The following is a 203,237-nucleotide window of genomic DNA, read 5'->3' on the forward strand; positions in this document are numbered from 1 at the left end:
CGCGCCCGGATTTGCCTAAGCGCCTTCTCCAATGCAGCGACCGGGACTTCCAACACCCGGACAACCTTCCGCGATCCGTCCCCCCATCGCATCTAACAATGGTGCAGGAATATTGACCTGCTTCCCATCAGCTACGCATTTCTGCCTCGCCTTAGGGGCCGACTCACCCTACGCCGATGAACGTTGCGTAGGAAACCTTGGGCTTACGGCGAGGGGGCCTTTCACCCCCTTTATCGCTACTCATGTCAGCATTCGCACTTCCGATACCTCCAGCACCCTTTACAAGGCACCTTCGCAGGCTTACGGAACGCTCTCCTACCATGCGAGCAAAGCTCGCATCCGCAGCTTCGGTATATAGCTTAGCCCCGTTACATCTTCCGCGCAGGACGACTCGATCAGTGAGCTATTACGCTTTCTTTAAAGGGTGGCTGCTTCTAAGCCAACCTCCTGACTGTTTTAGCCTTCCCACTTCGTTTCCCACTTAGCTATATTTGGGGACCTTAGCTGGCGGTCTGGGTTGTTTCCCTCTTGACACCGGACGTTAGCACCCGATGTCTGTCTCCCGTGATTGCACTCTTCGGTATTCGGAGTTTGCTATGGCGGGGTAATCTGCAATAGACCCCCCAACCATGACAGTGCTCTACCCCCGAAGGTGAGACACGAGGCACTACCTAAATAGTTTTCGGAGAGAACCAGCTATTTCCAGGTTTGTTTAGCCTTTCACCCCTATCCACAGCTCATCCCCTAACTTTTCAACGTTAGTGGGTTCGGACCTCCAGTACGTGTTACCGCACCTTCATCCTGGCCATGGATAGATCACCTGGTTTCGGGTCTACGCCCAGCAACTGAACGCCCTATTCGGACTCGCTTTCGCTACGCCTGCCCTATACGGTTAAGCTTGCTACTGAACGTAAGTCGCTGACCCATTATACAAAAGGTACGCCGTCACCCCTTGCGAGGCTCCGACTGTTTGTATGCATGCGGTTTCAGGATCTATTTCACTCCCCTCCCGGGGTTCTTTTCGCCTTTCCCTCACGGTACTGGTTCACTATCGGTCGATCACGAGTATTTAGCCTTGGAGGATGGTCCCCCCATCTTCAGACAGGATTTCACGTGTCCCGCCCTACTTGTCGCACACCTAGTTCTTTCATACTGTTTTCGCCTACAGGGCTATCACCTGCTATGGCCGCACTTTCCAGAGCGTTCGGCTAACAATACAAATAAAGAGTGCAAGGCTCATCCCATTTCGCTCGCCACTACTTTGGGAATCTCGGTTGATTTCTTTTCCTGCGGTTACTTAGATGTTTCAGTTCACCGCGTTCGCTTCACTGGACCTATGTATTCAGTCCAGGATGACCCAAAAGGGCCGGGTTTCCCCATTCGGACATCTACGGATCAAAGCTCGTTTGCCAGCTCCCCGTAGCTTTTCGCAGGCTACCGCGTCCTTCATCGCCTGTGATCGCCAAGGCATCCACCACATGCACTTGTTCGCTTGACCCTATAACGAGTCTGTCTCTCGACAGCCGCTACAGGTTGAGTTCTCGCGTTGTGCCGTATTCCAATTTAAGTCGAACATGGAGTTCGAATCATCTTGAGATACATCGATACAATCACAACCCGGATAACTTCCACGTCCATCTCGAGACGCTTCCGCTATCCAAATTACTTACTTCTTCCAGATTGTTAAAGAACGACAGCCGATATCTGTTGATATCCTCTGACTGGCTCAATCGCCAATGACAAAGACTCGAACAATCGTCATTCGAATGTTTGTCATTGAGGATTATCGAAAGCGGGCGGCATTATAACCGTTAAAACCGCTAACAGACAGTCTTTCTGTCTTTATCAACAGCCGATAAGCGTGAGCGCTCAACTTCGCGAGATAGCTCTGGAAAGGAGGTGATCCAGCCGCACCTTCCGATACGGCTACCTTGTTACGACTTCACCCCAGTCATGAATCCTACCGTGGTGACCGTCCTCCTTGCGGTTAGACTAGCCACTTCTGGTAAAACCCACTCCCATGGTGTGACGGGCGGTGTGTACAAGACCCGGGAACGTATTCACCGCGGCATGCTGATCCGCGATTACTAGCGATTCCAGCTTCATGCACTCGAGTTGCAGAGTGCAATCCGGACTACGATCGGTTTTCTGGGATTAGCTCCCCCTCGCGGGTTGGCAACCCTCTGTTCCGACCATTGTATGACGTGTGAAGCCCTACCCATAAGGGCCATGAGGACTTGACGTCATCCCCACCTTCCTCCGGTTTGTCACCGGCAGTCTCCTTAGAGTGCTCTTGCGTAGCAACTAAGGACAAGGGTTGCGCTCGTTGCGGGACTTAACCCAACATCTCACGACACGAGCTGACGACAGCCATGCAGCACCTGTGCGCCGGTTCTCTTTCGAGCACTCCCGCCTCTCAGCAGGATTCCGACCATGTCAAGGGTAGGTAAGGTTTTTCGCGTTGCATCGAATTAATCCACATCATCCACCGCTTGTGCGGGTCCCCGTCAATTCCTTTGAGTTTTAATCTTGCGACCGTACTCCCCAGGCGGTCAACTTCACGCGTTAGCTACGTTACTAAGGAAATGAATCCCCAACAACTAGTTGACATCGTTTAGGGCGTGGACTACCAGGGTATCTAATCCTGTTTGCTCCCCACGCTTTCGTGCATGAGCGTCAGTATTGGCCCAGGGGGCTGCCTTCGCCATCGGTATTCCTCCACATCTCTACGCATTTCACTGCTACACGTGGAATTCTACCCCCCTCTGCCATACTCTAGCCTGCCAGTCACCAATGCAGTTCCCAGGTTGAGCCCGGGGATTTCACATCGGTCTTAGCAAACCGCCTGCGCACGCTTTACGCCCAGTAATTCCGATTAACGCTCGCACCCTACGTATTACCGCGGCTGCTGGCACGTAGTTAGCCGGTGCTTATTCTTCCGGTACCGTCATCCCCCGACTGTATTAGAGCCAAGGATTTCTTTCCGGACAAAAGTGCTTTACAACCCGAAGGCCTTCTTCACACACGCGGCATTGCTGGATCAGGCTTTCGCCCATTGTCCAAAATTCCCCACTGCTGCCTCCCGTAGGAGTCTGGGCCGTGTCTCAGTCCCAGTGTGGCTGGTCGTCCTCTCAGACCAGCTACTGATCGTCGCCTTGGTAGGCCTTTACCCCACCAACTAGCTAATCAGCCATCGGCCAACCCTATAGCGCGAGGCCCGAAGGTCCCCCGCTTTCATCCNGATCGTATGCGGTATTAATCCGGCTTTCGCCGGGCTATCCCCCACTACAGGACATGTTCCGATGTATTACTCACCCGTTCGCCACTCGCCACCAGGTGCAAGCACCCGTGCTGCCGTTCGACTTGCATGTGTAAGGCATGCCGCCAGCGTTCAATCTGAGCCAGGATCAAACTCTTCAGTTCAAACCTGTTACTGTTTTCGGTTCGGTTAAGAACCGGTCGCTCACTCAAAGCTGACAGGAATATGAATCACTTCATAAACCTGACTTACTTTAGTGTGAGACTCTTGATACTTTCGCCATCTGATCCGAGGATCAGCTCGCTTCCATCAAGCGCCCACACTTATCGGCTGTTAATTTTTAAAGAGCATTCTGCGAGGAACTTCGCGTTTCCCGGCAGCGCTGCGTTTTAAGCAGCAGAGAAGCGAGATTATGAACCGTGTTTCGCAGCTCGTCAACAACTTTTTACACTACATCGTTGCGACTGCGGGGCTCAACTTCCTGTACCGCCAAGGCTCGCTACATCCCGAACCCGACAGCACCGCTTCCCTTCCTCCCGCGCCGCGTTTCCGTTAGCGCGAAAGAGGCGTGATTCTATGCATCCGCCCCCATCCGCGCAAGCCCTTTATGAAGAAAGTTTGAAAAAGCCTCCGGGCGCTGGCGCGCACGGAGGCTTTGAAGCACCCGGGCGAGGCAATCGCGCCGACGACGGATATAGGTCAGCCACCGGATACCTATCGTGGCGCCGGCCGATCAGCGGTGTTTGAACACAGGCTTCCGCTTCTCGACGAACGCCGCCATCCCTTCCTTCTGGTCTTCGGTTGCGAACAACGAATGGAACAACCGTCGCTCGAAGTGGACGCCTTCAGCCAGCGTCGTCTCGTACGCGCGGTTCACCGACTCCTTGACCATCATGACCGCCGGCAGCGAAAACTCGGCGATCGTCGTCGCCGCGGCAATCGCCTCGTCGAGCAGCTTGTCGGCTGGCAGCACGCGCGATACGAGTCCGGCACGCTCGGCCTCGGCGGCGTCCATGAAGCGCGCGGTCAGGCACATGTCCATGGCCTTCGCCTTCGATACCGCGCGCGGCAGACGCTGCGTGCCGCCCGCACCCGGCATGACGCCCAGCTTGATTTCCGGCTGGCCGAACTTGGCCGTATCCGCCGCGAAGATGATGTCGCACATCATCGCGAGTTCGCAACCACCGCCCAGCGCAAAGCCCGACACCGCAGCAATGATCGGTTTGCGGATCTCGCGGACCGTCTCCCAGTTGCGCGTGATGTAGTCGCCCCGATAAGCATCCATATAGGAATAGGCCGCCATCATGCCGATGTCCGCGCCGGCCGCGAACGCCTTCTCGCTGCCAGTCACGACGATGGCGCCGATATCGTCGTCCGCGTCGAACGCCTTCAGCGCAGCGCCCAGTTCATCCATCAACGCATCGTTCAGCGCATTCAGCGCCTTCGGACGGTTCAGCGTCACCAGACCGACACGCCCCCGGGTCTCCACCAGGATGTTCTCGTAAGCCATCTATTTCTCCTCGATCAATGAAATGAGAAACGCCTCGCACATGCGAATAGTTTGATGCTACCATTCTCCGACCAACCGGTCGGTTAATTAATCGATCCGATCCCTCTCAACGTTCATCAGGCTGTCGCCATGACCCATGCCCTGTTCACGAAGCACGAAGACACGCTGAAACACGCACTCGCCGCCATCGAGAGCCGCGGGTACTGGAGCCCGTTCGCCGAAATGCCGAGCCCCAAAGTGTACGGGGAAAGCGCAAGCGCGGACGGCGAGGCCGCGTTCAAGTCGCACCTCGACAAGACCTTCGTGCTCGACCAGCCGGCGTCCGATGACACGGTCGGCGCCGAGCGCTCACCGTACGGCATCGCGCTGGGCATCCGGTATCCGAAATCTACGCCGGACGCTCTGATCGCTGCCGCTGGCGCCGCGCAACGTACGTGGCGCGAAGCCGGCCCGAGCGCGTGGATCGGCGTCAGCCTCGAAATCCTTGCCCGCCTGAACCGTGCAAGCTTCGAAATCGCCTACAGCGTGATGCACACCACCGGGCAAGCGTTCATGATGGCGTTCCAGGCCGGCGGCCCGCACGCACAGGACCGCGCCCTCGAGGCGGTCGCCTATGCGTGGGACGAACTGCGCCGCATCCCGGCCGATGCGCACTGGGAAAAACCGCAAGGCAAGAATCCGCCGCTCGCGATGCACAAGCGCTATACGATCGTGCCGCGCGGCACGGGCGTCGTGCTCGGCTGCTGCACGTTCCCCACCTGGAACGGCTACCCGGGCCTGTTCGCCGATCTGGCAACCGGGAATACCGTGATCGTCAAGCCGCACCCGGGCGCGATCCTGCCGCTCGCGATCACGGTGCGGATCGCCCGCGACGTGCTGCGCGAAGCCGGGTTCGATCCGAACGTGGTCACCCTCCTCGCGACCGAACCCAACGACGGCGCCCTCGTCCAGGATCTCGCGCTGCGCCCCGAGATCAAGCTGATCGACTTCACCGGCAGCACGCAAAACGGCACGTGGCTCGAACACCATGCCCACCAGGCGCAGGTGTACACCGAGAAAGCCGGCGTCAACCAGATCGTGATCGACTCGACCGACGACCTGAAGGCCGCCGCCAAGAACATCGCGTTCTCGCTGGCGCTGTACTCGGGCCAGATGTGCACGGCGCCGCAGAACATCTACGTGCCGCGCGACGGTATCCGGACGGCCGACGGCCATGCGAGCTTCGACGAAGTCGCGCAAGCGATCGCGGTTGCCGTGCAAAAGCTCACCGGCGACCCGGCACGCTCGGTCGAATTGATCGGCGCGATCCAGAACGACGGCGTGACCGCGCGCATCGACGACGCGCGCAAGCTCGGCCGCGTGCTCGCGGACAGCATGACGCTCCAGCATCCCACCTTCCCCGACGCGCGCGTGCGCACGCCGCTCGTACTGCAACTCGACGTGGCCGATCGCGAGAAATTCACGCAGGAGTGGTTCGGCCCGATTTCGTTCGTGATCGCAACCGACTCGACCGCGCAGTCGCTCGATCTGGCCGGTGAAATCGCCGCCGAGCATGGCGCGCTCACCCTCTCCGTCTACAGCACCGACGACGCAATCATCGACACCGCGCATGACGCGGCGGTGCGTGGCGGGGTCGCGCTGTCGATCAACCTGACGAGCGGCGTATTCGTCAATCAGTCGGCCGCGTTCTCCGACTTCCACGGCACAGGCGCGAACCCGGCGGCCAACGCCGCGCTGGCCGATCCGGCATTCGTCGCCAACCGCTTCCGCGTGGTCCAAAGTCGCGTCCATGTTGCCCCGAAGGCGGCACCTGCGGAAGCTGGCCAGACGGCATAACCCGATTGGCCGACGTGCAAACGCCGCCATGTTCTCTACCATGAACGAATCCGCCACCCGGCGGGTTCGTCACTCACCGATACGCTCATGACAGACGCCTACATCTGCGACGCGATTCGCACTCCCATCGGCCGCTACGGCGGCGCCTTGAAAGATGTCCGCGCCGACGACCTCGGCGCGGTGCCGCTCAAGGCGCTGATCGAGCGCAATCGCGACGTCGACTGGGCGGCGATCGACGACGTGATCTACGGCTGCGCGAACCAGGCCGGCGAGGACAACCGCAACGTCGCGCGCATGTCGGCGCTGCTGGCGGGCCTGCCCACCGCCGTGCCGGGCACGACGCTGAACCGGCTGTGCGGCTCCGGGATGGACGCGGTCGGCACGGCCGCGCGCGCGATCAAGGCAGGTGAAGCGCGCCTGATGATCGCAGGCGGCGTCGAGAGCATGACGCGCGCGCCGTTCGTGATGGGCAAGGCGGCGAGCGCGTTCGCGCGCCAGGCCGACATCTTCGATACGACGATCGGCTGGCGCTTCGTCAATCCGTTGATGAAACAACTGCACGGCGTCGATTCGATGCCGGAAACCGCCGAGAATGTCGCGGTCGACTACCACATCAGTCGCGCGGATCAGGACCTGTTCGCGCTGCGCAGCCAGCAAAAGGCCGCTCGGGCGCAGCAAGACGGCACGCTCGCTGAAGAAATCGTCGCGGTCACGATTGCGCAGAAGAAAGGCGACGCCATCGTCGTGTCGCGCGACGAGCATCCGCGCGAGACGTCGCTCGAGGCGCTCGCGAAGCTGAAGGGTGTCGTGCGCCCGGACGGCTCCGTGACGGCCGGCAACGCGTCGGGCGTCAACGACGGCGCCTGCGCGCTGCTGCTCGCCAATGCGCAAGCAGCCGACCAGCATGGCCTGCGCCGCCGCGCGTGCGTCATCGGCATGGCGACCGCCGGCGTCGAGCCACGCGTGATGGGCATCGGCCCCGCGCCGGCCACGCAGAAACTGTTGCGCCAGCTCGGCATGACGATCGACCAGTTCGACGTGATCGAACTGAACGAGGCGTTCGCGTCGCAAGGTCTCGCGGTGCTGCGCATGCTCGGCGTCGCCGACGACGATCCGCGCGTGAACCCGAACGGCGGTGCGATCGCGCTTGGCCACCCGCTCGGCGCATCGGGCGCGCGGCTCGTCACCACGGCGCTCCATCAACTCGAGCGTACCGGCGGCCGCTTCGCGCTCTGTACGATGTGTATCGGCGTCGGTCAGGGCATCGCGCTCGCGATCGAACGCGTGTAACCGCCGCGCCGCGCGCCTATAACGAAGTCATGACGGAGATACTGCATGTCCTATCAGGCGATCCAGCTGGATATCGATCAGGCCGCGCGCGTGGCCACGATCACGCTCAACCGCCCCGACAAGCTGAACAGCTTCACGCGGGCGATGCATCGCGAACTGCAGTCGGCGCTCGATGAAGTCGAGGCGGCCGGTGCACGCGCGCTGATTCTGACGGGTGCGGGGCGCGGCTTTTGCGCGGGCCAGGATCTGGCCGACCTCGACTTCACACCGGGCGCGTCCACCGACCTCGGCACGCTGATCGACGAGCATTTCAATCCGCTGATCCGCCGCCTGCAGCGTCTGCCGATTCCGGTAATCGCCGCCGTCAACGGCACGGCGGCCGGCGCCGGCGCGAATCTCGCACTCGCGTGCGATCTCGTGTTCGCCGCCCGCTCGAGCAGTTTCATCCAGGCCTTCGTAAAGATCGGGCTCGTACCCGATTCGGGCGGCACGTGGTTCCTGCCGCAACGCATCGGTATGGCGCGCGCGCTGGGGCTCGCGCTGACCGGCGACAAGCTCGGCGCCGAACAGGCCGAACAGTGGGGCCTGATCTGGCGCGCGGTCGACGACGACGCGCTCGTCGCGACGGCCCGCCAACTCGCCGCCCAGCTCGCGCAGCAGCCGACGCTCGCGATCGCATCGATCAAGCAGTCGATGCGGGACAGCGTCACGAACACGCTCGATCAGCAACTCGACGTGGAACGTGACCTGCAGCGCAAGCTCGGTCAGTCGCACGACTATGCGGAAGGTGTGCAGGCCTTCATCGAGAAGCGCGCACCGCGCTTCGAAGGGCATTGACATGACGAACGCCACCGCCACGCTCGATCCCGATTCGCTCGCCCGCGCCACCGCTCAGGCCATGTACGACGCCGATGCCTGCAGCCGCGCGTTCGGCATGGAGATCGCCGAAGTCCGCGCCGGCTACGCCCGCCTGCAGATGCGCGTGCGACCCGAATTCCTGAACGGGCACCAGACCTGTCACGGCGGGATCATCTTCACGCTCGCCGATTCGACGTTCGCGTTCGCGTGCAACTCGTACAACGTGAATGCGGTCGCGGCCGGCTGCTCGATCGAATTCCTGCGCCCCGTGCACGGCGACGACATGCTGACGGCCGAGGCGATCGAACAGGCGCGTGCCGGCCGCCACGGCATCTACGACATCCGCGTCACGAACCAGACAGGCGACACCGTCGCGATGTTTCGCGGCAAATCCGCCCAGATCAAGGGCACGGTCATCCCGGAAGACCGCTGACGTCGACGGCGCGCCCATAACAAACACTGGAGACATGCATGACTACCCCGCTACCGCTCGAGCCGATCGAGACCGCCTCACGCGACGAGCTGACCGCGCTGCAGCTCGAACGCCTCAAATGGTCGCTCCGGCATGCGTATGACCACTCGCCCGTCTATCGCCGCAAGTTCGACGAAGCGGGCGTGCATCCGGACGACCTGAAGACGCTCGCCGACCTGTCGCGCTTCCCGTTCACGACCAAGGGCGACCTGCGCGACAGCTATCCGTTCGGGATGTTCGCGGTGCCGCAGGACCAGATCTCGCGCATCCATGCGTCGTCGGGTACGACCGGCAAGCCGACGGTCGTCGGCTATACGGCCGCCGACATCGACACGTGGGCGAATCTCGTCGCGCGCTCGATCCGCGCGGCCGGTGCGCGCCGCGGCGACAAGGTGCACGTCAGCTACGGCTATGGCCTCTTCACGGGCGGGCTTGGCGCACATTACGGTGCCGAACGCGCGGGCCTCACCGTGATCCCGTTCGGCGGCGGGCAGACCGAAAAGCAGGTGCAGCTGATCCAGGACTTCCGGCCCGACATCATCATGGTCACGCCAAGCTACATGCTGTCGATCGCCGACGAGATCGAGCGCCAGGGCCTCGATCCCGTGCAGAGTTCGCTGCGCATCGGCATCTTCGGCGCGGAGCCGTGGACCAACGACATGCGCGTCGCCATCGAACAGCGGATGGGGATCGACGCGGTCGACATCTACGGGCTGTCCGAAGTGATGGGCCCGGGCGTCGCGTCCGAATGCGTGGAGACCAAGGACGGCCCGACCATCTGGGAAGACCATTTCTATCCGGAAATCATCGACCCCGAAACCGGCGAAGTGCTGCCGGACGGCGAACTCGGCGAGCTCGTGTTCACGTCGCTGACGAAGGAAGCGCTGCCGATCGTCCGCTACCGCACCCGTGACCTCACGCGCCTGTTGCCAGGCACCGCCCGGACGATGCGCCGGATGGAGAAGATCACCGGCCGGTCGGACGACATGATGATCGTGCGCGGCGTCAACGTGTTCCCGACGCAAATCGAGGAGCAGTTGCTCAAGCAGCGCGCGCTCGCGCCGCACTATCAGATCGTGCTGACGAAGGAAGGCCCGCTCGACGTGTTGACGCTCAACGTCGAGCCCTGTCCGGAGACCGCGCCCGATACCGCGGCGATCCAGGCGGCAAAACAGGCGCTCGCGTACGACATCAAGTCGCTGATCGGCGTGACGGCCATGATCAACGTGCTGCCCGTGAACGGCATCGAGCGCTCGGTCGGCAAGGCGCGCCGCGTCATCGACAAACGCAAGGGCTGAGGTCACCCCGCCGCGCAGGCGACCGGCGCGAACGTCGCGTACTCGCCGCACGCACGCCGCGCAACGGCGAAGCCGTGCCTGCAAACGAAACAGCCCGGTCGGCCAATGCCGATCGGGCTGTTTTACGCCAAAGCGTCGTTCGACGTGACACGCACGGCATCACGCGAACCGAAATCACATGGGCACACCGGCGATCAAACCGGCATGCGCGTCACGCATGAGACGCGCCACGAATGCCGAATCTTGTGCACGGGCCACCCTCCGGACAACCCGCGCCGCGCCCAATCACGAATTCGGGAACAACAGCCACATCCGGCCGACCTGCTTCATCCGGCCAGCCTGGTCGCCCGCGTCGTCGCCGAGCCCCCAGAAATAGTCCGCCCGCACGCCGCCCTTGATCGCCGAGCCCGTATCCTGCGCGAACACGAGCCGGTTCATCGGCGTATTCGTCAGCGGACGCGTGGTCTGCAGGAACACCGGCGTGCCGAGCGGGATCGACGACGGATCGACCGCGATCGAGCGCTCCGGCGTCAGCGGCACGCCGAGCGCGCCGATCGGACCGTCGGCGCCGCCGTGCGGCGCATCCTCCTTGGTCGGCATGTCGCGGAAGAACACGAAGCGCGGATTCGTGTCGAGCAGCGCGTCGACGCGCGTCGGGTTCGCCTTCGCCCAGGCCTTGATGCCCTGCATCGTCGCCTGCGCGGGCGTCAGCTCGCCGCGATCGAGCAGCCACTTGCCGATCGAACGGTACGGCTGGTTGTTGGTGCCGCCGAAGCCGACCCGCATCACCGAACCGTCGTCGAGCAGCACGCGCCCCGAGCCCTGCACCTGCAGGAAGAATGCCTCGATCGGATCGTCGACCCATACGAGCTCGTTGCCGTTCAGGATGCCGGCGCGCTCGAGCTGCGCGCGTGCCGGCAGCGCGGCGCCCGCGCGATAGCCGGCCGGCCAGCGATAGAGCGCGTACTGATACGGACCGCGGCGTACGCGCGAACCGTGCAGCAGCGGCTCGTAATAGCCGGTCACGAGCCCGTCGAGCGTACCGTCGGTGTTCGCGAACTGGAACGGCGTGAAATACGTTTCGAAGAAACTGCGGGCGCTGCTGACGTCGAGCTCGTCGAGCCGGTCGGCGGCCGCGCAAGCGCGCGCCCAGGCCGGCTGGCGCGCGAGCCGCGCGCAGTTCTGCCGCAGCGCGGCCGTCGCGCCGATCAGCGAATCGTCCTGCCAGCCCGGCACCTGCTGCCACGCGACCGGCGTGAGCCGCTTCGCGGCGACCTGCCCCGGCACGACCGCCGCACCGGTCGGCGGCTTCAGCGCGGAGGTCCGCGTCGGCGCGCCGCCGCACGCGGCGAGCAGCGCCGCCGCAGCAGCCGCAGCCATCCACCCGGCCAGCCGGGGCCCAAACCACATACAATGTCCGTTCTTGATGGAAACCGCCATGTCAGATTTTCTCGACCAATATCCGATGCTCATCTTCGCGCTCGAAGCCTTCGTCGCGCTTGCCCTGCTGATCTTCATCGTCGTGTGGACGTCGTCGGGCAGAAAGAAGCAGGCCCGCCGCGACGACCGCCAGCCGCGCTGACGCACACTGCACACCGCACGCTCAATGCAGCGTGCGCGGCATGTGCAGCGCGAACTCGTCGACCGGCGCCTCGAAACGCTCGCCGTCCTCCGCCACGCAGAAGTACGCGCCGCGCATCGTGCCGACCGGCGTCGCGATCACGGCCCAGCTCGTGTATTCGAAATGCTCGCCCGGCTGCAGCAGCGGCTGGTGCCCGACGACGCCGAGCCCCTTCACTTCCTGCACGTGGCTCTCGCTGTCCGTGATGATCCAGTGACGCGCGATCAGCTGCGCCGCGACCTGCCCGGTATTGCGGATCGTCAGCGTGTACGCGAATGCGTATTGACGGTGATCGGGGTCGGATTGTTCCGGCAAGTAGCTGGTTTTCACCGAAACGGTGAACTGATACTGACTCATGGTGTGTCCGCTGTAGGTAACCGCGCGCGCCGACTCGAGCGGCCGGGCCGCGGGCGCGCCGCATTGGTTCGGCATTCTATGCGCATTCGGGCCGCCACCGCACGGCCTGCCGCCGCGCAGCGGGTCGCCGGACGGTAGAATGACGGTTTTGCGCCGCAACGTCCCCGCTCCCCTGTCATGACTCAATTCCGCATCGCTCCCAGCATCCTGTCGGCCGACTTTGCACGGCTCGGCGAAGAAGTCCGCAACGTGGTCGCCGCCGGCGCCGACTGGATTCACTTCGACGTGATGGACAATCATTATGTGCCGAACCTGACGATCGGCCCGCTCGTCTGCGAGGCGATCCGCCCGCACGTGCAGGTGCCGATCGACGTGCACCTGATGGTGCGCCCGGTCGACCGGATCGTGCCCGATTTCGCGAAGGCCGGCGCGAACCTGATCAGCTTCCACCCGGAGGGCTCCGACCACATCGACCGCACGCTGTCGCTGATCCGCGACCATGGCTGCAAGGCCGGCCTCGTGTTCAATCCGGCCACGCCGCTGAACTACCTCGACCACGTGATGGATCGCCTCGACTTCGTGCTGCTGATGTCGGTCAACCCCGGCTTCGGCGGCCAGTCGTTCATCCCGGAAACGCTGAACAAGCTGCGCGAGGCGCGCGCCCGCATCGACGCGTACACCGAACGCACGGGCCGCGAGATCCTGCTCGAAGTCGACGGCGGCGTGAAGGCCGACAATATCGCGGAAATCGCGGCGGCCGGCGCGGACACGTTCGTCGCGGGTTCGGCGATCTTCGGCAAGCCCGACTATCGCAAGGTGATCGACGAGATGCGCGCGGCGCTCGCGACCGTCGAGCGGAGCTGACGCCGTGGCCGACTCGTCGTTCGCCGGCCACGCGCCGGCCGGAGCCGCCGCGGACGCTGCGCCGATCCGCTTCGCCGCGCCGCGCATCGATGCGGCGCTGATCGACCTCGACGGCACGATGGTCGACACGGCCGACGATTTCACGGCCGGCCTGAACGGGATGCTCGCGCAGCTCGGCGCGCCGGCCACGTCGCGCGACGAAGTGATCGGCTATGTCGGCAAAGGCTCCGAACACCTGATCCACAGCGTGCTGAAGCCGCGCTTCCCGGCCGACGAAGCGCACGCGCGCTTCGACGACGCACTGGCGATCTACCAGACCGAATACGCGAAGATCAACGGTCGCCACACGCGTCTCTATCCGGACGTGGCGGCCGGCCTCGACGCATTGCGCGCGGCCGGCATCCGGCTCGCGTGCGTGACCAATAAGCCGCACCGCTTCGCAGTCGAGCTGCTCGAGCAATACAGGCTGGCCGGCTGCTTCGGCATCGTGCTGGGCGGCGACAGCGTCGCACGCAAGAAGCCCGATCCGCTGCCGATGCTGACGGCCTGCGACGCGCTCGGCGTCGCGCCGGACGCCGCGGTCGCGATCGGCGACTCGGAAAACGACGCGCTGGCGGGCCGCGCGGCCGGGATGGCGACACTGACGGTGCCGTACGGCTACAACCACGGCAAAGCTATACAAACGATAAATTCGGATGGTATAGTCGATTCGTTGCTGGTCGCGGCTCGCGCAATTTCCGCGCACAACGCCGGCCGGCCAACCGTCTGATTATTTCTTCCATCCGCATGTTTCTGAATAAAAAACGGAGTCTGAGCAGCATCGACCGGGGAGCCTGGCCCTGGCGTCGCTGGTCGCGCTGACCTCTTCGATGAGGTACGCTGAAGCACGTCTTCAGCGCCGTTTTTTATCTCGCTGCGCATCCGCGCGCCGATCGTCGCACCACCTCGAGTTCCACCGTGTCCGAACGCTTGCGTTCAGGATCGGCCGCAGGCTCGCGACGTTCACGCCCGGAGTGCCGGCCGGCAACAGGCACTTCTCGATCGACCGCCCTTTCGCCGACGGCCACCCGCGCAGCGTCAAATGATCCCTGGCGCACGCGCCGCTCGTCCCGAACAGGACCGGAACATGACCGAACTCGAATTCCAATCGCTCGCGAACGAAGGCTACAACCGCATCCCGCTGATCGCGGAAGCCCTCGCCGATCTCGAAACGCCGCTGTCCCTCTACCTGAAGCTGGCCCAGCCCGAACGCGCGGGCGCCAACTCGTTCCTGCTCGAATCGGTGGTCGGCGGCGAACGTTTCGGCCGCTATTCGTTCATCGGCCTGCCCGCCCGCACGCTCGTGCGCACCCGCAACGGCGTGTCGGAAGTGGTGCGCGACGGCCAGGTTGTCGAGACGCATGACGGCGACCCATTCCAGTTCATCGAATCGTTCCAGGCGCGCTTCAAGGTCGCGCAGCGGCCGGGCCTGCCGCGGTTCTGCGGCGGCCTCGCCGGCTACTTCGGCTACGACGCGGTGCGCTACATCGAGAAGAAGCTCGCGAACACCGCGCCGCGCGACGATCTCGGCCTGCCCGACATCCAGTTGCTGCTGACCGAGGAAGTCGCGGTGATCGACAACCTCGCCGGCAAGCTCTACCTGATCATCTACGCGGACCCGGGCCAACCCGAAGCGTATGCGAAGGCGAAACACCGCCTGCGCGAACTGAAGCAGCGCCTGCGCACGACCGTGCAGCCGCCCGTCACGTCGGCGAGCGTGCGCACCGAGACGTTCCGCGAATTCAAGAAGGACGACTATCTGGCCGCCGTGCGCCAGGCGAAGGAATACATCGCGGCCGGCGAGCTGATGCAGATCCAGGTCGGCCAGCGACTCACGAAGCCGTACCGCGACAATCCGCTGTCGCTGTATCGCGCGCTGCGTTCGCTGAATCCGTCGCCGTACATGTATTACTACAACTTCGGCGATTTCCACGTGGTCGGCGCGTCGCCGGAAATCCTGGTGCGCCAGGAAAAGCGCGGCGACGACCAGATCGTCACGATCCGGCCGCTCGCCGGCACGCGCCCGCGCGGCAACACGCCCGAGCGCGACGCGGAACTCGCGACCGAGCTGCTGAACGATCCGAAGGAAATCGCCGAGCACGTGATGCTGATCGATCTCGCGCGCAACGACGTCGGCCGCATCGCGGAGATCGGTTCGGTGCAGGTGACCGACAAGATGGTGATCGAGAAGTACTCGCACGTGCAGCACATCGTCAGCTCGGTCGAAGGCAAGCTGAAGCCCGGCATGACGAACTACGACGTGCTGCGCGCGACGTTCCCGGCCGGCACGCTGTCCGGCGCGCCGAAGGTGCGCGCGATGGAACTGATCGACGAGCTCGAGCCGGTCAAGCGCGGGCTGTACGGCGGTGCGGTCGGCTACCTGTCGTTCTCCGGCGAGATGGATCTCGCGATCGCGATCCGCACGGGCCTGATCCACAACGGCAACCTGTACGTGCAAGCGGCGGCCGGCGTCGTCGCGGACTCGGTGCCCGAATCCGAATGGCAAGAGACCGAGAACAAGGCGCGCGCGGTGCTGCGTGCGGCCGAACAGGTCCAGGACGGCCTCGATAGCGACTTCTGACCGGAGACTGACCATGCTGCTCATGATCGACAACTACGACTCGTTTACCTACAACCTGGTCCAGTACTTCGGCGAACTCGGGGAGGACGTGCGCACCTACCGCAACGACGAAATCACGCTCGACGACATCGCGCGCCTGAACCCCGACACGATCTGCCTGTCGCCCGGCCCGAGCAATCCGCAGCACGCGGGCATCACGCTCGACGTGCTGCGCGAATTCTCGGGCCGGAAGCCGATCCTCGGCGTCTGCCTCGGCCACCAGGCGATCGGCGAAGCGTTCGGCGGCCGCGTCGTGCGCGCGAAGACCATCATGCACGGCAAGGTGAGCCGGATCGAAACCGACTGCCGCGGCGTGTTCGCCGATCTGCCGAAGCATTTCGACGTGACGCGCTATCACTCGCTCGCGATCGAGCGCGAATCGCTGCCGGACTGCCTCGAGGTGTCCGCGTGGACCGACGACGGCGAGATCATGGGCGTGCGCCACAAGACGCTGCCGGTCGAAGGCGTGCAGTTCCACCCGGAATCGATCCTGTCCGAGCATGGCCATGCGCTGCTCGAGAATTTCCTGAAGCAAAACCGCGCAGCGGCCCATGCCGCCGCACCGGCTGCCTGACGGGAGACGCACGATGACGATTACCCCGCAGGAAGCGCTGCAACGCACGATCGAGCACCGCGAGATCTTCCACGACGAAATGCTGCATCTGATGCGGCTGATCATGCGCGGCGACCTGTCGCCGGTGATGGCGGCCGCGATCATCACCGGGCTGCGCGTGAAGAAGGAGACGATCGGCGAGATCGCCGCCGCCGCGACCGTGATGCGCGAATTCGCGAACCACGTCGAAGTGCAGGACAACTCGAATTTCGTCGACATCGTCGGCACCGGCGGCGACGGCTCGCACACGTTCAACATCTCGACCGCGTCGATGTTCGTCACGGCGGCCGCGGGCGCGAAGGTCGCGAAGCACGGCAACCGCGGCGTATCGAGCAAGTCCGGCAGCGCCGACGTGCTCGAGGCGCTCGGCGTGAACATCGACCTGCAGTCGGACCAGGTCGCCGCATCGATCGCCGAAACCGGCATGGGCTTCATGTTCGCGCCGAACCATCACCCGGCGATGAAGAACATCGCGGCCGTGCGCCGCGAGCTCGGCGTGCGCACAATCTTCAACATCCTCGGCCCGCTGACCAATCCGGCCGGCGCGCCGAACCAGCTGATGGGCGTGTTCCACGCCGACCTCGTCGGCATCCAGGTGCGCGTGATGCAGCGTCTCGGCGCGCAGCACGTGCTCGTCGTGTACGGCAAGGACGGCATGGACGAGGTATCGCTCGGCGCCGCGACGCTCGTCGGCGAATTGCGCGACGGCAAGGTGCACGAATACGAGATCCATCCGGAGGACTTCGGCCTGCAGATGGTGTCGAATCGCACGCTGAAGGTGGAAAATGCGGACGAATCGCGCACGATGCTGCTCGGCGCGCTGGACAACCAGCCGGGCGTCGCACGCGAGATCGTCACGCTGAACGCGGGCACCGCGCTCTACGCGGCCAATATCGCCGAGTCGATCGCGGACGGCATCCAGCTCGCCCGCGAAGCGATCGCGAGCGGCAAAGCCCGCGCGAAGGTCGACGAACTCGTGCGCTTCACGCAGCAGTTCAAGCGCTGACCCTCTTACGAATCCAGCAGGAACCCCTATGAGCGACATTCTCGACCGAATCATCGCCGTCAAGCGCGAAGAAATCGCGGCGGCGCTGCGCAGCACGCCGCTCGAGGCACTGAAACTCGAAGCGTCCGCGCGCGACCTGCGCGACTTCGTCGGTGCGCTGCGCGCGAAGCACGCGGCCGGCAACGCCGCCGTGATCGCCGAAATCAAGAAGGCCAGCCCGTCGAAAGGCGTGCTGCGCGAGCATTTCGTGCCGGCCGACATCGCACGCTCGTATGCGGCGCACGGCGCCGCATGCCTGTCGGTGCTGACCGACGAGCAGTTCTTCCAGGGCGGCGTCCGCTACCTCGAGGAAGCGCGCGCGGCCTGCACGCTGCCGGTGCTGCGCAAGGACTTCATCGTCGACGCGTACCAGATCGTCGAAGCCCGCGCGATGGGCGCCGACGCGATCCTGCTGATCGCCGCCGCGCTCGACACGCCGCTGATGCAGGATCTGGAAGCCTATGCGCACTCGCTCGGCCTCGCGGTGCTGGTCGAAGTGCACGACCGCCACGAGATGGAACAGGCGCTGACGCTGAAGACGCCGCTGCTCGGTATCAACAACCGCAACCTGCGCACGTTCGAGACGTCGATCCAGACCACGCTCGACATGCTCGACATGATTCCGGCGGATCGCATCGTCGTGACCGAATCGGGCATCCTGTCGCGCACCGACGTCGACACGATGCGCGCGGCGAACGTGAACACGTTCCTCGTCGGCGAGGCGTTCATGCGCGCCGAGCAGCCGGGCGAGGAACTCGCACGGATGTTCTTCTGATGGCGATCGAACAGGAAATCAAGCTCGCGCTGCCGGCCGGCCAGGCCGATGCCGCGCGCCGCTTCTTCGAGACGCTGACCGGTGAACCCGGTCGCGCGATCACGCTAGCGAACGTCTATTACGACACGCCCGATCTCGCGCTCGCGCGCTCGAAGAGCGCGGTGCGCGTGCGCCGCACGCCGGACGGCTGGCTGCAGACGTTCAAGACGGTCGGCAGCGCGGAAGGCGGCCTGCATAGCCGCCACGAGTGGGAACTGCCGGTCGCGGGCGACGCGCTCGAAATCGACGCGCTCGTCGCGGCCTGCGACGTGCCGGAAGCCGCCGCCGCGCTGAATGACGCAGCCGGCGCGCTGCATGCGCTGTTCCGCACGGATTTTTCGCGTACGCTGTGGCGCATCGCCATCGGCGGCGCAACCGTCGAGGCCGCGGTAGACCTCGGCGAGATCGTCGTCCAGGCGGAACACGAAACGCGCCGCGAACCGATCAGCGAAATCGAACTCGAACTGATCGACGGCCCGGAAACGGCGCTCGCGACGCTCGCCGCCGAACTGCAGCAGGCGCTGCCGGGCCTCGTTCCCGAAAACATCAGCAAGGCGCAGCGCGGCTACCGGCTGCGCGCGCAATAAACACGCATCACGCATGGCAACCCGCAAGACTTCCCGCGCGCCGCAACAGGCGTCGCTGTTCGACGATCCCGTGCCGGAAACGGCACCGGCCGATATTCCGTCCGCGGCTTCCGAGCCGCCTGCCGCTCGGCGCAAACCCGCAAAGAAAACCGCCGCACCGGCGGCCGTGCCCGAACCGGCCCCGGCCGCCTCGGCACCGCGGCCCGTTGCCACCGACGTACCGCATCTCGCCGCGCAATTCGACGCGCTGCCGGCCGTCTGGCGCGACGTGCTGAAACCGTTCACCGACAGCGACGCGTACGCGCCGCTGTGCCGCTTCGTCGACGAAGAGCGCGCCGCCGGCAAGACGGTCTACCCGACCGACGTGTTCCGCGCGCTGCGCCTGACGCATCCCGACGACGTGAAGGTCGTGATCCTCGGTCAGGATCCGTACCACGGCGACGACCGCGGCACGCCGCAGGCGCACGGCCTCGCGTTCTCGGTGCCGCCGGCCGTCCGCACGCCGCCGTCGCTGCGCAACATCTTCAAGGAAATCGCCGCGAACTTCGGTCACGACACGCCGCGTCACGGCTGCCTCGACACGTGGGCGCGCCAGGGCGTGCTGCTGCTCAACACCGTGTTGACGGTCGAGCGCGGCGCGGCCGCGAGCCATGCGAAGCGCGGCTGGGAACAATGCACGGACACGCTGATCCGCGAGCTCGCCGGCCGCCATCGTGGGCTCGTATTCATGCTGTGGGGCGCGCATGCGCAGGCCAAGCGCGCGCTGTTCGACGCGAACGCGCATTGCGTGCTCGAGGCGCCGCATCCGTCGCCGTTGTCCGCGCACCGCGGCTTCCTCGGTTGCCGCCATTTCGCGCTCGCGAACGACTACCTGGTCGATGCCGGCCGCGAACCGATCGACTGGCGCCTGCCGGACGTGGCCGAAACGCTCGCGTAACGGCCTCGGCGGCGAGTTCGCCGGCCGAATGCAAAAACGCCGCGTCCCTTTCGTGAAGGGCGCGGCGTTTTTTATCGGGTGACGCAGCGGGTGCGTGGCACCCGCGTCGACCTGGCGCATTAACTTGGCGCGTTAAGCGGCGGCGATCGCTTCGCGTGCGCCGGCCAGCGCGGCGCTCTGCGCGTCCGGGCCGAGGTTCAGGCCTTCCGCGTGGATGAAGCTCACGTCGGTCAGGCCGATGAAGCCGAGGAACGTGCGCAGGTACGGGGTCTGGCTGTCGTTCGGCGTACCCAGGTACTTGCCGCCACGGGCCGTCACGACGTGAACCTTCTTGCCCTTGATCAGGCCTTCCGGACCGTTCTCGGTGTAGCGGAACGTGACGCCTGCGCGGGCGATCCAGTCGAAATACGTCTTCAGTTGCGACGAGATGCCGAAGTTGTACATCGGCGCGCCGATCACGATGATGTCGGCGGCTTGCAGCTCGGCGATCAGTGCATCGCTCTTCGCGACGATCGCATTCTGTTCCGCGGTGCGCTGGTCGGCCGGCGTGAAGAACGCACCCAGCACCGATTCGTCGAGGTGCGGCAGCGCATCGGCGAGCAGGTCGCGAACCACGACGTTCGCGCCGGGGTTCGATTGTTGCAGCTTTGCCGTCAGTTCGTTGGCCAGCAGCGTGGATTGCGCGCCTTGCGAACGCGCAGCGGAATTGATTTGCAGAATGGTCGTCATGTCAGGCTCCGGGTGGGGTTGCGCTTCGGTAGCGCGAGTGACGCCATTGTGCGTGGCCATATGACGGCGAAAAAGCGGGTTCAGGGCGACGGATTGTTGCAACAGCAGAACAATCCTTGATCGCGCCCCGCTACCCGCTTTCGTACGCTTACCCCTTCAGCCACGCTTCGCGGGCCTTCGTGGCCGCGGCCGGCTTCGCGGCCGCCGTCAGCCGGTAGCGCGTGATGTCCGGCCCGTCGAGCTTCAGTTTCGCGGTGCGCAGCTCGTCGCGGCGGAACGCGTGAACCTCGACCTTGTCGCCCGGCCGGTAGCGGGCGAGCAGCGCATCGAGGTTCGTGCCCGTCACGCGCAGCCCGTCGACCGCGATCAGCGTGTCGCCGGCCGACAATCCCGCGCGATGCGCGGCGCCGCCTTCGTAGACCGCCGCCAATGTGCAGTCCGCGCCGCCGCGCAGGCGCGCGCCGATCGTCGGCTTCGCGGCCGCGCCGAGCGCGACGTCGGGGGCCAGCGTCACGCCGAACGGCGCGAGCAGTTCGGCGAGCGGCAGGTCGCGCGTGCCGTGCACGGCGTCGGCGAACAGGCGGCCGAGCGCGACGCCTGTCGCTTCCTCGATCAGCGTCTCGACTTCGTCTTCCTCCACGCCCGCCTGCTTGCCGCCGCGATAGAAATCGCGGCCGTAGCGCTGCCACAGCACGCGCATCACGTCGTCGAGCGACTTCCGGTTGCGCGTCTGTGCGCGGATCGCGAGATCGAACGCGAGCGCGACGAGCGAGCCCTTCGTGTAATAGCTGACGATCGCGTTGGTCGCGTTCTCGTCCTGGCGGTAGTACTTGATCCATGCGTCGAACGAGCTGTCCGCGACGCTCTGCTTGAGCCGGCCCGTGCCGCGCAGCACGCCGCCGATCGTGCGGCCGAGCGCCGCGAAATAGTCGTCCTGCGACATCAGCCCGCTGCGAACCAGCATCAGGTCGTCGTAATACGACGTGAAGCCTTCGAACAGCCACAGCAGCGACGTGTAGTTCTCGCGCGTGAGGTCATACGGCACGAACGCCGCCGGTTTGATGCGCTTCACGTTCCACGTATGGAAGTACTCGTGGCTGCAGAGGCCGAGATACGTGCGATAGCCTTCCGTCGTTTCCGGGCGCCCCTTCACCGGCAAGTCGGTCCGGTTGCAGATCAGCGCGGTCGACGCACGATGCTCGAGGCCGCCGTAGCCGTCGCTGACCGCGAGCGTCATGAACACGTAGCGATCCATCGGCGCCTTCTTCGACTTCGGCTCGAACAGCGCGATCTGCGCTTCGCATACGCGCTTCAGATCGGTACGCAGCCGCTCCAGGTCGAGCTGCGTCACGCGCCCGGCGATCACGATATCGTGCGGCACGCCGTGCGCGTCGAACGTCGCGAGCGCGAATTCGCCGATCGTCACCGGATGGTCGGACAGCTCGTCGTAGTTCGCCGCGCGATACGCGCCGAAACCGTAGCGCCTGGTGCCGCGCGCCTCGGGCAGCGACGTGCCGACGCGCCACGTGCGGAACGCCGGGTCGGCCGGTTTCGCGATATCGACTTCGCACGGCGCCGCCTCGCGGCCGGCGACGCTCAGGAATACGGCCGTCGCGTTGAAGAAGCCGCCCGAATCGTCGAGATACGCGGAGCGCACCGACAGGTCCCACGCATAGACGTCGTAGCGCAGCGTCAGCGCGCCGCTGACGGGCGCGGCCTGCCACGTGTGCTTGTCGGTCTTCGCGATGCGCACCTTGCGGCCCGCGTCGCTGAACGCATGCAGCGTCACGATGTTGCGCGCGAACTCGCGCACGAGATAGCTGCCCGGAATCCATACCGGCAGCGAGAAGCGCTGGCCTTCGGGATCGGGATCGGCAACCGTCACAGTCACTTCGAACAGGTGCGCGGCAAGATCTTTCGGGACAATCGAATAGCGGATCGGCTGGGTCATCGTGGCAATCGGTCGGTCGAATACGGCGGCGAAAACGAAGAGAGGCGCCGGCAGATCATGCGGGCGCCCCTCGCTGGCCGGGCCATGCGCCCGGCGTGCAGTCGGTTACTTGCTCGAGGCGAGCGCCTGGTTGAGCTGGTCGGCCGATACCGCGCCCGGCAGGCGGCGGCCATCCGGCAGGAAGATCGTCGGCGTGCCCGTGACGTTCATCCCGCGGCCGAGCGCGAGGTTCTTGTCGAGCGCGGTGGTGTCGCACGTGCCGGCGCCGGACGGCGCGCGGTGGTCGAGCATCCAGCTTTCCCACGTCTTCGCGCGGTCGGTCGCGCACCAGATCGCCTTCGACTTCGCGGTCGAATCCGGCGACAGCACCGGGTACAGGAACGTGTAGACGGTCACGTTGTCGACCGACTGCAGCGTCGTCTCGAGCTTCTTGCAGTACGGGCAGTTCGGATCGGAGAACACCGCGATCTTGCGGGCGCCGTTGCCCTTGACGACCTTGATTGCATTCGCGAACGGCAGGCTCGCGAAGTCGATCTTGTTGATTTCGGACAGGCGGGCGTCGGTCAGGTTCTTGTGCGACTTGGTGTCGACGAGATCGCCGAGCAGCACGTAGTCGCCTGCCGCGTCGCTATAGATGATCTGCGAGCCGAGGTTCACTTCGTAAAGGCCTGCAACCGGCGATTTCGACACGCTCTTGATCGGCGCGTCGTTGCCGAGACGGGCTTGCAGCGTGGCCTTCAGCTTGTCGGTGGTCTGGTCGGCCTGCGCGGTGCAGCCCAGCGTCGCCATCGTGACGGCCAGCGCCAGCGATGCGATGCGGATCGTTTTTTTCATCGAAATCTTCCTTCAGCTCAATCGGAGTGCACGGCACAGTGTACGCCGTTATGGAACCGTCTCCGACCCGCGCTGTTGCAGAAGGTTCGATCACCCAAGCGCGGCCGACACGAGCCAGCGCTTCACGAGCGGCTGCGCGCCGACGAACGCCATGCCCGCGTTGCGCACCGCCTTCGCGAGCGAGCCCGGCACCGCGAACAGCCGCTGCAGACCGTCGGTCGCGACCATCAGCGCGCGGATGTCCTCGCGGCGCGAACGCTCGTAGCGGCGCAGCAGCACCGGATCGCCGAGGTTGCGGAAGCTTTCCTTGCGCGCGATCGCGTCGGCGAGCGCGGCGACGTCGCGCAGCCCGAGGTTCATCCCCTGCCCGGCGAGCGGGTGGATCAGGTGCGCGGCATCGCCGACCAGCGCGACGCGCGGCGCGATCAGCTTGTCGACCGTCTGCAGCGCCAGCGGGAAGCCGGCGGCCGGCGTCACGCAGTCGAGCGTGCCGACCTGGCCGTGAGACACGCGCTCGACTTCGGCCGCGAGCTGCGCCGGATCGAGTGCGAGCAGTTCGTCCGCATGCGCGGTGTGCGCGGACCATACCAGCGACACGTGGCCGTCCGGCAGCGGCAGCAGCGCGACGATCTCGCCTTCGTGGAACCACTGGTAGGCCGTCTCGCGGTGCGGCAGCGACGCCTTGAAGTTCGCGACGACGCCCGTTTGCCGGTAGTCGCGTCGCTCTACCCTGGCCCCCATTTGGGAGCGCACCCACGAATGCGCGCCGTCGGCACCGACGACGAGATCGGCTTCGAGCACCTGCCCCGACGACAGCGTGAGCACGGCCGCGTCGTCGCGCACGTCGAAACCCTGCGCACGCGCGTCGAACCACGTGAGGTTCGGCTGGAACCGCAGCGCGGCGTCGAGCGACGCCTCGACCCGCGACGATTCGGCGATCCACGCGAGCTGCGGCACGGACGCCTGGTAGGCGGAGAAATGCAATTCGGCATGCGCATCGCCATACACGCGCATGTCGTAGACCGGCGCGAGCCGGCCGTGGTCGAGCGCCTGCCAGACCCGCAGCCGCTCGAGCAACGCCTGCGAACTGGACGAAAGCGCGTAGATGCGCGTGTCGAACGCGAGATCGGCGGGGCGGGGCGTGGCCGGCTGGGCGAGCAAGGCGGTCTTGTAGCCGGACTGGGTCAGCGCGAGCGCGGCCGTCTTGCCGACGAGCCCGCCGCCGACCACGGCGACGTCGAAGGAGTGGTGGGCAGTCATGGCGGGCATTATAGCCGCGGGGCCAAACCCTTACGCGGCCGGACTTTGCGGGAAATCAGCAGAATCGCAGGCCGGTGCGCCGGCGCGGCGGCCCGCCGCATCGGCCGTTCGGCGGCAAGCCCGGAATCCGGAGCGCCGGCACGGTACAATAGCGTCTTTGACCGTCGGCCCGCCGCGCTCCACGCGCCGGCCGCCCTTTTTCCCGCGCCGCCGTGCCCTGTCCGGCCGCGCCGCCTCACCCGTCCGAAGGATTCCATGAGTCTCAAATGCGGCATCGTCGGCTTGCCCAACGTCGGCAAGTCCACCCTGTTCAATGCGCTGACCAAGGCCGGCATCGCCGCCGAGAACTACCCGTTCTGCACGATCGAGCCGAACGTCGGCATCGTCGAAGTGCCGGATACGCGGCTGAAGGCGCTCGCCGAAATCATCAGCCCCGAGCGCGTCGTGCCGGCCGTGGTCGAGTTCGTCGACATCGCGGGCCTCGTCGCGGGCGCGAGCAAGGGTGAAGGCCTCGGCAACCAGTTCCTCGCGAACATCCGCGAAACCGACGCGATCACGCACGTCGTGCGCTGCTTCGAGGATGACAACGTCATTCACGTCGCCGGCAAGGTCAGCCCGATCGACGACATCGAAGTGATCAACACCGAACTCGCGCTCGCCGACCTCGGCACCATCGAGAAAGCGCTCACGCGCTATTCGAAGGCGGCGAAGTCGGGCAACGACAAGGAAGCGGCGAAGCTCGTCGCGGTGCTCGAAAAGGTGCGCGCGCAGCTCGACCAGGGCAAGGCGGTGCGCGGCCTCGCGCTGTCGGACGACGAAGAAACGCTGATCAAGCCGTTCTGCCTGATCACCGCGAAGCCGGCGATGTACGTCGCCAACGTGAAGGACGACGGCTTCGAGAACAACCCGCACCTCGAGGCGGTGCGCAAGTACGCGGAAAGCGAAAATGCGCCGGTGGTCGCCGTGTGCGCGGCGATCGAGGCGGAAATCGCCGATCTCGACGACGCGGACAAGGAAGCGTTCCTTGCCGACATGGGCATGGAAGAGCCGGGCCTCGACCGCGTGATCCGCGCGGGCTTCAAGCTGCTCGGCCTGCAGACCTACTTCACCGCGGGCGTGAAGGAAGTGCGCGCGTGGACGATCCATATCGGCGATACCGCTCCGCAGGCGGCCGGCGTGATCCACACCGACTTCGAGCGCGGCTTCATCCGCGCACAGACGATCGCGTTCGACGACTTCGTCACGTACAAGGGCGAGCAAGGCGCGAAGGAAGCCGGCAAGATGCGCGCGGAAGGGAAGGAATATGTCGTGCACGATGGCGACGTGATGAACTTCCTGTTCAACGTTTAAGCGTTGCTGCTGCATCGCGCGTAAAAAAAGCCCGCTGAATGCGGGCCTTTTCTTTTCGATGGCGGAAGACCGGCTCATTCCCGGCCGACGATCTTCAGCGTCCCGAACATATGCAGGAACTGTCCGTCCTTCGTCGCGATGTTCGTATCCACCGCGCCGCGTTCGAAATCCTCGACGTGCACGACGTTCGAGCCGGTGGACGGCTCATGCCAGTACACCATGTACACCTGCGGACGAATCTCGCGCGCCGTGTACTGCACCGTATCCGTCACACCGTTGAATTGGCCGGCCGTACCGACGAACGACATCGTCTTGTCGTCCTGGAAGTGCAGGTCGAACGCGGTAGCGCCGAACTGCACGCGCACCGTCCTGCCCGCCGCGGGGAACGGCGCCGGCGCGGGCCACTGCATCTCGCCCTTGGCGACCTTCGCGCTCAGCTCGAGCGACGACTTCTCGCCGAGATCCGGGTAGCGCGCCTCCATCGCCGCGATCAGTGCCGCCGAATCCTTCGCGCGCGCCGCTTCGTCGTCGAACGCCTTCACGTAATTGCGCGTGAACGCGACGCCGGTGGCGAACGGCTGGCTGCCGTCACGGTTCGGCAGGAAGTGGCCGGGCACGACGCGCGCCGGCTTCAACGCCTCGATCCGGTCGAGCGTTGCCAGCCAGTTCGCGTGCGACAGCGGCGTCTGCGTGTCGGCCATCCACACGTGAATGTTCGCGGCGACCGGGATGCCACCGACCACGGTCCGTGTGGAAGGAATCCACACGAACGTGCGATCGGGCGTCGGGCCGTCGAGCCCGACGATGCGCAGCGGCTCGCCGTCGACGCGCAGCGTATTGCCGTCGAGCGGCTGCGGCACGATCACCGAAGTCGGCGCATTGTCCTTCAGGATCGGGCCCCAGTAGGCGAGCTTGCCGTCCTTGCTGGCCTCGATCGCGGCGACGGTCTGCGGCGTCGCGACGATCTTCGCATCCGGGAACGCCGCGTGAATGGTTTCCAGCCCGAAGTAATAGTCGGGGTCGCTATGGCTCACGTAGACGGCCTTGAGCGTCTTGCCGCTCGCCTTGATCCGGCTCACCAGCGCCTGCGCGTCGTTGCGCTGGAACTGGGCGTCGATCAGGATCGCCTCGGTCTTGCCCGAAACGATTTCGGACGAAACCGGGAAGATCGCATGCGCGCCCGGATTGTAGACATCGACGGTGAGCGGGGCGGCGATGCCCGCGGATGCGGCGCCGAGCAGCGCAGTCGCCGCGAATGCGGAAGAAAACAGATGACGGATCGACATGGTTGGACGCTTGATGGGTGGTGAGTGTCCGTAGATTAAATGAAACTACGTTAGTAACAAATGTCCGACTTGTCGATACTTCATTTCCCAACAGGAACGAATCGATCGTCACACATCGGGACACGGCCGTTTAAGCGAACGCCGGCGGACCTGATCTCCTGATAACGGGACGCGAGTACGCCAGGGCGTCACTCCTGCATGACATGGCGAACACGCATCGGCAGTGACGAGATCGCGAACGCAGCGGCCCTTTGTCATATCGGACCGATTCATGAAGGTTTGCGGGAAGCGCGAGCGGACAACCTTTTCACCATTTCCTTCGTTGCCGCCGTTGCACAGATCGCCTGTGCCGCAGGTCGCATCGACCCATCGCCCCATGCGTGACGCGCCGATTTTTCGCAGGATGTGTCGCGCGCTTTCTTCCACTTCGCCATCTGCGCGTCGAGCGCCGCCTTGCGCCGTGGCTGCTCGCTCACCTGTTTGTCGACGATCCGCTGCAATTCCCGCTCGGCGACGATCTGATCGCGCCACGCGCAAAAATTCATGCTCGTCTGGCTCGAGTCACAGTCGCTGAGCAGTGCATTGACCTCGCTTGCTGGCAAGCCGCTGCGCGCCGCTATCTCGTCCGCCGCCGTCGGGCCGGCAAATGCATGCGCCGACGCCAGCACGAGCAGATCGATCATGGCTGTTCTCACGGTGCCCTCTGTTGGGACTGGAACGGCGCCGATTCAAGTCGGCGCCGGTTGACAAGCCCTTTGAACGAACGGGCGCCAGACGACGCCCGCTTACGTCTCGCGGATGAATCCAGACGCGCTGATTCATGTGGGACACGACGCCCGCGTCATCGCTCTGATTCGCTGAACGGAACTGTGTTGTCGGCATCGACGCCATCGTTCACCTCGGTTCTCGAAGCGATCAATGTATGGCGTTGCCGTTCGCGATGAAATCAGACGAGTTCGATTTTGACGCGTTCATACATCAACGATCGCGGGGTACGAAAGACCGGGCAACGTGACGTGACGTATATCCGCGTGCTCGCGCAAAAAGACAAATGGCCCGACCGGCAACCGCCGATCAGGCCATATTCACGCCCGGGACTTCGCGCCCCGTCGTCACCTCATTCGATCAGATCACGTCGCCGACACCCGCCGCCCCGCATCCGCCCGCGCATCGCGCCCACGCTTGTTCAGCCACGACGCGAGCAGCACGATCAACGCCAGCACGGCCGTCGCACCAACCTCCATCCGGTGTTCCTCGCTGACGAACATCACGGTCAGCGTGCCGCAGATGAACAGGATCACCGCCCACGTGAGCCACGGGAACAGCCACATCCGCAACGTCAGGTCCGCGCCACCCGCTTCGAGCGTCTTGCGCATCCGCAACTGCGAGATCGCGATCACGAGATACACGAGCAGCGCGATCGCGCCCGACGTCGCGAGCAGGAAGCCGAACACCTGCTCCGGCATCAGGTAGTTCGCGATCACGGTCAGGAAACCGAACGCGGTCGACGCGAGCACGGCCGCGCGCGGCGTGCCGGTCGAATCGGTGCGATGCAGGAAGGCGGGCGCGTCCTTGCGCCTGGACAGCGAGAACAGCATCCGCGACGCCGTATACAACGCCGAATTCAGGCAGCTCGCGACCGACACGAGCACGATCACGTCGATGATCGCCTTCGCGTTCGGGACGCCGATCAGTTCCATCGCGCGCTGATACGAGCCGTGCTTCGGCAGCAGCGGGTCGTTCCACGGCACGATGGCCGCGACGACGAGGATCGAGCCGAGATAGAACAGCGTGATACGCCAGATGACCGAGTTCGTCGCCCGCACGATCTGGCGTTGCGGGTTGTCCGATTCGGCGGCCGCGATCGTCACGATCTCGGTGCCGAGGAACGAGAACATCGTCGTCAGCATCGCCGCGAGCACCGCGCTCGCGCCGTGCGGCATGAAGCCGTCGTGCACGAACAGGTTCGACACGCCCGACACGGCCGGCGCAGGGATGATGCCGACGATCGCCGCGCCGCCGATGCACAGGAACACGACGATCGCGACGACCTTGATCAGCGCGAACCAGAATTCGAATTCGCCGTAGTTCTTGACGGAAAAGAGATTGGTGACGGTAAGCAGCAGCGTGATGCCGAGCGCGAAGATCCATGTCGCGATGCCCGGGAACCACGCATTGAGGATGGTCGCCGCGGCGGTCGCCTCGATCGGGATCACCAGCACCCAGAACCACCAGTACAGCCAGCCGATCGTGAAGCCGGCCCAGTGGCCGATCGCGCGGTCGGCATAGGTCGAGAACGACCCGCTGTCCGGATGCGCGACGGCCATCTCGCCGAGCATGCGCATCACCAGCACGACCAGCACGCCCGCGATCGCATACGCGAGTATCGATGCCGGCCCGGCTTCCGCGATCGCGTGGCCGGAGCCGACGAACAAGCCCGCGCCGATGACGCCGGCAATCGACATCATCGTGACGTGACGCTGCTTCAGGCCGGTGCCGAGGCCTGTGTTGCTTCCACTCATCTGTCTCTCTCCAAAAAACGGTTCCGGTACGACCGGTGTCGCGTGAAGGCGGCGCGGGCGTTGTCGTTGTTGAATCCGGCCGCGGCCGCGCGTGCGCCGCACGCGGGCATGAGGCCGGATGGGGCCGTTCCGGTCGGGTCGTCCGCGCAATCTGCGAAGCTGCGGGTGCGATGCGGCGCACCAAGCGCCGGCGCATCGCGTACGCCCGTTCCGTCGGCTGTCGTCAGCCGCCTTCGAAGCGAAGGAGTGTAAGCATCAAACGGTTCTTCACTAAGAACCAATTGAAGAATTTCGATGGAACCACTCGTTGCATCGATACGAACCGATGCAACGCTTGATCCGGTTCGGCGGCGGCTCGCGTGCTGCGCGCGCCGTTCAGTTCGTGTCGCCGGCGACTTCGTCCCGCCACTTCGCCGGCACGATTGCACGCCATTCCCGCAGGAGCAGGTTTTTCACGGCGTCGGGATGCGCGGCCGACAGGCGCACCAGCACGATCGGCCAGCCGATATAGTGATCGGTCACGTAGTACACGTCGGGCGCCGACTCGATCAGCCACGCGCGCTCGTCGGGGCCGACGCCCTTCACGACGAGCGTGTCGCCGTCCTCGCGCAATCGCGTGAGCAGCTTGCCCTTCACCTTGAGCGCGGGCGTGCCGTACGACGTGCGTTCCTCGACGCCGCGCCACGCCAGTGCGATCTGCCGGACTTCGTCGAATGTCACGATGCCTCCCCGACCGTGCGTCGATGGTTGACGGTCCGGTCACCCTACCGGAAACCGCGCGACGCGCCCAGCCGGGCGGCGTTATCCGCCAGCCGCACGCGCGGCGGCCGGCGCCCGCCCGGTGGTCGCGACGATCGCGAACGCGATCGCATTCGCGGCGGCGCTCGCGAGGATCGGCACGAGATAGCCGCCGCCCGCGTCGTAGATGAAGCCTGCGGCGGCCGGCCCGATCAACGTGCCGAACGCGACGCTCGTGTACAGAATGCCGATGATCGCGCTCACGTTGCGCCCGCCGAAATAGTCCATCACGACCGCCGGCAGCACGGCGACCCAGCCGCCGTAGAACACGCCGAACACGAGCGCGAACGCGGCCAGCGTCGCGACGCTGCCGGCGCCCGCCCATGCGACGAGCGCAACGGCCATGCCGGCGAACATCGCGAGCAGCGACGCGCGGCGGCCGAAGCGGTCGGCGAGGCCGCCGAGGAAGAAGCGGCCGGCCGTGCTGCCCACGCCGATCGCGCCGAGCAGCAGCACGGCCGTCGACGGCGCGACGCCGTGATCGAGCGCGTACGGCACGAGGTGAACGAACGGGACGAACACGCCGAACGAGCAGACGAGGCAAGCCGCGTACAGGCTCGCGAACGGCCGCGACGTGACGGCTTCGCGCACCGTCGCGCCCGCATGCACGCTCGCGCCGGTCGACGCAGCAGCGCCAGCGGCATGCCAACCGCCGCCGCCGGGTGCATCGCCGTCCGGCAGCAAACCGCGCCTGCGCGGATCGTTCTCGATCAGCAGCGACATGCCGGCTCCCAGTACGATCGCGAGCGCGGCCAGCGCGAAATACGCGCCGCGCCAGCCGACCTGCACAATCAGCGCGGACGCGAGCGGCGGCATCACGAGCGTGCCGACGCCGATCCCCGCGACCGCGAGCCCCGACGCGAACCCGCGCCGGCGCACGAACCAGCGCTGCACCGCGCCGACGGCCGGCACGTACGCGCAGCCAACGCCGAAACCGACACCGAGCCCGTACGCGACATAGACCTGCAGCAGCGTATGCGCGGCGCCGGCGGCCGCGAGCCCCACGCCGGTCAGCAGCATTCCGGCGACGGCGAGCCGCCGCGAGCCGAAACGATCGGCCAGCGGCCCGCTGACGATGCCGAAGCCGAAGTACAGGAAGCCGGCGAGCGAGAACACGAGCGAGATCTGGCCGCGCGACGCGGCGAAATCCCGCTGCAGCGACTCGACGAACGCGCTGAACGTATACGCGCTGCCGAACCCGACGAACGTGACGGCGAACGCGGCCGCCACCACGTACCAGCCGTAGAAAATGCGCGACGCGCCCGGGCGGTTCATGACGATGCTCCTTTCGGGTTCCACCGGCTGCCGGGCGGCGTCCGGATTGCCCCGTGGATATAGTTGAACTATGTTGATCGCATCGGCCGCCGACAGGCAGCCGCGAAACATGCGATCCGATGCGTCAACGGTACTCGCGCGTACGCGTCGTCTCAAACGATATTTCGTCGAGCTTTCGCTTTAGAAAAACTGAATGAACCGCTCCCGCCTGCCGCCGCTCAATGCGTTGCGCGCCTTCGAAGCCGCCGCCCGCCACCTGTCGGTGAAGTCGGCCGCCGAGGAGCTGTCGGTCACGCCCGGCGCGGTGAGCCAGATGATCCGTACGCTCGAGACGCATCTCGGCGTGCAGCTGTTCGAGCGCGTGAACCGCGGCATCCTGCTGACGGCCGCCGGCCGCGACTACCTGCCGCCCGTGCGCAATGCGTTCCGGCAGATCGCCGATGCGTCGCAGCGCGTGTCGGGCGCCGCCGACAGCGGCGTGCTGACGGTGAGCGTCACGCCGTTCTTCGCGTCCGCGTGGCTCGTGCAGCGCCTCGCGCAATTCCGGCAGGCGTGCCCGGACGTCGATCTGCAGGTCGTCACGAGCCACGCGCTCGCGGACTTCGCGCGCGACGGCGTCGACGTCGCGATCCGTCACGGCCTCGGGCGTTACATCGGGCTATGCAGCGAACGCCTGCTGACGGTGGAAATCGTCGCGCTCGCGTCGCCGGAACTCGTCGCGCGGCTCGGCATGCCGGCAGCGCCGGCCGAACTCGTCGGCTGGCCGCAGTTGCACGATGCCGAACGCAAGGGCTGGCACATCTGGTTCGGCGCGCAGCGGATCGACGATTTCGGCCCGCCGCACGGCCCCGCGTTCGACGACTCGGGCCTGCTGCTGCAGGCGATCGTCGCGGGCCAGGGCGCCGGGCTGCTGCCGGCCGCGATGGTGCGCGGCGAGCTGGCGAGCGGCCGGCTCGTGCAGCTTGCCGACGTCGCGTGGCTCGACGATTTCGCGTACTACCTCGTCTATCCGCCGCATCACGCGGAACGGCCGAAGGTTGCAGTGTTCCGCCGGTGGATTCTCGACGCCGCGCAGGCCGATGGCGCGGCGTCGATGTCCGGCGCGGCGTAGCGTCGTGCGGGCACCCGGCGCCGATCCGCTAACATGCGGCGCGGGCGATTGGTCCGACATCGCCCGGCATCGACAACAACGAAGGAAACGAGAGAGACCATGCATGCCCTGCTCCGCCGCGCGACCCATGTCGCGACCCTGTCCGCCGCGCTGTTCGTCGCGGGCGCCGCGTTGCCCCTTTCCGCCCACGCCTATCGCGCGCCGCCCGGCTACGGCAACGAAGCCGATCTCGACCGCCACGACACGTATCGCAACCGCGACGGCGAAACCGTGCATGCGCCCGCGCATTCGAAATCGGGCCGCGTGCCGGACGGCGCGAGCGCGCGCTGCCGCGACGGCACGTACAGCTTCAGCCGCCACCGGCGCGGCACGTGCTCGGGGCACGGCGGCGTCGCCGCGTGGCTGTGAGCGCGGGTCGGCCGAATGGCCTGCGCCGCGCCAGCGGCAGCCGGCGGCGAAGTACAATACGCGCTCGCACCGCCGCGCCCCGCGCGGCACGCTCCGTACCGAATCACCCGACGCCGCCACGCGCGCGCGCTGCGCGGCCGTCTCAACCACTTCTGACTTTCACACCGAAATGGCCCAATACGTTTTCACGATGAACCGGGTCGGCAAGATCGTGCCGCCCAAGCGCCAGATCCTGAAGGACATCTCGCTGTCGTTCTTTCCCGGCGCGAAGATCGGCGTGCTCGGCCTGAACGGCTCGGGCAAGTCGACGCTGATCCGCATCATGGCGGGCGTCGACAAGGACATCGAAGGCGAAGCCACGCCGATGCCGAACCTGAACATCGGCTACCTGCCGCAGGAACCGCAGCTCGACCCGACGAAGACCGTGCGCGAAGCCGTCGAGGAAGGCCTCGGCGACCTGTTCCAGGCCAACAAGAAGCTGGAAGAAATCTACGCTGCGTATGCCGAACCCGACGCCGACTTCGACGCGCTCGCGGCAGAACAGGCGAAGTACGAGGCGATCCTCGCGTCGAGCGACGGCGGCAGCCCCGAGCAGCAGCTCGAAGTGGCCGCCGACGCGCTGCGCCTCCCGTCGTGGGACGCGAAGATCGAGCATCTGTCGGGCGGCGAAAAGCGCCGCGTCGCGCTGTGCAAGCTGCTGCTCGAAAAGCCCGACATGCTGCTGCTCGACGAACCGACCAACCACCTCGACGCAGAATCGGTCGACTGGCTCGAGCAGTTCCTGGTGCGCTTCCCGGGCACCGTGGTCGCCGTCACGCACGATCGCTACTTCCTCGACAACGCGGCCGAGTGGATTCTCGAACTCGACCGCGGCCACGGCATTCCGTGGAAGGGCAACTACAGCAGCTGGCTCGACCAGAAGGAAGAGCGCCTGAAGCAGGAAGAAGCGTCGGAATCGGCACGCCAGAAGGCGATCAAGAAGGAACTGGAGTGGGTGCGCCAGAACCCGAAGGGCCGCCAGGCGAAGTCGAAGGCGCGTATCGCGCGCTTTGAGGAGCTGAGCAGCCAGGAATACCAGAAGCGCAACGAAACGCAGGAAATCTTCATTCCGGCCGGCGAACGCCTCGGCAACGAAGTGATCGAGTTCAAGAACGTCAGCAAGTCGTTCGGCGACCGCCTGCTGATCGACAACCTGAGCTTCAAGATCCCGGCCGGCGCGATCGTCGGCATCATCGGCCCGAACGGCGCCGGCAAGTCGACGCTGTTCAAGATGCTGACCGGCAAGGAACAGCCGGATTCGGGCGAAGTCGTGATGGGCCCGACGGTGAAGCTCGCGTACGTCGACCAGAGCCGCGACGCGCTCGACGGTTCGAAGACGGTGTTCGAGGAAATCTCGGGCGGCGCCGACGTGCTGACGGTCGGCAAGTACGAAACGCCGTCGCGCGCGTACATCGGCCGCTTCAACTTCAAGGGCGGCGACCAGCAGAAGGTCGTCGGCAACCTGTCCGGCGGCGAACGCGGGCGCCTGCACCTCGCGAAGACGCTGATCTCGGGCGGCAACGTGCTGCTGCTGGACGAACCGTCGAACGACCTCGACGTCGAAACGCTGCGTGCGCTGGAAGACGCGCTGCTCGAATTCGCGGGCTCGGTGATGGTGATATCGCACGATCGCTGGTTCCTCGACCGGATCGCGACGCACATCCTTGCGTTCGAAGGCGATTCGCAGGTCACGTTCTTCGACGGCAACTACCAGGAGTACGAAGCCGACAAGCGTGCGCGCCTCGGCGAGGAAGCCGCGAAGCCGAAGCGTCTGCGCTACAAGCCGATCAGCCGCTGAGCGGCGCGGCCCGGTCGCCCGGCGCCGCGATCACGCGGGGCCGGCGCCGAACGGGGCCGCTTCCGGAACGGCACGATAAAAAAAGCGAGCCCTTGGCTCGCTTTTTTTATCCCGCGTGGCTTCCCCGCCGCTTACACCAGCGCGCCCAGTTCGCGCAGCCGCGCTTCGGTCGCCGCCGCGCTCGTGTGATGAATGCCATGCCAGCCGAGCGCCGTCGCGGCCGCCGCGTTGTGCGCGTTGTCGTCGATGAACACGAGCTCGTGCGGTGCGATGCCTGGCAGGTGTGGATCGATCCGCGCATGCATCTCGCGGTAGATCGCCGGATCGGGTTTCACGAGCTTCACGCGGCCCGACACGACGATGTCCTTGAAGCGGCGCAGCACCGGGAAGTTGTCCCATGCATACGGAAACGTCTGCGCGGACCAGTTCGTCAGCCCGAACAGCGGCATCCCCTGCGCGTCCAGCCGGTCGACGAGCGCCGCGCCTTCGTCGAGCACGCCGCCGATCATCTCGTGCCAGCGCGCGTAGAACGCGTGGATCAGCGCTTCGTGCTCCGGAAACTTCGCGACGAGTTCGGCCGTGCCTTCCTCGATCGTCTGGCCGCCGTCCTGGCGGACCACCCAGTCCATCGCGCACACGTGCGTGAGGAACCAGCGCCGCTCGGCGTCGTCGGGAATCAGTTCACGATAAAGGTACTCGGGACTCCAGTCGATCAGCACGCCGCCGAAATCGAACACCACTGCCTTGATCGTCATGCGAACTCCGTGGCGAGCACGTCCGCGAGCGGACGCGGCGTCACCGCGTTGCCCGACAGCGAATTGTTGTTCCAGATGAAGTGATGGTGCGCGACGATCTGCGCCGCCGACAGGTGGGCGCGCTCGTTCGTCGTGTGCAGGTCGGACACGACGGTCGTCCGATAGCCGAGCAGCGCGGCGCGGCGCGCGGCCGAATCGACGCAGAACTCGGTCGCATAGCCGCAGATCAGCACCGAGCGGATGCCGTGGCGATCGAGCTGCGCCGCGAGCGGCGTGTCGTGGAACGCGTCGCTCGCCTGCTTGCGCACGCGCCAGTCGTCGCGGCCGACGACCAGCCTCGCATGCAGTTCCCAGCCCGGCGTGCCGGGCACGACGTCGTCGTCCGCGTCGCCGTCGTGCTGCACGAAGCACACCGGCGCGTTCGCCGCGCGCGCCGCCGCCGTCAACCGGTTGATGCCCGACACCACGTCGTCGAGCCGGTACGCGGGCCGCGCCCGCTCCACCAGCCCGCGCTGCATGTCGACCACGATCACCGCCGTATCCGCCATTGCTTGCCCTCGCTGTTATCGTCCGGCCGTCGTTCGATCTTGACCGAATCGCCATCCGGCCGTTGCCGCGCGTTGCATCAGATCGGCTGCGTGCGCGCGTCGAGCCACGCCTTCGCGTCGCCGCCCAGGTGCCGGCCGACACGCTCGCGCACCGTCGCGTGATACGTGTTCAGCCACGCGCGCTCTTCGTCGTGCAGCATCTCGATCAGCACGCAGCGCGTGTCGATCGGGCACAGCGTCAGCGTCTCGAACGCGAGGAAATCGCCGAACTCCGTCTTCCCGGCCGCCCGGTTCACGACCAGGTTCTCGATCCGGATGCCCCACTGGCCCGGACGGTACACGCCCGGCTCGATCGACGTGATCATCCCCTCTTCCATCGCCGTGTACGGCTCGGCCGGCGCGTAGTGCGAGATGACCTGCGGGCCTTCGTGCACGTTCAGGAAGTAACCGACGCCATGCCCGGTGCCGTGGCCGTAGTCGAGCCCGGCCGCCCACATCGGCGCACGGGCGATCGCGTCGAGCATCGGCGAGCGGATGCCGCGCGGGAAGCGGGCGCGCGACAGCGCCATCATCGACTTCAGCACGATCGTGAAATCGCGCCGCTGCAGGTCGCTGACGGTGCTGACCGGCACGACGCGCGTGATGTCGGTCGTGCCCGTCATGTATTGGCCGCCCGAATCGATCAGCAGCAGGCCGTCGCCGACGATCGTCGCGTGCGACTCGCGCGTCGCGTGGTAGTGCGGCATCGCGCCGTTCGCGTTGAAGCCGGCGATCGTCGCGAAGCTCGCCGACACGTAGCCGGGGCGCCGGGCGCGCGCGGCCGTGAGCTTTTCCTCGATCGTCAGCTCGGTGATCGTCTCGCGATTGACGGCCTGTTCGAACCACGCGAAGAACTCCGCGAGCGCGGCGCCGTCGTGCTCCATCGTCACGCGCACGTGCTCGATCTCCGCGGACGTCTTGCGCGATTTCGCGAACGTCGACGGATTCACGGCCTCGACGAGCTTCACGCCGGCCGGCACGGCCTCGAGCGTGCCGAACGTCACGCGGCGCGGGTCGATCAGCAGCGTCGCGCCGTCGGGCAGCGCCGCGAGCGACGCACGCGCGGCGTCGTACGCGCGGACGTCGACGCCATCCCGCGCGAGCGACGCGGCCAGCGCCGGCGGCACCTTGCCGTCGGCGACGAACAGCGTCGCGCGATCGGCGCCGATCAATGCGTGCGCAACGAACACCGGATTGAAGTTGACGTCGGCGCCGCGCAGGTTGAACAGCCACGCGAGATCGTCGAGCGTCGACACGAAGTGCCATTGCGCGCCCTGCGCGTGCATCGCGCGGCGCACGTCGGCCAGCTTGCTCGCGCGCGTCGTGTCGGCCTGCGGCGCCACGTGCTCGAACACCGCGTCGGCGGGCAGCCCCGGCCGCTCCGGCCAGATCGCGTCGAGCAGGTCGACGTCGGTGCGCAGCGCAATGCCGCGCGCGCTCAGCGCGGCCGTCAGCCCGCGCGCGGCCGCGACGCCGAGCACGGCGCCGTCGACGCCGACCGTCGCGCCGGTCGCCACGTTCTGCGCGAGCCAGTCGACGTGCGGTGCGCTCTGCTGCCCGCCCGTCATCTTCATCAGTTGCACGCCCGTGCCCGCCAGCTCGGCGTCGGCCTGCACCCAGTAGCGGCTGTCGACCCACAACCCCGCGAACTCCGCGGTCACGACCAGCGTGCCGACCGAGCCCGTGAAACCCGACAGCCAGCGGCGCGCCTGCCAGCGTTCCGGCAGGTATTCGGACAGATGGGGATCGGCGGACGGCACGAGATAGGCGGCCAGGTTCTCGCGGGCCATCGCGTCACGCAGCAGCGCGAGACGGGCCGGCACCGGCGAGACTTCGGGGAGACGGGCATTCATGATTTCACCTGAGAGCATTCAGCGACGGGCCGACAGCGCGACCGTCACGGCTACGGCGAGGAACGCGACGCCGGTGCAGACCGGCCATTCGAGCGTCTCGCCATCGTAAAACAGTCCCGAGAGATTGCCGACCATGCGGGCGGCGGCCGCGCCCACGATGCCGACGAGCACCGCGATCCACCACGCCGGCCGACGCGTGCGCCGCATCGGATGCAGCCAGCGGCCGAACAGCCCGACGGCCGCTCCCAGGACAAGGATTCCAAACCAGTTCATTCAACGCCTTCTATAAATTCAGATTCGTCCCATAGGCGTGAACGTTGCCAGCGGCTAGCATCGATTCATCCATCGAACCCGAGACCAGCCGGGCGCCGCGAACGTTCGAGTGTAGGGGCCGACTCGACGTTATGGCAAGCGCACACCGGCTGCCGTATTGAAGAAATCGTCATGCGAATCGCTCTGATCGATCCGGAGTCGCGTCATAGCGCACTCCTGAACCGCCTGCTCTTCGCGGGCGGTCATGTGTGCCATGCGTTTCCGTCCAGCACCGCATTCTTCGAATGGCTCGCCGCCGACAACACCTGCGACATGCTGGTCACCGGCCACTGGGCCGGCGACCAGCCGGCGCAGGAAGTCATTCCGCGCGCGCAGGCGGTCCTGCCCGGGCTGCCGGCCATTGCCATGATGCAGTCGGCGCGCGAAAGCGAAATCGTCTCGTGCCTGCACGCGGGCGCCGACGATTGCCTCGTGCGCCCCGTGAGCGGGCCCGAGTTTCTCGCGCGCGTCAACGCGCTAAGCCGGCGCGCGGGCGTACGGCGCGCACCCGCCCGCTCGCGCGAAACGTATGGCGAATACGCATTCGACACCACGCATTGCCTCGTGCGTTTCGGCGACGCAATCGTTTCACTCACGCCGAAGGAGTTCCGTTTCGCGCAGTTGCTGCTCACGAACGTGTCGCGGCCCGTGTCGCGCGCCCATATCCTCGAAACGGTATGGGGCCGCCGCCGCGACATGAAGTCGCGCACGCTCGACACGCACGCGTCCCGGCTGCGCAGCAAATTGCAGCTGCTTCCGGAGCGCGGCTACCGGCTGTTGCCGCTCTATGGCTTCGGCTATCAGCTCGACCGCGTGCCGATCGAACCCCCAAATTCGCGGCCCCGCCACGCCGATGCCCGGTATGCAGCGAGTGAGGAAATCACTGAAACGCTATAATATGGGGCTAAACGATAGCCCTCGATATGCAACTCCTCACGATCGGAATCAACCATCACACTGCGCCTGTCGCCCTGCGCGAACGCGTGGCGTTTCCGCTCGAGCAAATCAAACCGGCTCTCGTCACGTTCAAGAACGTGTTTCTCGGCCCGCAGGCGCCGAATACGCCCGAGGCGGCGATCCTCTCCACCTGCAACCGCACCGAACTGTATTGCGCGACCGACGATCGCGCGGCCCGCGAAGGCGCGCTTCGCTGGCTGTCGGAATATCACCGGATTCCGGTCGACGAGCTCGCGCCGCACGTTTATGCGCTGCCGCAGTCGGAAGCGGTCCGGCACGCGTTTCGCGTCGCGTCCGGCCTCGATTCGATGGTGCTCGGCGAAACCCAGATTCTGGGCCAGATGAAGGATGCCGTTCGCACCGCGACCGAAGCGGGCGCGCTCGGCACCTACCTGAACCAGCTATTCCAGCGCACGTTCGCGGTGGCGAAGGAAGTACGCGGCACGACCGAAATCGGCACGCAGTCGGTGTCGATGGCCGCCGCCGCGGTGCGCCTCGCGCAGCGGATCTTCGAAAAGGTATCGGATCAGCGCGTGCTGTTCATCGGCGCCGGCGAAATGATCGAGCTGTGCGCGACGCACTTCGCCGCGCAAGGCCCGCGCGAACTCGTCGTCGCGAACCGCACGGCCGAACGCGGCCAGCGGCTCGCCGAACGCTTCAACGGCCGCGCGATGCCGCTGGCCGACCTGCCCACGCGCATGCACGAATTCGACATCATCGTGTCGTGCACCGCGTCGACGCTGCCGATCATCGGCCTCGGCGCGGTCGAGCGCGCGGTGAAGGCGCGCCGCCACCGGCCGATCTTCATGGTCGACCTCGCGGTGCCGCGCGACATCGAGCCCGAAGTCGGCAAGCTGAAGGACGTGTTCCTTTACACCGTCGACGATCTCGGCGCGATCGTGCGCGAGGGCAACGCATCGCGCCAGGCCGCGGTCGCGCAGGCCGAAGCGATCATCGAGACGCGCGTGCAGAATTTCATGCAATGGCTCGACACGCGCAGCGTCGTGCCGGTGATCCGTCACATGCATACGCAGGCGGACGCGCTGCGACGGGCCGAAGTCGAGAAGGCGCAGAAGCTGCTCGCGCGCGGTGACGATCCGGCTGCGGTGCTCGAAGCGCTGTCGCAGGCGCTGACCAACAAGCTGATCCACGGCCCGACGAGCGCGCTCAACCGCGTCAACGGCGCCGATCGCGATTCGCTGATCGACCTGATGCGCGGCTTCTACCAGCACGCGCCGCGCTCGAACGACCCATCCGGCCACTAGCGCCGCCCGGTCGCCCTGCCGCCGGCCGGTCGTTGTCCTGCCGCCGGCCTATCCTTTCCGAATACCCCTTGCCCGGGAGCGCCGCTCCACACCATGAAGACGAGCATGCAACGCAAGCTCGACCAGCTGTCCACACGGCTGGCCGAACTGAACGACCTGCTGAGCCGCGAAAACGTCACGGCCGACCTCGACCAGTACCGCAAGCTGACACGCGAACATGCGGAACTCGGCCCGGTCGTCGAGCAATACGCGTTATGGCGCCAATCGCGCAGCGACGAGGCGGCCGCGCAGGAGCTGCTCGCCGATCCGTCGATGCGCGATTTCGCGGAAGACGAGATCCGCAGCGCGCGCGAAGGCATGGCGCGCCTCGAGACCGAGCTGCAGAAGATGCTGCTGCCGAAGGATCCGAATGACGACCGCAACATCTTCCTCGAAATCCGCGCGGGCACGGGTGGCGACGAATCGGCGCTGTTCGCGGGCGACCTGCTGCGCATGTACCTGCGCTTCGCGGAACGCCAGCGCTGGCAGGTCGAAATGATGTCGGAGAGCGCGTCGGATCTCGGCGGCTACAAGGAAGTGATCGTGCGGATCGCGGGCCAGGGCGCGTATTCGCGCCTGAAGTTCGAATCGGGCGGCCATCGCGTGCAGCGCGTGCCGGCCACCGAGACGCAAGGGCGCATCCATACGTCCGCGTGCACGGTCGCCGTGATGCCGGAAGCGGACGAAATCGGCGAGGTCGAGATCAATCCGGCCGACCTGCGCATCGACACGTTCCGCGCGTCCGGCGCGGGCGGCCAGCACATCAACAAGACCGATTCGGCGGTGCGCGTCACGCACATCCCGACCGGGATCGTCGTCGAATGCCAGGACGACCGCTCGCAGCACAAGAACAAGGATCGCGCGCTGAAGGTGCTCGCCGCGCGCATCAAGGACAAGCAGTATCACGAGCAGCATGCGAAGGAAGCCGCGACGCGCAAGAGCCTGATCGGCTCCGGCGACCGCTCGGAGCGCATCCGCACGTACAACTTCCCGCAGGGACGGATGACCGACCACCGGATCAACCTGACGCTGTACCGGCTCGAGGCGATCATGGACGGCGATCTCGACGAACTGATCGGCGCGCTCGTCACCGAGCATCAGGCCGAGTTGCTCGCGTCGCTCGGCGAAGCCGACTGAGGCCGCGATGTCCGACACCACCGCCGACGCGCTGCTACGCGCATCGCCGCTCGATCCGGTCGATGCGCGCGTGCTGCTCGCGCATGCGCTCGGCTGGACCCGCACGCAGCTGATCACGCGCGGCGACGCGCCGCTCGACGACGCCGCGGTCGAACGCTTCCGCGCACTGGAAGCACGCCGCGTCGCCGGCGAGCCCGTCGCGCAACTGGTCGGGATGCGCGAGTTCTTCGGCCGCCCGTTCGACGTGACGCCCGACGTGCTGATCCCGCGCCCCGAAACCGAGCTGCTCGTCGAAGCCACGCTCGACGCGATCGGCGGGCTGCCGCATGCCGCCGTGCTCGACCTCGGCACCGGCAGCGGCGCGATCGCCGTGTCGATCGCGGCCGAGCGTCCCGATGCGCGCGTCTGGGCGCTCGACCGTTCGCCGGCCGCGCTCGCGGTCGCGCAACGCAACGCCGACAAACTGGTCGACGCGCGGCGCCCCGGCGGCCCGCTGCACTGGCTGCAGAGCGACTGGTACGCGGCGCTCGATCCCGCGCTCGCGTTCGATACGATCGTCAGCAACCCGCCGTACATCGCGCAGCACGACCCGCACCTCGCGCAAGGCGACCTGCGTTTCGAGCCGCGCGGCGCGCTCACCGACGATGCCGACGGCCTCAGCGCGATCCGCACGATCGTCGCGGGCGCCGGCGCACATCTGAAACCGGGCGGCACGCTCTGGATCGAGCACGGCTACGACCAGGCCGAAGCCGTCCGCGCGATCCTGGCGTCGCACGGCTTCGTCGCGGTCGAATCGCTCGCCGATCTCGCCGCCATCGAACGCACGACCGGCGGCCGCCTGCCGGGTTGATGGCCGGCCCGCCCGGTTGAAATCCGCTATCATTTCGATCTAACGCCCCGCAAACGCAAGGTCAGTCATGGACACCCAACAACGTATCAAGCAAATCGTCGACGAAAACCAGGTCGTGCTCTTCATGAAGGGCAACGCGCAATTCCCGATGTGCGGCTTCTCGGGCCGCGCCGTGCAGGTGCTGAAGGCCTGCGGCGTCGACCAGTTCAAGACGGTCAACGTGCTCGAGGACGACGAAATCCGCCAGGGCATCAAGGCATTCTCGAACTGGCCGACCATCCCGCAGCTGTACGTGAAGGGCGAATTCATCGGCGGCTCGGACATCATGATGGAGATGTACCAGTCGGGCGAACTGCAGCAACTGTTCGCCGCCGCCTAACACGCGGCACCCGTCCCCATTTCAATGGCATCTCCCAGCGCGCCGCCACGCCGGCTGATCGTCGCGATCACCGGCGCCACCGGCGCGATCTATGGTGTGCGGCTGCTCGACCTGCTGCGCGCCGCCGGCGGCGTCGAAACGCATCTGCTGATCTCGAACGCCGGCTGGCTCAACATCCAACATGAACTGAAGCTGCCGAAGGCCGATGTCGAACGCCGTGCGGACGTCGTGCATTCGGTGCGCGACGTCGGCGCGACGATCGCGTCGGGCTCGTTCGCGACCGACGGCATGGTGATCGCGCCCTGCTCGATGAAGACGCTGGCGAGCGTCGCGCACGGGCTGTCCGACAACCTGATCACGCGCGCGGCCGACGTCACGCTGAAGGAACGCCGCCGTCTCGTGCTGATGGTGCGCGAAACGCCGTTCAACCTCGCGCATCTGCGCAACATGACCGCCGTCACCGAAATGGGCGGCATCGTCTTCCCGCCGCTGCCCGCGTTCTACGCGATGCCGAAGACGATCGAGGAACTCGTCGACCAGACCGTCACGCGCGTGCTCGACCTATTCGCGCTCAGCGCCCCGCTCACGACGCCGTGGGCCGGCATCCGGCACGCGCAGTAAGTCATCCTTCTGCGCGGATCTCCTTCTATTCGCACTGCAACTCCATCGATTTCTCACCTTCGGATGCGAATCCGCATTCGAGCGCCGGTCGTCGCCACGATTATCAACAAACAAGCGTCAATCAAATTCTCGGTCGCCGATTTATCAATGCACGGTACGCGCTTATAGTCACAGGCAACCCCTTTTGCAGGTCACCACCATGAACCGCTTGCCTTCGCTCTACCTGTCCCACGGCGCCCCGACACTGCCGATCGACCCGGCGCTGCCGTCCGGCGCGTTCACGCACCTCGGCGCCGAGTTGCCGCGCCCGCGCGCGGTGCTGATGCTGTCCGCGCACTGGGGCACGCAACAGCCGGTCGCGAGCGTCGCCGCGCATCCGGACACGATCCACGATTTCTACGGTTTCCCGCAGGCGCTGTACGACATCCGCTATCCGGCGCCGGGCGCACCGGACGTCGCCGAACGCGCGGCCGCGCTGCTGAACGCGGCCGGCATCGCGACCGCGACGACCGAACACGGGCTCGATCACGGCGCGTGGGTGCCGATGCTGCTGATGTTTCCGGAAGCCGACGTGCCGGTCGCGCAACTGTCGATCCAGCCGCGCGCGAACGCCGCGCATCACTTCGCGCTCGGCCGCGCGCTGCGGCCGCTGCGCGACGAAGGCGTGATGGTGATCGGCTCGGGCCAGATCACGCACAACCTGCGCGCCGCCGATTTCGGCGCGGCGCCCGAGGATGCGGACCCGCGCGTCGCCGAATTCACCGACTGGTTCGAGGCGAAACTCGCCGCGCGCGACGTCGATGCGCTGCTCGACTATCGCCGGCAGGCGCCGCACGCGGCGCTGATGCATCCGACCGACGAGCACCTGCTGCCGGTCTTCACGGCGCTCGGCGCGGCGGATGACGACTACCAGCTCGGCATCCAGTCGCTCGGCACGTACCAGCGCGTGCTTGCGATGACGAACTACGTGTTCGCGAACGCCGACGCCTGAACCCGGACGGCGGTGCAACCGCCGAGCCAGTCAGCAAAAAGCCCGCCCGAGCATCGCGCTCGGGCGGGCTTTTTTGCGCTGCATCCTGTCGCCGCCGAATCCGGCGACAGGTCACGCGTCAGACACCGACCCCTTCGAGGATCTCGTCGTGCGACTCGCGCTCGTCGAGATACTGGGTCCGGTAGCCGGTATTCACGCCCCAGAAGTAGAACACCAGCGAAATCGCCGCGACGATCAGCATGTCCCAGCCATACGGCAGGTAGCCATGACCGCCGAACTCCTTGCTGCCAATCAGCGACAGCACGGCCATCGTCGGCAAGTATGCGACCAGCCACCACGCGGCCTTCAGGTCGGCGCCCCAGCCGGTCCAGCCCGACTTCGCCTGGAAGTAGAAATACACCGGCAGCGCGACGATCATCAGCAGGATGATTTCGCCCGTCAGCGGCCACTTCGCCCAGTACAGGATCAGCGACGCGCATACGAACGCGAACGGCGCGATCAGCTTCATCAGCGGAATCGACAGCGGGCGCTCGATGTCGGTCGCCGAACGGCGCAGCGCCATCAGGCTGATCGGGCCGGTCAGGTACGAGATCACCGTCGCGACCGAGATCACCGCCGCGAGCGAGCTCCAGCCGCGGAAGAAGAACAGGAAGATGAACGACACGAGCAGGTTGAACCACATCGCCTGGCGCGGCACGCCGTAGATCGGGTGCACGTTGCCGAACATCTTCGGCATCGTGTTGTTGCGCTCCATCGCGTAGATCATGCGGGTGGTCGTCGCCATGTAGGTCGTGCCGGTGCCGCTCGGGCTGATGAACGCGTCGACGTACAGCAGGATCGCGAGCCAGTTCAGGTTCAGCGCGATCGCGAGCTCCGCGAACGGCGACGAGAAGTTGAAGTGCTCCCAGCCCTTCGCGACGTCGGCCGGGTTCACCGAACCGATATACGCCATTTGCAGCAGCACGTAGATCACGAGTGCGAGCAGGATCGACGTGATCACCGCGAACGGCACGCTGCGCGACGGATTGCGCGCTTCACCGGCCAGGTTCACCGGGCTCTGGAAGCCGTTGAACGCGAACACGATGCCGCTCGTCGCGACCGCGGTCAGCACGGCCGACCAGCCGTACGGCGCAAAGCTGGCATTGGATGCGGTGCCGAGGTTCTCCGAATGGAAGCTCGACAGCATCAGGCCGAGGATCGTGAGGCCGGGGATCAGGAACTTGAAGATCGTGATCGCGGTGTTCGCCCGCGCGAAGGCCTTGACGCCCCAGTAGTTCAGCATGAAGTAGACGACGACCAGCACGGCCGACAGCAGCAGCCCGAGCGTCTGTAATTCACCGTTCACGAACAGGGCGTGCGCCCACGGATACGGCCACGTGCTCATGTACTGGATCGATGCTTCGGCCTCGATCGGGATCACGGATACGATCGCGATCCAGTTGGCCCATGCGCTGATGAAGCCCACCAGCGAACCGTGCGAGTAGCGCGCGTAACGCACCATGCCACCCGATTCGGGGAACATCGCCCCCAGTTCCGCATACGTCAGCGCAATCGCGAGAATCACGACGGCGCCGATGATCCATGCGCAAATCGCCGCCGGACCGGCGATCTTCGCGGCCTTCCAGGCACCGAACAGCCAACCCGAGCCGATAATCGAACCCAGCCCCGTCAGCATCAATGCAAACGGGCCGATGTTCCGTTGAATAGAACTCTTCACATCCTCTCCTGTGTCTCAAAAAGCATGGTCGGCCTGCGATCCGGGATCGGCTCGGAGCGCGCCGCGCACGCATTCTTGGGGAGGAGGGTTACCCGATCGGGGCAACCCGTCCACGCGGCGCGTAGTTTAACGGTTGCACCTCGAACGTGGCGCCAAAATCGATCGACCCCTACAAAAAATTCGCATCGCTTGCAAGCTTTGTAAACCAGATATCCGCAATAACCCTGAGAGCATGGGAATACGGTTGACCGTCAGAAGGATTAGCCGTATAAAGGACTTCGCAGGATTTCAAGCGGCGAGTGAATTGGTTCTTTCGTAGTTCGCCCATCAACGGTACTCCGGTTGGTCCTATTACCCCTTCCTTGATTTTCCGCACCCCATGGGCCTCGGCCCCGTTTTATTTTTTTAGGAACAAGTAACATGGCAACCGGTACCGTCAAGTGGTTCAATGACGCAAAGGGCTTCGGCTTCATCACCCCGGAAGGCGGCGGCGACGATCTGTTCGCGCACTTCTCGGAAATCCGCGTCGAAGGCTTCAAGACGCTGCAAGAAAACCAGAAGGTTGAATTCGAAGTGAAGACGGGCCCGAAGGGTCTGCAAGCTGCGAACATCCGTCCGGTCTAAGCTTGGCGCGATTATTCGTGTAAAAAAGCCCCGCTTCGGCGGGGCTTTTTGTTTTTGCGCGCCGGTCGTCCTACATGGTGGCGCATGGCGGCCCGTAGCCGCCCGCCGTTCAGCCGAACAGTCGCTGCGCGTGAATGCCGAGCCCCGTCGCGACACTCGCGAGGCGATCGCCGAACACCGGCTGCGCATCCGGGAACGCACCGGCGAGCGCGCCGGACAGGAATGCAAGCCCCGTCGAACCGCCGGTGAAATACAGCGCACCGACGTCGCGCGGCGCCACGCCCGCGAGCCGCACCGTCTCGCGCGCGGCGTCGACGATGCGCGCGGTATCGTCGCGGCTCGCGTCGACGAGGCGATTCGCGTCGAATGCGATCAGCAGATCCTCTTCCACGTCGTTCAGGTCGATCATCGTCTCCCCGCCCGCCGCGACCCCGATCTTCGCTTCTTCCGCACGCGCCATCAGCGCGTGCCCGAGCCGCTGCTCGACCACGCTCGTGAGCCGGTCGTACTGCCGCACGTCCTGGTACAGGTGCTTCATCAGCTTCAGCTCGCCGACGCGCTTCGGCGTGTAGACGGTGTTGATCAGATGCCAGGTCGCGAGATCGAAGTAGATCTTGTTCGGCAGCTCGCGCCCTTCCGGGTCGAGCGAACGGTAGCCGAATGCGGGCAGGATCGCCGCCAGCTCGACACGCCGGTCGTAGTCGGTGCCCGCGACGTGCACGCCGTGGTGCGCCAGCACGTCGTCCTTGCGCTCGAGCCGCGCCATCCGCGCCGGGCCGACGCGCACCAGCGAGAAGTCGGACGTGCCGCCGCCGATGTCTGCGACCAGCACGAGACGCTCGGCCGGCTGGCGCGATTCGTAGTCGAATGCGGCGGCGATCGGTTCGTACTGGAAGTGAACGTCCGCGAAGCCGACCGATTGCGCGGCCGCCTCGAGCTGATCCTGGGCGAGACGGTCGGCGCGCGGATCGTCGTCGACGAAGAACACCGGCCGGCCAAGCACCGCGCGGCCGATCGGCGCGCCCGCGCGCGCTTCGGCCTTGCGCTTCAGGTGCGTCAGAAAGCGCGCGATGATTTCGGTGTACGCGATCGCGCTGCCGTCGCCGAGATCGGTTGTCGTTTCCGCGAGCGGCGAGCCGAGGATGCTCTTCATCGAGCGCATCAGCCGGCCGTCGAAGCCGTCGATATAGGAAGCCAGCGCCGCCCGGCCGTATTCGACCGTCTCTTCGTCGTTGTTGAAGAAGATCGCGGTGGGCAGCGTCAGGTGGTCGCCCTCGACGGGCGCGAGGCGCATGCCATCGCCGTCGGGCAGCGCCACGGCGGAATTGGACGTGCCGAAATCGATCGCGCAGTAAGTCATGGGAAATTGCCGCAGCAGGCCGGCGCGAAAACGGAAAGGACCGGCTTTTTAACATGAAGCCCGCGGGATCACAACCGGGGCCGGCCACCGGGGCCGCGCAACGGGCGCCGGTGGCGACGGCGCGCGGCGTGGCGCGCCGGAAACGGGCGCGGACAGGATGCGCGACGCAGCCTGCCCACCCGCGGGGTCAGGCCGCTGCGCCGAAGCTCTTCTTCCATGCACCCGCGTAGACGACTTCGCCGAGCGCGTGGCGCGTGCGCGGCGCCTTCTCGCGATCGCGCAGCACGGGATCGAGCTTGTCGACATTGCCGTAGTGGCCGAGCGAAATGATCGACACGATCGCGACATCCGCCGGAATCGCGAACGCGTCGCGGAATGCCTTCGCGTCGAACCCGCTCATCTGGTGCGCGGCGAGGCCGAGCGCGTGCGCCTGCAGCACCAGCGACATCGCGGCGGCGCCGGCGTCGTACAGCGCGGTCGGCGCCGGCTCGCCCTTCGGCGTCAGCGTGTGCGCGGTGACCGCGATCAGCACCGGCGCCGGTGCATTCCAGCCCTGGTTGAACGGCACCAGCGTCGCGAACGCGCGCTTGAACGCGTCTTCGTCCTGGGTGCGATCGAATACGATGAAACGCCACGGTTGCGCGTTGTACGCGGACGGGGCCCAGCGTGCCGCTTCGAGCACCGCGTGGAGATCGCCGGCGCTGACGGCTTCATCCGAATACGCGCGGGGGCTCCAGCGGCCCGCGATCAGATCGTGAATCGAAACAGTGGTGGGAGCAGGTTTGACGGACATGCGGTTCCTCGCTGACATCGATGAAGGGGCGCGAACGCCCGGCGAACCGCAAGCATACCCGCTTGAGCGACAGCGCGCCCGATCCTGCCGCGCTATGCAAATCGCCGCGCGTGCAATGGCCGGCCGCAGCGTGTGCGGCCGGCCGGTCCGCCGCGCTCAGGCCGCCTGCGCGGCCGCGCGCGACGGGCCGCGATTGATCCGCAGCACGATCAGCGCGCCGACGATACACAGCCCGCCCGAGATCATCGACGCGATCGTGTAGGTGCCGAGGCTCGCGCGCAGCAGCCCGGCGCCGAGCGCCGCGAACGCCGCGCCGAGCTGGTGGCCGGCGACGATCCAGCCGAACACGACCGGTGCGGCGGCCTTGCCGAACACGTCGGTAGCGAGCCGCACGGTGGGCGGCACGGTCGCGATCCAGTCGAGCCCGTAGAACATCGCGAACAGCGGCAGCCCGAAGAAATCGATCCCGAACGCATGCGGCAGGTAGATCAGCGACAGCCCGCGCAGCCCGTAATACCAGAACAGCAGCACGCGGTTGTCGTAACGGTCGGACAACCATCCCGACAGCGTCGTGCCGAACAGGTCGAACACGCCCATCGCCGCGAGCAGCGACGCGCCCTGCACTTCGGTCATCCCGTAGTCGCTGCACATCGCGATCAGGTGCGTGCCGACATAGCCGTTGGTGCTCGCGCCGCAGATGAAGAAGCTGAAGAACAGCAGCCAGAAGTCGCGCGAGCGGCTCGCCATCAGCAGCGTGCGGAACGCGACCGCGAGTGGATTCTCCTTCGTCGCATCGGGCGCCGCCGGCGTATCGGCCGGCTCGCCGTACGGGCGCAGCTTCACGTCGGCCGGCCGCTCGGGCAGCAGGAACGCGACCAGCGGAATCACGATCGCGGCCGCCACCGCGACGACCAGCACGACCGGCCGCCAGCCGTGGCGCTGCGCGATCGCCGCGAGCAGCGGCAGGAACACGAGCTGGCCGGTGGCCGTGCTCGCGGTCAGGATCCCCATCACGAGGCCGCGCCGCGCATGGAACCAGCGCGTGACGAAGGTGGCGGACAGCGTCAGCGCGACGACGCCCGTCGAGCAGCCGACCATCAGCCCCCAGATCAGTACCATCTGCCAGCTCTGCGTCATCATCGACGACAGCGCGACGCCCGCGCTCATCGTCACGAGCGCGGTGAGGATCGTCGGACGCAGCCCGAAGCGCTGCATCGCGGCGGCCGCGAACGGGCCCGTCAGGCCGTACAACGCGATGTTCACCGAAATCGCCAGCGAAATCGCCGCGCGGCTCCAGCCGAGTTCGCGTTCGAGCGGCACCATCAGCACGCTCGGCGTCGCGCGCGTGCCGGCCGCCGCCAGCAGGATCAGGAATACCACCGCCGCCGCGAGCCATCCGTAATGGAAGCGCCCGCCGATTCGTGTCACTGCCCAGTTCATCTTCACGTTCTCCAGTTGGCGGTTCCGGCGCCATCGCACCACGCCGCCCCGACCAGGCCACCTCCGCCGCGCATTTCAACATCGGCTGACCCGGGCCGACGCTTGGCATTCGTCTGTCGATCCGGCCGCGATTGTTACCGACCGGTCACAACTGTGTTGCGATCGTAGTTACCAGTCGGTAACATGTCAAGCAATCCATTACGTAGTCGAGGGCCATCATGTCGGGCATCGAGGTCGCCAAACCGCTGGCGCGGCGCACGCGCCGGCCGATCGACGGCGCCACCGCGCAGGAGCATCTGCTGCGTGCCGCCGAGGAGCTGTTTTACAAGGAAGGGGTGCGCACGGTCGGCGTCGAGGCGGTGGTGGAACGCGCGGGCGTCAACAAGATGAGCCTGTACCGCCAGTTCTCGTCGAAGGACGAGCTGATCCTCGCGTATCTGGAACGGATGGACGCGTGCTTCTTCGAGCGGCTCGACACGAGCGCCGCGAAGCATCCGGGCCAGCCGAAGGCGCAGTTGATCCAGTACTTCGCCGATCTCGCCGAGCGCGCGACGCAAAAGGACTATCGCGGCTGCCCGTTCGTCAACGTCGCCGCCGAATTCCCGGATGCGTCGCACCCGGCGCGCGAACGCGTCGCGCAGAACAAGGAGCAGCTGATGAAACGGCTCGTCGCGCTGTGCGAAGGCGCCGGCGCGCGGCAGCCGAAGGCGCTCGCCGATGCGCTCGCGCTGGTGGTCGAAGGCATCTATGCGGCCAGCCAGACCTACCGGCATGGCGAAACGCCGATCGGCACCGCGCCCGCACTCGTCACGCAATTGATCGAGGCGGCCTGCGCGTGACGGGCCGCGCGCGTTCGTCCCCGGCGCGCCCGCTACAATGCGGCCCTCTTCGCCCTTCCGCCCGACTGGTATCACGATGACCGACACCCGCCCCGATTCGCACGACGACATCCTCGCCGCCACGCGGCACTGGCTCGCGCGCGCGGTGATCGGGCTCAATCTGTGCCCGTTCGCGAAAAGCGTCTACGTGAAGGAACAGGTGCGCTACGCGATCAGCGAAGCGACGACGCTGGAGGACGCGCTCGCCGAACTCGAAACCGAGCTGCGCGCGCTGGAAGCGGCGGACCCGCAGCAGGTCGATACGACGCTTGTGATCTACCCGCACGCGTTCGCCGATTTCGTCGACTACAACGATGCGCTGTTCTTCGCCGAGCGGCTCGTGCGGCAATTGCGGCTCGACGGCGTGCTGCAGATCGCGAGCTTCCATCCGCAATACCGGTTCGACGGCACCGAACCCGACGACATCGAGAACTACACGAACCGCGCGCCGTATCCGATCCTGCACTTGCTGCGCGAGGACAGCATCGCACGCGCGGTCGACGCGTTCCCGGACGCGTCCGCGATCTACGAAAAGAATCAGGAAACGCTGCGCCGCCTCGGCCACGAAGGCTGGCGCGAATGGATGCGCCGGCCGGGCGACGACGTGTGATGCGGCGTGCCACGCGCGGCGCGGGCGCCATGCCCGCGCGACCGCGTCAGCCTTCGGCCGGCTCGACGGCGGCGTCGCCCGCCGCGGCGGCTTGCGCGACGAAGAAGCGCTCGTTCAGCTCGGCCAGCCCGAACATCGCGAGGATCTCGTTCAACCGCTCGCCCGGCTTGCGGCGCGGCAGGTTCTTGTACTGCGCGATGATCAGCTCGTTCTTCATCGAATGCTCCCAGCCGACGAGCTCGGTCACGCTGACCTGGTAGCCATGCGCCTCGAGCTGCAGGCCGCGCAGCACGTTGGTGATCTGGCTGCCGAATTCGCGCGTATGCAGCGGATGCCGCCACACCTCGGTCAGCGCATTCGCGAGCGACTTGCCCTTGTTCCTGCGCAGCACGCCCGCGACTTCCGCCTGGCAGCACGGCACCAGCACGATGTGCTGCGCGCGCTTCGCGAGCGCGAAGCGGATCGCGTCGTCGGTCGCCGTGTCGCACGCATGCAGCGCGGTGACGACGTCGACCGTGTCGGGCAGTTGCGGCGACGTGATCGAATCGGCGACCGACAGGTTCAGGAACGACATGCCGCCGAACCCGAGCCGCGCGGCAAGCTCGGTCGAGCGCGCGACGAGTTCTTCGCGCGTCTCGATGCCGTACACGTGCGACGCGAACGCCGGTGTGCCGTGCCCCGGCTGCTGCTTGAAGAACAGGTCGTACAGGATGAAACCGAGATACGACTTGCCGGCACCGTGATCGACGAGCGTCACGTGGCCCTTGTCGGCCTGCACGCCGGCGAGCAGCGGCTCGATGAACTGGAACAGGTGATAGACCTGCTTCAGCTTGCGGCGGCTGTCCTGGTTCAGCTTCCCGTCGCGGGTGAGGATGTGCAGTTCCTTCAGCAGCTCGACGGACTGCTCCGGGCGGATTTCGTGGGTCTTGTTCGACATCGTGAAGCGCCGCCGGGCCACGGTCGGTCGACCACGGCCCGGCGGCGGAAATTCGTGAGGAATGGCGGTAGTTTACCGAAAATACGCGGTCAGGCCCGGGCGCCCAGCCGCCACAGCGACGTGACCTCGGCGCGACGCGCCGCATGCAGCGGATCGTCGGCGTCTGTCGACTTCGGATGCGCGGGGCGGATGTCGTCGCGGCCGAGCACGACGAGACCGGCTTCGTCGATCCATTGCAGCAAGGTGTCGCGCGGCCGCAGCCCGAGATGCTCGGCGAAATCGGACAGGATCAACCAGCCCTCGCCGCCCGGCTCCAGATGCGCGGCCAGCCCCGCGAGGAAACCGCGCAGCATGCGGCTGTCCGGGTCGTAGACCGCGTATTCGATCGGCGCGCTCGGCCGGGCCGGCACCCATGGCGGGTTGCAGACCACGAGCGGCGCACGGCCGGTAGGAAACAGGTCGGCCTCGACGATCTCGACCTGGCCCGCATGGCCGAGCCGCGCGACGTTCTCGCGCGCGCAGGCGAGCGCGCGCGGATCCTGGTCGGTCGCGACGACGCGCTCGACGCCGCGCGACACGAGCACCGCCGCCAGCACGCCGGTGCCCGTGCCGATATCGAACGCGAGCGACGTCGCCGGCAGCGGCGCGCGCGCGACGAGCTCGACGTATTCGCCGCGCACCGGCGAGAACACGCCGTAGTGCGGATGGATCGGCGCGCCGCCGAGCGCCGGGATCGGCACGCCCTTCTTGCGCCACTCGTGCGCGCCGACGAGGCCGAGCAGTTCGCGCAGCGACACGACCGACGGCACACCGCCGGGGCCGTACGCCTCCTCGCAGGCCGCCCGCACGTCGGGCGCGCGGCGCAGCGGGATCGTGTAATCGGCGTCCAGCGGGATCAGCAGCATGCCGAGCGTGCGGGCGCGCTGCGATTGCGCGAGACGATGCAGGTTGAACGCATCGACGCCGGCCGCGGCTTTCGCCTTCTTCGGTTTGCGTTCGACACGGCGCGCCATCGCCTGCAGGAGCTGGCGCGCATTCTGGAAGTCGCCCTGCCAGACGAGCGCGGCGCCCTCGCAAGCGAGACGGTAGGCCGCATCGGCCGTGAGGCGGTCGTCGGCGGGCACCGCGCGCTTCGGCGGTTGCACGCCGGCTTCGGAACGCCAGCGCACGGCATGATCGACGCCGTCGGCGTCGGTCCAGTGGAAAAGGGGGAAATCGGTCACGCGAACTCGGTACGGTTGGCTTCAACGGCGGCGAGAATTCACCGCGCGGACCACACCATACCGCGCTTTGCCCGACCCGGCAAAACGGGCGCCGCGACGGCCGCCCGAAGGCATCCGCGCGGCGCCACCGTCAATCAGCCGAGATCGTAGGTTTCCGCAGTGGGCGCATCGCGCTTGACGGCCGCGATGCCGTTGTCGCGTGCCTGCGCGCTGCTGTACGTTTCGCTCGTGCCGATGACCTGGTGGTTCGCTGCCTTCAGGTTGAACATGGGCTCACCGTTGTGGGCGAGCTTGCGCTCGTAGCGCTCGTCGAGCGGCGCGTTTTCCCGCACGGACGCGATCCCGTTTCTCGCGCCGCTTTTCTCCTCGTACCGCTCGCTCGCGAGGATGATCTCGCCGTTCGCCGACTTCAGGTGGAAGTAGTACTGACCGTTCGTGGCCTTCTTGAGCTCGAATTTTGCCGCCATGGAATTCCCCTAAAAGAATGTCCGACCCTCGGACATCGACAAGTGTAAGGGGGCCCATCGACTAAAGTCGACATCTCGCGAAGATAAGCGTCAAAGACTGTCAAATGGTGAATTTTCCGACACATTTGGCCGCCGTTGAAGTCAGCCGAACGATCTATCCGCCCCACCCCGGCAGGGTCGGCAGGCGCAGCGTGCCCGCGTCGCTGAAGTGTACGGTGCCCAGCCCGCTGCCCGCGAGGCGGCCGCGCAGCGCATACGGCAGTTCGCCGTTCGCGGCCGCGCCGGGCAGGTTCCACGCCTGCCGCGCAGCCGCGAACGCCGACACCGAAACCGGCACGTCGAGCACGGCCTCGCCGAACCGCGGCACGGTGCCCGCCCGGTCGCTGACGCCGCTCGCGAACGGCGTGCCGTTCAGGTCGAGCGAGACCGAGATGCCGTCGTAGTCGATCGGCGCATCGGTCGGATTCTGCACGCGCAACTTCAGGCTGAAGCGCATCTCGAGACCCTGCCCGACGAGCGGGTCGAGCCCGGCGACCGACACGCGCACCGGCTCGCGCATGAGCCCCGCGCAACCGCCCAGCAGGAACCCGACGACGAACAGCAGCACGGCGCGCAGCGGCGCGAGACGGGACTGGGTGCGTGGCATGGGAAGGTCTCCTCGCGGCAAGCGGTGAACGGGGCGCGTCGCTGCATTGTACCGACCGAGCCTGTACCGGCCGTGCCGCCCGTCACCGGATTTCGTAGTTTCCGCGGCAACGCAAGATCGTTAATAGATTAAAACTACGAAATTTCCGGCTAAACGGAAAGCGCATTAATGACTTCCAGCATTCAATGAAGCGCCCGGAATTCAATAGATGCTCTTTCTAAATTTTTCGTTTCCTTTACCCAAAACCATCAAGTATATTTACGCATCCTTGGAGCAAGCCGACAAACCTTGAAGCCGCATGACGGCGAATTTACGGGACGGCGACACGCTGTCCATCCGTCCTGCGGCCTGGCCCGGCCAGCCCCGTAGGTCGTCGGTTCAAAGGGATTGCGCGCCCGCGCCGGGCGCGCGGCCCCGTGTCGTGCGCGCGAAATCAATTCAGTACAACACGCGCCCGGCCATTTTGAACCGGCCAGTTAAACGACATCCGGAAATTCAGAGGGGGCAGTAAACCATGATTACCTTCACGTAGTCGGCCGCCGTCTTTTTCGAATAATCCGTCATTGGCATTTTTTCGCTGTTGATTAAACGGCGAGGGGATCGCTTTTGCCGGTGTTTTCGCAGCACTGAACGATTCATTCAACAATCGAGGTTTCAGTCATGTCGATTCATATTCGCAAGATGCGTTATCTGCCGCTCGTCGCCGCACTCGCGCTCGGCGGGTGCGGCGGCGACGACGGCGGTGCGGGCTCCGCTTCCGCGCTCAGCTCCGCCGGCGCGCCGCATACGGGCTCGTCGCCCGCCGTCACCGCGCCGCCGAGCGCCTCGAACATCGACAAGAGCGTCCCGCCTGTCGAATTGCCGGACACCGTGGTGCCTGTGAACTACCGGCTGTGGTTCCGCCCGAACGACGCGTTGAACGCGTTCGACGGCCGCGCCGACGTCGAGATCAAGGTGCTGAAGCCGGTCAACAACATCGTGATCGCCGGCCACCGGATCAAGTTCACCAACGGCCGCATCACGCTGCAGCCGGGCAACATCCAGCTGATCGCGACGCCGCAGGACAAGGGCGACTTCTATCAGCTGCGCCCCACTGCCGGCACGATCGCACCGGGCAACTATTCGCTGCACATGGAGTGGTCGGGCATCATCAACTTCAAGTCGTATGACGATCCGGTCAACCAGACGGGCGGCAGCTGCGGCGACGATCCGTACCCGGGCTGCTCGGCCGCAGAAGGCGTGTTCCGCGTCGACCTGAAGGGCACGGATGGCAAGACGAGCGGCGCGATCCTGACGCAGGGCGAAACCAACCTGTCGCGCCAGTGGTTCCCGGGCTGGGACGAGCCGGCGTTCCGCCCGACCTATGAAGTGACGGCCGAAGTGCCGCAGAACTGGCGCGTCGTGTCGAACGCGGCCGAGAAGCCGTCGACCAACGTCGGCGGCGGCTACAAGCTCGTGCAGTTCGAGAAGACCCCGCCGATGCCGTCGTACCTGCTGTTCTTCGGCGGCGGCCTGTTCGACACCTACGAGGACGACTTCACGAGCCCGCTGCCGGGCGGCAAGGGCGGCCTGCACCTGCGCGTGTTCACGCCGCCGGGCATGAGCGACTGGGCGAAGCCGGCGATGGACCGCACCAAGCAGGCGCTCGACTACTACTACCGCTACACGGGCATCCCGCTGCCGCTGACGAAGTTCGACACGGTGGCCGCGAACGACGCGTTCAAGGAGCAGAAGGACCTGAATTTCGGCGGAATGGAGAACTGGGGCTCGATCCTCGAATTCGCCGACGACATCCTGCCGCAGCCGGGCCAGCCGATGTCGCGCTACGGCAACGAAGTGCTGACGCACGAAGTGGCGCACCAGTGGTTCGGCGATCTCGTGACGACCGACTGGTGGGACAACGTGTGGCTCAACGAATCGTTCGCGACGTTCTTCGAGACGAAGACGACGATCCAGTTCTTCCCCGACGAGTTCAGCTGGCTCGACCAGGTGAAGAACAAGTATCGCGTGATCAATCGTGACATCGGCCCGAACGCGTTCCCGGTCGCGCCGAACTTCAACGACTGGGCGTCGAACGACTTCGTGCTGAGCGCGAGCGCGTTCACGTACGACAAGGGCGGCCACGTGCTGAAGACGCTCGAGAACTATCTCGGTGAGCAGACGCTGCGCAAGGGTCTCCAGCAGTACCTGGTCGACTACTCGTTCGGCAACGGGACGCCGAAGCGTCTGTGGGACGCGCTGTCGAAGGAAAGCGGCCAGTCGGTCGGCCCGATCGGCGACAGCTACGTGCGTCAGACCGGCGTGCCGCTGATCTCGCTCGACACGCAGTGCGACATGACGAAGAACCAGACGATCGTCACGCTGAAACAGCAGCCGTTCCCGAACAAGAACGCGTATCCGGGCCTGCAATGGACGGTGCCGATCACGCTCGCGTACGGCCAGGGTCTCGCGAAACGCACGACGCTCGCGCTGAAGGACACGCAGGCGCAGACGCGGATCGACGGCTGCACGGGCGTGGTCGCCGACCCGAGCGGTCTCGACTACTACGTCGTGAACTACAGCGACGCGGCGTGGAGCGGGCTGCTCACGCAGGTGAACGGCTCGACCGATCCGGTGCTGCTGGCAAACCTGAAGAGCGAAGCGGCGCTGCTCGTCGCGAACAACCTCGCGCCGGCTTCGCGCTCGACGTCGATCGGCTCGGTCGCTTCGCCGGCCGCGATGAAGCTGCGCCAGACGCCGACCTTCGGCGGCATCGAGCCGGTGACGAAGGAACGCCCGGCACGGCAATACCAGGGCCTCTTCAAGCCGCGCAAGGTAGTAACGCAGTAACGGTGCAGATCCGGCCGGCGCCGCGCGACCCGCGGCGCCGGCCGGCGTACCGGTTTCTCCGACCTGTTGACGGGCCTCGCATGCGAGGCCCTTTTTTCATGCGGCACGGCGTTCGCCGACCGTCACGCCCATGCGGCATCCCACGCCGGCTGCGCGAACCACGTGGCGAGGAACGCGACGAGCCGCGACGTGCGCGCACTGCCGCGCGGCTGCTGACGCAGCACGTGAATCGTCGCCGGCTCGGGCGCCGCCGCGTACTGCGGCAGCAGCGCGCGCAACCGTCCGTCGCGCAGCGCGTCCGCCACGAGCCAGGTCGGCAGGTGCGCGAGACCGAGCCCGTCGATCGCCGCCTCGAGCAACGCTTCCGAATGATTGCTGCGAAACCGCGGCTGCGCCGGCACGTGACGGCGCTCGCCGAAGCGCCATGCGCCGGGCGGCGGTGCGCCATGCCACGCGAGACAGTCGTGGCCGGCGAGCGCGTCGGGCGAGGCGGGCTCGCCGCGCCGGGCGAGGTAGGCCGCGCTCGCGCACAGCACGCGCCGCTGCGGCGCCAGCACCGTCGCGACGAAACGCGTGTCCTCGAGCGGGCCGATGCGCACCGCGAGATCGACGTCGGAGCCCAGCCGTGCGCCCTGCAGGTCGACCATGCTGTCGGTCAGCACGAGATCGACCTGCAGCGCCGGATGACGCTGCATGAACGCGGCCAGCGCAGCCATCAGGTGCCGCCGGCCGAACGGCGCCGGACAGTCGATGCGCAGCAGGCCGCCCGGTTCGTCGTGCTGGCTGTGCAGGTCTTCCTGTAGTCCGCGCAGTTCGGCCAGCATGCGGGCCGCGCGCCCATATAGAAGCTGCCCGGCCTCGGTCGGCCGCAGCGCGTGCGTGGTGCGATGCAGGAGCCGGATGCCGAGCTGCGTCTCGAGCCGGTCGATGCGCCGCGTGACCGACGACGCGGCGACGCCGAGCCGGCGCGCGGCCGCCGAGAAGCTCTGCTGATCGACCACGTCGACGAACAGCGCGAGGTGCGGGGAAAGGAAGTCGTCCATGCGGGGGCCTGCTGATTTGGCTATGCGGATAACGCAAAACAATCATCCACCTTTGCACGTTTCCGTGTCAAACCGGGCCCACTAGACTGCATTCACCGGTTTCATCCGCCGCACGCGCCGGCCCGCCGGGCCGGGCAGCCGCCATCTTCACGGAGATCATCATGCGCAGCATCCGCTTCGACACCCCCGCCGCCGACATCGAGTCGCTCGACGCGCGGGTCCGGGACATCGCCCCGCCCGTACCGGCCGACGGCCAGGTGCTGATCGAGGTGCGCGCGGCCGGCGTGAATCCGAGCGACGTGAAGGCCGCGCTCGGCCGCATGCCGCATGCGGTGTGGCCGCGCACACCCGGGCGCGACTGGGCCGGGATCGTGCGCAGCGGCCCCGACGACTGGATCGGCGCGCCGGTGTGGGGCTCGGGCGGCGATCTCGGCGTCGGGCGCGACGGTTCGCATGCGGAATGGCTCGTGCTGGACGCCGCGCACGTGCGTCGCAAGCCGGGCGTGCTGACGCTCGACGAGGCGGCCGGCGTCGGCGTGCCGTTCGTCACCGCGTACGAAGGCCTCCGTCGCGCCGGGATGCCGACGGCCGACGACGTCGTGCTCGTGTTCGGCGCGAACGGCAAGGTCGGTCAGGCCGCGATCCAGCTCGCCACCGCGCGCGGCGCGACCGTGATCGGCGTCGAGCGCGGGCCCGGCGACTATCGCGGTCACGCGTCGGGCGACGTCCACATGATCGACGCGTCGAGCCGCGCGGTGGCCGACGCGGTGCGCGAGTTGACCGGCGGCCACGGCGCGGACGTCGTCTACAACACGGTCGGCAGCCCGTATTTCGACGCGGCGAACGCGTCGATGGCGATCGGCGCGCGGCAGATCTTCATCTCGACGATCGAGCGCAGCGTGCCGTTCGACATCTTTTCGTTCTATCGCGGCCAGCACACGTTCGTGGGCATCGATTCGCTGCAGCTCGGCGCGGCCGCGGTCGCGCAGATCCTCGACACGCTCGCGCCCGGCTTCGGCAACGGCACGCTGCGCCCGTTCCCGATCGGCGACGACTACGTGTACCCGCTCGAGCGTGCGCACGACGCGTATCGCGCGGTGCTGGCCGGCGCGCGCGAGCGCGTCATCCTCAAGCCCTGACGCCGGACCTACAGGAGACCGCCATGATGGATTACGTGACCTCGCTCGCGGTGGGCATCGGTGTCGGCGTGTTGTACGCGCTGCTGCACGTGCGCTCGCCGGCCCCGCCGCTCGTTGCGCTCGTCGGCCTGCTCGGGATGGTGATCGGCGAACGCGCGATCGCGCTGCTGCGTTGATGCGACGCCCGATGCCGCGCTAGCGATCGTCGCGGCGTCGGAACGCCCACCACGCGGCCAGCGCGGTGAAGCCGGCAACGAGCAGCACCATCAGCCAGAAGCCGTGCTTGTTCTCCGAGAACGGCACGCCGCCGACGTTCATCCCGAAGAAGCCCGCGACGATGTTGATCGGCAGCGCGATCACGGTGACGAGCGTCAGCGTGAACAGCGTCCGGTTGTTCTGCTCGTCGAGGCGCGAACCGATCTCTTCCTGCAGCAGCTTGATCCGCTCGTTGAGCCCCGCCAGATCGGCGAGCACCAGCGAGAATTCCTCGGTCGACTCGCGCAGCTCCTGCACGTCTTCCGTGTGCAGCCACGCGGGCGGCTTCGCGAGCAGCCGGAAGACCGAGCCGGGCTCCGGCGCGAGCATGCGCTGCAGGCGCGTCAGCGTGCGGCGCATCGCGCCGAGCTCGCTGCGGCTCGACGTGAGCCGCTGCGACAGGAAGCGATCCTCGATGCGGTCGACGTCGATGCTCGTGCGCCGCATGATCTGGATCAGCAGGTCGGCCTGATCGCGCAGCAGATGCACGAGCAGCTCCGCGGGCGAGCGGAACAGCTCGCCGTCGCGCACGGACGCGCGCAGCGTGTCGACCGAGCGCAGCGGCTTGAGCCGCGCGGTCACCATGATGCGCCGCTCGACGTGGACGAACAGCGTCGCGATCTCCGACGGCGTGAGTTCGAGGTTGAACATCACGTCGTTGACGATCGCGCGCAACGCGCCGTCCTCCTGCTCGATGCGCGTCGAGCGCGAGCCTTCGTGCAGGAATTCGAAGAAGCTGTCGGGCAGCCCGAGATGCGTGCGCATCCAGCGCTCGCTCGCGCCGTGCGCGAGATTGAAATGCAGCCAGACGAAATCGCCCGATGCGGCCGCGCCGTGCTCGCGGCACGTGCGCAGCCACGCGGCGGCCGCGTCGGCATCGAGCAGCGCGCCGGCGCCGCCCGGAACGAAGCGGAATCCGCACACCATGCCGGACGTATCGGCGCCGTAAGTCTGTACGATCAGGTCCATCGTGTCGAAGGGGGTGCGGCGCGCGGCGCGCCGCACATCGCGGGTCGCGGGCCCGCGCCGGGAAAAGAAAGGAAACGTATGCCCGACGGGCGTGACGCGTTCGTGACAGCGTCACGCGGCATCATACCGGCAGCTTCTCCGCGCCTCCGAAATCAACGCGCCGCCCGATGGGCGGCGCTGACAGGGAAGCATCGTGGCGTGCGCGACGCGCGTTACTGCCGCGTCTCCGACTGCGCGGCGCTCGGGCACGCGGGATCCTTGCCCCAGTGGCCGTCGCACACGCGCCAGCGGCACAGCTGATCCTCGAAGAAACCGCGCTCCGAACACTCCTTCACGCGCGTCCCCAGCGAGCCGCCGGTCGCGGCCGTCTTGGTCGGCACGGCCTGCGCCTTCTGGGCGGCGAGTTTCTTGTCGGCCGGCTTCGTGCGCGCGACGAGCGCGGCGAGCAGATCGGCATCCGGATCGTCCTTCGCGCCCGCCTTCGCGGTTCGGGTCGGCGCCGCTTCGCGGCGCTTCTTCGCCTGCGCGAGCTCGGCCTGCTGTTCCTTGCGATGCTTGCGGGCTTCGGCCTTCGTGTCGGCCTTCGCATCGGTCTTGCCGTGAGCCGCGGCCTTCGTGCTCTTCGACGCGTCGGCCTTCGCCGTCTTGGTCGTCGCCGCTGCCGCGGCAGCCGCCGTTGCGGCGACGCCGGCCGTGGCCGCCGCGCCCGAACCCTCGTCGGTGCCGTTGGCGAGCGCACGCGACAGGCGGCTGTTGTCCGCGGCGGAAGCGGATGCGGATGCAACGGTCTGGGACGCCGAATCGTCGTTGACGATCGTGGCCGGTTGCGCGGCCGGTGCAGCGGATGCGCCATTCTGCGCGACCTGCGCGGCGCCGCCGCTGGCCGGTGCGGCCTTGGCCGGCGCAGCCGCCGCCGGTGCCGGCGCGGCCGCGATCGCGATCGCGGCAGGCTGCTCGCCCGGCGACTGCTGCATGCGCCACGCGCCCCAGCCGCCGACGGCCACGACCAACGCCACGACGGCGGCGATCGGCGCCTTCAGCGAACGGCGCGGCGGCTCGGCGGGCGGCGTGACACGCCCTTCCAGATCCGCGAGAATGCGCGACTGCCGAGGTCCTCCCTCGCCTGCCGGTTTAGTATCGGACAGCAGGCTGGGCGGAGTTTTCGAATTTGAATTTTCCGGCGCACTCATTCAGCGTCTCATTGAATCCTGGTTTAATTCACCGCGATAATATAGCCCGGCCTCTCGAAGCAGCCTGATTCTAAGAGCAAGCATTGCAAAACACAATCAATTCCAATTTCCGGGGATTTCGTTGATTGCCGTCGCACTCGTCGCCTATTTCGCCCTTGCCGTCGCCATCGCGGCACTGTTGCTTTTACCGGGTATCCGCGCGACCGTTTTCGAATCCGTGGCCCAGTTTCACGGCCGTCTCACGCGCCGTGCGAACGCTCGCGCCGCCCGCGCGCGGAGTCAGATTGTTAAATCGGCAAGCGTGACGCGCGGTGCATTTAGTGACGTGCAAAATTTACTGGTTCGGCGGCGCTTGATGATTATGGTGTCGGCAGGTATTCTTGCGACGCCGCCATTGGTGGCCATTGCGTTACGCGGTCGGCAATTATTTCAGTACGACGACACCGCGCGCGTGCCCGACGAGAAGATCGCCGCGCTGTTGCAGGGCGAACAACTCGTGCCGCCGCCGCCGTTGCCGCCGGAAGTCTTTGCCACGAAGGAAGTCGAACAGGTCCGCCCGGCGCTGAAGGACGCAAGCCGCGACTGGAACCTGCTGGACCCGGATTTCCGGACGCGTTTGCTGCTGGTCTACAAGATCATGCACGAACAACATGGTTATGAAATGGCGCTGCTGGAAGGCTACCGGAGCCCGGAACGACAGAACCGGCTCGCGCAGATGGGCACGAACGTGACCAATGCGGCGGCCTTCCAGAGTTATCACCAGTTCGGGCTGGCGGCCGACAACGCGTTCCTGCGCGACGGCAAGCTGGTCATTTCCGAGAAAGATCCGTGGGCGATGCGCGGCTACCAGTTGTACGGCCAGGTCGCCGAGCAAGTCGGCCTGACCTGGGGCGGCCGATGGAAAATGATGGATCTCGGGCACGTGGAATACCATAAACCCGGTTTTAAACTGGGACGCGGCAGCTAGTCAGCGCTGCCGGACAAGAAATAATGAGGGCGGCATGGGGCTTTTTAATCACCCGGCAGGAAACGATTTGGGCGGCGCAAACAATCGGGCATTCCGGTGCGCGATTTTTTCCGGCCGCCGCTTCCGTTTTAAATCTCACAGCGTCCTTTCGTTAATGCGCGCGCCTGCTCCGATGCCGCGAGCGCATTGATGCCAGCCTCCTTCATCCCGTTTGACAGCATGGCGACACATCGCGGCGCCACCCTTGCCGCTCGGCGCGCCTGCGTCGCCTCATCGAATCGCACCGGAACCTGAACGTCCTATGCAACGCATCCTCAACGTGCTGACTCATCCGCGTACGCTCTCGATCGTCGGGATCGTCGCGCTAGCGGCCATCCTGTTCATCGTCGCCGACATGTTGCAGCTGCCGCTCCTGTGGGCGGCGATCGCGTTCGCGGCGGTCCTCGCGCTGTGGCTCGTCGTCGCGCTGTGGCGCCGCTGGCGCGTGAAGCGCGCGAACCAGCAGCTCGGCCAGGTGCTGGAAGAGCAGGCGGAAACCGGCAAGATCGCCGCACCGGCCGCCGCCGCGCTCGCGCCGGACGCGAAGACGGCCGACCTCGACGTGCTGCGCACGCGCCTGTCGGACGCGGTGAAGACGATCAAGACGTCGAAGATCGGCCAGGTGTCGGGCGGCTCCGCGCTGTACGAACTGCCGTGGTACATCGTGATCGGCAACCCGGCCGCGGGCAAGAGCAGCGCCGTGCTCAATTCCGGCCTGCAATTCCCGTTCGCGGACAAGAACAGCGCCGTGATCCACGGCATCGGCGGCACCCGCAACTGCGACTGGTTCTTCACGACCGAGGGGATCCTGCTCGACACGGCCGGCCGCTATTCGGTGCACGAGGAAGACCGCAGCGAGTGGCTCGGCTTCCTCGGGCTGCTCAAGCGCTACCGTCCGAAGGCGCCGATCAACGGCATCATCGTCACGGCCAGCATCGCCGAACTCACCGGCAACCGCCCGGAATTCGCGATCAACCTCGCGAAAAACCTTCGTCAGCGCGTTCAGGAACTGACGGAAAAGCTCGAAGTGTTCGCGCCGGTCTACGTGATGTTCACGAAGGCCGACCTGATCACCGGCTTCACCGAATTCTTCAGCAGCAGCGACAAGCACGAGTACGACCGCGTGTGGGGCGCGACGCTGCCCTACGAGCCCGACGACAAGCGCGACGTCGTCGCGCAGTTCGACACGCACTTCGAGGAACTCTACGAAGGGCTGAAGGAAATCAGCGTCGCGCAGCTGTCGCTGTCGCGCGGCAACCAGCTGTCGCCGGGCCAGCTGAGCTTCCCGCTCGAATTCTCGACGATCAAGCCGTCGCTGCGCGCATTCCTCGCGACGCTGTTCGAGAACAACCCGTTCCAGTACAAGCCGATCTTCCGCGGCTTCTACTTCACCAGCGCGCTGCAGGAAGGCGAAACCAACAGCGCGGCCGCGCAGCGCATCGCGCACCGCTTCGGCCTCGACGGCAGCGCGCTGCCGAAACCGCACAGCGCGTTCTCGAAGAACGGCTTCTTCCTGCGCGACCTGTTCTCGAAGGTGATCTTCGCCGACCGCCAGACGGTGCGCCAGTTCGCGAGCCCGACCAAGACGCGGCTGCGCTACGCGACCTTCTTCGGCTTCGTCGCGGCACTCGCGCTCGCGCTCGGCGGCTGGACCTGGTCGACGATCGGCAACCAGCAGCTCGTGTCGAACGTGCAGGCCGACCTCGACAACGTCACGCGCCTGCAGCAGGGCCGCAACGACCTGCAGTCGCGCCTGCAGGCGATGGACATCCTGGAAGACCGGATCGAGCAGCTCGAACAGTTCCGCCGTGACAAGCCGCTGTCGGTGTCGCTCGGCCTGTACCAGGGCGACCGTCTCGAGCAGCACCTGCTGACCGAGTACTACAACGGCGTGCGCCAGATCCTGCTGGCTCCCGTATCGCAGAACCTCGCGTCGTTCATGAAGGACGTGAACGCGCACCCCGAGCAGCTCGTGCCGATGACGCGCCCGCCGGAATCGGGCGCCGTGCAGGGCGGCACGATGCCGGTGTCGACGAACGCGGCAGGCGCCGCGCCGCAGGCCGGCGCCGTGCTGGCCGCGTCGGGCGCCGCGCCGGCCGCCGCCCCGCAGCAGCCCGCCGCGCCGCAGGGCGGCCTCTACAGCGACGCGTCGCCGACCAACGTGCAGGATGCGTACAACGCGCTGAAGACCTACCTGATGCTGTCCGACAAGCGTCACGTCGAACAGGCGCACCTGACCGACCAGCTCGCCCGCTTCTGGCGCGGCTGGCTCGAGACGAATCGCGGCAACATGCCGCGCGACGAGATGATCCGGAGCGCCGAGCGCATGATCTCGTTCTACCTGTCGCGCGTGAACGACAACGACTGGCCGATGATCGACGCGAACCTCGCGCTCGTCGACCAGACCCGCGAGAACCTGCGCCGCGTCGTGCGCGGCATGCCGGCCCGCCAGCGCGTGTACGAGGAAATCAAGGCCCGTGCGTCGACCCGCTTCGCGCCGATGACCATCGCGCGCATCGTCGGCGACGGCAACCAGGGGCTCGTGGCAGGCAGCTACGCGATTCCGGGCACGTTCACGCGTGAAGCGTGGTTCGACTACGTGCAGCCGGCGATCCGCGATGCGGCGACCAAGGAACTGCAGGCGAAGGACTGGGTGCTCAACACGTCGACGCAGGACGACCTGACGCTCGAGGGCAGCCCCGAGCAGATCCAGAAGACGCTCGTCGGCATGTACAAGACCGAGTACGCGCAGCACTGGCAGAAATTCATGCAGGGCATCGCGGTCCAGGGCTTCACCAGCTTCGGCCAGGCCGTCGACGGGATGAACCGCCTCGGCGACCCGCAGGATTCGCCGATCCGCAAGATCCTCGAGACCGCGTACGACCAGACGTCGTGGGACAACCCGTCGCTCGCGAACGTGACGATCAAGAAGGCGCAGACGGGCGTCGTGAACTGGGTCAAGCAACTGTTCACGCGCTCGCAGGCCGGCCAGATGGCGGCAGCCAACATCGACATCAACGGCAATCCGGCCGAGGTGCCGATGGGTCCGATCGGCCAGGAGTTCGTCGGGCTCGCGCGGATCGTCGCGACGCATGACGGCACGTCGATGCTGAAGGGCTACATGGAGTCGCTGTCGAAGGTCCGCACCCGCTTCAACGTGATCAAGAACCAGGGCGACCCGGGGCCGGGCGCGCGCCAGCTGATGCAGCAGACGCTCGACGGCAGCGGTTCGGAACTCGCCGATTCGCTGAAGCTCGTCGACGAGCAGATGCTGACGGGCCTGACCGATTCGCAACGCAAGTCGCTGCGCCCGCTGCTGGTGCGGCCGCTGATGCAGGCGTTCGCGGTCGTGATCCAGCCGGCCAGCGCCGAAGTCAACAAGGTGTGGAACGCGCAGGTCTACCAGCCGTTCCAGAGCTCGCTCGCGACCAAGTACCCGTTCGCGGCGAACGCGAAGGTCGAGGCCGGCGCCGGCGAGATCGCGCAGGTGTTCGGCCCGGACGGCTCGATCGCGAAGTTCGTCGGCACGACGCTCGGGCCGCTCGCGGTGCGCCGCGGCGACACGCTCGCCGCCCGCACGTGGGGCGACATGGGCATCGGGCTCACGCCGGACTTCACGAGCGGCTTTGCACGCTGGGTCGCGCCGCTCGCCGGCGGTGCGGCAGGCAGTGCCGCCGCGTCGTCCGAGCCGCAAACCGTGTTCCAGATCCTGCCGCAGCCGAGCACGGGCACGACGGAATACACGATCGCGATCGACGGCCAGCAACTGCGCTACCGCAACACGCCGCCGCAGTGGACCAACTTCGTGTGGCCGAACCCGCAGGGCGCGCCGGGCGCGACGCTGTCCGCGACGACCTTCGACGGCCGCACGGTGCAGCTCGTCAACGAGCCGGGCCGCTACGGTCTCGAGAAGCTGATCAACTCGGCGCAGCGCAAGCGCCGTCCGGACGGCACCTTCGACCTGACGTGGGCACAGGGCAGCGTGAACGTGTCGGTGACGATGCGCATCATCAGTACGTCGCAACCGTCGGCCGGTGGCGGCGACCAGCCGCAGCAGCAAAGCCTGCGCGGCCTGCAGCTGCCGTCGTCGGTCGCCGACGCGAGCGCAGGCGCCGCGCAGAACGCGACGCAAGCCGGCACCGGCACGCCGGGTGCCGCGCCGGCCGTCGCGGCCGCCAACGCAACGAATGCACAGAGGGCGCAATGACGCAAACCGTACAGGCGCAAATCGCCTACTTCGGCAAGATTCCGTCGCGCGGCGACTTCGTGAAGAGCGCGCACAATCCGCAGCTGCTGCAGACGCTCGATCGCTGGATCGCGCAGGCGCTCGAGCTGCTCGCGGAAGATCCGCGCTGGAAGATCGTCTACGAGGACGCGAAGCCGATGCATTTCGCGTTCCTCGGTTCGCGCAGCAAGCTCGCGATCGCGGGCCACATGGTCGCGAGCCACGACGTGTCGATGCGCCGCTTCCCGTTCCTCGGCGCCACCGCGCTGGAGGTCGACCGGCCGCTGGCGTTCCTCGCGCGCAGCCCGCTCGCGTTCGCGCGGCTGTGGTCGCGCGTCGCCGCGCAGATCCCGCCGCTGCTCGGCAAGGACGAGCCGCCCGGCGCGCTGCAGGCGCTCGGCGACACGCAGGTGCCGATCGACGTCGGCGGCCCCGGCACGTCGCATGACGGCACCTTCAACGATTTCGTCGAACACCAGTCGCTGCACGGCCTGCAGGAGATGCTGCTCGAAAGCGGTCATCCGGTGCGGCTGCGCGGCGCGATGCTCGCGCTCGGCTCGCTGCTGCGGCCGGTGATGCAGAGCGGCTCGTCGCACATCGAACGCGGCCTCACGCTGCCGCTGCCGGTCGATCCGTTCTACCGCAGCCTCGTCGCCGCGTTCTGGCTCGAGCTGATCGCGCCGTTCGTCGCGCAGGCCGACTTCGAGCTGGCGATCTTCATCGGCACGATCGCCGAACGCGAACGGCTCATCATCGGCTTCAACGGCGCGTCGGCGAAGACGCTGCTGAGCGTCGTCGACCCGCAGACCTACGCCGCCCACAACATCGACATCGACGATCCCGAGTGGATCGACGCCCATGCGCAAAACGATCACCAGATCAGCAAGCTCGTCAGCTACCTCGACCAACCGCAACTCTCGCTGCGTGTCGCCATCGACGCGTTCCGCGAAGCGTTCATCGGAGGCTGACGGCATGCATCGCACGATTCAGGTCCGGCGCGCGCGCCTGTCGTCCGCCGTCTCGCCCGCCCTCGCCGCGCTGTTCGCGGCCGGCCTCGTCGCGAGCGGCGCGGCCTTCGCGCAGAACACGGGCGCGACCGTCACGCCGGTCGGCAACGGCACGGTCGCGACGACCGCGCTGCCGCAGGCGAACCCGAACGCCGGCGGCGCGTCGGGCACGGTGGTGCACGGCACCACCGCCGGCACGATCGCGCCGCCGCCCGCGAATGCAACGCCCGGCCAGGTGGTTGTCGGCGGCAAGGTGCCCGACGAAGCGACCAAGGCCGCCGTGCTGCAGAAGCTGCGCGACACCTACGGCGCGACGAACGTCGTCGACCAGGTCGAGGTGGGCGACGTCGCGACGCCGCCGAACTGGAGCGCGAACGTGCAGAAGCTGCTCGGCGCGCAGCTCAAGCAGATCAGCAAGGGCCAGTTGAAAATCAATGGCACGCAGATCGAGATGAAGGGCGAGGTGCACAACGAGGCGCAGCGCCAGCAGCTCGCGAGCGACATGGCGAACACGCTGAACCCGACGTACACGATCAAGAACGGGCTGCGCGTGTCGGCGTCCGAACAGGGCGTGCTCGACCAGACGCTCGCGAACCGGACGATCGAGTTCGAGACCGGCAGCGCGACGCTGACGCCGCAAGGCAAGCTGATCCTCGACCAGATGGCGGCCGCGCTCGCGAAGATGCAGAACCGCACGGTCGACATCATCGGCCACACCGACAATTCGGGGAACCGGACGTCGAACATCGCGCTGAGCCAGGCGCGCGCGGATGCGGTGAAGGGTTATCTGATCACGAAGAGCATTCCGCCGCAGCAGATGACGACGACGGGGGTCGGGCCGGATCAGCCGATCGCGCCGAATGATACGGCGGATGGCAGGGCGAGGAATCGGCGGATCGAGTTCCGGGTGGGGCAGTAACGGGGATTCGGCCGACCGCTGGCTCAACGGCGAAGCGGCGCGGCACACGACGGGCGGTGGCAGCGATGCGCCGCCCGTCGTGCGTTCACGCCTGCTCGTCGGGCCTCACCCCCAGCAGCTCGCGAATATGCGACAGCGAGCCGTCGTCCTTCACGACGCTCTCGAGCCACTTGTGCAGCGGCATGTCGGCCCATTCGGCCGCCTTGTCGGCGAGATACGCGACCGGGCTGTGCGGCTCGGTCTGACGGAAATAGCGCGCCACCGCACGCAACTGGTCGACGGCCTGCGCACGGTTCTGGATGCCGGCGATCATCTGCGTCACCGGAGGACGCGAAGCGGTCTGCTGCTGCACGTGAGTCTCCTCGGTCTGGATCGGCTGGCCGAACACCGGCTCGATGCGTTCTGACTGGGCCTGCGGCGCCGCCTGCGTGTGCGGCGCGCTGCCCGTATAGCCCTGTTCGCGCGCAAAGCGCTCGGCGAGCCGGTACACGGTCTCGAACGCGTCGCGCGCCTGCCGGAAGCTCGGCGCCGAATCGCCCGCTCGCTCGACGAGCCGCTCCTCGAACGCATCGAGCGCGAATTCGAACGCCTTCAGGTTCGCCAGCAGCGCCGTGTAGAACGCGATCGACGTCACGCGCCGCGACGCATCGATCTGCTCGATCGACGGCTTGCCGCGCGCGATGTCGTCCGCGTGCTCGGGATCGCGCTTGATCGACTGCGCGACGTGCTGCGCGACTTCCCAGTCGAGCGTGCTGAACGCATTCGATGCGCCGTCCGTCAGCGGCACCGCGCGCAGCAGCTCGGCCGTGCGGCCGGACAACCATGCGACGTTGCCGAGCCGGTGCTCGATGTCGTCGTCCTCGGGCAGCGGGTGGAAGGTGTCCCAGAAGTCGCGGCACAGGCCCTCGAGCAGCGCATAGCCTTCGGTGAGGCCCGTGATGCCGTCCTCGAGCGCGAGTGCCTCGGTCAGCCATACGGCGAGCCGCAGGTCCTTCGTGCGCGTGCGCAGCAGCTCGCCCGCATGATCGACGACGAAGCCCCAGTCGGCCTCCTTGATCTCGGTCACCCATTCGCCCTGGTCGAGCGTCGGGTCGTCGTAGCGCCGCGCGTCCTGGATCGCGTCGAATTCGTTCGAAAACAGCAGGTCGTCGCCGCTGGGCGACGCGTCGCTGATCGGCGTCAGCAGCTCGGGGAGATTGATCGGCATGGTTCAGTGAATCCGTTGATGCATCAGATGTCGCGCGTGGGGCTCATTCGACGGTGTACGCGAATTCGCCGGCCTCGTCCGCACGCACCGCGATGCGCGCGATGGCCGCGCCGTCGGCGATCCGGCCGAGCACGTGGCCCGCGATCTCCGGCAGCAGCGTGCCGTTCAGGATGTGGTCGACGTTGCGGGCGCCCGAATCGACCTCGGTGCAGCGCGCGAGCACCGCGTCGACGAGCGATTCGTCCCATTCGAACGCGGCCTTGTGGTTCGCCTCGATCCGGCGGCGGATGCGTTCGAGCTTCAGCTCGATGATCTCGGCCAGCACGTCGTCGGAAATCGGGTAGTACGGCACGACCTTCATCCGGCCAAGGAACGCCGGCTTGAAGGTCTTGTACAGCTGCGGACGCAGCGTCTCGGCGAGCGCGTCCGGATCGGGCAATTCCTCGGCCGGCTTGTTCAGGCAGGCCTGCATCACCGCGGCCGAGCCGACGTTCGACGTCAGGATGATCAGCGTGTTGCGGAAGTCGATCTCGCGCCCTTCCGCGTCGTCCATCGTGCCCTTGTCGAACACCTGGAAGAACATCTCGAGCACGTCCGGGTGCGCCTTCTCGACCTCGTCGAGCAACACGACGGAATACGGGTTGCGGCGCACGGCCTCGGTCAGCACGCCGCCCTCGCCGTAACCGACGTAGCCGGGCGGCGAGCCCTTCAGGCCCGACACGCTGTGCGCTTCCTGGTACTCGCTCATGTTGATCGTGACCATCTTGCGCTCGCCGCCGTACAGGATGTCGGCCAGCGCCAGCGCCGTCTCGGTCTTGCCGACGCCCGACGGCCCGACGAACATGAACACGCCGCGCGGCTTGTTCGGATCCTCGAGGTTCGCGGTCGCGGTGCGCACGCGCTGCGCGATCGCCTCCAGCGCATGGTCCTGGCCGATCACGCGCGCGGTCAGCAGCGGCTGCAGGTTCAGCACGGTGTCGATTTCATCCTTCACCATCCGGCCGAGCGGAATGCCCGTCCACGCGGCGACGATCTCGGCGACGACGTGGCCGTCGACCTGCAGCGGCACCATCGGCTCGCCGCCTTGCAGCGCATGCAGCGCCGCGACGCGTTCGGTCAACTTCTCGCGCGTGGCCGGCACATCGACGGGTTCGCCGTCTTCCGACGGTCCGCGCGCCTTGTCGAGCGCGTCGCGCAGTTCGGTGATCTCGGCGACGATCACGCGCTCGGCCTCATAGCGTGCTTCGTCCTTCGCCAGGTGTTCGAGCGCCGTTTCGCGCGCGCCGCGCAGCTCGCCGAGCCGCTCGTCGTGCGCCGCGCCGCCCGCCGCCTCGCGCTCCAGCGACGCGATTTCCGCATCGATGCGCTCGATGCGCTTCTTCGTATCGTCGATCGCGGCCGGCGTCGCGCTGTGCGCGAGCGCGACCTTCGCGCACGCGGTGTCGAGCACGCTGATCGCCTTGTCCGGCAGCTGGCGGCCGCTGATGTAGCGGTGCGACAGGCGCACGGCCTCGGTGATCGCATCGTCGAGAATCCGCACGTTGAAGTGCTTCTCCATCAGGCCCGACATCCCGCGCAGCATCGCGGCGGCCAGCGGCTCGCTCGGCTCCTCGACCTTCACGACCTGAAAGCGCCGCGCGAGCGCCGCATCCTTCTCGAAGTACTTCTTGTATTCGCTCCACGTCGTCGCGGCGATCGTGCGCAACTCGCCGCGCGCGAGCGCCGGCTTCAGCAGGTTCGCGGCGTCGTTCTGGCCGGCCTGGCCGCCCGCGCCGATGATCGTGTGCGCCTCGTCGATGAACAGGATGATCGGGTGCGCACTCTTCTTCACCTCGTCGATCACGCTCTTCAGCCGGTTCTCGAACTCGCCCTTCACGCTCGCGCCGGCCTGCAGCAGCCCCATGTCGAGCACGTGCAACGCGACGCCGCGCAACGGCGGCGGCACGTCGTCGGCCGCGATCCGCAGCGCGAGCCCTTCGACGACCGCCGTTTTGCCGACGCCGGCCTCGCCGGTCATGATCGGGTTGTTCTGGCGGCGGCGCATCAGGATGTCGATCGCCTGGCGGATCTCCGCTTCGCGGCCGATCACCGGGTCGATCTTGCCGTCGCGTGCGCGCTGCGTGAGGTTGGTCGTGTACGTGTCGAGCGCGGGCGTCTTCGACGGGCCGGCCGCGGGTGCAAAGCCGTCGGCGGCCGGCGCGGCGTCGCTGCCCTCGTCGTCCGCCTGGCGCGGCTCGGCTTCGCTCGAGCCGGCCATGATTTCGTCGAACTTGTGCTTCAGGTCCGTCACGTTCATTTCCGCGAACCGCGACGACATCCGCTGCGCGAACTGCGCGAGATCCGGCGCGGTCAGCAGCGCGAGCAGCAGATGCCCCGACCGGATGCGGCCGAGCTGCGAATCGAGCGACGCGATCAGCCACGCCTGCTCGAACAGCGCGATCAGGTGCACGGAGAACACCGGCGTGCGCGTGTTGCCCGTCTTCAGGCGCGTGAGCTCGCGTTCGAGATCGGCATGCAGCGCATGCGGATCGACGCGGCTCGCGCGCAAGGCGAGCGGCAGGTCGCCCGTCGCTTCGTCGAGCAACGCGAGGAACAGGTGCTCCAGATCGACCTCGTAATGGCCGCGCGCCAGGCACGCGCTCGCCGCCCGCTCGGTCGCGTGGCGGCACAGCGGGTTCAGTTTCGTGATCAGGGTCTTCAGAGGCGTGCTCATGGCGTCGATCTCAGGTTCGATTGCGTGTTGTTGTTAGGTCAGTGAATCACGTGCAGTTCGTAGCGGGCGTCCGAGCGGTCCTCGAGCGCGTCGCGCGTGCACAGGAACGCGTCCCACCCGAGCCGCGAACCCGCGCCGAGCACGCTCGCGCCGACTTCCGTGCGCTTGAGCACGAGCTTCACCTCGTACTCGAGCGTGACGCCGGCGAGCAGCGTCAGCATCCGTTCGAGCGCGATGGCGTGCGCGCCGCCGGGCAGGAACGCCTCGTAGTCGCGCTTGGATAGCGGGCCGACGACGATCCGCGCGCGCATGTCGCGCTGCCACACGCGCTCGCCGACGAGCGCCGTCGCACCGAGCACCGCGTTGACTTCGCCGAGCACGCTCAGCTGGTCGGGCGGCACGTCGTACCACTTGCCGACGAACTGGTCGATTTTCACCGGCACGCGGAAGTAATCGGACAGCGTGCGTTGCAGGTAGGCGGCCGACATCGGCCGGTGCCGCGCGGCGAGCGCGTAGCCGGCCACGGCTTCGTCGAGCACGCCGCCCGGGCCGGCCGCGAGACTGTCGCGCACCTCGTCGCTCGGCACGCCCGCGATCGCGAGCAACAGCGGCAGGTAGCGCTCGTCGCGGTCGAGTTCGTAATGGAACGGCAGTCGGTATTTCTTCCACGCCGCATAGAACAGCGCGGTCGCGCGGTTCGAGAACACGTCGAAGAACGCGCGCGCCGCGTGGTCGCGCCGCAGGTGCTCGCGCGCGACGATCTGTTCGGTGTAGTGCAGCGGCAGCGCGCCCTGCCCGCCGAGCAGCCCGAAGAACGCGGGCGTCAGCTCGACGCGACCGAGCTCGCCGGCGGCCAGCGCGGCGCCGCGCTGCTCGTCCGAGTTCAGCGGCGCGCCGTCGCCGTCGAACGAGCGCGCGCCTTCGATCTCGCTCGGCGGGAAGCCGAGCGACAGCGTGTTGCGGAATGCGATGCGCTGCGCGACCACGTCGCCCTGCCGCCACGCGCCGGGCGCATCCGACGCCTGCCGCGCGAACAGCCCTTCGAGCACGCGCACCGCCTGGAAGAACTCGAAGCGATGCGGCTCGTCGAGCAGCGCGTCGACTACGCCAGGATCGATTCGCCGGTTCGGGGCTTGCATCGGATGATCTCCTCGCCGGTGCGCTTCGACACGACGACCAATTGAACGAAACTGTTGAGGTGGACGTACAGCCCGAAGAAGCTGTCGAGCACGCGCACGAACGACGCGAGGCTCGCGCCGACGAAGTGTTCCTCGTCGATCGTCAGCCGGATCTCGATGCCGCGCACGAAGGTCGCGAACGGCTTGCCGGGCAGCCACTGCACGGCGCCGCGCTGCTCGACGCCGGCCAGGCCGTCGATCTGGCGCATCGACACGGCCGTGCGTCGCAGGTCGTACAGCGTCAGCATTTCCTTCAGCGGCGCGAGGCCGTGCGCGACGAGCGACACGTGATTGAGCGCGAGGTGCGACACGAGCCGCCAGTGCGCGGCGCGGCCGCGCTCGAAGCGCACGCTCTGCGTCGGGCGGCGCAGCATCGAGATGCCGCTCGTCTGCGCGCCGCCTTCCTGGAACAGGTCGCCGCCCTCGAGGCCGAACGCCAGCATCGCCGGCAGGTCGCGGTTCGTGCAGGTGAGGTCGAGGCTCAGCGTGTCGGTTTGCGGCGACGTCGGCTCGAAGTCGATGTCGACGATCGAGATCTCGGTTTCGTAACCGGGGCTCTTCTGCGCGACCCAGTCGTTGCGACGCGCGAACCAGTAATGGCCGATCCGCGCCGATTCGCCGTGATGCAGCGAATAGAACGGGCGGAACTCGATCACCGATTCCTCGTGCGCCTGCTGCCGGACGAGCTTCACCGAATCGATCGAGTACACCTCGTACGCGAATGCGCGCCGCGCCTCGGCGATCACCGGATACGACACCGCGCGGTGCGTGATGCGGATCGGCTCGCCGTGCTGGCGGAACAGGTTGACGATCGGCGTGCAGAACAGCCGGAAATGGCTTGCGGTCAGCAACTCCAGCAGGCGCGCGACGTGCGAATCGCTGCGCACGTCTTGCAGCACGAGATGCAGCGTCGCGCGCTGGCAGCGGCCCGATGCACGTGCGATCGCCGCGAGGTCGAAGTCGACGAAATCGAACTTGTCGGGAAACGCGAAGTATTCGGTGAGCAGCCGGTACGCGGGATGCGATTTCGCCGGATAGTCGATCAGCGCGTCGTCCTCGTCGAAGCCGGCCTGCGCGATCGGCAGCTTGCGCAGCGCGGTCCAGCGGCCGTTGCGTTCCGGCTCGACATACGCGCCGAGCACGTTGACGAACAGGCAGTCGGTCAGCGCGGCGACGAACGACTGCTCGCCGTGCAGATGCGCGCGCAGCGTCGACAGCTTCAGCGCGCCGAGATCGAGCTGCGCGGCGAGCGATTCGAACGTGATCGAGATCACGCCCGTCGCGTTCGACGGCAGCACCGTCGCGCTCGGCGCGAGCGCGACCGGCGTATAGCGCGCCTCCGAGATGCGAATCGGCGCGAGCGTCACGTCGTAGGCGGTGCGGAACCGGCATTGCACGCCGCGGATCGGGCGGCTCTTGAGCTCGGTGCCGCGATCGATCACGACCGGCTCGGTCTGCTGGCCGGGCGAAGCCGGCGTGAACTGCGCGATCGAGCACGACGGGAAGGGCCGCAGGTAGTGCGGATACAGCACTTCCAGCAGCGCTTCGGTGAATTCCGGGTAGTCGTCGTCGAGCTTCTTGTTGATGCGCGCGCCGAGCAGCGCGAACGACTCGATCATCCGCTCGACGTGCGGATCCTCGCAGTGCTCGCCCGACACCGCGAGACGCGCGGCGATCTTCGGATAGCGTTCGGCGAAATCGCGCGAATAGCGCCGCAAAAACGATAATTCGCGTTCGTAATACGGCAGCAATTCTTCCATCGACGACCCCGAACCTCAATATTTCTGCCGGACCTGATTGACCACCGGGCGGTCCGGCCCGCTCGGCGGCTTGATTTACTGCATTCGCGCCGCGCGTGCGCGCGTGACCGAGTATTGCAGCGTCGACGGTTGCAGCATCGCGTCGAAACTCACCGGCTCCTCGGCCGGGTGTACGACGAGCAGCGCCTGGATCGCGAAGTAGAGCGCGTTGGTGGCCTGCTCGTTCAGCTCGAACGTCACCTGCACCTGCTGCAGGCGCGGCTCATGGCGCGCGATCGCCTGCTGGATCGACTTGCAGATGAATGCGCGATCGTAGTGGCTCGCGAGGCTCAGCCCCGCGAAATCGTTCAGCCCGTAGGTCAGCACCGATTTCTGGCATTCCGGCAGCGTGGCCAGCTCGTTCTCGGTGTGGGCGATACGGGTGTTGAGGATCGCCTCGACGTCGCGGGCGACCGTGTTCTTCAGCTCTTCCAGCGACAATTGCCGCATCGCTGCCGAGGCCGGCAGGTGCGGTTCGTCGTCGAACAGCTTGTCGAGAAAACTGGGTTCGAATCGTTTCATCGGCCGAGGTGGACAGCGAAAACGGCAACGGGACGCGAAGCGCCCCGTTGCCGCAACCGACCTTAGACCGCGTAGGTCTTGTCGTTCTTCGTCAGGCTCCAGGCGCCTTGCGTGTTGCCGCCCTGGTTGCCGCCGATCTTCTGCTGGGTTTGCTTCCACTGCACGGCTGCGTACTTCAGCGAGAACGTCTCGAGGGGCAGACCTTCCTCGCGAACGCTCGGGGCGATGCTCGAGATGATCACGTACTTGAGCTTGACTTCCAGATACTGCACGCGCTTGCCTTCACCGTCCGCGCGCGAGAAATGGACCGTCACTTCGTCGAACGTGGTACCGCCCGAAGCGTGCTGGTACAGCAGCGGGCTCGACGAATCGATTTCCTTCGTGAAGATCATGTCGCCGTGCTCGCAACGCGTCATCGTGTGACCGCCAGCGGTCGATGCGGTTGCCGAACGCGGCTGAACGATCGAGTGATCCCACGATTTCAGTTCGATCCAGCCCTGGTGGTCCTTGTCCGCGGATTCGCCCTTCACCGCGGGACTACCAAACTGCAAGTGCATATGTAACATGGCCCTTCGACTCCCCAAAGAGGTGGTTTTAACGTCCTACCCAGGCGGCCCGCCCGGGCGATCTACTCGCTTATGAATTTGCCGGTTTGGGCAGATCAGCGACAAGTCGCAGAGAAATCGAGAGTTCGTCGAGCTGAAAGTGCGGGCGCAGGAACGCGACCGAACGATACGAGCCCGGCTTGCCCGGAATCTCCGACACTTGTATGGATGCCTCGCGCAGCGGAAATTGCGCTTTCTGTTCCTGCGAGGCGTTGTCGTCGAGCAGGACGTATTGCGAAATCCACCGGTTGAGGAAAGTCTCCACGTTCTGCGCCGATGCGAAGCTGCCGATCTTGTCCCGCATCATCGCCTTCAGGTAGTGCGCGACGCGCGATACCGAGAAGATGTACTGAAGCTGGGCGGACAGGACGGCGTTCGCATTCGCGCTGTCGGTGCTGTATTTCTTCGGCTTCTGCACCGACTGCGCAGCGAAGAACGCGGCGTAATCTGAGTTCTTGCAATGGACGAGCGGGATGAAGCCGAGGTCGCTCAGCTCCTTCTCGCGGCGATCGGTGATCGCGATTTCAGTCGGGCACTTCAGCGCGACTTCACCGTCGTCGGTCTTGAACGTATGGGTCGGCAAATCCTCGACGAGGCCGCCGCCTTCGACGCCGCGGATCGCCGCGCACCAGCCGAAGTCGTCGAACGCGGCCGTCAGGCGGGCCGCGAAGGCCCATGCCGCGTTGCACCACAGGTACTTGTCGTGGTCGGTGCCATCGACGTCCTCGACGAAGTTGAAGTTCTCCGCGGTCTGGCCGTCCTTCGGATTGAACGGCAGGCGGCCGAGGAAGCGCGGCAGCGTCAGGCCGACGTAGCGCGAATCCTCCGCGTCGCGGAACGACTTCCACTTCGCGTATTCGACGGTGTCGAACACCTTGCCGAGGTCGCGCGGCTTGCCGAGGTCGGAGAACGACTCGAGGCCGAGCAGCTCCGGCGACGCCGACGCGATGAACGGCGCATGCGCGGCCGCGGCGACGTGCGACATCTGCTCGATGAAGTACATGTCTTCGGGCTGACGCGAGATCTCGTAATCGCCGATCAGCGCACCGAACGGCGAGCCGCCGAACGTGCCGAATTCCTCTTCGTAGACTTTCTTGAACAGCGCGCTCTGGTCGAACTCGCTCGCGCCCTTGAAGTCGCGCACGAGGTCGCGCTTCGGCGCGTGCAGCGCCTTGATCTTGATCGTCTGGCCCGTGTTGCTTTCCTTGACCAGATAATCCATTCCGCGCCACGTGCTTTCGAGGCGCTGGAATTCCGGCGCGTGCATCACGGCGGAAAGCTGCGTGGAAATCAGGCGGTCGAGTTCCGCGACGCGCGCGTCGATCGTGGCCGACAGGTTGTCCGACACGATCACCGTGCCGTCGAGCACCTGGTGCACGAGTTCGCCGATCAGGTCCTTCGCACGCGCATGCTCGGAATCGGATTTCGCGACCTTGCTCTTCTCGACGATGTCGTCGAGCAGCGAGGTCCCGGCGGCGTATTCCGCGCCGCTCGCTTGGGCCGCAGCCGTTTGCTGGTTCATCTCAATACTCCGTCGTCATTCGCCGTCTTTGTCGCCGCCCGTGCCCTTCGCGAGCTCCTGCAGCTGCTGCGTGTTCTTCAGCACCTCGGACAGCAGATCCTCGAGCTTGTCGTTGCCGGCGAGCTTGTTGCGCAGGTCGGCGAGCTTCGAACGCGCCTCGAGCAGGCGGCGCAACGGCTCGACCTGTTCGACGACTTCGTCCGGGCTGAAATCCGACAGCGAGCGGAACTTCAGGTCGACCGCGAACTTGCCGCCTTCCGGGCTCAGGCGGTTTTCCACCTGGAACGCGGCACGCGGTTCGATCGCCTTCATCACGTCGTCGAAATTGTCGCGGTCGATGTTGACGAACTTGCGGTCGCGCAGCTTCGGCTGCTCGATTTCGGACTGGCCCGCCAGATCGCCGACGACCCCGACGACGAACGGCAGTTCCTTCACCTCGATCGCATCGCCCTTCTCGACCTCGTAGGTCAGCTGGACGCGCGGCGGCCGTATTTTCTGCAAGCTTTTCTGAATGCTTTCTTTCTTGGCCATCTCGACGGCTCCCAGGTTAGTTGTGGTTATCGCGTCAGTTGCGGTTTCAGTTGCGCAGTGCGCCGAACGGATCCGCGCTGCCCTTTTGCGCGGCGGGCGGCGTCGGGGTCGGCGTCGGGGCGGCGCTCGCGGCCGTGTCCGTGGCCGGTGCGGCCCCCGCCTTCGCACGATGAACCGCACGGCGGCCGCCGTACTTCTTCGACTGCGCCCGCTGCTCCGGCGGGAACAGCGCCGACTCGCCGAGCGTGTCGCGCAGCTGCTTCGCGAGCGCCTGCGCGTCGGACTTCGCGTCGCCCGCGAGCGACGCATCCTGGCGCAGCTCGCCGAGCGACTGCGTCGCGATCCGCAGGCCGGCGACGGCCAGCACGCTCTTCGCCTGACGATCGGTCGCGTCGCGCTGCAGCGCTTCCTGGGCGGCGACGATCGCCTGCCCGTAATGGTTTTGTGCGAACTGGATTTGCGCGATGCGCGACCACGGCTCCTCGCGCGTCGGATCCGACTTCGCGAGCTGCTGGTACAGGCCCAGCGCCTTGTCCTGATCCCCCGCCTTCGCGACGGCGTCTGCATCGGCCAGCGACTTGTTGAACACTTCCGCAGTCGGCGGCGCGGACGGCTGGCTCGCACAGCCGGCGATCACGCCGCAAGCCACCACCACCCCAGACAGTTTTGCGAACAGACGGTCTTTCATCGTTATATCCACCGGCGCGTGAGTTTTAAATCGTTGAGAATCTGGTTCTTTTGCTTTGCAAGAAGCGCGCGGGTATAGTACCGATCAATTTTTCATAATTCAATCGTCGTGTGAAGAGTAATTCCTTTTAAAACCGGGCGCTACCCCCTCGAATGGCCTCTCGCTGCGGGCTCGCAGCGGTTTTTCCTCGGGCTGGAGCGCGCAAGTTTTACTGATCGCACGACGCGCCGCCGGGGCGGCGGAAAAAATTTCCGGGCGCTTGCCACGACGCGGGCGTGCTTAATAGTTGAACGATGCAACGTCGGGGATACGCAGCGCACGCGGCAATGCCCGGCAGTTTTGACAGGGATAAAGGCGGCACGCCGGAAAAACGATGAGATCGTCCATGATTCGCTACGCGCTGCCGCTGCTTGCGTGCGCCCTCCTGGCCGGATGCGCGGCCGCCCCGCTGCTCGGCTCGGCCGCGAGCGCCGTGATGTCCGCGGCCGGCATCGGCAAGCCCGAGGTGCCCGACGCGCAGAAGCCGCCGCGCAACATCGGGCTCACGCTGGCCGCCGCGCCGAACCTGAATGCCGCGACCGACCGCAAGCCGCTCGCGCTCGTCGTCCGGCTCTATGCGCTGAAGGACCCGACCTCGTTCCAGCAGGCGCCGTTCGACGCCTTTACCGATCCGACCAAGGAAAAAGCCGCACTCGGCGCCGATCTGCTGAACGTGCGCGAAATCACGCTGATTCCGGGCCAGCGCTATACGGCGACCGAGAAGGTATCGCGCGAGGCGCAGGCATTCGGTATCGTCGCGCTGTTCCGCGATCCCGCACTGCAACGATGGAAACTGACGTTCGATCCGGCGAAGTCGGAGAAATCCGGCATAATCGTCGGCCTGCATAATTGCGCGATGACGGTCACCGACGGCACGGTCATCGCACCGCAACAGGGTGCGCCTTCGCAACCGCTGAATATGCTGTCTTCGGTGTCCTGCGGTTAAACATGACGCACGAATGTCAATTAACAAGAGTTAACAATTGGCGATTTAATTCGGGCACGAACAAATCGATTACGTCGCAACGCCACATTAACCGGATTTGACATGAGTTATTCGGCCAAGGTGCTGTGGGGGGAAGGACTGTTCCTCCGGCCTCAACACTTTCAACGGCAGGACGCGTACCACGAGGCGCGCCTGTTCGAGTCCATCCAGGCGATCCAGCCGTACAACTGGGGCGTGCGCTCGGTGCGCATCGATCGCGACGCGCTCGGCAGCAACGTGCTGCGGGTAGCCGAACTCGCGCTCGTGTTCCCGGACGGCGCGCTGTATGCCGCGCCGCAGGCCGACGACCTGCCGCCGCCGATCGCGCTGGACACGTTGCCCGACGGCATCAACGAATTCGTGTTCTATCTCGCATTGCATCCGCTGCGCGAGAACGGCACCAACTACAGCGACGATCCGGCCACCGGCTTCATGACGCGGTTCGTCAGCGAGCAGACGAGCGTCGCCGACAACTTCACCGACGCCGCGGAAGCCGACATCACGTTCCTGAAGACGCAGGTCAAGCTGATCGCGCACAGCGAGCCGCGCGACCAGTTGCTGTCGGTGCCGCTCGTGCGCGTGCGCCGCACCGCGACGTCCGGCTTCGAGATCGACGACAGCTTCGTGCCGCCGTGCCTCGCGATCGAAGCGTCGCCGATCCTGCATCAGCGGCTGCGCCAGCTGGTCGACGCGCTGCAGGCGAAGGTGAACGCGCTGTACGGCTTCCACCGCGAGCCGTCGAAGAACATCATCGAATTCCGCTCGGGCGACATCGCGTCGTTCTGGCTGCTGCACACGGCGAACGCCGCATTCGCGACGCTCGCGCACCTGCACCAGCACGCGGCGCTGCATCCGGAACGGCTGTTCCAGGAACTGCTGCGCCTCGCGGGCCAGCTGATGACGTTCTCGAAAGGCTATACGCTCGCCGACTTGCCCGTGTATCGCCATGACGATCCGGGCCCGAGCTTCGCGCGTCTCGACCTGATGCTGCGCGAACTGCTCGACACCGTGATCTCGACGCGCTATTTCGCGATCACGCTCGACGAGGTGCGCCCGTCGTTCCACCTCGGCCGCCTCGATTCCGGCAAGATCGACGACAAGACAGAGTTCTACCTCGCGGTGTCCGCGGACATGCCGAGCGTCGAGCTCGTCGACGCGGTGCCGGCCCGCTTCAAGGTCGGCGCGCCCGACGACGTCGACAAGCTCGTGCTGTCGGCGATGCCGGGCGTGCGGCTGTCGTACACGCCGCAGGTGCCGCCCGCGATTCCGGTGCGCCCCGGCGCGTGCTACTTCGCGCTCGATTCGCGCAGCCCGCTGTACGAGCGCATGCTGCAGGCCCAGTCCGCGATGATCTATGCGCCGACTGGCATCAATGACCTGAAATTCGAACTGATCGCGGTCACATCATGAGCTACGCGCCTTCCCTGTTCGGCGACAACGTGCCGCCGCCCCTGCATAGCCCGGCGTCGACGGACTCCGCGTTCCAGGCCCGTTCGCTGCTCGATCTGCTGTACGACGGGTTCTTCATGCTGTTCCTGCTCAAGAACAAGCGGGAGCCGGACAGCGCCAGCGAGTTCAGCACGCGAATCCAGGAATTCCTGTCGGATTTCGAGCGCGGCGCGAAGAAGCTGAATATCGCCGCCGAGGACGTGTACGGCGCGAAGTTCGCGTTCTGTGCGGCGATCGACGAGATGGTGCTGTCGTCGCAGTTCAAGATCCGCGCGGACTGGGAACGCCGGCCGCTGCAGCTCGTGCTGTTCGGCGAGCAGCTCGCGGGGGAAAAGTTCTTCCAGTATCTCGAGGAATGTCGTGCGCAGGGCGCGGCGCGGTTGCAGTCGCTCGAGGTGTTTCACATGTGCCTGCTGCTCGGGTTCCAAGGCAAGTATCTGCTCGAGGGGCCGGAGAAGCTCGCTTATCTCACCGCACGGCTAGGCGACGAGATCGCGCATATGAAGGGCAAGCGCGCTGCGTTTGCTCCGCATTGGCCGCTGCCGGATCAGATCGCGCATCGGTTGAAGCGGGAGGTGCCGGTTTGGGCGATTGGGGCGGTGTTCGCGCTTGTGGCGCTGCTTGGGTATCTCGGGCTCAATACTTATCTCAAGGACAAGACGCTGCAGGCGTTGGCGCCTTATTCGCAAGTCATCAAGGTGGGGCCGGAGTCGGCTAATTTGACGATTTCGTTGCCTTGAGGGGCTTCGTACGAACGTGTCGATTCATGAAAGAAGGACCGCCCGGCGGTCCTTCGTTGCTGTGGCGCGTGGCGTGCATCGTCAGAGCAGGATGAAATCGTCGTTGTCGACGTAGAACACGAATGCATCGAACAATTGCGCGACGCTCGGTTCGTCGACCTGGTCATGCGCATTGATCACGATGTCCTCGATCGTCGCGCTGGTCAGTGTCACGCGCCAGCCGGGGTGCGGGGCGGTGGCGGGCGGCATGTCGGCTTCAGTGTGGTCGGCGTCTTTGAATGCGCCTTCTGTATCGAGCGTCCATGGCGTCGGCGGCAGACATAGCCATCCGGAGAAGTCGCCGGGGTGTTCGAGAATGTGCTTCAGCGACGCGGTGGTCGCGGTGATGGTCGACATGGGCAGTGCGTTGTAACGAGGATGAGTTTTGCTGGGCGCCGCAGTGTCACGTTGGCAGGCCGTCATTATGCCGATTCCACGACGGGGAAATTGGTCGGCTTGATCATCCTGCGTCGTGCGAGTGTCGAGGGGACCGGCTCGACGACAACACCCCGGGAGGAGGTATCCGGAATTTCGGGTGTGAGGCGGGTTGAGATTCAGACTTGAATCGTTCCGGATAACGCGCTGTTTAACCGCACTGAACTACCTGTCGCCAGCAGAGTTTGCTGCGAAACACCGGGCAATAGTGGATGCTCCTGCCGCTTTCCAGGAGCTGGTTTAAAGGGACTTTGCTAGAAGCCCATTGGCCCTATTGAAGGGGGCAGGTCAATCGGATTCTGGTAAGCGTGATCCGGTAGGGCGACAGACTGCCCCAGGTCACAATTTGGGGTGCTCGCAGGGCTGCGGGTCCAACTCTCAAACGGGCTCAGTGCACCAGACAATGGGCCGACCTCGGCAACCGCTACCTCGAAATACTAGATCGATGCGGTGGCGCTTCATACTTCGGGGTCGGACAGGTCCGATGAATCACTCTCAAGAGTTGGAGCCTCCACAAAATCCGGGGCGGTTCACTTGAGCTCGTCGCACTGACCAACGTCCCATTTTGAGCAGGGCTCGCAAGAACAACGAGCGAGCCCAAGTGGGTCGATTCAGCGCACCGGGTTACGCGCTGACTGGAAAAATTAGGCGCTACCTAGGTAGCCGTATGTGATTCCCTCTACGCGAACCCAGTCGTACTTCAACGCAATCGACGCGCCTTCCTTGCAATTGATCGTTATCGCAGCAACATTATCGGCGACGGTCGATACAAACGCCGCAACAATATTATCGTACCCCCACCCTCCGATGGAGAGGCCGGAAACACCGATAAATGACAAGCTTAGATAGACGACGTCATAGTCTTTCGGCCATCGGTTCGGCTGCGAAACAGGCTTCTGAGTGGTCATGATTCTCACCGACAGTCGAGGTTCGTCCCGCTTGAGTTGAACCTCAAGGATCTCGGCGCCATCAAGTGGTGCTTCGCTCCCATAAAGCACCGTAAGGGCTTGTGGATTCATGATCCGCTGTATCAGGTTCATTTCTTGTTCCGGCAGTCAAAGTAATAGTGATCATCCATTCCCTGAATCTTTCCTGTGCGGGTGTTTTCTTCGGGGCGTACGTTGTGGTGTGATGGTTGATCGCCGATCCCCCCTTCTCCAAATACGTGACCTGCAGAATGGTCTTGGATGACCACGTTTTTACCACCGACCTGATAGGTCAATTCCCGCGTCATGATGGGCTTGTTGTTGCCGCCAAGAAGCCAATTTCCGCTGGAATCCGTCAACGGGACCATTTTCTGGTCGATGGGCTGCTGAGACAAGGGGATGCCGAGCTGCCGACGAATATCCCTCAGACTTGAACGACGAGACTTACCACACGGATCGCAAGGGCAGCGAGCAAGGCCCAGCGGGTCGATCCACCCTGTTGGGTTGTCAGCATATTGATACGCGTTGATCCCGCCAGCCAGCCCAATTGGGTCTTTGCTGATGAAACGGCCGCTGCTCGGATCATAGTATCGATATCGGTTGTAAGCGAGTCCACTCTCCTCATCAAGCTGCTGCCCTTGGAATCGCAACGAATTCTTAGGCACAATCCCCGCCGCCTTCGACGCCCGCTCAATCACCTCCCGCGCTTCGCCCCAAGCCTTGTACGATGCTTCCCACACAACGTCGCCGTCGTCGTCCGTCAGCATCTGCGGCGTACCGATCTGATCGCAGTGGTAATAGAACACCGCCGCATTGCCCCGCCGCTCCGGCACCTTCTGCAGCGGATCCTCCTCCGGCACATAGCGGTCGGTACTCTTCCACTCCGGCGTCGCGATCCCCTCGACCCGCTCCGCCACATACTGCGCCAGCGGCACGAACGTCCCCGGCTCGTAGAGATAGTGCGTGCCGCGCTCGCCATCACTCTCGTACGCCAGCGTGTCACCATCCCACCCGAACACCGTCCGCTCGCCGTTCACCTCCTTCGCAATACGCCGACCGAATGCGTCATAGAAATACCGCACCTGACTCTGCCGCGACGTCTCGGCAACGCGCGCAGACAGCATGCGATTGAACTCATCCCACTCGTATTCCTGCTCACCCGCCGGCGTACGCTTGCGCGCCAGATTCCCGCGTGCGTCGTACTCGAAGTGCATCCCTGCATACGCCTTCAGCAGGTTACCGAGCACCTTCGGCACCTCGACCGGCAACGTACTTTCCGGCCGCACCGGGCTCGGACGCGATGCCGGCGTCTCCGCGGTCCGCACCGGATCGATGATGTTGCTCGCCGGATCGAATGCAAACCGTTCCTTCGCGATGGGACTGATCGCTTCGATCAACCGTCCGACCGGATCGTATCGATAGTCGGTCCCGCCCTTGCGGCTGTCCTCGATCCGCGACAACTGCCCCACCGCGTCATAGCGATACCGCCGCTCGGCAAGCGGCGCGGGTGACGTCGACCGTTGGATCGTCTGCTGCAGCACGCGTCCGGCCGGATCGTAGTGCGTGCGCTGCCCGACCTTGCTCGACAGCACACGCACCGTCTCGCGATGAAGATCGTCACGCTCGAACTGCACGCGCTCCTCGCCATCGAGCAACATTCCGTGCACATGTCCCGAGCCATACATCAACCAGTCGACCACATGCCCGTCCGGCCGAACGGTCCGCCGCCGATTGCCGAGTTCGTCGTATTCGTGATGCCACACGTAGCTGCGCCGGTCGCCGAACAGATCGTAGGCGTGATGTTCACGCACGAGATTACCAACTGGATCGAAGAAGAACTGCACGCGGCTGTACCGATTCACCGCGTCGATCAACCTGCCGCTCGGATCGTAGGCAAACCGTTCCTCGCTTTCCCCCGCGACGCGCTTCAGCAGTCGGCCGCTTACATCGATGTCGACCGACGTCACGCAACCCGCTTCATCGATCGAAATAAGACTGCCGCTGTCCGGATCGTACTGATAGCGCGTCGACTTGCCGTCGAAGCCGACTTCCTCGATCAGCCGCCCCGCAGGATCGTAGTGAAACTGATACGTCGAAAAGTTCGCATCGGTCAACGCGGTCAAGCGCCCGAGACGGTCATAGCGATACGCGACCGTCTGCCCGAGCGCATCGGCGCGACGCGCAATGCGACCGACCGCATCATAGCCATATCGCGTCGAACGATTGAACTGGTCCGTGTGCCGGAGCAAGCGGCCTTCAGCATCGTATTGGAGCTGCTCGACGCCGGCAGGCGAGCGAACTTCAGTCGGCTGCCCGTTCGGTCCGTACCGATAGGCAGCCACACCGCCGGCCGCGTCCTTTGTCTCGATCACACGCCCGATGTCGTCGTAGCGCCACTCCGTCTTCTTTCCGGAGCAGTCCGTATAGCTCGTCATCTGCCCGGCATTGTTGTACTCGATCGTCTTCGAGCCGCCCTTTGCGTCGATGATCTGCGTCGGCAAACCCTTGTCGTTGTATTCGTACTTCGTCGAATGCTCGAGCGGATCGATTTCCTCGACGAGGTTTCCGGCATCGTCATACTTGCGCTGCCACACATGCCCGTTCGGATCGACGAGCCGGATCATCTGATCCTTGTCGTCATACGCCATCTCGACAACGCTGCCGTCCGCCCGTTCGTGCTGAACCAGATTGCCGCGCGCGTCGTATTCGCGCCGCTCGATGCTGCCATCCTGCCGGATATGCAATACCAGATTGTGGTGGGCATCGCGCCGGAACCACTCCTGGTTACCGTCCGGATACACGATCCGGTACACGTAGCCGTGGATGTTGAAGTAGTACCGCGTCGTCTGACCGAGGGCATCGGTCACGTAGGTCAGGCGGATGTTCGGATTCCATGCGAGCCGAAGATCGAGACTCCCGTCGTCGGCGTATTCGCGAATACATTTCGCGTCTGCGTTGTCTTCAGCATCCGCGCCATCCCATTCGAGCGTCATCCCGCGGCCCGTGCGATCGGTATAGCGCGTCACCAGGTGGCGGTGATATTGATACGTCCGCGCGTTGCCATGACGATCGACCGCGCGCACGAGATCGCCGTTCGCATCGTATTCGTAGCGAGCCAGCGTGCGACGCGCACCGTCCTTGAGCACATGCTCGATCTGTACGATCCGGCCATGCCGGTCGTGCTCGAACGCGAGCACATTGCCGCTCGCATCGATCACGCGTGCAACGCGATCAAGCGCATCGTAGTCGAGCGTGATCGTGTTGCCGGCACGGTCCTTCTGCATCGCGAGCCGGAACGCGTCGCCACGGCGCTCGTATACATGCAGCGCGTCATGGCCGTATGCGATCGTCACCCACGTATCGTCGAGCCGCGACAGCGTCAGATTCTCGGACAGATCATCGTGCGCCGCGCCGGCCGCCAGTGCCGGATACTCGATGCTGCGCCCTTCCACATCGCGATAGATCCACTGACCGTTCTTGAGGTCGATTCGCGTCGTGTACGGCGTAATCCACCGCGCGCCCAGCTCTCCGTTGTCATAGGCCGACAGCCGGGAGCGATACGTACGCTCCCAAACGAGCGGCATGGCGCCCGGCAGGTCGAAATCCACGTGGGAGAACGTTTCGTCACCGAAAGCGAAGTCGATCGATGCCGGCGATGCCCCGACCCCACACGCCTTGCACGTGCTCTTCCCCGGCCCTTCGGCCGGCGCCTGCCCCTCCGTTTTCTCGAGCCCCTCCTGCCCGCGCGTCTTCTTCGCCTGGCTTTTCCCGCTCGCCTTGACGTCCGCAGTCTGCTCATGAAGCTTCGCACGTGCCTTCACCCGCCCGACCGCCTCGATCAGCTGCACGACCAGCCACATCATCTTGCCTTCTTCGCTGCCGGCGAGCGAACGGATCGACTTCGCGATCTTCGGCGCCTCGGTCCGAAGGAAGGTCACCGTGCTGCGAAACGGCTCGAGCCACGCATCCGGCGCAAGTTTCGCCGCCGTGCCCGCCGCCTTGTTGACAACCTTCTTCCCCAGCGCCTTGGTCCCCTCGTACGCGAACTGGATGCCGTCACCGACCCGGCTCGGGCTGTACCACGGCCGGTTGTCCGCCATCTTCTGCGCAAGCTGTTGCTGGCGTTTCAGATTGGCGTTGGCATCGAAGAGCTGTCCGTGCAGCGCTTTGTCCATGCCGGTCGCCAGCGCGATCATGAGCTCCTCGGCTTTCGACGCGCATCCGTCGAGCAGTTCGACGAGGCCAGCCTTCAGCTTGTTCAAAAAATCCTCGATCTCGGTCGCGCAGGTCGCATTGATATGCGTGACCAGCACGGAGATGATCGCCGCGCCGAGATTGTTGCGGGTCGCCAGCAATTCGTGACGGACGAGCGCGAGCAGCGGGCGCGCGGACATCCGGAACGGCGCGAGTGTCGGCGGAATCGGAATGATGCCGAGCAGGTTGATCGCAAGGCTCATGTAGTCGAGCACCTGGCCACCGCGCTTCTCGACGATTTCGGCAATATCGCCCAGCGCGTCGACCATCGCCATGATGTTGCCGACGATCGGTACGGCGCCGGCAAACGTCTTCACGTCCTCGAACGTGATGTGATTGCCGCTGATACGGCGCAACCATGCGTCGAAGCGGTTGCCGACCGCCGCGACGTCCTTGGCGGAAACATCGCTGAGCCACGTAACAGCCTGTTCCTTCTCCGCGCCCGGTGGAAGTTGTTGTGCCATGTCGTTCTTCGTTCAATTCGTATTTTTTAAAGACGGCCGACAAGCCGCCCTCTCAGGATTTCAGCGGTCCGCCAAACCCGCTCGTCGGCAGCTTCATACCTGTCGCGCCCGCGGCCGACGCCACGGTCGTGGCGCCCTTGCCCGCGATGCCGGCGACGCCCGGCAATGCGCTCTGCAACGCGCCCGACGCGGCATTCGCAGCCGGCGCGGCAAGCGCGGCAAGCCCGCCCTGACGGGCGGCCTGAACCATCCCGGCCACCTGCTTCGCCGCACCGCTCAGGGTCGAGGCCGTCTGCAACGCCGACGCAACGCCGGCTCCGCCCAACGCGGTCGCCGCAGCCGGCAATGCCGAGCTCGCGAGCCCGCCGAGGGCCGCGCCCGCGCTGCCGCCGCTCACCAGCCCCATCGCCGCCGCCGTCGCGGCCGGTGCCATCCCCTGCAACTGGCTCGCGAGCTGTCCGCTCGCCGCGGCCTGCGCGGCTTCCGCCGACGGTTGCACGGGCTCCGCCGGCCACTTCGCCTGCTTGAAATAGTTCGCCGGCTGATCCGACTCGCGTGGGTCCTTCCCGAATTCGACGCGCACCGCGCCGGGTGGCAACCCGCTCACAACCGTATGACCGCTGTTGTCGAGTGCGCCTTTCTTCAGCACGGCGCCGTTCACGTCCTTCACCGTGAACAGTCCGCCTTTCACCGCCTCGCCGTTCACGTACTTGTGAAACAGTTCGAGCTGCCCCGGCTGATCCGGCCGCGGGCTCGGCAACGGATACCCCATGCTCGCCGGACCCGCGAACGTATGCGACGCCCCCTTCACATCGATGGCGCCCGGCGCATGAATCTCGATGTTGCCGTCCTTGATGCGGATATACCCGCCGCCGCTCGTCAGCAAAATGCCCTGATCGGCCGCGATCTCGATCCGGTCGGTTGCGGACACAACCTTTACCGCCTTCTGCGCGGTCACCTCGACGTTGTCCGACTGCGCCTGGATCTCGACCTTGCCCTTGCCCGCGAACAGCTTCATCCCCGCGTTCTGCACGAACAGGCTCAGCTTCTGCCCGATGCTGCCGATCAGCGACTTGCCCGCCGCGACATGCACGCTTTGCCCGCTCGCGACGTTCACGTGATCGTTCGCGACCACGTGCATCGACTGCTGCGTCGACATCCCGATCCCCGACGGGCTGCCGAACAGCATCACCGGTTCCTTGAATGCGTTCGCGCTGCCGGTGCCGCCGCCCGCCGTACGTCCGCCGGACGCGTTGCCCGACGCACTGTCCTGCGTCGCGTCGGTGAACGCACGCATCGTGTCGTGCGCTTCCTTCAGGCTTTCCGCCTGATGCTGCTCGCTCACGCCCGACATCGCTTCGATCAGGCTCTCGCCCGTCACGAGCTGCTGCTGCGCTTCCTTCACGTCGAGCGGCTGGCTGTTCGCCGCCTTCGGATGGGTCGTGACGTACAGGCCCTGGCTCGCCCGCACCGCGCCATACGCATCCGAGCGCAGATCGAAGCCGCTGCCGAGATACGACCCGCGCGAATTGCCGCTCTGGTCGATGATGTAGCCGAGATGCAGCAGGCTGTTCGCGCTGCTGCTCATCAGCTGCACGCGGTTCTGCCCCGTCGCGTCGTCCATCACGAGCTGGTTGTAGCCGCCGCCCGAATACTCCTTCGACCGATACCCTGACAGAATCCCGTCGCTATGCCACTGCGGCTGGTTCGCGCCGTTGTACACGCGCCCGACGGCCAGCGGTCGGTCGCAATCGCCGCCGACATAGTCGATCAGCACTTCCTCGCCGATGCGCGGCACGTGCACGCCGCCGTAGCCGCCACCCGTGTCCGACTGCACGACGCGCACCCAGCACGACGCGTTTTCGTTACCCGGGTTCAGGCGATCCCACACGAACTGCACGCGGATCCGGTTCAACTCGTCGGTATAGACTTCCTCGCCCTGCGGCCCGACGACGATCGCCGTCTCGAGATGCATCTTCGGCTTCTCGTGTTCGAACGGGCTGCGATACGGCACGCTGACGCGCTGCGCTTCGACCTCGACGAGATAGAAGCCGACCGAGCCGTCGTCGTGCGGCACGCGAAACGCGGGGTCGGCGCCATAGCCGTCCTGCGCCTGCGTCAGCGCATCGCGCAGGCTGTACGGGAAGTCCGCACTGCTGTTGGCAACGGGCAGGTTGTTCTCGATCCACCATTCGACGCCGATCGTCGCGAATTCGCGCTGATCGGCCGGATCGCGATCGTGTTCGGGATGGTCCGCCAGCGTGAAGCGCCGGCCGGCATCGATCGCACGCACGCCGCCCGCGCCGTGGAAGCGCTTCGCCTCCGACTCCCACTGCTCCATCCGGATCTTCGTCAGATGGTCGCCGCGCGTCTGGTCCAGATAGGTGTACGCACCGGTGTATTCGTAGACTTCGAGCTGGTCGGGCAATTCACCCTGGCCGGCCATCGTCGGCAGCGTCGTGCCCTTCGGGTTCGACGGTTGCGACGGATTCTTGTAGTCGAACGTGCGTGTCGATCGGGCCACGCTCTGCAGCGTGCGCGTGCCCGACCATTGCGTGAGCGCGTCGGCTTCGCTCGCCGCGCCGCCGTGATAGAAGCGCACGGCCTGCGGCGACAGCGGCGCAAACGCCTGCAGGTTGTCGGTGATCACGAGCGTATGCGACTTGCCGTCGTCGGCCTGCTGCCAGATGGTGTAAAGGCCTTCGCTCTCCATCAGCCGATGTACGAAATGCCAGTCGGTGTCGTGCTGGCGCGTGTACGAACGGTTCGGCAACGGCTTCGACAGCGCAAAGCGAAAATGGCCCTTCGCCTGCGGATGCTGGTCCAGCACGTCGCTGATGATCTGGTCGACGGTCGTATCGTTCCAGATCCGCTGGTCGCGACGGAACTTCAGGAAATGGGTGAAATCGGCGAACGTGAGCTGATAGGTCGTGAGCCCGCCGTCGGCGCCCAGACGACGCGCGGTGTGCACATAGCCATTCACCGGCCGGTAGCTGCGATCGCCCTGCTGGATCCACAACGTGACCGGCTGCGCGATCAGTTTTTTGAGTTCCACATCGCTGTCGGTCGACAGCACGTCCAGCGTGAATTCGTACGCGCGCCCGATGCGTGAGCGGCCGACCGCCCGCTGCACGGTCAGCACGTTCGCCCCCAACGGGGTGTCGAGCTTCAGCAGCCGGTCCTGCTGAAGCAACCCGCCGCGCAATGCGGCAACAGTGTTCTGCATGTTCATGGCAACGGCCTTTTCTTCTTTTGACGCGCCCTCGGATGGCGCGCTGAGCGATTTCGCTCGCGCGATTTTACAGACAAATTACGGCCCGAATCGGAAAATGACCTGATTTAAAAGACTATTTTTAAGCGGATTCCGAATGCCCGCGGCGAACGCTCGAACAGGCAGGCGCCGTGCACAGCGGTTGCCGTCACACTGCATTGCCGCCTTCAATCCGCTGAAATCGAGTGCAATCAGGGCCAATTCGACTTCCGGTGCGGCGCGGTTGCGAGTAGTGTCTACGTGCCCGTATTGCGGCCCACCGAGGCCGGTCAGCGCCCGGTGCCCGGCGCTCACCACAACACCCTGCTGACCACTGGAGATCTGCGATGAAACGTTCGAAGTTCCTGCTGTCGGGCCTGCTGCTCGCGTCGGCCCTCGGCTTCACGGCCGTCGCCGCGCACGCGGACGACCTGCTCGATTCCGTGAAGAAAGCCGGCGTGCTGCGGGTCGGCCTCGAAGGCACGTATCCGCCGTTCAACTCGCGCGGCACGTCCGGCCAGCTCGAAGGCTTCGACGTCGACGTCGCGAACGCGGTCGCCGGCAAGCTCGGCGTGAAGACGCAGTTCGTCCCGACGGAATGGAGCGGCATCATCGCGGGGCTGCAGGCCGGCAAGTTCGACGTGATCGTCAACCAGGTCACGATCACGCCGCAACGCAAGGAAGCGCTCGACTTCAGCGAGCCGTACACGTACTCGGCCGCGCAACTGATCCAGCGCAAGGACGACACGCGCAACTTCAAGTCGCTCGAGGACTTCAAGGGCAAGAAGCTCGGCGTGACGCTCGGCACCAACTACGACCAGATGGCGCGCAGCGTGCCGGGCATCGAGGTGCAGACGTATCCGGGCGCGCCGGAGAAGCTGCGCGACCTCGCCGCGGGTCGGATCGAGGCGACGCTCGACGATCGGCTGATGCTGCCGTACATGATCAAGACGTCGAACCTGCCGCTGCGCTCGGGGGCGGTGCTGAACGGCGGCAAGCAGGAGATGGCGATCCCGTTCCGCAAGGGCAACCCGAAGTTCGAGAAGGCGATCAACGATGCGCTCGAGTCGCTGCGCAAGGACGGCACGCTGAAGAAGATCTCGACGCACTGGTTCGGCAGCGACGTGACGGTACCGGTCGCGCAGTAAGCGGTTCGGCGCGCGCTCAATGCGTCACGCTTTTCGCTGCGGCGAAGGCGTGACGCGCAGATGCAAGCGTCTTGCCTCCTTCTTCCTCTTTTCCGTTTTCCGTCAGGCCGCCTCGTCGAAGCGGGCAAGCAGCATCTGGCCAATCGGCGTCAGCGCCGGGCGCGCCGCTATCTCGTCTACGCGTACCTGCGTGTCGTCGACCAGCTGCTTTTCGACGAGCACGGCGAACGCCGGGTTCGCGAGGTCGACACTGTCGGGCGCGCGCGCAATGCGCAGCAGCATAGAGAATTCATGCGGACTCAACATGGTCCATGTCTCCTGATCGTCCGCGATGCATTCGATCGGCGTCGATCACGTTTTCGAATGGAATGGATGGGAGGCCGAAGCCGATGCGCTGCCGGGAGCGAGATCCCGGGTGATCCTGCGCGACGCGGGCACGGCGTCGGATGCGATCACGCACACCCCGATCGCGACAATGCTGCCGCGGCGGGAACGTGCAACATTAGAGATGCGGCGTGACGCGGGCGTGACAAGAAAAAGGGGGTAACGACAGTGCTCGCGACATCACGGCGCGCAGCCCCATGAACGAAAAAGGGGTTACGGAAAACTCCGTAACCCCTTTTCGGATTTGGTGCCGGCTGCAGGACTCGAACCCGCCACCTGATGATTACAAATCAACTGCTCTACCAGATGAGCTAAGCCGGCGTAGCGCGAGATTCTACCTCATTTCACGATCTTGAGGCGAGGTCTGCTACCGCCTTTCGAGCCGTCGCCGTCGGTTTTCGGCGGTTCGTCGACGCCTTCGGACGGCTCCTCGTTCGCCCCGCTGTCGGCGACGGGCGCCAACGGCGATACGGACTCGTCGCGCTGCGCGTCATCGGCCGGCGCGGCGTCATCGTCGAACGCACCCGAATCCGCACCCTCGCCTGCGACCGCATCGACCTGGAACGCCATGCCCTGCCCGTTCTCGCGCGCGTAGATCGCGAGCACGTTGGCCACCGGAATCTCGATCTTGTGCGCCTTCCCGGAGAACCGGGCCGTGAACTCGATCCACTCGTTGCCCATCTGCAACTGGCTCGTCGCCTCGAAGCTGATGTTGAGCACGATCTCGCCGTCACGCACGAACTGACGCGGCACGCGCGTCGAGTTGTCGACCCTCACCGCGATATGCGGCGTGTAACCGTTATCGGTGCACCACTCGTACAACGCGCGCAGCAGATAAGGCTTCGTTGAAATCTCTTGCATCACAATCCTCGAACCCGGAGCGGGCGCGCGGCACGCCGCCGCCCGCTCCGTCATGCCTTCATTGCAACATTAACGACGCATGACCTTTTCGGACGGCGTCAGTGCTTCGATGTAGGCCGGACGGCTGAAGATCCGTTCGGCGTACTTCATCAGCGGCGCGGCGTTCTTCGACAGCTCGATGCCGTAGTGATCCAGGCGCCACAGCAGCGGTGCGATCGCGACGTCGAGCATCGAGAACTCTTCGCCGAGCATGTACTTGTTCTTCACGAAGATCGGCGCGAGCTGCGTCAGGCGATCACGGATCGCGAGGCGTGCCTTCTCGTGATTCTTCTCCGCCGCCTTGCCCTTCTCGTTCTCGAGCGTGCTGACGTGGACGAACAGTTCCTTCTCGAAGTTGAGCAGGAACAGGCGCGCGCGGGCGCGCTGCACCGGGTCGGCCGGCATCAGTTGCGGATGCGGGAAGCGCTCGTCGATGTACTCGTTGATGATGTTCGATTCGTACAGGATCAGGTCGCGCTCGACCAGGATCGGCACCTGACCGTACGGGTTCATCACCGAAATGTCTTCCGGCTTGTTGAACAGGTCGACGTCGCGGATTTCGAAGTCCATGCCCTTCTCGAACAGCACCAGCCGGCAACGCTGGGAGAACGGGCAAGTTGTGCCGGAATACAGAACCATCATATTTGCGTTTCCTCAAAAAAGCCGAGGGCCGGCACGCGGCGAAACCCCTTTCACGGGTTCCGCCTTGCGCCGGCCCCACGCCGGTCAGGCGTGTTTACTTGATATCTTTCCAGTACGCGGCATTGAGCCGCCAGGCCAGGAAAGTCAGGACACCGAGAAAGATCAGCACCCACACGCCGAGGCGCTTGCGGGTCTGCTGGGCCGGCTCGGACATCCATGTCATATAGGCCACCAGGTCGGCCACCGCAGCATCGTAGTCGGGCGACGACAGCGTGCCCGGCGTGACCTGCTGGAAGCCGACGAGCACGTGGGCCTTCTCGCCCGTCTCCTCGTCCGTCTTGTCTTCGAATTTGGCAACGCGCTGCCCCTGCAGCTGCCACAACACATGGGGCATGCCGACGTTCTCGAACACCGCGTTGTTCCAGCCGGTCGGCCGCGTATCGTCGCGGTAGAAGCTCCGCAGATACGTGTACAGCCAGTCGCGGCCGCGCGCACGCTCCTCGACCGACAGGTCGGGCGGCGTGGTGCCGAGCCAGTTCTTCGCGTCGTCGGACCGCATCGCCACGGACATCGTGTTCCCGACCTTGTCGGTCGTGAACAGGAGATTCGTTTCGATCTCCTTCTGGGATATGCCCAGATCCGTCAGACGGTTGTAGCGCATCAGGTTCGCGCTGTGGCAGTTCAGGCAATAGTTTACAAACAATTGCGCGCCGTGCTGAAGCGAAACGAGATTTTCCGTGTTATCGGGCGCCCGGTCGAGCGGAAAATTACCTTCCGCCCGCACGGCCGGTGCCGCCAGCAGCGCACAGGCGGTGGCCCCGATCAGCGCGAGTGTCGAAAGCAGTTTCTTCATGTCGTTCTCTCCTCGCTCACGTTAATGGGGCTTGAAGCGCACCCGTTCCGGCGGCTGCTTGAACGTGCCAAGCGGCGTCCAGACGGGCATGCCGAGGAAGAACGCGAAGTAGACCAACGCGCAGAACTGCGCGATCAGCGTCGCCGCCGGCGACGGCGGCCGCGTGCCGAGGAACGCGAGGGTCAGGAACGCCGCGACGAAGATCCCGAGGAACACCTTGTGGAACAGCGGCCGGTAGCGGATCGACTTCACCGGGCTGCGGTCGAGCCACGGCAGAAAGAACAGCGAGATCACCGCCGAGCCCATCACGACGACGCCCCAGAACTTCGACTCGGTCAGATACATGAACACGACGATCGCGGCGGCCAGCACCGGCAGCCCGATCTTCCACTTGCCGCGCGCGCGGATCAGCGCGAGCACGCCGAGCAGCGCGATCACGATCATCAGCACGATCTTGAACGGGTCGGTGGTCGCGCGCAGCATCGCGTAGAACGCGGTGAAGTACCAGACCGGCGCGATCTCGGGCGGCGTCTGCAGCGGGTTCGCCGGGACGAAGTTGTTCGCCTCGAGGAAATAGCCGCCCATCTCCGGCGAGAAGAACACGATCAGCGCGAACACCATCAGGAACACGCACACGCCGAGGAAATCGTGCACCGAGTAGTACGGGTGGAACGGGATGCCGTCGAGCGGAATGCCGTTTTCGTCCTTTTTCGCCTTGATCTCGATGCCGTCCGGGTTGTTCGACCCGACTTCGTGCAGCGCGACCAGGTGCGCGACGACGAGGCCGACCAGCACGAGCGGGATCGCGATCACGTGGAACGCGAAGAAGCGGTTCAGCGTGACGTCGGACACGACGTAGTCGCCGCGAATCCACAGCGACAGGTCCGGGCCGACGAACGGGATCGCCGAGAACAGGTTCACGATCACCTGCGCGCCCCAGAACGACATCTGGCCCCACGGCAGCAGGTAGCCGAAGAACGCCTCGGCCATCAGGCACAGGAAGATCGCGCAGCCGAAGATCCACACGAGCTCGCGCGGCTTGCGGTACGACCCGTACAGCAGCCCGCGGAACATGTGCAGGTAGACGACCACGAAGAACATCGACGCACCGGTCGAGTGCATGTAGCGGATCAGCCAGCCCCACGGCACCTCGCGCATGATGTACTCGACCGACGCGAACGCGAGCGTCGAGTCGGGCTTGTAGTTCATCGTCAGGAAGATGCCCGTGACGATCTGGTTCACGAGCACCAGCAGCGCGAGGGAGCCGAAGAAGTACCAGAAGTTGAAGTTCTTCGGCGCGTAGTACTCGGATACGTGCTTCTTCCAGGTGGACGTGAGCGGGAAGCGCTGGTCGATCCAGCCGGTGAAACCTGTCGTGGAGACTTCCTTGTTGTCGGCGGCCATCACGCTTCTCCTTTCTCGTCCTTGCCGATCACGAGGGTCGTCGCCGACGTGAACATGTAGGGCGGGATGTCGAGATTCTGAGGCGCCGGCTTGTTCTTGAACACGCGACCGGCGAGGTCGTAGGTCGAACCGTGACACGGGCACAGGAAACCACCCGGCCAGTCGTCCGGCAGGTTCGGCTGCGGACCCGGCGTGAAGCGTTGGCTGGGCGTGCAGCCGAGATGCGTACACACGGCCATCACGACGAGAATGTTCTTGCGATCGGCCCGTGCCCGATATTCGTTCGCGCAATACGCGGGCAACGGCATCGAATACGGGGATTTCGTGGTCGGATCGGCCACTTCCTTGTCGGCCTTGACCACGTCGGCCAGCATCGAATCGGTGCGGTTCAGGATCCAGACGGGTTTGCCGCGCCACGGCACGGTGACCATTTCGCCGGGCTTCAGGCCGCTGATATCGATCTCGACCGGTGCACCGGCCGCTTTCGCTTTCGCGGACGGCGCAAGCGACGCCGCGAAAGGTATGACGGTGGCTACGCCTCCTACGCCACCTGCTACGGATGTCGCAATCAGCCAGGTACGGCGGCCGCTGTCGACGCGTTTCTCTTCCTTGTCTCGCATCACACGCCCCACTTCTGAGTTGGATTTTCCGTCACGACTTTCCATTCCGCCGCTAGTTTGCGCGAATGGAGTCGCCATTTACAAGGCCCGGAGATGAAAATCCCTTCGAAGTGTTTGATAGTTAAGGGTTATCCCCCACTATCGGAGCGATTAAATCATTTCGCTTTTAAGCGGATGCTACATAGAGAAATTTCGATGCACCGCCGCAAATCCGTCGCTCAGACCGGATTATGAATATCGATAAAAAGGTGTTCGAGATCGAATTCCTCGGACAAGTGGCGCCCCAGCGCCTGGATTCCGTAGCGCTCGGTCGCATGGTGCCCCGCCGCAACGAACGCGACGCCGCTTTCCGCGGCCGCGTGCGTGGTCGACTCGGACACCTCGCCGGTCAGGAACACGTCCGCGCCGGCGTCGATCGCGGCGTCGAAGTAGCTCTGCGCGGCGCCCGTGCACCACGCGATGCGGCGCAGCTGCGTGTCCTGATCGCCGAGCACGAGCGGCGTGCGGCCGAGCGTGCGCTCGACCTTCGCGACGAAATGCTCGAGCGTGACCGGCATCGGCAGCGTCGCCATCCAGCCGAGATCGCCTTCGCCGAAACGCTGCTCGCCGATCAGGCCGAGCTTTTCGCCGAGCTGCGCGTTGTTGCCCAGTTGAGGATGCGCGTCGAGCGGCAGGTGGAACGCGAACAGGTTCAGGTCGTTCGCGAGCAGCAGCTTCAGCCGCTGATACTTGCGGCCGGTGATCTGCGGCGCCTCGTTGCGCCAGAAATAGCCGTGATGGACGAGCACGGCATCCGCCCCCCATTCGAGCGCGGCTTCGAGGAACGCGACCGACGCCGTCACGCCGGTGGCGATCTTCTCGATCTTGCGGCGCCCTTCGACCTGGAGGCCGTTCGGGCAATAGTCCTTGAAGCGCGCGGTTTCAAGGGTATTGTTCAAGTACAATTCGAGTTCGATCCGATCCATATAAACCTCTAATCCATTCAGATGCTTAGACGCTTCTGGCTGTTCTTCGCGCAGGCGGTAACCATACTGCTGGCGCTGATGTTCATCGTCGTGACGCTCAAGCCGCAATGGCTGCAACGGCAAGGACAGCTCGGCAAGCAGCTCGCCACGCCGATCGTCGCGCTGCGCGAGGTCGCGCCGGGCATCGGCGGCGCTCCGGCGACCACGTCGTATGCCGAAGCCGCGCAGAAGGCGATGCCGGCCGTCGTCAACGTGTTCTCCAGCAAGGACGGCTCGCTGCCGCCCGACCCGCGCGCGAAGGATCCGCTGTTCCGCTACTTCTTCGGCGACCGCAACGCCCGCAAGCAGCAGGACGAGCCGGCCGCCAACCTCGGCTCGGGCGTTATCGTGAGCCCTGAAGGTTACATTCTAACGAACCAGCACGTCGTCGACGGCGCCGACCAGATCGAAGTCGCGCTCGCCGACGGCCGAACGGGCACCGCGAAGGTGATCGGCAGCGATCCCGAAACGGATCTCGCGGTGCTGAAGATCAACATGACGAACCTGCCGACGATCACGCTCGGCCGCTCCGACCAGTCGCGCGTCGGCGACGTCGTGCTCGCGATCGGCAACCCGTTCGGCGTCGGCCAGACGGTCACGATGGGGATCATCAGCGCGCTCGGCCGCAACCACCTCGGCATCAATACGTTCGAGAACTTCATCCAGACCGACGCACCGATCAACCCCGGCAACTCCGGCGGCGCGCTGGTCGACGTGAACGGCAATCTGCTCGGCATCAACACGGCGATCTACTCGCGCTCGGGCGGCTCGCTCGGCATCGGTTTCGCGATTCCGGTTTCGACCGCCCGCACGGTGCTCGAAAGCATCATCACGACGGGTTCGGTCACGCGCGGCTGGATCGGCGTCGAGCCGCAGGACGTCACGCCGGAAATCGCCGAGTCGTTCGGGCTCCAGCAGAAATCGGGCGCGATCGTCGCGGGCGTGCTGCAAGGCGGCCCGGCCGACAAGGCCGGCATCAAGCCGGGCGACATCCTGGTGAGCGTCAATAGCGAGGACATCACCGACACGACGAAGCTGCTGAACGTCGTCGCGCAGATCAAGCCGGGCACGCCGACCAAGGTGCACGTCGTACGCAAGGGCAAGCAGTTCGACGTGAACGTCGTGATCGGCAAGCGCCCGCCGCCGCCGAAGCAGACGCTCGACGAGCAGGACGGCGATAGCGAATGACGGTCGGCGGGCGGCACGCCGCCTGTCGGTCATGATGCGACGCGGAAACGGAAAAGGGCAGCCGGTTGGCTGCCCTTTTGCTTTGCTTCAAACGACGTCCGGTGCCGGAAGGTAGCTTTGCGACGCGCTGGCTGGCGGCCCACCGCGGTACCGGACGCCTCGGGCCGGGCCGGAAAGCCGCCCCGGCGCCGCGCCGTCAACTCGCGGCTTCGCCGTTCCCCGCCTCGCCCTCTTCTACCGGCTTCTTCGGCACGAAGAACCGCGCGGCCAACAGGCCGATCTCGAACAGCACGATCAGCGGCAGCGCGAGCATCAGTTGCGAGAACACGTCCGGCGGGGTGACGACCGCCGCGACCACGAATGCGCCGACGATCACGTACGGCCGCATCTCCTTCAGCTTCTTCAGGGACAGCACGCCCATCCTGACGAGCAGCACGACGACGATCGGCACCTCGAACGTGACCCCGAACGCGATGAACATCCCGAGCACGAAGCTCAGGTAGTTGTCGATGTCGGTCGTCATCTCGGCGCCGAGCGGCGCGTTGTAATGCGCCATCACGCGGAAGATCGTCGGGAACACGAGGAAGTACGCGAACGCCATCCCGCACAGGAACAGCACGTAGCTGCTGCCGACGAGTGGCGTGACGAGCTTCTTCTCGTGCTGGTACAGCCCCGGCGCGACGAACGCCCAGATCTGATACAGCACGATCGGCAGCGCGATCACGAGCGCGACGAGCATCGTGACCTTCATCGGCACGAAGAACGAGCCGGTGACGTCGGTGACGATCATCTTGCCGTCTTTCGGCAGGTTCTCCATCAACGGCCGCGCGAGCAGCTTGAAGATGTCCGGCGCCCAGTACACGAGCCCGACGAACACGACGATCACGGCCAGCCCCGCGCGAATGATGCGATCGCGAAGCTCGACGAGATGGGAAATGAAGGTTTCTTCCGGGGCGTCGCCCGGGTTCTGCTGGGGGTCGCTCACACCGGCCCTCGGTAGGATTGACGAGCGAGCATGCGCTCGACTCAGAAGAAGCGCGTCGGCCGGCGCAGGCTGGCCGGCTGGTGGCGCGCGACACGCGCGGCGCCCGACTGCACGTGCGTGCGGCGGGTCGTCGCGCGCTTGTACCAGACAGGCGTCGCCGCCTGCTTGATGCGCCAGTTGCGACGCTTCGGCGCAAGCGCGGCCGTGCTGCCGCCACGCCACGACGGCGCCGCGGGCGTGTCGCTACCGTGCAGGCCGGCATCGACCGAGCCTTCGTTGAGACCGCCGACCGCGGAATGCCACGTATCGTTCAGTTCCTTCTCGTGCTCGCGCAGGTTATCGTGAATCGTCGTCTCGACATTGCGCGCGGCCGATTCGAAATCGGTCTTCATCGTCCGCAGCGCGTCGAGTTCGATTTCGCGCGAGACCTCGGCCTTCACGTCGTTGATGTACCGCTGCGCGCGGCCGAACAGCGCGCCTGCCGTACGCGCGACGCGCGGCAGGCGCTCGGGGCCGAGCACGACGAGCGCGACGACGCCGATCAGCGCCATCTTTGAAAGACCGAGATCCAGCATCGCGAATGCCTCAGCGTGCCGGCGTTACGCCTTGTTCGAATCGGAACGCGTCGTTTCCTTCGCGTTGACGTCGACCGCGCCCGAACGCGGCAGTTGCTGCGCGTCGGCCGGCGTTTCGCCTTCCTTCATGCCGTCCTTGAAACCCTTCACGGCGCTGCCGAGATCGTTGCCGATGTTGCGCAGCTTCTTCGTACCGAAAACCAGCGCGACGATCAGCAGCACGATCAGCCAGTGCCAAATGCTCAATCCACCCATGATGAAACCTCTCCTCAACCACGCCGCGGTGCGGCGTAAATCGCCGGCGACGCGCCGGCTTCGACTATCGGATGCGGGGAAACGCCCCGCGTCGTCAACCCATCCGTTGCCACGGGCGCGGGCCGGCCAGGATATGCGCGTGCAGGTGGTAGACCTCCTGCCCGCCGCCCGGGCCCGTGTTGATCACCGTGCGAAAACCGGTTTCGCCGCCCGTATACGCGACGCCGAGCTGGTCGGCCAGACGCGCGACGAGCAGCATCAGCCGGCCGAGCATCGGCGCATCGGCGTCGACCGCCGCCGACAGCGTCGGCAGGTGCCGGCGCGGAATCACGAGCACGTGCGTGTCGGCCGCCGGGCGGATGTCGCGGAACGCGACGAATTCGTCGTCCTCGTGCACCTTCGTGCTCGGGATCTCGCCTGCCGCGATCTTGCAGAACAGGCAATTCGGATCGTGACTCATGTTGCTCCTGCAAACGCCCGCGTGCGGCCGGTCAGAACCACGCCTGCGGATCGAGCGTCTTGTTGTCGTTCAGGTACAGCCAACCCTTGATGATACGGTACAGCGTCCAAATCCACGTGACAAACATCACGACGAATCCGACCACGACGAACATCAGCGCGAACCCGATCACGTAGGCGATCAGCGCGCGCCAGAACGTGCGGATCTGCCACTCGAAGTGATCGGCGTACGGCGTGCCGGCCACGTCGCCGCGCTTCACGTAGTTGATGATGATCGCGATGATGCCGGTGACGCCGCCCGTCAGCCAGTGAAACGCATAAAGACCGTACAGCACGTGGGTCAGCGTGCGCAGCCCGTTCAGGCGCTCGGCATCCGCGGCGCCCGGCACCGCCGGCGTCGGAAACTGGTTCGACGTATCGTTCATGATGCTACCCCCGTTAGATGACAATTCTTACAGCTTACCGCACTGTTGCCACCGCGGCGGGCCCTGTTCGTCAGCCGCCGTTTTCCTCGCGCTCGCGGCGCTTGCGCAGCGCTTTTTCCTCGATGCCCGACAAGCCTTCGCGGCGCTCGAGCTCGGCGATCACGTCGGCCGGGCTCAGGTCGAAATGCGACAGCATCACGAGGCAGTGGAACCACAGGTCGGCCACCTCGCCGACGAGCGCGCTCGGCGCGCCGCCCTGGCGCACGTCCTTCGCGGCCAGCACGACTTCCGTCGCCTCTTCGCCGATCTTCTTCAGCACGGCGTCGTCGCCCTTGTGGAACAGGCGCGATACGTACGATTGATCGGGATCGCCGCCCTTGCGGCTGTCGATCACGGCCGCGAGGCGCAGCAGCGTGTCTTCGGTCGATTGCGTCATTTGTAGATGTGTTCGGGGTCTTTCAGCACCGGCTCGACCGCGACCCAGTCGCCGCCGTCCACCGTACCTTCGAATTTCTGGAAGAAGCACGAATGCCGGCCGGTGTGGCACGCGATGCCCGACACCTGCTCGACCTTCAGCAGCACGACGTCCTCGTCGCAGTCGAGCCGCACCTCGTGCACGTGCTGCACGTGGCCCGACTCCTCGCCCTTGAACCACAGGCGCTTGCGCGAACGCGAATAGTAGACCGCGCGCTGCGTCTCGATCGTCTTCGCGAGCGCCTCGCGGTTCATCCACGCGAACATCAGCACGTCGTTCGTCGACGCTTCCTGCGCGATCACCGGCACGAGGCCGTTGTCGTCCCAACGGACCTTGTCGAGCCACGCGGGCAAGGATTTCGTTTCGGTATTCATCACAGCCTCACCGCGATGCCCTGGTCGGACATGAAGCGCTTCGCCTCGCCGACCGTGTGCTCGCCGTAGTGGAAGATGCTCGCGGCCAGCACCGCGTCGGCGCGGCCGTCCTTGATGCCGTCCGCGAGATCCTGCAGGCAGCCGACGCCGCCCGATGCGATCACCGGCACCGGCACCGCGTCCGACACGCCGCGCGTGAGCGCGAGGTCGAAGCCCGATTTCGTGCCGTCGCGGTCCATGCTCGTGAGCAGGATCTCGCCCGCGCCGAGCTCGGCCATCTTGCGCGCCCATTCGATCGCGTCGAGGCCCGTGTTCTTGCGGCCGCCGTGCGTAAACACTTCCCAGCGCGGCGTCTCGCCGTCGGCCGACACGCGCTTCGCGTCGATCGCGACGACGATGCACTGCGAGCCGTACTTGTCGGCCGCGTCGCGCACGAGTTGCGGATTCGCGACCGCCGATGAATTCATGCTGACCTTGTCCGCGCCCGCGTTCAGCAGGCGCCGCACGTCCTCGACGGCGCGCACGCCGCCGCCGACGGTCAGCGGAATGAAGACCTGCGATGCGACGGCTTCGATGATCGGCAGGATCAGGTCGCGCTGGTCGGACGTCGCGGTGATGTCGAGAAAGGTCAGTTCGTCGGCACCCTGGTCGTCGTAGCGGCGGGCGATTTCGACGGGGTCGCCGGCGTCGCGCAGCTCGACGAAATTGACGCCCTTGACGACACGCCCGGCGGTCACGTCCAGGCAGGGGATGATGCGTTTAGCTAGAGCCATGATGTTGCGCCAAATGCCGCGCTGGGACGGCCGGTTGCGGAAGCCTCGCGCGAGGCTTCCGGTCGGGGCCGCCCGCGGGCGGCCCCGGCGAACGGGACGGACGCGGTTACGCGTTGTCGAGTTCGCCGTTCAGTTCGTCCGCGCGCTTTTGCGCGGCCGCGAAATCGAGATCGCCGGAGTAGATCGCCCGGCCGCAGATCACGCCTTCGACGCCGTGCTCTTCCACCTCGCACAGGCTCTCGATGTCCGTGAGGTTCGACAGGCCGCCCGATGCGATCACCGGGATGCCGACCGCCTGCGCGAGCTTCACGGTCGCGTCGATGTTGATGCCCTGCAGCATCCCGTCGCGGCCGATGTCCGTGTAGACGATCGATTCGACGCCGTAGTCCTCGAACTTCTTCGCGAGGTCGATCACCTCGTGGCCGGTCAGCTTGCTCCAGCCGTCGGTCGCGACCTTGCCGTCCTTCGCGTCCAGCCCGACGATGATGCTGCCGGAGAACGCGGTGCACGCGTCCTGCAGGAAGCCCGGGTTCTTCACGGCCGCGGTGCCGATGATCACGTAGGACAGGCCGGCGTCGAGATACTTCTCGATCGTCTCGAGGCTGCGGATGCCGCCGCCGAGCTGGACCGGGATTTCGTCGCCGACTTCGTCGAGGATCGCTTCGATCGCCTCGAGGTTCTTCGGCTTGCCGGCGAATGCGCCGTTCAGGTCGACGAGATGGAGCCGCCGGGCGCCGAGATCGACCCATTTGCGGGCCATCGCCGCCGGGTCCTCGGAGAAAATCGTGGCCTGGTCCATATCGCCCTGTTTGAGGCGCACACACTGACCGTCTTTGAGGTCGATGGCCGGAATCAGCAACATAGCAATCGGGTGTCGTCGTGGAAAATGAAAAGAATCAGGCGCGTACCGGCCAAACCGGTGCCGCGCCGTCTCGCTAGTTTAGTACAACTCTTTCGGCGCTTACGCGCGAGCGCCCCGCGCGACAGGCCGTTCGGCCAGGTCGACTGTGGCTCGCGCGCCACGTTTTACGGCTTCCAGTGGACGAAGTTGCGATACAGACGCAATCCGACCTCCGCGCTTTTCTCCGGGTGGAATTGGGTCGCGAAGATGTTGTCCCGCGCGACCGCGGACGTAAACGGCGCGCCGTAGGCCGTTTCGCCAACCGTGTGCGCCGGGTTGTCCGGGCTCACGTAATAGCTGTGCACGAAGTAGAAATACGCGTCGTCGGGCACGCCGTCCCACAGCGGGTGCGGCTGCGCCTGGCGCACGCGGTTCCAGCCCATCTGCGGCACCTTGAAGCGCGAGCCGTCGTCCTGCAATTGGCCGTCGAGATCGAAGCGCACGACCTTGCCGGGCAGCAGGCCCAGGCCCTTCGTGTCGCCTTCCGCGCTCCAGTCGAACAGCATCTGCTCGCCGACGCACACACCGAGCAGCGGCTTCGTGCGCGACGCGTCGATCACGGCCTCCTGGAGGCCCGACTCGCCGAGGCAGCGCATGCAGTCGGGCATCGCGCCCTGGCCGGGCAGCACGACGCGGTCGGCCGCGCGAATCGCGGCCGGCGTGTCGACGATCGCCACGTCGGCGGCCGGTTCGGCCTTCTTGAGCGCCTGCGCGACCGAGCGCAGGTTACCCATCCCATAATCCACAATCGCAATCGAAGTTTTCATCTCAGTGCAGGCAGTAGCGCCCTCAGTCCATTGACGATGAATTCCACCGCCAGCGCCGACAGCATCAGACCCATCAGCCGCGTGGCGATGTTGATGCCGGTGCGGCCGATCCAGGTCGCGATCGGCTCGGCGAGCCGCATCGCGACGAAACACAGAAAAGCCAGGACCGCGCCGATCGCGACCAGCCCGGCCCGCTCATACCAGTGATGCGCGTTCGCCGCATAGATGATCACCGTGCTGATCGAGCCGGGGCCCGTGAGCAGCGGAATCGCGAGCGGCACGACCGCGATGTTGTCCTTCAGCTCGGCTTCGTGGCGCTCCTCCGGCGTCGACCGCGTGTTGCCGATCTGCGCGTTCAGCATGTTGATCGCCATCAGCAGCATGATGATCCCGCCGCCCACTTCGAGCGACCCGACCGAAATGCCGAAGAAGTTGATGATCTGCTGCCCGAGCAGCGCGGTCACCGTCATCACGCAGAACACCGACACCGATGCGATCCGGATCGTGCGCCGCCGCTCGTCGTCCGTCTGCTGTGCCGTCAGGCTCAGGAAGAACGGCACCGCGCCGACCGGATTGATCAGCGCGAGCAGCGAAATGAACGATTTGAGCAGATCCATCGCAAGCCGGCGCGCCGCGCCGAAGCCGTGAGGTTGTCCTTGGCGTCGTCCGTTCGGAAGTTAGAGGCTGCCTTTCGTCGACGGAATCTGCCCCGCCGCGCGCTCGTCGAGCTCCACCGCCGCGCGCAGCGCGCGGCCGAAGGCCTTGAACACGGTCTCGAGCTGATGGTGCGCGTTGATCCCGCGCAGGTTGTCGATATGCAGCGTGACGCCCGCGTGGTTCACGAACCCGCGGAAGAATTCGATCGACAGGTCGACGTCGAACGTGCCGATCCGCGCGCGCGTGAACGGCACGTGGAATTCGAGGCCCGGCCGGCCGGAGAAGTCGATCACGACGCGCGACAGCGCCTCGTCGAGCGGCACGTACGAATGGCCGTAGCGGCGGATGCCCTTGCGGTCGCCGATCGCCTTCGCGACGGCCTGACCGAGCGTGATGCCGACATCCTCGACCGTGTGGTGATCGTCGATATGCGTGTCGCCGTGCGCTTCGACCTCGAGATCGACCAGACCGTGTCGCGCGATCTGGTCGAGCATATGGTCGAGAAACGGCACGCCGGTGGCCAGCTTCTGCCGGCCGGTGCCGTCGAGATCGAGCTTCACACGGATCTGCGTTTCGCTGGTATTGCGAACGACTTCCGCCACACGCATGGCAATTCCTTGATTGAGTCTATGTAAATGGGGATTGATCGTCGCGCGCCGCCGCGCCCTGGGCTCAACCGGGCAGCGCGAGTTTCAAGGCGGCCAGCAGGCGGGCGTTTTCGTCGGGAGAACCGACGGTCAGCCGCACGCATTCGGCCAGCAACGGATGCATTTTACTCACGTTTTTGACCAGCACCCGCTCGGTGAGCAGCGCATCGAACACGGCCGCGGCGTCCGGCACGCGCACCAGCAGGAAATTGCCGGCGCTCGGGAACACCGTCGCGCCCGGCAGCGCGGCCACCGCCTGCGCGAGGCGCGCGCGTTCCGCGCGCAATTCGGCCGCCTGCGCGTCGAGCACGTCGAGGTGGTCGAGCAGGAAATCGGCGGTCGCCTGGGTCAGCACGTTGATGTTGTACGGCGGGCGCACCTTGTCGAATTCGTTCAGCCACGCGGGCGAGCCGACCAGATAGCCGAGCCGGATGCCCGCGAGGCCGAGCTTCGACACCGTGCGCATCACGACGACGTTGTCGAACTCGCCGGCGCGCGGCAGCCACGAACGCTCGGCGAACGGCTGGTACGCCTCGTCGATCACGATCAGGCTGTGCCGCGCGGCCGCGACGATCCGCTCGACGTCGGCGTCGTCGTACAGCGTGCCGGTCGGGTTGTTCGGATACGCGAGATAGACGATCGCCGGCCGGTGCTCGGCGATCGCCGCGAGCAGCGCGTCGGCGTCGAGCGTCAGGTCCGCCTTCAGCGGTACGCCGACGAATTCGAGCTGCGCGAACTTCGCCGACAGCTCGTACATCACGAAGCCCGGCACCGGCGCGAGCACCTTGGCGCCCGGCTTCGCGCACGCGACCGAGATCATGCTGATGATTTCGTCGGAGCCGTTGCCGAGCAGCACGTCGCAGCCGGCCGGCACGCGCATCGCATGGCGCAGCTTGTCGAGCAGCGCGGCCGGACGCGGCGCCGGGTAGCGGTTCAGCGCGACCTGCGCGAGCCGCTCGCCGAGCGCCGCGGCGAGCGGCGCCGGCAGCGAATACGGGTTCTCCATCGCGTCGAGCTTCACGAACCCGCTCGCGTCGGGAACCGGATAGCTCGTCATCGCGAGCACGTCGCGGCGGATGATGTCTTGTGGCGTCGTCATGGTCTCAAGCCGGCGTGCATCGCGCCGGCATCAAATGGTCGGCAAGGCGGCGGCTGCCGCCCTGCGCTCGTCCCCTGCCCCGATCCGGGGCGGCCGGCGCCGGCGCCTCGGTGCCCGCCCGGCCCGCGCACCCTGCGCGGTCAGCCCTTCATCCGGAACTCGGCGCTCCTTGCGTGCGCCTGCAGCCCTTCGCCGTAGGCGAGCTCGGACGCGATCTCGCCGAGCGTCTGCGCGCCTTCCGCGCTGACCTCGATCAGGCTCGAGCGCTTGATGAAGTCATACACGCCGAGCGGCGACGAGAAGCGCGCGGTGCGCGACGTCGGCAGCACGTGGTTCGGGCCCGCGCAGTAGTCGCCGAGGCTCTCGCTCGTGTAGCGGCCGAGGAAGATCGCGCCCGCGTGGCGGATCTGCTGGCCCCATTGCTGCGGCTCCAGCGCCGAAATTTCGAGATGTTCCGGCGCGATGTCGTTCGCGATCCGGCACGCCTCGGCCATGTCGCGCACCTTGATCAGCGCGCCGCGGCCTTCGAGCGACGCACGGATCACGTCCTGGCGCGGCATCGTCGGCAGCAGCTCGTCGATCGCCTTCTCGACGCGATCGAGGAACGCACCGTCCGGGCACAGCAGGATCGACTGCGCGAGTTCGTCGTGCTCGGCCTGCGAGAACAGGTCCATCGCGACCCAGTTCGGATCGGTCGTGCCGTCGCACAGCACGAGGATTTCCGACGGCCCGGCGATCATGTCGATACCGACCGTGCCGAACACGCGGCGCTTCGCCGACGCGACGTACGCGTTGCCGGGGCCGCAGATCTTGTCGACAGCCGGCACCGTCGCCGTGCCGTACGCGAGCGCGCCGACCGCCTGCGCGCCGCCGATCGTGAACACGCGATCGACGCCGCCGAGCAGCGCCGCGGCAAGCACGAGGTCGTTCTTCACGCCGTCCGGCGTCGGCACGACCATCACGATCTCGCCGACCCCCGCGACGCGCGCGGGAATCGCGTTCATCAGCACCGACGACGGATACGCGGCCTTGCCACCCGGCACGTACAGGCCGACGCGGTCGAGCGGCGTGACCTTCTGGCCGAGCACCGTGCCGTCGCTTTCCGTGTACTGCCAGCTATGCGTGCCGCACTCGATCTTCTGCTTCTCGTGGTACGCGCGCACCCGCGCCGCCGCCGCTTCCAGCGCCGCGCGCGCCTTCGGCGCGAGGCCGTCGAGCGCCGTCTGCAGCGCGTCCTGCGGCAGTTCGAGCGCGGCGACGCTGTTCGCGCTCAGCCGGTCGAAGCGGTTCGTGTACTCGAGCACCGCGGCGTCGCCGCGCGACTTCACGTCGGCGAGGATCTGCGCGACCGACTGCTCGATCGCTTCGTCTTCGCTCGCCTCGAATGCGAGCACGGCGCGCAGCGCGGCGCCGAAGCCTTCGTTCGTCGAATCGAGCTTGCGGATGGTGATGGACATGGGAGTTCCGTTACGGTGATGCGCTCAACCGCCATTCTGCGACGCGCGTTCGAACGCGTCGAGGATCGGCTTGAGCGCCGCGCGCTTCAGCTTGAGCGCGGCCTGGTTCACGACGAGGCGCGACGAGATCGCCATGATCTCCTCGACCTCGACCAGATTGTTCGCCTTCAGCGTGCCGCCCGAGCTGACGAGGTCGACGATCGCGTCGGCCAGCCCGACCAGCGGCGCCAGCTCCATCGACCCGTACAGCTTGATCAGGTCGACGTGCACGCCCTTCGCGGCAAAATGTTCGCGCGCCGTTTCGACGTATTTCGTCGCGACCCGCAGGCGCGCGCCCTGGCGCACCGCGTTCGCGTAGTCGAAACCGGCGGACACGGCCACCGACATCCGGCAGCGCGCAATGTTCAGATCGATCGGCTGGTACAGGCCGGAGCCGCCGTGCTCGACCAGCACGTCCTTGCCGGCCACGCCGAAATCGGCCGCGCCGTATTCGACGTAGGTCGGCACGTCGCTCGCGCGCACGATGATCACGCGCAGGTTCGGGTCGGTCGTCGGCAGGATCAGCTTGCGCGACGTTTCCGGATCCTCGGCCACCTGCACGCCGGCCGCCGCCAGCAGCGGCAGGGTTTCCTCGAAAATCCGGCCCTTCGACAGGGCGAGGGTCAGCGGCGCGGTCATGCTTGGCTCCCGGAGAGGCGGCGCACGTTCGCGCCAACGGCGGTCAGTTTGGTTTCCATGCGGTCGTAACCGCGGTCCAGGTGATAGATGCGGTCGACGAGCGTTTCGCCGTCCGCACGCAGCCCGGCGATCACGAGGCTCGCCGACGCACGCAGGTCGGTCGCCATCACGTTCGCGCCGGACAGCTTGTCGACGCCGGTCACGAGCGCCGTGTTGCCGTCGATCGTGATGTTCGCGCCGAGCCGGTTCAGCTCCTGCACATGCATGAAGCGGTTCTCGAAAATGGTTTCGACGACCTGCGCGGTGCCCGTCGCGACCGTATTGAGGGCCATGAACTGCGCCTGCATGTCGGTCGGAAACGCCGGGTATTCCGACGTGCGGATCGTCACCGCCGACGGGCGGCGGTCCATCTTCACGCGCAGCCAGCTGTCGCCTTCCTCGATCGACACGCCGGCTTCGCGCAGCTTGTCGATCACAGCGTCGAGGATGTGCGGGCGCACGCCCGTCAGCATCACGTCGCCGCCGGCCGCCGCGACCGCGCACAGGAACGTGCCGGCCTCGATACGGTCGGGGATCACCGAATGGCGCGCGCCGTGCAGCCGCTCGACGCCCTGGATCACGAGGCGATCGGTGCCGATGCCGTCGATTTTCGCGCCCATCGCGACCAGCAAGTGTGCGAGATCGCTCACTTCCGGCTCGCGCGCGGCGTTTTCGATCACCGTCTCGCCGTCGGCGAGCGTCGCGGCCATCAGCAGGTTTTCCGTCCCCGTCACCGTGATCATGTCGGTCACGATGCGCGCGCCCTTCAGGCGCTTCGCGCGCGCTTCGATGAAGCCGTGCTCGATGCTGATCTCGGCGCCCATCGCCTGCAGGCCCTTGATGTGCTGGTCGACCGGCCGCGCGCCGATCGCGCAGCCGCCCGGCAGCGACACCTTCGCCTCGCCGAAGCGCGCGAGCAGCGGGCCGAGCACGAGGATCGACGCGCGCATCGTCTTCACGAGCTCGTACGGCGCGACGAGGTTGTCGACGCGCGACGCGTCGAGCTGCACGCGGGCGCCGTCGGTCTCGCTCTTCACGCCCATCTGGTTCAGCACCTTCAGCGTGGTGCGCACGTCCTTCAGGTTCGGCACGTTGTCGAGTTCGACCGGCTCGGCGCTGAGCAGCCCCGCGCACAGGATCGGCAGCGCGGCGTTCTTCGCGCCCGACACGACGATCTCGCCGGCCAGGCGGCGACCGCCTTCGATCACGAGCTTGTCCATCCCCTGTCCCTGCGATTCCCCGTTGGCGGCCGGGTGTGCCGTGGCGACGCTCTGGACGGCGTCGCGCTCGTTGACGGTGACTTGCACTCAGTGATTTCCGTTTATGCGTTCTGCCATTCGGCGGGCGTCAGCGTCTTCATGCTGAGCGCGTGAATTTCCTGCTTCATGCGATCGCCGAGCGCCGCATAGACGAGCTGGTGCCGCTGGATCGGCCGCTTGCCTTCGAAGGCCGCCGACACGATCGTCGCGAAGAAATGCTGGCCGTCGCCTTCGACTTCCAGATGCGTGCAGGCGAGACCGCCGGCGATGTATTGCTTGACCTGTTCGGGAGTCGGCAACATGGTGTAAGGCTCCTGTCGGCGCACGCCGCCCCGGGGCGGCCGCTGCCTGTCGATATCAATGACGCAGTTTGTAGCCGGTCGCGAGCAGCCGCATCGCGATCAGCGCGAGCAGCACGAAGAAACCGGTGACGATCGCGAGGCTCGCGAACGGGTTGATGTCGGACGCGCCGAAGAACCCGAAACGGAAGCCGTCGATCATGTAGAAAAACGGGTTGAGACGCGACACTTCGCGCCACACGGGCGGCAGCGAGTGCGTCGAATAGAACACGCCGGACAGGAACGTCAGCGGCATGATCAGGAAGTTCTGGAACGCGGCGAGCTGGTCGAATTTCTCGGCCCAGATCCCGGCGATCAGGCCGAGCGTGCCGAGGATCGCCGAACCGAGCAGCGCGAACGCCATGATGAACAGCGGCGCCGCGAAGTGCATCGGGATAAACCAGATCGTCACGACGAACACGCCGGCGCCGACCGCGAGCCCGCGCACGACGGACGCGAGCACGTACGCGCCGAAGATGTCGCGATACGACAGCGGCGGCAGCAGCATGAACACCAGGTTGCCGGTGATCTTCGACTGGATCAGCGACGACGAGCTGTTCGCGAACGCGTTCTGCAGCACGCTCATCATCACGAGGCCCGGCACGAGAAAGCTCACGTACTCGACGCCCGGATACACCTCGACGCGGCCCGACAGCGCATGGCCGAAGATCGTCAGGTACAGCAACGCCGTGACGATCGGCGCGCACACCGTCTGGAACGACACCTTCCAGAAACGCAGCAGTTCCTTGTAGAACAGCGTTCGAAACCCGTTTCCCGGCACGCGCCGGGCCGCCCCTTCGAGCGGCAGCGAACGCAGTTCGCGTGGGGAGTGTTGATTCATGCCAGACCCTCGATGACCTCGGCCCCGTTCATCACCTGGACGAACACATCCTCGAGGTCGGCCTTGCGGACCTCGATCTCGTCGAACGTGCAGCCGGCCGCACGGCATTGCGCGAGGATGCGTTCGACCTCGTCGTAGCTCGCGAGGCGCAGCAGGTGCTCGCCCGGCGCGCGCGCGGCCGGGTCGGTTTCCAGCCCGCGCAGCTCGGCCGGCAGCGCGCCGGTCGCGAACCGCAGGTACAGTTGCAGGCCCGCGAAGCGGCGCAGCAGCGCGTCGGTGCGATCGAGCGCGACGACTTCGCCGCGGCGCAGCATCGCGATGCGGTCGCACAGCGACTCGGCTTCCTCGAGGTAATGGGTGGTCAGCACGATCGTGTGGCCCTCGCGGTTCAGGCGCGAGATGAATTTCCACAGCGTCTGGCGCAATTCGACGTCGACGCCGGCGGTCGGCTCGTCGAGCACGATCACCGGCGGCCGGTGCACGAGCGCCTGCGCGACGAGCACGCGGCGCTTCATCCCGCCCGACAGCGCGCGCATGTTCGCGTCGGCTTTCTCGGTGAGATCGAGATTGGCCATCACTTCGTCGATCCAGTCGTCGTTGCGGCGCAGCCCGAAATAGCCGGACTGGATCCGCAGCGTCTCGCGGACGGTGAAGAACGGGTCGAAAACGAGTTCCTGCGGCACGACGCCGAGCGAGCGGCGCGCGTTGCGGAAATCCTGGACGACGTCGTGACCGCGCACCGAGATACTGCCTTCGTCGGCCCGGGCGAGTCCGGCGAGGATACTGATGAGCGTGGTCTTACCTGCGCCGTTGGGGCCGAGCAGACCGAAAAACTCGCCTTCCTCGACCGACAGGCTGACGCCCTTGAGCGCCTGAAGCGACTTGTAGCGCTTCTTGACGTGACGGATTTCTATGGCTGACATGACTGTGCGCGACGCCAGGGCCGCGACGCCTATTTTGTGCTTGCTGCGAAAGAAAATGGGGGCCGGACGCCGATTGGCTGCCCCGCAAAACGCTTGATTATAGGGCAAACCGGCTGGGGGAGCCGGCGCCGGCGGCGCGCGGCCTGAAGCGTGCGCGCGCCGGCTGGCGCGGCAGGCGTCGATCGGACAGCGTCAATGTCGGCCGGTGCCTTCGATGAGCGCGTCGACGCCGTACGCGCGCGCGAGGCTGGCGAGCTTCGGAGGGAGATTGAGGATGTCGAGAGCTGCGCCGCGCGTTTTGGCGGCACGTTGCCATGCGAGCAGCACGGCGAGCGCGGACGAATCGAACTGCGTGAGCGCCGCGCAATCGACGGCGGTCGCGCCCGCGCCGATGCGCGCAAGACCGTCCGCGAGCGCGGACTTCGCGCTCGCGACGGTCAGCGAGGAGCCGGCTTCGAAGCCGCTCACGACGCTTGCTTGCCGGCGGCAAGTTGCTGGTTGCGCTGCGTCAGGAACTGGATCAGCCCTTCGACGCCGCTTTGCTGGATCTTCTCGTTGAACTGCTGCTGGTACGTCTGGATCAGCCACGCGCCGAGTACGTTCAGGTCATACACCTTCCAGCCGTTCGCCGTCTTGTACAGGCGGTAGTCGATCTGGACCGGCTGGCCGTTGTTCATCGCGACCGTCTTCACGACGACGTCGGTGTCGGCCGGATCGGCGCGGAACGGCGGGTACTGGATCTGCTGGTCCGGCTTCAGCTGCGCGAGCGCACCCGAATACGTGCGGATCAGCAGCAGCTTGAACTGCTCCTGAACCTGCTGTTGCTGCTCGGCCGTCGCGGTGCGCCAGTTGCGGCCCATCGCGAGCTGCGTGGTGCGGCGGAAATCGGTGTACGGCAGGATGTCCTTGTTGACGATCGTGATGATGCGATTGGTGTCGCCCTGCTTGATCGTCTGCTGCTTGACTTCGTCGAGCACCTGCTGCGTCGCCGTCTTGATCAGCGCCTGCGGGTTCGACTGGTCGACTTGCGCGTGAGCCGCGCTGCCGAACGAGAACAGCGCCGCGAAAACGGGGATCAGGAACAGTTTTTTCATCATAGTGGCCTGCATGAATGAGTCGATGCGAAGGTTGGAGCAGGTAGCTTACGCGCAAGTTCGCATACGCTACCGACTGAATCGTTTCCGGCTGTAACGAATGTAAATCCGTCAGTGCAGCCGGATGCTCGGGAACCGGAACCCGCCCGGCGACGGAGGCGCCACCTGCATCGCCGGCACGTTCGTCTCGCTGGCCGGGTTCGGCGATTCGGCCGTGCCCGAGGCCGGCGCAGCAACCGCCGCGCCCGACGCGGGCGCCGGCGCCGCGCCGCCCACCGCTGCCGCGCCCGCCGTACCGGCCGCGCCGGCTGCCGCCGGTGCCGCGCCGTCTTCCGGCAGGTCGTACTTCGGCAGCGCGTCGTTGCTCGACGTCGCGGCGGCCTCGCCGCGCGCGTTGCTGATCAGCATCTGGCGACGCTGCAGGTACGCGTTGCGCACGAACGAATACTTGTCGAGCGCCGCGGCATCCAGCACGTCGCCCGCGCCGAGCAGGTTCGAGCGCGTGTTGACCAGGTTCACGCCGAACAGGCCCCAGCTCAGGCCGTCCGGCTTCACGTAGGTGAGCGGGTTGCCGACGTAGTCGACGCCGAGGCCAGCCGTGTCGCGCAGCGTGCTCGGCCCAAGCAGCGGCAGGACGAGATACGGGCCCGACGGCATCCCGTAGCGGCCCATCGTGATCCCGAAGTCGGCCGTGTGCTTCGGCAGCTTCGCGATCGTCGCGACGTCGAACAGGCCGCCGACGCCGAACACCGTGTTGATCACGACGCGCATGATGTCGCCGACGCCGTCCGCGATCCGCAACTGCACGATGTTGTTCGCCGCGATGTAGACGTCGCCGATGTTCGAGAAGAAGTTCGTCACGCTGTCGCGCACCGGCTGCGGTACCACGTACTGATAGCCCTTCGCGACCGGCTTCAGCGCGTACGTATCGACGGTGTCGTTGAACTTGTACATCGTCCGGTTGAAGCCTTCGAGCGGATCGCCCTTGGTCGGCGTCTGCACGGTCGCGCAGCCGCTCAACGCGGCGACTGCCGCCATCGCCAGCGCGGCGTGCCTGATGCGGATCGTGTGCATGGTCATTCCCTCTTGTTTTCTCTCGTGTGGTTATTGGCCGGCCGAACCGGACACCGCCGATGCCGGCACCGTCACTGGTGCGGGCGCGGCGGGTGCGGCGGGCGCGCCCGATGCCGGCTTCGCACCGCCCGCATCGGCGGCCTTGCTGTACAGGAACTGGCCGATCAGGTTCTCGAGCACGATCGCCGATTGCGTCATCGTGATCGTATCGCCCGCCTTCAGCATTTCGGTGTCGCCGCCCGGCTCGAGGCCGATATATTGCTCGCCGAGCAGGCCCGACGTCAGGATCTTCGCCGACGAATCCTTCGGGAACGGGTACTGGCCGTCGACGTCGATCGTGACGAGCGCCTGGTACGTGTTCGTGTCGAAGCCGATCGACTTCACGCGGCCGACCACGACGCCCGCGCTCTTCACGGCCGCGCGCGGCTTCAGCCCGCCGATGTTGTCGAATTTCATCCTCACCGAGTAGGTCGGCTGAAACGACAGCGAGCTCATGTTGCCGACCTTCAGCGCCAGGAACAGCACCGCAAGGAAGCCCACCACCACGAACAGGCCGACCCAGAAGTCGAGAGCAGTCTTTTTCATCGTCATCCCAAAATTTGGCTTGGCTGAGGCTTAGCTGAACATCAGCGCGGTCAGCAGGAAATCGAGGCCGAGTACGGCGAGCGACGCGAACACGACCGTCTTGGTGGTCGCGCGCGACACGCCTTCGGGCGTGGGCTTCGCTTCATACCCTTGAAACAGTGCAATGAAGGTCACGGCGAACCCGAACACGATGCTCTTGATCACGCCGTTGCCGACGTCGGCCCAGACCTGGACCCCGCCCTGCATCTGCGACCAGAACGCGCCCGGATCGACGCCGATCAGCACGACGCCGACGAAGTAACCGCCGAGCACGCCGACCGCGTTGAAGATCGCGGCCAGCAGCGGCATCGCGATGATGCCCGCCCACATGCGCGGCGCAATCACGTTCTTGATCGGGTCGACCGCCATCATCTCGAGCGCGGTGAGTTGCTCGCCGGCCTTCATCAGGCCGATCTCGGCCGTCAGCGACGTGCCCGCGCGGCCCGCGAACAACAGCGCGGTGACGACGGGGCCGAGCTCGCGCACGAGCGACAGCGCGACCAGCAGGCCGAGCGCCTGCTCGGAACCATAGCGGTTCAGCGTGTAATACCCCTGCAGGCCGAGCACGAAGCCGACGAACAGCCCCGACACGGCAATGATCACGAACGAATAGTTGCCGAGGAAATGGATCTGCTTCGTGACCAGCCGCGGCCGGCGCAGCAGCGGGAAGAATTCCAGCACGAGGCGCACGAACAGGCGCGTGCCGTAGCCCGCCCGCTCGAGGCCGCCGATGACGTAACGTCCGATCGCGCTGATCATGCGCGCCCTCCGCCGAGGCCGAAATCCGCTGCTAGCGGCGGGCTCGTGTAATGAAATTTGAACGGGCCGTCCGGCGCGCCGTCGATGAATTGCCGCACGCTCGGATCGGTCGACGCGCGCAGCTCGTCTGGCGTGCCCTGCGCAAGCACGCCGCCGTTGGCCAGAAAATACACGTAGTCGGCGATCGCGAACGATTCCGGCACGTCGTGCGTGACGAGGATCGACGTCGCGCCGAGCGCCTCGTTCAGCGTGCGGATCAGGTTCGCGGTGATGCCGAGCGAAATCGGATCGAGGCCCGCGAACGGCTCGTCGTACATGATGAGCTGCGGATCGAGCGCGATCGCGCGCGCCAGCGCGATGCGGCGCGCCATCCCGCCCGACACCTCGGACGGCATCAGGTCGCGCGCACCACGCAGCCCGACCGCGTTCAGCTTCATCAGCACCAGATCGCGGATCAGGTCTTCGGGCAGGTCGGTATGCTCGCGCAGCGCGAACGCGACGTTCTCGAACACCGACATGTCGGTGAACAACGCGCCGAACTGGAACAGCATGCCCATCTTGCGGCGCAGCGCATACAGGCCGTCGCGCGTTTGCGCGCCGACGTCGGCGCCGTCGAACAGCACCTGGCCGCGGTTCGCGCGCACGAGGCCGCCGATCAGGCGCAGCACGGTGGTCTTGCCGCAACCCGAGCCGCCCATGACCGCGACGACCTGCCCGCGCCCGAAGCGCAGGTTCAGGTTGGACAGGACGAGGCGGTCGCCGTAGCCGAAGTCGACGTCGCGAAGTTCCAGCAGGGTCTCGGTAGGAGTGGGGCTCACGGAGCTGACAGTCCTTTTACGCAGAACGCCGAATTATAGGGCCTGCATTGGAATGATGTCGTGACGCCGTTCCGGGCCCTGCGGTCAATGATTGTCAAATTGTCGGGCAAAGCACTGCTGCAGCGCAACAAGCGCCGTCCGATAGTCGTCCGCGCCCGTGACCGCGCTGACCACCGCGACGCTGCCGACGCCCGTCGCCAGCACGGCCGGCAGCGTATCGAGCCCGACCCCGCCGATCGCGACGAGCGGCGCGCTCGCGCCGGCGAAGCGCGCGTAGCGGGCAATCCGGGCGAGGCCCTGCGGCGGCGCGGCGACGGCCTTGGTGGCGGTCGCGTACACGGGGCCGAGCGCGAGATAGCTCGGCCGCTCGTGCAGCGCCCGCAACATCTCGTAATAACCGTGGCTCGACAGTCCGAGCCGCAGGCCCGCGCGCGCGATCGCTGCCAGATCGGCCGTTTCGAGGTCCTCCTGGCCGAGATGCACGCCGTATGCGCCTTCTTCTGCAGCGATTTGCCAGTGATCGTTGATGAACACGCGCGCATCGGGATAGCGGCGCCCGGCCGCGACCGCGCGCGCGATTTCCCGGCGTAGCGCGTCCGGCGTCGCGTCCTTCACGCGCAGTTGCACGGTTCGCGCGCCGCCGTCGAGCACGCGCTCGACCCATTCGGCGCTCGGCACGACCGGATAGAGGCCGAGCCGCGCGGGACACGGCGCAAATGCCGGTTCCGGCGCAGGCGGCAGCCCGGCGACGCGCGGGAATTGCGCGGCATCGACCGGCCATGCATCGGCGGCGCCCGTCTCGTCGCCGTCGCGCCACGCCAGCGCGAGCACCAGCGCGTCGACCGGCGCGAAGCCGCAATCGAGGAAAGCGGCGAGCGCCGCGATCCAGTCGTCCGCGAGCGGATGCGCGGCGTCGAGCGCGTAGCGCACGCCGGCCGCATGCAGCACGGCGCCCTGCTCGTCGAATTCGATCGCCACCGCGTCCGGCGACGCAGGCCGCGACACGGCCGACGCGCGCGCCTGCGCGGCACGATCGCCGGCCGACACGATCAGCACGTCGCCATCGGCGGGCACGTCAGGCGCCGCCACGCAGAGCCGCCACGGCGCCGCGCCGTCCGGCCAGTCGCCGAGCCGCGCGCGAATCCGCTCGGCCGCTTCGGCCAGCTCGTCGGCCGGCGGCCAGAACGCATCGGCGAAACGCGCGCTCATGCGCCGCCCCCATCCTGGTGCCAGAACGGCATCCCGACGACCGGCGTGCTCGCGTGCGCGGTGTCGCGCGCATCCATCGGGCCGGCGAGATACGCGGCGCGGCCGGCCTCGACGCCCTGCGCGAACGCGCGCGCCATGATCTCCGGATGCGTGGCCTGCGACACGGCCGTGTTCAGCAGCACGCCGTCGAAGCCCCATTCCATCACCTGGCACGCGTGCGACGGCACGCCGAGCCCGGCGTCGACGATCAGCGGCACGTCCGGCAGCCGTTCGCGCAGCACGCGCAGCCCGTACGGATTCACGACGCCCTTGCCGGTGCCGATCGGCGCGCCCCACGGCATCAGCGCCTCGCAGCCGACGTCGAGCAGGCGCCGGCCGATCACGAGATCCTCGGTGCAGTACGGCAGCACCTTGAAGCCGTCCTTGACCAGTTGCGCGGCGGCCTCGATCAACCCGACCGGGTCGGGCTGCAGCGTGTAGTCGTCGCCGATCAGTTCGAGCTTGATCCAGTCGGTATCGAATACCTCGCGCGCCATGTGCGCGGTCGTCACCGCTTCGGCGACGGTCTGACAGCCGGCCGTATTCGGCAGCAGCGGCACCGCGTGGCGCTTGAGCAGGTCGAAGAAGCCGGCTTCGGCGGTGCCGCCCGTCATCTGGCGGCGCAGCGCGACCGTCACCATCCCGGGACGCGACGCGGCGATCGAATCGGACAGCGACTGCAGCGACGGATAGCGCGACGTGCCGAGCAGCACGCGGCTTGCGAAAGTTTCGCCGTACAGCGTCAGCGCATCGGCGGAGGGGTGGGACGTCATGTCGTTTTCCTGGAAGAGCGGGGACGGACCGGCGGCGCTCAGCCGCCCGCAACGGGGTGCACGACGTCGAGCTTGTCGCCCGCCGCGAGCGCGCGCGCCGCATGCTGCGTGCGCGCGACGAAGTTGCCGTTCAACGCCACCGCGTACGGCGGACGCGCGCCGTACGCGGCCAGCGCGTCGGCCACGGTCGCGCCGTCGGGCAACGTCAGGGTCTGTTGATTGATCTGGATATCCATGAGGCTCGGTCGGATTCGGTCGGCGGCGCGCGTCAGGCCGGCTGGCGCGCGTCGTTGCGGTGATGAAGCAGCGTCGGCCAGCGCGCGGCGTCGCGCCACGCGGCGAACGCGTCAGGATTGCCGAGCGCGCCGCCGAGCGCGGCCTGCGCGAACGCGACGGCCGCGTGCGCGACTTCCGGCGCGATCATGAAGCCGTGCCGGTACAGGCCGTTGACGGCGAGCGTCGACGCGCCGTCCCAGATCACCGCCGGGCGATGATCGGGCAGCGTCGGCCGGCACTGCGCGTTGAGTTCGAGGATGCGCGCCTCGCCGAACGCCGGATGCACGGAAAACGCCGCGCTCAGCAGTTCGAGCGCGGAGCGCACGCTGACGGGCGACATGTCCTCGCCCTCCACCTCGGTCGCGCCGATCACATAGAGATCGTCCTGCTTCGGCGCGACGTACAGCGGGTAGCGCGGATGCAGCAGCCGCACGGGCCGGGTGAGCCCGATGCCGGGCGCATGCACGCGCGCGACTTCGCCGCGGATGCCGCGCAGCGCAGGCAGCGCGGGTTTCGCGCCGAGCCCGCGGCAATCGATCGTGAAATGCGCGGCGGGCAGGTTCGCGTCGTCGACCGGCGTGTGCCAGTGCAGCGCGACGCCGCGTTCGGCGAGGCCCGCCGCGAGCGCGCGCAGCGCCTGGCGATTGTCGAGCTGGCCTTCGCGCGGCAGCAGCAGCCCGCGCGCGAAGCGGCCCGCGAGCGCGGGTTCGGCCGCGTCGACCTGCGCACCGGCCAGCGTCACGAAGCCGCCGTCGAACAAGTCGGCCGGCGCATTCGCGCGCACGCGCCGCTCGAACAACGGCGCCTCCGCGCGGTCCGCGTGATGCCAGACGACGAGCGTGCCGTGCTGCTGGAAGAAGACGGGTTCGGGCAGTTCCACGAGCCACTGCGGCCAGCGCGCGAGCGACGCGGCGCCGAGCTCGGTGATCAGCAGCTCCGCGCTGGCGGCTTCCGCGAGCGGCGCGAGCATCGCGGCCGCGATCCACGCGGCCGACTGCTCGCCGTCGGGGCCGCCGCGCTCGTAAAGCGCGACGCGGTGCCCGTCGCCGGCGAGGCGCCACGCGATCAGGCGGCCGACGAGACCACCGCCGAGCACCGCGAAATCGGGCCGTGCATCGCGGACGTTCATCGCGCGCCCTCCGCGCGGTCACGCGCGACGAACGCCGACGCGCGCGCGCCGTTGCATGCGAACGCATGCGATATCGGGCCGGGGACCCTGCAAAAGACTGAAGATTGTGCGGCCATCATTCCTTCCGTAACGCGCAATGCGCGTACCCAAAAGGACGAAACCGGCAGCAAAGGCCGGCCGGGCGGGACTCGGGCGCTGACCATGTGGGATGGCGGCCAGCGCGGCCCGGCGGGATCAGAAACTTCCCTCGCCGGTATTACCCGGATCGGGTGCGAAGGGTCTTTCTCAGCCTCGCCGCGCTGCCCGGAACATCCGCCGGCCGCGCCACGAAGCACCCCTGTTTCGTCGTCGGCCATTAGACCATAAAAGCGGAAAGCGCCGCAAACTGTCCCCCTTGCGGCAATTTCGCCGGCGTGTCGCGCCGCTCTGGCACAATGCCCGCAGGCCGGCCGCACGAGCGGCCGGTTGCCGCGTCACCGCCGGTTTTTAAGTGCCGTTTAAGACGCACGGGCGACCATCCGGACGCCCGCCGTCAGTCGGCGCCGCGCCCCGGCATGCCGTATCGCGGCGCGCGCCCGGTTTCGCCCGGCCCGCGCGCCGGCTCATCATCAGGAAGCACATGACCCAATCGATCGATCCCGTCCGCTCCGCCTCCGACGCGCCGCAGGACGAGCGCCCGGTATCCGCATGGAGCCTCATCAAGCCCTACTGGGTATCGTCCGAATGGAAAATCGCGTGGGGCCTGCTGGTCACGATCATCGCGATCAACCTCTGCGTGGTCTGGATCAACGTCCGGCTGAACAAATGGAACGCGCAGTTCTACAACGCGCTGCAGTCGAAGGACGTCCACGACTTCCCGAACCTGCTGATGCAGTTCTCCGCGCTCGCCTTTGCATTCATCATCCTCGCCGTGTACGGCCGCTACCTGCGGCAAATGCTCGGCTTCCGCTGGCGCCAGTGGCTCACCGACCGCTTCCTCGGCCAGTGGCTCGGCGATCGCGCGTTCTACCGGATCGAGCGTGACCGCCTCGCGGACAACCCCGACCAGCGGATCACCGACGACCTCCAGTCGTTCGCGACCACGACGCTCGCGCTGTCGCTCGACCTGCTGTCGACGGTCGTCACGCTCGTGTCGTTCATCACGATCCTGTGGTCGCTCGCCGGCGCGCTGACGTTCACGCTCGGCGCGACGCCGATCGCGATTCCCGGCTACATGGTGTGGGCGGCCGCGCTGTACGCGGTGGTCGGCTCGCTGATCATCCAGAAGGTCGGCCATCCGCTCGTGTCGATCAACTACCAGCAGCAGCGCGTCGAGGCCGATTTCCGCTTCGGGCTGATCCGCGTGCGCGAGAACGCCGAGCAGATCGCGTTCTACGACGGCGAGAAGACCGAGACCGGCAACGCGCAGACCCTCTTCATGCGCATCCGCGACAACTGGTGGCGCGTGATGAAGTACACGAAGCGGCTCACGTTCGTGCTGAGCTTCTACGGACAGATCGCGATCATCTTCCCGCTCGTCGTGGCCGCGCCGCGCTACTTTGCCGGTGCGTTCTCGTTCGGCGTGCTGATGCAGATCTCGTCCGCGTTCGGCACCGTCAGCGATTCGTTCTCGTGGTTCATCAACAGCTACTCGACCCTCGTCGAATGGCGCGCCACCGTCAACCGTCTGCGCGAATTCAAGCGCGTGATGGGCACGTCGCACCTGAAGGAAAGTCTGTCGCCCGCGACCGAGCACGGCGGCATCAACCTGCATTACGTCGACGCAGCGGAACTGTCCACGTCGTCGCTGAAGCTCGCGCTGCCGAACGGCAACGCGCTGGCGAACATCGGCGACGTCACGATCGAGCCCGGTTCGCGCTGGCTCGTGATCGGCAAGTCGGGTTCCGGCAAGAGCACGTTCATGCGCGCGCTCGCGGGCCTGTGGCCGTTCGGCGACGGCGCGATCGACGCGCCGGTCGGCGCGCGGATGATGTTCGTGCCGCAAACCAGCTACTTGCCGATCGGCACGCTGAAGGCCGCGCTCACCTATCCGGCGACGCCCGACGCGTTCAGCGACGAAGCGTGCCGCGATGCGCTGCGCGCGTGCCGCCTCGGGGATTACGTCGAGCGCCTCGACGAAACCGCGCACTGGACCCGCGTGCTGTCGCCGGGCGAACAGCAGCGCCTGGCCGGCGCGCGCGTGCTGCTGCACAAGCCCGACTTCCTGTTCCTCGACGAAGCAACCAGCGCGCTCGATGCCGACAACGAAGCGCGCCTCTATCACCTGTTCGCCGAACGGCTGCCGAAGGCCGCGATCGTCAGCATCGCGCACCGCGAATCGCTGGCCGCGTTCCATATCGGCACGATCAACGTCGAGCGCGTGAACGACGACGACAAGGTCGCTGCGTGAGCCCACGCGCCGCGCACCTCGTGCGGATTGCGCTGATCACCGGCGCAGGTGCGGGGATCGGCGCGGCGCTCGCGCGGCGGCTCTCGGCACCCGGCGTCGCGCTGGCGCTGCATGCGCGCGGCGCGGACGATGCGGCACGCGCACGGCTCGCCGACGTCGCACAAGCGTGCACGGCGGCCGGCGCGGAATGCCTGACGCTGACCGGCGATCTCGGCGAGCCGGGTATTGCCGCGACGCTCGTCGATGCCGTCGCCACCCGCTTCGGCCGGCTCGACCAGCTCGTCGCAAACGCCGGCTTCGCCGCGCGGCAATCCTTTTCCGATCTGTCCGCGGATGCGCTCGCGTCCGCGTTCGCGGTGATGCCCGGTGCGTTCTCCGCGCTCGCGGGCCGCGCGCGGCCGCTGCTCGAAGCGTCGGCCGCCCCGCGGATCGTCGCGGTCAGTTCGTTCGTCGCACACCGCTACCGCGCCGATGCGCCGTTCGCGGCGACCGCCGCCGCGAAGGCCGCGCTGGAATCGCTGGTGCGTAGCGCAGCCGCCGAATTCGCCGCGCCCGGCATCACCGTCAACGCGGTCGCACCGGGCTTCACGCGCAAGGACCACGGGCCGAGCGCCGGCAACGCCGCCGCGTGGGCGCAGGCCGAACAGGCGACGCCGCTCGGCCGCATCGCCGAACCCGACGACGTCTCCGCGCTGATCGCGTTCCTGCTGTCGGATGCGGCGCGGCAGATCACCGGCCAGGTCATCCACGTCGACGGCGGCCTGACGCTCTGACGCGTCTTTCCTCCTCCCCGCTTTCCCGCACGACCCTGCATCCGCCTTTTTGGCGCGCCCGAACGCGCCCGTAAAATAACCGCGACGCGGCAGCGCGGGACGAGACAAGAGAGGGGGCGGCAAGCATGCAGGCATTCCAGTGGTTCAACGCATTGTCGACGCGCGAGCGCCGGACGCTGTACGCCGGATTCGGCGGCTATGCGGTCGATGCGTTCGACTTCATGATCTATTCGTTCCTGATTCCGACGCTGATCGCCACCTGGGGCATGACGAAGAGCGAAGCCGGGATGATCGCGACCAGTTCGCTGATCTCGTCGGCGATCGGCGGCTGGGTCGCCGGCATCCTCGCCGACCGCTACGGCCGCGTGCGCGTGCTGCAGTGGACGATCGCGACGTTCGCGCTGTTCACGTGCCTGTCCGGCTTCACGCATTCGTTCTGGCAGTTGCTGGCCACGCGCACGCTGCAGGGTTTCGGCTTCGGCGGCGAATGGTCGGTCGTGACGATCATGATGGCCGAGACGATCCGCTCGCCCGAGCATCGCGCGAAGGCCGTCGGCACCGTGCAGAGCAGCTGGTCGTTCGGCTGGGGCGCGGCCGCGATCCTTTACTGGGCGTTCTTCGCACTGCTGCCCGAGCAGGTCGCCTGGCGCGCGTGCTTCTGGATCGGCATCGTGCCCGCGCTGTGGATCCTGTACATCCGCCGCAACGTCAGCGATCCCGACATCTACACGGCCACGCGCCGCGCGCGCGACGAAGGCCGTGTGTCGGGCCACTTCCTCGAAATCTTCTCGCCGCCGCACCTGCGCGCGACGCTGTTCGGCAGCGCGCTGTGCACCGGCATGCTCGGCGGCTACTACGCGATCACGACGTGGCTGCCCACCTATCTCAAAACCGTGCGTCACCTGTCGGTGTTCAACACGAGCGGCTATCTGGTCGTGCTGATCGTCGGCTCGTTCGTCGGCTACGTGGTCGGCGCGATCCTGTCCGACCGGCTCGGCCGCCGCGCGTCGTTCATCCTGTTCGCGATCGGGTCTTTCTCGCTCGGCATGGCGTACACGATGCTGCCGATCACCGATACCGCGATGCTGCTGCTCGGCTTTCCGCTCGGCATCGTCGTGCAAGGCATCTTCGCGGGCGTCGGCGCGTATCTGTCGGAGCTGTATCCGGGCGCGATCCGCGGCTCGGGCCAGGGCTTCTGCTACAACCTCGGCCGCGGGCTCGGCTCGTTCTTCCCGATCCTCGTCGGCGCGCTGTCGCAATCGATGTCGCTCGTGAAGGCGATCGGCCTCGTCGCGGGCGGCGGCTACCTGCTCGTGATCGTCGCGGCGCTCGTGCTGCCGGAAACGCGCGGCAAGTCGCTCGCCGACGATCCGGCCGTCGCGTCGTGAGCCACCGTTTCATCCCGGACACCGCATGCACGTGATCGTTCTCGGCGCCGGCGTGATCGGCGTCACCACCGCCTGGCACCTGCGCGAAGCAGGCTGCGACGTCACCGTGATCGAACGCGAGGCCGACGTCGCGCAAGCGACCAGCCTCGGCAACGCGGGCGTGATCGCACCCGGCTACGTGACGCCGTGGGCCGCGCCCGGGATGCCCGGCAAGATCCTCAAGTACCTGTTCAAGCCCGCGTCGCCGCTGATCTTCCGGCCGACGCTCGATGCCGCCCAGTGGCGCTGGATCGCGCGCTGGCTGCGCGAATGCGAGTTCGAGCGGTTCCGCGTGAACAAGCAGCGGATGCAGCGCATCGCGTATTACAGCCGCGCGTGCCTGCATGCGTTTCGCGAGCGCTATCCATTCGACTACGGCGCGAGCCGCGGTTACCTGCAACTGCTGCGCGGCGCGTTCGACGTCCAGATGGCGCAGCCCGCGCTGAAGGTGCTGCGCGATGCCGGCATCGCGTTTCGCGAACTGGACGCGGCCGGCTGTACCGCGATCGAGCCGGGCCTGCGCTGGGCCAGGCAGGCCCCCGTCGGCGGCATTTACCTGCCCGACGACGAAGCCGGCGACTGCGCGCGCTTCACCCGCGAACTGCGGACGCTGTGCGAGGCGAACGGCGTGACGTTCCGGTTCCGCACCGGCATTCGAGCGCTTGATGTCGCGGGCGGCAAGGTGCGCGGCGTGCGGGTCGACTCGCTCGAAGCAGGCGCGGCCGGTCAACGCGATGCGCTGCTCGCTGCGGACGCGATCGTCGTCGCGCTCGGCGTCGACAGCGCCGGCCTGCTGCGACCGCACGGCATCGACGTGCCGCTGTATCCGGTGAAGGGCTACTCGGCCACGCTCGCGGTCGTCGACGACGAAAAGGCGCCAAGCGCCGCGCTGATGGACGAATCGCTGAAGACCGCGATCACGCGCTTCGGCCCGACGCTGCGCGTCGCGGGCACCGCGGAGCTCGGCAACCGCCGCGCGGCGCTGCGGCAGCAGGCGCTCGACACGCTGATGAAGGTGCTCGACGACTGGTTCCCGCATGCGGCCGACCGCGCGTCGGCGCGCTTCTGGGTCGGCCGCCGGCCGATGACGCCCGACGGGCCGCCGCTGCTCGGCGCGAGCGGGATCGAGGGTCTCTGGCTCAACGTCGGCCACGGCTCGACAGGCTGGGCAATGTCGATGGGGTCGGGAAAGGTGGTCGCGGATCTCGTCACCGGGCGCGTACCGGAGATCGATCTGGCCGGGCTGACGCTCGCGCGTTACGACCGGTAGTGCAGCCAGCGGGTCATGCCGTCGAAGCGATGCGCGGTCGCGACCGGCGGCATGGCGCGCGGTCGTCAGCGCGTGTCGCTACCGCGGCGGCGTCCGGCATTCGGCCGGGGCGATCGGCGCCGACACGATCGGCCGATGCGACACGCCCTCCTGCGACAGCCGGCTTTCGAACAACGTCAGCGCTTCGACGCGCACCTCGACAGGCCGCCCCGGCGCGCCGCCGTGCGCGGGCTGGCCGACCGCATCGTGCGGCAGGCGCGCGAGCGTCACGTGCGGCCGGAACGGCCGCCGGTCGGCCGGCACGCCGAGTTCCTGCATCAGCGCCGCCAGCCCCGCATTCAGCGCGACGCAAGCGGCATCGGAAGCGAGCTCCGCAACGATCAGCCGTGCGCGCGGCAGGCTCGGCCACCACGCGATCCGCTCGACCGGCAACGACGGCAGCGCATGCGCGGCGGCGAGCGCGGGCAGGTACGCGGCCAGCGCGTCGCACCGCTCCCGCTCGATTGCGCCGATGAACGCGAGCGTCATGTGCAGTTGCGCGGGCAGTGTGCGCCGCGCGCCACGGGTGACCGGCAACGCGTGCAGCGCGTCGCGCGATGCCGCATCGGGCATCAGCGCGACGAACGCACGGAGCCGGTCGCCGTTCATGACTCGCGCACCACCACGCGCACTTCGGCCACCGCATCGATCGACGCCGGACGCCGCGGCAGCGGGCCATGCTCGCCCCACACGTCGGCCGGCAGCACGCGCGCGAGTTCGGGGATCGTGTTGCGCGTGAACACCGGATCGGCGACGCCCGACGCGCGCTGGCGGCGATAGTCGGCCCACGCGGCGTGCGCGTACTTGCCGAGCGCGAGGATCGCGATCAGGTTGATGATCGCCATCAGCCCCATGCTCGTATCGGCCATCGCCCACACGAGCGGCAGTTGCCCGACGCTGCCGAACATCACCATGCCGAGCACGGCGATGCGGAACAGCGGCAGCCCGCCGCGCCGCTTCGTGATGAATTCGACGTTGCCTTCCGCATACGCGTAGTTGCCGATCACCGACGAGAACGCGAGGAAGAAGATCGCGACGGCCATGTAGATGCCGCCCCAGTCGCCGACGTGGCTCGAGATCGCGCGCTGCGTGAGCGCCGCGCCTTCCATCCCGGTGCCGAGCGCGTACTGGCCCGACAGCAGGATCACGAACGCGGTCGCGCTGCAGATCACGATCGTATCGACGAACACGCCGAGCATCTGGATCAGCCCCTGCGTGACGGGGTGGCGCGTGCTCGCGGTCGCGGCCGCGTTCGGCGCGCTGCCCATCCCCGCCTCGTTCGAGAACAGCCCGCGCTTCACGCCGATCGCGATCGCCTGGCTGACCGCATAGCCGGTCAGGCCGCCGGCCGCCTGCTCGAGGCCGAACGCGCTCTTCACGATCAGCGCGATCACGCCGGGCACCAGCGCGATGTGCGTCGCGACCGCGTAGACCGCGAGCGCGAGGTAGCCGATCGCCATCAGTGGCACGATCACCTGCGCGACGGTCGCGATGCGGCGGATTCCGCCAAAGATGATCGGCGCGGAGAGCAGCACGAGTCCGACGCCGACCGTCTCGCGGCGCCAGCCGAACGACGTATGGAACGCATCGGCGATCGCATTGGCCTGCACCGCGTTGAACACAAAGCCGAACGCGAGGATCAGCGACAGCGAGAACAGCACGCCGAAGCCGCGCGAGCGCAGGCCCGTCTGGATGTAGTACGCGGGGCCGCCGCGATAGCTGCCGTCCGGGTGCGACACCTTGAAGATCTGCGCGAGCGTCGCCTCGACGAACGCGGACGACATCCCGACGAGCGCGGTCATCCACATCCAGAAGATCGCGCCCGGCCCGCCGACCGTCAGCGCGACCGCGACGCCGGCGATGTTGCCGGTGCCGACGCGGCTCGCGAGCCCGGTCGCGAACGCCTGGAACGACGAAATGCTGCCCGGTTCACCCTTGCTGCCGACCAGCTTCATGCTGAGGAGCAGCGCCTTCAGCTGGATCATCCGGAATCGCAACGTGAACCACGCACCGACGCCGAGCAGCAGCGCGATCAGCACGTAGTTCCACAACACGCCGTTGACGGCGGCGATCAGGCCATGCACGAATGCTTCCATCCAGAGTCCTTGTAAATAGCGTCAGTCATGTGCGGCGACCGCGAGCGCGGCCCGAGGGGCGACATGATATGACAGTTCTCAAGGATCATTACAAAATGAAAGGATTGAGAATCACGGAAAATCGGCACCCGATGTGATCAGGTTAGGCGCCGCTCGGCGGAAATGCGGGCGCTTGCCAGAGGCAGCAGCCTGGCGCGCAATATGCCGGAAGCATCATGAATCGTACGCTGTCCCAACACATCGATCACGAAGTTCGAAACAGGCATTCTTGCCGTTCGCATAAAGCAGGGATCGTCATCGACGAACTTGGATTCGTCGGCGCCCCGCTGCCATGCCGGCACGCCCGGCCGGTCCGGATTCGATCGGCGATCGGACCCGCTGCGTCGCGACGATCACATCACCGGGTTCGAAAGAAACTCGGATGCTTCACTCAGCAAACCCAGCGCAATGATTTCCGGCGACCGGCTGATACGGCAGTAATCCTCAAACCGCGCTTGCCGCAGCAGGTTTGAATCCCCGTCAGTTATACGTCTCCTGAACAAATACCCTTCTTCGCCTTAGACCACCTCGTAACTGTTGGACACATTTCCCGCCAACAGGACATGTCGAGAAAAGCGTTCCCGCATTTCGATTTTTCTCGACGCTTGTCAGAGCGCTACGCAATGGGAACGGAGCAGCCAGCCGCCTCTGCATCTTCAGCTTTCCCTTGCCCAGAGCCGGCATACGGGGGATTACGAGACAAGGCGCGGCCGTCGCATGCCTCCATGAATCTCGTTTCGTACCAGTTTGCAGGATCGATCCAGATGACTTCGTCACGAAGACGTGCAGGGGAAATTCCTTGCCGACCGTAGAAAAAAATATAACCGTCTTACGTTCAGGCCTGCGAATCAATCATCGAAATCACCACTGCATGGGATATGAAATGACGACACGTAATCCTTGGAAACAGATAAACCAATCCTCCAAAGAAGAACAACAGCCTTTGATGCGACGACGTTTGCTGGTTGCGTCAACAGTGCTCCCATTTGGCACGCTGCTGAAGCACGCGACGGCCATGGCTCAGAACAATGTTCTTCCGCCCATCACGATCACAACACCAAAACCACCGGATTTCAATTTCGGTGATTTCGGCGTCAAGGTAAACGACATTCCCGGCGCCAATCCGGGTGCCGGAATTCCAGCACCGACGGTTTGCTTCAATCAGTATTGCACATCAAATTTCATGTTGCATTTTGCAAACACGGGAAACATGATCCGCGCCACCGAGATGTTCCTCAAACACCTTGAGATATTTGGCAAAAACGACACAGCGTTCTGGCGAAATCAACTAACACTGGTGGGCGGCTTCACTCCGTGGCTGGCCCTTGGTGGCTACAAGCATCTACCCGGCGCCAACCAATATGGATTTAGCTTCGAGCCGGGGCAATATGCCAACATCACTGCATTATTCGGCATATACATTGGTCAGTCACACGGCATCCCTCCGACGAGCACATTTTCATCGTATGGAAACCCATTGATGTTCGTCGAAGCAATTAATCACTGGATACACGGAGATGGAACCCAACAAACCATCAACATTGAATCTCTCAACTTGAAAATGAGCATTGCAGATTTCAGAGAAATAACGAAAGCCGTTGAGAATCCTGGGTACGGCCCCGGCACCTACTCGTTCGACACCGCTTTCAGCACCAACATCTTCAATCACGGAACAAAGGACCTCTGGAGCGCCTCAGTCTTTGGACGAGTATCCGGCAGAATACGTGGCACGCTTGTGATGCTTGAGGACGATACATATCGGTTTGACGGCTACTACTCACTCAATCCCGATCGGTTCGATGCAGATCCTTCAAACCGACCATTCCTGCAGGAGGCTGCGACGACGTTTCTCGCCAAGCTCGGCGCCGTCTTGGGACACAAGGACTATCAAATCAATTTTTTCGGTGAAAAACATCTGTCGTTCTCAGGCCAACGGCCGGTGAAGAATGCAGGCACACGCCCCCCTCAGGCAGTCCATAGACCGTCGCTCGGTGGACTAATGCGCCCGCCTCGCTAACATGCGGCCGGGCGGCTCCGGAAATGTGGCTGCCCGAGTCAATCTCACATGTTCTTTACGTCCAATCGAGCCCTTCATGATTTCCAAAGCCATGCGAGGCGTTCTCAGGCTAGTTCTTTGGCTGGTTGGCGCAGTAATCTGCGCCTATACACTACTGTTCATCGTCGTCGCGACATCCCGATATGAGCGGACCGAAGGCAGTTGCCCCGACATGTCCGTCGATGCACTACGGAAAAAAGTCCAGGCCCGTCTTCTCGAAGAGCATGGAATACCGCCGGACAGCATCCGGTTCGACGGCGCGCCGCAGTATCACGCGTGGAAGCTCGGTGTGTGGGAATTCTCGCTGCGCGTTGACGAAACCCGATACACCGCAATGATCGATTGCAACGAGCAGCTTGCAAGCTACGGGCGAGCCATCGAGCAGTTGGGCGCCCCAACCAGACAAACCCACGATCGCCCACAGCTTCAGAAATAAAAAAACCGGGCGCCCTCTCGGACGCCCGGCGTTCATCGAAACCCGCTCGCGCGATTCAGCTCAGCGCGGCAGTTCCGAATGCCCCATCAGGTATGCATCGACCGAGCGCGCGCACTGGCGGCCTTCGCGGATCGCCCACACCACGAGCGACTGGCCGCGACGCATGTCGCCTGCCGCGAACACCTTGTCGACCGACGTGTAGTACGAACGATCGCCTTCGGTCGCCGCGCGCGCATTGCCGCGCGCGTCCTTCGCGACGCCGAACGCGTCGAGCACCGGCGCGGCCGGTTGCGTGAAGCCCATCGCGAGCAGCACGAGATCGGCCTTCATCTCGAACTCGGAACCCGGCACTTCCTGCATCTTGCCGTCCTTCCACTCGACGCGCACCGCGATCAGCTTCTCGACCTTGCCGTTCTTGCCTTCGAGACGCTTCGTCGCGACCGCCCAGTCACGCTCGCAGCCTTCCTCATGCGACGACGACGTGCGCAGCTTGATCGGCCAGTATGGCCACACGAGCGGCTTGTTTTCCTCTTCCGGCGGCTGCGGCAGCAGCTCGAACTGCGTGACCTGCTTCGCGCCGTGGCGATTCGACGTGCCGACGCAGTCCGAACCCGTATCGCCGCCACCGATCACGATCACGTGCTTGCCCTTCGCGAGCAGCTGGTCGACGAGCTTGTCGCCCGCGTTCACGCGGTTCTGCTGCGGCAGGAAGTCCATCGCGAAATGAACACCCGCGAGCTCGCGGCCCGGCACCGGCAGGTCACGCGGCGTTTCCGAACCGCCGGCGATCACGACCGCGTCGAACTCTTCCTTCAGCGTGTCCGGCGAGATGGTTTCCTTCGCGAGGCTGCCGATCGACTCGGGCAGCGGCTCCTTGCCGATGAACACGCTGGTGCGGAACGTCACGCCTTCCGCTTCCATCTGGCGCATGCGGCGATCGATCAGCCACTTCTCGAGCTTGAAATCGGGAATCCCGTAACGCAGCAGGCCGCCGATACGGTCGTTCTTCTCGAACACCGTCACGTCGTGGCCCGCGCGCGCGAGCTGCTGCGCGGCGGCGAGGCCCGCGGGGCCCGAACCGACGACCGCGACCTTCTTGCCGGTCTTGTGCTCGGCCGGCAGCGGCTTCACCCAGCCTTCGCCCCAAGCCTTGTCGATGATCGCGTGCTCGATCGACTTGATGCCGACCGGGTCGTCGTTGATCCCGAGCGTGCACGCCGCCTCGCACGGCGCCGGGCAGATGCGGCCCGTGAACTCGGGGAAGTTGTTGGTCGAGTGCAGGACTTCGATCGCCTGCTGCCAGTCCTGGCGGTAAACGAGATCGTTGAAGTCCGGGATGATGTTGTTGACCGGGCAGCCGTTGTTGCAGAACGGGATGCCGCAATCCATGCAGCGCGCGCCCTGGACCTTCGCGTCCGCGTCAGTCAGCGCCGCGACGAATTCCTTGTAGTGCTTCACGCGCGTGAGCGGTGCTTCGTACGCCTCGTGGCGGCGTTCGAACTCCAGAAAACCGGTTGCCTTGCCCATAAGGTGCTCTTCTGTTCGATGTATCGGGTGGGGGAGCCGCGCGCGGCCGTCAGGCGCGTGCGGCATTCGCTATGTCGTTCGTCGCTCAGGCGGCCAGCACTTCCTTCGCCGCCTTCTTCGCACCGATCTCGCCCAGCGCGCGCTTGTATTCGTGCGGGAACACCTTCACGAACTGGCGGCGCGCCGCGTCCCAGTTTTCCAGCAGCGACTTCGCGCGCGGCGAACCCGTGAACTGGAAATGACGCTCGACGAGCCCCTTGAGCAGCGCTTCGTCCGTCGTGCCTTCGTGCCAGAGCGCGCGGTCGACCGTGCGCTCCTGTTCGGCCTGCTGCAGCACCGGCTCGAGCGCGACCATCGACTTGTTGCACTTGGCCGCGAACGTGCCTTCCGGATCGTAGATGTACGCGAGGCCGCCCGACATGCCGGCCGCGAAGTTGCGCCCGGTCTCGCCAAGCACGACGACCGTGCCGCCCGTCATGTATTCGCAGCCGTGGTCGCCCGTGCCTTCGACGACCGCCGTCGCGCCCGAGTTGCGCACGCAGAAGCGCTCGCCCGCCACGCCGCGGAAGAAGGCTTCGCCTTCGATCGCGCCGTACATCACCGTGTTGCCGCAGATGATGTTTTCCTCGGACTTGCCGCGGAAGTCGTTGGTCGGGCGGATGATGATCCGGCCGCCCGACAGGCCCTTGCCGACGTAGTCGTTGCCGTCGCCGACGAGGTCGAGCGTCACGCCCTTCGCGAGGAACGCGCCGAAGCTCTGGCCGGCCGTGCCCTTCAGCTGGATGTGCACCGCGTCGTCGGCCAGGCCGTCGTGGCCGTGCTTCTTCGCAATCACGCCCGACAGCATCGCGCCGACCGTCCGGTTCACGTTGCGCACCGGCTGGATGAACGACACGTGCTCGCCGTTCTCGATCGCGGCCTTCGCCTTCTCGATCAGCACGTGGTCGAGCGCGCGCTCGAGGCCGTGATCCTGCACGTCGACGTGACGCGGCGCGACGTCCTCGCATTCTTCCGGCTGGTAGAACACGCGCGAGAAGTCAAGGCCCTTCGCCTTCCAGTGCTCGATGCCCTTGCGGGTGTCGAGCAGGTCGGCGCGGCCGATCAGGTCGTCGAACTTCGCGATGCCGAGCTGCGCCATGATCTCGCGCACTTCCTCGGCGACGAAGAAGAAGTAGTTCACGACGTGCTCGGGCTGGCCCTTGAACTTCGCGCGCAGCACCGGATCCTGCGTCGCGACGCCGACCGGGCATGTGTTCAGGTGGCACTTGCGCATCATGATGCAGCCTTCGACGACGAGCGGCGCCGTCGCGAAGCCGAATTCGTCCGCGCCGAGCAGCGCGCCGATCACGACGTCGCGGCCGGTCTTCATCTGGCCGTCGGCCTGCACGCGGATGCGGCCGCGCAGGCGGTTCAGCACCAGCGTCTGCTGCGTTTCGGCGAGGCCGAGCTCCCACGGCGTGCCCGCATGCTTGACCGACGACAGCGGCGACGCGCCCGTGCCGCCGTCATGGCCGGCGATCACGACGTGGTCGGCCTTCGCCTTCGCGACACCGGCCGCGACCGTGCCCACGCCCACTTCCGACACGAGCTTCACGGAGATGCTCGCGCTCGGGTTCACGTTCTTCAGGTCGTGGATCAGCTGCGCCAGATCCTCGATCGAGTAGATGTCGTGGTGCGGCGGCGGCGAGATCAGGCCGACGCCCGGCACCGAGTAACGCAGCTTGCCGATGTATTCCGACACCTTGTGGCCCGGCAGCTGGCCGCCTTCGCCCGGCTTCGCGCCCTGCGCCATCTTGATCTGGATCTGGTCGGCCGATGCGAGGTACTCGGCGGTGACGCCGAAACGGCCCGACGCGACCTGCTTGATCTTCGAGCGCAGCGAATCGCCGTCCTTCAGCGGAATGTCGCTGACGATCTCGTCGCCGATCACCGACTTCATCGTCTCGCCCGACTTGATCGGAATGCCGCGCAGTTCGTTGCGATAGCGCTTCTGGTCCTCGCCGCCTTCGCCGGTGTTCGACTTGCCGCCGATCCGGTTCATCGCGACCGCGAGCGTCGCGTGCGCTTCGGTGCTGATCGAGCCGAGCGACATCGCGCCGGTCGCGAAGCGCTTGACGATCTCCTTCGCCGGCTCGACGTCGTCGATCGGGATCGCCCTGGTCGGCTCGACCTTGAATTCGAACAGGCCGCGGAACGTCATGTGACGCTTGGTCTGGTCGTTGATCAGGTGCGCGTATTCCTTGTACGTCTGGTACGAGTTGCTGCGCGTCGCGTGCTGCAGCTTCGCGATCGAATCCGGCGTCCACATGTGGTCTTCGCCGCGCACGCGGTACGCGTACTCGCCGCCCGCGTCGAGCATGTCGCGCAGGACCGGGCTGTCGCCGAACGCATCGCGGTGCAGGCGGATCGCCTCTTCCGCGACTTCGAACAGGCCGATGCCGCCGACCTTCGACGCCGTGCCCTTGAAGTACTTCTCGACGAGGTCGCTCGACAGGCCGAGCGCTTCGAAGATCTGCGCGCCCGTGTACGACATGTACGTCGAGATGCCCATCTTCGACATCACCTTCTGCAGGCCCTTGCCGACCGCCTTCGTGAAGTTGTAGACGGCCTTCTCCGGCGACAGGTCGCCCGGCAGGCCTTCGGCCATCTTCGCGAGTGTTTCCATCGCGAGGTACGGGTGCACGGCTTCCGCGCCGTAGCCCGCGAGCAGCGCGAAGTGGTGCGTTTCACGCGCGGAGCCCGTCTCGACGACGAGGCCCGTGCTCGTGCGCAGCCCTTGCTGGACGAGGTGCGTGTGGATCGCCGACGTGGCGAGCAGCGCGGGAATCGCGACGTGCTCGGCGTCCGTCTTGCGGTCCGACACGATCAGCATGTTGTAGCCCGACTTCACCGCGTCGACGGCTTCCGCGCACAGCGACGCGAGGCGCGCCTCGATGCCTTCCTTGCCCCAGGCGACCGGATAGCAGATGTTGAGCTCGTACGCGCTGAACTTGCCGCCCGTGTACTGGTCGATCGCGCGGATCTTCGCGATGTCCTTGAAGTCGAGCACCGGCTGCGACACTTCGAGACGCATCGGCGGGTTGATGTTGTTCGTGTCGAGCAGGTTCGGCTTCGGGCCGATGAACGACACGAGCGACATCACCATGTTCTCGCGGATCGGGTCGATCGGCGGGTTCGTGACCTGCGCGAACAGCTGCTTGAAGTAGTGATAGAGCGTCTTGTTCTTGTTCGACATCACCGCGAGCGGCGAGTCGTTGCCCATCGAACCGACGGCTTCCTCGCCCTGCTGCGCCATCGGCGCCATCAGGAACTTCAGGTCTTCCTGCGTATAGCCGAACGCCTGCTGGCGGTCGAGCAGCGCGGCGCCCTGCGTGCGGCCGGCCGCGACCTCCTCGGCCTTCGGCTCGATCTCGTCGAGCTTGATGCGCACCGCGTCGATCCAGCTCTTGTACGGCTTCGCGTTCGCGAGGTTGTCCTTCAATTCCTTGTCGTCGATGATGCGGCCGTGTTCCATGTCGATCAGGAACATCTTGCCCGGCTGCAGGCGCCACTTCTTGACGATCTTCGATTCGGGGATCGGCAGCGTGCCGGCTTCCGACGCCATGATGACGAGGTCGTCGTCGGTCACGATGTAGCGCGCCGGGCGCAGGCCGTTACGGTCGAGCGTCGCGCCGATCTGGCGGCCGTCGGTGAACGCGATCGCGGCCGGGCCGTCCCACGGCTCCATCATCGCGGCGTGGTATTCGTAGAACGCGCGGCGGTTCTCGTCCATCAGCGTGTGCTGTTCCCACGCTTCCGGGATCATCATCATCACCGCGTGCACGAGCGGGTAGCCGGCCATCACCAGCAGTTCGAGACAGTTGTCGAACGATGCGGTATCCGACTGGCCCGGGTAGATCAGCGGCCACAGCTTCGGCAGATCGTCGGCGAGCACGTGCGACGCGATCGCGCCGGTACGCGCGTTCAGCCAGTTCACGTTGCCCTTCACGGTGTTGATCTCGCCGTTGTGCGCGATCATCCGGTACGGGTGAGCCAGCTCCCACGCCGGGAACGTGTTGGTCGAGAAGCGCTGGTGCACGAGCGCGAGCGCCGACACGACGCGCGGGTCCTGCAGGTCGCGGTAGTACACGCCGACCTGGCCGGCCAGCAGCAGCCCCTTGTAGACGACCGTGCGCGCCGACATCGACGGCACGAAGTATTCCTTGCCGTGCTTGAGCTTCAGCGCCTGGATGCGGTGGCTCGCCGTCTTGCGGATCACGTACAGCTTCCGCTCGAGCGCGTCCGTCACCATGATGTCCTTGCCGCGGCCGATGAAGATCTGGCGGATCAGCGGCTCGCTCGCCTTCACCGTCGGCGAGATCGGCATCGCATGGTCGACCGGCACGTCGCGCCAGCCGAGCACGACCTGGCCTTCGGCCTTCACCGTACGCTCGAGCTCCTGCTCGCACGCGAGACGCGATGCGTTTTCCTTCGGCAGGAAGATCATCCCCACCCCGTATTCGCCGGCCGGCGGCAGGTCCACGCCCTGCTTCGCCATTTCCTCGCGATAGAACGCGTCCGGAATCTGGATCAGGATGCCCGCGCCGTCGCCCATCAGCGGATCGGCGCCGACCGCGCCGCGGTGATCGAGGTTCTCGAGGATCTTCAGACCCTGCTGAATGATCTCGTGACTCTTCTTGCCCTTGATGTGAGCGACGAAGCCGACGCCGCAGGCGTCGTGTTCGTTTTGCGGGTCGTACAGACCTTGTGCGGCGGGCACCGCGGCGAGCGGCTGCTGGTGGTCGTTCATGGGGACACCGTCGTAAAGGGGGCCTGGAGGCCGTTGAACCGTTTTCTTGTTGCCATCGATCCCGCTCCCGGCGGGAGACGGCGCGGCCGACGGTGGTTGGGCAGGCTTCGCCCGGGCCACCGGAATTCGGAATATACGCGACGAATCAAGGGAATAGCAACAAAAACCGCTTGATCGAACCCCAATTAAATGAGTGCTTTGATGTGGTGCCTTTTTATTAGGGGCGTATCGATTTGGTGCAAAAAGAAGCGGCGCCCGCTGCGCCGCTTCCAGCCTGCCTTTCCGGGGTTACTGCTGGATCGGCGGCGTGTTCTCGCGCACCTTTCTGGGGCGTCCGCGCGGCAACGGCGACACACGCCGGTTCGCGGTGCGCGCCGCCCACTCGCGGTAATTCTCGCCGCCGAGCACCCAGCCCTTCAGCGTCGCCTGCTGCAGCTGGTCGGCCTGCCGCTCGTCGAGCGGCTGCTCGCACAGCTCCTTGTACGCGCGCTGGCGGTCGAACGGCGTGTTGCCGAGCGCCCAGTAGAGCGGATGGTCGGTGATCAGGCTGTCGACGGTGAGCCCGACGTGATGCCGGTAGCTCGACCAGCGATAGGCCTCGGGCGTCGCGACGAGCTGCGAGCGCACCGGGCTCATCTCGACCACGCGGCTCGCGAGCAGGAAATAGCGCTCGCCTTCGATCACCGTCGCCCGATAGCGGCCTTCCCACAGGGTGCCGCGCCGCGAATAGCGCCGGTTGAAATGCGCGACGTAGCGACGGCCGACGGCCTGCATCGCCTTCGGCAGGCTGGCCTCGTCGCTCGGCGTCACGAGCAGTTGCACCTGGCGCGGCAGCAGCACGTAGGCATGCACCGACAGGTGGTGATCGCGTGCGGCGGCCTTCAGGCAATCGATGAAGAGTTCGTAGTCCTGGTCGTCGACGAACGCGGGTTGCTGATCCAGGCCGCGCAGTATCACGTGCTGCGGCTGGTCGGGAACGTAGAGTCGTGCTAACCGTGCCATGCTGAATGTCCGTTTGAACGCGTTAGGAAATACCCGGAGGTCCGAAATTGCGCACCTGCGTGGAATGCCTGCCCCAGCGGCGCGCGTAAGCGTACGGTCGTGCGAATCCTAGGGAGAAAACTCTAACTTACGAGCTTGTTTGGTTTTAAACGCAGTCGTCATAATGAGCACGCCTTTGATCGGAGGAGACACAATGAAACGAAAACTGGCCATTACGGGGGCCGCAGCGCTCGCATTCGCATTCGCGGGCGGTACGGCACACGCACAATCCGCAGGTGATTTCTACGTCAGCACCGGCTGGCTGCACCTTTCGCCGCAGGACAGCAGCGACCCGCTGTTCGTCTACCGCGTGGGCGGCACGCCCATCAACCAATCCATTCCCAACACCGGCGCCGGCATCAACGACGCCGACACGCTGGGCCTCGCGGCGGGCTACTTCGTCACCGACCATATCTCCACCGAGCTCGTGATGGGGATACCGCCGAAGTTCGACATTACCGGCAAGGGTCAGTTCGAAAGATTCGGCGTACTCGGCCGTGCGTACCAGTGGAGCCCCGCCGTGTTGCTGCGCTACCACTTCAACGACGCCAATGCGAAGTTCCGTCCGTATGTCGGCGTCGGCGCGACGTACGTCTGGTTCACCGGCGCGAAGATCACGAACAGCAGCTTCGAGAACGGCGTGCTCGGCGGCCCGACCAGCGCGACGACCAGCAACCAGTGGGCGCCCGTCTTCAACGCCGGCTTCACGTACAACTTCACCAAACACTGGTTCGCGGGGCTGTCGCTCTCGTACATCCCGGTCAAGGTGACCGCGACCTTCACGACGGCCCGCCGGACGCCGGTCGGTACCCTGACCGAAACGTCGAAGGCGAGGATCTCGCTGAACCCGATCGTCACGTACCTGAACGTCGGCTACCGCTTCTAAGCGTAGTCGAATATTTGGGGAATGGTTAATCCTGCTGCAATTTGTAGCGGATTTTTCCTGACGTAACGTCGCCACGATGCAAAACGCCCCGGCGGGAATCCCGTCGGGGCGTCGTTTTTTCGCGTCAGGCACGTTCCGCGCAACGGTTTCGCCAGCGCCGCCGCAGCGCAAGCCGTGGCTGCGGCCATCAGACGGCGTCGATGTCGTCCAGCGCGTCGGGCGCAATCAGGTCGATGCGGTCCGTGCAGATGGCATCGACGCCCCAACGCGCGAGTTCGCGCGCCCGTTCGAGGTCGTTCACCGTGTAAACCAGGATGCGCAGCCCGGCGGCCTTGATCGCGCGCACGAGCGGTTCGTCGAGCCGACTGTGGTCTACATGCAACGATACGCAGCCGAGCGCATCGATCACCTGCGCCTGCCAGTCGTCCGGCACGACTTCGTAGAGCATCCCGCGCGGCAGGCCCGGCACGGTCGCGCGCGCCTGCTGCAATGCGTCGAACGAGAATGACGACAGCAGCGGCGCCACCGCGGCATCGCGCCAGTACGCGGCCGCGTCGGCCGCCACACGCTGCCCGGTTTCGCGTTCGCGCCCCGGGCACGGCTTGATCTCGACGTTCGCGGCCAGCCCGTGCGCGATGCAGCGCGCCGCGGCCGCCTCCAGCGTCGGCATCCGTTCGCCCGCGAAGCGCGCGTCGAGCCACGCGCCCGCGTCGAGCGCGGCCAGCGCCGCATAACGCATGCCCGCCGCCGCACCCTGCCCATTCGACGTGCGATCGACCGTGTCGTCGTGCAGCAGGAACGTCACGTCGTCGGCCGACAGCTTCGCATCGAACTCGACCATCCGGTGGCCGCGGCGCGCACCCTCGTCGAGTGCGGCGAGCGTGTTCTCCGGCGCGAGCGTGCCGCCGCCGCGATGGGCGACGACGCGCGGATAGGGCCAGTCGGTACGGGATGTCATCGTCGGTCTCTCGGCAGGTGCAGCAGGTTCAGCCGGCACGCTTGCCGGTCTCGGGATCGAAGAAATGCAGCCGGTGCGCAGGCAGCGCAGCCGCGAGCGCCGTGCCGCGCGCGGGACGATCCGCGTGCGGCAGGCGCACCGCGACATCGTGATTGCCCCAGCGGCCGTGCGCGAGATTGTCCGCGCCGAGCAGTTCGCACGAGTCGACCGGCAGCGTCGCCTGCGCGACGCCCGGCTGCGGCGTCATGTGTTCGGGACGCACGCCGAGCACCCAGTCGCGCCCGGTGGCGATCTCCGTGCCGATGCCGGGCGCGCCGGCGACCGGCAGCGCGGGGCCGCCGCCCGCAACCGTAAACGTCGCGCCGTCGTCCGACAGCCGGCCGTGCATCAGGTTCATCGCCGGCGAGCCGATGAAGCCCGCGACGAACACCGTCGCCGGCTTCTCGTACACGTCGACCGGCGCGCCGATCTGCTCCGCGTAGCCGCGGTTCATCACGATCACCCGCTGCGCGAGCGTCATCGCCTCGATCTGGTCGTGCGTCACGTACACGCTCGTCGTCGCGAGCCGCGCATGCAGCCGCTGGATCTCGAGCCGCATCTGCACGCGCAGCTTCGCGTCGAGGTTCGACAACGGCTCGTCGAACAGGAATACCGACGGCTCGCGCACGATCGCGCGCCCCATCGCGACACGCTGCCGCTGCCCGCCCGACAGTTCGCGCGGCCGCCGCGCGAGCAGCGGCTCGAGCTCGAGGATCTTCGCGGCCGCGGCCACCCGCGCATCGATCGTCGCGCGCTCGATCCCGCGAATCTTCAGCCCGTAGCCCATGTTCTGCGCGACCGTCATGTGCGGGTACAGCGCATAGTTCTGGAACACCATCGCGATGTCGCGGTCCTTCGGCTCCAGCGTGTTGACGACCCGGTCGCCGATCGCGATCTCGCCGTCCGTCACGCTCTCGAGCCCCGCGATCATCCGCAGCAACGTCGACTTGCCGCAGCCCGACGGGCCGACCAACACGATGAATTCACCGTCGGAGATCTCCACGTCGATGCCATGCAGCACGTGCTGCTTGCCGTCGTAGGATTTCCTGACGCCCTTCAAGCTCAGCGCAGCCATACCTGGTCCTTCTCCCGGTTACCGTCGGTCATTCATTTCTCGGAATCGACGAGGCCGCGCACGAACCAGCGCTGCATCGCCAGCACGACGACGAGCGGCGGGATCATCGCCAGCAGCGTCGCCGCCATCACGTATTGCCATTCGGTCGCGGCGTCGCCGCTCGCGATCATCGTCTTGATGCCCACCACCGCAGTCGACAGCGACGCTTCCGTCGTGATCAGGATCGGCCACAGATACTGGTTCCAGCCGTAGATGAACGTGATCACGAACAGCGCGGCGATGCTCGTCTTCGACAGCGGCAGCACGACGTCCCAGAAGAAGCGCAGCGGCCCCGCGCCGTCGATGCGCGCCGCGTCCATCAGCTCGTCGGGCAGCGTCATGAAGAACTGGCGGAACAGGAACGTCGCGGTCGCCGATGCGATCAGCGGCAGCGAGAGCCCCGCGTAGGTGTTCGTCAGGTGCAGCGTCGACACGACCTGCACGGTCGGAAAGATCCGCACTTCCACCGGCAGCATCAGCGTGACGAAGATCAGCCAGAACGCCGTATTGCGGAACGGGAAGCGGAAATAGACGATCGCGTACGCGGACAGGATCGACACCGCGATCTTGCCGACCGCGATCCCGAGCGCCATCGCGAAGCTGTTCACGAGCAGCCGGCCGAACGGCGCCGTCGTGCCGCCGCTGCCGTGCCCCCAGATGTACGCGACGTTCTCGAACAGGTGCGTGCTCGGCACGAGCGACAGCGGCACCGTGAACACTTCCTGCGCGTTCATCGTCGCCGCGCAGAACGCGACGTAGACGGGAAACACGATCAGCACGACACCCGCGATCAGCACCGCGTGGCAGAACAGGTCGAAGCCCTTGCGATTTTCGATCATGCGTATTGCACCCTGCGCTCGACGAAGCGGAACTGGATCACCGTGAGCCCCACGACGATGATCATCAGCACGACCGACTGCGCGCCCGAACTGCCGATGTCGAGCCCCTGGAAGCCCTCCGCGAAGATCTTGTAGATCAGCGTCTTGGTGCTCTGCGCCGGGCCGCCGCCGGTGGCCGCGTCGATCACCGGGAACGTGTCGAAGAACGCGTAGACGAGGTTCACGACCAGCAGGAAGAAACTCGTCGGCGACAGCAGCGGCAGCACGATGTTGAAGAAGCGCCGCACCGGCCCCGCGCCGTCGATCGCGGCCGCCTCGATCAGCGAGCGCGGAATCGCCTGCAGCCCCGCGTAGAAGAACAGGAAGTTGTAGCTCACCTGCTTCCACACCGACGCCAGCACGACGAGGAACATCGCCTGGCCGCCGTTCAGCGCGTGGTTCCACACGATGCCGCCCTTCGCGAGCGCATACGTGATCAGGCCGATGCTCGGGTTGAACAGGAACGCCCACAGCACGGCCGCGATCGTCGGCGCGACCGCGTACGGCCAGATCAGCAGCGTGCGGTACACGCGCGCGCCGCGGATCACGCGGTCGGCGCATGCGGCCAGCAACAGCGACACGACGAGCCCGCTCACGGTGACGAGCGAACTGAACACAAGCGTCGTGCGGAACGAATCGAGATACAGCGGATCGGCGAACAGGTGCGTGAAATTCGCGAAGCCGACGAATTCGCTCGACGTGCCGAACGCGTCCTGCATCTGCGTGGACTGCCACAGCGCGACGCCGGCCGGCCACAGGAAGAACACGGCGGTGATCGCGAGCTGCGGCGCGATCAGCAGGTACGGCACCGGGCTCGTACCGAAACGGGAACGGGATTGCATCGCGGATATCCGGTCAGGCGAAACGGAAGGGAAACCGCGCCGCCGGACGGCACGCGCTCGCGCGCGGCGCCGCCGGCGGCACGACGCGATGCGTGCTCAGCCGCCCGACTTCTCGAAGCGGCGCAGCAGTTCGTCGCCGCGCGACGCGGCCGAATCGAGCGCGTCCTTCGGCGACTTCTTCTGCGCCCAGACCTGTTCGAACTCCTCGTCGACGACCGTGCGGATCTGCGGCATGTTGCCCAGCCGCAGCCCCTTCGTGTACGGCAGCGGCGGCTTGTTCAGCATCTGCTTGATCGCGGTTTCGGCGCTCGGGTTCTTCGCGTAGAAGCCCTGCTGACGCGTCAGGTCGTACGCGGCGGTCGTGACCGGCAGGTAGCCCGTGTCCTGGTGCCACTTCGCGGCGACCGCGGGCGACGCCAGGTAAGAGAGGAATTTCGCGACGCCCTTGTAGGTCGCCGGATCCTTGCCGGCCAGCACCCACAGGCTCGCGCCGCCGATGATCGCGTTCTGCGGCGCGCCCTTCACGTTCGCGTCGTACGGCATCATGCCCGTGCCGTAGCTGAACTTCGCGAACTTCTGCACGTTCGCGAGCGCGCCCGACGACGTCGTCAGGATCCCGCAGTCGCCGCTGTAGAACTTCGCCGACGCTTCATCCTTGCGGCCCGCGTACGTGAACGTGCCGTCCTTCGCCATCTGCTGCAGGAAGGCGACATGTTCGATCTGCTGCGGCTTGTTGAACTCGAGCACGGCGTCGGTGCCGTCGAAGCCGTTGTTGCGGCTCGCGAACGGCAGCCCGTGCCATGCGCTGTAGTTTTCGAGCTGGATCCAGCCCTGCCAGCCGGTCGTGAAGCCGCACGCCATCCCCGACTTGCGCAGCTTCTCGGCATCGGCCTTCACGTCGGCCCACGTCTTCGGCGGCTGGTTCGGATCAAGGCCGGCCTTCTTGAACGCGTCCTTGTTGTAGTACAGCACCGGCGTCGAGCTGTTGAACGGCATCGACACGAGGTGGCCCGTCTTCGCGTCGCTGTAGTAGCTCGCGATGGTCGGCACGAACGCCTTCTCGTCGAGCGTCACGCCGGCCTGCTTGAACACGTCGTAGACGGGCACGACTGCCTTCTTCGCCTGCATCATCGTCGCCGTGCCGACTTCATAGACCTGCAGGATCGCCGGCGCGTTGCCGCTGCGATAGGCCGCGATGCCGGCCGCGAGCGCCTGGTCGTAGGTGCCCTTGAAGACCGGCACGATCTTGTAGTCGCTTTGCGACGCGTTGAACTGGTCGGCGATCGCGTTGACCCGCTCGCCGAGCGCGGCCTCCATCGCATGCCAGAACTGAATTTCCGTCGCGGCGAGCGCCACGTGCTGCACCCCGAACATCAGCGCGCCGCCGAGCGCGATCGAACGAACCAGTGTCCCCGCAGGCTTCTTCTTCATCGACCTCTCCTATGAAAACGTTACCAACAGCGTGTGCAACCTTCCCGTCGCCATTGAACCGGCGAAGTCTAGTGATCGTTTGTGACAGTCAGTTGTCGCTGATGACGAACAGGCGCTGATATTCCTTCAGCGCGAAGCGGTCGGTCATGCCGGCGATGTAGTGCGCGACGAGACGCGGCTGCTGCGCCGCGTCGTCGGACTGGTACGGCGGCGGCAGCAGGCGCGGATCGTCGATGAACGCGTCGAACAGCCCCGTGACGACGCGTTGCGCCTTGCTCGCCATGCGCATCACCTTGTAGTGGCGATACAGGTTCTTGAAGAGGAAGCGCTTGAGGGCCGCTGCCTGCGCGGCGACCTCGGGGCTGTGCGACACGAGCGGCGGCGCGTCGCGCACGTCGTCGAGCGACGCGGGCGCGACGCGCACGAGATTGCGCGTGGTTTCGTCGATCAGGTCGACGATCAGCGTGTTGATGATGCGGCGCACCGTCTCGTGCACGAGACGGCGGCCTTCGAGGTGCGGGAATTCGGCGAGCGCCGCGTCGTAGTGACGCTGCCACAGCTCGACTTCCGCGAGCTGCTCGATCGTGATCAGGCCGGAACGCAGGCCGTCGTCGACGTCGTGGTTGTTGTAGGCGATCTCGTCGGCGATGTTCGCGAGCTGCGCCTCGAGCGACGGCTGGCGGCCCTGCAGGAAGCGCTCGCCGAGCGCGCCGAGCTTGCGTGCATTCTCGCGCGAGCAGTGTTTCAGGATGCCTTCGCGCGTCTCGAAGCACAGGTTCAACCCGTTGAACGCGCCGTAGTGCTCCTCGAGCTCGTCGACCACCGCAAGGCTCTGCAGGTTGTGCTCGAAGCCGCCGTGCTCGCGCATGCACGCATTCAGCGCGTCCTGCCCGGCATGGCCGAACGGCGTATGGCCGAGATCGTGCGCGAGCGAGATCGCTTCGACGAGATCCTCGTTCAGTCGCAGGTTGCGCGCGACCGAGCGCGCGATCTGCGCGACTTCGAGGCTGTGCGTGAGGCGCGTGCGGAACAGGTCGCCTTCGTGATTGACGAAGACCTGCGTCTTGTATTCGAGCCGGCGAAACGCGGTCGAATGGACGATGCGGTCGCGATCGCGCTGGAATTCGGTGCGCGCCGCCGGCGGGGTTTCCGGATGGCGGCGGCCGCGTGACTGCGACGCGTGCGCGGCATACGGAGCGAGATGGGCTTCCAGCGCCGCCAGCGTCGGCGGCTCGGCCACCGGCGCAGCAGATGCGCGGCTGGCTTCGGGCAATGTGCTGCTGGATGTCTCGCTCACGTCTCCTCCATGTCAGGCGCGCCGGCGGATCCGGGCGCCGTTAGCCGGTCGTTTGCGCCAGTGTAGCGAATACCGCTTCGTCCGGCGCCTGCGTGATCAGCGTATCGCCGAATCGCTTCAGCAGGATGAACTTGATCGCGCCGGCCTCAGCCTTCTTGTCGACGCGCATCAGGTCGATGTAGCGCGCATCGCCGAGCGCCGGCCCGCGGGTCGGCAGATGCGCGGCCGCGATCACCGCATCGAGGCGCTGCCGCGACGCTTCGTCGAGCAGGCCGAGCCGCACCGACAGGTCGCCCGCCATCACCATTCCGCAGCCGACCGCCTCGCCGTGCAGCCATTCGCCGTAGCCTAGCCCGGCCTCGATCGCATGGCCGAACGTGTGGCCGAAGTTCAGGATCGCGCGCAGGCCGCCTTCGCGCTCGTCGGCCGCGACGACGCTCGCCTTGATCTCGCACGAACGCTTCACCGCATGCGCGAGCGCGGCGGGCTCGCGACGATTCAGCGCATCGACGTTCGCCTCGATCCAGTCGAAGAATGCCGCATCGGCGATCGCGCCGGTCTTGATGATCTCGGCCACGCCGGCCGCCAGCTCGCGATCGGGCAGCGTCGTGAGCGCGCCGATGTCCGCGATCACGGCCTGCGGTTGGTAGAACGCGCCGATCATGTTCTTGCCGAGCGGGTGGTTGATGCCCGTCTTGCCGCCGACCGACGAATCGACCTGCGACAGCAGCGTCGTCGGCACCTGGATGAACGGCACGCCGCGCATGTAGCACGCGGCGGCAAAGCCGGTCATGTCGCCGACCACGCCGCCGCCGAGCGCGACGAGCGTCGTCTTGCGATCGGCGTGATCCGTCAGCAGGCCGTCGAAGATCAGGTTCAGCGTTTCCCAGTTCTTGTATGCCTCGCCGTCCGGCAGCACGACCGTCGACACGCGCTTGCCGAGCGGCGCGAGCGCCGCGCGCAGCGCGTCGCCGTAGAGCGGATCGACCGTCGTGTTCGTGACGATCGTGACCGACGAACCCTTGATGTGGGGCGAGAACAGCTCGGTGCGGCCGATCAGGCCGGCGCCAATATGAATCGGGTAGGCGCGGTCGCCCAGATCGACGTTGACAGTAATCATGCTTGTAGCGGCTTGGCGATGACGCCGGCCAGTTCGAGTTGCATCAACACCATGTTGACGAGACCGTTGACCGACGGACGGCCGGTCTCGATGACGAAATCCGCGCATTCGCGGTACAGCGGGTCACGCACTTCGTACAGCGCTTCCAGACGCCCCTTCGGATCTTCGGTCTGCAACAGCGGGCGATTCTTGTCCTTGCGCGTGCGCAGCCATAGATCGTGCGGGTTGGCGCGCAGGTAGACGACGATGCCGTTGGTTTTCAGGCTGTTGCGGTTTTCCGGGCGCAGCACCGCGCCCCCGCCGGTCGCGAGCACGATGTTCTCGCGCTGCGCGAGCTCGGCGATCACCTGCGTTTCGCGATCGCGAAAGCCGGCCTCGCCCTCCAGCTCGAAGATCACCGGAATGCGCGCGCCCGTACGGGCCTCGATTTCGTGGTCGGAGTCGAAGAACGTCCTGTCGAGACGACGCGCGACCGCACGGCCCACGGTGGTCTTACCCGCTCCCATAAGGCCGACGAAAAATACGTTTGCATGTGGGTCCCGCGCTTGCAACGGCTTCCTCTGCTTCAATCTTGCTGGTGTGTGGCGCAGCTTACTGGCAAAGCGGCTGCCTTGTCGAGCCTGCGCCGGCGGCTTCCGGCCCCGTTTCCTCGGCATCCGCGTCGCCCGCGCCGGGTGCGCCGCAACGCGCATCGACGACGGTCGGCGTGATGAAGACGACCAGTTCGTTGCGTTGGTCGCGCTGCGCGCGGTGCCGGAAAAGCGCGCCCAGAAACGGTATTTTGCCCAAGAGCGGCACCCGCGTCACATCGTTCCGGCTCAGTTGTTCATAGATGCCGCCGATCGCGACCGTCCCGCCATTCTCGACCTCGACGCGCGTCTGCACGTGCTTCGTATGGATCGCGGGGCCGGCCGCGGTCGGCTCGCCGACGCTGTCCTTCGTCACGTCGAGATCGAGCACCACGCGCCCGTCCGGCGTAATCTGCGGCTCGACCTCCAGCTTCAGCGTCGCGCGGCGGAACTGCACGCCGCTCATGCCGTTGCCGACCTTCGCCTGGTACGGCAGCTCGGCGCCCTGCTCGACGATGGCCTTCACGCGGTCGGCCGTCACCACCCGCGGACGCGAAACGATCTGGCCCCGGCCTTGCGCTTCCAGCGCGCTCAACTCGATGTCGAGTACGCGGCTGAGCGGCGCGGCGAACAGCGTGAAGCCGGCGGTCGCCGCATCGAAGCCGCCGAGCGGCCGCGCGGCGAGATCCAGCGCGTTGCGCGCGTCCGCCGTGAAGGACGTGCCCTCGGCCGACGACGGCCGCCCCTGCGCACGCAGTGCGACACGTGCGCCGAGGTTGCGCGAGAAACCCTGCTCGCCTTCGACGATGCGGGCCTCGATCCGGACCTGCCGCGACGGCCGGTCGATCGCGTCGATCAGGCCCGCGATCTGCACGATGCGCGGCGCGAGATCGGTCACGAACAGCAGGTTCGTACGGGGATCGGCCGCCGCCGCGCCGCGCTTCGACAGCAGGCGCTGGCCGGTCGCGCCGGCCAGCAGCCGCTGCACGTCCTGGGCGCGCGGATAGTGCAGCACGAACGTACGGCTTGCGAGCGGCTCCAGATCGGCGGCCCGCGCATGCATGTCGAAGCGCTCGCGTTCGCGCGCGGCCAGCTCGGCGGCCGGCGTGACCCAGATCACGTTGCCGCGCCGGGACATCGCCAGCCCGTGCGTGTCGAGCAGCGTGTCGAACGCGTCGCGCCAGCGGACATCGTTCAGACGTAACGTGACCGTGCCGCGCACCTGCTCGCCGACGACGATATTGAGCCCCGTGAATCGCGCGATCGCGTCGAACGCCGCCGCGAGCCCGACGCCCTGCAGATTCAGCGAGATCCGCCGCTCGTCGTCCGCATCGCCCGGTTGCCGTGCCGCGGCGTCGCTCATCCGGGCCGGCGGCGCCAGCGGGATCGGCGGCCCCTCGAGCGCGGGGACCGGCGCGGCGGCTTCCGTCTGCAGCGCCGTGCGCGCCGCCTGATCGAACGGCGGCGGGCCGGCGTCCTCCGCTACCGCGCTGTCCACGCTGTCGGCCACGCGCAGCGGCTGCGGCAGGCGCGGCACCGACACATTCGTCGGCCCGGCCGGCCAGACCGCCGGCAGCGGCGGCACCGACGCGCTTGCGCCGTCCGCCGTCACGCCGGCCCAGATGACGAGCATCCAACAGCCGTGCTTCGTCATGGCCGGCCTCCGTCGTCAAGCACAAGCCGCTGCGATCCGTCCGCCGTCGCAAGCGTCACGGCCGCGCGGTCGATACGCACCACGCGCGCGGCCCCCAGCACCTCGCCAGGTGCGACGGCCGTGAACGCGCCGTCGCCGTCGTCGAACAACGCGAGACCGGTACGCGCGTCGCGAATCGTGCCGGCAAGGCGGGCTGCGCGCCCCGCCGCTTCGGCGAGGCCCCCCTCGCCGAATGGATCGGCGTCGGGCGCAGCGGCGCGAACCGGCGTGTTGCCCGCCGCGGCCGTTGTCGCCTGCAGCGCCGGAAATACGTCGACGGACATATCCACCCGCGCCGCCGACATGCCACGCTCGATACGCAGCGCCGACGGTACCGCCAACACCGGGAAGCGCGCCAGCCCGCCAACCATATGCAGCAACGCGTGAAAGCCGCCGTCCGCGGCGATGTGTACGGTGCGTCGGCCGTCCGGTGCCGCGCCATCGGCGCGCTGCGGTTCGATCGATACGCCGTGCAACCCGCTCGACGCGGCGAGATCGGCCAGCGCCAGCATCAGCGCGGCCCATTCCGGCGTAGGCGGCAAGCGATCGTCACGCGTCGACGCAGGATGCCCGTCGCGTCGTTGTCCGGCGGAAGCCAGCACGCGCTGCGCGTCGGCCGCGCGCGCCTGCGCCGCGGCGAGCAACGCGCGACTACGTGCCAGCCCGCTCCAGTCGGCCGCATTCGCCAGATGAATGCCGCCTGCCAGCACGGCCGCGAACGCCAGCACGCAACCCGCGGCATGCGCGGCGGCCGCCGACACGCGCGGCATGTGGCCCGCCCTGGCGCCCGCGCGCAGCGCCGGCCAATGCGCGAGCGCCGTCATGCGCCCCCTCCCGACACCGTCCGCGACGACGTCGCATCGTGCCAGCGCAACTGCACCGAGAACCGGAACGGCATCCCGGCCGTCGAAGCCGGCGCATCCGACGCAGGCTTCAACGTATCTATATCGATCCGCCAGTCGCGCTGCTCGCGCGCCATCGCGGCGAGCCACCGCGCAGCCGCCCGGTAACTCGCGGCGCGCGCATCGAGCACGGCGCCGGTCGTCGTCATGCGCAGCGCATCGAGCCGGACATGATCGGCGCGCACCTGCTTCAGGGTCGCCAGCAACCCGGCCACGCGCCGGTAAGGTGCGGCCAGCGCAGCCGCCTGCGCGTCGCGCCGCGCGACGGCGGCGGCTGCATCGGCCGCGCGCGTCGCAACGGCCACCCGCGGCTGCACCTGTCGCAGCCGCGCCTCCACGCCGGCGCGCTCGGCATCCACCCGCCACCGCGACAACACCGCAGCGCCCGTCCACAGACCGGCGCCAAGCACACCGAGCAGGATCGCCACACCGCACTGCGTGGCCCGCCGACGCCGCAATGCCCGCGCCAACCGCTCGCGGTACGGCAGCAGGTTGAAGTCGCCGAGTACCGCCTGTACGAGCTGCTGCGCCGCCGCGCCGTCTCCGTTTGCCGCCACGTGACCGGCCGTCATTCCCACACCCCACGCAACGCCAGCCCGAACGCGACGGCAAACGCCGGGCCGCCTGGCACGGCGGCGCGCGCGCACGGCAGGCCGTCCCAGCCCGTGCAGTCGAACGGGACCACTGCCGTGCCGAGCACGTCGCCGATCTCGGCAATCGACGTATCGAAGCGGGCGATACATCGCTCGTCCCCGGCGACGAGTACGCAGCCCACGACCCCCAGCACGCGCCGACGCAACGCATCGGGAAGCGCCTCCGGCAACGTGCCGGACAGGGAGAGCACCTGCATCGCCGACCGTCCCTCGATTCGCCAGCCGCGCACGCCCGCGTCGCAGAACCAGAGCACGGCGTACGCGCCCTGCGCATCGAGTTCGAACCGTGCGGCATAGCGCAGCGCACGCAGCACGGCGGCCGACTCGCCGTCGATCACCGTCAGGTCGATACCGGCCTGCGCGGCCACGTCGATCCGCCGCTCGAGCAGCGCCAGCGGCGCGACCGCCACCGCGATCTCGCCGGACCGCGCGCCGCCGTAGTGCCGCCAGTCGAACGCGAGACTGTCCGGCGCGAGCCCCGAGATGCGTTCGGCGGCCTGCCGCGCGGCGTCCGGGATGTCGCCGCGCCCGGCCAGATCGAGCGTCGCGGTGCGCATCTCGTCATCGTGCAGCGCCATCACGCCGCGCGCGTCGCACTGCACGCCGGACGCCGACAGCCGCGCCACGGCCGCCGCCAGCGACCGCGCGACCGCCGCCCAACGCGCGTCCTCCGGCCCGCCCGCCAAGCCAACCGGTTCGCGCTCGAGCCCCTCGACGCGCACTTCCGCTTCCCTGCCGCGCCGGCTCAGCACGGCCACCCTCACTTCGTGCGCACCGACGTCGATTCCCGTCGACCGGTGCCTGCCCTGTGCAAACCGCGCCACCCATCGTCCTGCCATCCCAGCCTCCCGAGATCGTCGCGGCCCACGCCGCGCATCCGAGACCTGATTCTGCAAAGCGACGCGCGCCGCCGACAGTCGGCCAAACGGCCAGCATTGGTCCACGGCGGCCGTGCACGGACTATGCTGACGGCACGCCGACCCGCGGCTTGGCGACGGGCGGCCCCCGCGTCGGGAGCGCTCTTACCGGGCAGCTATAATCGCGGGACTGTTTTCCGGTATGCCTATGCAATCCACGACTCCTACGTCCCCGCCTCCCGCCCCGGAGCCGAAGAAGCGGCCCTGGTGGCAAAAAGTCCTGCTCGGCTTCGCCGCGATGTGCGTGGCCCTCGTCGTGGCCGGCGGCCTCGTGCTCGGCTACGCGCTCGTCGTGGCCTGGCCGAACATGCCGTCGCTCGATGCGCTGACCGACTATCGCCCGAAGGTGCCGCTGCGCATCTATACGTCCGATCACGTGCTGATCGGCGAATTCGGCGAGGAGCGCCGCGACGTCGTCCATTTCAAGGACGTGCCCGACTCGCTGAAGAAGGCGATCCTCGCGATCGAGGATGCGCGCTTCTACGATCACGGCGGCGTCGACCTCACCGGCATCATCCGCGCCGGCTTCGTCGCGCTGACGAACGGCCACGCGTCGCAGGGCGCGAGCACGATCACGATGCAGGTCGCACGCAACTTCTTCCTGTCGAGCGAGAAGACCTACACGCGCAAGATCTACGAGATGCTGCTCGCGTACCGGATCGAGCGCGCGCTGACGAAGGATCAGATTCTCGAGGTCTACATGAATCAGATCTATCTCGGCCAGCGCGCGTACGGCTTCGCGAGCGCCGCACGGGTCTATTTCGGCAAGGACCTGAAGGACATCACGCTCGCGGAAGCCGCGATGCTCGCGGGGCTGCCGAAGGCGCCGTCCGCGTACAACCCGGTCGTCAACCCGAAGCGCGCGAAGGTACGCCAGGAATATATCCTGCAACGGATGCTCGAGCTGAACTTCATCACGCGCGAACAGTACGACGAAGCGTCCGCGCAGCCGCTCGTCGTCAAGGGTCCGGGCCGCGATTTCAGCGTGCACGCGGAGTACGTCGCCGAAATGGTCAGACAGATGATGTACGCGCAGTACCGTGAGGAAACCTACACGCGCGGCTTCAACGTCGTCACGACGATCGATTCCGCGGATCAGCAGGTCGCGTACACCGCGCTGCGCAAGGGCATCATGGATTACGAGCGCCGTCACGGCTATCGCGGGCCGGAAGGCTTCATCGAGCTGCCGGCCGGTGCCGACGACCGCGAACAGGCGATCGACGACGCGCTGCTCGAGCATCCCGACAACGGCGAGCTGATCGCCGCGGTCGTGACGGCCGCGAGCCCGCGCCAGATCACGGTGGCGTTCATCGACGGCAGTACCGCGACGATCGACGGCGACAACCTGCGCTTCGCGTCGGGCGCGCTGTCGGCCAACGCGCAGCCGAACCGCCGGATCCGCCCGGGCGCGATCGTCCGCGTGGTGAAGAACGACGCCGGCAAGTGGTCGATCACGCAGTTGCCGCAGGTCGAGGGTGCGTTCCTGTCGATCGTCCCGCAGGACGGCGCGATCCGCTCGCTCGTCGGCGGCTTCGACTACAACAAGAACAAGTTCAACCACGTCACGCAGGCATGGCGGCAACCGGGTTCGTCGTTCAAGCCGTTCATCTACTCGGCGTCGCTCGACAAGGGCCTCGGGCCGGCGACCGTGATCAACGACGGCCCGCTGTATTTCAGCGCCGCGGAAACGGGCGGCCAGCCGTGGGAGCCGAAGAACTACGGTGGCGGCTTCGAGGGCCCGATGTCGATGCGCACCGCGCTGCAGCGCTCGCGCAACCTCGTGTCGATCCGGATCCTGAACCACATCGGCACGAAATACGCGCAGCAATACATCACGCGCTTCGGCTTCGACGCCGAGCGCCATCCGGCCTACCTGCCGATGGCGCTCGGCGCCGGCCAGGTCACGCCGCTGCAAATGGCAGGCGCGTACTCGGTCTTCGCGAACGGCGGCTACCGCGTCAATCCGTACCTGATCGCCGAGGTCACCGATCCGAACGGCGCGATCGTCGCGCGCGCGCAGCCGCTCGTCGCCGAGCAGAACGCGCCGCGCGCGATCGACGCGCGCAACGCGTACGTGATGAACAGCCTGCTGCAGAGCGTCGCGCAGCGCGGCACGGGCGCGCGGACCAACGTGCTGAAGCGCGCCGACCTCGCGGGCAAGACCGGCACGACGAACGACTCGCACGACGCCTGGTTCGCCGGCTACCAGCACACGCTCGCCGCGATCGCGTGGATCGGCTACGACAATCCGCGCAGCCTCGGCGATCGCGAAACCGGCGGCGGCCTGTCGCTGCCGGTCTGGATCGACTACATGGGTGCGGCGCTGAAGGGCGTGCCGGAATTCAAGCCGACGGTGCCGGACGGCGTCGAGTCGCTCGGCGGCGAGCTGTATTTCACCGAGTTCACGCCGGGGCACGGCTTCGTGTCGACGGTCGGCGTGCCGCAGGCGCCGGCCGCGCAGAACGTCGACGAGGCCGTGCCGCACGTCGACGAACAGGAAAAGCAGGACATCATGAACCTGTTCCAGGGCCACTGACCCGCGGCCCGACCATGAAAAAAGCGCCCCGCGGGGCGCTTTTTCTTTGGGCACGACATTCGGGACCCGCTGCCCCGGCCGTCACGCGCCGAACGTGATCGGCAGGCCGGCCTGCTGCGTCGCGTATTCGGTGAGCGCCGAGAAGAACTCGGTGCCCGTGCGCGTATCGCGCCACGCACCGTCGACGAAACGGTAGTGGAATCCACCGGCCTTCGCGGCGATCCACACTTCCTTCATCGGCGGTTGCAGGTTGACGATGATCTTCGAGCCGTTTTCGAACGTCAGCGTCAGCACGCTGCCGTTGCGCTCCAGATCGATGTCGTGATCGCCGTCGTTCGCGACGTCCACGGTACGCTCGACGGCCGCCAGCACGGCCTCGGCACGGGCCAGGTATTCAGTATCGGACATGCTAAACTCTATCGGTTAAATTGTTCAGGGACGATCATGCGAGTCGTTTTCCGGATGAGCGCGATTGTAGCGGCTTTGGCGATTCTTGCCGGCTGCGGTCAAAGCGGCGCGCTCTATCTGCCCACCGTACCCCCGATGCCCAAGCCGATCCAGCAGCAGAACACGCCGCCGTCGGACGTGAAACCGACCGACGAAAACGCGTCGTCCGACGAGACGCCCGACACGTCCGGCTCGCCGCTCACGCTGTCGCCCGAACTGTCGAGCACCGCATCGACCATGCCCGCCCCGGCATCGGGCCCGGCAGCCACGAAGTAACGACGCGATGCCGCCCGCGCGGCGCGCGCAACGAGGCGATGACTCCCCGGTCATCGCCTTTTGTTTTTTCGGGCCGCCGCGTCACGCACGCACGCGCCGCCAGCCCCACGCAACCACCCGCCAGCCGAGCAGCGCGGCGACGATCGCCGCGTAGAGCTTCGGCTGCGCGAGATCGTGCTTGCCGGCCCGCATCCACCAGAAGTGCAGCACGCCGAACAGCGCGATCGCATAGATCGCGCTGTGCAGCGTCGCCCAGTGGCGCCCCAGCCGGCGCACCATCGCGCGCGGCGACGTCGCGGCGAGCGGAATCAGCAGCACGAACGCCGCGAAGCCGACGGTGATGAACGGGCGCTTGCCGACGTCCTTCAGGATCGCGACGACGTCGAACCACTTGTCGAACCACAGGTAGGTCGTGAAATGCAGCGTCGCGTAAAAGAACGCGAACAGCCCGATCATCCGGCGAAAGCGCAGCAGCGACGCGAAGCCCGTGATGCGCCTGAGCGGCGTGACGGCAAGCGTGATGCACAACAGGACGAGCGTCCACAAGCCGGTCGAGCGCGTGATGAATTCGATCGGGTTCGCGCCCAGCCGGTCCGTCAGCCCGAACAGCACGACGCGCGCGAGCGGATACAGGCCGGCCGCGAACGCCAGCACCTTGGCCGGTGCGAGCCAGCGCGGCGCGGCGGGACGGATCGCACCGGTCCGCGCGGTGCGTGCGGCCGACCGGACACCCGCGGCGCGCTCGGAAGTGAGCGTCGAAGGACGCATGTCGTTTCTCACCGTCGTGCTCAGAAATTCTTCTTCAGGTCCATGCCCTGATACATCGAGGCGACCAGATCGCCGTAGCCGTTGAACATCAGTGTCTTGCGCTTCGGCGTGAAAAAGCCGTCCTCGCCGATGCGCCGCTCGGTCGCCTGGCTCCAGCGCGGATGATCGACGTTGGGGTTCACGTTCGAATAAAAGCCGTACTCGTTCGCGGCGTACGTGTTCCAGCTCGTCTTCGGCTGCTTGTCGACGAAGCGGATCTTCACGAGCGACTTCGCGCTCTTGAAGCCGTACTTCCACGGCACGACGATCCGCACCGGCGCGCCATTCTGGTTCGGCAGTACCTGGCCGTAGACGCCCATCGTCAGCAGCGTCAGCGGATTCATCGCCTCGTCCATGCGCAGCCCTTCCGAATACGGCCAGTCGAGCACGGGCGTCGACAGGCCGGGCATTTGCGACGGATCGGCCAGCGTGACGAACTGCACGTATTTCGCGTTGCCGGTCGGCTGCACGCGCTTGATCAGCTCGGACAGCGGCACGCCGATCCACGGGATCACCATCGACCAGCCCTCGACGCAGCGCAGCCGGTACACGCGCTCCTCGAGCGGCGCGAGCTTCAGCAACTCGTCGAGATCGAACACTTTCGGGTGCTGCACCTCGCCTTCGACGCTCACGCGCCACGGGCGCGGCCGCAGCGTGCCGGCGTTCTGCGCCGGGTCGCTCTTGTCGGTGCCGAATTCGTAGAAGTTGTTGTAGGACGTGATGTCCTTGAACGGCGTCACCTTGTCGATGGCGACGAACTTCGGGTTCGTTTTTGCCGCGAGCTTCGCCGCGCGCGGATCGGGCGACGCATACGCGGCGAGCGCCGCGCCGCTGGCGCCAAACAGGCCGCCCGCGGCCGCGAGGCCGGCCGCCTGCAATACGCGCCGCCGGTTCTCGAACACCGCGCGCGGGGTGATCTCGCTCGGCGCGATGTCCGCGCCGGTCAGTACGTTACGCAAAGGGCGTTTGATCCACATCGTGCAGTTCCTCCCGCATGCGCGGCGCGCATGCTTCATCAGCGTTCGACCCGGCCCGTCACGCGCCGTTCGACGCCCGGTTCGCCCGCCGCGTTACAAAAGAAAACCGCCGGGCACGCAGTGCACCGGCGGTTCGATAGTCGGACGAGCGTCGGAAATCTTACAGTTTGCCGTAGCTGTGCAGCCCGGACAGGAACATGTTGACGCCGAGGAACGCGAACGTCGTGACCAGCAGGCCGGTGAGCGCCCACCACGCGGCCACCGCGCCGCGCAGGCCCTTCATCAGCCGCATGTGCAGCCACGCCGCGTAGTTCAGCCACACGATCAGCGCCCAGGTTTCCTTCGGATCCCAGCTCCAGTAGCCGCCCCACGCTTCGGCCGCCCACAGCGCGCCGAGGATCGTCGCGATCGTGAAGAACGCGAAACCAACCGCGATCGACTTGTACATCACGTCGTCGAGCACTTCCAGCGTCGGCAGGCGATCCGCGAGGATCCCGCGCTCCTTCATCAGATACGCGACCGACACCATCGCCGACAGCGCGAAGCTGCCGTAGCCGATGAAGTTCGCCGGCACGTGGATCTTCATCCACCAGCTTTGCAGCGCCGGCACGAGCGGCTGAATCTGCTGCGCATCGCGCGCGACCGAGTACCACATCAGGAAGCCGACCGCCGCGCTGATGACCAGCAGCACGAACGCGCCGAGCGAACGCGTGCCGTAGTGGCCTTCGTAATACAGATAAAGCAGCGCGGTGATCAGGCTGAACAGGACGAACACTTCATACAGGTTCGACACGGGGATATGCCCGACGTCCGCACCGATCAGGTAGGACTCGTACCAGCGCACCATCAGCCCGGTGAAGCCCATCAGCACGGCGACCCACGTGAGCTTCTGGCCGATCGCGGCGCCCGTTTCGGAGCGCGCGAGCAGGCCGATCCAGTAGAAGATCGTCGCGAGCACGAACAGCGCGCTCATCCACAGGATCGCCGACTGGCTCGACAGGAAGTACTTGAGGAAGAACGCCGAATCGGCGCGCGCGAGATCGCCCTGGTAGATCTGGATCGACAGCAGCGACAGCACGGCGATCGACGCCATCATCAGCCGCGCGGGCTTCCAGCGCCAGCCGAGCGCGACAAGCGCCGGCACGGTGCCGATCATCACCGCCTTGTCGTAGTAATCCATGTGCGCGTTGTAGTGCACGAGCGCATAGCCCGCGCCCGCCACCAGCGCCAGCGCGAACAGCCAGTCGAACAGCGACAGGCGCGCGAGGAACGGACGGTCGTCGAACAGCGGCGACGCTGCCGGCGCCGTACGGGAAGAGGAAACTTGCGTGAGATCCATGATGTTACCGGGTGGAATTCTCGGAATCGGAACCGCCGCCGGCAGGCGCGCGGGCCGTCGAAGCCGCACCGGCGGGTGCGGCGTCGCGAGGTGCGGCGTGCAAGGCGGCGCCGGCCGCGTCGCGCGTCTGCACGAATTCTTTCTCGAAATCGAAGGTCTTGCGGGCCGTGGACATGGCCATCACCACCTCGACGCCCGAACCGGCGTCCTTCAGCCAGAACCAGAGCCGCCGCTCGCGCACGTAGAACATCGAGAAGATGCCGGCGACCAGCAGCAGGCTGCCAAGATACACCAGATTCTTGCCGGGCGCGCGCGTCAGCTGAAATACCGAAGCTTGCACCTGCTTGAAGGAGTCAAGCTGCAAATAGACCGGCGATCCATACAGGAAGCTGTCGGATAGCGCATTGATCGCGTTCTGCACGAAGCGGATCGTGTCGGCGCCTTGTTGCGCGGCCGGCTCGCCCGCATGCTCGCGCGCGATCTGCCACACCTCCCACATCGAGCCCTCGAGCATCCGCAACAGCAGGCTCGCGGCCTTCTCCTGCTCGCCCTTCGGCACCGAGCGGTCGATGAACGTCGCCACCGCCTGGAAGCCGCCGATCGGCTGGCCGTCCGCGCCGCGGCCGACGCTGTCGTCGCTCGCCGCGAAAAGGGTCAGCACCTTCGACGCACTGTCCTGCAGGCGGCCGCGCAGCGACGCGTCGCCCGGCAGCGAGCGCTGCGCGAAGCGCGCGGCGGCCTCGGTGCGCACGGCCGGATCCTCGAGCGCGGCGCGCAGGCGCATCCATTCGCCGATCGAATCCTGGCTGTCGGCCGGAATCCGCATGTAGCGGAACGGATCGTTCGGACTCGCGCGCACGCCGGCGAGGAACACGCGCTCGCCGTTCATGTCGACGGGTAGCATGTAGTTGTTGAATTCGCGCGCCTGGCCGTCCTTGCCGCGAATCTTGTACTGCACCGACGGCCCGATGTTGTGGAGCTGCGTCGGCTTCGACGTCTTCGCGCCCGAGCCGAGCCGCTCGTCGAACACTTCCTTCAGCGAGCTGGTGGTCGCGACGCCGCGCACGTCCGGCTTGCCTTTCGCGTCGGCCATGTTCTCGACGTTGATCGCGCGGAAATCGGAGAATTCGATCGTGTCGCCGTCGGCGCCCGGGACCTGCAGCGGCGCCGAGCTGCCGATCGTGCCCTTCACGGGGACGGTCGCCGCGTGGCTGCCCGTCATCGGATAGGCCGTCATCTGCATCTGCGAGCCGCCGTCCTGGAAGCTCGACTGATAGATCGACACGCCCTTGTACGTGAACGGCTTGTTGACCTCCACCCGCGCCGGGATCTTCCGGCCGGTCTCGCGATCGATCACGACGATGTCGCTCGCGAACAGCTTCGGCATGCCGGTCGTGTAGTAATCGACGATGAATTTGTCGAGCTGGATCGAGAACGGCAGATCCTGAATCAGCGAGCCGCTCGGCTGGTTCAGGATCGCGGTCGACACGAACTGGCCCTCCGGCACCCACGCGTAGCCGCGGAAGGTCGGGTTCGACGCGGACAGCCGATGGTCGGGCGAGATATCGCTGATCGTCGCGCTCGTGTTGACCGGGCTCTTGCCGAACATCAGCATCTGGAATTTGATCGGCAGGTTGCTGTCGAGCAGGCCGCCGATACAGATCACGACGATCGCGAGGTGCGCGGAGATATAGCCCCACTTGGTCATCGCGCCGCGCTTCGCGGAGATCAGCGTCGCGCCGTCGGTTTCACGCACGACGTGCTTGTAGCCAGCCTTCGTGACGAAGGCGGCGAGCGTCGCCGCGACGCTCGCGCGCGTGCCGGACGCCGTGTATTCGGCCTTGTGGTGGAAGGCGCGCAGGCTGCCTTCGCGGACCTTGTCCTTCCAGCTCTTCGCATCGGCGAGCATCTTCGGCGCGTTGCGGATCACGCACAGCGAGATCGACGTGACGAGGAAGATCAGGATCAGCATGAACCACCACGCGCTGTACACGTTGTACAGGCCGAGCGAACGGAAGATGTCCGCCCAGAACGGCCCGAACTGGTTCACGTAGTTCGGATACGGATCGTCCTGGGTCAGGACCGTGCCGATGATGCTCGCGATCGACAGCACCACCAGCAGCGCGATCGCGAAACGCATCGAGCTCAGCAACTCGACCGCACGTTTCGACGCACCCTGACCCGACTTCGACTGCAACCCCGACGTGGTAACGCTCATTCAAACTCCGACTAAGGGGAAACCACCCCCACGCTCACTATGTTCGCTCGGGGAGCGCAGCTCCCCATCGCCTGCCAGCCGCGCCATCCCGGCCCGGCGAGTGCCGGCAAAAAAGAAGGGCGAGGCAACCGCGACGGCGCGGCGCCCCACCCTTTTCTTGTTCTGACTCCGGCCGCCCTTCGGGCGCCCGGTCATTCCATTCGCGGCTGACCGCTCAACGCAGGCCCGCGATGTAATCCGCGACGGCCTTGATCTCGGTATCCGACAGCCGCGACGCGATCTGATGCATCGCCTCGTTGTTGTTGCGCGCGCCGGCACCCTGCTGGAACGCGGTCAACTGCGCGACCGTGTAATCGGCCCATTGCCCCGACAGACGCGGGTACTGGACCGGGATCCCCTGCCCCGTCGGCCCGTGGCAGCTCGCGCAGGCGGGAACGCCCTTTTCCGCGATGCCGCCGCGATAGATCTTCTGGCCGATCGGCACCGTCGCCGCATTGCGTGCGGTACCGAGCTTCGTCGTCTGCGACCCGTAGTACGCGGCGACGTTGCGCATGTCGTCCGCGCTCAACGCGCTCGCGAATCCGACCATCACCGCGTTGTTACGCACCGGCCCCTTCGCGCCCGGCTGCGTCTTGAAGTCGTTCAACTGCTTGACCAGATATTCGGGATGCTGGCCGGCGAGCTTCGGGAAACTGCCCGACGCGCTGTTGCCGTCGGCGCCGTGACACGACGCGCAGACCTGCCCGGCAATCGCCTTGCCGCGGTCCAGATCCGGCTTGGCCGCATCTGCCGCGTTTGCCTCCGCTACGAAACCTACGAACCCTGCTGCAACCTGAAGCACCATCAGAGACTTGCACAGTCGATTCATTCGCACACCCTGTTTCGTCTTGTGGGAATTTGAGGTTCTGCAAAAAACGACGGCGTTCAGTCTACCGCAGAAGCCACATAAAAGCGCGAGGCAGGCGCCCGGTGGCCTTCGGCAAAACCGCCGTATTGTACAATATCGTGCTGAAAGCTCCCGCGCCTATCGGGGCTACCCCGCCTCCACCACGCGGCTCGCGCCGCCCGTCCTTCCGGTTCCCATGGCCTTTCTGCTCCATCAAGCCCGCTTCTACACGACCGTCAACCATCTGCGCGACCTGCCGCCGACGGTCCAGCCGGAAATCGCGTTCGCGGGCCGCTCGAATGCCGGCAAGTCGACGGCGATCAACGTGCTGTGCAACCAGAAGCGGCTGGCCTTCGCGTCGAAGACGCCCGGCCGCACGCAGCATATCAACTACTTCTCCGTCGGCCCGGCCGCCGAGCCCGTCGCGAACCTCGTCGATCTGCCCGGCTACGGCTATGCGGAAGTGCCCGGCGCCGCGAAGGCGCACTGGGAAATGCTGCTGTCGTCCTATCTCGCGACGCGCTCGCAGCTCTGCGGCCTGATCCTGATGATGGATTCGCGCCGTCCGCTGACCGATCTCGATCGGCGCATGATCGAATGGTTCGCGCCGACCGGCAAGCCGATCCACACGCTGCTGACCAAGTGCGACAAATTGACGCGCCAGGAAAGCATCAACGCGTTGCGCAACACGCAGAAGGGGCTCGACGCGTATCGCGACCAGGGCGTGAAGGGCAAGCTGACGGTCCAGCTGTTCTCGGCGCTGAAGCGCACGGGGCTCGACGAGGCCCATGAACTGATCGAGAGCTGGCTGCGGCCGTCCGTCGCCGACGAAAACAGCGAGCCTGTAGCACAATGAGCGGGCAACGCGCGGCTGGGATCGGCCGTGCGCACCTGACGGCGCCTGCGGATTCGGCCGGCTCATAAAAAAACCCGCCGTTGAACGGCGGGTCAAACAGCCTAATCGAAAAACGACAGGCACCCGCTCAGGGAGGAGAAGCGGGGAGCTGCACGCAACGCGTGCCGCTCGATCGCTATCATATACCAACGATCTCGAAAATGACCTAAGGGTTCCGTAAGGTCCTTCTTGCCCTGATTTCTGCCAAACCGCCATGAGCTTCCATCCGCTTCATCGTCCGCGCCGGATGCGCCGCGACGACTTCTCCCGCCGCCTGATGCGCGAAAACCGCCTGACCACCGACGACCTGATCTACCCGGTATTCGTCGTCGAAGGCACCAACGAGCGCCAGCCCATCCCGTCGATGCCCGGCGTCGAGCGCGTGTCGGTCGATCTGCTGATGCACGTCGCCGAGCAGTGCGTCGAACTCGGCGTGCCCGTGCTGTCGCTGTTCCCGGCCATCGAGCCGTCGCTGAAGACACCCGACGGCCGCGAGGCGGCCAATCCGGAAGGCCTGATCCCGCGCGCGGTGCGCGAGCTGAAGAAGCACTTCCCCGAACTGGGCGTGCTGACCGACGTCGCGCTCGATCCGTACACGAGTCACGGCCAGGATGGCGTGCTCGACGAAAACGCCTATGTGATCAACGACGACACGATCGAGATCCTGGTCGACCAGGCGCGTGCGCAGGCGGAAGCCGGCGTCGACATCGTCGCGCCGTCGGACATGATGGACGGCCGCATCGGCGCGATCCGCGAGATGCTGGAAAGCGACGGCCATATCCATACGCGGATCATGGCCTATTCGGCGAAGTTCGCATCGGCGTTCTACGGCCCGTTCCGCGATGCGGTCGGTTCGGCGTCCAACCTGGGCAAGGGCAACAAGATGACCTACCAGATGGATCCGGCGAACAGCGACGAAGCGCTGCGCGAAGTGCGCCTCGACATCGACGAAGGCGCCGACATGGTGATGGTCAAGCCCGGCATGCCGTATCTCGACATCGTGCGCCGCGTGAAAGACGAGTTCCGCTTCCCGACCTACGTGTACCAGGTGAGCGGCGAATACGCGATGTTGAAGGCGGCCGCGATGAACGGCTGGCTCGACCACGACAAGGTCGTGCTCGAATCGCTGCTCGCGTTCAAGCGTGCGGGCGCCGACGGCGTGCTCACGTACTTCGCGCTCGATGCCGCGCGTCTGCTGAAAGCGCAGCGCTGATCGCGCGCCGGCACGCGCCAGCAAAAACGGCGGGACACCTCGGTGTTCCGCCGTTTTTTGTTTACCGTCGATCGCGACCGTCAGCCGGCCGCGGATCTTCCGTTCGCCGGTCGCCGCAGCCGCCCGTCGTCATACCGTCGGAACGGCCGCCCGATCGAGGCTGCGCAGGAACGTGTCGGCCGCCTGATAGCCGACCACGCGGCCGATCTCGCGGCCATTGCGATCGAAGAAGATGATGCCCGGCGGCCCGAACAGATTAAAGCGCTTGAGCAGCGCCTGATCGTCCGGGTTGTTCGCGGTGACGTCCGCGCGCACGAGGTGAAGCTGCGCGAGCCGCGCCTGCACGCGCGCGTCGGTGAAGGTCAGATGCTCCATCTCCTTGCAGCTCACGCACCAGTCGGCGTAGAAGTCCAGCATCACCGGCTGGCCCGACGTCTTCAGCAGCGCGTCGAGTTCGCCGCTGGAGCGCACCGGGGCAAACGCGGGGCCGTCCTGCGCGGCAGCCGCGCCGGCCGTCGCCGCGCCGCCGGACGCCACCGTACGCGCCGCCAGCACGGCCAGCGGCTTGACGGGATCGGTCGAGCCCGCAGCCAGGCCGACGAGCAGCGTCGCGGCCCAGATCGCGAGCGCGGCGCCTACGCCGCGGCCCAGGCGGCGCCAGATCGACGCGGCGCCGGCATTCGGCGTGAACAACCCGAGCGCTGCGGCGGCGATCAGCAGCCACAACGCCGCGAGCACCATCTTCAGCCCGCCCGCCAGCACCGGCCACACGATCCACAGCGCGGCCGCGAGCAGCACGATGCCGAAGAACACCTTCACGCCGTCCATCCACGCGCCTGCGCGCGGCAGCACCGTCCCCGCTCCGACGCCGACGACCAGCAGCGGCACGCCGAGGCCCAGCCCCATCGCGAACAGCGCCGCGCCGCCGAGCCACGCATTGCCGGTGTGCGCGATGAACGCGAGCACCGCGAACAGCGGCGCCGTCATGCACGCGCCGACGACCAGCGCCGACAACGCGCCCATCGCCGCGACCGCGACGAAGTGGCCGCCCTGGCGCGCGCTCGATGCCTCGGCCGCGCCGTTCTGCCAGCGCTCCGGCAGCGCGATGTCCTTGCCCGAGATCAGCGACACCGCGAACGCGCTCAGCAGCACGCCGAACGCGCCGAGCACCCACGGGTTCTGCAACCATGCGCCGAGGCTCTGGCCGACCAGCGCGGCGGCGATGCCGAGCACCGTGTAGACCAGCGCCATGCCGACCACGTAGGTCAGCGACAGCGCGAAGCCGCGTGCATGCGTCGCGCGCGTGCCCTGGCCGATGATGATCGCGGACACGATCGGAATCATCGGGTACGAACACGGCAGCAGGCTCAGCACGACACCCGCGACGAAATAGAGCGCGACGATCGTGAAGAAGCCGTGGCCTTCGAGCAGCGACTGCGCGAAATCGGCGCTCGTGACCTTGTCGAACCAGCTGCCCGCGGCAGCCGTGTCGCCGGACGGCGACGCGGCGCCGAGCGCGGCGCCATCGACCTTCATCACGTGCTCGGCCGGCGGATAACAGATCCCTTCGTCCGCACACCCTTGCGACGTCACCGCGAGCTCGAACGGCCCGGCCGCCTGCTTCACCGGCACGTGAACGACGACTTCATCGCGGTAGGTCTCGACGTCCTTCTGGAACGTCTGGTCGAACTTCACGTGGCCGGCCGGGAATTGCGGCTCGCCGAGCGTGGCTTGGCCGCTTTTCACCGCGAACGCGAAGCGCTCGCGGTACATGTAGTAGCCGTTGGCGATCTTGAAGCGGACGTCCACCTGTCCCGGCGATTCGCTCGCGCTGAACTTGAACGCAACCGACGGATCGAGGAAATCGTCGGCCGCACGCGCGGCGGACAACCCGCCCAGCACGAGCACGAGCACGAACGACAACAGGACCGCAAGAAACCGCAGCGCGCGCACGCGCACCGAAAGCGCCATACCGTTAAACATGAAATAAACGTTGAGTTTCGTTGGTCACCCATTGGCCATACGCGGCCGATGCCGTCGTCTGCCACGAGACGATTTCAGGCGTCTCGTACGGATGATGCGCGAGAATAAATCGCTCCAGTTCGAGCGCCCGAACCGGGCTCGTCTTGAACAGCAACTGGATCTCGTCGGCCGTTTCGACCTTGCCCTGCCAGTGATAGCGCGACTTGATCGTACCGAGCTCCGACACGCACGCGGCAAGCCGCGCGTCGAGCGCGCCGTCGGCGAGCGCCGCGGCCGTCGGCGCATCGGGGACCGTCGTCAGCATCAGCACCACTATCATCCGCTCTCCTCGCTGGTCTGCAGGCGCCTGCCGGCGCCGGTTACCCGCCCAGGGACCGCACCGGTTGCCCGTATCGTAGCGCAGCCCGCGCAACGCTGCCGGCACCAGCCTGCGACAATCGACCGCAACCGGCATCCCAAAAACAAAAAGGGCCAAGCAATCGCTCGGCCCCTTTCAGATCCTGCTGCGTACCGGAAGCTTATTCAGCTTCTTGCACGTTTTCCGTTTCGTCGACTTCCGGACGGTCGAGCAGTTCGACCAGTGCCATCGGTGCGTTGTCGCCCACGCGGAAGCCGAACTTCAGCACGCGCAGGTAGCCGCCCGGACGGTTCGCGAAACGCGGACCGAGCACGTCGAACAGCTTCGCGACCGAGTCACGATCGCGCAGGCGGTTGAACGCCAGGCGACGGTTTGCCAGCGACGGCTTCTTGCCAAGCGTGATCAGCGGCTCGACGACTTTACGGAGTTCCTTCGCCTTCGGCAGCGTCGTCTTGATGACTTCGTGCTCGATCAGCGAGTTGGACATGTTACGGAGCATAGCCAGACGGTGGCTGCTCGTGCGGTTCAGTTTCCGCAGACCATGACGATGGCGCATTTCAGTTTCCTTGATTCAAAGTTTTGGTCCAGCTCTTCTATCGCGCCTCGGAGGGCGCACGGGCCGGTAACGAAAAAAGCAAGATGCGGATTTTAAAGGAAAATCCGCATCTTTGCCAACTACAGCGATAGCCAGGCTACAACCGGGATTACTTGTCGAGACCAGCCGGCGGCCAGTTCTCGAGCTTCATGCCCAGCGTGAGACCGCGCGAAGCGAGCACTTCCTTGATCTCGTTGAGCGACTTGCGACCGAGGTTCGGCGTCTTCAGCAGCTCGTTTTCCGTGCGCTGGATCAGATCGCCGATGTAGTAGATGTTCTCGGCCTTCAGGCAGTTCGCCGAACGAACCGTCAGCTCGAGATCGTCCACCGGACGCAGCAGGATCGGATCGATCTGCGGTGCACGCGACGGCGCTTCGGCTGCCGTTTCCGTGCCTTCCAGCGCCGCGAACACGGACAACTGGTCGACCAGGATGCGGGCCGACTGGCGGATCGCTTCTTCCGGCGTGATCACGCCGCTCGTCTCGATGTTCATCACGAGCTTGTCGAGGTCGGTACGCTGCTCGACCCGTGCGCTTTCGACCGCATAGCTCACGCGGCGAACCGGCGAGAACGATGCGTCGAGGACGATGCGGCCGATGATCTTGGCCGTGTCTTCGCCGTAGCGACGGACGTTGCCGGGCACATAGCCGCGACCCTTTTCGATCTTGATCTGAACGTCGAGCTTGCCGCCCTTCGACAGGTGCGCAATCACGTGATTCGGGTTGATGACTTCGCAATCGTGCGCCAGCTCGATATCGCCGGCCGTCACGACGCCTTCACCTTCCTTGCGCAGCGTAACCGTCACTTCGTCACGATTATGCAGCTTGAACACCACGCCCTTCAGGTTCAGCAGCAGGTTGACGACGTCTTCCTGCACGCCATCCAGCGTCGAGTACTCGTGCACCACGCCTGCGATCGTGACTTCGGTCGGCGCGTAGCCTACCATCGACGACAGCAGCACGCGGCGAAGCGCATTGCCCAAGGTGTGGCCGTAACCGCGTTCGAACGGTTCCATGACCACCCTCGCGTGGTTCTCGCCCAGCGATTCCACGGCGATGATCTTGGGTTTCAGCAAACTGGTTTGCATGGGCTTTCCTTTTCAATACCCTCGGCTCGTTACACCGATAAGGCTGACCGGTAACAACCAGAAAATAAACAGCCGAGGCCCCTCCTTGCGCAACGCAATCGGGGTACCTCGGCCGTCAATCGGATTAACGCGAATACAATTCGACGATCAGGCTTTCGTTGATGTCGCCTGCGATTTCAGCGCGTTCCGGCATTTGCTTGAACGTGCCTTCGAACTTCTTCGCATCGACTGCAACCCAGCTCGGCATGCCGCCTTGCTCGGCCAGCGACAGCGCTTCGACGATACGCGCCTGCTTCTTCGCCTTTTCGCGGATCGCGACGACGTCACCCGCCTTCACTTGCTGCGACGGGACGTTTGCGACGACGCCGTTCACGGTGATCGACTTGTGGCTCACCAGCTGACGCGCTTCAGCGCGGGTCGAGCCGAAGCCCATGCGATACACGACGTTGTCGAGGCGCGACTCGAGCAGTTGCAGCAGGTTTTCACCCGTGTTGCCCTTCCGGCGATCGGCTTCAGCGAAGTAGCGACGGAACTGACGTTCCAGCACGCCGTAGATACGCTTGACCTTCTGCTTTTCGCGCAGCTGCGTACCGTAGTCGGACGTACGTGCGCCCGAGGTACGGCCGTGCTGGCCCGGCTTGCTGTCGAGCTTGCACTTGTCGGCGAGCGAGCGGCGCGCGCTCTTCAGGAACAGGTCGGTGCCTTCACGGCGGGACAGCTTGGCTTTGGGGCCGATATAACGTGCCACTTTGCATTCCTTTATCAATCAGTCACGCGGATCGAAATCCGCGCTAGTCCGCTCCCTTTGGGGCGAACGGTGGGCTTAGTCAATCAAAAAAGCAACGCCCGTCGACGCTGAGCGGCGACAGGCAATGCGCTAGCACGAACGTGCCAGCACATCCTTAGATACGACGACGCTTCGGCGGACGGCAGCCGTTGTGCGGAATCGGGGTGACGTCCGAAATCGCGGTGATCTTGATGCCGAGGCCGTGCAGTGCACGCACTGCCGACTCGCGACCCGGGCCCGGGCCCTTGATCCGCACTTCCAGATTCTTCACGCCATATTCCATCGCGACGCGGCCAGCCGATTCAGCTGCGACCTGAGCGGCGAACGGCGTCGATTTGCGCGAGCCCTTGAAGCCCTGGCCGCCCGACGTCGCCCATGCCAGAGCGTTGCCTTGGCGATCGGTGATCGTGATGATCGTGTTGTTGAACGACGCGTGAACGTGAACCACGCCTTCAGCGACGTTCTTCTTAACCTTCTTGCGAACGCGTTGCGCCGCGGTGTTCGAAGCCTTAGCCATTACGTTTTCCTGTAACTGTCAGTTCCGCTTACTTCTTCAGCGCTTGCGCTGCACGACGCGGACCCTTGCGGGTACGTGCGTTCGTACGCGTACGCTGACCGCGCATCGGCAGGCCCTTGCGATGACGGACGCCACGGTAGCAACCGAGGTCCATCAGGCGCTTGATGTTCATCGTCACTTCACGGCGCAGATCGCCTTCGACGACAAACTTGCCCACTTCTTCACGCAGCTTTTCCAGGTCTGCGTCGGTCAGATCCTTGACCTTCTTCGAAAAATCGACGCCAGCTGCCACGCAGATGCTGCGCGAACGGGTGCGGCCGACACCAAAGATAGCCGTCAGGCCGATCTCGGTGTGCTGGTGATTCGGGATGTTAACCCCTGCGATACGAGCCATTGTTTTTCCTCAAACAAAAAGCGCAAACAAACGCGCGGTCAGCCTTGGCGCTGCTTGTGGCGCGGATCCGAGCTGCAGATCACGCGAACGACGCCTTTGCGCTTGATGATCTTGCAATTGCGGCAAATGCGCTTAACCGATGCCATCACTTTCATGATAATACCCTTTTTTCAAATCACTTCGCCCGGAACACGATCCGCGCACGAGACAGATCGTAAGGCGTCAACTCAACCGTCACCTTGTCGCCGGGCAGAATGCGGATGTAGTGCATCCGCATCTTTCCGGAAATATGCCCCAACACGACATGGCCGTTTTCCAGCTTCACACGGAAGGTCGCATTCGGGAGGTTTTCAATCACCTCGCCCTGCATCTGGATTACATCGTCTTTGGCCATAGTCCTTTCAACGCATCGGGATGTTGCCGCCCTTGAAGTTTGCCTTCTTGAGCAGAGACTCATACTGTTGCGACATAACGTACGACTGCACCTGCGCCATAAAGTCCATCGTGACGACGACAATGATCAGCAGCGACGTTCCACCAAAATAAAACGGCACGTTCCAGCGCAGCACCAGGAATTCCGGCAGCAGACACACGAAGACGATGTAGATCGCACCGGCCAGCGTCAGACGCGTGAGGATGCGGTCGATATATCGTGCGGTCTGATCGCCCGGACGGATGCCCGGAACAAACGCGCCGCTCTTCTTCAGGTTGTCCGCGGTCTCCCTGCTGTTGAACACCAGTGCGGTGTAGAAGAAGCAGAAAAACACGATTGCCAGCGTGTACAGCAGCACATAGACCGGCTGGCCCGGCTTCAGCGCTTCCGCAACGTTATGCAACGTATTGGAAATCCAGCTTCCCGTCGGCTGACCGGTACTGAACCAGCCGAGAATCGTTGCCGGGAACAGAATGATCGACGATGCAAAGATCGGCGGAATCACGCCCGACATGTTCAGCTTCAGCGGCAGATGCGACGACTGCCCGCCGTAGATCTTGTTGCCGACCTGGCGCTTCGCGTAGTTCACGAGGATCTTGCGCTGACCGCGTTCGATGAACACGACCAGGTAAGTCACCGCGGCGATCAGAACGACGATGATGATCGCCGAAATGATGCTCATCGAACCCGTACGCACCAGCTCGAACAACCCGCCCACGGCATTCGGGAACCCTGCTGCGATCCCGCCGAAGATGATGATCGAGATACCGTTGCCCAGACCACGCTCGGTAATCTGCTCGCCGAGCCACATCAGGAACATCGTGCCCGTCACCAGCGTCACGACCGTCGTCAGACGGAACAGCGTGCCGGGATCGGTGACGAGGCCCGGCTGGTTTTCCAGCGCGGCCGCGATACCGAATGCCTGGAAGGTCGCGAGCACCACGGTGAAATACCGCGTGTACTGCGTGATCTTCCGTTGCCCTGCCTGCCCTTCCTTCTTCAGCGCCTCGAGCTGCGGCGAAACGATCGCCAGCAACTGCATGATGATCGACGCCGAGATGTACGGCATGATCCCCAGCGCAAAGATCGTGAAGCGGGAAAGTGCGCCACCCGAGAACATGTTGAACATGCCCAGGATGCCGCCCGCCTGGCTCTGGAACAGCTTGGCCAGTTGATCCGGATCGATGCCCGGCACGGGAATGTGCGCGCCGATGCGATAGACGATCAGCGCCAGGAGCAGGAACATCGCTCGCCGGCGCAGATCGCCGAATTTCGCCGTGCTTCGACCGGGTTTTGCAAGACTCGGGCTGTTAGCCAAGTACCTTCTCCGATGAATGCAAGTGACGACGCGCTACGCGTGTCACTCGGCGAACGAACCGCCAGCCGCTTCGATCGCAGCGCGCGCACCCTTGGTGGCACCGAGACCCTTCACGACGATCTTGCGCTTCAGTTCGCCCGTCGCGATGATCTTTGCGCTCTTCGTCAGCTCGCCGACCAGGCCGGCTTGCTTCAGTGCGAGCAGATCGATCTCGTCGACCGGCAGCTTCTCGAGGTCGCCCAAGCGCACTTCACCGACGAATTCCTTCGTCAGCGACGTGAAGCCGCGCTTCGGCAGACGACGTTGCAGCGGCATCTGACCGCCTTCGAAACCGACTTTGTGGAAGCCGCCCGAACGCGATTTCTGACCCTTGTGACCACGGCCAGCCGTCTTGCCGAGGCCCGAACCGATGCCACGACCGACGCGACGCTTGGCGTGCTTGGCGCCAGCTGCCGGCTTCAGGTTATTCAATTCCATATCAACTCCTTGATCCGTAGGGCCGCTTACGCGATGACCTTAACGAGGTACGAGACCTTGTTGATCATGCCGCGGACCGCCGGCGTGTCCTGCAGCTCGCTAACCGAGTTGAGTCGGCGCAGGCCCAGGCCACGCACGGTCGCGCGGTGCGATTCGCGGGTCCCGATCAGGCTCTTCACGAGCTGAACCTTGACAGTTTTTTCAGACATGGTGACCACCCGGGCTTAGCCCAAAATATCTTCGACGGACTTGCCGCGCTTCGCCGCGATGTCTGCCGGGGTCGACTGCTTGCGCAGGCCGTCCAGCGTGGCGCGAACGAGGTTGTACGGGTTCGTCGAACCGTGGCTCTTCGCCACGACGTTCTGAACGCCCATCACGTCGAACACTGCGCGCATCGGGCCGCCTGCGATCACGCCCGTACCTGCCTTCGCCGGAGCGAGGAGGACAGCGGATGCGCCGTGCTTGCCGTGCACTTCGTGCTGCAGCGTGCCGTTCTTGAGCGGCACCTTGAACATGTTGCGGCGAGCTTGTTCCATTGCCTTCTGGACAGCGACCGGCACTTCCTTCGCCTTGCCCTTGCCCATACCGATGCGGCCATCACCGTCGCCAACCACGGTCAGTGCGGCGAAGCCGAGAATACGGCCACCCTTCACGACCTTGGTCACGCGATTGACCGAAATCATCTTTTCGCGAAGGCCGTCGTCGCGCTCGTCAGCCTGAACTTTCGCTTGCATCTTTGCCATGACGAATTCCTTCCTTAGAACTTGAGCCCAGCTTCGCGAGCTGCCTCAGCCAGCGCCTTGACGCGGCCGTGGTAGCGGAAGCCCGAGCGGTCGAAGGCGACGGATTCGATGCCGGCAGCCTTTGCCTTTTCGGCAATACGCTTGCCGATCAGCGTCGCGGCATTGACGTTGCCGCCCTTGCCCGACTTGTCGGCCAGTTCTGCGCGCACTTCTGCCTCGAGCGTCGACGCGCTGGCGAGCACCTTGGTGCCGCAGGGCGAGAACACTTGAGCGTAGATGTGCGTGTTCGTGCGATGCACGGCGAGACGCGCGACCTGCAGCTCAGCGATCTTGATACGCGTCTGGCGAGCGCGGCGCAGGCGAGATTGAGTCTTATCCATGATTGCGCACCCTTACTTCTTCTTCGTTTCTTTGAGGATCACAACCTCGTCGGCATAACGCACGCCCTTGCCCTTGTAGGGCTCCGGCGGACGGTAACCGCGGACTTCCGCAGCCACTTGACCGACTTGTTGCTTATTGATCCCCTTGATCACGATTTCGGTTTGCGTCGGGGTTTCAGCCTTGACGCCTTCCGGCATCTGGTGCACCACCGGGTGCGAGAAACCCAGCGACAGGTTCAGCTTGTCGCCTTGCGCTTGCGCACGGTAACCGACGCCAACCAGCGTCAGCTTGCGCTCGAAACCCTTGGTCACGCCGTGCACGGCATTCGCGATGATCGCGCGCATCGTGCCCGACAGTGCATTTGCTTCGCGGCTTTCGTCGACCGGCGACAGATTCAGCGTGCCGTCGTTGTTCGCCACGTTCACGAGCGGATTGATCGCTTGCGTGATGGTGCCCAGCGGACCCTTGACGGTGATTGCACCGTCGGCCAGCTTGACTTCCGCGCCTTGCAGCGCGATCGGGCTTTTACCTACTCGAGACATGTTTCTCTCTCCTCGGCTTTAAGCGACGTAGCAGATGACTTCGCCGCCGACGCCGGTAGCGCGCGCCTTGCGGTCGGTCATCACGCCCTTCGGCGTCGACACGATTGCCACACCGAGGCCATTCATGACCTGCGGAATGTCGTTGCGGCCGCGGTACACGCGCAGACCAGGCTTCGACACGCGCTCGAGGCGTTCGATGACCGGGCGACCTGCGTAGTACTTCAGCGCGATATTCAGTTCGGACTTCGCACCTTCCGCCTTCACGGCGAAATCGTCGATATAGCCTTCGTCCTTCAGGACTTGCGCGATTGCAACCTTGACCTTCGACGAGGGCATCGCGACCGATACCTTCTCGACCATCTGCGCGTTGCGGATGCGAGTCAGCATATCGGCGATAGGATCACTCATGCTCATTTACGTTTCTCCTATTACCAGCTCGCCTTGGTCAGGCCAGGAATCTCGCCACGGAATGCGATTTCACGAATCTTGTTACGCGCGAGGCCGAATTTACGGAACGTGCCACGCGGACGGCCCGTGATCGCGCAGCGGTTACGCTGGCGGGTCGGGTTTGCGTTGCGGGGCAGTTGCTGCAGCTCCAGGCGTGCTTCGTAGCGCTCTTCTTCCGACTTGCTTTGGTCTTCGACGATCGCCTTCAGCGCTTCGCGCTTTGCTGCGAACTTCGCGACCAGGCGGGCGCGCTTCTTTTCACGTTCGATCAGTGCCAGTTTAGCCACGGTAACCTCAGTTTCTGAACGGGAACTTGAAGCTGGCGAGCAGAGCCTTTGCTTCGTCGTCGGTCTTCGCAGTCGTCGTGATGCTGATGTTCAGCCCACGCAGTGCGTCGATCTTGTCGTAATCGATTTCGGGGAAAATGATCTGCTCTTTCACACCGATGTTGTAGTTGCCACGGCCATCGAAAGCACGACCCGACACACCGCGGAAGTCACGCACGCGGGGCAGGGCAACCGTCACGAAACGGTCGAGGAATTCGTACATCGCCTGGCCACGCAGCGTCACCATCGCGCCGATGGGATAACCCTGGCGGATCTTGAAGCCTGCGATTGCCTTGCGAGCCTTCGTGACGACCGGCTTCTGGCCGGCGATCTTCGTGAGGTCGCCAACGGCGTTCTCGATGATCTTCTTGTCAGCGATCGCTTCGCCAAGACCCATGTTCAGCGTGATCTTGGTGATGCGCGGCACTTCCATGACCGACTTGTAACCGAACTTCTCGATCAGGCCGGGCACAACCTTTTCTTTGTAAAACTCTTGAAAACGAGCCATTTTTTACTCCGCTGCGTCAGGCGCTCAGTACGGCACCGGTCGTCTTCAGGAAGCGAACCTTCTTGCCTTCCTCGACCTTGATGCCAACACGCGACGCCTTGCCATTCGCGTCGACCAGTGCGACGTTCGAAATATGCAGGGGCATCGTCTTCGCTTCCACGCCGCCCGTCGTACCCTTCATCGGGTTCGGCTTCACATGCTTCTTGACGAGGTTGATACCTTCAACCGTCACATGTTCAGCACCGACAGCCAGCACGACGCCGCGCTTGCCCTTGTCCTTGCCAGTGACGACGATGACTTCGTCACCTTTGCGAATCTTGTTCATCGCGACTCCTTACAGCACTTCCGGCGCCAGCGAAACGATCTTCATGAATCGTTCGCTACGCAGCTCACGCGTCACCGGCCCGAAGATACGGGTGCCGATCGGCTCGAGCTTGTTATTCAAAAGCACAGCGGCGTTGCCGTCGAACTTGATCAGCGAGCCGTCTTGACGGCGCACGCCCTTGGCGGTGCGAACCACCACGGCGTTGTAGATTTCGCCTTTCTTCACGCGCCCGCGCGGCGTTGCCTCTTTGACGCTCACCTTGATGATGTCGCCAATGCCGGCATAACGACGCTTCGAGCCGCCGAGCACCTTGATGCACAGGACTTCACGTGCACCCGTGTTGTCGGCTACTTCGAGCCGAGATTCGGTCTGGATCATGGTTTGTCTTTCCCAACTTAATCCGGATGCACCACCATGATGCATTCGGTCAGTCTTGGTCCCGTCAGCCAATCGGCTGCTTGGGTTGGAACAGCAGCGACGGCAAACGAAACCCGCCATCGCAATTCGGTGAATCTTTCGGACAGGCAGGCGCCAGTCCGCTTCCCCCACCAACTTCGCCCGCGACGGGGCTCCCATAAAGAGGGAAGACCAGGATTATAACAAATAATCCTGGTCCCGCAAGCAAAAACTTTGCGATTTCAAGCACTTCGTGACGAAGTGCCCGTTACTGCCTACTGCGCTGCCCGCTTAGATGACGCGAGCGGCTTCGACGAGGCGCGACACCGTCCAGGCCTTCGTCTTCGAAACAGGACGCGTTTCCTGGATTTCGACGAGATCGCCTTCGTTGTAGGTGTTCGCTTCATCGTGCGCGTGGTACTTCTTCGAGCGCACGACATACTTGCCGTAGATCGGATGCTTGACGCGGTGCTCGATCAGCACGGTGACGGTCTTGTCCATCTTGTTGCTGACGACCCGACCGACCAGCGTCCGCTTCAGCGAGGTTTTCACGCTATCGTTCATTTCTGGTTCGCCTTCTGAGTCATGACGGTCCGCACACGTGCGATGTCGCGACGAACCTTCTTCAGCTGGCTCGTGTTCGTGAGCTGCTGGGTCGCGAGTTGCATGCGCAGGCCGAATTGCGCCTTCAGCAGGTCCGCCAGCTCCTTGTTGAGCGCGGCCTGGTCTTTCTGGAGAAGTTCGGAAGCCTTCATGTTTTCTCCTTAGGCGCCGAGCTGGCGCACGATGAATGCCGTCTTCAGCGGCAGCTTGGCTGCGGCCAGACGGAACGCTTCGCGTGCCAGTTCTTCGGTTACGCCGTCCATTTCATAGAGCATCTTGCCCGGCTGAATCTCGGCGACGTAGTACTCCGGGTTACCCTTACCGTTACCCATACGCACTTCGGCCGGCTTCTGCGAAATCGGCTTGTCCGGGAAGATCCGGATCCAGATGCGGCCGCCACGCTTGATGTGACGCGTCATTGCACGACGCGCCGCTTCAATCTGACGTGCGGTCAAACGACCGCGACCGATCGCCTTCAGGCCGAATTCACCGAACGACACTGCGTTGCCGCGCGTCGCCTTGCCGGTGTTACGACCCTTCTGCTCTTTACGATACTTTCTGCGTTTCGGTTGCAGCATCGTTATTCTCCAGTCTTGCCGTCTTCGGGCTTGCCGGCGCCACGGCGCGGTGCGCCACGACGAGCACCCGGAGCGCCGCCTTCGCCGTCACGGCGCGGACGACGGTCGCCCGGACGCGCATTGCGACGCGGACGCTTGTCTTCGGCTACTTCTTCCACCACCGGTGCGTCGTTGCGGCCGAGCGTATCGCCCTTGTAGACCCACACCTTGACGCCGATGATCCCGTAAGTCGTCTTCGCTTCCGAAGTCGCGTAGTCGATATCAGCACGCAGCGTGTGAAGCGGCACGCGACCTTCGCGATACCACTCCGTACGAGCGATTTCGATACCGTTCAGACGGCCTGCGCTCATGATCTTGATGCCTTGGGCACCCAGACGCATCGCGTTCTGCATCGCACGCTTCATCGCGCGACGGAACATGATCCGGCGCTCGAGCTGTTGCGTGATCGAGTCAGCGATCAGCTGAGCATCGGTTTCCGGCTTGCGGATTTCTTCGATGTTGACGTGAACCGGCACGCCCATGCGGCGTTGCAGTTCCGTCTTCAGCTGTTCGATATCCTCGCCCTTCTTGCCGATGACCACGCCCGGACGCGAGCTGTAAATCGTGATGCGCGCGTTCTTCGCCGGACGCTCGATGACGACCCGACCGACCGAAGCGTTCTTCAGCTTCTTCTTCAGGTACTCACGAACACCGATGTCTTCCTGCAGCATCGCCGCGAAATTGTTGTTGTTCGCGTACCAACGCGAAGCCCAATTGCGGCTGACAGCCAGGCGGAAGCCAGTCGGATGAATTTTCTGTCCCATCGTATGGCTCCTTAATTCCCGACCGTCACAGTGATGTGACAGGATTGCTTCTCGATGCGGTTACCGCGGCCCTTGGCGCGCGCGGTGAAACGCTTGAGCGATGCAGCCTTGTCGACGTAGATGCTCTTGATCTTGAGCTCGTCGATATCAGCGCCTTCGTTGTGCTCCGCATTCGCGATTGCCGACAGCACAACCTTCTTCACGATGCCAGCCGCCTTCTTCGGCGAGAACGTCAGAACGTTCAGCGCCTTGTCGACCGGCAAACCGCGGATCTGGTCAGCCACAAGGCGCGTTTTCTGCGCCGAGATGCGGGCACCGCGATGAATTGCTTTCACTTCCATCTTGATTGCCCCTTATTTCTTGGCCTTCTTGTCGGCTGCGTGACCCTTGAACGTACGGGTCAGTGCGAACTCGCCAAGCTTGTGGCCGACCATGTTTTCCGAGATGTACACCGGAACGTGTTGACGGCCGTTGTGAACAGCGATCGTCAGGCCGATGAAATCCGGCAGAATCGTCGAGCGACGCGACCAGGTCTTGATCGGCTTTTTGTCGCGCGAAGCTGCAGCCGCCTCAACTTTCTTCAGCAAATGGGCGTCGCAGAACGGACCTTTTTTAACAGAACGTGCCATTGCCTACTCCTTAACGCTTGTGACGGCGCTGGACGATCATCGTCGTCGTGCGCTTGTTGCTGCGGGTGCGGTAACCCTTAGCCGGCGTACCCCACGGGCTCACCGGGTCGCGACCTGCAGCCGTCTTGCCCTCACCACCACCGTGCGGGTGATCGACCGGGTTCATCGCAACGCCACGCACCGTCGGGCGGATACCGCGCCAGCGGTTCGCGCCAGCCTTGCCGATCTGGCGAAGGCTATGCTCTTCGTTGCCGACTTCACCGATCGTTGCACGGCACTCGATGTGCACGCGGCGGATTTCGCCCGAACGCAGACGAACCTGCGCGTAGACGCCTTCACGTGCGAGCAGCATGGCCGACGTGCCAGCCGAACGCGCCATTTGCGCGCCCTTGCCCGGCAGCATCTCGATGCAGTGGATCGTCGTACCGACCGGAATGTTGCGGATCGGCAGCGTGTTGCCTGCACGGATCGGCGCTTCCGAACCCGACATCAGCTGTTGGCCGACGGTCAGGCCCTTCGGGGCGATGATGTAGCGACGTTCGCCGTCTGCGTAGAGCACCAGCGCGATGTTCGCGCTGCGGTTCGGGTCGTACTCGAGACGTTCGACCTTTGCCGGGATGCCATCCTTCGTGCGACGGAAATCGACGATACGATAGTGCTGCTTGTGACCACCACCCTTGTGACGCGTGGTGATACGACCGTTGTTGTTACGGCCGGCGGTCGAGCTCTGCGAGTCGAGCAGTGCCGCGAACGGCTTGCCCTGGTGCAGGTTCTTGTTGACCACCTTGACCATCGCGCGGCGACCCGGCGATGTCGGCTTAACTTTAACGATTGCCATGATTACTTGGCCTCCGCTTCAAAGTTGATTTCCTGGCCGGGCTTCAGGCAAACGTACGCCTTCTTCACGTCCTTGCGGCGGCCCATCGAACGGCCGAAGCGCTTTTGCTTGCCCTTCTGAACCAGCACGTTGACCGAATCAACTTCAACCTTGAACAGCAGCTCGACAGCCGCCTTCACTTCCTGCTTCGTGGCATCCGGTGCGACTTCGAACACGACTTGCTCGTTCTTGTCGGCAACCAGCGTCGCCTTTTCCGAGATCACCGGTGCGAGCAGGACCTGCATCAAACGATGATCGTTCTTGCGAATCTCGCTCATGACAGCAACTCCTCGATCTGGGCGACCGCAGCCTTCGTGACCAGCACTTTCTTGAAGTAGATCAGCGACAGCGGGTCAGCGTAGCGCGGCTCGACAATCGCCACGTGCGGCAGGTTGCGCGAAGCCAGGTACAGGTTCTCGTCGACCGTGTCCGTGATGATCAGAACGGAGTCGAGACCCATGGTCTTGAATTTGTCGGCCAGCAGCTTGGTCTTCGGCGCTTCGAGGATGATGTCCTCGACGACCGACAGACGGCCTTCACGGGCCAGCTGCGAGAAGATCGAGCAGAGACCTGCGCGATGCATCTTCTTGTTGACCTTGTGCGAGAAGTTTTCTTCCGGCGAATTCGGGAAGATACGACCACCGCCACGCCACAGCGGGCTCGACGACATACCGGCACGAGCGCGGCCCGTACCCTTCTGGCGCCACGGCTTCTTGGTCGTGTGCTTGACTTGCTCACGGTCCTTCTGTGCGCGGTTACCCTGGCGAGCATTCGCCTGGTAAGCGACGACGACCTGGTGGATCAGCGCTTCGTTGTAGTCACGACCGAACACGACGTCCGATGCGTTGACCACTGCACCTTCCTGACCATTTTCGTTCAGGAGCTTGAGTTCCATTATTTCGCCCCCTTGGTCTTGACGGCCGGCGTCACGAAGACCTTGCCGCCCTTCGCGCCCGGAATCGCACCCTTCACGAGCAGCAGCTTGCGCTCTGCGTCGATACGGGCGATTTCGAGGTTCTGCACCGTCACCGTCACGTCACCCATGTGACCCGTCATGCGTTTACCCGGGAAAACACGACCCGGATCCTGCGCCATACCGATCGAGCCCGGCACGTTGTGCGAGCGCGAGTTACCGTGCGTGGCACGGCCGGAGGAGAAGTTGTAACGCTTGATCGTACCGGCGTAGCCCTTACCGATCGACACGCCTTGCACGTCGACCTTCTGGCCCACTTCGAAAAGATCTGCACCGACCACGGCGCCATTCGACAGCTCGGCTGCCTTGGCCGCGTCAATGCGGAATTCCTTGAGGATTTCACCGGCTTCGACACCGGCTTTGGCGAGATGACCTGCCAGCGGCTTCGTCACGCGCGATGCGCGGCGGGAGCCGAATGCAACCTGCACGGCCGTGTAGCCGTCGGTTTCAACAGTCTTGATCTGCGTCACGCGGTTGTCCGACACGTCCAGCACGGTGACGGGAATCGAATCCCCTTCAGCCGTGAAGATACGGGTCATGCCAACCTTGCGACCTACGAGTCCAAGGCTCATCATTTTCTCCATTCCCGACTGCGATTGGTCGGGGCTGATTTACAAAATGCCGGGCACGCAAGGCCCAACTTTTTTACGCGAATACGCGAAAAGCCAAGCAGTATAGCCCGACTTCTCGATTTCCGCAAGCAATACAAAGACTTAGCGCCGCCCGGCATGCCGACCGGCGCTGGAAGCCTTACTGCAGCTTGATTTCCACGTCGACGCCAGCCGGCAGGTCGAGCTTCATCAGCGCGTCAACGGTCTTGTCCGTCGGGTCGACGATGTCCATCAGGCGCTGGTGGGTGCGGATTTCGAGCTGATCGCGCGACGTCTTGTTGACGTGCGGCGAACGCAGGATGTCAAAACGCTGAATGCGCGTCGGCAGCGGCACCGGGCCACGGACGATTGCGCCAGTCCGCTTCGCGGTATCGACGATTTCGGCAGCCGATTGATCGATCAGACGATAGTCGAATGCCTTCAGGCGAATGCGGATTTTCTGTTGCTGCATGACAATTCCTTGAAAAGAGCGAGGCGATGTTGCATCGCCGGACACTAAAAGAACGTGAAACATGACGCCTGCGGGGAGCGAAGCATCAGGTTCCGGACAGGACTTCCACTGCTAAGCCCGCGATTCTACACGAAAATTCGCGGTGGTGGGCGTTTGTCAATAGAGCGATTCGCACGCCACCAAGAAAAACCGGGTGCCAGATCGAACTGGACACCCGGTTTCGACGGTACATAGCTGCTTACCGTGCAATCGCGGACCCCGTCGGGATCCGCGGATCGTCGATCTTACTCGATGATCTTGGCGACGACGCCGGCGCCGACGGTGCGACCACCTTCGCGGATCGCGAAGCGCAGACCTTCTTCCATCGCGATCGGAGCGATCAGCTTCACCGTGATCGACACGTTGTCGCCCGGCATCACCATTTCCTTGTCCTTCGGCAGCTCGATCGAGCCCGTCACGTCCGTCGTACGGAAGTAGAACTGCGGACGGTAGTTGTTGAAGAACGGCGTGTGACGGCCGCCTTCGTCCTTGCTCAGCACGTACACTTCAGCCGTGAAGTGCGTGTGCGGCGTGATCGAACCCGGCTTCGCCAGAACCTGGCCGCGCTCCACGTCTTCACGCTTCGTGCCGCGCAGCAGGATACCGACGTTGTCGCCTGCCTGACCTTGGTCCAGCAGCTTGCGGAACATTTCAACGCCCGTGCAGGTCGTCTTCACCGTCGGCTTGATACCGACGATTTCGATTTCCTCGCCGACCTTCACGATGCCGCGCTCGACGCGACCCGTCACCACCGTACCGCGGCCCGAGATCGAGAACACGTCTTCCACCGGCATCAGGAACGCGCCGTCAACTGCACGCTCCGGCGTCGGGATGTACGTGTCCAGCGCGTCGGCCAGGCTCATGATCGCCACTTCGCCCAGCTCGCCCGTGTCGCCTTCCAGCGCCAGCTTTGCCGAACCCTTCACGATCGGCGTGTCGTCGCCCGGGAAGTCGTACTTCGACAGGAGTTCGCGAACTTCCATCTCGACCAGCTCGAGCAGTTCCGCGTCGTCCACCATGTCGCACTTGTTCAGGAACACGATGATGTACGGAACGCCAACCTGACGCGCCAGCAGGATGTGCTCACGCGTTTGCGGCATCGGGCCGTCTGCTGCCGAGCAAACCAGGATCGCGCCGTCCATCTGCGCTGCGCCCGTGATCATGTTCTTCACATAGTCAGCGTGGCCCGGGCAGTCGACGTGTGCGTAGTGGCGGTTAGCCGTTTCGTACTCGACGTGTGCCGTGTTGATCGTGATGCCGCGCGCCTTTTCTTCCGGTGCCGCGTCGATCTGGTCGTACGCCTTCGCTTCGCCGCCGAACTTCTTCGTCAGAACCGTCGTGATCGCTGCCGTCAGCGTCGTCTTGCCGTGGTCAACGTGACCAATCGTACCAACGTTCACGTGCGGCTTGGTCCGCTCAAATTTACCTTTTGCCATGATTCTCTTCTTTCAAAAATTATCGGTTGGTAGCTGCAGATTTACTTCGACTTCGCGCTGATGATCGCTTCGGCAACGTTGCGCGGAGCTTCAGCGTAGTGCTTGAACTCCATCGTGTACGTTGCACGACCTTGCGTCAGCGAACGCAGCGACGTCGAGTAACCGAACATTTCCGACAGCGGCACTTCGGCGCGCACGATCTTGCCGCCGCCGACCATGTCTTCCATGCCCTGGACGATACCGCGACGGCCCGACAGGTCGCCCATCACGTTGCCCATGTAGTCTTCCGGCGTCTCGACTTCGACAGCCATCATCGGCTCGAGGACGACCGGGTTCGCCTTGCGCATCGCTTCCTTGAACGCCATCGAACCGGCCATGCGGAACGCGTTTTCGTTCGAGTCAACGTCGTGGTACGAACCGAACGTCAGGTGAACCTTCACGTCGACGACCGGGAAGCCAGCCAGCACGCCCGACTTCAGCGTGTCCTGGATACCCTTGTCGACCGCCGGGATGTATTCGCGCGGAATCACACCACCCTTGATCTCGTCGAAGAACTCGTAGCCCTTGCCTTGTTCGTTCGGCTCGAGGGTGATGACCGCGTGACCGTACTGGCCGCGACCACCCGACTGCTTGACGAACTTGCCGTCGACATCCTTCGCCGTCGAACGGATCGTTTCGCGGTACGCAACCTGCGGCTTGCCGACGGTCGCTTCCACGCCGAATTCACGCTTCATCCGGTCGACCAGAATTTCGAGGTGGAGCTCGCCCATGCCCGAAATGATGGTCTGGCCCGACTCTTCGTCGGTCTGCACGCGGAACGACGGGTCTTCCTGAGCCAGACGGTTCAGCGCGAGGCCCATCTTTTCCTGGTCGGCCTTGGTCTTCGGCTCGACTGCCTGCGAAATCACCGGCTCCGGGAACACCATGCGTTCGAGAACGATCGGGTTCGCCGGGTCGCACAGCGTGTCGCCCGTGGTCGCTTCCTTCAGGCCGACCGCTGCGGCGATGTCGCCTGCGCGGACTTCCTTGATTTCTTCACGCTGGTTCGCGTGCATCTGCAGAATACGGCCGAGGCGTTCCTTCTTGCCCTTGGTCGAGTTCAGCAGCGTGTCGCCCGAATTGACGACGCCCGAGTACACACGGAAGAAGATCAGTTGGCCGACGAACGGGTCGGTCATGATCTTGAACGCGAGCGACGAGAACTTCTCTTCGTCCGACGCCTTGCGCTCGGCTTCTTCGCCGTTTTCGAGTTCGCCCTTGACCGGCGGGATGTCGACCGGCGACGGCAGGAAGTCGATCACGGCGTCGAGCATACGCTGCACGCCCTTGTTCTTGAACGCGGTACCGCACAGCATCGGCTGGATTTCGCATGCGATCGTACGATCACGCAGCGCCTTGACGATGTCGGCTTCCGGCAGATCGCCTTCTTCCAGGTACTTGTTCATCAGGTCTTCGCTGGCTTCGGCAGCCACTTCGACCATCTTTTCGCGCCATTCCTTGCAGGTTTCCGCGAGCTCGGCCGGGATGTCGACGTAGTCGAACTTCGTGCCTTGCGACGCTTCGTCCCAAATGATCGCCTTCATCTTGATCAGGTCGACCACGCCCTTGAAGTTTTCTTCCGAGCCGATCGGCACCACGACCGGAACCGGGTTCGCCTTCAGGCGCAGACGGAGCTGGTCGTAGACCTTGAAGAAGTTCGCGCCGGTACGGTCCATCTTGTTGACGAACGCGAGACGCGGCACCTTGTACTTGTTCGCCTGGCGCCACACCGTTTCCGACTGCGGCTGCACGCCGCCCACTGCGCAGTACACCATGCACGCGCCGTCGAGCACGCGCATCGAGCGCTCCACTTCGATCGTGAAGTCGACGTGGCCCGGGGTGTCGATGATGTTGATGCGGTGTTCCGGATAGTTGCCGCCCATGCCCTTCCAGAAGGCCGTGGTAGCAGCGGACGTGATCGTGATGCCACGTTCCTGTTCCTGCTCCATCCAGTCCATCGTGGCTGCGCCGTCGTGGACTTCACCGATCTTGTGGTTCACACCGGTGTAAAACAGAATGCGCTCGGTCGTCGTCGTTTTGCCGGCGTCGATGTGAGCGCTAATACCGATATTGCGGTAGCGCTCGATAGGAGTCTTGCGAGCCACTTTGATCCTCTACTGGGATGACGTGATGCAGCCCTGCCGCATCACGCCTCAACACAAACGGGCGAGGCGCCTGAAAAGCGCACCCGCCCGGAATTTATTTCCGCAAACAGCCCAGCCAGGCGCTTAGAAACGGAAATGCGAGAACGCGCGGTTGGCTTCTGCCATGCGGTGAACTTCGTCGCGCTTCTTCATCGCGCCGCCACGGCCTTCGGCCGCCTCGGAGAGTTCACCTGCCAGGCGCAGGGCCATCGACTTCTCGCTGCGCTTCTTCGCAGCCTCACGCAGCCAGCGCATCGCCAATGCCATACGACGCGACGGGCGCACTTCGACCGGAACTTGATAGTTGGCACCACCAACGCGACGGCTCTTCACTTCGACCACCGGCTTCACGTTGTTGAGCGCAACCGTGAACACTTCCAGCGGGTCCTTGCCACCCTTGGTCTGGATTTGTTCGAATGCGCCATAAACGATGCGCTCTGCGACCGACTTCTTGCCGGACAGCATCAGCATGTTCATGAACTTGGCAACATCAACGTTACCGAACTTCGGATCCGGCAACACTTCCCGCTTGGGGACTTCGCGACGACGCGGCATGATTCTTCCTTTACTTGTTCAGTTGGAGCTGGATTCAGCTCCGCGGCCACCAACAAACCCGATCACATCTTCACGACTAACCAGCTTGGCCGGGTGACCACTTACTCGACAGCACCGGCAATCCGGCACTCCCGCCTTGACCGCCCTGCGGCGATCCCTGATCAAAAACTGCTTACTTGGCAGCCTTTGCACGCTTCGCGCCGTACTTCGAACGCGCTTGCTTACGGTCCTTGACGCCCTGGGTATCCAGCGAGCCGCGAACCATGTGGTAACGCACACCCGGCAAGTCCTTCACACGGCCGCCGCGGATCAGCACAACCGAGTGTTCCTGCAGGTTGTGGCCTTCACCGCCGATGTACGAAATCACTTCGAAGCCGTTCGTCAGACGAACCTTGGCGACCTTACGGAGTGCCGAGTTAGGCTTCTTCGGCGTCGTCGTGTACACACGGGTGCACACGCCGCGACGCTGGGGGCAGTCCTGCAGGGCCGGGCTCTTGCTCTTCGTCGTTTCCGACTGACGGCCTTTGCGAACCAGTTGGTTGATGGTTGGCATTGTTTATTCCTGAAATTGAACAAAATCTGCACGCCGATTTCGGGCAAAGCGAGAATCGACGCACAGTTGACTTCCGAACCGGCGAATCGGGTGCGAACTGTCGAACGCGACTCGGCCCACCGAATACCGGAACCCAGCATGATATTCCGGAAATGCCAACTAAGTCAACGGCTTGCGTGATTTGCCGGCCGAGCGCGCGGTTTACAGCAGGGGTCGGAACGCTGTGTCAGGCCGATTCGACGACGTCGATGATCTCGTCGCCGAAGCGCTCGAGCTTGCGCACGCCCATGCCGGGGATGTGGCGCAGGTCCTCGATCGTCTCCGGCGCGTTGCGCGCGATTTCGGCGAGCGTCGCGTCGTGGAAGATCACGTAGGCCGGCACGCCGTCCGTCTTTGCGGTTTCCGCGCGCCAGGCGCGCAGCGCGTCCCACCGTGCGCGCTCGCGGGCGCCCATGCCGGCCGTCGGGTCGACGCGCGTGCCGCTGCGGCTCGACGACTGGCGCGTGCGCTGCGGCTTCACGTAGCGGCGCAGCGTGACCTTTTCCTCGTTCTTCAGCACCGGCTTCGCGGCCTCGGTGAGCACCAGCGCGCCGAAGCCGCCATGATCGACGGCCAGGTAGCCGTACGCGACCAGTTGCCGGAAAATCGCGCGCCACTCGGGCTCGGAGAGCGCCGCGCCGATCCCGAACGTGCTCAACTGGTCATGGCCGCGCTGCAGCACCTTCTCCGTGCGGCCGCCGCGCAGGATCTCGATCAGATGGCTCGCGCCGAAGTTGAAGCCGCTTGCACGCTGCGCGCGGAACACGCACGACAGCGCCATCTGCGCCTCGCGCGTCGCGTCCCAGGAATCGGGCGGCTCGAGGCACGTGTCGCAGTTGCCGCACGGCTGGCTCGCCTCGCCGAAGTAGTTCAGCAGCCGGACGCGGCGGCACGAGATCGTCTCGCACAGCCCAAGCAGCGCGTCGAGCTTCGACGTCTGCACGCGCTTGTGCGCGTCGTCCGCGTCCGACTCGTCGATCATCTTGCGCTGCTGGACGACGTCGCCGAGGCCATACGCCATCCACGCGTTCGCGGGCATCCCGTCGCGGCCCGCGCGGCCGGTCTCCTGGTAGTAGCCTTCGACGCTCTTCGGCAAATCGAGGTGCGCGACGAAGCGTACGTCGGGCTTGTCGATGCCCATGCCGAACGCGATCGTCGCGCACATCACGATGCCTTCCTCGCGCTGGAACATTTCCTGGTGTTTCTGCCGCACCTCGAACTCCATGCCCGCGTGATACGGCAGCGCGCGCACGCCCTGCGCCTTCAGCCATTCGGCTGTTTCCTCGACCTTGCGGCGCGACAGGCAATAGACGACGCCGGCGTCCGTCGTGCCGTCGGCATTCGTGTGCTCGGCGCGGATGAAGTCGAGCAGCTGCGAACGCGCGTTGTCCTTCTCGACGATCCGGTAGCGGATGTTCGGGCGGTCGAAGCTCGACACGAACACGCGCGCGTCGTCGAGCGCGAGACGATGGATGATTTCGTCGCGCGTGATCGCATCGGCAGTGGCGGTCAGCGCGATGCGCGGCACCGACGGGAAGCGCTCGTGCAGCACCGACAGCTGAATGTATTCCGGGCGGAAATCGTGCCCCCATTGCGACACGCAGTGCGCTTCGTCGATCGCGAACAGGCCGATCTTCGCGCGCTCGAGCAGCTCGAGGAAGCGCCCGGTCATCAACCGCTCCGGCGCGACGTACAGCAGATCGATGTCGCCCTCGCGCAGCGCGCGCTCGGTGGCCGCCGCCTCGGCGCCCGACAGCGTCGAATTCAGGTAGGCCGCACGCACGCCGACTTCGCTCAACGCGGCGACCTGGTCCTGCATCAGTGCGATCAGCGGCGACACGACGATGCCGGCGCCCTGCCCAGCCTCGCGGCGCAGCAGCGCGGGGATCTGGTAGCACAGCGACTTGCCGCCGCCGGTCGGCATCAGCACGAGACAATCGCCGCCGCCGGCGACGTGCTCGACGATCTCGCCCTGCTGGCCGCGAAAGGCGGAGTAACCAAAGACTTCGTCGAGTATTTCGAGGGCGCGGGACATGAATGAGACCAGGGACGGCTAAACGATGACCGCAATTTTAACAACCCGCTCGCGCGACGCGTGGCGAATCGCACGATGTTGGCCATTCGGTCAGGGTTCGTTCGCGTGCATCACGGGCCTGTCGCGGTCATACCGAAGGCGATCGCGGGGCAAGCGCCGGCGCGGCACAGGCACGTCATGCGCGTGAACGAAGGATGAAAAAAAACCGCCCGGCAGAACCGGGCGGTTTCGGTGACAGCGATGATAGCAAGGCAACGCGGCTTGCGCCGCGCCGCGCTTACTCGGCTGCTGGGTGTTGCGGCTCTTCCGCCGGCGCGCTCGGCGTGCCGAAGTCGAATGCCTCTTCCGCTGCGATCTGGTCGAAACGCTCGCGATCCGACGATTCCTTCGCCTTGCGTGCCTTGTGGAACGCGAGACCCGTACCGGCCGGAATCAGACGGCCGACGATCACGTTTTCCTTCAGGCCGCGCAGATCGTCGCGCTTGCCCATGATCGCCGCTTCGGTCAGCACGCGGGTCGTTTCCTGGAACGATGCCGCGGAGATGAACGAGTCGGTCGACAGCGATGCCTTCGTGATACCGAGCAGCACGTTGTCGTACGAAGCCGGACGCTTGCCCTCGGCGATCATGCGATCGTTCTCGTCCAGCATGTCGGAACGCTCGACCTGTTCGCCCGGGATGAAGCGCGTATCGCCGTTGTCGGTGATCTGCACACGACGCAGCATCTGGCGAACGATCACCTCGATGTGCTTGTCGTTGATCTTCACGCCCTGCAGACGGTACACGTCCTGCACTTCGTCGACGATGTAGCGCGACAGCGCCTCGATACCCTGCAGACGCAGGATGTCGTGCGGATCGGCCGGACCGTCCACGATCATTTCGCCCTTGTTGACGACCTGGGCATCGTGAACCAGAACCTGCTTTTCCTTCGCGATCAGGAACTCGTGCTGGTTGCCCTCGAGGTCCGTGATGACGAGACGCTGCTTGCCCTTCGTGTCCTTGCCGAACGACGTCGTACCGGTGACTTCCGCGAGAATGCCGGCATCCTTCGGCGAACGCGCTTCGAACAGTTCCGCCACCCGCGGCAGACCGCCGGTAATGTCACGCGTCTTCTGCGCTTCCGTCGGGATACGTGCGAGCACTTCACCGACCTGCACCTGCTGGCCATCCTTCACGGTGATCAGCGCGCCGACCTGGAAGCCGATCTGCACTGCGTGCTCCGTGCCCGGAATCTTCACTTCCTCGCCGTTCGCGTCGAGCAGCTTCACCTGCGGACGCACGCTCTTCGAAGCCTGCGAACCGCGGCGCTTCACGTCGATCACGACCAGCGTCGACAGGCCGGTCACGTCGTCGATCTGCTTCGCGACGGTCACGCCTTCCTCGACGTTCTCGAACTTCACCGTACCACCGTACTCGGTGATGATCGGACGCGTCAGCGGATCCCACGTGGCGAGCTGCGTGCCGGCCTTGATCGTCGCGCCGTCGAGCTGCAGCAGCGTCGCGCCGTACGGCACTTTGTGACGCTCGCGCTCGCGACCGAAGTCGTCGGTGATCATCGCTTCGCCCGAACGGGAAATGACGATCTGCTCGCCCTTCGCGTTCGTGACGTAGCGCATCGTCGCCGTGAAGCGAACGATACCGTTGCTCTTCGCTTCGACCGACGAAGCCACTGCCGCACGCGATGCCGCGCCACCGATGTGGAACGTACGCATCGTCAGCTGCGTGCCCGGTTCGCCGATCGACTGCGCCGCGATCACGCCGACCGCTTCGCCGACGTTCACGAGCGAGCCGCGGCCGAGGTCGCGACCGTAGCAGGCTGCGCACAAGCCGTAACGCGTCTCGCAGGTCAGCGGCGTGCGCACGCGCACTTCGTCGATGCCGAGGCGTTCGATTTCCTCGACCGCCGTTTCGTCGAGCAGCGTGCCCGATTCATACAGCGTTTCCTGCGTTTCCGGGTTCACGACGTCCGCGACCGCGACGCGGCCGAGGATACGGTCGCGCAGCGCTTCGACGACTTCACCACCTTCGACCAGCGCCTTCATCGCCACGCCGTTCGACGTGCCGCAATCGTCTTCCACCACGACCAGATCCTGCGTGACGTCGACCAGACGACGTGTCAGGTAACCCGAGTTCGCGGTCTTCAGTGCCGTATCAGCCAGACCCTTACGTGCACCGTGGGTCGAGATGAAGTACTGCAACACGTTCAGACCTTCGCGGAAGTTCGCGGTAATCGGCGTCTCGATAATCGAGCCGTCCGGCTTCGCCATCAGGCCACGCATACCGGCCAGCTGACGAATCTGAACCGCCGAACCCCGGGCGCCCGAGTCGGCCATCATGTAGATCGAGTTGAACGACTCCTGGCGCGTCTCGTTGCCGTCGCGGTCCGTCACCGGCTCCGTCGACAGCTGCTCCATCATCGCCTTGCCGACCGCTTCCGACGTTGCCGACCAGATGTCGACCACGTTGTTGTAGCGTTCCTGCGCGGTGACGAGACCCGACATGTACTGGCGGTCGTACTCCTTCACCTTCTTCGCGGCGTCGCCGACGATCGTTTCCTTCTGCGGCGGCACGAGCATGTCGTCCACGCAGATCGAGATGCCGGCACGCGTCGCGAGACGGAAACCCGACTGCATCAGCTGGTCGGCGAACACGACCGTCGCACGCAGACCGCACTTGCGGAACGCCGTGTTGATCAGGCGCGAGATTTCCTTCTTCTTCAGCGGCTTGTTCAGCACCGAGAACGGCAGGCCGTGCGGCAGGATCTCCGACAGGATCGCGCGACCGACGGTCGTCGCGTACAGCGTGATCTTCGGCACGAACGGCGGCGCGCCTTCGGACGTGTCTTCGTTGTGGACCATTTCGGTGATCCGCACGTTGACGCGCGAGGCCAGCTCGACTTCCTTGTTCTCGTACGCGCGAATGACTTCCGACACGCCCGTGAACGACAGGCCTTCGCCCTTGCCGTTGACCGCTTCGCGGGTCGCGTAGTACAGACCCAGCACGATATCCTGCGACGGCACGATCGACGGATCGCCGTTGGCCGGGAACAGCACGTTGTTCGACGCCAGCATCAGCGTGCGCGCTTCCATCTGCGCTTCGAGCGACAGCGGCACGTGAACGGCCATCTGGTCACCGTCGAAGTCGGCGTTGAACGCCGCGCAGACGAGCGGGTGCAGCTGGATCGCCTTGCCTTCGATCAGGACCGGCTCGAACGCCTGGATACCGAGACGGTGCAGCGTCGGCGCACGGTTCAGCATCACCGGGTGCTCGCGGATCACCTCTTCGAGGATGTCCCACACCACCGGCGTCTGGTTCTCGACTTCCTTCTTCGCAGCCTTGATGGTCGTGGCAACGCCCATCACTTCCAGCTTGTTGAAGATGAACGGCTTGAACAGTTCGAGCGCCATCAGCTTCGGCAGACCGCACTGGTGCAGCTTCAGCGTCGGGCCGACCACGATGACCGAACGGCCCGAGTAGTCGACGCGCTTGCCCAGCAGGTTCTGACGGAAACGACCGCCCTTGCCCTTGATCATGTCGGCGAGCGACTTCAGCGGACGCTTGTTCGCGCCCGTCATCGCCTTGCCGCGACGACCGTTGTCGAGCAGCGAGTCGACGGCTTCCTGCAGCATCCGCTTTTCGTTGCGGACGATGATTTCAGGCGCCTTCAGCTCGAGCAGACGCTTCAACCGGTTGTTACGGTTGATCACGCGGCGATACAAGTCGTTCAGGTCCGACGTCGCGAAACGGCCGCCGTCCAGCGGCACCAGCGGACGCAGTTCCGGCGGCAGCACCGGCAGCACTTCGAGGATCATCCACTCGGGCTTGATGCCCGAACGCTGGAATGCCTCGAGGACCTTCAGGCGCTTCGCGTACTTCTTGATCTTCGCTTCCGAGCCAGTGTTCTTCAGCTCGGTGCGCAGCGTCTCGACCTGCTCGTCGATATTGATCGCGCGCAGCAGTTCACGCACGCCTTCCGCGCCCATTTCGGCACGGAATTCGTCGCCGTATTCCTCGACCTTGTTGTAGTAATCCTCTTCGGTCATGATCTGCCGCGCCTTCAGCGGCGTCATGCCCGGTTCGATCACCACGTACGCTTCGAAGTACAGCACGCGTTCGATGTCGCGCAGCGTCATGTCGAGCACCATGCCCAGACGCGACGGCAGCGACTTCAGGAACCAGATGTGCGCGACCGGCGAGGCCAGTTCGATGTGGCCCATCCGTTCGCGACGCACCTTCGCCAGCGTCACTTCGACGCCGCACTTCTCGCAGATCACGCCGCGGTGCTTCAGGCGCTTGTACTTGCCGCACAGGCACTCGTAGTCCTTGATCGGCCCGAAGATCTTCGCGCAGAACAGACCATCGCGTTCCGGCTTGAACGTACGGTAGTTGATGGTCTCCGGCTTCTTCACTTCGCCGAACGACCACGAACGGATCTTGTCGGGCGAGGCCAGACCGATCTTGATCGCGTCGAAAACTTCTTCCTGTTGGACTTGCTTGAATAGATCGAGCAGAGCTTTCATTGCTTTCTCTCCGTAGTCCGATTAATTGCGGTCGAGATCGATATCGATACCGAGCGAGCGGATTTCCTTCACGAGCACGTTGAAGGATTCCGGCATGCCTGCATCGATCACGTGATCGCCCTTGACGAGGTTTTCGTACACCTTCGTCCGGCCGGTCACGTCGTCCGACTTCACCGTCAGCATTTCCTGCAGCACGTAGGACGCGCCGTACGCTTCGAGCGCCCACACTTCCATTTCACCGAAGCGCTGGCCACCGAACTGCGCCTTACCACCCAGCGGCTGCTGCGTGACGAGCGAGTACGGGCCGGTCGAACGCGCGTGCATCTTGTCGTCGACCAAGTGGTGCAGCTTCAGGTAGTGCATGTAGCCGAGCGTCACGCGACGTTCGAACATTTCACCCGTGCGGCCGTCGTACAGGCGGACCTGGTTCTTCGACGGGTTCATGCCGAGCTGTTCGGCGATGTCGTCCGGGAACGCGAGGTCGAGCATCTTGCCCATTTCTTCCTCGGTCGCACCGTCGAACACCGGCGTCGCGAACGGCACGCCTTCGCGCAGGTTCTTCGCGAGTTCGAGGATCTCGTCGTCGGTGAAGCTTTCCAGATCTTCCTGGCGGCCCGACTCGTTGTAGATCTTCGTCAGGAACACGCGCAGTTCCTCGATCTTCGCCTGACGCTGCAGCATTTCGCCGATACGCCAGCCGAGGCCCTTCGCAGCCCAGCCGAGGTGCACTTCCAGAACCTGACCCACGTTCATCCGCGACGGCACGCCGAGCGGGTTCAGCACGACGTCTGCCGGACGACCGTCGGCCATGTACGGCATGTCTTCGATCGGGACGATCTTCGACACGACACCCTTGTTACCGTGACGGCCTGCCATCTTGTCGCCAGGCTGCAGACGGCGCTTCACCGCGAGGTACACCTTGACCATCTTCAGCACGCCCGGCGGCAGTTCGTCGCCTTGCGTGAGCTTCTTGCGCTTCTCTTCGAACGCGAGGTCGAACTGGTGACGCTTCTCTTCGATCGAGTTCTTGATCGCTTCGAGCGATGCCGCTGCTTCGTCGTCCGCGAGGCGGATGTCGAACCAGTGGTAGTGGTCGAGATCTTCCAGGTAAGCCTGGTCGATCTTCGTGCCCTTCGCGAGCTTCTTCGGACCGCCGTTCGCGACCTTGCCCACGAGCATGCGCGCGAGACGCTGGAACGCGTCGCCTTCCACGATGCGCAGCTGGTCGTTCAGGTCGAGACGGTAGCGCTTCAGTTCGTCGTCGATGATCTGTTGCGCACGCTTGTCGCGCTGGATGCCTTCACGCGTGAACACCTGGACGTCGATCACGGTGCCGCTCATGCCCGACGGCACGCGCAGCGACGTGTCCTTCACGTCCGAAGCCTTCTCGCCGAAGATCGCGCGCAGCAGCTTCTCTTCCGGCGTCAGCTGGGTCTCGCCCTTCGGCGTGACCTTGCCGACCAGCACGTCGCCCGCTTCGACTTCCGCACCGATGTACACGATGCCCGATTCGTCGAGACGGCCGAGCTGGACTTCCGCCAGGTTCGAGATGTCGCGCGTGATTTCTTCCGGCCCGAGCTTCGTGTCGCGTGCAACGACGTTCAGCTCTTCGATGTGGATCGACGTGTAGCGATCGTCCGCGACCACCTTCTCCGAGATCAGGATCGAATCCTCGAAGTTGTAGCCGTTCCACGGCATGAACGCGATCAGCATGTTCTGGCCGAGCGCGAGCTCGCCCAGGTCCGTCGACGCGCCGTCGGCCAGCACGTCGCCGCGCGAGACCTTGTCGCCCATCTTCACGATCGGACGCTGGTTGATGTTCGTGTTCTGGTTCGAACGCGTGTACTTGATCAGGTTGTAGATGTCGACACCGACTTCACCTGCGACCGCTTCGTCGTCGTTCACGCGAATCACGATACGGCCTGCGTCGACGTAGTCGACCACACCGCCGCGGAACGCCTGGACCGTCGTACCCGAGTCGACCGCGCAGGTGCGCTCGATGCCCGTACCGACGACCGGCTTTTCCGGACGCAGACACGGCACGGCCTGACGCTGCATGTTCGAACCCATCAGCGCACGGTTCGCGTCATCGTGCTCGAGGAACGGGATCAGCGACGCTGCCACCGACACGATCTGCGACGGCGCGACGTCCATGTACTGGATACGGTCCGGCGTGACCATCATCGTCTCGCCGGCTTCGCGCGACGACACGAGTTCGTCGATCAGCTGGCCGTTCTCGTCGATCGCGGCGTTCGCCTGGGCGATCATGTAGCGGCCTTCCTCGATCGCCGACAGGTAGTCGATCTGGTCGGTCACCTTGCTGTCCACGACCTTGCGGTACGGCGTCTCGAGGAAGCCGTACTCGTTCAGGTGCGCGTACAGTGCGAGCGAGTTGATCAGGCCGATGTTCGGACCTTCCGGCGTTTCGATCGGGCACACGCGGCCGTAGTGGGTCGGGTGCACGTCGCGGACTTCGAAGCCTGCGCGCTCGCGCGTCAGACCGCCCGGGCCCAGTGCGGAAACACGGCGCTTGTGCGTGATTTCCGACAGCGGGTTGGTCTGGTCCATGAACTGCGACAGCTGCGACGAACCGAAGAACTCGCGGATCGCCGACGAAATCGGCTTCGAGTTGATCAGGTCGTGCGGCATCAGGTTTTCGCTTTCGGCCTGGCCGAGGCGTTCCTTGACCGCGCGCTCGACACGCACGAGACCCGCGCGGAACTGGTTTTCCGCCAGTTCGCCGACGCAACGCACGCGACGGTTGCCGAGGTGGTCGATGTCGTCCACTTCGCCCTTGCCGTTGCGCAGCTCGACGAGGATCTTGATCGTCGCGAGGATGTCGTCGTCCTGCAGCGTCATCGGGCCGACGATCTCGTCACGGCCGACGCGGCGGTTGAACTTCATACGGCCGACCTTCGACAGGTCGTACGCTTCTTCGCTGTAGAACAGACGGTTGAACAGCGCCTCGACCGCTTCTTCGGTCGGCGGCTCGCCCGGACGCATCATGCGGTAGATCGCGATGCGCGCGGCCGTCTTGTCGGTCGTTTCGTCGACACGCAGCGTCGACGAGATGTACGGACCCTGGTCCAGATCGTTCGTGTAGAGCGTCTGGATGTCCTTGATGCCCGCTTCGCGCAGCTTCTCGAGCACGCTTTCCGTGACTTCGTCGTTCGCGCTCGCGATCACTTCGCCGGTGTCGCCGTCGACGACGTTCTTCGCCAGCACGCGGCCGAGCAGATAGTCTTCCGGCACCGAGATGAACTTGGTCTTCGCGGCTTCGAGGTCGCGAATGTGCTTCGCGTTGATCCGCTTGTCCTTCTGGACGATGACCTTGCCGTCGCGATCCGTGATGTCGAAACGCGCGACTTCACCACGCAGGCGCTCGGGCACGAACTCGAGTTGCGCGCCTTCGTCCATCAGCGTGAAGTTGTCGAACACGAAGAAGTTCGCGAGGATCTGTTCCGGCGTCAGGCCGATGGCCTTCAGCAGGATCGTGACCGGCATCTTGCGGCGACGGTCGACGCGGAAGTACAGGATGTCCTTCGGATCGAATTCGAAGTCGAGCCACGAGCCGCGGTACGGAATGATCCGTGCCGAGAACAGCAGCTTGCCCGAGCTGTGCGTCTTGCCCTTGTCGTGTTCGAAGAACACGCCCGGCGAACGGTGCAGCTGCGAGACGATGACACGCTCGGTGCCGTTGATGACGAACGAGCCCGTCGGCGTCATGAGCGGAATTTCGCCCATGTACACTTCCTGCTCCTTCACTTCCTTGACGACCGGCTTGTTCGGCGATTCCTTGTCGAGAATGACGAGGCGGACCTTCGCGCGCAGCGCGGAGCAGTACGTCAGGCCACGCTGCTGGCATTCCTTGATGTTGAATGCCGGCGAGGACAGCGCATAGCTCACGAACTCGAGGCGCGCGAAACCGTTGTGCGAAACAATGGGAAATACCGATGTGAACGCGGCCTGCAAACCCTCAGGCTTACGTTGCGTCGCGGGCACATCGGCTTGCAGAAACGTGCTGAATGATTCAAGCTGGGTAGCCAGCAAGAACGGAACTTGGTGAACGATGGGGCGCTTCGCGAAACTCTTGCGAATGCGCTTCTTCTCGGTGAAGGAATATTGCATACGATCTCCGAATCACGGCGGGTGCTATCGAGGCGGAATACCTGGACGTTTCAAACCCGAGTGTTCACCGACTGAGACCCGATGGCCGTTCGACGGCTTGAACGAGCCGAGAAGCTTGGTGGTTGGCCGCTACCAACCGCTGGCTGACGGCAGCGGATGCCTGTGTTGCCCGCTACCCGACCAAACTTGCCTTCTGCAGTCGCTTCAGAAGACAAAGAGAACCGCCAATCGTGAGTGATCCATCACAACGATCAGGCGGTTTTCTTTGGCTTCTGGGGCCGATTATTCGGGCTCCCGAATGAGTGCCAGAATAACGACCCCACAAAGCACAAAAAGGCCGGCGGTGAAAATACCGCCAGCCTTCGCACAGCGCGCCGAAACTTACTTGACTTCGACCTTCGCGCCAGCTTCTTCCAGCTTCTTCTTGGCTTCTTCAGCAGCAGCCTTGTCGACGCCTTCCTTGACGGGCTTCGGTGCACCGTCAACCAGATCCTTCGCTTCCTTCAGGCCCAGGCCCGTCAGTTCGCGAACGGCCTTGATGACCGAAACCTTGTTGGCGCCGGCTTCAGCCAGGACGACCGTGAATTCGGTCTTCTCTTCTGCTGCAGCAGCTGCGCCGCCGCCTGCCGGGCCAGCGACTGCCACTGCAGCTGCCGACACGCCAAACTTCTCTTCGAACGCCTTGACCAGTTCGTTCAGTTCCAGAACGGTCATCCCTTCGACTGCTGCCAGGATGTCTTCTTTTGCGATTGCCATTTGAAATACTCCTAAATTGAATTCGGATACAGCCAGCGATCAGTAACGCTGATGCACGTTCGCTTACGCAGCTTCCGCTTGCTTCTTCTCGGCCAGCGCGGCGAGAGCACGCGCGAAGCCCGAAACAGGCGATTGCATAACGAACAGCAGCTTCGAGAGCAGTTCTTCGCGGCTCGGGATGCTTGCCAGCGCTTGCACGCCAGCCTTGTCCATCACCTTGCCATCGAACGAACCAGCCTTGATGACCAACTTTTCATTGCTCTTGCTGAAGTCGTTGACGACCTTGGCAGCAGCAATGGCATCTTCCGAGATGCCGTAGATCAGGGGACCAGTCATCTGCTCTGCCAGCGGAGCAAAAGGCGTACCTTCGACGGCGCGACGCGCCAGCGTGTTCTTCAACACGCGCAGGTAAACCTGTTGCTCACGCGCTTTCGCGCGCAGCTTGGTCAGATCGCCAACCGCAATTCCACGATACTCAGCCAGCACAACGGTCTGGGCCTTCGCGACTTGCGCGGAAACCTCAGCGACGACGGCTTGCTTGTCTTCTCTATTAAGCGGCACGGTTAGCCTCCAGAAACGATACGTTCGGCGTGGCCGGTATGGCCGAAACCTCACGTACCTCGTTCAACAACGGCGTCCGACCTCGTTAGGAGTATTTCCACCTCACGCCGCGAATCGCTTCGCGGCCTGCGGCTTCACCACTGCAAAACTTTTTCGGGTTCGCCATCTGCGTTGGCTTGAATTAAGGGATCGCCTGCCTGCTGCGCCCCACCAACGGTCTTTGATAACCGGTTGTTCGCCCTGCTGCACGAACAACCGCCCAAAGCCCATGTAGGCCGCCTCGCGAACGAAGCGGCCCGAATACTTGCTTACTGCGCTGCCAGCGTAGCCTGGTCGACGCGCACGCCGACGCCCATCGTGCTCGACAGTGCGATCTTGCGCAGGTACACGCCCTTGCTCGTTGCCGGCTTCGCCTTCTGCAGCGCTTCGATCAGCGCCGACAGGTTCGAACGCAGCGCGGTCGGCTCGAACGATGCACGGCCGATGGTCGCGTGGATGATACCGGCCTTGTCGACACGGAATTGCACCTGACCAGCCTTCGCGTTCTTGACGGCGGTTGCGACGTCCGGCGTGACCGTACCGACCTTCGGGTTCGGCATCAAGCCGCGCGGGCCGAGGATCTGGCCGAGCGTACCGACGATACGCATCGTGTCCGGCGAAGCGATCACGATGTCGAAGTCCATCTGGCCAGCCTTGATCTGCTCAGCCAGGTCTTCCATACCGACGATTTCCGCGCCTGCTGCACGTGCCTGCTCGGCCTTTTCGCCTTGCGCGAACACGGCAACGCGAACCGACTTGCCCGTACCTGCCGGCAGAACGACCGAGCCACGAACGACCTGGTCCGACTTCTTCGCATCGATGCCGAGCTGGACTGCGACGTCGATCGACTCGTCGAACTTCGCGCTCGCGCATTCCTTCACGAGGCTCAGTGCGTCTTCGATCGCGTACAGCTTCTGACGGTCGACCTTGGCGGCAAATGCCTGACGGCGCTTGGAGATCTTAGCCATTTACACGCCCTCCACAGTGATACCCATCGAGCGTGCGCTACCAGCGATGGTGCGAACGGCTGCGTCCAGATCAGCTGCCGTAAGGTCCGGCATCTTGGTCTTCGCGATTTCTTCGGCTTGAGCGCGCGTGATCGAACCGACCTTGTCGGTGTGCGGCTTGCTCGAGCCCTTGTCCACCTTCGCCGCCTTCTTGATCAGGACGGTTGCCGGCGGCGTCTTCATCACGAACGTGAAGCTCTTGTCAGCGAATGCCGTGATGACCACCGGCACCGGCAGACCCGGCTCCATGCCTTGAGTCTGCGCGTTGAACGCCTTGCAGAACTCCATGATGTTCAGGCCGCGCTGGCCCAGTGCCGGACCGACCGGCGGCGACGGGTTGGCTTTACCTGCAGGGATCTGCAGCTTGATAAAGCCGATAATCTTCTTTGCCATTTGAAACCTCATTGGAACGCCGGAGAAGGCGTTCGGTGAGTGATAACGCGCGTTCGCCGCTGGCTACTGACGCTCCTCAACGGCCATGACGCGGGCCGTAAGCGCGAAGGTGGGCAGCCGAGGCTGCCCACCGAATCGGGGTCAAACTTTTTCGACCTGGCCGAATTCGAGTTCGACCGGGGTGGATCGACCAAAGATGGTGACCGACACGCGTACACGCGATTTTTCGTAGTTGACTTCTTCGACGGTGCCATTGAAGTCCGTGAACGGGCCTTCCTTGACACGCACCATCTCGCCGACTTCGAACAGGGTTTTCGGGCGCGGCTTTTCGACGCCTTCCTGCATCTGCGACATGATCTTCTCGACTTCCTTCGGGGAAATCGGGGTCGGGCGGTTACGCGCACCGCCGACGAAACCGGTGACCTTCGCGGTGTTCTTCACGAGGTGCCACGTTTCGTCCGTCATTTCCATTTCCACCAGCACGTAGCCGGGGAAGAAACGACGCTCGGTCACAGCCTTGTGGCCGCCTTTGACTTCGACCACTTCTTCGGTCGGGACCAGGATCTGACCGAATTTGTCCTGCATGCCAGCACGTTCAATGCGCTCCTGAAGCGCACGTTGCACGCTCTTCTCCATACCGGAGTAGGCGTGCACGACGTACCAACGCTTTCCGCTCGGGGATGCCGGAGTATCGCTCATATCATTTCCAACCCAGAATCGCCGAGAAAATCACCCATTCGATCGATTTGTCGCTCAACCAGAGGAAAATCGCCATCACGAGCACGAAACCGAACACGACGAGTGTGGTTTGCGTTGCTTCCTTGCGGGTGGGCCATACGACCTTCCGGACTTCCTTGTACGAATCCTTGGCAAACGCGATGAGGCTCTTGCCAGGGGCGGACATCAGCCCGACGGCCACGCCGGCGATGATACCTACCGCCAACGCGGCACCGCGGACATACCACTGCTGATTGGCCAGCCAGAAGAAGCCCACGAATCCGGCCAACACCAGCAATACGCCCAGGGCCAGCATCAGCTTATCGCCGGAGGTATTTACAGTTTCGACGGATGGATTCGCCATAACACCTTAAAACAAATGCCACGTGGGACACGTGGCGATTTTTGGCAGGGGCAGAGGGAATCGAACCCCCAACCTTCGGTTTTGGAGACCGACGCTCTGCCAGTTGAGCTATACCCCTAAACCATGCTGGGGCCGGCTGACGCTAGCCCCAAAACTGTCGATCAACGAATAACTGGCTTACTCGATGATCTTGGCGACGACGCCGGCGCCGACGGTACGGCCGCCTTCGCGGATCGCGAAGCGCAGACCTTCTTCCATCGCGATCGGAGCAATCAGCTTCACCGTGATGGACACGTTGTCGCCCGGCATCACCATTTCCTTGTCCTTCGGCAGCTCGATCGAGCCCGTCACGTCCGTCGTACGGAAGTAGAACTGCGGACG

General features: G+C 65.4%; 197 protein-coding genes, 2 tRNA genes, 2 rRNA genes, 1 pseudogene and 1 riboswitch (1 of these 203 only partly in view). Of the genes and pseudogenes, 52 read left to right on the top strand and 150 right to left on the bottom strand.

Annotated elements, in window-relative coordinates; all coding sequences use genetic code 11:
- From HWX76_RS05645 to HWX76_RS05655, 3 genes are all read right to left on the bottom strand, one after another.
- Positions 1-1,498, bottom strand: a 23S ribosomal RNA gene (locus HWX76_RS05645); it reaches 1,378 nt to the left of the window's first position.
- A 394-nt stretch (positions 1,499-1,892) separates the two neighbouring features.
- Positions 1,893-3,423: ribosomal RNA gene (locus HWX76_RS05650) — 16S ribosomal RNA — on the bottom strand.
- Together the 16S and 23S rRNA genes form the textbook arrangement of a ribosomal RNA operon.
- 569 nt (positions 3,424-3,992) lie before the next feature.
- Positions 3,993-4,769, bottom strand: coding sequence for an enoyl-CoA hydratase (locus HWX76_RS05655; RefSeq protein WP_050013041.1), 777 nt, complete (start codon positions 4,767-4,769; stop codon positions 3,993-3,995).
- A 129-nt stretch (positions 4,770-4,898) separates the two neighbouring features.
- On the opposite strand from HWX76_RS05655, the gene paaN reads away from it, so the two are divergent.
- The 5 genes from paaN (at position 4,899) to paaK (ending at position 10,523) form a co-directional block, all read left to right on the top strand.
- Positions 4,899-6,605, top strand: coding sequence for a phenylacetic acid degradation protein PaaN (gene paaN, locus HWX76_RS05660; protein WP_089488136.1), 1,707 nt, complete (start codon positions 4,899-4,901; stop codon positions 6,603-6,605).
- Positions 6,606-6,692: 87 nt separating this feature from the next.
- Positions 6,693-7,895 (top strand): 3-oxoadipyl-CoA thiolase, encoded by a 1,203-nt coding sequence (pcaF, locus tag HWX76_RS05665; protein ID WP_089488135.1) that lies wholly within the window; start codon positions 6,693-6,695, stop codon positions 7,893-7,895.
- Positions 7,896-7,940: 45 nt separating this feature from the next.
- Entirely contained in the window at positions 7,941-8,732 is a 792-nt protein-coding gene (gene paaG / locus HWX76_RS05670) for a 2-(1,2-epoxy-1,2-dihydrophenyl)acetyl-CoA isomerase PaaG (protein WP_050013044.1), read from the top strand.
- Between the two features lies 1 nt (position 8,733).
- Positions 8,734-9,186: a hydroxyphenylacetyl-CoA thioesterase PaaI gene (gene paaI, locus HWX76_RS05675; protein WP_089488134.1), complete on the top strand. Its 453-nt coding sequence runs from the start codon at positions 8,734-8,736 to the stop codon at positions 9,184-9,186.
- Positions 9,187-9,224: 38 nt separating this feature from the next.
- Positions 9,225-10,523 carry a phenylacetate--CoA ligase PaaK gene (gene paaK, locus HWX76_RS05680; RefSeq protein WP_050013046.1) on the top strand — a complete coding sequence of 433 codons (1,299 nt, stop codon included), beginning with the start codon at positions 9,225-9,227 and terminating at the stop codon, positions 10,521-10,523.
- Between the two features lie 285 nt (positions 10,524-10,808).
- Here the strand turns inward: paaK and HWX76_RS05685 are convergent, their stop codons facing one another.
- Positions 10,809-11,933, bottom strand: coding sequence for an MltA domain-containing protein (locus HWX76_RS05685; RefSeq protein ID WP_050013047.1), 1,125 nt, complete (start codon positions 11,931-11,933; stop codon positions 10,809-10,811).
- 28 nt (positions 11,934-11,961) lie between these two features.
- Here HWX76_RS05685 and HWX76_RS36645 point away from each other — a divergent pair, with 28 nt between their 5' ends.
- Positions 11,962-12,105 carry a hypothetical protein gene (locus HWX76_RS36645; RefSeq protein ID WP_235356184.1) on the top strand — a complete coding sequence of 48 codons (144 nt, stop codon included), beginning with the start codon at positions 11,962-11,964 and terminating at the stop codon, positions 12,103-12,105.
- A gap of 21 nt (positions 12,106-12,126) precedes the next feature.
- Here the strand turns inward: HWX76_RS36645 and apaG are convergent, their stop codons facing one another.
- Complete coding sequence (apaG, locus tag HWX76_RS05690; protein ID WP_006477037.1) at positions 12,127-12,501, bottom strand: Co2+/Mg2+ efflux protein ApaG; 375 nt, start codon at positions 12,499-12,501, stop codon at positions 12,127-12,129.
- Between the two features lie 177 nt (positions 12,502-12,678).
- Between apaG and rpe the strand changes: the two genes are divergently transcribed.
- The 8 genes from rpe to HWX76_RS05730 all read left to right on the top strand — a co-directional run bounded on the left by rpe (position 12,679) and on the right by HWX76_RS05730 (position 20,020).
- A complete protein-coding gene (gene rpe, locus HWX76_RS05695) occupies positions 12,679-13,365 on the top strand; it encodes a ribulose-phosphate 3-epimerase (RefSeq protein ID WP_006482066.1) in 687 nt (228 codons plus the stop codon).
- Positions 13,366-13,369: 4 nt separating this feature from the next.
- Positions 13,370-14,134, top strand: coding sequence for a phosphoglycolate phosphatase (locus HWX76_RS05700; RefSeq protein ID WP_050013048.1), 765 nt, complete (start codon positions 13,370-13,372; stop codon positions 14,132-14,134).
- 357 nt (positions 14,135-14,491) lie between these two features.
- Complete coding sequence (gene trpE / locus HWX76_RS05705) at positions 14,492-15,985, top strand: anthranilate synthase component I (protein ID WP_050013049.1); 1,494 nt, start codon at positions 14,492-14,494, stop codon at positions 15,983-15,985.
- 13 nt (positions 15,986-15,998) lie between these two features.
- On the top strand, positions 15,999-16,598 hold the full coding sequence (locus tag HWX76_RS05710) for an aminodeoxychorismate/anthranilate synthase component II (protein ID WP_050013050.1): 600 nt from the start codon (positions 15,999-16,001) through the stop codon (positions 16,596-16,598).
- A 13-nt stretch (positions 16,599-16,611) separates the two neighbouring features.
- Complete coding sequence (trpD, locus tag HWX76_RS05715) at positions 16,612-17,643, top strand: anthranilate phosphoribosyltransferase (protein ID WP_050013172.1); 1,032 nt, start codon at positions 16,612-16,614, stop codon at positions 17,641-17,643.
- Positions 17,644-17,671: 28 nt separating this feature from the next.
- Positions 17,672-18,457 (top strand): indole-3-glycerol phosphate synthase TrpC, encoded by a 786-nt coding sequence (trpC, locus tag HWX76_RS05720; protein WP_006477043.1) that lies wholly within the window; start codon positions 17,672-17,674, stop codon positions 18,455-18,457.
- Positions 18,457-19,083: a CYTH domain-containing protein gene (locus tag HWX76_RS05725; protein ID WP_011546533.1), complete on the top strand. Its 627-nt coding sequence runs from the start codon at positions 18,457-18,459 to the stop codon at positions 19,081-19,083. The genes trpC and HWX76_RS05725 overlap by 1 nt, the downstream gene beginning before the upstream one ends.
- A 13-nt stretch (positions 19,084-19,096) precedes the next feature.
- A complete protein-coding gene (locus tag HWX76_RS05730) occupies positions 19,097-20,020 on the top strand; it encodes a uracil-DNA glycosylase (RefSeq protein ID WP_050013051.1) in 924 nt (307 codons plus the stop codon).
- Positions 20,021-20,152: 132 nt separating this feature from the next.
- Here HWX76_RS05730 and HWX76_RS05735 read toward each other — a convergent pair whose 3' ends face one another.
- The 4 genes from HWX76_RS05735 to HWX76_RS05750 all read right to left on the bottom strand — a co-directional run bounded on the left by HWX76_RS05735 (position 20,153) and on the right by HWX76_RS05750 (position 24,803).
- Complete coding sequence (locus tag HWX76_RS05735) at positions 20,153-20,749, bottom strand: NAD(P)H-dependent oxidoreductase (protein WP_050013052.1); 597 nt, start codon at positions 20,747-20,749, stop codon at positions 20,153-20,155.
- A gap of 148 nt (positions 20,750-20,897) precedes the next feature.
- Complete coding sequence (locus HWX76_RS05740) at positions 20,898-22,700, bottom strand: PDZ domain-containing protein (protein WP_176015586.1); 1,803 nt, start codon at positions 22,698-22,700, stop codon at positions 20,898-20,900.
- A 105-nt stretch (positions 22,701-22,805) separates the two neighbouring features.
- A complete protein-coding gene (locus HWX76_RS05745) occupies positions 22,806-23,534 on the bottom strand; it encodes a DsbC family protein (protein WP_069619489.1) in 729 nt (242 codons plus the stop codon).
- Between the two features lie 90 nt (positions 23,535-23,624).
- Positions 23,625-24,803: a UbiH/UbiF family hydroxylase gene (locus HWX76_RS05750; protein WP_089488131.1), complete on the bottom strand. Its 1,179-nt coding sequence runs from the start codon at positions 24,801-24,803 to the stop codon at positions 23,625-23,627.
- A gap of 246 nt (positions 24,804-25,049) precedes the next feature.
- Between HWX76_RS05750 and ychF the strand changes: the two genes are divergently transcribed.
- Positions 25,050-26,144, top strand: coding sequence for a redox-regulated ATPase YchF (gene ychF / locus HWX76_RS05755; RefSeq protein WP_124631218.1), 1,095 nt, complete (start codon positions 25,050-25,052; stop codon positions 26,142-26,144).
- A gap of 74 nt (positions 26,145-26,218) precedes the next feature.
- Here the strand turns inward: ychF and HWX76_RS05760 are convergent, their stop codons facing one another.
- From HWX76_RS05760 to HWX76_RS05780, 6 genes and pseudogenes are all read right to left on the bottom strand, one after another.
- Entirely contained in the window at positions 26,219-27,430 is a 1,212-nt protein-coding gene (locus HWX76_RS05760) for an MBL fold metallo-hydrolase (protein ID WP_176015587.1), read from the bottom strand.
- A gap of 269 nt (positions 27,431-27,699) precedes the next feature.
- Positions 27,700-28,113 (bottom strand): lysozyme inhibitor LprI family protein, encoded by a 414-nt coding sequence (locus HWX76_RS05765; RefSeq protein WP_050013064.1) that lies wholly within the window; start codon positions 28,111-28,113, stop codon positions 27,700-27,702.
- An 8-nt stretch (positions 28,114-28,121) separates the two neighbouring features.
- A pseudogene (locus tag HWX76_RS37005) lies at positions 28,122-28,294 on the bottom strand (lysozyme); the annotation flags it as partial.
- Positions 28,295-28,560: 266 nt separating this feature from the next.
- A complete protein-coding gene (gabP, locus tag HWX76_RS05770; RefSeq protein ID WP_050013065.1) occupies positions 28,561-29,952 on the bottom strand; it encodes a GABA permease in 1,392 nt (463 codons plus the stop codon).
- Positions 29,953-30,327: 375 nt separating this feature from the next.
- Positions 30,328-30,672, bottom strand: a complete 345-nt coding sequence (locus HWX76_RS05775) for an MmcQ/YjbR family DNA-binding protein (protein WP_050013066.1) — start codon at positions 30,670-30,672, stop codon at positions 30,328-30,330.
- A gap of 81 nt (positions 30,673-30,753) precedes the next feature.
- Positions 30,754-32,025: an MFS transporter gene (locus HWX76_RS05780; RefSeq protein ID WP_050013067.1), complete on the bottom strand. Its 1,272-nt coding sequence runs from the start codon at positions 32,023-32,025 to the stop codon at positions 30,754-30,756.
- Between the two features lie 193 nt (positions 32,026-32,218).
- Between HWX76_RS05780 and gcvA the strand changes: the two genes are divergently transcribed.
- The 3 genes from gcvA (at position 32,219) to ettA (ending at position 35,381) form a co-directional block, all read left to right on the top strand.
- Positions 32,219-33,136, top strand: coding sequence for a transcriptional regulator GcvA (gene gcvA, locus HWX76_RS05785; RefSeq protein ID WP_176015588.1), 918 nt, complete (start codon positions 32,219-32,221; stop codon positions 33,134-33,136).
- 99 nt (positions 33,137-33,235) lie between these two features.
- Positions 33,236-33,544 (top strand): DUF3761 domain-containing protein, encoded by a 309-nt coding sequence (locus HWX76_RS05790; RefSeq protein WP_050013069.1) that lies wholly within the window; start codon positions 33,236-33,238, stop codon positions 33,542-33,544.
- A gap of 169 nt (positions 33,545-33,713) precedes the next feature.
- Positions 33,714-35,381 carry an energy-dependent translational throttle protein EttA gene (gene ettA / locus HWX76_RS05795; protein WP_175886537.1) on the top strand — a complete coding sequence of 556 codons (1,668 nt, stop codon included), beginning with the start codon at positions 33,714-33,716 and terminating at the stop codon, positions 35,379-35,381.
- Positions 35,382-35,512: 131 nt separating this feature from the next.
- On the opposite strand, the gene HWX76_RS05800 is transcribed toward ettA, so the two are convergent.
- From HWX76_RS05800 to HWX76_RS05815, 4 genes are all read right to left on the bottom strand, one after another.
- Positions 35,513-36,136, bottom strand: coding sequence for an HAD-IA family hydrolase (locus tag HWX76_RS05800; RefSeq protein WP_050013071.1), 624 nt, complete (start codon positions 36,134-36,136; stop codon positions 35,513-35,515).
- The gene (locus HWX76_RS05805; protein ID WP_050013072.1) at positions 36,133-36,684 is read right to left on the bottom strand and encodes a cysteine hydrolase family protein; all 552 of its coding nucleotides are present in this window, start codon (positions 36,682-36,684) and stop codon (positions 36,133-36,135) included. Before HWX76_RS05805 ends, HWX76_RS05800 begins: the two co-directional genes overlap by 4 nt.
- Positions 36,685-36,761: 77 nt before the next feature.
- The gene (locus HWX76_RS05810; protein WP_176015589.1) at positions 36,762-38,576 is read right to left on the bottom strand and encodes an aminopeptidase P family protein; all 1,815 of its coding nucleotides are present in this window, start codon (positions 38,574-38,576) and stop codon (positions 36,762-36,764) included.
- Between the two features lie 18 nt (positions 38,577-38,594).
- A complete protein-coding gene (locus HWX76_RS05815) occupies positions 38,595-38,849 on the bottom strand; it encodes a hypothetical protein (protein WP_089488127.1) in 255 nt (84 codons plus the stop codon).
- A gap of 171 nt (positions 38,850-39,020) precedes the next feature.
- On the opposite strand from HWX76_RS05815, the gene HWX76_RS05820 reads away from it, so the two are divergent.
- From HWX76_RS05820 to HWX76_RS05850, 7 genes are all read left to right on the top strand, one after another.
- Positions 39,021-39,785, top strand: a complete 765-nt coding sequence (locus tag HWX76_RS05820; protein WP_050013075.1) for a response regulator transcription factor — start codon at positions 39,021-39,023, stop codon at positions 39,783-39,785.
- A gap of 26 nt (positions 39,786-39,811) precedes the next feature.
- Entirely contained in the window at positions 39,812-41,110 is a 1,299-nt protein-coding gene (hemA, locus tag HWX76_RS05825; protein ID WP_050013076.1) for a glutamyl-tRNA reductase, read from the top strand.
- A gap of 93 nt (positions 41,111-41,203) precedes the next feature.
- On the top strand, positions 41,204-42,286 hold the full coding sequence (gene prfA, locus HWX76_RS05830) for a peptide chain release factor 1 (RefSeq protein WP_006494405.1): 1,083 nt from the start codon (positions 41,204-41,206) through the stop codon (positions 42,284-42,286).
- 7 nt (positions 42,287-42,293) lie between these two features.
- Positions 42,294-43,136 (top strand): peptide chain release factor N(5)-glutamine methyltransferase, encoded by an 843-nt coding sequence (prmC, locus tag HWX76_RS05835; RefSeq protein WP_176015590.1) that lies wholly within the window; start codon positions 42,294-42,296, stop codon positions 43,134-43,136.
- Between the two features lie 67 nt (positions 43,137-43,203).
- Positions 43,204-43,515 carry a Grx4 family monothiol glutaredoxin gene (gene grxD, locus HWX76_RS05840; protein ID WP_006477066.1) on the top strand — a complete coding sequence of 104 codons (312 nt, stop codon included), beginning with the start codon at positions 43,204-43,206 and terminating at the stop codon, positions 43,513-43,515.
- Positions 43,516-43,539: 24 nt separating this feature from the next.
- Positions 43,540-44,136, top strand: coding sequence for a UbiX family flavin prenyltransferase (locus tag HWX76_RS05845; RefSeq protein WP_050013078.1), 597 nt, complete (start codon positions 43,540-43,542; stop codon positions 44,134-44,136).
- 199 nt (positions 44,137-44,335) lie between these two features.
- Positions 44,336-45,127: a class III extradiol ring-cleavage dioxygenase gene (locus HWX76_RS05850; RefSeq protein ID WP_050013079.1), complete on the top strand. Its 792-nt coding sequence runs from the start codon at positions 44,336-44,338 to the stop codon at positions 45,125-45,127.
- Between the two features lie 118 nt (positions 45,128-45,245).
- Here the strand turns inward: HWX76_RS05850 and HWX76_RS05855 are convergent, their stop codons facing one another.
- Positions 45,246-46,844 carry an APC family permease gene (locus tag HWX76_RS05855; protein ID WP_050013080.1) on the bottom strand — a complete coding sequence of 533 codons (1,599 nt, stop codon included), beginning with the start codon at positions 46,842-46,844 and terminating at the stop codon, positions 45,246-45,248.
- 420 nt (positions 46,845-47,264) lie between these two features.
- On the opposite strand from HWX76_RS05855, the gene HWX76_RS05860 reads away from it, so the two are divergent.
- Positions 47,265-47,468: a cold-shock protein gene (locus HWX76_RS05860; protein ID WP_006477070.1), complete on the top strand. Its 204-nt coding sequence runs from the start codon at positions 47,265-47,267 to the stop codon at positions 47,466-47,468.
- Between the two features lie 109 nt (positions 47,469-47,577).
- Here HWX76_RS05860 and HWX76_RS05865 read toward each other — a convergent pair whose 3' ends face one another.
- The 3 genes from HWX76_RS05865 to HWX76_RS05875 form a co-directional block, all read right to left on the bottom strand.
- Entirely contained in the window at positions 47,578-48,828 is a 1,251-nt protein-coding gene (locus tag HWX76_RS05865; protein WP_050013081.1) for an Hsp70 family protein, read from the bottom strand.
- A gap of 187 nt (positions 48,829-49,015) precedes the next feature.
- A complete protein-coding gene (locus HWX76_RS05870; protein ID WP_050013082.1) occupies positions 49,016-49,621 on the bottom strand; it encodes a nitroreductase family protein in 606 nt (201 codons plus the stop codon).
- 156 nt (positions 49,622-49,777) lie between these two features.
- Entirely contained in the window at positions 49,778-51,061 is a 1,284-nt protein-coding gene (locus tag HWX76_RS05875) for an MFS transporter (RefSeq protein ID WP_176015591.1), read from the bottom strand.
- A 218-nt stretch (positions 51,062-51,279) separates the two neighbouring features.
- On the opposite strand from HWX76_RS05875, the gene HWX76_RS05880 reads away from it, so the two are divergent.
- On the top strand, positions 51,280-51,900 hold the full coding sequence (locus HWX76_RS05880; RefSeq protein ID WP_050013084.1) for a TetR/AcrR family transcriptional regulator: 621 nt from the start codon (positions 51,280-51,282) through the stop codon (positions 51,898-51,900).
- A gap of 76 nt (positions 51,901-51,976) precedes the next feature.
- Positions 51,977-52,549 carry a DUF1415 domain-containing protein gene (locus tag HWX76_RS05885; RefSeq protein WP_050013085.1) on the top strand — a complete coding sequence of 191 codons (573 nt, stop codon included), beginning with the start codon at positions 51,977-51,979 and terminating at the stop codon, positions 52,547-52,549.
- Between the two features lie 46 nt (positions 52,550-52,595).
- Here HWX76_RS05885 and HWX76_RS05890 read toward each other — a convergent pair whose 3' ends face one another.
- From HWX76_RS05890 to HWX76_RS05910, 5 genes are all read right to left on the bottom strand, one after another.
- On the bottom strand, positions 52,596-53,486 hold the full coding sequence (locus tag HWX76_RS05890; RefSeq protein WP_176015592.1) for an SAM-dependent methyltransferase: 891 nt from the start codon (positions 53,484-53,486) through the stop codon (positions 52,596-52,598).
- Between the two features lie 89 nt (positions 53,487-53,575).
- Positions 53,576-54,709, bottom strand: coding sequence for a class I SAM-dependent methyltransferase (locus HWX76_RS05895; RefSeq protein WP_176015593.1), 1,134 nt, complete (start codon positions 54,707-54,709; stop codon positions 53,576-53,578).
- 134 nt (positions 54,710-54,843) lie between these two features.
- Entirely contained in the window at positions 54,844-55,176 is a 333-nt protein-coding gene (locus HWX76_RS05900; protein WP_124557592.1) for a YegP family protein, read from the bottom strand.
- Positions 55,177-55,330: 154 nt separating this feature from the next.
- Positions 55,331-55,822: an LEA type 2 family protein gene (locus HWX76_RS05905; protein ID WP_176015594.1), complete on the bottom strand. Its 492-nt coding sequence runs from the start codon at positions 55,820-55,822 to the stop codon at positions 55,331-55,333.
- Positions 55,823-56,255: 433 nt separating this feature from the next.
- Positions 56,256-56,468: a hypothetical protein gene (locus HWX76_RS05910; protein ID WP_176015595.1), complete on the bottom strand. Its 213-nt coding sequence runs from the start codon at positions 56,466-56,468 to the stop codon at positions 56,256-56,258.
- A gap of 14 nt (positions 56,469-56,482) precedes the next feature.
- On the opposite strand from HWX76_RS05910, the gene HWX76_RS05915 reads away from it, so the two are divergent.
- Positions 56,483-58,651 carry a M1 family metallopeptidase gene (locus HWX76_RS05915; RefSeq protein ID WP_176015596.1) on the top strand — a complete coding sequence of 723 codons (2,169 nt, stop codon included), beginning with the start codon at positions 56,483-56,485 and terminating at the stop codon, positions 58,649-58,651.
- A 122-nt stretch (positions 58,652-58,773) separates the two neighbouring features.
- On the opposite strand, the gene HWX76_RS05920 is transcribed toward HWX76_RS05915, so the two are convergent.
- Positions 58,774-59,694: a LysR family transcriptional regulator gene (locus HWX76_RS05920; protein ID WP_050013090.1), complete on the bottom strand. Its 921-nt coding sequence runs from the start codon at positions 59,692-59,694 to the stop codon at positions 58,774-58,776.
- Positions 59,695-59,855: 161 nt separating this feature from the next.
- Here HWX76_RS05920 and HWX76_RS05925 point away from each other — a divergent pair, with 161 nt between their 5' ends.
- The gene (locus HWX76_RS05925; protein WP_176015597.1) at positions 59,856-60,833 is read left to right on the top strand and encodes a zinc-binding alcohol dehydrogenase family protein; all 978 of its coding nucleotides are present in this window, start codon (positions 59,856-59,858) and stop codon (positions 60,831-60,833) included.
- Positions 60,834-60,856: 23 nt separating this feature from the next.
- Complete coding sequence (locus tag HWX76_RS05930; protein ID WP_080334215.1) at positions 60,857-61,009, top strand: DUF1427 family protein; 153 nt, start codon at positions 60,857-60,859, stop codon at positions 61,007-61,009.
- 19 nt (positions 61,010-61,028) lie between these two features.
- Here the strand turns inward: HWX76_RS05930 and HWX76_RS05935 are convergent, their stop codons facing one another.
- Positions 61,029-62,057 carry a transporter gene (locus HWX76_RS05935; RefSeq protein WP_050013092.1) on the bottom strand — a complete coding sequence of 343 codons (1,029 nt, stop codon included), beginning with the start codon at positions 62,055-62,057 and terminating at the stop codon, positions 61,029-61,031.
- A 212-nt stretch (positions 62,058-62,269) separates the two neighbouring features.
- Positions 62,270-63,247, bottom strand: coding sequence for a phage tail protein (locus tag HWX76_RS05940; RefSeq protein ID WP_176015598.1), 978 nt, complete (start codon positions 63,245-63,247; stop codon positions 62,270-62,272).
- A 121-nt stretch (positions 63,248-63,368) separates the two neighbouring features.
- On the opposite strand from HWX76_RS05940, the gene HWX76_RS05945 reads away from it, so the two are divergent.
- The 4 genes from HWX76_RS05945 to HWX76_RS05960 all read left to right on the top strand — a co-directional run bounded on the left by HWX76_RS05945 (position 63,369) and on the right by HWX76_RS05960 (position 70,404).
- Positions 63,369-64,214: a M15 family metallopeptidase gene (locus HWX76_RS05945; protein WP_050013094.1), complete on the top strand. Its 846-nt coding sequence runs from the start codon at positions 63,369-63,371 to the stop codon at positions 64,212-64,214.
- Positions 64,215-64,515: 301 nt separating this feature from the next.
- Positions 64,516-68,460 carry a type VI secretion system membrane subunit TssM gene (gene tssM / locus HWX76_RS05950; protein WP_176015599.1) on the top strand — a complete coding sequence of 1,315 codons (3,945 nt, stop codon included), beginning with the start codon at positions 64,516-64,518 and terminating at the stop codon, positions 68,458-68,460.
- The gene (gene tagF / locus HWX76_RS05955; RefSeq protein ID WP_050013096.1) at positions 68,457-69,446 is read left to right on the top strand and encodes a type VI secretion system-associated protein TagF; all 990 of its coding nucleotides are present in this window, start codon (positions 68,457-68,459) and stop codon (positions 69,444-69,446) included. The genes tssM and tagF overlap by 4 nt, the downstream gene beginning before the upstream one ends.
- Before the next feature lie 4 nt (positions 69,447-69,450).
- Positions 69,451-70,404: an OmpA family protein gene (locus HWX76_RS05960; protein ID WP_050013097.1), complete on the top strand. Its 954-nt coding sequence runs from the start codon at positions 69,451-69,453 to the stop codon at positions 70,402-70,404.
- 85 nt (positions 70,405-70,489) lie between these two features.
- On the opposite strand, the gene tssA is transcribed toward HWX76_RS05960, so the two are convergent.
- The 9 genes from tssA to HWX76_RS06005 all read right to left on the bottom strand — a co-directional run bounded on the left by tssA (position 70,490) and on the right by HWX76_RS06005 (position 81,169).
- Entirely contained in the window at positions 70,490-71,611 is a 1,122-nt protein-coding gene (tssA, locus tag HWX76_RS05965; protein ID WP_050013098.1) for a type VI secretion system protein TssA, read from the bottom strand.
- A 43-nt stretch (positions 71,612-71,654) separates the two neighbouring features.
- On the bottom strand, positions 71,655-74,324 hold the full coding sequence (gene tssH, locus HWX76_RS05970) for a type VI secretion system ATPase TssH (RefSeq protein WP_176015600.1): 2,670 nt from the start codon (positions 74,322-74,324) through the stop codon (positions 71,655-71,657).
- 38 nt (positions 74,325-74,362) lie between these two features.
- Positions 74,363-75,463, bottom strand: coding sequence for a type VI secretion system baseplate subunit TssG (tssG, locus tag HWX76_RS05975; protein ID WP_089488120.1), 1,101 nt, complete (start codon positions 75,461-75,463; stop codon positions 74,363-74,365).
- A complete protein-coding gene (gene tssF / locus HWX76_RS05980; protein ID WP_050013101.1) occupies positions 75,427-77,262 on the bottom strand; it encodes a type VI secretion system baseplate subunit TssF in 1,836 nt (611 codons plus the stop codon). The genes tssG and tssF overlap by 37 nt, the downstream gene beginning before the upstream one ends.
- 75 nt (positions 77,263-77,337) lie before the next feature.
- Entirely contained in the window at positions 77,338-77,823 is a 486-nt protein-coding gene (tssE, locus tag HWX76_RS05985) for a type VI secretion system baseplate subunit TssE (RefSeq protein ID WP_089488119.1), read from the bottom strand.
- 62 nt (positions 77,824-77,885) lie between these two features.
- Entirely contained in the window at positions 77,886-78,389 is a 504-nt protein-coding gene (locus HWX76_RS05990; protein WP_006477093.1) for a type VI secretion system tube protein Hcp, read from the bottom strand.
- A 70-nt stretch (positions 78,390-78,459) separates the two neighbouring features.
- Complete coding sequence (gene tssC, locus HWX76_RS05995; RefSeq protein ID WP_006477094.1) at positions 78,460-79,950, bottom strand: type VI secretion system contractile sheath large subunit; 1,491 nt, start codon at positions 79,948-79,950, stop codon at positions 78,460-78,462.
- Between the two features lie 15 nt (positions 79,951-79,965).
- Positions 79,966-80,481, bottom strand: coding sequence for a type VI secretion system contractile sheath small subunit (tssB, locus tag HWX76_RS06000; RefSeq protein ID WP_006484395.1), 516 nt, complete (start codon positions 80,479-80,481; stop codon positions 79,966-79,968).
- 46 nt (positions 80,482-80,527) lie between these two features.
- On the bottom strand, positions 80,528-81,169 hold the full coding sequence (locus tag HWX76_RS06005; RefSeq protein WP_050013103.1) for a tetratricopeptide repeat protein: 642 nt from the start codon (positions 81,167-81,169) through the stop codon (positions 80,528-80,530).
- 373 nt (positions 81,170-81,542) lie between these two features.
- Between HWX76_RS06005 and tssJ the strand changes: the two genes are divergently transcribed.
- The 3 genes from tssJ to icmH all read left to right on the top strand — a co-directional run bounded on the left by tssJ (position 81,543) and on the right by icmH (position 84,382).
- Positions 81,543-82,154 (top strand): type VI secretion system lipoprotein TssJ, encoded by a 612-nt coding sequence (tssJ, locus tag HWX76_RS06010; protein ID WP_089488118.1) that lies wholly within the window; start codon positions 81,543-81,545, stop codon positions 82,152-82,154.
- A 102-nt stretch (positions 82,155-82,256) separates the two neighbouring features.
- Positions 82,257-83,603, top strand: coding sequence for a type VI secretion system baseplate subunit TssK (gene tssK / locus HWX76_RS06015; protein ID WP_176015601.1), 1,347 nt, complete (start codon positions 82,257-82,259; stop codon positions 83,601-83,603).
- Positions 83,600-84,382, top strand: a complete 783-nt coding sequence (icmH, locus tag HWX76_RS06020; RefSeq protein ID WP_050013105.1) for a type IVB secretion system protein IcmH/DotU — start codon at positions 83,600-83,602, stop codon at positions 84,380-84,382. The genes tssK and icmH overlap by 4 nt, the downstream gene beginning before the upstream one ends.
- 81 nt (positions 84,383-84,463) lie before the next feature.
- Here the strand turns inward: icmH and HWX76_RS06025 are convergent, their stop codons facing one another.
- From HWX76_RS06025 to HWX76_RS06040, 4 genes are all read right to left on the bottom strand, one after another.
- Complete coding sequence (locus HWX76_RS06025) at positions 84,464-84,778, bottom strand: hypothetical protein (protein WP_124631201.1); 315 nt, start codon at positions 84,776-84,778, stop codon at positions 84,464-84,466.
- Positions 84,779-85,500: 722 nt separating this feature from the next.
- The gene (locus HWX76_RS06030) at positions 85,501-85,896 is read right to left on the bottom strand and encodes an immunity 50 family protein (protein WP_124631200.1); all 396 of its coding nucleotides are present in this window, start codon (positions 85,894-85,896) and stop codon (positions 85,501-85,503) included.
- On the bottom strand, positions 85,893-90,500 hold the full coding sequence (locus tag HWX76_RS06035; protein WP_176015602.1) for an RHS repeat-associated core domain-containing protein: 4,608 nt from the start codon (positions 90,498-90,500) through the stop codon (positions 85,893-85,895). Before HWX76_RS06035 ends, HWX76_RS06030 begins: the two co-directional genes overlap by 4 nt.
- A gap of 52 nt (positions 90,501-90,552) precedes the next feature.
- The gene (locus tag HWX76_RS06040; RefSeq protein ID WP_124631198.1) at positions 90,553-93,732 is read right to left on the bottom strand and encodes a type VI secretion system Vgr family protein; all 3,180 of its coding nucleotides are present in this window, start codon (positions 93,730-93,732) and stop codon (positions 90,553-90,555) included.
- A 365-nt stretch (positions 93,733-94,097) separates the two neighbouring features.
- Between HWX76_RS06040 and HWX76_RS06045 the strand changes: the two genes are divergently transcribed.
- Positions 94,098-94,898: a cystine ABC transporter substrate-binding protein gene (locus HWX76_RS06045; protein ID WP_050013111.1), complete on the top strand. Its 801-nt coding sequence runs from the start codon at positions 94,098-94,100 to the stop codon at positions 94,896-94,898.
- Between the two features lie 102 nt (positions 94,899-95,000).
- Here HWX76_RS06045 and HWX76_RS06050 read toward each other — a convergent pair whose 3' ends face one another.
- Positions 95,001-95,204: a hypothetical protein gene (locus HWX76_RS06050; RefSeq protein ID WP_050013112.1), complete on the bottom strand. Its 204-nt coding sequence runs from the start codon at positions 95,202-95,204 to the stop codon at positions 95,001-95,003.
- A 25-nt stretch (positions 95,205-95,229) separates the two neighbouring features.
- Between HWX76_RS06050 and HWX76_RS06055 the strand changes: the two genes are divergently transcribed.
- On the top strand, positions 95,230-95,445 hold the full coding sequence (locus HWX76_RS06055) for a hypothetical protein (protein WP_143328865.1): 216 nt from the start codon (positions 95,230-95,232) through the stop codon (positions 95,443-95,445).
- 82 nt (positions 95,446-95,527) lie between these two features.
- On the opposite strand, the gene HWX76_RS06060 is transcribed toward HWX76_RS06055, so the two are convergent.
- The 7 genes from HWX76_RS06060 to HWX76_RS06090 all read right to left on the bottom strand — a co-directional run bounded on the left by HWX76_RS06060 (position 95,528) and on the right by HWX76_RS06090 (position 100,666).
- Positions 95,528-95,603: transfer RNA gene (locus tag HWX76_RS06060), tRNA-Thr, on the bottom strand.
- A gap of 18 nt (positions 95,604-95,621) precedes the next feature.
- A complete protein-coding gene (locus tag HWX76_RS06065) occupies positions 95,622-96,143 on the bottom strand; it encodes a ClpXP protease specificity-enhancing factor (RefSeq protein ID WP_089488092.1) in 522 nt (173 codons plus the stop codon).
- Positions 96,144-96,212: 69 nt separating this feature from the next.
- Entirely contained in the window at positions 96,213-96,824 is a 612-nt protein-coding gene (locus tag HWX76_RS06070; RefSeq protein ID WP_006400565.1) for a glutathione S-transferase N-terminal domain-containing protein, read from the bottom strand.
- A gap of 94 nt (positions 96,825-96,918) precedes the next feature.
- Entirely contained in the window at positions 96,919-97,677 is a 759-nt protein-coding gene (locus HWX76_RS06075) for a cytochrome c1 (RefSeq protein WP_050013114.1), read from the bottom strand.
- 21 nt (positions 97,678-97,698) lie between these two features.
- Positions 97,699-99,081: a cytochrome bc complex cytochrome b subunit gene (locus HWX76_RS06080; protein WP_050013115.1), complete on the bottom strand. Its 1,383-nt coding sequence runs from the start codon at positions 99,079-99,081 to the stop codon at positions 97,699-97,701.
- Positions 99,081-99,701 carry a ubiquinol-cytochrome c reductase iron-sulfur subunit gene (gene petA / locus HWX76_RS06085; RefSeq protein WP_050013116.1) on the bottom strand — a complete coding sequence of 207 codons (621 nt, stop codon included), beginning with the start codon at positions 99,699-99,701 and terminating at the stop codon, positions 99,081-99,083. Before petA ends, HWX76_RS06080 begins: the two co-directional genes overlap by 1 nt.
- 218 nt (positions 99,702-99,919) lie before the next feature.
- On the bottom strand, positions 99,920-100,666 hold the full coding sequence (locus HWX76_RS06090; RefSeq protein WP_050013117.1) for a Nif3-like dinuclear metal center hexameric protein: 747 nt from the start codon (positions 100,664-100,666) through the stop codon (positions 99,920-99,922).
- A gap of 21 nt (positions 100,667-100,687) precedes the next feature.
- Here HWX76_RS06090 and HWX76_RS06095 point away from each other — a divergent pair, with 21 nt between their 5' ends.
- On the top strand, positions 100,688-101,893 hold the full coding sequence (locus HWX76_RS06095) for a Do family serine endopeptidase (protein ID WP_050013118.1): 1,206 nt from the start codon (positions 100,688-100,690) through the stop codon (positions 101,891-101,893).
- A 196-nt stretch (positions 101,894-102,089) separates the two neighbouring features.
- On the opposite strand, the gene tatC is transcribed toward HWX76_RS06095, so the two are convergent.
- The 29 genes from tatC to HWX76_RS06240 form a co-directional block, all read right to left on the bottom strand.
- On the bottom strand, positions 102,090-102,878 hold the full coding sequence (gene tatC / locus HWX76_RS06100) for a twin-arginine translocase subunit TatC (RefSeq protein ID WP_050013119.1): 789 nt from the start codon (positions 102,876-102,878) through the stop codon (positions 102,090-102,092).
- 41 nt (positions 102,879-102,919) lie between these two features.
- Positions 102,920-103,453 carry a Sec-independent protein translocase protein TatB gene (gene tatB / locus HWX76_RS06105; protein WP_089488091.1) on the bottom strand — a complete coding sequence of 178 codons (534 nt, stop codon included), beginning with the start codon at positions 103,451-103,453 and terminating at the stop codon, positions 102,920-102,922.
- A 24-nt stretch (positions 103,454-103,477) separates the two neighbouring features.
- The gene (gene tatA, locus HWX76_RS06110; protein WP_006477115.1) at positions 103,478-103,708 is read right to left on the bottom strand and encodes a Sec-independent protein translocase subunit TatA; all 231 of its coding nucleotides are present in this window, start codon (positions 103,706-103,708) and stop codon (positions 103,478-103,480) included.
- A 94-nt stretch (positions 103,709-103,802) separates the two neighbouring features.
- Positions 103,803-104,168 carry a histidine triad nucleotide-binding protein gene (locus HWX76_RS06115; protein WP_050013121.1) on the bottom strand — a complete coding sequence of 122 codons (366 nt, stop codon included), beginning with the start codon at positions 104,166-104,168 and terminating at the stop codon, positions 103,803-103,805.
- Between the two features lie 31 nt (positions 104,169-104,199).
- A complete protein-coding gene (locus tag HWX76_RS06120; protein ID WP_050013122.1) occupies positions 104,200-104,592 on the bottom strand; it encodes a hypothetical protein in 393 nt (130 codons plus the stop codon).
- 70 nt (positions 104,593-104,662) lie between these two features.
- Positions 104,663-105,028 (bottom strand): phosphoribosyl-ATP diphosphatase, encoded by a 366-nt coding sequence (locus HWX76_RS06125; RefSeq protein WP_011546603.1) that lies wholly within the window; start codon positions 105,026-105,028, stop codon positions 104,663-104,665.
- Positions 105,025-105,441 (bottom strand): phosphoribosyl-AMP cyclohydrolase, encoded by a 417-nt coding sequence (gene hisI / locus HWX76_RS06130; protein WP_011546604.1) that lies wholly within the window; start codon positions 105,439-105,441, stop codon positions 105,025-105,027. The genes HWX76_RS06125 and hisI overlap by 4 nt, the downstream gene beginning before the upstream one ends.
- Complete coding sequence (gene hisF, locus HWX76_RS06135) at positions 105,441-106,214, bottom strand: imidazole glycerol phosphate synthase subunit HisF (RefSeq protein WP_027783356.1); 774 nt, start codon at positions 106,212-106,214, stop codon at positions 105,441-105,443. Before hisF ends, hisI begins: the two co-directional genes overlap by 1 nt.
- Before the next feature lie 106 nt (positions 106,215-106,320).
- A complete protein-coding gene (hisA, locus tag HWX76_RS06140) occupies positions 106,321-107,076 on the bottom strand; it encodes a 1-(5-phosphoribosyl)-5-[(5-phosphoribosylamino)methylideneamino]imidazole-4-carboxamide isomerase (protein ID WP_006477123.1) in 756 nt (251 codons plus the stop codon).
- 164 nt (positions 107,077-107,240) lie between these two features.
- Positions 107,241-107,882 carry an imidazole glycerol phosphate synthase subunit HisH gene (gene hisH, locus HWX76_RS06145; RefSeq protein WP_050013124.1) on the bottom strand — a complete coding sequence of 214 codons (642 nt, stop codon included), beginning with the start codon at positions 107,880-107,882 and terminating at the stop codon, positions 107,241-107,243.
- A complete protein-coding gene (locus HWX76_RS06150; protein WP_050013125.1) occupies positions 107,879-108,499 on the bottom strand; it encodes a YchE family NAAT transporter in 621 nt (206 codons plus the stop codon). Before HWX76_RS06150 ends, hisH begins: the two co-directional genes overlap by 4 nt.
- Before the next feature lie 60 nt (positions 108,500-108,559).
- Complete coding sequence (gene hisB, locus HWX76_RS06155; protein ID WP_011546606.1) at positions 108,560-109,147, bottom strand: imidazoleglycerol-phosphate dehydratase HisB; 588 nt, start codon at positions 109,145-109,147, stop codon at positions 108,560-108,562.
- A 64-nt stretch (positions 109,148-109,211) separates the two neighbouring features.
- The gene (gene hisC / locus HWX76_RS06160) at positions 109,212-110,285 is read right to left on the bottom strand and encodes a histidinol-phosphate transaminase (protein ID WP_124557210.1); all 1,074 of its coding nucleotides are present in this window, start codon (positions 110,283-110,285) and stop codon (positions 109,212-109,214) included.
- A 140-nt stretch (positions 110,286-110,425) separates the two neighbouring features.
- Positions 110,426-111,742 (bottom strand): histidinol dehydrogenase, encoded by a 1,317-nt coding sequence (gene hisD / locus HWX76_RS06165; protein WP_050013127.1) that lies wholly within the window; start codon positions 111,740-111,742, stop codon positions 110,426-110,428.
- 24 nt (positions 111,743-111,766) lie between these two features.
- Positions 111,767-112,420, bottom strand: coding sequence for an ATP phosphoribosyltransferase (gene hisG, locus HWX76_RS06170; protein WP_050013128.1), 654 nt, complete (start codon positions 112,418-112,420; stop codon positions 111,767-111,769).
- On the bottom strand, positions 112,417-113,766 hold the full coding sequence (gene murA, locus HWX76_RS06175) for a UDP-N-acetylglucosamine 1-carboxyvinyltransferase (RefSeq protein ID WP_050013129.1): 1,350 nt from the start codon (positions 113,764-113,766) through the stop codon (positions 112,417-112,419). The genes hisG and murA overlap by 4 nt, the downstream gene beginning before the upstream one ends.
- A gap of 14 nt (positions 113,767-113,780) precedes the next feature.
- Positions 113,781-114,020, bottom strand: a complete 240-nt coding sequence (locus HWX76_RS06180; protein WP_006477131.1) for a BolA family protein — start codon at positions 114,018-114,020, stop codon at positions 113,781-113,783.
- A gap of 55 nt (positions 114,021-114,075) precedes the next feature.
- Entirely contained in the window at positions 114,076-114,897 is an 822-nt protein-coding gene (locus HWX76_RS06185; RefSeq protein ID WP_235356186.1) for an ABC transporter permease, read from the bottom strand.
- On the bottom strand, positions 114,894-115,820 hold the full coding sequence (locus HWX76_RS06190; protein WP_050013130.1) for an ABC transporter ATP-binding protein: 927 nt from the start codon (positions 115,818-115,820) through the stop codon (positions 114,894-114,896). The genes HWX76_RS06185 and HWX76_RS06190 overlap by 4 nt, the downstream gene beginning before the upstream one ends.
- A 192-nt stretch (positions 115,821-116,012) precedes the next feature.
- Positions 116,013-116,288 (bottom strand): STAS domain-containing protein, encoded by a 276-nt coding sequence (locus tag HWX76_RS06195; RefSeq protein WP_050013131.1) that lies wholly within the window; start codon positions 116,286-116,288, stop codon positions 116,013-116,015.
- Positions 116,285-116,914, bottom strand: coding sequence for an ABC transporter substrate-binding protein (locus HWX76_RS06200; RefSeq protein ID WP_050013177.1), 630 nt, complete (start codon positions 116,912-116,914; stop codon positions 116,285-116,287). Before HWX76_RS06200 ends, HWX76_RS06195 begins: the two co-directional genes overlap by 4 nt.
- A 111-nt stretch (positions 116,915-117,025) precedes the next feature.
- The gene (locus tag HWX76_RS06205) at positions 117,026-117,988 is read right to left on the bottom strand and encodes a VacJ family lipoprotein (RefSeq protein WP_050013178.1); all 963 of its coding nucleotides are present in this window, start codon (positions 117,986-117,988) and stop codon (positions 117,026-117,028) included.
- A gap of 30 nt (positions 117,989-118,018) precedes the next feature.
- Positions 118,019-118,579 carry an outer membrane lipid asymmetry maintenance protein MlaD gene (mlaD, locus tag HWX76_RS06210; protein ID WP_089488088.1) on the bottom strand — a complete coding sequence of 187 codons (561 nt, stop codon included), beginning with the start codon at positions 118,577-118,579 and terminating at the stop codon, positions 118,019-118,021.
- 24 nt (positions 118,580-118,603) lie between these two features.
- On the bottom strand, positions 118,604-119,371 hold the full coding sequence (gene mlaE / locus HWX76_RS06215; RefSeq protein ID WP_050013133.1) for a lipid asymmetry maintenance ABC transporter permease subunit MlaE: 768 nt from the start codon (positions 119,369-119,371) through the stop codon (positions 118,604-118,606).
- The gene (locus HWX76_RS06220; protein ID WP_050013134.1) at positions 119,368-120,189 is read right to left on the bottom strand and encodes an ABC transporter ATP-binding protein; all 822 of its coding nucleotides are present in this window, start codon (positions 120,187-120,189) and stop codon (positions 119,368-119,370) included. Before HWX76_RS06220 ends, mlaE begins: the two co-directional genes overlap by 4 nt.
- Before the next feature lie 84 nt (positions 120,190-120,273).
- Positions 120,274-121,398 carry a thiamine phosphate synthase gene (gene thiE, locus HWX76_RS06225; protein ID WP_089488087.1) on the bottom strand — a complete coding sequence of 375 codons (1,125 nt, stop codon included), beginning with the start codon at positions 121,396-121,398 and terminating at the stop codon, positions 120,274-120,276.
- Positions 121,395-122,210 carry a thiazole synthase gene (locus tag HWX76_RS06230; RefSeq protein WP_011546614.1) on the bottom strand — a complete coding sequence of 272 codons (816 nt, stop codon included), beginning with the start codon at positions 122,208-122,210 and terminating at the stop codon, positions 121,395-121,397. Before HWX76_RS06230 ends, thiE begins: the two co-directional genes overlap by 4 nt.
- Before the next feature lie 38 nt (positions 122,211-122,248).
- Complete coding sequence (gene thiS / locus HWX76_RS06235; RefSeq protein WP_027783340.1) at positions 122,249-122,446, bottom strand: sulfur carrier protein ThiS; 198 nt, start codon at positions 122,444-122,446, stop codon at positions 122,249-122,251.
- A 32-nt stretch (positions 122,447-122,478) separates the two neighbouring features.
- Positions 122,479-123,615 (bottom strand): FAD-dependent oxidoreductase, encoded by a 1,137-nt coding sequence (locus HWX76_RS06240; RefSeq protein ID WP_124631192.1) that lies wholly within the window; start codon positions 123,613-123,615, stop codon positions 122,479-122,481.
- A 225-nt stretch (positions 123,616-123,840) separates the two neighbouring features.
- Positions 123,841-123,964: riboswitch (TPP riboswitch) on the bottom strand.
- A gap of 270 nt (positions 123,965-124,234) precedes the next feature.
- Here HWX76_RS06240 and HWX76_RS06245 point away from each other — a divergent pair.
- The 4 genes from HWX76_RS06245 to HWX76_RS06260 all read left to right on the top strand — a co-directional run bounded on the left by HWX76_RS06245 (position 124,235) and on the right by HWX76_RS06260 (position 129,474).
- The gene (locus tag HWX76_RS06245; protein ID WP_124631191.1) at positions 124,235-126,004 is read left to right on the top strand and encodes an ABC transporter ATP-binding protein/permease; all 1,770 of its coding nucleotides are present in this window, start codon (positions 124,235-124,237) and stop codon (positions 126,002-126,004) included.
- A complete protein-coding gene (locus tag HWX76_RS06250; protein ID WP_124631190.1) occupies positions 126,001-126,777 on the top strand; it encodes an SDR family oxidoreductase in 777 nt (258 codons plus the stop codon). The genes HWX76_RS06245 and HWX76_RS06250 overlap by 4 nt, the downstream gene beginning before the upstream one ends.
- 125 nt (positions 126,778-126,902) lie before the next feature.
- Positions 126,903-128,165: an MFS transporter gene (locus HWX76_RS06255; protein WP_050013138.1), complete on the top strand. Its 1,263-nt coding sequence runs from the start codon at positions 126,903-126,905 to the stop codon at positions 128,163-128,165.
- Between the two features lie 25 nt (positions 128,166-128,190).
- A complete protein-coding gene (locus tag HWX76_RS06260) occupies positions 128,191-129,474 on the top strand; it encodes a D-amino acid dehydrogenase (protein ID WP_089488082.1) in 1,284 nt (427 codons plus the stop codon).
- Positions 129,475-129,552: 78 nt separating this feature from the next.
- Here the strand turns inward: HWX76_RS06260 and thpR are convergent, their stop codons facing one another.
- Together thpR and HWX76_RS06270 are read right to left on the bottom strand one after the other, a co-directional pair.
- Positions 129,553-130,122 (bottom strand): RNA 2',3'-cyclic phosphodiesterase, encoded by a 570-nt coding sequence (gene thpR, locus HWX76_RS06265; protein WP_089488081.1) that lies wholly within the window; start codon positions 130,120-130,122, stop codon positions 129,553-129,555.
- Positions 130,119-131,609: an alanine/glycine:cation symporter family protein gene (locus tag HWX76_RS06270; RefSeq protein ID WP_124631189.1), complete on the bottom strand. Its 1,491-nt coding sequence runs from the start codon at positions 131,607-131,609 to the stop codon at positions 130,119-130,121. The genes thpR and HWX76_RS06270 overlap by 4 nt, the downstream gene beginning before the upstream one ends.
- A gap of 922 nt (positions 131,610-132,531) precedes the next feature.
- Here HWX76_RS06270 and HWX76_RS06275 point away from each other — a divergent pair.
- Entirely contained in the window at positions 132,532-133,665 is a 1,134-nt protein-coding gene (locus HWX76_RS06275; RefSeq protein WP_124631188.1) for a lipid II-degrading bacteriocin, read from the top strand.
- 76 nt (positions 133,666-133,741) lie between these two features.
- Positions 133,742-134,140: a hypothetical protein gene (locus HWX76_RS06280; RefSeq protein WP_124631187.1), complete on the top strand. Its 399-nt coding sequence runs from the start codon at positions 133,742-133,744 to the stop codon at positions 134,138-134,140.
- Between the two features lie 60 nt (positions 134,141-134,200).
- Here HWX76_RS06280 and HWX76_RS06285 read toward each other — a convergent pair whose 3' ends face one another.
- From HWX76_RS06285 to HWX76_RS06295, 3 genes are all read right to left on the bottom strand, one after another.
- The gene (locus HWX76_RS06285) at positions 134,201-135,667 is read right to left on the bottom strand and encodes a glutamate synthase subunit beta (RefSeq protein ID WP_050013141.1); all 1,467 of its coding nucleotides are present in this window, start codon (positions 135,665-135,667) and stop codon (positions 134,201-134,203) included.
- 85 nt (positions 135,668-135,752) lie between these two features.
- Positions 135,753-140,456 carry a glutamate synthase-related protein gene (locus HWX76_RS06290; protein ID WP_050013142.1) on the bottom strand — a complete coding sequence of 1,568 codons (4,704 nt, stop codon included), beginning with the start codon at positions 140,454-140,456 and terminating at the stop codon, positions 135,753-135,755.
- Between the two features lie 288 nt (positions 140,457-140,744).
- Positions 140,745-141,458, bottom strand: a complete 714-nt coding sequence (locus HWX76_RS06295) for a transposase (protein WP_027783329.1) — start codon at positions 141,456-141,458, stop codon at positions 140,745-140,747.
- A gap of 193 nt (positions 141,459-141,651) precedes the next feature.
- On the opposite strand from HWX76_RS06295, the gene HWX76_RS06300 reads away from it, so the two are divergent.
- Positions 141,652-142,383, top strand: a complete 732-nt coding sequence (locus tag HWX76_RS06300) for an OmpW family outer membrane protein (RefSeq protein ID WP_124557198.1) — start codon at positions 141,652-141,654, stop codon at positions 142,381-142,383.
- Positions 142,384-142,570: 187 nt separating this feature from the next.
- On the opposite strand, the gene ugpQ is transcribed toward HWX76_RS06300, so the two are convergent.
- The 12 genes from ugpQ to HWX76_RS06360 all read right to left on the bottom strand — a co-directional run bounded on the left by ugpQ (position 142,571) and on the right by HWX76_RS06360 (position 154,718).
- The gene (ugpQ, locus tag HWX76_RS06305; RefSeq protein WP_050013144.1) at positions 142,571-143,341 is read right to left on the bottom strand and encodes a glycerophosphodiester phosphodiesterase; all 771 of its coding nucleotides are present in this window, start codon (positions 143,339-143,341) and stop codon (positions 142,571-142,573) included.
- Positions 143,342-143,369: 28 nt separating this feature from the next.
- Complete coding sequence (locus HWX76_RS06310; RefSeq protein WP_089488079.1) at positions 143,370-144,455, bottom strand: sn-glycerol-3-phosphate import ATP-binding protein UgpC; 1,086 nt, start codon at positions 144,453-144,455, stop codon at positions 143,370-143,372.
- Between the two features lie 32 nt (positions 144,456-144,487).
- The gene (gene ugpE, locus HWX76_RS06315) at positions 144,488-145,333 is read right to left on the bottom strand and encodes a sn-glycerol-3-phosphate ABC transporter permease UgpE (protein WP_050013146.1); all 846 of its coding nucleotides are present in this window, start codon (positions 145,331-145,333) and stop codon (positions 144,488-144,490) included.
- On the bottom strand, positions 145,330-146,214 hold the full coding sequence (gene ugpA, locus HWX76_RS06320; protein ID WP_027783324.1) for a sn-glycerol-3-phosphate ABC transporter permease UgpA: 885 nt from the start codon (positions 146,212-146,214) through the stop codon (positions 145,330-145,332). Before ugpA ends, ugpE begins: the two co-directional genes overlap by 4 nt.
- A 96-nt stretch (positions 146,215-146,310) precedes the next feature.
- A complete protein-coding gene (gene ugpB, locus HWX76_RS06325; RefSeq protein WP_089488077.1) occupies positions 146,311-147,645 on the bottom strand; it encodes a sn-glycerol-3-phosphate ABC transporter substrate-binding protein UgpB in 1,335 nt (444 codons plus the stop codon).
- Between the two features lie 88 nt (positions 147,646-147,733).
- Entirely contained in the window at positions 147,734-148,918 is a 1,185-nt protein-coding gene (locus HWX76_RS06330) for a deoxyguanosinetriphosphate triphosphohydrolase (RefSeq protein ID WP_235356187.1), read from the bottom strand.
- Positions 148,919-148,982: 64 nt separating this feature from the next.
- A complete protein-coding gene (gene aroB / locus HWX76_RS06335) occupies positions 148,983-150,062 on the bottom strand; it encodes a 3-dehydroquinate synthase (RefSeq protein WP_050013149.1) in 1,080 nt (359 codons plus the stop codon).
- On the bottom strand, positions 150,059-150,613 hold the full coding sequence (gene aroK, locus HWX76_RS06340; RefSeq protein ID WP_050013150.1) for a shikimate kinase AroK: 555 nt from the start codon (positions 150,611-150,613) through the stop codon (positions 150,059-150,061). Before aroK ends, aroB begins: the two co-directional genes overlap by 4 nt.
- A gap of 40 nt (positions 150,614-150,653) precedes the next feature.
- Positions 150,654-152,285 (bottom strand): type IV pilus secretin PilQ, encoded by a 1,632-nt coding sequence (pilQ, locus tag HWX76_RS06345; RefSeq protein ID WP_176015603.1) that lies wholly within the window; start codon positions 152,283-152,285, stop codon positions 150,654-150,656.
- Entirely contained in the window at positions 152,282-153,148 is an 867-nt protein-coding gene (locus HWX76_RS06350; RefSeq protein WP_124638849.1) for a pilus assembly protein, read from the bottom strand. The genes pilQ and HWX76_RS06350 overlap by 4 nt, the downstream gene beginning before the upstream one ends.
- Entirely contained in the window at positions 153,145-153,798 is a 654-nt protein-coding gene (locus HWX76_RS06355; protein ID WP_124594042.1) for a fimbrial protein, read from the bottom strand. The genes HWX76_RS06350 and HWX76_RS06355 overlap by 4 nt, the downstream gene beginning before the upstream one ends.
- On the bottom strand, positions 153,795-154,718 hold the full coding sequence (locus HWX76_RS06360) for a competence protein ComA (RefSeq protein ID WP_176015604.1): 924 nt from the start codon (positions 154,716-154,718) through the stop codon (positions 153,795-153,797). Before HWX76_RS06360 ends, HWX76_RS06355 begins: the two co-directional genes overlap by 4 nt.
- Before the next feature lie 220 nt (positions 154,719-154,938).
- Between HWX76_RS06360 and HWX76_RS06365 the strand changes: the two genes are divergently transcribed.
- Entirely contained in the window at positions 154,939-157,332 is a 2,394-nt protein-coding gene (locus tag HWX76_RS06365) for a penicillin-binding protein 1A (protein WP_050013155.1), read from the top strand.
- An 81-nt stretch (positions 157,333-157,413) separates the two neighbouring features.
- Here the strand turns inward: HWX76_RS06365 and cyaY are convergent, their stop codons facing one another.
- Complete coding sequence (cyaY, locus tag HWX76_RS06370) at positions 157,414-157,740, bottom strand: iron donor protein CyaY (protein WP_050013156.1); 327 nt, start codon at positions 157,738-157,740, stop codon at positions 157,414-157,416.
- A gap of 36 nt (positions 157,741-157,776) precedes the next feature.
- Between cyaY and HWX76_RS06375 the strand changes: the two genes are divergently transcribed.
- Positions 157,777-158,055 carry a lipoprotein gene (locus HWX76_RS06375; protein ID WP_050013157.1) on the top strand — a complete coding sequence of 93 codons (279 nt, stop codon included), beginning with the start codon at positions 157,777-157,779 and terminating at the stop codon, positions 158,053-158,055.
- An 81-nt stretch (positions 158,056-158,136) separates the two neighbouring features.
- Here HWX76_RS06375 and msrQ read toward each other — a convergent pair whose 3' ends face one another.
- From msrQ to HWX76_RS06400, 5 genes are all read right to left on the bottom strand, one after another.
- Positions 158,137-158,823: a protein-methionine-sulfoxide reductase heme-binding subunit MsrQ gene (msrQ, locus tag HWX76_RS06380; RefSeq protein WP_176015605.1), complete on the bottom strand. Its 687-nt coding sequence runs from the start codon at positions 158,821-158,823 to the stop codon at positions 158,137-158,139.
- A gap of 20 nt (positions 158,824-158,843) precedes the next feature.
- Complete coding sequence (gene msrP, locus HWX76_RS06385) at positions 158,844-159,839, bottom strand: protein-methionine-sulfoxide reductase catalytic subunit MsrP (RefSeq protein ID WP_124631185.1); 996 nt, start codon at positions 159,837-159,839, stop codon at positions 158,844-158,846.
- Between the two features lie 160 nt (positions 159,840-159,999).
- Positions 160,000-161,178 carry a c-type cytochrome biogenesis protein CcsB gene (gene ccsB / locus HWX76_RS06390; RefSeq protein ID WP_050013160.1) on the bottom strand — a complete coding sequence of 393 codons (1,179 nt, stop codon included), beginning with the start codon at positions 161,176-161,178 and terminating at the stop codon, positions 160,000-160,002.
- Between the two features lie 4 nt (positions 161,179-161,182).
- On the bottom strand, positions 161,183-163,396 hold the full coding sequence (locus HWX76_RS06395) for a cytochrome c biogenesis protein ResB (protein ID WP_050013161.1): 2,214 nt from the start codon (positions 163,394-163,396) through the stop codon (positions 161,183-161,185).
- Positions 163,397-163,610: 214 nt separating this feature from the next.
- Entirely contained in the window at positions 163,611-164,264 is a 654-nt protein-coding gene (locus HWX76_RS06400) for a c-type cytochrome (protein WP_050013162.1), read from the bottom strand.
- Positions 164,265-164,478: 214 nt separating this feature from the next.
- Between HWX76_RS06400 and yihA the strand changes: the two genes are divergently transcribed.
- Positions 164,479-165,138: a ribosome biogenesis GTP-binding protein YihA/YsxC gene (gene yihA, locus HWX76_RS06405; RefSeq protein ID WP_050013163.1), complete on the top strand. Its 660-nt coding sequence runs from the start codon at positions 164,479-164,481 to the stop codon at positions 165,136-165,138.
- Between the two features lie 253 nt (positions 165,139-165,391).
- The gene (gene hemB, locus HWX76_RS06410) at positions 165,392-166,390 is read left to right on the top strand and encodes a porphobilinogen synthase (protein WP_050013164.1); all 999 of its coding nucleotides are present in this window, start codon (positions 165,392-165,394) and stop codon (positions 166,388-166,390) included.
- A gap of 129 nt (positions 166,391-166,519) precedes the next feature.
- On the opposite strand, the gene dsbD is transcribed toward hemB, so the two are convergent.
- The 46 genes from dsbD to HWX76_RS06640 form a co-directional block, all read right to left on the bottom strand.
- Complete coding sequence (gene dsbD / locus HWX76_RS06415; RefSeq protein ID WP_124631184.1) at positions 166,520-168,373, bottom strand: protein-disulfide reductase DsbD; 1,854 nt, start codon at positions 168,371-168,373, stop codon at positions 166,520-166,522.
- Positions 168,366-168,692: a divalent-cation tolerance protein CutA gene (gene cutA / locus HWX76_RS06420; RefSeq protein ID WP_050013166.1), complete on the bottom strand. Its 327-nt coding sequence runs from the start codon at positions 168,690-168,692 to the stop codon at positions 168,366-168,368. The genes dsbD and cutA overlap by 8 nt, the downstream gene beginning before the upstream one ends.
- A 199-nt stretch (positions 168,693-168,891) precedes the next feature.
- The gene (gene rplQ / locus HWX76_RS06425) at positions 168,892-169,287 is read right to left on the bottom strand and encodes a 50S ribosomal protein L17 (RefSeq protein WP_006477175.1); all 396 of its coding nucleotides are present in this window, start codon (positions 169,285-169,287) and stop codon (positions 168,892-168,894) included.
- A 148-nt stretch (positions 169,288-169,435) separates the two neighbouring features.
- Positions 169,436-170,413, bottom strand: coding sequence for a DNA-directed RNA polymerase subunit alpha (gene rpoA, locus HWX76_RS06430; protein ID WP_006477176.1), 978 nt, complete (start codon positions 170,411-170,413; stop codon positions 169,436-169,438).
- A 124-nt stretch (positions 170,414-170,537) separates the two neighbouring features.
- Positions 170,538-171,161 (bottom strand): 30S ribosomal protein S4, encoded by a 624-nt coding sequence (gene rpsD / locus HWX76_RS06435; RefSeq protein ID WP_006477177.1) that lies wholly within the window; start codon positions 171,159-171,161, stop codon positions 170,538-170,540.
- A gap of 154 nt (positions 171,162-171,315) precedes the next feature.
- Positions 171,316-171,717: a 30S ribosomal protein S11 gene (gene rpsK / locus HWX76_RS06440; protein ID WP_004197937.1), complete on the bottom strand. Its 402-nt coding sequence runs from the start codon at positions 171,715-171,717 to the stop codon at positions 171,316-171,318.
- 28 nt (positions 171,718-171,745) lie between these two features.
- Positions 171,746-172,111, bottom strand: coding sequence for a 30S ribosomal protein S13 (gene rpsM / locus HWX76_RS06445; protein ID WP_006477178.1), 366 nt, complete (start codon positions 172,109-172,111; stop codon positions 171,746-171,748).
- A 38-nt stretch (positions 172,112-172,149) separates the two neighbouring features.
- A complete protein-coding gene (gene rpmJ / locus HWX76_RS06450; RefSeq protein WP_004199844.1) occupies positions 172,150-172,266 on the bottom strand; it encodes a 50S ribosomal protein L36 in 117 nt (38 codons plus the stop codon).
- Between the two features lie 20 nt (positions 172,267-172,286).
- The gene (gene infA, locus HWX76_RS06455) at positions 172,287-172,505 is read right to left on the bottom strand and encodes a translation initiation factor IF-1 (protein WP_004521905.1); all 219 of its coding nucleotides are present in this window, start codon (positions 172,503-172,505) and stop codon (positions 172,287-172,289) included.
- Positions 172,506-172,512: 7 nt separating this feature from the next.
- Positions 172,513-173,862 carry a preprotein translocase subunit SecY gene (gene secY / locus HWX76_RS06460; protein ID WP_050013167.1) on the bottom strand — a complete coding sequence of 450 codons (1,350 nt, stop codon included), beginning with the start codon at positions 173,860-173,862 and terminating at the stop codon, positions 172,513-172,515.
- 42 nt (positions 173,863-173,904) lie between these two features.
- Positions 173,905-174,339 carry a 50S ribosomal protein L15 gene (gene rplO, locus HWX76_RS06465; protein WP_006482880.1) on the bottom strand — a complete coding sequence of 145 codons (435 nt, stop codon included), beginning with the start codon at positions 174,337-174,339 and terminating at the stop codon, positions 173,905-173,907.
- A gap of 26 nt (positions 174,340-174,365) precedes the next feature.
- On the bottom strand, positions 174,366-174,548 hold the full coding sequence (gene rpmD / locus HWX76_RS06470; RefSeq protein WP_006400644.1) for a 50S ribosomal protein L30: 183 nt from the start codon (positions 174,546-174,548) through the stop codon (positions 174,366-174,368).
- Between the two features lie 15 nt (positions 174,549-174,563).
- Positions 174,564-175,082 (bottom strand): 30S ribosomal protein S5, encoded by a 519-nt coding sequence (gene rpsE / locus HWX76_RS06475; protein WP_006752931.1) that lies wholly within the window; start codon positions 175,080-175,082, stop codon positions 174,564-174,566.
- 14 nt (positions 175,083-175,096) lie between these two features.
- On the bottom strand, positions 175,097-175,462 hold the full coding sequence (gene rplR / locus HWX76_RS06480; RefSeq protein ID WP_006477183.1) for a 50S ribosomal protein L18: 366 nt from the start codon (positions 175,460-175,462) through the stop codon (positions 175,097-175,099).
- A gap of 12 nt (positions 175,463-175,474) precedes the next feature.
- The gene (gene rplF, locus HWX76_RS06485; RefSeq protein ID WP_006477184.1) at positions 175,475-176,005 is read right to left on the bottom strand and encodes a 50S ribosomal protein L6; all 531 of its coding nucleotides are present in this window, start codon (positions 176,003-176,005) and stop codon (positions 175,475-175,477) included.
- Between the two features lie 18 nt (positions 176,006-176,023).
- Positions 176,024-176,419: a 30S ribosomal protein S8 gene (rpsH, locus tag HWX76_RS06490; protein ID WP_006477185.1), complete on the bottom strand. Its 396-nt coding sequence runs from the start codon at positions 176,417-176,419 to the stop codon at positions 176,024-176,026.
- A 14-nt stretch (positions 176,420-176,433) separates the two neighbouring features.
- On the bottom strand, positions 176,434-176,739 hold the full coding sequence (gene rpsN, locus HWX76_RS06495) for a 30S ribosomal protein S14 (protein ID WP_006482884.1): 306 nt from the start codon (positions 176,737-176,739) through the stop codon (positions 176,434-176,436).
- Between the two features lie 7 nt (positions 176,740-176,746).
- Entirely contained in the window at positions 176,747-177,286 is a 540-nt protein-coding gene (rplE, locus tag HWX76_RS06500) for a 50S ribosomal protein L5 (RefSeq protein ID WP_006477186.1), read from the bottom strand.
- Between the two features lie 16 nt (positions 177,287-177,302).
- Entirely contained in the window at positions 177,303-177,611 is a 309-nt protein-coding gene (rplX, locus tag HWX76_RS06505; RefSeq protein WP_006477187.1) for a 50S ribosomal protein L24, read from the bottom strand.
- A gap of 9 nt (positions 177,612-177,620) precedes the next feature.
- Entirely contained in the window at positions 177,621-177,989 is a 369-nt protein-coding gene (gene rplN, locus HWX76_RS06510) for a 50S ribosomal protein L14 (RefSeq protein ID WP_006482918.1), read from the bottom strand.
- Between the two features lie 309 nt (positions 177,990-178,298).
- Positions 178,299-178,571 carry a 30S ribosomal protein S17 gene (rpsQ, locus tag HWX76_RS06515; protein ID WP_006477189.1) on the bottom strand — a complete coding sequence of 91 codons (273 nt, stop codon included), beginning with the start codon at positions 178,569-178,571 and terminating at the stop codon, positions 178,299-178,301.
- Positions 178,568-178,762 carry a 50S ribosomal protein L29 gene (rpmC, locus tag HWX76_RS06520; protein WP_006400652.1) on the bottom strand — a complete coding sequence of 65 codons (195 nt, stop codon included), beginning with the start codon at positions 178,760-178,762 and terminating at the stop codon, positions 178,568-178,570. Before rpmC ends, rpsQ begins: the two co-directional genes overlap by 4 nt.
- 9 nt (positions 178,763-178,771) lie before the next feature.
- Positions 178,772-179,188: a 50S ribosomal protein L16 gene (rplP, locus tag HWX76_RS06525; protein WP_006482873.1), complete on the bottom strand. Its 417-nt coding sequence runs from the start codon at positions 179,186-179,188 to the stop codon at positions 178,772-178,774.
- A gap of 2 nt (positions 179,189-179,190) precedes the next feature.
- Positions 179,191-179,991, bottom strand: a complete 801-nt coding sequence (gene rpsC, locus HWX76_RS06530; protein WP_006482899.1) for a 30S ribosomal protein S3 — start codon at positions 179,989-179,991, stop codon at positions 179,191-179,193.
- Positions 179,992-180,002: 11 nt separating this feature from the next.
- Positions 180,003-180,332 carry a 50S ribosomal protein L22 gene (gene rplV / locus HWX76_RS06535; RefSeq protein ID WP_004199272.1) on the bottom strand — a complete coding sequence of 110 codons (330 nt, stop codon included), beginning with the start codon at positions 180,330-180,332 and terminating at the stop codon, positions 180,003-180,005.
- Positions 180,333-180,344: 12 nt separating this feature from the next.
- Positions 180,345-180,620, bottom strand: a complete 276-nt coding sequence (gene rpsS, locus HWX76_RS06540; RefSeq protein ID WP_004199273.1) for a 30S ribosomal protein S19 — start codon at positions 180,618-180,620, stop codon at positions 180,345-180,347.
- A 10-nt stretch (positions 180,621-180,630) separates the two neighbouring features.
- Complete coding sequence (gene rplB, locus HWX76_RS06545) at positions 180,631-181,458, bottom strand: 50S ribosomal protein L2 (protein ID WP_006482900.1); 828 nt, start codon at positions 181,456-181,458, stop codon at positions 180,631-180,633.
- 2 nt (positions 181,459-181,460) lie between these two features.
- Positions 181,461-181,775 (bottom strand): 50S ribosomal protein L23, encoded by a 315-nt coding sequence (gene rplW / locus HWX76_RS06550; RefSeq protein WP_004199275.1) that lies wholly within the window; start codon positions 181,773-181,775, stop codon positions 181,461-181,463.
- Complete coding sequence (rplD, locus tag HWX76_RS06555) at positions 181,772-182,392, bottom strand: 50S ribosomal protein L4 (protein ID WP_006477192.1); 621 nt, start codon at positions 182,390-182,392, stop codon at positions 181,772-181,774. The genes rplW and rplD overlap by 4 nt, the downstream gene beginning before the upstream one ends.
- Positions 182,392-183,042, bottom strand: a complete 651-nt coding sequence (gene rplC / locus HWX76_RS06560; protein WP_006482922.1) for a 50S ribosomal protein L3 — start codon at positions 183,040-183,042, stop codon at positions 182,392-182,394. The genes rplD and rplC overlap by 1 nt, the downstream gene beginning before the upstream one ends.
- Positions 183,043-183,220: 178 nt before the next feature.
- A complete protein-coding gene (gene rpsJ, locus HWX76_RS06565; protein WP_004199280.1) occupies positions 183,221-183,532 on the bottom strand; it encodes a 30S ribosomal protein S10 in 312 nt (103 codons plus the stop codon).
- A 284-nt stretch (positions 183,533-183,816) separates the two neighbouring features.
- Positions 183,817-185,007: an elongation factor Tu gene (gene tuf / locus HWX76_RS06570; protein ID WP_011350666.1), complete on the bottom strand. Its 1,191-nt coding sequence runs from the start codon at positions 185,005-185,007 to the stop codon at positions 183,817-183,819.
- Between the two features lie 41 nt (positions 185,008-185,048).
- Positions 185,049-187,151 (bottom strand): elongation factor G, encoded by a 2,103-nt coding sequence (gene fusA / locus HWX76_RS06575; RefSeq protein ID WP_044849034.1) that lies wholly within the window; start codon positions 187,149-187,151, stop codon positions 185,049-185,051.
- A gap of 123 nt (positions 187,152-187,274) precedes the next feature.
- On the bottom strand, positions 187,275-187,745 hold the full coding sequence (rpsG, locus tag HWX76_RS06580; RefSeq protein WP_006477195.1) for a 30S ribosomal protein S7: 471 nt from the start codon (positions 187,743-187,745) through the stop codon (positions 187,275-187,277).
- A 172-nt stretch (positions 187,746-187,917) separates the two neighbouring features.
- Positions 187,918-188,298: a 30S ribosomal protein S12 gene (rpsL, locus tag HWX76_RS06585; RefSeq protein WP_006400662.1), complete on the bottom strand. Its 381-nt coding sequence runs from the start codon at positions 188,296-188,298 to the stop codon at positions 187,918-187,920.
- 226 nt (positions 188,299-188,524) lie between these two features.
- Complete coding sequence (gene recQ / locus HWX76_RS06590; protein WP_050013168.1) at positions 188,525-190,372, bottom strand: DNA helicase RecQ; 1,848 nt, start codon at positions 190,370-190,372, stop codon at positions 188,525-188,527.
- Positions 190,373-190,649: 277 nt separating this feature from the next.
- Positions 190,650-194,891 carry a DNA-directed RNA polymerase subunit beta' gene (gene rpoC, locus HWX76_RS06595; RefSeq protein ID WP_050013169.1) on the bottom strand — a complete coding sequence of 1,414 codons (4,242 nt, stop codon included), beginning with the start codon at positions 194,889-194,891 and terminating at the stop codon, positions 190,650-190,652.
- 21 nt (positions 194,892-194,912) lie between these two features.
- Complete coding sequence (gene rpoB, locus HWX76_RS06600) at positions 194,913-199,019, bottom strand: DNA-directed RNA polymerase subunit beta (protein WP_050013170.1); 4,107 nt, start codon at positions 199,017-199,019, stop codon at positions 194,913-194,915.
- A 381-nt stretch (positions 199,020-199,400) separates the two neighbouring features.
- Positions 199,401-199,775 (bottom strand): 50S ribosomal protein L7/L12, encoded by a 375-nt coding sequence (rplL, locus tag HWX76_RS06605; protein WP_006477198.1) that lies wholly within the window; start codon positions 199,773-199,775, stop codon positions 199,401-199,403.
- A gap of 63 nt (positions 199,776-199,838) precedes the next feature.
- A complete protein-coding gene (gene rplJ / locus HWX76_RS06610) occupies positions 199,839-200,336 on the bottom strand; it encodes a 50S ribosomal protein L10 (RefSeq protein ID WP_011546647.1) in 498 nt (165 codons plus the stop codon).
- 308 nt (positions 200,337-200,644) lie between these two features.
- Positions 200,645-201,343 (bottom strand): 50S ribosomal protein L1, encoded by a 699-nt coding sequence (rplA, locus tag HWX76_RS06615; protein WP_006482906.1) that lies wholly within the window; start codon positions 201,341-201,343, stop codon positions 200,645-200,647.
- Positions 201,344-201,775: a 50S ribosomal protein L11 gene (rplK, locus tag HWX76_RS06620; protein ID WP_006477201.1), complete on the bottom strand. Its 432-nt coding sequence runs from the start codon at positions 201,773-201,775 to the stop codon at positions 201,344-201,346. It lies immediately after the preceding gene.
- A gap of 141 nt (positions 201,776-201,916) precedes the next feature.
- On the bottom strand, positions 201,917-202,474 hold the full coding sequence (nusG, locus tag HWX76_RS06625) for a transcription termination/antitermination protein NusG (RefSeq protein ID WP_006400672.1): 558 nt from the start codon (positions 202,472-202,474) through the stop codon (positions 201,917-201,919).
- A 1-nt stretch (position 202,475) separates the two neighbouring features.
- Positions 202,476-202,856 (bottom strand): preprotein translocase subunit SecE, encoded by a 381-nt coding sequence (gene secE, locus HWX76_RS06630; RefSeq protein ID WP_006482892.1) that lies wholly within the window; start codon positions 202,854-202,856, stop codon positions 202,476-202,478.
- 42 nt (positions 202,857-202,898) lie between these two features.
- A tRNA-Trp gene (locus tag HWX76_RS06635) sits at positions 202,899-202,974 on the bottom strand.
- A gap of 59 nt (positions 202,975-203,033) precedes the next feature.
- Positions 203,034-203,237: elongation factor Tu (locus HWX76_RS06640; RefSeq protein WP_175992775.1), on the bottom strand; the 204-nt coding region annotated here is incomplete at its 5' end.

The organism is Burkholderia sp. BCC0398 (genome assembly GCF_902833245.1).
Classification (GTDB): domain Bacteria; phylum Pseudomonadota; class Gammaproteobacteria; order Burkholderiales; family Burkholderiaceae; genus Burkholderia; species Burkholderia sola.

Bases quoted from the DNA above. Each gene is read 5' to 3' on its own strand.
- HWX76_RS05655 (WP_050013041.1), bottom strand. From the start codon at position 4,769: ATGGCTTACGAGAACATCCTGGTGGAGACCCGGGGGCGTGTCGGTCTG.
- paaN (WP_089488136.1), top strand. From the start codon at position 4,899: ATGACCCATGCCCTGTTCACGAAGCACGAAGACACGCTGAAACACGCA.
- pcaF (WP_089488135.1), top strand. From the start codon at position 6,693: ATGACAGACGCCTACATCTGCGACGCGATTCGCACTCCCATCGGCCGC.
- paaG (WP_050013044.1), top strand. From the start codon at position 7,941: ATGTCCTATCAGGCGATCCAGCTGGATATCGATCAGGCCGCGCGCGTG.
- paaI (WP_089488134.1), top strand. From the start codon at position 8,734: ATGACGAACGCCACCGCCACGCTCGATCCCGATTCGCTCGCCCGCGCC.
- paaK (WP_050013046.1), top strand. From the start codon at position 9,225: ATGACTACCCCGCTACCGCTCGAGCCGATCGAGACCGCCTCACGCGAC.
- HWX76_RS05685 (WP_050013047.1), bottom strand. From the start codon at position 11,933: ATGTGGTTTGGGCCCCGGCTGGCCGGGTGGATGGCTGCGGCTGCTGCG.
- HWX76_RS36645 (WP_235356184.1), top strand. From the start codon at position 11,962: ATGTCAGATTTTCTCGACCAATATCCGATGCTCATCTTCGCGCTCGAA.
- apaG (WP_006477037.1), bottom strand. From the start codon at position 12,501: ATGAGTCAGTATCAGTTCACCGTTTCGGTGAAAACCAGCTACTTGCCG.
- rpe (WP_006482066.1), top strand. From the start codon at position 12,679: ATGACTCAATTCCGCATCGCTCCCAGCATCCTGTCGGCCGACTTTGCA.
- trpE (WP_050013049.1), top strand. From the start codon at position 14,492: ATGACCGAACTCGAATTCCAATCGCTCGCGAACGAAGGCTACAACCGC.
- HWX76_RS05710 (WP_050013050.1), top strand. From the start codon at position 15,999: ATGCTGCTCATGATCGACAACTACGACTCGTTTACCTACAACCTGGTC.
- trpD (WP_050013172.1), top strand. From the start codon at position 16,612: ATGACGATTACCCCGCAGGAAGCGCTGCAACGCACGATCGAGCACCGC.
- trpC (WP_006477043.1), top strand. From the start codon at position 17,672: ATGAGCGACATTCTCGACCGAATCATCGCCGTCAAGCGCGAAGAAATC.
- HWX76_RS05725 (WP_011546533.1), top strand. From the start codon at position 18,457: ATGGCGATCGAACAGGAAATCAAGCTCGCGCTGCCGGCCGGCCAGGCC.
- HWX76_RS05730 (WP_050013051.1), top strand. From the start codon at position 19,097: ATGGCAACCCGCAAGACTTCCCGCGCGCCGCAACAGGCGTCGCTGTTC.
- HWX76_RS05735 (WP_050013052.1), bottom strand. From the start codon at position 20,749: ATGACGACCATTCTGCAAATCAATTCCGCTGCGCGTTCGCAAGGCGCG.
- HWX76_RS05740 (WP_176015586.1), bottom strand. From the start codon at position 22,700: ATGACCCAGCCGATCCGCTATTCGATTGTCCCGAAAGATCTTGCCGCG.
- HWX76_RS05745 (WP_069619489.1), bottom strand. From the start codon at position 23,534: ATGAAAAAAACGATCCGCATCGCATCGCTGGCGCTGGCCGTCACGATG.
- HWX76_RS05750 (WP_089488131.1), bottom strand. From the start codon at position 24,803: ATGCCCGCCATGACTGCCCACCACTCCTTCGACGTCGCCGTGGTCGGC.
- ychF (WP_124631218.1), top strand. From the start codon at position 25,050: ATGAGTCTCAAATGCGGCATCGTCGGCTTGCCCAACGTCGGCAAGTCC.
- HWX76_RS05760 (WP_176015587.1), bottom strand. From the start codon at position 27,430: ATGTCGATCCGTCATCTGTTTTCTTCCGCATTCGCGGCGACTGCGCTG.
- HWX76_RS05765 (WP_050013064.1), bottom strand. From the start codon at position 28,113: ATGATCGATCTGCTCGTGCTGGCGTCGGCGCATGCATTTGCCGGCCCG.
- gabP (WP_050013065.1), bottom strand. From the start codon at position 29,952: ATGAGTGGAAGCAACACAGGCCTCGGCACCGGCCTGAAGCAGCGTCAC.
- HWX76_RS05780 (WP_050013067.1), bottom strand. From the start codon at position 32,025: ATGAACCGCCCGGGCGCGTCGCGCATTTTCTACGGCTGGTACGTGGTG.
- gcvA (WP_176015588.1), top strand. From the start codon at position 32,219: ATGAACCGCTCCCGCCTGCCGCCGCTCAATGCGTTGCGCGCCTTCGAA.
- HWX76_RS05790 (WP_050013069.1), top strand. From the start codon at position 33,236: ATGCATGCCCTGCTCCGCCGCGCGACCCATGTCGCGACCCTGTCCGCC.
- ettA (WP_175886537.1), top strand. From the start codon at position 33,714: ATGGCCCAATACGTTTTCACGATGAACCGGGTCGGCAAGATCGTGCCG.
- HWX76_RS05800 (WP_050013071.1), bottom strand. From the start codon at position 36,136: ATGACGATCAAGGCAGTGGTGTTCGATTTCGGCGGCGTGCTGATCGAC.
- HWX76_RS05805 (WP_050013072.1), bottom strand. From the start codon at position 36,684: ATGGCGGATACGGCGGTGATCGTGGTCGACATGCAGCGCGGGCTGGTG.
- HWX76_RS05810 (WP_176015589.1), bottom strand. From the start codon at position 38,576: ATGAATGCCCGTCTCCCCGAAGTCTCGCCGGTGCCGGCCCGTCTCGCG.
- HWX76_RS05815 (WP_089488127.1), bottom strand. From the start codon at position 38,849: ATGAACTGGTTTGGAATCCTTGTCCTGGGAGCGGCCGTCGGGCTGTTC.
- HWX76_RS05820 (WP_050013075.1), top strand. From the start codon at position 39,021: ATGCGAATCGCTCTGATCGATCCGGAGTCGCGTCATAGCGCACTCCTG.
- hemA (WP_050013076.1), top strand. From the start codon at position 39,812: ATGCAACTCCTCACGATCGGAATCAACCATCACACTGCGCCTGTCGCC.
- prfA (WP_006494405.1), top strand. From the start codon at position 41,204: ATGAAGACGAGCATGCAACGCAAGCTCGACCAGCTGTCCACACGGCTG.
- prmC (WP_176015590.1), top strand. From the start codon at position 42,294: ATGTCCGACACCACCGCCGACGCGCTGCTACGCGCATCGCCGCTCGAT.
- grxD (WP_006477066.1), top strand. From the start codon at position 43,204: ATGGACACCCAACAACGTATCAAGCAAATCGTCGACGAAAACCAGGTC.
- HWX76_RS05845 (WP_050013078.1), top strand. From the start codon at position 43,540: ATGGCATCTCCCAGCGCGCCGCCACGCCGGCTGATCGTCGCGATCACC.
- HWX76_RS05850 (WP_050013079.1), top strand. From the start codon at position 44,336: ATGAACCGCTTGCCTTCGCTCTACCTGTCCCACGGCGCCCCGACACTG.
- HWX76_RS05860 (WP_006477070.1), top strand. From the start codon at position 47,265: ATGGCAACCGGTACCGTCAAGTGGTTCAATGACGCAAAGGGCTTCGGC.
- HWX76_RS05865 (WP_050013081.1), bottom strand. From the start codon at position 48,828: ATGACTTACTGCGCGATCGATTTCGGCACGTCCAATTCCGCCGTGGCG.
- HWX76_RS05870 (WP_050013082.1), bottom strand. From the start codon at position 49,621: ATGTCCGTCAAACCTGCTCCCACCACTGTTTCGATTCACGATCTGATC.
- HWX76_RS05875 (WP_176015591.1), bottom strand. From the start codon at position 51,061: ATGAACTGGGCAGTGACACGAATCGGCGGGCGCTTCCATTACGGATGG.
- HWX76_RS05880 (WP_050013084.1), top strand. From the start codon at position 51,280: ATGTCGGGCATCGAGGTCGCCAAACCGCTGGCGCGGCGCACGCGCCGG.
- HWX76_RS05885 (WP_050013085.1), top strand. From the start codon at position 51,977: ATGACCGACACCCGCCCCGATTCGCACGACGACATCCTCGCCGCCACG.
- HWX76_RS05890 (WP_176015592.1), bottom strand. From the start codon at position 53,486: ATGTCGAACAAGACCCACGAAATCCGCCCGGAGCAGTCCGTCGAGCTG.
- HWX76_RS05900 (WP_124557592.1), bottom strand. From the start codon at position 55,176: ATGGCGGCAAAATTCGAGCTCAAGAAGGCCACGAACGGTCAGTACTAC.
- HWX76_RS05905 (WP_176015594.1), bottom strand. From the start codon at position 55,822: ATGCCACGCACCCAGTCCCGTCTCGCGCCGCTGCGCGCCGTGCTGCTG.
- HWX76_RS05915 (WP_176015596.1), top strand. From the start codon at position 56,483: ATGTCGATTCATATTCGCAAGATGCGTTATCTGCCGCTCGTCGCCGCA.
- HWX76_RS05920 (WP_050013090.1), bottom strand. From the start codon at position 59,694: ATGGACGACTTCCTTTCCCCGCACCTCGCGCTGTTCGTCGACGTGGTC.
- HWX76_RS05925 (WP_176015597.1), top strand. From the start codon at position 59,856: ATGCGCAGCATCCGCTTCGACACCCCCGCCGCCGACATCGAGTCGCTC.
- HWX76_RS05930 (WP_080334215.1), top strand. From the start codon at position 60,857: ATGATGGATTACGTGACCTCGCTCGCGGTGGGCATCGGTGTCGGCGTG.
- HWX76_RS05935 (WP_050013092.1), bottom strand. From the start codon at position 62,057: ATGGACCTGATCGTACAGACTTACGGCGCCGATACGTCCGGCATGGTG.
- HWX76_RS05940 (WP_176015598.1), bottom strand. From the start codon at position 63,247: ATGAGTGCGCCGGAAAATTCAAATTCGAAAACTCCGCCCAGCCTGCTG.
- tssM (WP_176015599.1), top strand. From the start codon at position 64,516: ATGCAACGCATCCTCAACGTGCTGACTCATCCGCGTACGCTCTCGATC.
- tagF (WP_050013096.1), top strand. From the start codon at position 68,457: ATGACGCAAACCGTACAGGCGCAAATCGCCTACTTCGGCAAGATTCCG.
- HWX76_RS05960 (WP_050013097.1), top strand. From the start codon at position 69,451: ATGCATCGCACGATTCAGGTCCGGCGCGCGCGCCTGTCGTCCGCCGTC.
- tssA (WP_050013098.1), bottom strand. From the start codon at position 71,611: ATGCCGATCAATCTCCCCGAGCTGCTGACGCCGATCAGCGACGCGTCG.
- tssH (WP_176015600.1), bottom strand. From the start codon at position 74,324: ATGAGCACGCCTCTGAAGACCCTGATCACGAAACTGAACCCGCTGTGC.
- tssG (WP_089488120.1), bottom strand. From the start codon at position 75,463: ATGCAAGCCCCGAACCGGCGAATCGATCCTGGCGTAGTCGACGCGCTG.
- tssF (WP_050013101.1), bottom strand. From the start codon at position 77,262: ATGGAAGAATTGCTGCCGTATTACGAACGCGAATTATCGTTTTTGCGG.
- tssE (WP_089488119.1), bottom strand. From the start codon at position 77,823: ATGAAACGATTCGAACCCAGTTTTCTCGACAAGCTGTTCGACGACGAA.
- HWX76_RS05990 (WP_006477093.1), bottom strand. From the start codon at position 78,389: ATGTTACATATGCACTTGCAGTTTGGTAGTCCCGCGGTGAAGGGCGAA.
- tssC (WP_006477094.1), bottom strand. From the start codon at position 79,950: ATGAACCAGCAAACGGCTGCGGCCCAAGCGAGCGGCGCGGAATACGCC.
- tssB (WP_006484395.1), bottom strand. From the start codon at position 80,481: ATGGCCAAGAAAGAAAGCATTCAGAAAAGCTTGCAGAAAATACGGCCG.
- HWX76_RS06005 (WP_050013103.1), bottom strand. From the start codon at position 81,169: ATGAAAGACCGTCTGTTCGCAAAACTGTCTGGGGTGGTGGTGGCTTGC.
- tssJ (WP_089488118.1), top strand. From the start codon at position 81,543: ATGAGATCGTCCATGATTCGCTACGCGCTGCCGCTGCTTGCGTGCGCC.
- tssK (WP_176015601.1), top strand. From the start codon at position 82,257: ATGAGTTATTCGGCCAAGGTGCTGTGGGGGGAAGGACTGTTCCTCCGG.
- icmH (WP_050013105.1), top strand. From the start codon at position 83,600: ATGAGCTACGCGCCTTCCCTGTTCGGCGACAACGTGCCGCCGCCCCTG.
- HWX76_RS06025 (WP_124631201.1), bottom strand. From the start codon at position 84,778: ATGTCGACCATCACCGCGACCACCGCGTCGCTGAAGCACATTCTCGAA.
- HWX76_RS06030 (WP_124631200.1), bottom strand. From the start codon at position 85,896: ATGAACCTGATACAGCGGATCATGAATCCACAAGCCCTTACGGTGCTT.
- HWX76_RS06035 (WP_176015602.1), bottom strand. From the start codon at position 90,500: ATGGCACAACAACTTCCACCGGGCGCGGAGAAGGAACAGGCTGTTACG.
- HWX76_RS06040 (WP_124631198.1), bottom strand. From the start codon at position 93,732: ATGAACATGCAGAACACTGTTGCCGCATTGCGCGGCGGGTTGCTTCAG.
- HWX76_RS06045 (WP_050013111.1), top strand. From the start codon at position 94,098: ATGAAACGTTCGAAGTTCCTGCTGTCGGGCCTGCTGCTCGCGTCGGCC.
- HWX76_RS06050 (WP_050013112.1), bottom strand. From the start codon at position 95,204: ATGTTGAGTCCGCATGAATTCTCTATGCTGCTGCGCATTGCGCGCGCG.
- HWX76_RS06055 (WP_143328865.1), top strand. From the start codon at position 95,230: ATGCATTCGATCGGCGTCGATCACGTTTTCGAATGGAATGGATGGGAG.
- HWX76_RS06065 (WP_089488092.1), bottom strand. From the start codon at position 96,143: ATGCAAGAGATTTCAACGAAGCCTTATCTGCTGCGCGCGTTGTACGAG.
- HWX76_RS06070 (WP_006400565.1), bottom strand. From the start codon at position 96,824: ATGATGGTTCTGTATTCCGGCACAACTTGCCCGTTCTCCCAGCGTTGC.
- HWX76_RS06075 (WP_050013114.1), bottom strand. From the start codon at position 97,677: ATGAAGAAACTGCTTTCGACACTCGCGCTGATCGGGGCCACCGCCTGT.
- HWX76_RS06080 (WP_050013115.1), bottom strand. From the start codon at position 99,081: ATGGCCGCCGACAACAAGGAAGTCTCCACGACAGGTTTCACCGGCTGG.
- petA (WP_050013116.1), bottom strand. From the start codon at position 99,701: ATGCGAGACAAGGAAGAGAAACGCGTCGACAGCGGCCGCCGTACCTGG.
- HWX76_RS06090 (WP_050013117.1), bottom strand. From the start codon at position 100,666: ATGGATCGGATCGAACTCGAATTGTACTTGAACAATACCCTTGAAACC.
- HWX76_RS06095 (WP_050013118.1), top strand. From the start codon at position 100,688: ATGCTTAGACGCTTCTGGCTGTTCTTCGCGCAGGCGGTAACCATACTG.
- tatB (WP_089488091.1), bottom strand. From the start codon at position 103,453: ATGCTGGATCTCGGTCTTTCAAAGATGGCGCTGATCGGCGTCGTCGCG.
- tatA (WP_006477115.1), bottom strand. From the start codon at position 103,708: ATGGGTGGATTGAGCATTTGGCACTGGCTGATCGTGCTGCTGATCGTC.
- HWX76_RS06115 (WP_050013121.1), bottom strand. From the start codon at position 104,168: ATGAGTCACGATCCGAATTGCCTGTTCTGCAAGATCGCGGCAGGCGAG.
- HWX76_RS06120 (WP_050013122.1), bottom strand. From the start codon at position 104,592: ATGAACGATACGTCGAACCAGTTTCCGACGCCGGCGGTGCCGGGCGCC.
- HWX76_RS06125 (WP_011546603.1), bottom strand. From the start codon at position 105,028: ATGACGCAATCGACCGAAGACACGCTGCTGCGCCTCGCGGCCGTGATC.
- hisI (WP_011546604.1), bottom strand. From the start codon at position 105,441: ATGAATACCGAAACGAAATCCTTGCCCGCGTGGCTCGACAAGGTCCGT.
- hisF (WP_027783356.1), bottom strand. From the start codon at position 106,214: ATGGCTCTAGCTAAACGCATCATCCCCTGCCTGGACGTGACCGCCGGG.
- hisA (WP_006477123.1), bottom strand. From the start codon at position 107,076: ATGTTGCTGATTCCGGCCATCGACCTCAAAGACGGTCAGTGTGTGCGC.
- hisH (WP_050013124.1), bottom strand. From the start codon at position 107,882: ATGAAAACTTCGATTGCGATTGTGGATTATGGGATGGGTAACCTGCGC.
- HWX76_RS06150 (WP_050013125.1), bottom strand. From the start codon at position 108,499: ATGGATCTGCTCAAATCGTTCATTTCGCTGCTCGCGCTGATCAATCCG.
- hisB (WP_011546606.1), bottom strand. From the start codon at position 109,147: ATGCGTGTGGCGGAAGTCGTTCGCAATACCAGCGAAACGCAGATCCGT.
- hisC (WP_124557210.1), bottom strand. From the start codon at position 110,285: ATGACGACGCCACAAGACATCATCCGCCGCGACGTGCTCGCGATGACG.
- hisD (WP_050013127.1), bottom strand. From the start codon at position 111,742: ATGTCCATCACCATCCGCAAGCTCGATTCGACGAACGAAGGCTTCGGC.
- hisG (WP_050013128.1), bottom strand. From the start codon at position 112,420: ATGACCGCGCCGCTGACCCTCGCCCTGTCGAAGGGCCGGATTTTCGAG.
- HWX76_RS06180 (WP_006477131.1), bottom strand. From the start codon at position 114,020: ATGTTGCCGACTCCCGAACAGGTCAAGCAATACATCGCCGGCGGTCTC.
- HWX76_RS06185 (WP_235356186.1), bottom strand. From the start codon at position 114,897: ATGAATCAACACTCCCCACGCGAACTGCGTTCGCTGCCGCTCGAAGGG.
- HWX76_RS06190 (WP_050013130.1), bottom strand. From the start codon at position 115,820: ATGTCAGCCATAGAAATCCGTCACGTCAAGAAGCGCTACAAGTCGCTT.
- HWX76_RS06200 (WP_050013177.1), bottom strand. From the start codon at position 116,914: ATGAAAAAACTGTTCCTGATCCCCGTTTTCGCGGCGCTGTTCTCGTTC.
- HWX76_RS06205 (WP_050013178.1), bottom strand. From the start codon at position 117,988: ATGCACACGATCCGCATCAGGCACGCCGCGCTGGCGATGGCGGCAGTC.
- mlaD (WP_089488088.1), bottom strand. From the start codon at position 118,579: ATGACGATGAAAAAGACTGCTCTCGACTTCTGGGTCGGCCTGTTCGTG.
- mlaE (WP_050013133.1), bottom strand. From the start codon at position 119,371: ATGATCAGCGCGATCGGACGTTACGTCATCGGCGGCCTCGAGCGGGCG.
- thiE (WP_089488087.1), bottom strand. From the start codon at position 121,398: ATGAGCGCGCGTTTCGCCGATGCGTTCTGGCCGCCGGCCGACGAGCTG.
- HWX76_RS06230 (WP_011546614.1), bottom strand. From the start codon at position 122,210: ATGACGTCCCACCCCTCCGCCGATGCGCTGACGCTGTACGGCGAAACT.
- thiS (WP_027783340.1), bottom strand. From the start codon at position 122,446: ATGGATATCCAGATCAATCAACAGACCCTGACGTTGCCCGACGGCGCG.
- HWX76_RS06240 (WP_124631192.1), bottom strand. From the start codon at position 123,615: ATGAACGTCCGCGATGCACGGCCCGATTTCGCGGTGCTCGGCGGTGGT.
- HWX76_RS06245 (WP_124631191.1), top strand. From the start codon at position 124,235: ATGACCCAATCGATCGATCCCGTCCGCTCCGCCTCCGACGCGCCGCAG.
- HWX76_RS06255 (WP_050013138.1), top strand. From the start codon at position 126,903: ATGCAGGCATTCCAGTGGTTCAACGCATTGTCGACGCGCGAGCGCCGG.
- HWX76_RS06260 (WP_089488082.1), top strand. From the start codon at position 128,191: ATGCACGTGATCGTTCTCGGCGCCGGCGTGATCGGCGTCACCACCGCC.
- thpR (WP_089488081.1), bottom strand. From the start codon at position 130,122: ATGAACGGCGACCGGCTCCGTGCGTTCGTCGCGCTGATGCCCGATGCG.
- HWX76_RS06270 (WP_124631189.1), bottom strand. From the start codon at position 131,609: ATGGAAGCATTCGTGCATGGCCTGATCGCCGCCGTCAACGGCGTGTTG.
- HWX76_RS06275 (WP_124631188.1), top strand. From the start codon at position 132,532: ATGACGACACGTAATCCTTGGAAACAGATAAACCAATCCTCCAAAGAA.
- HWX76_RS06280 (WP_124631187.1), top strand. From the start codon at position 133,742: ATGATTTCCAAAGCCATGCGAGGCGTTCTCAGGCTAGTTCTTTGGCTG.
- HWX76_RS06285 (WP_050013141.1), bottom strand. From the start codon at position 135,667: ATGGGCAAGGCAACCGGTTTTCTGGAGTTCGAACGCCGCCACGAGGCG.
- HWX76_RS06290 (WP_050013142.1), bottom strand. From the start codon at position 140,456: ATGAACGACCACCAGCAGCCGCTCGCCGCGGTGCCCGCCGCACAAGGT.
- HWX76_RS06295 (WP_027783329.1), bottom strand. From the start codon at position 141,458: ATGGCACGGTTAGCACGACTCTACGTTCCCGACCAGCCGCAGCACGTG.
- HWX76_RS06300 (WP_124557198.1), top strand. From the start codon at position 141,652: ATGAAACGAAAACTGGCCATTACGGGGGCCGCAGCGCTCGCATTCGCA.
- ugpQ (WP_050013144.1), bottom strand. From the start codon at position 143,341: ATGACATCCCGTACCGACTGGCCCTATCCGCGCGTCGTCGCCCATCGC.
- HWX76_RS06310 (WP_089488079.1), bottom strand. From the start codon at position 144,455: ATGGCTGCGCTGAGCTTGAAGGGCGTCAGGAAATCCTACGACGGCAAG.
- ugpE (WP_050013146.1), bottom strand. From the start codon at position 145,333: ATGATCGAAAATCGCAAGGGCTTCGACCTGTTCTGCCACGCGGTGCTG.
- ugpA (WP_027783324.1), bottom strand. From the start codon at position 146,214: ATGCAATCCCGTTCCCGTTTCGGTACGAGCCCGGTGCCGTACCTGCTG.
- ugpB (WP_089488077.1), bottom strand. From the start codon at position 147,645: ATGAAGAAGAAGCCTGCGGGGACACTGGTTCGTTCGATCGCGCTCGGC.
- aroB (WP_050013149.1), bottom strand. From the start codon at position 150,062: ATGATTACTGTCAACGTCGATCTGGGCGACCGCGCCTACCCGATTCAT.
- pilQ (WP_176015603.1), bottom strand. From the start codon at position 152,285: ATGACGAAGCACGGCTGTTGGATGCTCGTCATCTGGGCCGGCGTGACG.
- HWX76_RS06350 (WP_124638849.1), bottom strand. From the start codon at position 153,148: ATGACGGCGCTCGCGCATTGGCCGGCGCTGCGCGCGGGCGCCAGGGCG.
- HWX76_RS06355 (WP_124594042.1), bottom strand. From the start codon at position 153,798: ATGACGGCCGGTCACGTGGCGGCAAACGGAGACGGCGCGGCGGCGCAG.
- HWX76_RS06360 (WP_176015604.1), bottom strand. From the start codon at position 154,718: ATGGCAGGACGATGGGTGGCGCGGTTTGCACAGGGCAGGCACCGGTCG.
- HWX76_RS06365 (WP_050013155.1), top strand. From the start codon at position 154,939: ATGCCTATGCAATCCACGACTCCTACGTCCCCGCCTCCCGCCCCGGAG.
- cyaY (WP_050013156.1), bottom strand. From the start codon at position 157,740: ATGTCCGATACTGAATACCTGGCCCGTGCCGAGGCCGTGCTGGCGGCC.
- HWX76_RS06375 (WP_050013157.1), top strand. From the start codon at position 157,777: ATGCGAGTCGTTTTCCGGATGAGCGCGATTGTAGCGGCTTTGGCGATT.
- msrQ (WP_176015605.1), bottom strand. From the start codon at position 158,823: ATGCGTCCTTCGACGCTCACTTCCGAGCGCGCCGCGGGTGTCCGGTCG.
- msrP (WP_124631185.1), bottom strand. From the start codon at position 159,839: ATGTGGATCAAACGCCCTTTGCGTAACGTACTGACCGGCGCGGACATC.
- ccsB (WP_050013160.1), bottom strand. From the start codon at position 161,178: ATGGATCTCACGCAAGTTTCCTCTTCCCGTACGGCGCCGGCAGCGTCG.
- HWX76_RS06395 (WP_050013161.1), bottom strand. From the start codon at position 163,396: ATGAGCGTTACCACGTCGGGGTTGCAGTCGAAGTCGGGTCAGGGTGCG.
- HWX76_RS06400 (WP_050013162.1), bottom strand. From the start codon at position 164,264: ATGAATCGACTGTGCAAGTCTCTGATGGTGCTTCAGGTTGCAGCAGGG.
- yihA (WP_050013163.1), top strand. From the start codon at position 164,479: ATGGCCTTTCTGCTCCATCAAGCCCGCTTCTACACGACCGTCAACCAT.
- hemB (WP_050013164.1), top strand. From the start codon at position 165,392: ATGAGCTTCCATCCGCTTCATCGTCCGCGCCGGATGCGCCGCGACGAC.
- dsbD (WP_124631184.1), bottom strand. From the start codon at position 168,373: ATGTTTAACGGTATGGCGCTTTCGGTGCGCGTGCGCGCGCTGCGGTTT.
- cutA (WP_050013166.1), bottom strand. From the start codon at position 168,692: ATGATAGTGGTGCTGATGCTGACGACGGTCCCCGATGCGCCGACGGCC.
- rplQ (WP_006477175.1), bottom strand. From the start codon at position 169,287: ATGCGCCATCGTCATGGTCTGCGGAAACTGAACCGCACGAGCAGCCAC.
- rpoA (WP_006477176.1), bottom strand. From the start codon at position 170,413: ATGCAAACCAGTTTGCTGAAACCCAAGATCATCGCCGTGGAATCGCTG.
- rpsK (WP_004197937.1), bottom strand. From the start codon at position 171,717: ATGGCTAAGGCTTCGAACACCGCGGCGCAACGCGTTCGCAAGAAGGTT.
- rpsM (WP_006477178.1), bottom strand. From the start codon at position 172,111: ATGGCTCGTATCGCAGGGGTTAACATCCCGAATCACCAGCACACCGAG.
- rpmJ (WP_004199844.1), bottom strand. From the start codon at position 172,266: ATGAAAGTGATGGCATCGGTTAAGCGCATTTGCCGCAATTGCAAGATC.
- infA (WP_004521905.1), bottom strand. From the start codon at position 172,505: ATGGCCAAAGACGATGTAATCCAGATGCAGGGCGAGGTGATTGAAAAC.
- rplO (WP_006482880.1), bottom strand. From the start codon at position 174,339: ATGGAATTGAATAACCTGAAGCCGGCAGCTGGCGCCAAGCACGCCAAG.
- rpmD (WP_006400644.1), bottom strand. From the start codon at position 174,548: ATGTCTGAAAAAACTGTCAAGGTTCAGCTCGTGAAGAGCCTGATCGGG.
- rpsE (WP_006752931.1), bottom strand. From the start codon at position 175,082: ATGGCAAAGATGCAAGCGAAAGTTCAGGCTGACGAGCGCGACGACGGC.
- rplR (WP_006477183.1), bottom strand. From the start codon at position 175,462: ATGGATAAGACTCAATCTCGCCTGCGCCGCGCTCGCCAGACGCGTATC.
- rplF (WP_006477184.1), bottom strand. From the start codon at position 176,005: ATGTCTCGAGTAGGTAAAAGCCCGATCGCGCTGCAAGGCGCGGAAGTC.
- rpsH (WP_006477185.1), bottom strand. From the start codon at position 176,419: ATGAGCATGAGTGATCCTATCGCCGATATGCTGACTCGCATCCGCAAC.
- rplE (WP_006477186.1), bottom strand. From the start codon at position 177,286: ATGGCTCGTTTTCAAGAGTTTTACAAAGAAAAGGTTGTGCCCGGCCTG.
- rplX (WP_006477187.1), bottom strand. From the start codon at position 177,611: ATGAACAAGATTCGCAAAGGTGACGAAGTCATCGTCGTCACTGGCAAG.
- rplN (WP_006482918.1), bottom strand. From the start codon at position 177,989: ATGATCCAGACCGAATCTCGGCTCGAAGTAGCCGACAACACGGGTGCA.
- rpsQ (WP_006477189.1), bottom strand. From the start codon at position 178,571: ATGAACGATAGCGTGAAAACCTCGCTGAAGCGGACGCTGGTCGGTCGG.
- rpmC (WP_006400652.1), bottom strand. From the start codon at position 178,762: ATGAAGGCTTCCGAACTTCTCCAGAAAGACCAGGCCGCGCTCAACAAG.
- rplP (WP_006482873.1), bottom strand. From the start codon at position 179,188: ATGCTGCAACCGAAACGCAGAAAGTATCGTAAAGAGCAGAAGGGTCGT.
- rpsC (WP_006482899.1), bottom strand. From the start codon at position 179,991: ATGGGACAGAAAATTCATCCGACTGGCTTCCGCCTGGCTGTCAGCCGC.
- rplV (WP_004199272.1), bottom strand. From the start codon at position 180,332: ATGGAAGTGAAAGCAATTCATCGCGGTGCCCGCATCTCGGCGCAGAAA.
- rpsS (WP_004199273.1), bottom strand. From the start codon at position 180,620: ATGGCACGTTCTGTTAAAAAAGGTCCGTTCTGCGACGCCCATTTGCTG.
- rplB (WP_006482900.1), bottom strand. From the start codon at position 181,458: ATGGCAATCGTTAAAGTTAAGCCGACATCGCCGGGTCGCCGCGCGATG.
- rplW (WP_004199275.1), bottom strand. From the start codon at position 181,775: ATGAGCGAGATTCGCAAGAACGATCATCGTTTGATGCAGGTCCTGCTC.
- rplD (WP_006477192.1), bottom strand. From the start codon at position 182,392: ATGGAACTCAAGCTCCTGAACGAAAATGGTCAGGAAGGTGCAGTGGTC.
- rplC (WP_006482922.1), bottom strand. From the start codon at position 183,042: ATGAGCCTTGGACTCGTAGGTCGCAAGGTTGGCATGACCCGTATCTTC.
- rpsJ (WP_004199280.1), bottom strand. From the start codon at position 183,532: ATGCAGCAACAGAAAATCCGCATTCGCCTGAAGGCATTCGACTATCGT.
- tuf (WP_011350666.1), bottom strand. From the start codon at position 185,007: ATGGCAAAAGGTAAATTTGAGCGGACCAAGCCGCACGTGAACGTTGGT.
- rpsG (WP_006477195.1), bottom strand. From the start codon at position 187,745: ATGCCGCGTCGTCGCGAAGTCCCCAAGCGGGAAGTGTTGCCGGATCCG.
- rpsL (WP_006400662.1), bottom strand. From the start codon at position 188,298: ATGCCAACCATCAACCAACTGGTTCGCAAAGGCCGTCAGTCGGAAACG.
- recQ (WP_050013168.1), bottom strand. From the start codon at position 190,372: ATGTCCCGCGCCCTCGAAATACTCGACGAAGTCTTTGGTTACTCCGCC.
- rpoC (WP_050013169.1), bottom strand. From the start codon at position 194,891: ATGAAAGCTCTGCTCGATCTATTCAAGCAAGTCCAACAGGAAGAAGTT.
- rpoB (WP_050013170.1), bottom strand. From the start codon at position 199,019: ATGCAATATTCCTTCACCGAGAAGAAGCGCATTCGCAAGAGTTTCGCG.
- rplL (WP_006477198.1), bottom strand. From the start codon at position 199,775: ATGGCAATCGCAAAAGAAGACATCCTGGCAGCAGTCGAAGGGATGACC.
- rplA (WP_006482906.1), bottom strand. From the start codon at position 201,343: ATGGCTAAGATCTCCAAGCGCCGTCAGGCATTTGCCGCCAAGGTCGAC.
- rplK (WP_006477201.1), bottom strand. From the start codon at position 201,775: ATGGCAAAGAAGATTATCGGCTTTATCAAGCTGCAGATCCCTGCAGGT.
- nusG (WP_006400672.1), bottom strand. From the start codon at position 202,474: ATGAGCGATACTCCGGCATCCCCGAGCGGAAAGCGTTGGTACGTCGTG.
- secE (WP_006482892.1), bottom strand. From the start codon at position 202,856: ATGGCGAATCCATCCGTCGAAACTGTAAATACCTCCGGCGATAAGCTG.